General features: G+C 71.5%; 176 protein-coding genes, 4 tRNA genes, 1 pseudogene and 1 riboswitch. Of the genes and pseudogenes, 82 read left to right on the forward strand and 99 right to left on the reverse strand.

From position 1 onward, the window contains the following. Positions 1-70 precede the first annotated feature (70 nt). A pseudogene (locus tag AC3EN4_RS12275) lies at positions 71-892 on the forward strand (adenylosuccinate synthetase); the annotation flags it as partial. Between the two features lie 55 nt (positions 893-947). Then, positions 948-1,568 carry a DedA family protein gene (locus AC3EN4_RS12280; RefSeq protein WP_435206043.1) on the forward strand — a complete coding sequence of 207 codons (621 nt, stop codon included), beginning with the start codon at positions 948-950 and terminating at the stop codon, positions 1,566-1,568. Between the two features lie 3 nt (positions 1,569-1,571). Here the strand turns inward: AC3EN4_RS12280 and AC3EN4_RS12285 are convergent, their stop codons facing one another. Beyond that, on the reverse strand, positions 1,572-2,210 hold the full coding sequence (locus AC3EN4_RS12285; RefSeq protein WP_435206044.1) for a TetR/AcrR family transcriptional regulator: 639 nt from the start codon (positions 2,208-2,210) through the stop codon (positions 1,572-1,574). A gap of 68 nt (positions 2,211-2,278) precedes the next feature. Between AC3EN4_RS12285 and AC3EN4_RS12290 the strand changes: the two genes are divergently transcribed. The 3 genes from AC3EN4_RS12290 to AC3EN4_RS12300 all read left to right on the forward strand — a co-directional run bounded on the left by AC3EN4_RS12290 (position 2,279) and on the right by AC3EN4_RS12300 (position 5,735). Beyond that, positions 2,279-2,731, forward strand: coding sequence for an SCP2 sterol-binding domain-containing protein (locus tag AC3EN4_RS12290; protein ID WP_435206045.1), 453 nt, complete (start codon positions 2,279-2,281; stop codon positions 2,729-2,731). A gap of 1 nt (position 2,732) precedes the next feature. Further along, positions 2,733-3,947, forward strand: coding sequence for an acyl-CoA dehydrogenase family protein (locus AC3EN4_RS12295; RefSeq protein ID WP_435206046.1), 1,215 nt, complete (start codon positions 2,733-2,735; stop codon positions 3,945-3,947). 225 nt (positions 3,948-4,172) lie between these two features. Next, positions 4,173-5,735 (forward strand): AMP-binding protein, encoded by a 1,563-nt coding sequence (locus AC3EN4_RS12300; RefSeq protein ID WP_435206047.1) that lies wholly within the window; start codon positions 4,173-4,175, stop codon positions 5,733-5,735. 4 nt (positions 5,736-5,739) lie between these two features. On the opposite strand, the gene purD is transcribed toward AC3EN4_RS12300, so the two are convergent. The 3 genes from purD to AC3EN4_RS12315 all read right to left on the reverse strand — a co-directional run bounded on the left by purD (position 5,740) and on the right by AC3EN4_RS12315 (position 9,513). Next, positions 5,740-6,990: a phosphoribosylamine--glycine ligase gene (purD, locus tag AC3EN4_RS12305; RefSeq protein WP_435206048.1), complete on the reverse strand. Its 1,251-nt coding sequence runs from the start codon at positions 6,988-6,990 to the stop codon at positions 5,740-5,742. Between the two features lie 129 nt (positions 6,991-7,119). Continuing rightward, a complete protein-coding gene (locus tag AC3EN4_RS12310; protein WP_435206049.1) occupies positions 7,120-8,055 on the reverse strand; it encodes a type IV toxin-antitoxin system AbiEi family antitoxin in 936 nt (311 codons plus the stop codon). Between the two features lie 168 nt (positions 8,056-8,223). Further along, positions 8,224-9,513 (reverse strand): adenylosuccinate synthase, encoded by a 1,290-nt coding sequence (locus tag AC3EN4_RS12315; RefSeq protein ID WP_435206050.1) that lies wholly within the window; start codon positions 9,511-9,513, stop codon positions 8,224-8,226. Between the two features lie 124 nt (positions 9,514-9,637). Here AC3EN4_RS12315 and AC3EN4_RS12320 point away from each other — a divergent pair, with 124 nt between their 5' ends. Next, on the forward strand, positions 9,638-10,648 hold the full coding sequence (locus AC3EN4_RS12320) for a diacylglycerol kinase family protein (protein WP_435206051.1): 1,011 nt from the start codon (positions 9,638-9,640) through the stop codon (positions 10,646-10,648). A 71-nt stretch (positions 10,649-10,719) separates the two neighbouring features. Next, on the forward strand, positions 10,720-13,113 hold the full coding sequence (locus AC3EN4_RS12325; protein ID WP_435206052.1) for a MinD/ParA family ATP-binding protein: 2,394 nt from the start codon (positions 10,720-10,722) through the stop codon (positions 13,111-13,113). 45 nt (positions 13,114-13,158) lie between these two features. Here AC3EN4_RS12325 and AC3EN4_RS12330 read toward each other — a convergent pair whose 3' ends face one another. Continuing rightward, a complete protein-coding gene (locus tag AC3EN4_RS12330) occupies positions 13,159-13,587 on the reverse strand; it encodes a DUF3151 domain-containing protein (RefSeq protein ID WP_435206053.1) in 429 nt (142 codons plus the stop codon). Between the two features lie 248 nt (positions 13,588-13,835). Here AC3EN4_RS12330 and AC3EN4_RS12335 point away from each other — a divergent pair, with 248 nt between their 5' ends. Then, positions 13,836-15,029, forward strand: a complete 1,194-nt coding sequence (locus AC3EN4_RS12335) for an LOG family protein (RefSeq protein ID WP_435206054.1) — start codon at positions 13,836-13,838, stop codon at positions 15,027-15,029. A 51-nt stretch (positions 15,030-15,080) separates the two neighbouring features. Here AC3EN4_RS12335 and fbaA read toward each other — a convergent pair whose 3' ends face one another. Next, positions 15,081-16,106, reverse strand: a complete 1,026-nt coding sequence (fbaA, locus tag AC3EN4_RS12340) for a class II fructose-bisphosphate aldolase (RefSeq protein ID WP_422737676.1) — start codon at positions 16,104-16,106, stop codon at positions 15,081-15,083. A gap of 135 nt (positions 16,107-16,241) precedes the next feature. Beyond that, a complete protein-coding gene (locus AC3EN4_RS12345) occupies positions 16,242-16,625 on the reverse strand; it encodes a phage holin family protein (RefSeq protein ID WP_421473934.1) in 384 nt (127 codons plus the stop codon). 122 nt (positions 16,626-16,747) lie between these two features. Here AC3EN4_RS12345 and AC3EN4_RS12350 point away from each other — a divergent pair, with 122 nt between their 5' ends. After that, positions 16,748-16,960, forward strand: a complete 213-nt coding sequence (locus tag AC3EN4_RS12350) for a hypothetical protein (RefSeq protein ID WP_422737675.1) — start codon at positions 16,748-16,750, stop codon at positions 16,958-16,960. Positions 16,961-17,106: 146 nt separating this feature from the next. Next, entirely contained in the window at positions 17,107-18,657 is a 1,551-nt protein-coding gene (locus tag AC3EN4_RS12355; RefSeq protein WP_435206055.1) for an LPXTG cell wall anchor domain-containing protein, read from the forward strand. A 66-nt stretch (positions 18,658-18,723) separates the two neighbouring features. On the opposite strand, the gene AC3EN4_RS12360 is transcribed toward AC3EN4_RS12355, so the two are convergent. Together AC3EN4_RS12360 and AC3EN4_RS12365 are read right to left on the reverse strand one after the other, a co-directional pair. Next, the gene (locus AC3EN4_RS12360) at positions 18,724-19,788 is read right to left on the reverse strand and encodes an LCP family protein (protein WP_435206056.1); all 1,065 of its coding nucleotides are present in this window, start codon (positions 19,786-19,788) and stop codon (positions 18,724-18,726) included. After that, complete coding sequence (locus tag AC3EN4_RS12365; RefSeq protein WP_357129616.1) at positions 19,785-20,270, reverse strand: SigE family RNA polymerase sigma factor; 486 nt, start codon at positions 20,268-20,270, stop codon at positions 19,785-19,787. The genes AC3EN4_RS12360 and AC3EN4_RS12365 overlap by 4 nt, the downstream gene beginning before the upstream one ends. Before the next feature lie 181 nt (positions 20,271-20,451). On the opposite strand from AC3EN4_RS12365, the gene AC3EN4_RS12370 reads away from it, so the two are divergent. After that, entirely contained in the window at positions 20,452-22,005 is a 1,554-nt protein-coding gene (locus AC3EN4_RS12370) for an LPXTG cell wall anchor domain-containing protein (protein WP_435206057.1), read from the forward strand. A gap of 140 nt (positions 22,006-22,145) precedes the next feature. Further along, positions 22,146-22,973: a DedA family protein gene (locus AC3EN4_RS12375; protein ID WP_435206058.1), complete on the forward strand. Its 828-nt coding sequence runs from the start codon at positions 22,146-22,148 to the stop codon at positions 22,971-22,973. Positions 22,974-23,144: 171 nt separating this feature from the next. Here AC3EN4_RS12375 and AC3EN4_RS12380 read toward each other — a convergent pair whose 3' ends face one another. From AC3EN4_RS12380 to AC3EN4_RS12420, 9 genes are all read right to left on the reverse strand, one after another. Then, positions 23,145-23,522 carry an ArsR/SmtB family transcription factor gene (locus AC3EN4_RS12380; protein ID WP_007454255.1) on the reverse strand — a complete coding sequence of 126 codons (378 nt, stop codon included), beginning with the start codon at positions 23,520-23,522 and terminating at the stop codon, positions 23,145-23,147. Positions 23,523-23,579: 57 nt separating this feature from the next. Next, positions 23,580-24,119: an orotate phosphoribosyltransferase gene (gene pyrE, locus AC3EN4_RS12385; RefSeq protein WP_435206059.1), complete on the reverse strand. Its 540-nt coding sequence runs from the start codon at positions 24,117-24,119 to the stop codon at positions 23,580-23,582. 168 nt (positions 24,120-24,287) lie between these two features. Then, entirely contained in the window at positions 24,288-25,097 is an 810-nt protein-coding gene (locus tag AC3EN4_RS12390) for an SDR family NAD(P)-dependent oxidoreductase (protein WP_435206060.1), read from the reverse strand. A gap of 10 nt (positions 25,098-25,107) precedes the next feature. Next, complete coding sequence (locus AC3EN4_RS12395) at positions 25,108-25,764, reverse strand: hypothetical protein (RefSeq protein ID WP_435206061.1); 657 nt, start codon at positions 25,762-25,764, stop codon at positions 25,108-25,110. Between the two features lie 72 nt (positions 25,765-25,836). Then, positions 25,837-26,676 carry a hypothetical protein gene (locus AC3EN4_RS12400; RefSeq protein ID WP_435206062.1) on the reverse strand — a complete coding sequence of 280 codons (840 nt, stop codon included), beginning with the start codon at positions 26,674-26,676 and terminating at the stop codon, positions 25,837-25,839. A gap of 90 nt (positions 26,677-26,766) precedes the next feature. Then, on the reverse strand, positions 26,767-27,345 hold the full coding sequence (locus tag AC3EN4_RS12405; RefSeq protein WP_435206063.1) for a DUF4178 domain-containing protein: 579 nt from the start codon (positions 27,343-27,345) through the stop codon (positions 26,767-26,769). A gap of 145 nt (positions 27,346-27,490) precedes the next feature. Beyond that, positions 27,491-27,868 carry a hypothetical protein gene (locus AC3EN4_RS12410; RefSeq protein WP_422737665.1) on the reverse strand — a complete coding sequence of 126 codons (378 nt, stop codon included), beginning with the start codon at positions 27,866-27,868 and terminating at the stop codon, positions 27,491-27,493. Between the two features lie 101 nt (positions 27,869-27,969). Beyond that, positions 27,970-30,567, reverse strand: a complete 2,598-nt coding sequence (clpB, locus tag AC3EN4_RS12415; protein WP_435206064.1) for an ATP-dependent chaperone ClpB — start codon at positions 30,565-30,567, stop codon at positions 27,970-27,972. 85 nt (positions 30,568-30,652) lie between these two features. After that, entirely contained in the window at positions 30,653-31,288 is a 636-nt protein-coding gene (locus AC3EN4_RS12420; protein ID WP_435206065.1) for a TetR/AcrR family transcriptional regulator, read from the reverse strand. Between the two features lie 85 nt (positions 31,289-31,373). On the opposite strand from AC3EN4_RS12420, the gene AC3EN4_RS12425 reads away from it, so the two are divergent. After that, entirely contained in the window at positions 31,374-32,507 is a 1,134-nt protein-coding gene (locus AC3EN4_RS12425; RefSeq protein ID WP_435206066.1) for an epoxide hydrolase family protein, read from the forward strand. A gap of 71 nt (positions 32,508-32,578) precedes the next feature. Here AC3EN4_RS12425 and AC3EN4_RS12430 read toward each other — a convergent pair whose 3' ends face one another. Further along, positions 32,579-32,836, reverse strand: a complete 258-nt coding sequence (locus AC3EN4_RS12430) for a hypothetical protein (RefSeq protein ID WP_435206067.1) — start codon at positions 32,834-32,836, stop codon at positions 32,579-32,581. A 281-nt stretch (positions 32,837-33,117) separates the two neighbouring features. Between AC3EN4_RS12430 and AC3EN4_RS12435 the strand changes: the two genes are divergently transcribed. The 4 genes from AC3EN4_RS12435 to AC3EN4_RS12450 all read left to right on the forward strand — a co-directional run bounded on the left by AC3EN4_RS12435 (position 33,118) and on the right by AC3EN4_RS12450 (position 35,829). Next, a complete protein-coding gene (locus tag AC3EN4_RS12435) occupies positions 33,118-33,339 on the forward strand; it encodes a winged helix-turn-helix domain-containing protein (protein WP_435206069.1) in 222 nt (73 codons plus the stop codon). 137 nt (positions 33,340-33,476) lie between these two features. After that, entirely contained in the window at positions 33,477-33,977 is a 501-nt protein-coding gene (locus AC3EN4_RS12440; protein ID WP_355048462.1) for a cation:proton antiporter regulatory subunit, read from the forward strand. A gap of 5 nt (positions 33,978-33,982) precedes the next feature. Beyond that, on the forward strand, positions 33,983-35,188 hold the full coding sequence (locus AC3EN4_RS12445) for a cation:proton antiporter (protein WP_435206070.1): 1,206 nt from the start codon (positions 33,983-33,985) through the stop codon (positions 35,186-35,188). Between the two features lie 209 nt (positions 35,189-35,397). Next, positions 35,398-35,829 (forward strand): hypothetical protein, encoded by a 432-nt coding sequence (locus tag AC3EN4_RS12450; RefSeq protein WP_435206071.1) that lies wholly within the window; start codon positions 35,398-35,400, stop codon positions 35,827-35,829. 188 nt (positions 35,830-36,017) lie between these two features. On the opposite strand, the gene AC3EN4_RS12455 is transcribed toward AC3EN4_RS12450, so the two are convergent. The 5 genes from AC3EN4_RS12455 to dnaK form a co-directional block, all read right to left on the reverse strand. After that, positions 36,018-36,200, reverse strand: a complete 183-nt coding sequence (locus AC3EN4_RS12455) for a hypothetical protein (RefSeq protein ID WP_435206072.1) — start codon at positions 36,198-36,200, stop codon at positions 36,018-36,020. A gap of 144 nt (positions 36,201-36,344) precedes the next feature. Further along, entirely contained in the window at positions 36,345-36,785 is a 441-nt protein-coding gene (locus AC3EN4_RS12460) for a heat shock protein transcriptional repressor HspR (protein WP_355048782.1), read from the reverse strand. A gap of 30 nt (positions 36,786-36,815) precedes the next feature. Then, the gene (dnaJ, locus tag AC3EN4_RS12465) at positions 36,816-38,003 is read right to left on the reverse strand and encodes a molecular chaperone DnaJ (RefSeq protein ID WP_422737658.1); all 1,188 of its coding nucleotides are present in this window, start codon (positions 38,001-38,003) and stop codon (positions 36,816-36,818) included. Between the two features lie 85 nt (positions 38,004-38,088). After that, positions 38,089-38,847 (reverse strand): nucleotide exchange factor GrpE, encoded by a 759-nt coding sequence (gene grpE / locus AC3EN4_RS12470; RefSeq protein WP_435206073.1) that lies wholly within the window; start codon positions 38,845-38,847, stop codon positions 38,089-38,091. Between the two features lie 47 nt (positions 38,848-38,894). Next, positions 38,895-40,760, reverse strand: coding sequence for a molecular chaperone DnaK (gene dnaK / locus AC3EN4_RS12475; RefSeq protein WP_435206074.1), 1,866 nt, complete (start codon positions 40,758-40,760; stop codon positions 38,895-38,897). A 219-nt stretch (positions 40,761-40,979) separates the two neighbouring features. Between dnaK and AC3EN4_RS12480 the strand changes: the two genes are divergently transcribed. From AC3EN4_RS12480 to AC3EN4_RS12490, 3 genes are read left to right on the forward strand one after another with little or no spacing between them, the layout of a single operon-like run. Further along, positions 40,980-42,821 (forward strand): ABC transporter, encoded by a 1,842-nt coding sequence (locus AC3EN4_RS12480; RefSeq protein ID WP_435206075.1) that lies wholly within the window; start codon positions 40,980-40,982, stop codon positions 42,819-42,821. Continuing rightward, positions 42,818-44,503: a GTPase gene (locus AC3EN4_RS12485; protein WP_422737654.1), complete on the forward strand. Its 1,686-nt coding sequence runs from the start codon at positions 42,818-42,820 to the stop codon at positions 44,501-44,503. Before AC3EN4_RS12480 ends, AC3EN4_RS12485 begins: the two co-directional genes overlap by 4 nt. 38 nt (positions 44,504-44,541) lie before the next feature. Beyond that, on the forward strand, positions 44,542-45,765 hold the full coding sequence (locus AC3EN4_RS12490; protein ID WP_435206077.1) for a hypothetical protein: 1,224 nt from the start codon (positions 44,542-44,544) through the stop codon (positions 45,763-45,765). A 269-nt stretch (positions 45,766-46,034) separates the two neighbouring features. On the opposite strand, the gene AC3EN4_RS12495 is transcribed toward AC3EN4_RS12490, so the two are convergent. Continuing rightward, positions 46,035-46,658 (reverse strand): phosphatase PAP2 family protein, encoded by a 624-nt coding sequence (locus AC3EN4_RS12495; protein WP_435206078.1) that lies wholly within the window; start codon positions 46,656-46,658, stop codon positions 46,035-46,037. A 526-nt stretch (positions 46,659-47,184) separates the two neighbouring features. Between AC3EN4_RS12495 and AC3EN4_RS12500 the strand changes: the two genes are divergently transcribed. The 7 genes from AC3EN4_RS12500 to AC3EN4_RS12530 all read left to right on the forward strand — a co-directional run bounded on the left by AC3EN4_RS12500 (position 47,185) and on the right by AC3EN4_RS12530 (position 57,638). Then, positions 47,185-47,985 carry a hypothetical protein gene (locus AC3EN4_RS12500; RefSeq protein WP_435206079.1) on the forward strand — a complete coding sequence of 267 codons (801 nt, stop codon included), beginning with the start codon at positions 47,185-47,187 and terminating at the stop codon, positions 47,983-47,985. Between the two features lie 582 nt (positions 47,986-48,567). Next, on the forward strand, positions 48,568-49,743 hold the full coding sequence (gene pdhA / locus AC3EN4_RS12505) for a pyruvate dehydrogenase (acetyl-transferring) E1 component subunit alpha (protein ID WP_422737650.1): 1,176 nt from the start codon (positions 48,568-48,570) through the stop codon (positions 49,741-49,743). Then, positions 49,743-50,732, forward strand: a complete 990-nt coding sequence (locus tag AC3EN4_RS12510) for an alpha-ketoacid dehydrogenase subunit beta (RefSeq protein WP_435206080.1) — start codon at positions 49,743-49,745, stop codon at positions 50,730-50,732. Before pdhA ends, AC3EN4_RS12510 begins: the two co-directional genes overlap by 1 nt. Before the next feature lie 5 nt (positions 50,733-50,737). Next, entirely contained in the window at positions 50,738-52,246 is a 1,509-nt protein-coding gene (locus AC3EN4_RS12515) for a dihydrolipoamide acetyltransferase family protein (protein ID WP_435206183.1), read from the forward strand. A gap of 218 nt (positions 52,247-52,464) precedes the next feature. Next, the gene (locus tag AC3EN4_RS12520; protein WP_357129538.1) at positions 52,465-52,605 is read left to right on the forward strand and encodes a hypothetical protein; all 141 of its coding nucleotides are present in this window, start codon (positions 52,465-52,467) and stop codon (positions 52,603-52,605) included. A gap of 366 nt (positions 52,606-52,971) precedes the next feature. Then, the gene (locus AC3EN4_RS12525) at positions 52,972-55,608 is read left to right on the forward strand and encodes an LppU/SCO3897 family protein (protein ID WP_435206081.1); all 2,637 of its coding nucleotides are present in this window, start codon (positions 52,972-52,974) and stop codon (positions 55,606-55,608) included. A 191-nt stretch (positions 55,609-55,799) separates the two neighbouring features. Beyond that, positions 55,800-57,638, forward strand: a complete 1,839-nt coding sequence (locus AC3EN4_RS12530) for an NHL domain-containing thioredoxin family protein (RefSeq protein WP_435206082.1) — start codon at positions 55,800-55,802, stop codon at positions 57,636-57,638. A 63-nt stretch (positions 57,639-57,701) separates the two neighbouring features. Here AC3EN4_RS12530 and AC3EN4_RS12535 read toward each other — a convergent pair whose 3' ends face one another. Genes AC3EN4_RS12535 through AC3EN4_RS12545 form a run of 3 tightly spaced genes read right to left on the reverse strand, consistent with a single transcriptional unit; the run spans position 57,702 to position 60,029 of the window. Then, on the reverse strand, positions 57,702-58,451 hold the full coding sequence (locus tag AC3EN4_RS12535) for a LamB/YcsF family protein (protein WP_435206083.1): 750 nt from the start codon (positions 58,449-58,451) through the stop codon (positions 57,702-57,704). After that, complete coding sequence (locus AC3EN4_RS12540) at positions 58,435-59,397, reverse strand: 5-oxoprolinase subunit C family protein (protein WP_435206084.1); 963 nt, start codon at positions 59,395-59,397, stop codon at positions 58,435-58,437. Before AC3EN4_RS12540 ends, AC3EN4_RS12535 begins: the two co-directional genes overlap by 17 nt. Continuing rightward, on the reverse strand, positions 59,295-60,029 hold the full coding sequence (locus AC3EN4_RS12545; RefSeq protein WP_435206085.1) for a 5-oxoprolinase subunit B family protein: 735 nt from the start codon (positions 60,027-60,029) through the stop codon (positions 59,295-59,297). Before AC3EN4_RS12545 ends, AC3EN4_RS12540 begins: the two co-directional genes overlap by 103 nt. 172 nt (positions 60,030-60,201) lie before the next feature. Between AC3EN4_RS12545 and trhA the strand changes: the two genes are divergently transcribed. Continuing rightward, positions 60,202-60,879, forward strand: coding sequence for a PAQR family membrane homeostasis protein TrhA (gene trhA / locus AC3EN4_RS12550; RefSeq protein WP_435206086.1), 678 nt, complete (start codon positions 60,202-60,204; stop codon positions 60,877-60,879). Between the two features lie 67 nt (positions 60,880-60,946). Here the strand turns inward: trhA and AC3EN4_RS12555 are convergent, their stop codons facing one another. Beyond that, positions 60,947-61,234, reverse strand: coding sequence for a DUF6458 family protein (locus tag AC3EN4_RS12555; protein WP_435206087.1), 288 nt, complete (start codon positions 61,232-61,234; stop codon positions 60,947-60,949). A gap of 114 nt (positions 61,235-61,348) precedes the next feature. On the opposite strand from AC3EN4_RS12555, the gene AC3EN4_RS12560 reads away from it, so the two are divergent. After that, positions 61,349-61,888: a SixA phosphatase family protein gene (locus AC3EN4_RS12560; RefSeq protein WP_435206089.1), complete on the forward strand. Its 540-nt coding sequence runs from the start codon at positions 61,349-61,351 to the stop codon at positions 61,886-61,888. A 46-nt stretch (positions 61,889-61,934) separates the two neighbouring features. Here AC3EN4_RS12560 and AC3EN4_RS12565 read toward each other — a convergent pair whose 3' ends face one another. The 4 genes from AC3EN4_RS12565 to AC3EN4_RS12580 all read right to left on the reverse strand — a co-directional run bounded on the left by AC3EN4_RS12565 (position 61,935) and on the right by AC3EN4_RS12580 (position 66,281). Next, positions 61,935-62,204: a DUF6458 family protein gene (locus tag AC3EN4_RS12565; protein WP_007454197.1), complete on the reverse strand. Its 270-nt coding sequence runs from the start codon at positions 62,202-62,204 to the stop codon at positions 61,935-61,937. Positions 62,205-62,431: 227 nt separating this feature from the next. Further along, a complete protein-coding gene (locus AC3EN4_RS12570) occupies positions 62,432-64,288 on the reverse strand; it encodes an acyl-CoA dehydrogenase (protein ID WP_422740879.1) in 1,857 nt (618 codons plus the stop codon). Between the two features lie 128 nt (positions 64,289-64,416). Then, positions 64,417-65,544 (reverse strand): PP2C family protein-serine/threonine phosphatase, encoded by a 1,128-nt coding sequence (locus AC3EN4_RS12575; protein WP_435206090.1) that lies wholly within the window; start codon positions 65,542-65,544, stop codon positions 64,417-64,419. A 101-nt stretch (positions 65,545-65,645) separates the two neighbouring features. After that, the gene (locus tag AC3EN4_RS12580; protein ID WP_435206091.1) at positions 65,646-66,281 is read right to left on the reverse strand and encodes a septal ring lytic transglycosylase RlpA family protein; all 636 of its coding nucleotides are present in this window, start codon (positions 66,279-66,281) and stop codon (positions 65,646-65,648) included. A gap of 187 nt (positions 66,282-66,468) precedes the next feature. Here AC3EN4_RS12580 and AC3EN4_RS12585 point away from each other — a divergent pair, with 187 nt between their 5' ends. Genes AC3EN4_RS12585 through AC3EN4_RS12595 form a run of 3 tightly spaced genes read left to right on the forward strand, consistent with a single transcriptional unit; the run spans position 66,469 to position 68,592 of the window. After that, entirely contained in the window at positions 66,469-67,020 is a 552-nt protein-coding gene (locus tag AC3EN4_RS12585; protein ID WP_435206092.1) for a phosphoribosyltransferase family protein, read from the forward strand. A gap of 33 nt (positions 67,021-67,053) precedes the next feature. Beyond that, a complete protein-coding gene (locus AC3EN4_RS12590) occupies positions 67,054-68,103 on the forward strand; it encodes a questin oxidase family protein (RefSeq protein WP_435206093.1) in 1,050 nt (349 codons plus the stop codon). A gap of 57 nt (positions 68,104-68,160) precedes the next feature. Further along, on the forward strand, positions 68,161-68,592 hold the full coding sequence (locus AC3EN4_RS12595; protein WP_435206094.1) for an ASCH domain-containing protein: 432 nt from the start codon (positions 68,161-68,163) through the stop codon (positions 68,590-68,592). On the opposite strand, the gene AC3EN4_RS12600 is transcribed toward AC3EN4_RS12595, so the two are convergent. After that, entirely contained in the window at positions 68,589-69,470 is an 882-nt protein-coding gene (locus AC3EN4_RS12600; protein ID WP_435206095.1) for an LLM class flavin-dependent oxidoreductase, read from the reverse strand. The two genes, AC3EN4_RS12595 and AC3EN4_RS12600, sit on opposite strands and share 4 nt — an antisense overlap. Before the next feature lie 130 nt (positions 69,471-69,600). On the opposite strand from AC3EN4_RS12600, the gene AC3EN4_RS12605 reads away from it, so the two are divergent. The 3 genes from AC3EN4_RS12605 to AC3EN4_RS12615 all read left to right on the forward strand — a co-directional run bounded on the left by AC3EN4_RS12605 (position 69,601) and on the right by AC3EN4_RS12615 (position 72,724). Next, positions 69,601-70,305, forward strand: coding sequence for a dihydrofolate reductase family protein (locus tag AC3EN4_RS12605; protein ID WP_435206097.1), 705 nt, complete (start codon positions 69,601-69,603; stop codon positions 70,303-70,305). Positions 70,306-70,332: 27 nt separating this feature from the next. Continuing rightward, complete coding sequence (locus tag AC3EN4_RS12610) at positions 70,333-70,977, forward strand: dihydrofolate reductase family protein (protein ID WP_422737633.1); 645 nt, start codon at positions 70,333-70,335, stop codon at positions 70,975-70,977. Positions 70,978-71,095: 118 nt separating this feature from the next. Next, positions 71,096-72,724, forward strand: a complete 1,629-nt coding sequence (locus AC3EN4_RS12615) for a hypothetical protein (RefSeq protein WP_435206098.1) — start codon at positions 71,096-71,098, stop codon at positions 72,722-72,724. Between the two features lie 75 nt (positions 72,725-72,799). Here AC3EN4_RS12615 and AC3EN4_RS12620 read toward each other — a convergent pair whose 3' ends face one another. Next, positions 72,800-73,147 (reverse strand): hypothetical protein, encoded by a 348-nt coding sequence (locus tag AC3EN4_RS12620; protein ID WP_435206099.1) that lies wholly within the window; start codon positions 73,145-73,147, stop codon positions 72,800-72,802. 164 nt (positions 73,148-73,311) lie between these two features. Here AC3EN4_RS12620 and AC3EN4_RS12625 point away from each other — a divergent pair, with 164 nt between their 5' ends. The 4 genes from AC3EN4_RS12625 to AC3EN4_RS12640 all read left to right on the forward strand — a co-directional run bounded on the left by AC3EN4_RS12625 (position 73,312) and on the right by AC3EN4_RS12640 (position 79,051). Beyond that, positions 73,312-73,491, forward strand: coding sequence for a hypothetical protein (locus AC3EN4_RS12625; protein ID WP_435206100.1), 180 nt, complete (start codon positions 73,312-73,314; stop codon positions 73,489-73,491). A gap of 112 nt (positions 73,492-73,603) precedes the next feature. Further along, the gene (locus AC3EN4_RS12630; RefSeq protein WP_435206101.1) at positions 73,604-74,560 is read left to right on the forward strand and encodes a hypothetical protein; all 957 of its coding nucleotides are present in this window, start codon (positions 73,604-73,606) and stop codon (positions 74,558-74,560) included. 190 nt (positions 74,561-74,750) lie between these two features. Then, positions 74,751-75,077, forward strand: a complete 327-nt coding sequence (locus AC3EN4_RS12635) for a hypothetical protein (protein WP_435206102.1) — start codon at positions 74,751-74,753, stop codon at positions 75,075-75,077. After that, positions 75,074-79,051, forward strand: coding sequence for a tetratricopeptide repeat protein (locus AC3EN4_RS12640; RefSeq protein WP_435206104.1), 3,978 nt, complete (start codon positions 75,074-75,076; stop codon positions 79,049-79,051). The genes AC3EN4_RS12635 and AC3EN4_RS12640 overlap by 4 nt, the downstream gene beginning before the upstream one ends. Positions 79,052-79,458: 407 nt before the next feature. Here AC3EN4_RS12640 and AC3EN4_RS12645 read toward each other — a convergent pair. Further along, positions 79,459-79,532 (reverse strand) — tRNA-Gly (locus AC3EN4_RS12645). Positions 79,533-79,735: 203 nt separating this feature from the next. Here AC3EN4_RS12645 and AC3EN4_RS12650 point away from each other — a divergent pair. Continuing rightward, entirely contained in the window at positions 79,736-80,722 is a 987-nt protein-coding gene (locus tag AC3EN4_RS12650; RefSeq protein WP_435206105.1) for a zinc metalloprotease, read from the forward strand. Between the two features lie 75 nt (positions 80,723-80,797). Here the strand turns inward: AC3EN4_RS12650 and AC3EN4_RS12655 are convergent, their stop codons facing one another. Next, positions 80,798-81,346 carry a pyridoxamine 5'-phosphate oxidase family protein gene (locus tag AC3EN4_RS12655; RefSeq protein ID WP_435206106.1) on the reverse strand — a complete coding sequence of 183 codons (549 nt, stop codon included), beginning with the start codon at positions 81,344-81,346 and terminating at the stop codon, positions 80,798-80,800. Positions 81,347-81,423: 77 nt separating this feature from the next. On the opposite strand from AC3EN4_RS12655, the gene dcd reads away from it, so the two are divergent. Beyond that, a complete protein-coding gene (gene dcd / locus AC3EN4_RS12660; protein ID WP_266247661.1) occupies positions 81,424-82,002 on the forward strand; it encodes a dCTP deaminase in 579 nt (192 codons plus the stop codon). 59 nt (positions 82,003-82,061) lie between these two features. Here dcd and AC3EN4_RS12665 read toward each other — a convergent pair whose 3' ends face one another. Continuing rightward, on the reverse strand, positions 82,062-83,039 hold the full coding sequence (locus AC3EN4_RS12665) for a C40 family peptidase (RefSeq protein ID WP_435206107.1): 978 nt from the start codon (positions 83,037-83,039) through the stop codon (positions 82,062-82,064). Positions 83,040-83,114: 75 nt separating this feature from the next. Then, positions 83,115-83,250, reverse strand: a riboswitch (cyclic di-AMP (ydaO/yuaA leader). Between the two features lie 236 nt (positions 83,251-83,486). On the opposite strand from AC3EN4_RS12665, the gene AC3EN4_RS12670 reads away from it, so the two are divergent. Next, positions 83,487-85,442 carry an N-acetylmuramoyl-L-alanine amidase gene (locus AC3EN4_RS12670; RefSeq protein ID WP_435206108.1) on the forward strand — a complete coding sequence of 652 codons (1,956 nt, stop codon included), beginning with the start codon at positions 83,487-83,489 and terminating at the stop codon, positions 85,440-85,442. A 110-nt stretch (positions 85,443-85,552) separates the two neighbouring features. On the opposite strand, the gene AC3EN4_RS12675 is transcribed toward AC3EN4_RS12670, so the two are convergent. The 5 genes from AC3EN4_RS12675 to AC3EN4_RS12695 form a co-directional block, all read right to left on the reverse strand. Beyond that, positions 85,553-86,566 carry a C40 family peptidase gene (locus AC3EN4_RS12675; protein ID WP_435206109.1) on the reverse strand — a complete coding sequence of 338 codons (1,014 nt, stop codon included), beginning with the start codon at positions 86,564-86,566 and terminating at the stop codon, positions 85,553-85,555. 167 nt (positions 86,567-86,733) lie between these two features. Further along, a complete protein-coding gene (locus AC3EN4_RS12680) occupies positions 86,734-87,735 on the reverse strand; it encodes a hemolysin family protein (protein ID WP_435206110.1) in 1,002 nt (333 codons plus the stop codon). Next, positions 87,728-89,050, reverse strand: a complete 1,323-nt coding sequence (locus tag AC3EN4_RS12685) for a hemolysin family protein (RefSeq protein WP_435206111.1) — start codon at positions 89,048-89,050, stop codon at positions 87,728-87,730. The genes AC3EN4_RS12680 and AC3EN4_RS12685 overlap by 8 nt, the downstream gene beginning before the upstream one ends. Positions 89,051-89,156: 106 nt before the next feature. After that, positions 89,157-91,355 (reverse strand): (Fe-S)-binding protein, encoded by a 2,199-nt coding sequence (locus AC3EN4_RS12690; RefSeq protein WP_435206112.1) that lies wholly within the window; start codon positions 91,353-91,355, stop codon positions 89,157-89,159. A gap of 311 nt (positions 91,356-91,666) precedes the next feature. Further along, positions 91,667-91,930, reverse strand: coding sequence for a cell division protein CrgA (locus AC3EN4_RS12695; RefSeq protein WP_007454145.1), 264 nt, complete (start codon positions 91,928-91,930; stop codon positions 91,667-91,669). Between the two features lie 222 nt (positions 91,931-92,152). Between AC3EN4_RS12695 and AC3EN4_RS12700 the strand changes: the two genes are divergently transcribed. From AC3EN4_RS12700 to AC3EN4_RS12715, 4 genes are read left to right on the forward strand one after another with little or no spacing between them, the layout of a single operon-like run. Then, on the forward strand, positions 92,153-92,956 hold the full coding sequence (locus AC3EN4_RS12700; protein WP_435206113.1) for a DUF881 domain-containing protein: 804 nt from the start codon (positions 92,153-92,155) through the stop codon (positions 92,954-92,956). After that, complete coding sequence (locus AC3EN4_RS12705; RefSeq protein WP_435206114.1) at positions 92,953-94,665, forward strand: class E sortase; 1,713 nt, start codon at positions 92,953-92,955, stop codon at positions 94,663-94,665. Before AC3EN4_RS12700 ends, AC3EN4_RS12705 begins: the two co-directional genes overlap by 4 nt. Positions 94,666-94,669: 4 nt before the next feature. Then, positions 94,670-94,954 carry a hypothetical protein gene (locus tag AC3EN4_RS12710; protein WP_422737615.1) on the forward strand — a complete coding sequence of 95 codons (285 nt, stop codon included), beginning with the start codon at positions 94,670-94,672 and terminating at the stop codon, positions 94,952-94,954. Between the two features lie 2 nt (positions 94,955-94,956). Further along, positions 94,957-95,607, forward strand: coding sequence for an aminodeoxychorismate/anthranilate synthase component II (locus AC3EN4_RS12715; RefSeq protein WP_422737614.1), 651 nt, complete (start codon positions 94,957-94,959; stop codon positions 95,605-95,607). Positions 95,608-95,615: 8 nt separating this feature from the next. Here AC3EN4_RS12715 and AC3EN4_RS12720 read toward each other — a convergent pair whose 3' ends face one another. From AC3EN4_RS12720 to AC3EN4_RS12755, 8 genes are read right to left on the reverse strand one after another with little or no spacing between them, the layout of a single operon-like run. Beyond that, positions 95,616-96,305: a SanA/YdcF family protein gene (locus AC3EN4_RS12720; RefSeq protein ID WP_435206115.1), complete on the reverse strand. Its 690-nt coding sequence runs from the start codon at positions 96,303-96,305 to the stop codon at positions 95,616-95,618. Positions 96,306-96,319: 14 nt separating this feature from the next. Then, on the reverse strand, positions 96,320-98,140 hold the full coding sequence (gene pknB / locus AC3EN4_RS12725; protein ID WP_435206116.1) for a Stk1 family PASTA domain-containing Ser/Thr kinase: 1,821 nt from the start codon (positions 98,138-98,140) through the stop codon (positions 96,320-96,322). Further along, positions 98,137-99,543, reverse strand: coding sequence for a serine/threonine-protein kinase (locus AC3EN4_RS12730; protein WP_435206117.1), 1,407 nt, complete (start codon positions 99,541-99,543; stop codon positions 98,137-98,139). The genes pknB and AC3EN4_RS12730 overlap by 4 nt, the downstream gene beginning before the upstream one ends. A 1-nt stretch (position 99,544) precedes the next feature. Continuing rightward, on the reverse strand, positions 99,545-101,050 hold the full coding sequence (locus tag AC3EN4_RS12735) for a peptidoglycan D,D-transpeptidase FtsI family protein (RefSeq protein ID WP_435206118.1): 1,506 nt from the start codon (positions 101,048-101,050) through the stop codon (positions 99,545-99,547). Then, a complete protein-coding gene (locus tag AC3EN4_RS12740) occupies positions 101,047-102,537 on the reverse strand; it encodes an FtsW/RodA/SpoVE family cell cycle protein (RefSeq protein ID WP_435206119.1) in 1,491 nt (496 codons plus the stop codon). The genes AC3EN4_RS12735 and AC3EN4_RS12740 overlap by 4 nt, the downstream gene beginning before the upstream one ends. Positions 102,538-102,567: 30 nt before the next feature. Beyond that, entirely contained in the window at positions 102,568-104,022 is a 1,455-nt protein-coding gene (locus AC3EN4_RS12745) for a PP2C family protein-serine/threonine phosphatase (RefSeq protein ID WP_435206120.1), read from the reverse strand. Next, a complete protein-coding gene (locus tag AC3EN4_RS12750; RefSeq protein WP_422737607.1) occupies positions 104,019-104,507 on the reverse strand; it encodes an FHA domain-containing protein FhaB/FipA in 489 nt (162 codons plus the stop codon). Before AC3EN4_RS12750 ends, AC3EN4_RS12745 begins: the two co-directional genes overlap by 4 nt. Before the next feature lie 6 nt (positions 104,508-104,513). Continuing rightward, complete coding sequence (locus AC3EN4_RS12755) at positions 104,514-105,302, reverse strand: FHA domain-containing protein (RefSeq protein WP_007454122.1); 789 nt, start codon at positions 105,300-105,302, stop codon at positions 104,514-104,516. A gap of 207 nt (positions 105,303-105,509) precedes the next feature. Between AC3EN4_RS12755 and AC3EN4_RS12760 the strand changes: the two genes are divergently transcribed. From AC3EN4_RS12760 to AC3EN4_RS12770, 3 genes are all read left to right on the forward strand, one after another. Continuing rightward, positions 105,510-105,595, forward strand: a tRNA-Leu gene (locus AC3EN4_RS12760). A 65-nt stretch (positions 105,596-105,660) separates the two neighbouring features. Beyond that, a complete protein-coding gene (locus AC3EN4_RS12765; RefSeq protein WP_435206121.1) occupies positions 105,661-106,776 on the forward strand; it encodes an NAD-dependent epimerase/dehydratase family protein in 1,116 nt (371 codons plus the stop codon). Next, on the forward strand, positions 106,773-107,579 hold the full coding sequence (locus tag AC3EN4_RS12770) for a WecB/TagA/CpsF family glycosyltransferase (protein WP_422737605.1): 807 nt from the start codon (positions 106,773-106,775) through the stop codon (positions 107,577-107,579). The genes AC3EN4_RS12765 and AC3EN4_RS12770 overlap by 4 nt, the downstream gene beginning before the upstream one ends. 72 nt (positions 107,580-107,651) lie before the next feature. On the opposite strand, the gene AC3EN4_RS12775 is transcribed toward AC3EN4_RS12770, so the two are convergent. Further along, the gene (locus tag AC3EN4_RS12775; protein WP_435206122.1) at positions 107,652-109,220 is read right to left on the reverse strand and encodes a S8 family peptidase; all 1,569 of its coding nucleotides are present in this window, start codon (positions 109,218-109,220) and stop codon (positions 107,652-107,654) included. A gap of 214 nt (positions 109,221-109,434) precedes the next feature. Between AC3EN4_RS12775 and AC3EN4_RS12780 the strand changes: the two genes are divergently transcribed. Continuing rightward, the gene (locus AC3EN4_RS12780) at positions 109,435-110,034 is read left to right on the forward strand and encodes a hypothetical protein (protein ID WP_422737603.1); all 600 of its coding nucleotides are present in this window, start codon (positions 109,435-109,437) and stop codon (positions 110,032-110,034) included. Here AC3EN4_RS12780 and AC3EN4_RS12785 read toward each other — a convergent pair. From AC3EN4_RS12785 to AC3EN4_RS12795, 3 genes are all read right to left on the reverse strand, one after another. After that, entirely contained in the window at positions 110,002-110,403 is a 402-nt protein-coding gene (locus AC3EN4_RS12785; protein ID WP_435206123.1) for a hypothetical protein, read from the reverse strand. The two genes, AC3EN4_RS12780 and AC3EN4_RS12785, sit on opposite strands and share 33 nt — an antisense overlap. A gap of 196 nt (positions 110,404-110,599) precedes the next feature. Then, positions 110,600-110,821, reverse strand: a complete 222-nt coding sequence (locus AC3EN4_RS12790) for a DUF397 domain-containing protein (protein ID WP_355048523.1) — start codon at positions 110,819-110,821, stop codon at positions 110,600-110,602. Continuing rightward, positions 110,791-111,666 (reverse strand): helix-turn-helix domain-containing protein, encoded by an 876-nt coding sequence (locus tag AC3EN4_RS12795; RefSeq protein WP_234584497.1) that lies wholly within the window; start codon positions 111,664-111,666, stop codon positions 110,791-110,793. The genes AC3EN4_RS12790 and AC3EN4_RS12795 overlap by 31 nt, the downstream gene beginning before the upstream one ends. Positions 111,667-112,290: 624 nt before the next feature. Here AC3EN4_RS12795 and AC3EN4_RS12800 point away from each other — a divergent pair. Together AC3EN4_RS12800 and AC3EN4_RS12805 are read left to right on the forward strand one after the other, a co-directional pair. Further along, entirely contained in the window at positions 112,291-112,575 is a 285-nt protein-coding gene (locus tag AC3EN4_RS12800) for a hypothetical protein (RefSeq protein WP_355242798.1), read from the forward strand. Between the two features lie 98 nt (positions 112,576-112,673). Then, entirely contained in the window at positions 112,674-113,105 is a 432-nt protein-coding gene (locus AC3EN4_RS12805) for a hypothetical protein (RefSeq protein WP_435206124.1), read from the forward strand. Positions 113,106-113,111: 6 nt separating this feature from the next. Here the strand turns inward: AC3EN4_RS12805 and AC3EN4_RS12810 are convergent, their stop codons facing one another. Together AC3EN4_RS12810 and AC3EN4_RS12815 are read right to left on the reverse strand one after the other, a co-directional pair. Continuing rightward, a complete protein-coding gene (locus tag AC3EN4_RS12810; RefSeq protein WP_435206126.1) occupies positions 113,112-113,978 on the reverse strand; it encodes a PASTA domain-containing protein in 867 nt (288 codons plus the stop codon). Positions 113,979-114,145: 167 nt separating this feature from the next. Beyond that, complete coding sequence (locus AC3EN4_RS12815; protein WP_435206127.1) at positions 114,146-114,847, reverse strand: PASTA domain-containing protein; 702 nt, start codon at positions 114,845-114,847, stop codon at positions 114,146-114,148. Between the two features lie 122 nt (positions 114,848-114,969). Between AC3EN4_RS12815 and AC3EN4_RS12820 the strand changes: the two genes are divergently transcribed. Beyond that, positions 114,970-116,520: a hypothetical protein gene (locus tag AC3EN4_RS12820; protein ID WP_435206128.1), complete on the forward strand. Its 1,551-nt coding sequence runs from the start codon at positions 114,970-114,972 to the stop codon at positions 116,518-116,520. Positions 116,521-116,670: 150 nt separating this feature from the next. Here the strand turns inward: AC3EN4_RS12820 and AC3EN4_RS12825 are convergent, their stop codons facing one another. Together AC3EN4_RS12825 and AC3EN4_RS12830 are read right to left on the reverse strand one after the other, a co-directional pair. Beyond that, entirely contained in the window at positions 116,671-118,149 is a 1,479-nt protein-coding gene (locus tag AC3EN4_RS12825) for a glutamate-cysteine ligase family protein (RefSeq protein ID WP_435206129.1), read from the reverse strand. A gap of 304 nt (positions 118,150-118,453) precedes the next feature. Next, positions 118,454-119,035 (reverse strand): YceI family protein, encoded by a 582-nt coding sequence (locus tag AC3EN4_RS12830; protein WP_422737595.1) that lies wholly within the window; start codon positions 119,033-119,035, stop codon positions 118,454-118,456. 100 nt (positions 119,036-119,135) lie between these two features. Between AC3EN4_RS12830 and AC3EN4_RS12835 the strand changes: the two genes are divergently transcribed. Beyond that, a complete protein-coding gene (locus AC3EN4_RS12835; RefSeq protein WP_422737594.1) occupies positions 119,136-119,633 on the forward strand; it encodes a MarR family winged helix-turn-helix transcriptional regulator in 498 nt (165 codons plus the stop codon). A gap of 225 nt (positions 119,634-119,858) precedes the next feature. Here the strand turns inward: AC3EN4_RS12835 and AC3EN4_RS12840 are convergent, their stop codons facing one another. From AC3EN4_RS12840 to AC3EN4_RS12850, 3 genes are all read right to left on the reverse strand, one after another. Then, the gene (locus tag AC3EN4_RS12840) at positions 119,859-122,531 is read right to left on the reverse strand and encodes an ATP-binding protein (RefSeq protein ID WP_435206130.1); all 2,673 of its coding nucleotides are present in this window, start codon (positions 122,529-122,531) and stop codon (positions 119,859-119,861) included. A 129-nt stretch (positions 122,532-122,660) separates the two neighbouring features. Next, positions 122,661-123,809 (reverse strand): acyl-CoA dehydrogenase family protein, encoded by a 1,149-nt coding sequence (locus AC3EN4_RS12845; protein ID WP_435206131.1) that lies wholly within the window; start codon positions 123,807-123,809, stop codon positions 122,661-122,663. Positions 123,810-123,881: 72 nt separating this feature from the next. Continuing rightward, positions 123,882-125,414 (reverse strand): acyl-CoA carboxylase subunit beta, encoded by a 1,533-nt coding sequence (locus AC3EN4_RS12850; RefSeq protein ID WP_435206132.1) that lies wholly within the window; start codon positions 125,412-125,414, stop codon positions 123,882-123,884. A gap of 176 nt (positions 125,415-125,590) precedes the next feature. Here AC3EN4_RS12850 and AC3EN4_RS12855 point away from each other — a divergent pair, with 176 nt between their 5' ends. Beyond that, on the forward strand, positions 125,591-126,163 hold the full coding sequence (locus AC3EN4_RS12855) for a snapalysin family zinc-dependent metalloprotease (RefSeq protein ID WP_435206133.1): 573 nt from the start codon (positions 125,591-125,593) through the stop codon (positions 126,161-126,163). 56 nt (positions 126,164-126,219) lie between these two features. On the opposite strand, the gene AC3EN4_RS12860 is transcribed toward AC3EN4_RS12855, so the two are convergent. The 5 genes from AC3EN4_RS12860 to AC3EN4_RS12880 form a co-directional block, all read right to left on the reverse strand. Beyond that, positions 126,220-127,140, reverse strand: coding sequence for a hydroxymethylglutaryl-CoA lyase (locus AC3EN4_RS12860; protein ID WP_435206134.1), 921 nt, complete (start codon positions 127,138-127,140; stop codon positions 126,220-126,222). A 197-nt stretch (positions 127,141-127,337) separates the two neighbouring features. Next, entirely contained in the window at positions 127,338-128,675 is a 1,338-nt protein-coding gene (locus tag AC3EN4_RS12865) for an acetyl-CoA carboxylase biotin carboxylase subunit (protein WP_435206135.1), read from the reverse strand. Between the two features lie 71 nt (positions 128,676-128,746). Beyond that, positions 128,747-129,346 carry a TetR/AcrR family transcriptional regulator gene (locus AC3EN4_RS12870; protein ID WP_355048539.1) on the reverse strand — a complete coding sequence of 200 codons (600 nt, stop codon included), beginning with the start codon at positions 129,344-129,346 and terminating at the stop codon, positions 128,747-128,749. A 66-nt stretch (positions 129,347-129,412) separates the two neighbouring features. Next, positions 129,413-132,277: a hypothetical protein gene (locus tag AC3EN4_RS12875; RefSeq protein WP_435206136.1), complete on the reverse strand. Its 2,865-nt coding sequence runs from the start codon at positions 132,275-132,277 to the stop codon at positions 129,413-129,415. Further along, entirely contained in the window at positions 132,274-134,067 is a 1,794-nt protein-coding gene (locus tag AC3EN4_RS12880; protein WP_435206138.1) for an HSP90 family protein, read from the reverse strand. Before AC3EN4_RS12880 ends, AC3EN4_RS12875 begins: the two co-directional genes overlap by 4 nt. Positions 134,068-134,187: 120 nt before the next feature. On the opposite strand from AC3EN4_RS12880, the gene AC3EN4_RS12885 reads away from it, so the two are divergent. From AC3EN4_RS12885 to AC3EN4_RS12895, 3 genes are read left to right on the forward strand one after another with little or no spacing between them, the layout of a single operon-like run. Continuing rightward, entirely contained in the window at positions 134,188-135,429 is a 1,242-nt protein-coding gene (locus tag AC3EN4_RS12885; protein WP_435206139.1) for an MFS transporter, read from the forward strand. Positions 135,430-135,460: 31 nt separating this feature from the next. Beyond that, a complete protein-coding gene (locus AC3EN4_RS12890) occupies positions 135,461-135,997 on the forward strand; it encodes a SigE family RNA polymerase sigma factor (RefSeq protein WP_435206141.1) in 537 nt (178 codons plus the stop codon). Next, positions 135,994-137,172 (forward strand): TolB-like translocation protein, encoded by a 1,179-nt coding sequence (locus AC3EN4_RS12895; protein ID WP_435206142.1) that lies wholly within the window; start codon positions 135,994-135,996, stop codon positions 137,170-137,172. Before AC3EN4_RS12890 ends, AC3EN4_RS12895 begins: the two co-directional genes overlap by 4 nt. Before the next feature lie 91 nt (positions 137,173-137,263). On the opposite strand, the gene AC3EN4_RS12900 is transcribed toward AC3EN4_RS12895, so the two are convergent. The 4 genes from AC3EN4_RS12900 to AC3EN4_RS12915 all read right to left on the reverse strand — a co-directional run bounded on the left by AC3EN4_RS12900 (position 137,264) and on the right by AC3EN4_RS12915 (position 140,964). After that, on the reverse strand, positions 137,264-138,166 hold the full coding sequence (locus AC3EN4_RS12900; RefSeq protein ID WP_435206143.1) for a sulfurtransferase: 903 nt from the start codon (positions 138,164-138,166) through the stop codon (positions 137,264-137,266). Positions 138,167-138,294: 128 nt separating this feature from the next. After that, positions 138,295-139,569 carry a hypothetical protein gene (locus AC3EN4_RS12905; protein ID WP_435206144.1) on the reverse strand — a complete coding sequence of 425 codons (1,275 nt, stop codon included), beginning with the start codon at positions 139,567-139,569 and terminating at the stop codon, positions 138,295-138,297. A 181-nt stretch (positions 139,570-139,750) separates the two neighbouring features. Then, complete coding sequence (locus AC3EN4_RS12910; protein ID WP_435206145.1) at positions 139,751-140,194, reverse strand: imidazolonepropionase-like domain-containing protein; 444 nt, start codon at positions 140,192-140,194, stop codon at positions 139,751-139,753. A 2-nt stretch (positions 140,195-140,196) separates the two neighbouring features. Then, positions 140,197-140,964 (reverse strand): SGNH/GDSL hydrolase family protein, encoded by a 768-nt coding sequence (locus AC3EN4_RS12915; RefSeq protein ID WP_435206146.1) that lies wholly within the window; start codon positions 140,962-140,964, stop codon positions 140,197-140,199. 390 nt (positions 140,965-141,354) lie between these two features. On the opposite strand from AC3EN4_RS12915, the gene AC3EN4_RS12920 reads away from it, so the two are divergent. The 6 genes from AC3EN4_RS12920 to AC3EN4_RS12945 are packed head-to-tail and all read left to right on the forward strand — an operon-like array spanning position 141,355 to position 146,927. Continuing rightward, complete coding sequence (locus tag AC3EN4_RS12920) at positions 141,355-142,404, forward strand: transporter substrate-binding domain-containing protein (RefSeq protein ID WP_435206148.1); 1,050 nt, start codon at positions 141,355-141,357, stop codon at positions 142,402-142,404. Then, positions 142,290-143,504: a hypothetical protein gene (locus tag AC3EN4_RS12925; RefSeq protein WP_435206149.1), complete on the forward strand. Its 1,215-nt coding sequence runs from the start codon at positions 142,290-142,292 to the stop codon at positions 143,502-143,504. Before AC3EN4_RS12920 ends, AC3EN4_RS12925 begins: the two co-directional genes overlap by 115 nt. Before the next feature lie 51 nt (positions 143,505-143,555). After that, the gene (locus AC3EN4_RS12930) at positions 143,556-145,325 is read left to right on the forward strand and encodes a proline--tRNA ligase (protein ID WP_435206150.1); all 1,770 of its coding nucleotides are present in this window, start codon (positions 143,556-143,558) and stop codon (positions 145,323-145,325) included. Between the two features lie 56 nt (positions 145,326-145,381). After that, positions 145,382-145,807, forward strand: a complete 426-nt coding sequence (locus AC3EN4_RS12935) for a CBS domain-containing protein (protein ID WP_435206151.1) — start codon at positions 145,382-145,384, stop codon at positions 145,805-145,807. Between the two features lie 29 nt (positions 145,808-145,836). After that, positions 145,837-146,265 (forward strand): SufE family protein, encoded by a 429-nt coding sequence (locus tag AC3EN4_RS12940; RefSeq protein WP_422737574.1) that lies wholly within the window; start codon positions 145,837-145,839, stop codon positions 146,263-146,265. Between the two features lie 20 nt (positions 146,266-146,285). Next, entirely contained in the window at positions 146,286-146,927 is a 642-nt protein-coding gene (locus AC3EN4_RS12945; RefSeq protein WP_435206153.1) for a DsbA family oxidoreductase, read from the forward strand. Positions 146,928-146,963: 36 nt separating this feature from the next. Here AC3EN4_RS12945 and AC3EN4_RS12950 read toward each other — a convergent pair whose 3' ends face one another. The 5 genes from AC3EN4_RS12950 to AC3EN4_RS12970 all read right to left on the reverse strand — a co-directional run bounded on the left by AC3EN4_RS12950 (position 146,964) and on the right by AC3EN4_RS12970 (position 150,278). Next, positions 146,964-147,512 carry a YbaK/EbsC family protein gene (locus AC3EN4_RS12950; RefSeq protein WP_435206184.1) on the reverse strand — a complete coding sequence of 183 codons (549 nt, stop codon included), beginning with the start codon at positions 147,510-147,512 and terminating at the stop codon, positions 146,964-146,966. A gap of 83 nt (positions 147,513-147,595) precedes the next feature. Next, positions 147,596-147,790, reverse strand: coding sequence for a hypothetical protein (locus tag AC3EN4_RS12955; protein ID WP_422737572.1), 195 nt, complete (start codon positions 147,788-147,790; stop codon positions 147,596-147,598). 73 nt (positions 147,791-147,863) lie between these two features. Continuing rightward, positions 147,864-148,517 (reverse strand): GAP family protein, encoded by a 654-nt coding sequence (locus AC3EN4_RS12960; RefSeq protein WP_435206154.1) that lies wholly within the window; start codon positions 148,515-148,517, stop codon positions 147,864-147,866. Positions 148,518-148,569: 52 nt separating this feature from the next. Then, a complete protein-coding gene (locus tag AC3EN4_RS12965; RefSeq protein ID WP_435206156.1) occupies positions 148,570-149,958 on the reverse strand; it encodes an MFS transporter in 1,389 nt (462 codons plus the stop codon). Positions 149,959-150,017: 59 nt separating this feature from the next. Next, positions 150,018-150,278: a hypothetical protein gene (locus AC3EN4_RS12970; protein ID WP_422737569.1), complete on the reverse strand. Its 261-nt coding sequence runs from the start codon at positions 150,276-150,278 to the stop codon at positions 150,018-150,020. A gap of 219 nt (positions 150,279-150,497) precedes the next feature. On the opposite strand from AC3EN4_RS12970, the gene AC3EN4_RS12975 reads away from it, so the two are divergent. The 3 genes from AC3EN4_RS12975 to AC3EN4_RS12985 are packed head-to-tail and all read left to right on the forward strand — an operon-like array spanning position 150,498 to position 156,276. Further along, entirely contained in the window at positions 150,498-154,946 is a 4,449-nt protein-coding gene (locus tag AC3EN4_RS12975) for a cation-translocating P-type ATPase (protein ID WP_435206157.1), read from the forward strand. Between the two features lie 31 nt (positions 154,947-154,977). Continuing rightward, on the forward strand, positions 154,978-155,793 hold the full coding sequence (locus AC3EN4_RS12980) for an MBL fold metallo-hydrolase (protein WP_435206158.1): 816 nt from the start codon (positions 154,978-154,980) through the stop codon (positions 155,791-155,793). A 39-nt stretch (positions 155,794-155,832) separates the two neighbouring features. Next, the gene (locus AC3EN4_RS12985) at positions 155,833-156,276 is read left to right on the forward strand and encodes a hypothetical protein (RefSeq protein ID WP_435206159.1); all 444 of its coding nucleotides are present in this window, start codon (positions 155,833-155,835) and stop codon (positions 156,274-156,276) included. Positions 156,277-156,284: 8 nt separating this feature from the next. On the opposite strand, the gene AC3EN4_RS12990 is transcribed toward AC3EN4_RS12985, so the two are convergent. Both AC3EN4_RS12990 and AC3EN4_RS12995 read right to left on the reverse strand, forming a co-directional pair. Further along, entirely contained in the window at positions 156,285-156,593 is a 309-nt protein-coding gene (locus tag AC3EN4_RS12990; RefSeq protein WP_435206160.1) for a hypothetical protein, read from the reverse strand. Between the two features lie 41 nt (positions 156,594-156,634). Next, positions 156,635-156,961, reverse strand: a complete 327-nt coding sequence (locus AC3EN4_RS12995) for a zinc finger domain-containing protein (protein WP_435206161.1) — start codon at positions 156,959-156,961, stop codon at positions 156,635-156,637. Positions 156,962-157,066: 105 nt separating this feature from the next. Here AC3EN4_RS12995 and AC3EN4_RS13000 point away from each other — a divergent pair, with 105 nt between their 5' ends. Both AC3EN4_RS13000 and AC3EN4_RS13005 read left to right on the forward strand, forming a co-directional pair. After that, complete coding sequence (locus AC3EN4_RS13000) at positions 157,067-157,780, forward strand: LPXTG cell wall anchor domain-containing protein (protein ID WP_435206162.1); 714 nt, start codon at positions 157,067-157,069, stop codon at positions 157,778-157,780. A 158-nt stretch (positions 157,781-157,938) separates the two neighbouring features. Further along, positions 157,939-158,277, forward strand: a complete 339-nt coding sequence (locus tag AC3EN4_RS13005; protein WP_435206163.1) for a DUF7668 domain-containing protein — start codon at positions 157,939-157,941, stop codon at positions 158,275-158,277. A 55-nt stretch (positions 158,278-158,332) separates the two neighbouring features. Here AC3EN4_RS13005 and AC3EN4_RS13010 read toward each other — a convergent pair. From AC3EN4_RS13010 to gyrB, 6 genes are all read right to left on the reverse strand, one after another. Further along, a tRNA-Ala gene (locus AC3EN4_RS13010) sits at positions 158,333-158,408 on the reverse strand. A gap of 37 nt (positions 158,409-158,445) precedes the next feature. Beyond that, a complete protein-coding gene (locus tag AC3EN4_RS13015; RefSeq protein ID WP_007453934.1) occupies positions 158,446-158,574 on the reverse strand; it encodes a DLW-39 family protein in 129 nt (42 codons plus the stop codon). A gap of 42 nt (positions 158,575-158,616) precedes the next feature. Continuing rightward, positions 158,617-158,690, reverse strand: a tRNA-Ile gene (locus AC3EN4_RS13020). 151 nt (positions 158,691-158,841) lie between these two features. After that, positions 158,842-159,747 (reverse strand): DUF3566 domain-containing protein, encoded by a 906-nt coding sequence (locus AC3EN4_RS13025; protein WP_422737563.1) that lies wholly within the window; start codon positions 159,745-159,747, stop codon positions 158,842-158,844. A 4-nt stretch (positions 159,748-159,751) separates the two neighbouring features. Beyond that, the gene (gyrA, locus tag AC3EN4_RS13030) at positions 159,752-163,534 is read right to left on the reverse strand and encodes an intein-containing DNA gyrase subunit A (RefSeq protein ID WP_435206164.1); all 3,783 of its coding nucleotides are present in this window, start codon (positions 163,532-163,534) and stop codon (positions 159,752-159,754) included. A gap of 130 nt (positions 163,535-163,664) precedes the next feature. Continuing rightward, positions 163,665-165,611, reverse strand: coding sequence for a DNA topoisomerase (ATP-hydrolyzing) subunit B (gene gyrB / locus AC3EN4_RS13035; RefSeq protein ID WP_422737561.1), 1,947 nt, complete (start codon positions 165,609-165,611; stop codon positions 163,665-163,667). A 524-nt stretch (positions 165,612-166,135) separates the two neighbouring features. On the opposite strand from gyrB, the gene AC3EN4_RS13040 reads away from it, so the two are divergent. Further along, positions 166,136-166,690: a hypothetical protein gene (locus AC3EN4_RS13040; RefSeq protein ID WP_422737560.1), complete on the forward strand. Its 555-nt coding sequence runs from the start codon at positions 166,136-166,138 to the stop codon at positions 166,688-166,690. Here the strand turns inward: AC3EN4_RS13040 and AC3EN4_RS13045 are convergent. After that, complete coding sequence (locus AC3EN4_RS13045; protein ID WP_435206165.1) at positions 166,675-167,160, reverse strand: MarR family winged helix-turn-helix transcriptional regulator; 486 nt, start codon at positions 167,158-167,160, stop codon at positions 166,675-166,677. The two genes, AC3EN4_RS13040 and AC3EN4_RS13045, sit on opposite strands and share 16 nt — an antisense overlap. A gap of 79 nt (positions 167,161-167,239) precedes the next feature. Between AC3EN4_RS13045 and AC3EN4_RS13050 the strand changes: the two genes are divergently transcribed. Next, positions 167,240-167,467, forward strand: a complete 228-nt coding sequence (locus tag AC3EN4_RS13050) for a hypothetical protein (RefSeq protein ID WP_435206166.1) — start codon at positions 167,240-167,242, stop codon at positions 167,465-167,467. Between the two features lie 8 nt (positions 167,468-167,475). On the opposite strand, the gene AC3EN4_RS13055 is transcribed toward AC3EN4_RS13050, so the two are convergent. The 5 genes from AC3EN4_RS13055 to dnaA form a co-directional block, all read right to left on the reverse strand. Next, positions 167,476-168,108 carry a DciA family protein gene (locus tag AC3EN4_RS13055; RefSeq protein ID WP_435206167.1) on the reverse strand — a complete coding sequence of 211 codons (633 nt, stop codon included), beginning with the start codon at positions 168,106-168,108 and terminating at the stop codon, positions 167,476-167,478. Next, positions 168,098-169,231: a DNA replication/repair protein RecF gene (recF, locus tag AC3EN4_RS13060; protein ID WP_435206168.1), complete on the reverse strand. Its 1,134-nt coding sequence runs from the start codon at positions 169,229-169,231 to the stop codon at positions 168,098-168,100. Before recF ends, AC3EN4_RS13055 begins: the two co-directional genes overlap by 11 nt. A 16-nt stretch (positions 169,232-169,247) precedes the next feature. Next, a complete protein-coding gene (gene gnd, locus AC3EN4_RS13065; RefSeq protein WP_422737555.1) occupies positions 169,248-170,120 on the reverse strand; it encodes a phosphogluconate dehydrogenase (NAD(+)-dependent, decarboxylating) in 873 nt (290 codons plus the stop codon). 38 nt (positions 170,121-170,158) lie between these two features. Next, on the reverse strand, positions 170,159-171,292 hold the full coding sequence (gene dnaN, locus AC3EN4_RS13070; protein ID WP_435206169.1) for a DNA polymerase III subunit beta: 1,134 nt from the start codon (positions 171,290-171,292) through the stop codon (positions 170,159-170,161). An 818-nt stretch (positions 171,293-172,110) separates the two neighbouring features. Beyond that, positions 172,111-173,931 (reverse strand): chromosomal replication initiator protein DnaA, encoded by a 1,821-nt coding sequence (gene dnaA / locus AC3EN4_RS13075; RefSeq protein WP_435206170.1) that lies wholly within the window; start codon positions 173,929-173,931, stop codon positions 172,111-172,113. A gap of 622 nt (positions 173,932-174,553) precedes the next feature. Between dnaA and rpmH the strand changes: the two genes are divergently transcribed. The 9 genes from rpmH (at position 174,554) to AC3EN4_RS13120 (ending at position 182,563) form a co-directional block, all read left to right on the forward strand. After that, positions 174,554-174,691 (forward strand): 50S ribosomal protein L34, encoded by a 138-nt coding sequence (gene rpmH / locus AC3EN4_RS13080; protein WP_007453904.1) that lies wholly within the window; start codon positions 174,554-174,556, stop codon positions 174,689-174,691. A gap of 34 nt (positions 174,692-174,725) precedes the next feature. Further along, positions 174,726-175,142, forward strand: coding sequence for a ribonuclease P protein component (gene rnpA / locus AC3EN4_RS13085; protein ID WP_435206171.1), 417 nt, complete (start codon positions 174,726-174,728; stop codon positions 175,140-175,142). Between the two features lie 44 nt (positions 175,143-175,186). Beyond that, complete coding sequence (gene yidD, locus AC3EN4_RS13090; RefSeq protein WP_435206185.1) at positions 175,187-175,432, forward strand: membrane protein insertion efficiency factor YidD; 246 nt, start codon at positions 175,187-175,189, stop codon at positions 175,430-175,432. Next, positions 175,429-176,415, forward strand: coding sequence for a membrane protein insertase YidC (gene yidC / locus AC3EN4_RS13095; RefSeq protein ID WP_435206172.1), 987 nt, complete (start codon positions 175,429-175,431; stop codon positions 176,413-176,415). The genes yidD and yidC overlap by 4 nt, the downstream gene beginning before the upstream one ends. Before the next feature lie 217 nt (positions 176,416-176,632). Continuing rightward, positions 176,633-177,235, forward strand: coding sequence for a Jag family protein (locus tag AC3EN4_RS13100; protein WP_422737549.1), 603 nt, complete (start codon positions 176,633-176,635; stop codon positions 177,233-177,235). Positions 177,236-177,375: 140 nt separating this feature from the next. After that, entirely contained in the window at positions 177,376-178,074 is a 699-nt protein-coding gene (rsmG, locus tag AC3EN4_RS13105) for a 16S rRNA (guanine(527)-N(7))-methyltransferase RsmG (protein ID WP_435206186.1), read from the forward strand. 522 nt (positions 178,075-178,596) lie between these two features. Continuing rightward, positions 178,597-179,631, forward strand: a complete 1,035-nt coding sequence (locus tag AC3EN4_RS13110; protein ID WP_435206173.1) for a ParA family protein — start codon at positions 178,597-178,599, stop codon at positions 179,629-179,631. A 27-nt stretch (positions 179,632-179,658) separates the two neighbouring features. Continuing rightward, positions 179,659-180,681 (forward strand): ParB/RepB/Spo0J family partition protein, encoded by a 1,023-nt coding sequence (locus tag AC3EN4_RS13115; RefSeq protein WP_435206174.1) that lies wholly within the window; start codon positions 179,659-179,661, stop codon positions 180,679-180,681. A gap of 979 nt (positions 180,682-181,660) precedes the next feature. Further along, positions 181,661-182,563 carry a hypothetical protein gene (locus AC3EN4_RS13120; protein WP_435206187.1) on the forward strand — a complete coding sequence of 301 codons (903 nt, stop codon included), beginning with the start codon at positions 181,661-181,663 and terminating at the stop codon, positions 182,561-182,563. 116 nt (positions 182,564-182,679) lie between these two features. Here the strand turns inward: AC3EN4_RS13120 and AC3EN4_RS13125 are convergent, their stop codons facing one another. Continuing rightward, positions 182,680-183,684 (reverse strand): D-alanine--D-alanine ligase family protein, encoded by a 1,005-nt coding sequence (locus AC3EN4_RS13125; protein ID WP_435206175.1) that lies wholly within the window; start codon positions 183,682-183,684, stop codon positions 182,680-182,682. Positions 183,685-183,691: 7 nt separating this feature from the next. Beyond that, on the reverse strand, positions 183,692-185,005 hold the full coding sequence (locus tag AC3EN4_RS13130; protein ID WP_435206176.1) for an aminotransferase-like domain-containing protein: 1,314 nt from the start codon (positions 185,003-185,005) through the stop codon (positions 183,692-183,694). 286 nt (positions 185,006-185,291) lie between these two features. Here AC3EN4_RS13130 and AC3EN4_RS13135 point away from each other — a divergent pair, with 286 nt between their 5' ends. After that, entirely contained in the window at positions 185,292-185,957 is a 666-nt protein-coding gene (locus tag AC3EN4_RS13135) for a GNAT family N-acetyltransferase (protein WP_074315552.1), read from the forward strand. A 5-nt stretch (positions 185,958-185,962) separates the two neighbouring features. On the opposite strand, the gene AC3EN4_RS13140 is transcribed toward AC3EN4_RS13135, so the two are convergent. The 7 genes from AC3EN4_RS13140 to murJ all read right to left on the reverse strand — a co-directional run bounded on the left by AC3EN4_RS13140 (position 185,963) and on the right by murJ (position 194,263). Continuing rightward, positions 185,963-187,123: an N-acetylmuramoyl-L-alanine amidase gene (locus AC3EN4_RS13140; RefSeq protein WP_422737544.1), complete on the reverse strand. Its 1,161-nt coding sequence runs from the start codon at positions 187,121-187,123 to the stop codon at positions 185,963-185,965. 153 nt (positions 187,124-187,276) lie between these two features. Next, entirely contained in the window at positions 187,277-187,600 is a 324-nt protein-coding gene (gene trxA, locus AC3EN4_RS13145) for a thioredoxin (RefSeq protein WP_007453873.1), read from the reverse strand. Between the two features lie 31 nt (positions 187,601-187,631). After that, positions 187,632-188,582, reverse strand: a complete 951-nt coding sequence (trxB, locus tag AC3EN4_RS13150) for a thioredoxin-disulfide reductase (protein WP_435206177.1) — start codon at positions 188,580-188,582, stop codon at positions 187,632-187,634. 175 nt (positions 188,583-188,757) lie between these two features. Continuing rightward, complete coding sequence (locus AC3EN4_RS13155) at positions 188,758-189,720, reverse strand: hypothetical protein (RefSeq protein WP_435206178.1); 963 nt, start codon at positions 189,718-189,720, stop codon at positions 188,758-188,760. Further along, the gene (sigM, locus tag AC3EN4_RS13160) at positions 189,717-190,418 is read right to left on the reverse strand and encodes an RNA polymerase sigma factor SigM (RefSeq protein WP_435206179.1); all 702 of its coding nucleotides are present in this window, start codon (positions 190,416-190,418) and stop codon (positions 189,717-189,719) included. Before sigM ends, AC3EN4_RS13155 begins: the two co-directional genes overlap by 4 nt. A 43-nt stretch (positions 190,419-190,461) precedes the next feature. Further along, positions 190,462-192,069 (reverse strand): protein kinase family protein, encoded by a 1,608-nt coding sequence (locus AC3EN4_RS13165; protein WP_435206180.1) that lies wholly within the window; start codon positions 192,067-192,069, stop codon positions 190,462-190,464. Between the two features lie 436 nt (positions 192,070-192,505). Continuing rightward, complete coding sequence (murJ, locus tag AC3EN4_RS13170) at positions 192,506-194,263, reverse strand: murein biosynthesis integral membrane protein MurJ (protein WP_435206181.1); 1,758 nt, start codon at positions 194,261-194,263, stop codon at positions 192,506-192,508. Between the two features lie 126 nt (positions 194,264-194,389). Here murJ and AC3EN4_RS13175 point away from each other — a divergent pair, with 126 nt between their 5' ends. Then, positions 194,390-195,850 carry a CCA tRNA nucleotidyltransferase gene (locus AC3EN4_RS13175; RefSeq protein WP_435206182.1) on the forward strand — a complete coding sequence of 487 codons (1,461 nt, stop codon included), beginning with the start codon at positions 194,390-194,392 and terminating at the stop codon, positions 195,848-195,850. Positions 195,851-195,939: the final 89 nt, after the last annotated feature.

Below are 195,939 nucleotides of genomic sequence, written 5' to 3' on the forward strand. Positions count from 1 at the left end.
CCCCCCCCCCCCCTCCCCTCCCTCCTGTTCGCTGCCCCCCCCCCCCCCCCCCCCCCCCCCCCCCCCCCCCCCCGACGACGCGCCCCGGGTCGGCGACTGTCTGCGACCAGCGGTGCTGCGCCGCCGGTTGGCAGCGCTGCGGGACCGGCTGACCGCCGAACTCGGCCCGCTGGACGCGCCGCCGGTCGAAGACTGCCTGCCCGCGTTCACCGGGTTCGCCGGGCGGGTCGCGATCGTCGACCGGACCTGGCTCGCCGGCGCGCTGCGCTCGGGGACCTGCGTCTTCGAGGGCGCGCAGGGGGTGCTGCTCGACGAGTGGCACGGCTTCCACCCGTACACCACCTGGAGCACCACCACCTTCACCAACGCCGACCGCCTGCTCGCCGAGGCGGGGCAGGCCGGCGAGGTGACCCGGATCGGCGTGCTGCGGACCGTCACCACCCGGCACGGTCCCGGCCCGCTGGTGACCGAGGACCCGGCGCTGCCCTTCGCCGACCCGCACAACCCGACGAACCCGTGGCAGGGCCGGTTCCGGTTCGGCCATTTCGACGCCGTCGCCCACCGGTACGCCCTCGACGTGGCCGGCGGGGTCGACGGCCTGGCGCTGACCCACCTCGACCTCGCCGGCCCCGACCTGCGGATCTGCCGCCGTTACGACACGGGCGACCGGCTCACCCCGGGCCCGCCCGGCGACCTGGACCGGCAGGCCGCGCTCACCGACCGCCTGCTGCGCTCCCACCCGGTGTACGACGACCCGCCGGCCGACTGGGCCGAGGCGGTGGGCGCGGAGTTGGGCACGCCGGTGGTGCTGACCTCGCACGGGCCCACCGCCGACGACAAGAGCGCGCACGGGCCGCTGCTCAACGCCGGGGCGCTGATCGGCACACGCTGAGGCGTCTTCCGGCGACTCGGCCACCGGGCCGGTCGTCCCCGGCGAGCATGGGGGGATGGACGCCCTGCTCGACCTCCTGCGTGGGACGGTCACCTCGCCCTGGGTGTACCTGGTGATCCTCGGACTCACCGCGGTCGACGCGTTCTTTCCGGCGGTGCCCGGCGAGGCCGCCGTGATCACCGCCGGGGTGCTCTCCGCCAGCGGTGGCCACCCCAGCCTGACCCTGGTGATCGTCAGCGCCGGCGTGGGCGCGCTGGTCGGCGACCACATCTCGTACGCCATCGGGCGCGGCGGCGGCGCGAGCCGGCTGGCCCGGCTCCCCGACGGCAGCCGGCGGCGGGCCAGCTCCGAGTGGGCCCGGCGCGCGGTGGACCGCCGGGGCGGGATGATCCTGACCACCAGCCGGTACGTGCCGGGTGGCCGGACCGCCGTCACCCTCACCATGGGCGCGGTGGGCTATCCCCGCCGTGCGTTCCTGCTGTACGACAGCATCGGGGCGTTCACCTGGGCGGTGTACTGCGGGCTGCTCGGCTACTTCGGCGGCCTGGCCTTCGAACGGGACCCGGTGAAGGGCGTACTCGTCGGTGTGGGTGTCTCCCTGGTCATCACGTTCGGCCTGGAGGGGATCCGGTGGCTCCGCCGCCGCGCGCACCGCCGGGCCGCCTCCCGCCGATAGCCGTCAGTCGGCCGGCGGACGCCAGACGACGCCGTGCAGGAGCTGGGCCGCGCCGAGCCAGGCCACGTTCATCATCCGGGTGGCCGTCTTCTCCGGGTCGGCCTCGGGGCGGTCCGCGAGCCAGTCGGCCAGCGATTCGGTCGCGCCGACCAGCGCGTACGCGACGACCTCCAGGTCGGTGGGCGCGATCTCGCGGCCCTCCTCGCGTAGGGCGTGGTCGAGCATCCCGGCGACCACCTCGACCAGCCGGGCGCGCATGGTGGCCAACTCGCCGGCGAACGGTTGCTCGCCACGGGCCTGCCGGTAGAGCACCGCCCAGCCGTCGCGGTGCGCGCCCACGAAGCCGAAGAAGGCCTTCAGCCCTCGCCACAGCCGCTCGTCGGCCGGCAGGTCCGGGGCGGCGGCACCGGCGATGGCCTGCATCATCCGGGTTGCCTCCCGGTGCAGGCAGGCGACGAACAGCTCCTCCTTGGTGCCGAGATACGCGTACACCATGGGTTTGGAGATGCCGGCGTCCTCCGCGATCTCGTCCATGCTGGCGGCGTGGAAGCCGCGCCGGGAGAAGACCTTCACGGCCGCGTCGAGCATCTGCTGCTCGCGTACGGCGCGCGGCAGGCGCCGGAAGGCGGGGGCGGTGGACACCTTGCGAGCATACCTACTCGTGCGTAGGGTTACGCGCGAGTAGCCAAATCTTCCGGAAGGCGCGTCTCATGACTGACTTCGACCCGGCCAACTTCGCCAACGTCGGGCCCAAGGAGTTCGCCCAGCTGGTCAAGTCCACCCCGGACGACAAGATCGCCCAGGTGATGGCCGGCGACATGCGCGGCAAGATCCTCGGTGAGGTGTTCGGCCGGATGCCGTCGCTGTTCCGCGCGGACCGGGCCGGCTCGACCAACGCGGTCATCCACTGGATCATCACCGGTCGCCCGGACGGCGGCAGCGACACCTACGAGGTGGTCATCGCCGACGGCAAGTGCGAGGTGAACGAGGCCCCGCAGCACGACCCGAAGCTGAGCCTCACCATGGGCCCGGTGGAGTTCCTGAAGATCGTCTCGGGCGGCGCCAACCCGGTCATGATGTTCATGACCGGCAAGCTCAAGGCGAAGGGCGACCTGGGCCTCGCCGCCAACATCGCCAACCTGTTCGACATCCCCAAGGCCTGACATGGCCGAGTTCTCGCTCGACCTGAACGAGGAACAGCGGGATCTACGCGACTGGGTGCACGGCTTCGCCGCCGAGGTCGTGCGCCCGGCCGCCGCCGAGTGGGACGAACGCGAGGACACCCCGTGGCCGGTGATCCAGGAGGCCGCCAAGGTGGGCCTCTACGGCTTCGAGTTCCTCGCCACCTGCTGGGCCGACCCGACCGGGCTGTCCCTGCCCATCGCCAGCGAAGAACTCTTCTGGGGTGACGCCGGCATCGGCCTGAGCATCTTCGGCACCTCGCTCGCCGTCGCCGCCATCTACGGCGCCGGCACGCCGGACCAGATGGTCGAGTGGGTGCCGCAGTGCTTCGGCGACGTCGACTCGCCGGCCGTCGCCGCGTTCTGCACCAGCGAACCCGAGGCCGGCTCCGACGTCGGTGCGATGCGTACCCGGGCCGTCTACCACGAGGCCAACGACGAGTGGGTGCTCACCGGCCAGAAGGCGTACGCCACCAACGGCGGCATCGCCGGGGTGCACGTGGTCACCGCCTCGGTGGATCCCACGCTCGGCTCGCGCGGCCAGGCGGCGTTCGTCGTACCGCCGGGCACCCCCGGCCTCGCCGCGACCCGCAAGCTGCGCAAACTCGGCCTGCGCGCGTCGCACACCGCCGACGTCTTCCTCGACGAGGTACGCGTGCCCGGCCGCTGCCTGCTCGGCGGCAAGGACGCCCTGGACGAGCGGCTGGCCCGGGCCCGGTCCGGACAACGGGCCTCCGGCCAGGCGGCCATGCGGACCTTCGAACTGTCCCGACCCACCGTGGGCGCGCAGGCGCTCGGCGTGGCCCGGGCCGCCTACGAGTACGCCCTCGACTACGCCAAGGACCGGGTCCAGTTCGGACGGCCGATCATCGAGAACCAGGCGGTCGCGTTCACGCTGGCCGACATGCGGATGGAGATCGACGCGGCGCGACTGCTGGTCTGGCGGGCCTCCTGGATGGGCCGCAACAACCGCCCGTTCACCGCGGGCGAGGGCTCGATGTCCAAGCTCAAGGCCGGCGAGGTCGCGGTGTCCGTGACCGAGAAGGCGGTGCAACTGCTCGGTGGCGCCGGCTTCCTGCGCGACCACCCGGTCGAGCGCTGGTACCGCGACGCCAAGATTTACACCATTTTCGAGGGTACGTCCGAGATCCAGCGCTTGGTGATCTCCCGAGCGATCTCCGGTATGCAGATCCGCTGACCCTCGGCTCCGCACGCTCCGACCAGCGTCGGGTCGTCGGCCGCTCCGGTCGACGGCCCGACCGGTCGACGCGCGCCCAGGTCGGTGCCCCTGCCTTTCCGTGCCGACTACATCACCCCACGCCGACGTCGGCTGGGCCCGCCGTCGCACCGGGTGCATGATCAAGGAAGACGCCCCGACGAGATGGGGCTGTCCGCGTACCACCCCCCCAAGGAGGTCTGCGGCATGGACCTGCCGTTCGTCGTCACCACGCTGACCCGTCGCGGTCTGCTCACCCCGGGCCGCCCGATCCGAGTCGCCTCGCAGCTCAACGCGCTGCGTACCTGGGGATGGAGCCTCGCCGGCGAGCTACGCCAGGCCGCCGCCCGCGACCCCGGCCGCCCCGCGATCATCGACGAGGACGGCGTTGAGCTGACCTACCAGGCGCTTCTCGACCGGGCGGAACGGATGGCCCGGTCGATGCGGTCCGGGCTCGGCGTACAGCCCGGCGACCGGATCGGCGTGCTCTGCCGCAACCACCACGGACTGATCGAGACGATCGTCGCGGCGACCCTGCTCGGCGTGGACGCGGTCCTGGTCAACACGGGTCTCTCCGCCGCCCAACTGGCGACCGTCGCCGAGGAGCAGCGGCTGCGGCTGTTGGTGCACGACGACGAGTTCGCCGATCGGGTGCTCGGCCTCCCCGCCGAACTGCCCCGTCTCGACGAGCGCGCCCGCGAGGAGTTGGTGGCCGGAGCGCTGCCCGGCGAGCTGCACCCGCCGGAGCGCGACGGCCGGATAATCGTGCTGACCTCGGGCACCACCGGCGCCCCCAAGGGTGCCCGCCGCCCCACCCCCGGCGGCTTCGGGCCGCTCGTGTCCATCATCGACCGCATCCCCCTGCACGCGAAGAACCGGGTGCTGATCGCCGCCCCGATCTTCCACACCTGGGGATTCGCGGCGCTCCAGGTGTGCTTCGCGCTGCGGGCCACAATCGTGCTGCACCGCCGCTTCGACCCGGCCGCCACGCTCGCCGCCCTGGTCGCCCACCGCTGTGACGCCCTCTTCGCCGTACCCGTGATGCTCCAGCGGCTGCTGGAGGTGCCCCCGCCGGACCCGCGCCCGTCGCTCAAGGTCGTCGCGGTCAGCGGGTCGGCCCTGCCCGGCGGGCTCGCCCCGAAGTTCATGGACGTGTACGGGGACGTCCTCTACAACCTGTACGGCTCCACCGAGGTCTCCTGGGCGTCCATCGCCAACCCGGCGGACCTGCGCCAGGCACCCACCACCGCCGGCCGACCACCGCACGGCACCCGACTGGAACTGCTCGACAACGCCGGCCAGCCGGTGCCACAGGGGCAGGTCGGGCGGATCTTCGTCGGAAACGAGATGCTCTTCGAGGGTTACACCTCGGGTGCCAGCCGGGAGACCCGCGACGGGTTGCTCGACACCGGCGACCTCGGCCGGCTCAACGCCGACGGGCTGCTCTTCGTGGACGGCCGGGCCGACGACATGATCGTCTCCGGCGGCGAGAACGTGTTCCCGTCCGAGGTGGAGGACCTGCTCGCCCAGCTACCGCAGGTACGCGAGGCCGCCGTGATCGGCGTACCCGACCCCGAGTACGGCCAGCGACTCGCCGCGTTCCTCGCCCTGCACCCCGGCGAGACGCTCGACCCCGAGGCGGTCCGTGAGTACGTCCGGCACTACCTGGCCCGCTTTTCCGTACCCCGGGACGTGGTCTACGTGAAGTACCTGCCCCGCAACGCCACCGGCAAGGTGCTCGCCCGGGAACTGCGCCGCTACTACGGCTGAGAGATCAGCTCGGAATCGTGATCCGGCCGTCGATCGCGGCGGCGGCGATGTCGGTGCGGTGTTGCGAGCCGGCCAACTTCACCCCGTCCACCAGCGCGTACGCGGCGTCCCGCGCAGCCGCCAGGTCGGGGCCGGTGGCCGTACCGCAGAGGACCCGGCCGCCGGCGGACAGCAACGCGCCGTCGCCGGCCCGGCGGGCGGTGCCCGCGTGGATGATGCCCGGCCGGTCCGCACCGGTGATCACGTCGCCGGTACGCGGCGCGGCCGGATAGCCCGCGGAGGCGAGCACCACGGTGACGGCGGCGCCGTCGCGCCAGCACAGCGGCGGGTGCTCGGCCAGCGTGCCGGTGGCCGCCGCGTGCAGCAGCCCGCCCAGCGGAGTCTCCAGCAGCGCGAGCACCACCTGGGTCTCCGGATCACCGAAACGGGCGTTGAACTCGATCACCCGAGGGCCGGCGGCGGTCATCGCGAGACCGACGTAGAGCAGGCCCGCGAACGGCGTGCCCCGACGGCGCAGCTCGGCCAGCGTCGGGTGGACCACGTCCCGCAGCACGTCGTCGACCAGGCCGGTCGGAGCCCACGGCAGCGGCGCGTACGCGCCCATGCCACCGGTGTTCGGGCCTGCGTCACCGTCGCCGAGCCGCTTGAAGTCCTGTGCCGGCAGCAGCGGCAGGGCCGCCTCGCCGTCGGTCACCACGAACAGGCTGACCTCCGGGCCGGCGAGGAACTCCTCAACCACGACCCGGCCACACTCGGCGGCGTGCGCCAGCGCGGCGGACCGGTCGTCGGTCACCACCACACCCTTGCCGGCGGCGAGCCCGTCGTCCTTCACCACGTACGGAGCGCCGAACTCGTCGAGCGCCCGCGCGGTGCTCTCCTCGTCCGTGCAGACGTACGCCCGGGCGGTCGGCACACCGGCGGCGGTCATCACGTCCTTGGCGAACGCCTTGGAACCCTCCAACTGGGCGGCCGCGCCGGACGGGCCGAACACGGCGATGCCCTTGGCGCGTACGGCGTCGGCGACACCGGCGACCAGCGGCGCCTCCGGCCCGATCACCACCAGGTCGGCTGCGGTCTCCACCGCCAGCGCCGCGACGGCGGCCGGATCGGTCGCGGTGACGGCCCGCAACTCGGCTACCTCGGCGATCCCCGGATTACCAGGAGCGGCAATCAACGCGGAGACACCCGGATCACGCACCAACCCCAGGGCGAGCGCATGCTCGCGCCCCCCACCACCCACCAAGAGAACCCGCACAACGCGCCATCCTACTGCCCACCCCTCCCCACCCCACCCCCCGCGCCGCCCCCACCCGCCGCGCCGCCCGGCCCGGTGATCAAGAGGTTCGCGTCAAGAAGGGGCGCGGATTTGACGCGCAGCTCTTGATCACCGGTGTCGATCCTGCTTTCTCGTGATCGCCTGGCGGACGGTCCAGGGAATGTAGTCGGGGCGCAGGGTGTCCTGCCAGGTGAAACGGAGGATCGTCCAGCCGGCGTTGACCAGGCGATTCTGACGGCGGCGGTCAGCGAAGGCCGCTTCCGGGGTGTCATGGACGCTGCGACCATCGGCTTCCGCCAGCACCCTCCACACTCGCCATCCCAGGTCGCCGATGCCGAGCAGATAGCCGTCGTCGTCGCGTACCTCCAACTGCAAGGCGTCCGGCGGCACCCCACCGTCGACACATCGCAGCCGGGTACGCGTCTCCAGGGGTGACTGTGCGCGGCCGTCCGCCTCCGCCAGCCAGGGTCGTGCCGCGACCGCACCCCGTCGTCCCCGGATCAGACGAGGGACCACCGCGAGTTCGTCCGGCGTGACGAGGCCCTGGTACAGCGCCGAGTCGAGGACGGAGACCGCCGAATACCGATCAACACGCAGAATGACGTCCGCAATCGTGCGGAGCGGAGAGGTCGCGCGAACGCCTCCGACCGTCGCGATCTCGCCGGTACCGGTGGTCACCTGATGTACGGCCAGCCAGGGTGCCAGCGCACGCTGCGGGCGGGGACTGTCGACCGGCACCGATACGTGTACCTGTGCGGTCCGGCGCAGCCCGGCGATGCCGTGCAGTTCGAGCGCCGTGTCGAGGACCGCGAAGGCACCTGACCCGAGGCTCGCGAGCGCTGCTCGGATGCGCGCGCGCCGCAGCGTCGAATCGGATGACTCCGCCTCTGGTACGTAGCACCCGCGGAGAAGCCCCTGCCACCTGCCGGACCGACACAACTGTCGGACCTGGTCCTTCGTCAGTCCGGCGCGCAGGGCCTGGGCCAGGGTGACGATGCCGTCCTGCCTGGCCGCTACCTCACGAAGCACCTGGTGTGGTCCCACCCCCACACCCTGCCCACCGCCAACCCCGCGCCGAAGCCCCTGTGGATAACCCCAGACCTCCTGTGGATAACCACATGACCTATCTCCAGTTGATCAAGAGGTTCGCGTCAAATTCACGCCGGATCCTGACGCGAACCTCTTGATCACCGGGACTTATGGGGGCCGGGGTTAGGGGAGGAGGGGGTGTTGGAGGACGTTTTCGTCTCGGCCTGGGCCTACGCCGATGACGCTCACCCTCGTGTTGCAGAGTTCTTCGACCCGCGCGATGTAGCGGCGGGCGTTTTCCGGGAGGTCTTCCGGGGTCCGGGCCTTGGTGATGTCCTCCCACCACCCATCCAGCTCCTCGTACACCGGGGTGGCGTGGTGGAAGTCCGTCTGGGTCATCGGCATGTCGTCGACCCGCTTGCCGTTGATCTCGTAGCCGACGCAGATCGGCACCTTCGGCAGGCCGGTGAGCACGTCCAGCTTGGTGATGACCAGATCGGTGACGCCGTTCAGGCGGCAGGCGTACCGGGCCACCACCGCGTCGAACCAGCCGCACCGGCGCTCCCGGCCGGTGGTGGTGCCGTACTCCGCGCCGATCTTGCGCAGGTGCGCGCCGTTGGCGTCGAACAGTTCGGTCGGGAACGGCCCGGAGCCGACCCGGGTGGTGTACGCCTTGCTCACCGCGATCACCTGGTTGATCGCGGTGGGCGGGATGCCGGCACCCACGCAGGCGCCACCGGCGGTCGGGTTGGACGAGGTCACGAAGGGGTACGTGCCGTGGTCCATGTCGAGCATGGTGGCCTGGGCACCTTCCAACAGCACCGTCTCGCCCCGGTCCAGGGCGTCCCAGAGCATGGCCCGGGTCTCGGCGATGTACGGCTTGAGCCGCTCCGCGTACTCCAGGTACTCCTCGACCGTGGCGTCGACGTCGATCGCCTTGCGGTTGTAGACCTTGAACAGCATCTGGTTCTTCTCGCGCAGCGCGAGTTCCAGCTTCTTGCGCAGGATGCCCGGGTCGAGCAGGTCCTGCAGCCGGATGCCCATGCGGGCGACCTTGTCGCCGTACGCGGGGCCGATCCCCCGGCCGGTGGTGCCGATCCGGGACGAGCCGAGGTACCGCTCGACGACCCGGTCCAGGGCCCGGTGGTGCGGCATGATGAGGTGCGCGTCACCGGAGATCCGCAGCCGGGACACGTCCACGCCACGCTCGGCGAGACCGTCGATCTCGGCGAGAAGCACCTTCGGGTCGACGACCACGCCGTTGCCGATGACGATCATCGCGTTCGGCGAGAGCGCCCCGGAGGGCATCAGGTGGAGCGCGTACTTCTGGCCGTCCGGGGTGATCACCGTGTGCCCGGCGTTGTTGCCGCCGGAGTAGCGCACGACGTAGTCGACCCGCTCACCCAGCAGGTCGGTAACCTTGCCCTTGCCCTCGTCGCCCCACTGAGCGCCGATGAGCACGATCGCTGGCATCTCTTCCGCCTCCAGAAGGCTCGGGTGCCAGGTGGCGACCGGTTGGCGAGCCCGGGGTGTCAGGTTAACAAGTAGTGACGGCGCGACCGGCAGGGGTCGCGTCGAGAGGCAGGAGGCTCCTTCGGTGTACGACGTGGTGCTGCTCACCCTCGCGTCGGAGCGGGACGCTCCCGGCGGGTGCGGCAGCGGCGGAGCCTGCTGCGGCGGCGCGACCGAGAAGGACGGCAGCCCGACCACCACCGAGGGTGATCAGTGTGTCACCGACCAACCTCGGGTGCCCGTGCTGGCCTGCGCCGACGCGCTGACCGCCCGGGGGGCGCGGGTGCAGACGGTCACCGCCCGTTCGGACGCGGAGATCGACGCCGTACTCGCCCAACTCGACGGCCCGGCCCGTCCCGACGGCCTGGTCTGGCCGGACACGGACGGCAAGACCCGGCTGGTCGTCGCCACCGCCAGCGACGGTCAGTTGCGCGCCGTGCTGCGCCGGCTGGTCCGGCGGTACGCGCCGGCGCCGAGTCGCCGTCCGGCGGACCTGCCCGACAACCGGACCCTGCCCGACCTGCCGCCGGTGGCCGTACTCCCGCTCGACCCGGCGCGCGGCGGCACCCAGCGGGACCTGGCCGCGCAGCTCGGGTTGCCCCGCGACCCGGCGGCCGTGGCCGCCGCGGTGCTGGACGGCACGCCCCGCCGGCTGGACCTGCTGCGCAACGACGGCGGCTCGGTGACCCTGGACGGCGCTCTCCTCGGGGCCGCCGACGACGCGGGGCGCCCGCTGCACTGGCGGGCGCGGGTGGAGGTCGACGACACCGTCCTCACGAACGGCGACGAACCGTTGCTGGCCTGCGCGGTCGGCAACGCCGGCGGGTACGCGTCGCTCGACGACGTGACGTTGCTGGCCGCGCCGGACCCGGCGGACGGCCAGGTCGAGGTCGCGGTGGCCGTCCCGGTGGTCGTCCGGTCGGCGTTCGGTCGCAAGCGGGTACGCCTCGAAGTGCGGCGGGCTCGCGGACGGGCGGTGTCGGTGCTGCCCCGCGAGGGAAAGGTGCCCTACCTCGACGACGGCGTCGAGGGTGAGCTGACCCGCAAGCGCTCGTGGTGGGTCGAACCGGGTGCCTGGGCGGTCTGGGTGGTCTGACCCTGGTTGCGCCGACCGGCCCTGGTCGGCCGGTGGGCCTATCCTCGCAGGAGGACTGGGGAGGAACCGTAATGGACAAGAACGCCGACCGGGCTCAGGTGCCCGGCCAGCAGCCGGTGCCGGAGCGGGACATCGAACCACTGTGGCCGCCGGATCCGGCCGAGCAGGGCGCGGGGGAGGTGGTACCGCCGTGGGCGGCGGTCGCCGAGCGGCGGGTCACCCCGTCGCAGTCCGCGCCTCCGGCCGTGTCGCCGCCGGTCGCCGCACCGCCGATCAGCGCCCCGTCGGTCGGCCGCCCGCCGGTCCCCGGGCAGCCGGGCGCCGCGGCTCTGCCGCCGCCGTCTCCGTCGGACTATCCGTCGCTGACCGGGGCGGTGCCGCCGCCGACCGGCTGGGGTCCCAACGCCCCGGGCGGGCCGGGCTCGGGTTGGGCACCGGCACAGCCGAGCTGGCCACCGTCCGACCCGCCGGCCACGTCACCCGCGTCGACGGCTCCTCCCGCCCCGCCGGTACCGCCGACACCACCGCTGCCCCCGGCGGTGGGCGGACTCGTCGGGTCGGGCGCTGCGCCCACCGACGCCGCCACGCCGAACCCGCCAGCCACCGCCGCGTCGCCCGGCGGCGCGAACGGGGCAGCCGGCACCGGCTCGCCCGGGCCGGCCGGCACCGCACCGGGAGCGGCCGGCACCACCCCCGGCGCGGCCGCCACCCCGCCCGGAGCAGCTGGCACCCCGCCCGCAACGGCCGGCGCGCCCGCAACGGCCGGCGCGCCCGGAACAGCCGGCGCGCCCGGAACAGCCGGCGCGCCCGGAACAGCCGGCGCGCCCGGAACAGCCGGCGCGGCCGGAGCCACGCCCGGAGCGGGGTCGGCGCAGGGGCCTGGCGCGGGCCCGATCCCCGGCCCGTCGGGCGGCGTCGACCTGGACCTGCCGTTCTCCCTGGACCGCCCGCCGGTGGTAGCGGCCGAGGGAGCGGCCAGCGCAGGCCCCGGCACGGCCGGGCCAGCCGGAGCGGACGCGAGCACGGCGGGCCCGACCGCAGCAGACCCGGCCGCAGCAGGATCGGCGGCGGAACCGGAGTCGCCGGGTGGCGGGGAGACCGCGCCTGCCGTCGGGGCGGCTCGGCCGACTGCCGAGTCACCCTGGGCGTATCCGCCGCAGCGACCGGCCAACCCGGCCCCGTCGACCGAGCAGCAGGCGAGCATCCCGCCGCCACCGATTCCCGCCCCGCCCGTTCCGCCGACGCCCGCCGTCGACAACGGCGGTGCGGCGGGGCAGCCGTACGCCGGGCAGATCTACGGCGGTCAGCCGGCGATCCCTGGTCAGGCCGGTCCGGCACCGGTGGAGCAGCCGCAGGACGCCGTGCCGACCCCGCCGCCGGGGCCGTTCCCGCCGTCGCCCGGCTGGTACCCGCCGCCCTGGCAGCAGGGCTCGGCCGCGGTCCCACCGGCACCGCCGCAGCAGTACCAGGAGACCGATCCGGTGGCGCGGGTGCCCGCCACGGGTTACCCGGACGCCACGTGGACGCCGGAGACCACGGCCGCGCCGACGGCCGAGGACTTCGCCCGCCGCCGGCAGGTCCGGCCCGCCGAACCGGTGGCCACCATGGGCGTACGGGCGGTGGTCAACAAGATGGGCCTGCTCCGGCTCTCTCCGGGGCGACACGAGCAGGAGCTCAAGCGGGACATCGAGATGGTGCGCCGCAACTTCGGTGGGCTGCGGCAGGTGACCGTGGTCAACCCGAAGGGCGGCGCCGGTAAGACGGTGGCCATCCTGCTGCTCGCCATGACGTTCGGTCAGAAGCGCGGTGGCTACGTGCTGGCCTGGGACAACAACGAGACCCAGGGCACCCTCGGGATGCGCGCCCAGCAGGACTTCCACGCCCGCACGGTGCGCGACATGCTGCGTGACCTCGGGCAGTTCCAGGGGGCGCACGGGCGGGTCGGCGACCTGTCGCAGTACGTGCGTTCGCAGGGCGAGGGCATGTTCGACGTACTCGCCTCGGACGAGTCGGCCACCGGTGGCGAGATGCTGACCGCCGCCGCGTTCGCCGAAATCCGCGAGGTGGTCAGCCGGTTCTACAAGTTGATCTTCGTGGACACCGGCAACAACGTCCGGGCGCAGAACTGGCAGGCGTCGATGGACGCCACCGACCAGCTCGTGGTCACCATGTCCGCCCGGAACGACTCGGCGGAGACCGCCGCCCGGATGCTCGACCACCTGGAGCAGAGCGGCCGGCAGCGGCTGGTCCGGCAGGCGGTCACCGTGGTGTCGATGCCACCGTCCCGCAAGGAGATCGACCTGCCGGCGATCCAGGAGCACTTCGCGGCCCGGACCCGGGCGGTGCTGCTGGCACCGTACGAGCGGCTCATCGACAGCGGCGAGCCGATCCGGTACGGCGGTCTCTCCTCGGCCACCCGGGACGCCTGGCTGAAGATCGCCGCAGCGGTCGCCGAAGGGCTCTGAGCAACCGACGGCCGGCCCGGTGCCGGGCCGGCCGTCGGAGCGCGATCAGTTGCTGGCCAGCGCGTCCGCCGCTTCCGGGTCGCAGTCGCGCAGGAACTGGGCGCAGCGGGCCGCCTCGTCGGCCTCGCCGATCTCGTCGGCGGCCCGGGAGAGCACGTACAGGCAGCGCAGGAAGCCCTGGTTGGGCTCGTGCGACCACGGCACGGGCCCGTGGCCCTTCCAGCCGTTGCGGCGGAGCTGGTCCAGGCCACGGTGGTAGCCGGTGCGCGCGTACGCGTACCCCGTCACCACCTGACCGGCCGCGAACGCCCGGGCCGCGAGCGCGCCCCACGCCGCGCTGTAGGTCGGGAAGCGGGCCGCGACCTCGGTGTACGCCTCGTCGGTGCCGGCCTCCTGGGCGGCGGCCAGGGCGGCGTCGGCCTCGTCGTTCGCGGGCAGGAGGGTGGCCGGTGGCTCCGGCAAAAGGTTCTGCATCGCCCCATTCAACCCGCTGGACAGGGCGACATGCGAGCGGGTCGGCCGGCGCGTTCCGCTGAACGGCTGAGGAGTTCATCACGCCTGCGGCCTATGCCGCCGCCAGGTGTTTTCCATTACAACTAATGGTCCGGAGCCTCCCCAGGACCCGGTTACGCAGGAGCCCGGTGGCCACGACCACCGGGCTCCTGTCGCGTCCGGGACCGCCCGGGGTGTGGCCGGCACCGCCGAAGGGGCAATATGGCCCGGTGCCGACCCCACCACCCACCGACGTCATCGAACCGCACCTGCACGCCGACGAGATCCAGACCCGGGGCGAGTTCGACCGGCAACTGGTCACCGGCCGGCTGACCGGGCTGACCGTGCAGGGGCTCCGCCTCGACCTCGCCCCGGTGCCCGACCTGACCGACGTCGAGGTCACCGGCACCCTCTTCGTCGGCTGCCGGTTCGCCTCCCGGGAGGTCGGCGCCGACCTGGTCCGGCGGGGCGCGAACGTGGTGCCGCCGTTCTCCGGGCTGCCGTACCCGACCCAGCCGGCGCACCTCTACACCCCGGACGACCTCGCCGCCGGGTTCGCCGAGGGCGGGTTCGCCGGGATGTACGACACCCGGGTGTACGAGCACTACCGCGCGCACGGCGGCGCGCTGCCGGACGTGAAGGAGGCGCTCGGCCAGCGACTGCACGACCACGGCGTGGACAACGCGCTGGGCGACGCCACCCGGGCCTGGCTGGCCGCGCACGGGTCGCAGTCGGTGGTGGGCATCATGGGCGGGCACGCGGTGCGACGCGGCAGTCCCGCGTACCGGATGGCGGCCGTGCTGGGGTGGGAGCTGGCGCGGGCCGACCGGCTGGTGGTGACCGGCGGCGGTCCCGGGGTGATGGAGGCGGCGAACCTCGGCGCGTACCTGGCGGACCGGCCGGCGGCGGACCTGACCGCCGCGATCGACCTGCTGGCCACCGCGCCCGACTTCACCGACCACCACCGGTACACGGCGGTGGCGTTGACGGTCCGGCAGCGGTACGCGGTCGTGCCGCGCCAGCGCACCGGCGACACCGGGTGGGCGCGGGCCGGTGGTCTGGCCATCCCGACCTGGCTGTACGGGCACGAGCCGGCGAACCTGTTCGCGGGACGGATCGCGAAGTACTTCTCGAACGCGATCCGGGAGGACACCATCCTGCGCCTCGCCCGGGGTGGCATCGTGTTCGCGCCGGGACGGGCGGGCACGGTGCAGGAGGTGTTCCAGGCGGCCACCAAGACCTACTACGGCACCGACGGGGCCAGCGGCGCGTACGTCTTCCTGGACCGCTCCTACTGGACCCAGGAGCTGCCGGTGGAGGCGTTGCTGCGTCCGCTGCTGGCCGCCTCGCCGTTCGGTGACCTGTCGTCGACGATCCACCTCACCGACGACGTGCGCGAGGCCGTCCGCCTGCTGACGACGTGAACGGCGACGGCCGGCCCCCGCCTGGGGAGCCGGCCGTCGACGGACGTCGTGTTACTTGGTCATCGTGGTGCCGGTGGAGCGCAGGTGCTCGCACGCCTCGACCACCCGGGCGGCCAGGCCGGCCTCGGCGGCCTTGCCCCAGGTACGCGGGTCGTACTGCTTCTTGTTGCCGACCTCGCCGTCGATCTTCAGCACGCCGTCGTAGTTGCGCAGCATGTGGTCGGCGACGGGCCGGGTGAAGGCGTACTGGGTGTCGGTGTCGATGTTCATCTTCACCACGCCGTAGTCCAGCGCCTCGCGGATCTCGCTCAGCAGGGAGCCCGAGCCGCCGTGGAAGACCAGGCTCAGCGGCTTGTCCTTGCCGTACTTGGCGCCCACCGCCTCCTGGATCTGGTTCAGGATCTCGGGGCGGAGCTTGACGTTGCCCGGCTTGTAGACGCCGTGCACGTTGCCGAAGGTCAGCGCCGCCATGTAGCGGCCCTTCTCGCCCAGGCCCAGCGCCTCGACCATGGCCAGGCCGTCCTCGACCGTGGTGTAGAGCTTGTCGTTGATGGCGTTCTCGACGCCGTCCTCCTCGCCACCCACGACGCCGACCTCGATCTCCAGGACGATCTTGGCCTTGGCGGCCTCGTCGAGGAGCTGGGCGGCGATCTGCAGGTTCTCGGCGACCGGCACGGCCGAGCCGTCCCACATGTGCGACTGGTACAGCGGCTGCTCGCCGCGCTTGACCCGCTCCTGCGAGATGCCCATCAGCGGACGCACGAAGCCGTCCAGCTTGTCCTTCGGGCAGTGGTCGGTGTGCAGGGCGATGTTGACCGAGTACTTCTTGGCCACCTCGTGCGCGTACGCGGCGAACGCCACCGCGCCGGTGACCATGTCCTTAATCGAGGGACCGGACAGATACTCCGCGCCACCGGTGGAGACCTGGATGATGCCGTCGCTCTCCGCGTCGGCGAAGCCCTTGAGCGCCGCGTTCAGCGTCTGGGAGGAGGTCACGTTGATCGCGGGGTACGCGTACCGGCCAGCCTTGGCGCGGTCCAGCATCTCCGCGTAGGCCTCGGGGGAAGCGATGGGCATGTGATGCGCTCCTTACTTACCACTCTCGGCCGTGCTGGCCGCTGTTGTTCGTCTGTGCGCCGGACCGCGCTGTCCTCCGCCCGGCAGTATCCCGCAGGTGAGGTAGGCAGGACCAACCGAGGGGGTGCCAGGCGTTCACCGGGTGTCCAGACTGTCCGGCACGATGACGCTGATCAGCCAGGTGACCACGGTCATCACGATCGCTCCCCAGAACGCCGCCCAGAAGCCGTCCACCTGGAACGGCAGGTCGAGTCCGCGGGCGATCCGGTCGGTGAGCAGGAACAGCAGCGCGTTGACCACCAGGGCGAACAGGCCGAGGGTCAGCAGGTAGAACACACAACCGACCACCCTGATCACGGGCTTGAGCACCGCGTTGATCACACCGAAGATGAGCGCCACCACGATCAGCGTGAGCACGGTGTTGCCACCCGAGCGTCCGTGCACGTCAACGCCGGGCACGATCAGCGTGGTCACCCACAACGCGACCGCGGTGATCGCCAGTCGGATGAGGAAGCCCACGGGACCATCCTGGCACCGGGTCACACCGTCCCGGGGTGATTCGGCCGACTCGGCTTGCCGGCGCGGAGCGCACGCAGCCCGTACGGTGGTGGGAGCCGTGCCCCGAGACCCCGGGAGGGACAATGGGTCAGCCCGACGAGGACTTCACCCCCGGCGACCATCTCGCCGCCAACGAACGCGATCCGGAGGCGGAGCCGGCCGACGCGGTCGAGCAGGCCACCTCGGTCGACCCGACCGACGTCGACGTCGAGCCGCACCGCGGCATGGAGGTCGACGACTGGGACGCCATGGAGCAGGCCCGGGTGGTCACCGCGGACGAGGACGACTACCGCTGATCCCGCTGTGAGCGTCGGCCTGCCCGTTACGGCAGAGGTGCTCCGCCGTTCGGATAGTTGGACGCGCATCGATAGAACGGGACGTGCGCAGCGCGCCGGTTCTCCCTAGGTTGTACGAGCGTCGTCTACTCCCCGGGAGGACCCTCGTGCTCAAGCACTCGATCCGCTGGCTGGTCGGGCTGGGTGCCGTGAGCGCCCTGGTCGCCGCGTCCGCCACACCCGCCGTCGCCGCGGCCACGATCGAGCCGTACGTCCAGGACGCCACGCTGGCCGTCGGTTCGGCGAAGACCACCCGCCTGTTCCTGTACGCCGACGAGCCGACGACCCTCGAAGACGTCTCCGTACGGTACGACTATCGCTCTCTCGCCAACAAGATCAGCGTCACGCCCGCCGACCAGCAGGAGTGCACGACTCCGGAGCCGGGCGTTCTCGTCTGTCCGGAGCAGTTCGGTGTCGCCCTCAGCGAGCTACCGCCGCTCGGCAGCGGGATCTTTCGTGGCGTCACCAAGCGGGTGAGCATGACCGCCACGCAGGAGGCGCAGCCCGGCGACTCCGGCGACCTCGTGGTCAGCTATGAGGCGGCCGGCGGGCGGCGGGGCAGCTACACCTCGCGGGTCCGCGTCGGCGAGGGCGTGGACCTGGCCGGCGGGCCGTTCACCACCTTCACCTCGAAGCCGGGCGGAAAGGTACCGGTGCCGCTGGTCGTGTCCAACGTCGGAGCGAAGACCGTCACCGGCTTCGTCGCGGTCTTCGACCTCCCCTACTCGATGCGGACCAGGGAGCGTTTCAGCAACTGCCGCTACTCCGGCGACCACCTGGTGTCCTGCCAGTTCGACGAGGAGATTCCGGCGGGCGGGGCACTGTCCGCGACGCTGAACCTCGAACTCGGGAAGGACACGTACGCCCCGACCAACCAGTCCGGCTATGCCCAGTTCATGACCATTGCCGACTTCGAGGACCTGACCCGGGTACGGGAAGCCGTCGGCGCCCGAGCTGCCGTGCCGGGCACCGGCCCGAAGCTAACCCTGACCGACGCGCCCAACCGGGCGCGGCAGGCCGACCAGACCGATGTCGGCCCGGGCTACGACTACACCGGCTGGATCATCAAGGTCACCGGCAGGAACGGCACCGACCTGGCGGCGATCGGCGCCACCCTCAAGGGCGTGGTCGGCACGGTCGTGACGGCAACCGTCGGCTTTCGCAACAACGGCCCGGCGACGCTCGACAACGTGAGCGAGGAATGGGAGGCCGCCACCCACACGCTCGTCGAGCTGCCACCCGGCACCACGGCCGTTGAGGTTCCCCTCGGCTGTCAACTGCGACCGGGCACCCGGACGTACCAGTGCGCCTCGGAGATGCTGCTGGTGGCCGGCGAAACCTACACCGTGGACTTCCGGCTGCGCATCGACAGGGTCGTCCCCAACGCCAAGGGCACGGTGTGGGTCAACGCGCCGTGCGAGTGTCCCGCAGGTGGCGGCTTCACGGGCGACATCAAGCCGGCCAACGACCGGGCCACGATCCTGGTCAACCCGGGTCAGGGCGCTGGCGGCGGTGCGGGCGGCAGCGGCGACGGCGGCTCGCTGCCCATCACCGGCACCCCGACGGGTCTGCTCGCCGGCCTCGGTGGCCTGCTGGTCGCCGCCGGCCTCGGCGCTTACCTGCTGGCCCGACGTCGCAGCACCCACTTCGTCGGCTGACCTGCCCCACCTGGACGGCACCCCACCGTGGTTCGCTTCGGTGGGGTGCCGTCGCAGTTGACGGAGTCACCGGGCCCGGTCGACCAGCGTCGGGTGACGGGCGGCCCACTCCTCAAGGCGGTCCTCCCGCAGCGCCTTGAGGAGCTCCGGCACGAACTTCGGGTCGGCACGTTGGGAGGTGTCCCTCGCGGTCGGCGAGGCGACCGGCAGGCCCAGCCCGACCGGATCGACCGACCGCAGCGTGGGAGCGATCCGCAGCAGGTCCAGGACGGCCGCCCGGTCGGGTGACGCCACGAGGTCCGGGCCGACGGCGGCCAGCAGTTTGGCGAGGCGTACCGGATCGGTCAGTACGCCCTGGTCGACGACCTGGCGGACGAGACCGGCCGCGAAGAGCCGAGCGTTGTGGTCCCGGTCCTGGCTACCTTCGGGCAACCCGTAGCGCTGCCGGAGCAGGTCGACCGACGCGGCGCCGTCGAGACGTTGGCAGCCCGCCGGGAAGACCCGCCGGGTGTGCACGGACCGCACCTGGTCACTCAGGCAGACCGGCACACCGCCCACGGCGTCGGTCAGCGTCCGCACGGCGCGGTACGTGAGCACCAGGCCGGCGTCCATCCGGACTCCGGTCAACTCGACCACCGTGCGCCGGGTCAACTCGTACCCCTTGGTTATGTCCGGCCGGACCGACCCGACGCCGGCCGGGAACGCGGAGTTCAGTTTGTCGGTGCCGTGGCCCGGGATCGACACCGCCAGGCCGCGGGGCAGCGACACCAGGTAGGGACGACTGCGGTCGGCCGGGATGTGCACCAGCAGCACGGCGTCGGCCCGCGTCGCCGCCGGCCCTTCGCCGTCGAGGCCGAGCAGCAGGATGTTCAGTGGACCGGACGGCACCGGCCGGGCGGACTCGCCCAGCAGTTCGGTGGCCGGCGGCGAACCCCCGCGTTCCGGCGTCAGCAGCGGCACGCCGATCCCCAGCACACCGAGCAGGGCCAACGCCATGCCCCCGGCCTGCCAGCGGCGACGCCGACGGCGACGGCGGATGGTCAGCCGGTCGATCGCGGCGCGCAGCGGACCGGTCGGCGGGGTGAGCGGCTCGTGCCGGGCGAAGGCGGCACGCAGGTCATCCTCGATCATGAGGGAACCTCCACGTACTCGGCCCGGAGCGTGGCCAGGGCCCGGGAGATGGACGAACGGACGGTCCCGACGGCACAGCCGAGGATGTCGGCGATCTCGGCGTCGGGCAGATCCTCGTAGTAGCGCAGTACCAGGGTGGCGCGCTGCCGGCGCGGCAGCCGGGAGAGCCAGGTCCAGATCTGGTCCCGGTCCACGGCAGACTGGGCGTGGTCGGCGGATGCCGGCAGGGACTCGTCGGGTTCCCCGCGCAGCAGCACCCGCCGCATCCACGAGCCGCGCTTCCAGTCGACGTACTGGTTGGTGAGCATCCGGCGTACGTAACGCTCGGGCGAGTCCGCGCGGGCGACCCGCCGCCAGTTCAGTTGGACCCGGACCATCGTCTCCTGCACCAGATCCTGCGCCTGGTGCGGATCACCGGTGAGCATCACCGCGTACCGCAGCAGCGGGGCAAGCCGCGTGTCCGCGAACTCCTCGTACGTCACTGCACCTCCCGGGTTCCTGCCTCAGTTGACGGGAGCGGACGCGCTGAACGTTGCGGTGGCGGCGATCAACCTTTCGGCTCGTCCTGGTCACCAGGCGGTGATCAGGGACGACGCCGAACCTTAGCGGTTCCTTAAGATCCACGGGCTGCACCTGAATCCCCCTACTGGAGGAATCCCCCTCATGCTCACCCACTCCACCCGGCGTTGGCTCGCCGGACTGGGCGTCGCAGGCGCGTTCGTCGCCGCCTCCGCCAGCCCGGCCCTCGCCGACGAGGCCCGTTTCGATATCGCCACGCACGACGTGCTCGTCGCACCGGGTCATTCCACGTCCGGCTACCTCTACGCCCGGCCGACCGATGACGAGTCCGAGCTGAAGTTTGGGCAGACCTCGGTGGACGTCGACCTCTCCGCAGTCGCGGACTTCGCCATCGTGGAGCCGATGTGGGGCTGGACCTGCGACGTCTCGCCGACGAAGCTGCACTGCGAGAGCGAAACCGAGGACGGCCTGCCGCCATGGTTCGACTACATGGTCACGGCTAAGGAAGACGCGAAGCCGGGGCAGCAGGGCTCCCTGGCCGTCAGCATCACCTCCGGCGGCAAGACCGCCAAGGCGACGGCGGGCGTCACCATCGCCGAGGGCGTCGACCTGGCGGGCGATCTGACCGTCGAGGCCAGCGGCGCCCCGGGCACGACTGCGGAATTGCCGGGTGTCGTTCGTAACATCGGCGAGACCGCCATCGACGGTGCCGTTCTCGTGTTGCAGGCCCAGGCGCTCGCCGCCTACGGTGGCGACCACTCGAACTGCAGTTCGGACGAGTGGGGCATGGTCGCCTTCTGCACGTTCGACACGAAGATCGAGCCGGGCAAGTCTTACAAGCTCTCGAACGGCATGCCGATCAAGGTGAGCGCGAAGGCACGCACCCGTGCGATCTTCTCAGTGGCGCTGTCCTGGTGGACCACTGATGACTGGGACCTGGCGTCCAAGGACTCGCCGATGGAGGACTTCAAGCCCGGCAAGGGCGACAAGCTCCGCCTGGTCGAGCAGTCGATGCAGGCCGCACGGGTGCCGCAGACCGACGTCGACGTGTCGAACGACGTCACCATCGGGAGCGTTCGGGTAACCGGCAACACTTCGGCTGACCTCGCGGCCAAGGGCGCGACCGCGAGTGGCAAGAAGGGCGACGTGGTCACCGTCACGCCCAGCTTCACCAACCTGGGGCCGGCGGTGCTGGAGTACATCGGCCAGGGCACGCCGGACCTCGGGATGGAGGACCTGCCGGTTCGCGTGACCATCCCGGCCGGCACCACGGCGACCGAGGCACCCCTCGACTGCGTGCCGTTCAAGCCGGGCACCGCGTGGGACCCGTGGGACGCGGCCTGGGGTGAGCCGGGCGCGAAGGAGTACGCGTGCCTGAGCCTCGAGACCTGGCCGGACGACGTGACCACGTACGAGTTCCGACTTCGGATCGACAAGGTCACCGCGAACGCTTCGGGTGCCATCACCACCGTGCTCGCCGGTGACCCGAACAAGGGCAACAACACCGCGACGATCGTGATCAACCCAGCCTCGGCCGGCGGTGGCAACGCCGGCGGCCAGGGTGGCGGTGACGGTGGCACCCTGCCGATCACCGGTCAGTCGACCGGCCTGCTCGCCGGCCTCGGCGCGCTGCTGCTCGCCGCGGGCGTCGGCGGCTACCTGGTGGCGAAGCGCCGCCGGACCCGCTTCGTCGCCTGACCCGTTCCGCGCAACCTGATCCATCCCAGCAGTACCGGTGCCCCGTCGACCAGGCTGGTCGGCGGGGCACCGTCATATCCGGCCACCGGGTGGTGCGGGCTGGTCCGGCGCGGCCCGGACACCGGGCTTCGGTACCCTTTGTGGCCGTGGACACAGCTGAGAAGACCCGCGCTCTCACGGAGAGCGTCGCCCTGAACCCGCTCGATCCCAAGGAACTGTTGCAGACCTTCGGGCTGGTCGGCGTCTGGGTGATCCTGTTCGCCGAGACCGGCCTGCTGGTGGGCTTCTTCTTCCCCGGTGACTCGCTGCTGTTCCTCGCCGGCGTGGCCGCCTCGCCGGTGGCGGACGCCATCTTCGGCGACGGCACCCGGCTCTCGCTGGCTGGTCTGCTGATCGGGGGGCCGATCTGCGCGATCGTCGGCGCGCAGTTGGGGCACTGGCTCGGCGCGCGGTACGGCCGCCGGATGTTCGAGCGGCCCAACTCGCGGCTCTTCAAGAAGGAGTACGTGGAGAAGGCCGAGTACTACTTCCAGAAGTTCGGCCCGGCCAAGGCCGTGGTGCTGGCGCGGTTCATCCCGATCGTGCGGACGTTCCTGAACCCGGTCGCCGGGGCGCTGGGCATGCCGGCTCGGCAGTTCCTGCTGTGGAACATCGTCGGCGGGGTGCTCTGGGTGGACGGCATCCTGCTGATCGGCTACCTGCTGGCTGACCGGATCTACAAGGCGATCGGCGACAAGATCGACCACTACATCCTGCCGGTGGTCGCGCTGATCATCCTGATCTCGGTGCTGCCGATCTTCTTCGAGTTCCTTCGTGACCGGCGGGCGCGCAAGCGTGGCGAGGCGGTCGCGGTGGTCGCGGCGGCCAGCGCCGCGGGCGCGGTCGACGCGGTACGCGAGAAGTTCGACCACGAGGAGCACCCGCACGACCGTCCGGGGGACGGGCACGGGTACGGCCAGCAGCGCTGATCCCAGGTACGACGACGGCCGGCCCCCTGGTGCGGGGGTCGGCCGTCGGCATGTCGGACCCGGCCACCGGCGGTGCGGCCGGGGACGAGCAGGTGTCAGCTACCGGTGGCGCCACCCCTGGTTCGCCACCGGACACCGCCCCGGGTACGAGACGGTGCGCAGCGCCTTACGTCAGCGAGCCTTCTTGGTGGCCCGCTTACGCGGCGGGGTCAGCAGGTCGGCGATCGTCGCGATCGCGCTCGGGACCAGCCGGTAGTACGCCCATACACCGCGCTTCTCCCGCTCCAGCAAGCCGGCCTCGGTGAGGATACGCAGGTGGTGACTGACCGTCGGCTGGGAGAGGCCGAGCGGCGCGGTCAGGTCACAGACGCACGCCTCGCCCTCGGGGGCCGACTGGATCAGGCTGAGCAGCCGCAGCCGGGCGGGATCCGCAAGGGCCTTGAGGACCCCCGCGAGACGCTCGGCATCGGCACGTTCGATCGGCTCACCGGCAAGCGGCGAGATCTGAGGCATAGTCATTTCGGCCAACGCAGTTCCCACGTATTCCATCCTTCCACCAGCAGCATCGATCCGCCTGCATATCAGCAGATACGAATCGGCAGACTTTTACGCCACAAGGCCGAGGTCAGCCAACGTATAGGCCGCCCGGTACGGCAATCCGGCGGCTCGCACCGCGTCGCCGGCGCCTCGATCAACAATAACCGCCACGCCCACGACTTCGGCTCCGGCCTCGCGGAGAGCCTCGACGGCGGTCAACACACTTCCGCCCGTTGTGGACGTGTCCTCCACCGCCAACACGCGGCGGCCGGCCACCTCCGGTCCCTCGATCCGTCGCTGTAGACCGTGTGCCTTGCCCGCCTTGCGCACCACGAAGGCGTCCAAGGCGCGGCCGGTTCCAGCGGCGGCGTGCAGCATCGAGAGCGCGACAGGGTCCGCGCCCAGGGTGAGGCCACCGACCGCGTCGTACTCCCAATCGGCGGTGAGGTCGAGCAGCTCCCGACCGATCAACGGAGCGGCCTGGTGATGGAGCGTGACACGTCGCAGATCGACGTACCAGTCTGCCTCGCGCCCCGATGACAACGTGACCCGTCCGTGGACCACGGCCAGGTCGGTAATGAATTTGCGCAGGTCGTCGTGGTCCCCCATGGCGATAGAGGTTACTGCGCAACTCTGAACGCCGTGTGGACGGGCCGGCTGAATCGGAGCGGTGAGACACCGATGACTGGCTATGTTCGACTACGCTCTGCGACCGGCGTGATCGCGGTGCGCCAACGACCGTCGGCGGCGGTTCCGGCGCGACGACGCGCCGGTGGCTCAACGCTCGTCGCGACCGATCCGACCGCGGGTGTCGCGGGAGACCACTTCGAGCAGCCGGCGCGGCGCGTGTCGCAGACCGGCGACGGCCACCTTGTACTTCCACGCCGGGATGCTCACCAACTTGCCTTTACGCAGGTCACGCAGTGCCTCGTCGACGACGTCCTCGGCTCGCAGCCACATCCACTCCGGCGTCTTGGACATGTTGATGCCGGCCCGCTGGTGGAATTCGGTACGGGTGTAGCCGGGGCACAGAGCCATCACCCGGACCCCGAAAGGGCGTGCCGACTGGCCCACGGACTCGCTGAAATTGGTGACCCACGCCTTGCTGGCCGAGTAGGTCGATCCCGGCATCACCGCGCCAAAACCAGCAACCGAAGAGACATTTATCACTGCCCCGTCGCGCCGTTCGGTCATCGGGCGTAGCGCCGCCAGGGTCAATCGCATGACGGCGTGCACGTTGAGGCGGAGCAGCCGCGCCTCGTCCTCCGCTGTGGAGCGCAGGAACGGCTTGTTCAGGCTGATGCCGGCATTGTTGACCAGCAGATGAACGGGACTGTCGGACGTCAGCCGCTGTTCGACGGCGGCGCAGCCGTCATCGGTGGACAGGTCCGCCGGGAGCGTCTGGACGTCGTGACCGTGTCGGGCGCCCAACTCGGCGGCCATCGCGGCCAGTCGGTCCGCGTCCCGGGCGACCAGCACCAGGTGCCAGCCGTCGGCCGCCAGGCGACGGGCGAACGCCGCGCCGATGCCGGCGGTGGCACCGGTGATCAGGGCCCGTCGCTCGGCGGTCGGGGATTCGAGCGTCACGGGCGGTTCCTCACCTGGGCGGGTACGGGGGCGTGGCCGGCGCCTGCGGGGGCTGGTACGACGCGGGCGCAAACGCGGGCGGCGCGGTCGGTGCGGTCCGGCGGTACCGACCGAACCAGGCGTTCGCCGCCGGCAGGGCCAGCAGCGCGGCTACCACAAGGTAACCGAGGGCCTGCCCGACGGAAAGCCCGGCATTGAGCGGGATCCACCAGGACGGGTACGCGTCCGAGATGAGACCCAGCAGCTCGGCGGTGGTCCGCTCGTCCGCCCCCAGCCGCAGCGGTGCGGCGCGTTCACCGACGAGTACCGCCACGCTGCAACAGCCGGCGAGCAGTCCGAGCCCGCAGACCACCCAGGTGGCCACACGTACGCCGCGCCGGCCCGTCAACAGGCCGAGGGCCAGGCCGGCGAGCAGGAGTGCGGACAGCGCGGCCACCACAGCGGTCAGCGCCGCCGACGCGCGCAGCAGGGTCACCACGTCGTCGATCTGCTGTGGGCTGGCCGAGGTGTCCCGGGCATCGGCGCGGAACGCGTCCACCGTCCGGCCCAGCACCGCCAGGTCAACGACGGTGTACGCGAGCGCGCCGACCGCCATCAGCAGCAGCACGGCCGTGGCCAACGGGACCACGGCGGGCCGGCGGGGCGGTGCCGGTTCGGGGTACGACACGACGGATCCCTCCGGTAGGCGTCGGGTTGCAACCTACTCGGAGGGATCGTCGGCGTCGTGCTTATCCGTGGGTCAACTCGTCGACGGTCCGGTGGTGCCGGGGCGGTCCGTCGGCGGCGTGTCGTCCGGACGGTCCGGGCTGGACGGGTTCGCCGGCGGGGTGGTCGGCTGCTCCGGCTCGGACGCCGGGCCGGGAGTCGACGGGTAGGCCGGCTCTCCGCTCGACGGCTGACCGGGGGTCGACGGGTAACCGGGCTGGCCGGGAACCTGCGGGTACCCGGGCTGGCCGGACGCCTGCGGGTAGGCCGGGTAGCTGGCGCCCGGGGTCGGCGGCTCCCACCCGGCGGCCGGCTTGCGGAAGAACTCGTTGGACTTCGGCAGGGCCAGCAGGACCAGGGCCGCCAGCAGCGCGAGCAGGCTGATCACGCCGAGCAGGAGGCTGACCGGGGTGACCCAGCCAGGCAGCGCCTCGTCGAGGCGACGCCGGATCTCCTCGGCGCTCGGCATGCCGTCGCCGGTGTTCCCACCGGTGTTGAAGCCGCCGGCCGCACCGCTGAGCAGGCTGCCACCCGTGCAGCAGACCATGATGCCGCCGACGATCCAGGTGGTGATCCGGGCACCGTTCTTGCCCTGGTTGTTGAACATGGCCAGCACGCCCAGCACGACCGCCAGCAGGAGTACGAGGATGGCGCTGCCGAGGCCGAAGGCGTAGAAGAAGTTCGCCACCTGATCGGCACCGTCGGCGCTGCTGCCCGCGTACGCGTCGCGGAGCACGTCCCGGGTCTTGCCGATGGTGGAGAGGGTGATGATGAGACTGATCACCTGGCACGCCAGGAAGAGGTAGAGCAGATAGCTGGAAATCGTCACGGTGGAGGGCCGTTGACGGGCCGGCGTGCTCGGGGAGTCGACCACGGTTCTCCTTTCCTAGATCGGGCCCACACCGTATCGGCAACCGGCCACTCCGGCATGCCGTGACGAAAGCGGCACGCCCGGCGAGGTCGTTCAGCCCGCGTCGGCGGCGGGTCGGATCGCCAGGTCGGCCGGGTCGAGCAGGTCGCCGCGCGCGACCCGCCAGCCCTCTTCGCCGTACGCCTCGAAGGAGAGTCGGGCCCGCCCGCCCGACTCGTAGTCGTGGTACCGCATCGTCCCCGCCGCGGGCAGTCCGGTCTCTCCGGTGGCCGTGTAGCGCGCCTGCCCGGTCTCGGCCCAGGTGTACCGCTGCCCGCCGAGGTCGATCTCCGGGGCGCCGGGGGTGACGGTCGCGCCCGGCTCGGCGGTCCAGAGCACCAACTCCAGTTCGGGACCACCGTCACCTTCGACGGAGAGCCGGTGCGGCGTGCCGGAGGCGTCGTCGAGGAGGTGCTGCACCCAGGTCCAGCCCCCCTCGACCAGGCGGATGGTGCCGCTCACGACGTACTCCGTCTGGCGGATCCGCACGCGATCACCCGGCGCCAGGCGACGGGTCGGCGGGCGGACGGTGGCCCGGGCGGCGACCCGCCGCCGGGCGCGTGCGACGACCACGAGCACGACCGTCATGAGTACGACGACGGCCCCCACCAGGGACGCCAGCAACCCGTCCACCCGACCACCTCCCCAGGTACGTCGGCGCAGACGGTAACAACCTGGCGCACCGGAACGAGTCGCGTCGTGACCGAAAGCTCAGCTACCGACGGCGGACCGCCGGGGTGGCCGTCGATGGCGGCCACGGTGGAGTGGCGGGCGATCGTCAGGCCGCGGCGAGGCGCTGGGTGGCGTAGTCGCCGAGGGTGGAGCGGCCCATGACGCAGCCGACGAAGGTGGTGAACTCGGTGGAGTCGTCGCGCAGCGACGTCCAGGCCGTCTGGGCGGCCGCCGGGTCGAGTCGTTCCAGCAGCGTCGCCGCGTACGCCCGGCCGGCGGGCGAGCCCTCGGCCAGCAGCCGGTCGAGTTGGCGGCGTACCTCTTCGGGGTGCTTGTCGACCGCGGCCTCGACGCGGTGGTACGCCTCGGTCACCGGCAGCACCTCACCGGCGAACCCGACCCCGCCGAAGGCCAACGTGTCGGCGGTCATCAGCTCGTCCGTCGCGGCACGAAGCTCGCGTTCCCACCCACTCATCCCGAACATGCCCTCATCCTTTCCCCGCCGGCCCGCCGCTCACCCTGTTGATCAAGAGGTTTGCGTCATGGGAAGACGTCCCGATGACGCAAACCTCTTGATCGCGGGGCTCAGGCGGCGGTGACCGTCAGGGCGGTGGGGGTGGTGTCGGGGTTCAGGTCGACCTTGACGGTGTTGCCGTCCCGGATGGTGCCCGAGAGCAGAGCCTTGGCCAGCTGGTCGCCGATGGCGGTCTGGACCAGTCGGCGCAGCGGGCGGGCACCGTAGATCGGGTCGTAGCCGTGCTCGGCCAGCCACCCACGGGCGGCCTCGGTGATCTCCAGGCCGAGCCGGCGGTCCGCCAGACGGCGTCGCATCCGGTCGAGCTGGATGTCCACGATGGCGCGCAGATCGTCCCCGCGCAGCGCCGCGAACACCACGATGTCGTCGAGCCGGTTGAGGAACTCGGGCTTGAAGTGCGACCGGACGACGGCGAGGACGCCCTCGCGGCGCTGCTCCTCGGCGAGCGTCAGGTCACCGATCACCGACGACCCGAGGTTGGAGGTGAGGATCAGGATGGCGTTGCGGAAGTCCACCGTCCGGCCCTGGCCGTCGGTGAGCCGACCGTCGTCCAGCACCTGGAGCAGCACGTCGAAGACGTCCGGGTGCGCCTTCTCCACCTCGTCCAGCAGGATCACCGAGTACGGCCGGCGACGGACGGCCTCGGTGAGCTGGCCGCCCTCCTCGTAGCCGACGTAGCCGGGCGGGGCACCGACCAGGCGGGCGACGGAGTGCTTCTCGCCGTACTCGCTCATGTCGATGCGGACCATCGCCCGCTCGTCGTCGAAGAGGAACTCGGCGAGCGCCTTGGCCAGCTCGGTCTTACCCACACCGGTCGGGCCGAGGAAGAGGAAGCTGCCGGTCGGGCGGTCCGGGTCGGCGACACCCGCCCGGGCCCGCCGTACGGCGTCGGAGACCGCCCCGACGGCCTCGGTCTGGCCGACCACCCGGTCGCCGAGCGACTCCTCCATCCGCAGCAGCTTGGCCGTCTCGCCCTCGAGCAGCCGGCCCGCCGGGATGCCCGTCCAGGAGGCGACGACCGCGGCGATGTCGTCCGAGCCGACCTCCTCCTTGAGCATCGCGCCGTCTGCCTGGAGTCGGGCCAGCTCCTCCTCGGCCTGCGTCAGCTCGACCTTGAGCGCCGGGATTCGGCCGTACCGCAGCTCGGCGGCGCGTTCCAGCTCGCCGTCGCGCTCGGCCCGCTCGGCCTCGCCGCCGAGGCGCTCCAACTCCTCCTTGGCGGTGGAGAGCTTGGTGATGTGGCTCTTCTCGGTCTGCCAGCGCTCGGAGAGCACGGTGAGCTGCTCGCGCTTGTCGGCCAGCTCCTGGCGCAGCCGCTCCAACCGCTCGGCGGAGGCGGCGTCGGGCTCCTTGGCCAGCGCCATCTCCTCGATCTCCAACCGGCGCACGGCCCGCTCGATCTCGTCCACCTCGACCGGCCGGGAGTCGATCTCCATCCGGAGCCGGGATGCGGACTCGTCGACCAGGTCGATCGCCTTGTCCGGCAGGAACCGGTCGGTGATGTACCGGTCGGAGAGCGTGGCGGCGGCGACCAGCGCGGCGTCGGTGATCCGTACGCCGTGGTGCACCTCGTAGCGCTCCTTGAGCCCGCGCAGGATGCCGATCGTGTCCTCGATCGTCGGCTCGCCGACCAGCACCGGCTGGAAGCGGCGCTCCAACGCCGGGTCCTTCTCGATGTGCTCGCGGTACTCGTCAAGCGTGGTGGCACCCACCATCCGCAGCTCACCACGGGCCAGCATCGGCTTGAGCATGTTGCCGGCGTCCATCGAGCCCTCGCCCTTGCCCGCGCCGACGACGGTGTGCAGCTCGTCGAGGAAGGTGATGACCTGCCCGTTGGAGTTCTTGATCTCCTCCAGGACGGACTTCAGCCGCTCCTCGAACTGGCCCCGGTACTGGGCACCGGCGACCATCGCGCCGAGGTCCAGCGAGACCAGCTTCTTGTCGCGCAGCGACTCGGGCACGTCACCGGCCACGATCCGCTGGGCGAGCCCTTCGACGATGGCCGTCTTGCCGACGCCGGGCTCACCGATCAGCACGGGGTTGTTCTTCGTACGCCGGGAGAGCACCTGGATGACCCGGCGGATCTCCGAGTCCCGGCCGATGACCGGGTCGATCTTGCCGTCGCGGGCGCTCGCGGTGAGGTCGACGCCGTACTTGCTGAGCGCCTGGTAGGTCTGCTCCGGGTCGGCGGTGGTGACCCGCCGGTCTCCGCCCCGGACGGTCGGGAAGGCCGCGATCAGGGCCTCCTCGGTGGCGCCGGCCGACTTGAGGGCCGCCGACACCGCGCCGCCCACCCGCGCCAGGCCGGCGAGCAGGTGCTCGGTGGAGGTGTACTCGTCACCCAGCGGCCGGGCGATCTGCTCGGCGGCGCCAATGGCGTTGACGAACTCGCGGGCGAGCGTGGGCTCGGCGATGCTGGAGCCCCGCGCGGCCGGCAGGGCGTCGACCGCCCGCTCGGCGGCCCGGCGCAGCTCGGCGGGGTCGGCCCCGACGGCGCGCAGCAGACCGGCGGCGGTCGAGCCTTCGGTGTCGAGCAGGGACAGCAGCAGGTGCCAGGGCTCCACGGTCGCGTGGCCACGCTGGTTGGCCAGCGACACGGCACCGGTGATGGTCTCGCGGCTCTTGGTGGTGAGTTTCTCGGTGTTCATGGGCTCCCCCGGATCGGCGTTGTCCACTGTCTTGGACGCAACCAGAGTTGAGCGTATTCCACTCAACCTTACCGTGTGACGCCCGTCACTCCCGGCGTCGCCACCGCCAGTCGAACTCTCCGGCCGCCGGCGCCGGGCCGGGCAGCGCGCCGGGGTCCGGTGCCGTCGACAGGCCGCCCAGCAGCACCGCGAGCTGCCGGCGGCGCAGCTCACGGGTGCGCTCCGCGTCGGGTACGCGCACGGCCGCGCACGCCTCCAACACCAGCCCCAGGTCCTGCACGACCACGTCGGGCCGCAGCCGCCCACTGGCGTGCGCCCGCCCGACGAGGTCCGAGGCCAGTTCGCCGGCGCGTACCGCGTCCCGGCCCATCTCCTCGGTCGGGGTGAATGTGCCGGCCAGGTGGACGGTGAGCGAGTGCACGTCGGCGTCGACCACCCGGGCCAGGAACCCGGCGAAGGCGGCCCAGTCGTCCGGCTCGGCGAGCGCCTCCTCGGCAACGGCGATGTAGCGGCGCAGCCCGTCGTGGCAGAGCTGACGCAGCAGCGCCTCCTTGCCCGCGTACCGCCGGTAGAGCGCGCTGATCCCCACGCCGGCCCGGTCCGCGACGGCGGCGATCGGCGCCTTCGGGTCGTCCAGGAAGACGGCGCGGGCGGCTTCGAGGATCACCTCGTCGTTACGGGCGGCCTGGGCGCGGCGGCCGGCCAGAGGTCTCGTCGACATGACCTGAGCCTAGCACTGGAACGGATCGTTCCGGTCTGCTACCGTGGTTACAGAACGAAACATTCCGTTCCAAAGGAGTACCGAGATGACCGGCACCGCGATCCGTCCGTTCCGCGTCGAGATCCCGCAGACCGCCCTCGACGATCTGGCCGCCCGCCTGGGCCGCACGATCTGGCCCGCCGAGCTGCCCGGCGTCGGCGACACGTACGGGATGAGCGGCGACCGGGTCCGCGCGCTCGCCGACCGCTGGCGCGACGGGTTCGACTGGCGAGCCGTCGAGGCCCGGCTCAACGCCCACCCGCAGTTCGTCACCGAGATCGACGGCGAGCAGATCCACTTCCTGCACGTCAGGTCGTCCCGACCGGACGCCACCGCCCTGGTGCTCACCCACGGCTGGCCGGGCTCGGTGCTCGAATACCTGGACGTCATCGGCCCGCTCACCGAGCCGAACGACCCGGCCGCGCCGGCCTTCCACGTGGTCATCCCGTCGCTGCCGGGCTTCGGGTTCTCCGGCCCCACCCGCAGCGCCGGCTGGAACCGGCACCGCACGGCCCGCGCCTGGGCCGAGCTGATGAACCGCCTGGGGTACGACAGCTACGGCGCGGTCGGCAACGACGGCGGCTCGTTGATCTCGCCGGAGCTGGGCCGGATCGACCGCAAGCACGTGCTCGGCGTGCACGTCACCCAGATCTTCTCGTTCCCGTCCGGCGACCCGGCCGAGTTCGCCGACCTGTCCGAGGCGGACCAGGCGGCGCTGGCGCACCTCCAGTGGTTCTACGAGAACAAGTTCTCCTTCAACCAGGTGCACAGTCAGCAGCCGCAGACCCTCGCGTACGCGCTGGCCGACTCGCCCGTCGGGCTGCTCGCCTGGAACGCGCAACTCTTCGACGAGAGCCTGGACGCCGAGTTCATCCTGGCGAACGTGGCCCTCTACTGGTTCACCGGCACCGCCGCCTCGGCGATCCGCTTCTACTGGGAGGACGCGCACGCCGAGGAGCAGCCGGCCGAGCCGACCACGGCGCCCACCGCGGTGGCCATGTTCCCCGGCGACTTCCAGTCCATCCGCCGCTTCGCCGAGCGGGACCACGCGAACATCGTCCGCTGGACGGCGTACGGCACGGACGTCGAGGGGCGCGGCGACGTCGGCGGCCACTACGCCGCCCACCAGGCGACCGACGTCCTGGTCGACGACATCCGCGAATTCTTCGCGACTCTTTGATCGACTCGTGTTCCCGGAAGTCGGGGTGTCCTGGGCGTCCGGACACCCCGACTTCCGTGATGTCGAGTGGATCAGGTTCGGCGGGGCAGGCGGGCGGTGCAGGGCGTCTCGTGGTCGGCGCGGAGCACGCAGCGCCGGCCACCGTCCAACCGCCGGTCACAGAAGACCCAGTGCCGTACGCCCTGGTCGTCCTCCGTCGAGACGGTGATCCCGCCGAGGTCGATCCGGGCCAGGAACGCCAACGACCGACCGGCGGTCCGGCCCAGCATCTTGGCGCGAGCCAGATCGGGCGCCGAGACCGGCAGATGGATCACAAAGCGCCCGCTCATCGCCGCGGCAATCGGTAGGGCATGGCTGACGGTCCTCTCTCGCCGTGGATCGCTGGCACGGCCGTTCGCCCGAGGGGGAGCGCGCGACCGTGCCAGCAACAGCGCGGACGACCCGACCGAGGAGGCCGGTTGCCTACCAGGCTTTCCGCTCCGAGCTGCCCGCCCCGACAACTTACAATGCTAAGCATTGCAAGGCAATCACTACGCATGCTTAGCACGCGAAGTGTTGGCCCAGCAGCCGGCAGCATGGGAGGATCTTGGGGCCTACCAGGAGTTGCCCCATGCCCCGAGTTTCGGACCGCCAACGCATCGCGCAGGACATCCGCGACAAGATCGGCTCAGGTGAATACGCGCCCGGCGACAAGCTGCCGTCGTTGCGCGAGATGACCGCGCACTACGGCGTGTCCGCCGAGCCGGTCCGTTCGGCCCTGCTGATCTTGCAGGCTGAGGGCTTGATCGAGGGACACCAGGGCAAGGGCACCTACGTCACCGACCCGAAGTAGATCGACTCGAGATCACCGATGTCGGGGCATCCAGCGGCCGGGATACCCCCACATCGGCGATGTCGAGTCGATCAAGGCCGCGCTGCCGGTCAGCGTCCAAGATCTGCGTTTCGTTAACGTGGCGGTAGCCTTGGCGGGTGCGAGTACGTGTCGAGCAGACCGCCTTACCCGGGATCGGGGTACGCCACGATCTGGTGACGGAGTCCGGACGCCGCCTGGGCGTCGTCTCCCACCGCAACGGCCGCCGTGATCTTGTCCTCTACGACCCAGACGATCCCGACGCCTGCCAGGCGGACATCCCGCTGACGGACGACGAGGCGGAGGCGCTGGCCGACATCCTCGGCGCGTCGCTGATGCTCGGTCAGCTCTCCGGGCTGCGCGAGCAGGCCGCTGGGCTGCTCACCGAGCAGATCGCCATCCCGGCCGGGTCGCGGTACGTCAACCGTCCGCTCGCGGACACCAAGGCGCGTACCCGCACCAGCGCCTCCATCGTGGCGGTGCTGCGTGACGGCGAGGTCATCGTCTCGCCGCTCCCCTCGTTCCGCTTCGCCGCCGGTGACGTGGTGGTCGTCGTCGGGACCCGCAGAGGTCTCGACGGTGTGTCCGCCATCCTCGCCGACAGTGACCCGGACGGCTGAGGCGGATGCACGATTTCACCACGCTGCTCATCGAAGTCGGTGCGCTCCTGCTGCTGCTCGGCCTGCTGAGCCGGCTCAGTCGCCGCTTCGGCCTCTCGCCCATCCCCCTCTACCTGCTCGCCGGGCTCGCATTCGGGCACGGCGGGCTGTTGCCGCTGGACGCCAGCGAGGAGTTCTTCGCGGTCGGCGCCGAGATCGGCGTGATCCTCCTGCTGGTGATGCTCGGCCTGGAGTACTCGGCCAACGAGCTCGTCGGCAACCTGCGCTCGGCAGCGCCCGCCGGACTGATCGACGGGGTGCTCAACGCGTTGCCCGGCGCGGGGTTCGCCCTGCTGCTCGGCTGGGACTGGGTGGCCGCCCTCGTACTCGGCGGCATCACCTGGGTCTCCTCGTCCGGCGTGATCGCCAAGGTCCTCGCCGACCTGGGCCGGCTCGGTAACCGCGAGACGCCCGTGATCCTCTCGGTGCTCGTCATCGAGGACCTGGCGATGGCGCTCTACCTGCCGCTGGTCACCGCCGTACTGGCCGGCACGGGCCTGCTCGGCGGCGGCATCGCGCTCACCGTCGCGGTGGGCACGGTGCTGATCGTGCTGGTGGTCGCCATCCGGTACGGCCACCTGATCTCGTCCGCGCTCTCGGCGAAGGATCCGGAGGCGCTGCTGCTCGGCGTACTCGGTCTGACCCTGCTGGTCGCGGGCATCGCGGCGTCGCTCCAGGTGTCGGCGGCGGTCGGCGCGTTCCTGGTCGGCATCGCCCTCTCCGGCCCGGTGGCCCACCACGCCACCGAGCTGCTCTCGCCACTACGGGACCTGTTCGCGGCCGTGTTCTTCGTGTTCTTCGGCCTGACCACCAGCCCGCAGGACATCCCACCGGTGTTGCTGCCGGCGCTCGCGCTTGCCGTGGTCACCATGGGCACGAAGACGCTCACCGGCTACCTGGCGGCCCGCCGGGTCGGCATCGCCGAACCCGGTCGGTGGCGGGCCGGTCTGGCGCTCGTACCCCGAGGCGAGTTCTCCATCGTCATCGCCGGACTGGCGGTCGCGGCCGGCAGCGTCGAGCCACGGTTGGCCGCGCTCGCCGCGACGTACGTCCTCATCACCGTGGTGACCGGACCGATCCTGGCCCGGCTGCCCGACTCCCCGTGGTTCAAGCGGTGGTTGCGCAACCGCGCCCTGGCCCAGCGGCGCGAGCCGGTTCCCGTCCACGACTGATGTTCACCGCCGCTGTCCTGCCCGCTGGGGCGGGACAGCGGCGCTGGCCAGGGCAGCCGAACGGCCGTTCGGGCCGGGCCGGCCGACGGATGCCGAATTGCGCCTTGCGGGTACTACCGCAGTAACCGGCGGCGGGTTACCGTTTCGCCCCAGCAGCCAGCGTCCGCAGGCAGCGTTGCCACCCGCGGGCGAGAGCGGAAGGTTGGCCGGTGAGCGTGCAGGAGTCGACGTTCCACGGCTTCGCGAACCCCGTCGATCCGAGCCCGGCGGAGTTGCGAGCTTGGGCGTACCAGCCGGATTCAGTGCCGTTGTCATCCATGCCACCCGACTGGGACCTGCTGGTCTCCGGTGACCGGCTGGTGTTGACGCTCTTCGAGCTGGCCATGGACCCGACGTGCCCGGCCCGGCGCTTCGCGCTGCACTGCCTCTACATCTACGCCGCCGACGGCATCCGGACGAACTTCCGGGCCCACCCCAAGCGCCGCTTCCGCAAGCTCGTTGAGCAGGCCGAGCGCGACGGCGACGAGCTGATGAAGGTCTGGGCGCACAACGGCCGCGTACTGCTGGCCCGGCCGGATCTCTTCGTCTACCGGGACTGGTGCGAGGGCGGCCTGGTCCGCGAGAACCGCCGCCTCGGCTGAAAGCCCCGTCCCGGCCCGTTGCGCCGCCGATCTTGCACTTTCTGTGGTGACAAGAGGCGTGTATGGGGACATATCGTCAACCGAAAGTGCAAGATCGGCGCGGATATCGGCGCGTGGCGCGGGCCGCACAACACGGCGAACGGGCCGGGACCCCCCGTGGGTCCCGGCCCGCACGTCGGTCACCGGCTTCAGTTGCGCTTGCGGTCCGAGTCTGGTCGGGTTGGCTCGCCCTGCTCGGCGAAGCGGCCCTCCTTGATCCGGTCGCGGAACGTTCCCTCGGTGACCTTGTCGAACTTCTCGCGGACGGTGTCCGCCAAGCCTTCCAACCGCTCCTCCGTCTGCTGAGCGACCTTCTTCGCCGGCTCCGCCATCGCTCCCCCTCGCCATGCCGGGAGGCCCGAATTAAGCCGTTTGGACCCCGTATCGACAGGTTAACGGAAGCGGCCCGGTCCGCGCCGGAAAATCGGAGCGCGGGCCGGGCCGAGAAAGCGGTGGGTGGGTCAGCGGTAGGTGGGTCAGCGGTCGGTGTTGCGGCGCGGACGCCAGACCACCAACGCGGTGGACGTGCGGTTGGTCGGCACCAGATCACGACCCGGGAAACGGGCCAGCGACTCCAGCTCGGCCACCCGGCGGTACGCGGCGTCCAACTCCGCCTCCAACCGGGCGACCCGCTGCTGCGCCTGCTCCAGCAGCCGTTCCAACCCGATGATCCGCTTGACGCCGGCGAGGTTGATCCCGTCGTCCTGACTGAGCCGCTGCACCTCGCGCAGCAGCACCACGTCCCGGACGCTGTAGCGACGACCACCGCCGGCCGCCCGGCCGGGCTGCACCAGCCCCAGCCGGTCGTACTGGCGCAGGGTCTGCGGGTGCATCCCCGCCATCCGCGCCGCCACCGAGATCATGAGCACCTTGGCCTCGTAGGCAGGGTCACCCGAACCGAGGAACTCGCCCGACATCCCGCTCACCTCCGCGTCCATCCCACCGGACTATCCGACCCGACGCACGCGTGCGTCGAGATGTTCCCGCGCCGCCGGCGGACTCTGCTCGGCGAACGCCTCCAGCGCGGCCCGCGCCTCGTCCGTCAGCCGGGCGGGCACCACCACGTCCAGGGTGACCAGCAGATCGCCGGCCTGCCCGTCGCGGCGGACCACGCCCTTGCCCCGGGCCCGCAGCACCCGACCGCTGGGCGTGCCCGGCGGCACCCGCAATGTGACCGCGCCGTCGAGCGTGGGCACCCGCAGGTCCGTGCCGAGCACGGCCTCCGGGAAGGTCACCGGCACGGTCAACGTCAGGTCGTCTCCGGTACGCCCGAACAACTCGTCCGGTCGGACCTTGACGTGCACGAACAGGTCACCGGCCGGGCCGCCGCGCTCACCCGGCTCGCCGCGCCCGGCCAGCCGGATGCGCTGGCCGTCGGCCACCCCGGCCGGAAAGCGCACGTTCATCGTGCGGGTCTTGGTGACCCCGCCGCTGCCGTGGCACTCCGGGCACTTCTCCTCCACCACGGTCCCGACGCCCTGGCAGTTGCCGCACGGCTCGGAGAAGCTGAACGACCCCTGGTTGCGGGTCGTCACCCCGGCCCCGTGGCAGACCGGGCAGGTACGCGGCTGGGTGCCGGGCTTGGCGCCGTTGCCGTGACAGGTGTCGCAGACACCGGGGGCGCGCAACGTCAGCGGCAGGGTCACCCCGCGCACCGCGTCGCCGAAGTCGAGCGCCACCTCGGTCTCGACGTCCCGCCCCCGGGCCGGACCCCGCGCCGCGGCCTGCCCACCGGCCTGCCCGCCCGAGAAGATCGAGCTGAACAGGTCCTGGAAGCCGGCCCCACCGCCGAAGCGACGTTCGCCACCACCCGCGCCACCGCCGAACAGGTCGGAGACGTCGAAGGGCATCCCGCCCGGCTGGCCACCGGCCCGGGCGTTGCGCCGGAACGCGCCCGAGCCGAACAGCGAGCGCATCTCGTCGTACTCCCGGCGTCGGCCGGTGTCCGACAGCACGTTGTACGCCTCGGACACGGCCTTGAACCGCTCCTCGGCCTTCGGGTCGCCCGGATTGTGATCCGGGTGCGATTCCCGGGCCAACTTGCGGTACGCCTTCTTGATGTCATCGGCGGAGGCGGCCTTGTCCACGCCGAGCACGGCGTAGAAGTCCTTCTCGAGCCAGTCCTTCGAACTCACCGGTCCACCCCCTTCCGACCGTCGTGGCCCGGCCGTCCCGCCCACCGCCGTGCGGGGGACGGGACGGCCCGGTCACCGTCTCGCACTATTCCGGATCCGCGACCGCGACCAGCGCGGGGCGCAGCAGCCGCTCACCGAGCTGGTAGCCGCGCCGCATGACCTGCACGCAGGTCGGCTCGCTGACCTCGGCCGAGGTCTGGTGCGCGACGGCCTCGTGCCGGGTCGGGTCGAACGGGTCGCCCTGCTCGCCGAAGGCGGTCAGGCCGAACTTGCCCAGCGCGCCGGTGAGCTGGTCCGCCACCGTTCCGAACGGTCCGACCAGGTCGCCGTGTTCCCGTGCCCGGTCCAGGTCGTCGAGGATCGGCAGCAACGCGGCCAGCACCGAGCCGGTCGCCTGCTCCTGCACCAGGGCGCGGTCGCGGTCGACCCGCTTGCGGTAGTTGGCGTACTCCGCCGACACCCGCTGCAGATCCCTGGTCCGCTCGTCCAGCTCGGACCTCAGAGCCGTCAGCTCGGCGCCGAGCGAGGTGCCCGTGCCGCCGCCGTCCACCGGCTGCGCCGGGGCGTCCACCACCGGCGGACCGGAGGGTTCCGGCCCGTCGGTGGCGTTGACCTCGGCCTCGATCTCGTCGACCACGACCTCGGCGTCCTCGACCAGACCCTCGGCCGGTGCGCCGGTCTCCGCGTCGGCGGCGGTGCCTTCCGGCTCCGTCGCGTCACTGAGCTTGCGGTTGTTGCGGATGACGACCCGCTCCTCGGTGTCGCTGCTCGACTCCGTGGGCGCGGAGCCACCCGGCGTCGACCCGGTGTCGTCCGAGTCGGCGGCTCGTGGCTTCTGCGTCATGCGGCTACCTCATCCCTTCGCCGTGGATACGTGTCGGAGGTGGGCAATCACTTCTTGCCGTCCTCGTCCACGATCTCCGCGTCGACCACGTCGTCGGCCCCGCCGGTCTGGGCACCCGTGGCACCGGTCGCGCCGGTCGCACCCGGGCCGGCCTCGCCGCCGGGCTGACCCTGCTCGGCCTGCTGGGCGTAGAGCAGCGAACCAGCCTGCTGGGAGACCTGCGCCAGCTTCTCGTGCGCCGACTTGATCTTCTCGATGTCCTGGCCACCCAGGGCACCCCGCAGCTCGCCGAGCGCCTCGTTGAGCTGCTCGCGGTTCTCGCTGGGCAGCTTGTCGCCGCTCTCGGCGAGGAACTTCTCGGTCTGCCACTGCAGCGCCTCGGCCACGTTGCGGGTCTCGGCGTCGTCGCGGCGACGCTTGTCCTCCTCCGCGTGCTCCTCGGCGTCCCGGCGCATGCGCTCGATGTCGTCCTTCGGCAGCGAGGAGCCGCCGGTGATCGTCATCTTCTGTTCCTTGCCGGTGCCCAGGTCCTTGGCGTGCACGTTGACGATGCCGTTGGCGTCGATGTCGAAGGCGACCTCGATCTGCGGCACGCCACGCGGCGCCGGCGGGAGGCCGGTCAGCTCGAAGGTGCCGAGCTTCTTGTTGTAGGCCGCGATCTCCCGCTCGCCCTGGAACACCTGGATCAGCACCGACGGCTGGTTGTCGTCGGCGGTGGTGAACACCTCGGAGCGCTTGGTCGGAATGGTGGTGTTGCGCTCGATGAGCTTGGTGAAGATGCCGCCCTTGGTCTCGATGCCCAGGCTCAGCGGGGTCACGTCGAGCAGCAGGACGTCCTTGACCTCACCCTTGAGCACACCGGCCTGCAGGGCGGCGCCGACGGCGACGACCTCGTCCGGGTTGACGCCCTTGTTGGGGTCGCGACCGGTGAGCTGCTTGACCAGGTCGGTCACGGCCGGCATCCGGGTCGAACCACCGACCAGGATGACGTGCTCGACGTCGGAGATCTTGATCCCGGCGTCCTTCACGGCCTGCTCGAACGGGCCCTTGCAACGGTCCAGCAGGTCCTGCGTCATCCGCTGGAACTCGGCGCGGCTGAGCGTCACGTCGAGGTGCAGCGGGCCGGCGGAGCCGGCGGTGATGTACGGCAGGTTGATGTTGGTGGTGGTGGCGGCGGACAGCTCGATCTTGGCCTTCTCCGCGGCCTCACGGAGGCGCTGGAGGGCCATCTTGTCCTGGCCGAGGTCGATGCCGTGCTCACCGCGGAACGTCTTGACCAGGTGGTCGATGATGCGCTGGTCCCAGTCGTCGCCACCGAGGTGGTTGTCACCGCTTGTCGACTTGACCTCGATGACGCCCTCGGCCAGCTCCAGCAGCGACACGTCGAAGGTGCCGCCACCGAGGTCGAAGACCAGGACGGTCTGCTCCTTGGAGCCCTTGTCCAGCCCGTACGCCAGGGCGGCCGCGGTCGGCTCGTTGACGATCCGCAGCACGTTGAAGCCGGCGATCTCACCGGCCTCCTTGGTGGCCTGGCGCTGGCTGTCGTTGAAGTAGGCCGGGACGGTGATCACCGCGTCGGTGATCTGCTCACCCAGGTACGCCTCGGCGTCCCGCTTGAGCTTCATCAGGGTCCGGGCCGAGATCTCCTGCGGGGTGTACTTCTTGCCGTCGATGTCGACGGACCAGTTCGTGCCGACCTCACGCTTGACCGAACGGATCGTCCGGTCCGGGTTGGTCACCGCCTGGCGCTTCGCGACCTCACCGACGAGCACCTCGCCGTTGCGGGCGAACGCGACGATCGACGGGGTCGTCCGCGAGCCCTCAGCGTTGGCGATGACGGTGGGCTCACCGCCCTCGAGAACGCTGACGCAGGAGTTCGTCGTGCCGAGGTCGATACCGACCGCACGTGCCATCTTCGCTTCCTCGCTTCGTAAGGTTGTGCAGGTGACGGGCACCGCCCGCGACTGCTCGGCGGGCCCGCCCGCAGCGGTCCCCACCACAAGTTGAGTGAACTTGACTCAATAGTGCCACGCGTCGGCGAATCGTCAAGTCGAGTTGAGCCGACCCGACGCAACCCAGCCGTTATTACCGTCCGGTTGTCTTCCCTTGCATCGGTCGGGCACGCTTTAGCGGTGACGACGCACGGCGATTCCGCCACCCGTTCCGGCGCGCCCGCCGTCGCCGCCCGCACCGTCCCGCCGGACGCTGCCCAGGAGCCGTCCGTCACCACCGGGGACGACAGCCTCCCCGGCGCGCTGGCGGGCCTGAGGGCCGCGATCGGCGCGACCCGCTATCCGCTCGCGCTGCCCTCCGCCAACCCGGCCCGGCAGGCCGCCGGCGCCCTCACCGACCAGCTCGACGACTACCTGCTGCCCCGGCTGGCCCGGCTGGACGCCCCGCTGCTCGTGGTGGTCGGCGGTTCCACCGGCGCGGGCAAGTCGACCCTGGTCAACAGCCTGGTCAAGGCCCGGGTCAGCGCCGCCGGGGTGTTGCGGCCCACCACCCGCTCCCCGGTGCTGGTGTGCAATCCGGCCGACGCCACCTGGTTCCGGCAGGGCGACCTGCTGCCCGGGTTGACGCGTACCACCGAGCCGAGTGACGACCCACGCTCGCTGCACCTGGTGACCGCGCCGGCCCTCCCCCCGGGCCTCGCGTTCCTCGATGCTCCGGACATCGACTCGGTGGTCGACGCCAATCGCGCGCTCGCGAGCCAACTGCTCGCCGCCGCCGACCTCTGGCTCTTCGTCACCACCGCCGCCCGGTACGCCGACGCGGTGCCGTGGGAACTGCTGCGCAGCGCGCGGGGCCGGGGAGCCGTGATCGCCATGGTGCTCGACCGGGTGCCGGCCGAGGCCAGCGACGAGATCGCCGCGCACCTGACCGAGATGCTCGCCGCCCAGGACCTGGACCGGGCACCGCTGTTCGTCCTGCCGGAGACCTGGGTCGACGGTCAGGGGCTGCTGCCCGAGGGGGTCACCGCGCCGCTGGCCGAGTGGTTCGCCCGACTGGCCGCCGACGCCGACGCCCGCGCCGCGGTGGTCCGGCAGACGCTGGACGGCGCGCTGGCCGCCCTGCACCCCGCCGTCGAGGAGCTGGCCGACGCCGCCGACGAGCAGGTCACCGCCGCCGACGCGCTGGACGAGCGGGTACGGGCGGCGTACCGCGCGGCCGAGCGGACCGTCGAGCAGGGTCTGCGCGACGGTCGGCTGCTCCGCGGCGAGGTGCTGGCCCGCTGGCAGGAGTTCGTCGGCACCGGCGAGTTCTTCCGCACCCTGGAGGCCCGCATCGGGCGGCTCCGGGACCGGGTGGTGGCCGCCGTCACCGGCCGACCCGCGCCCGCCGCCGGACTGCGCGACGCGATCGAGTCGCAACTCGTCACCCTGCTGCGCGGGGTGGCGTCAGAGGCCGCCGAATCCGCGTACACCGGGTGGAAGGCGCACCCGGCCGGCGCGGAGCTGCTTGATCCGGGGCTCGCCCACCCGAGCGACGACCTGCCCGAACGCGCCGAACGGATGGTTCGGGACTGGCAACGCGGCGTGCTCGAGCTGGTCCGGGTCGAGGGCGGCGACAAGCGGTTCGTGGCCCGCACCGCCGCGTACGCGGTGAACGCCACCGGGCTGGCCGTGATGATCGCCGTGTTCGCCTCGACCGCGTTCATCCCCACCGGTCTGGAGGTCGCGACCGGGGCCGGCACGACGGTCGCCGCGCAAGCCGTACTCCAGGCGATCTTCGGCGACCAGGCGGTGCGTACCCTCGCCGCCAAGGCCCGGGTCGACCTCCTGGCGCGGGTACGAACGCTGCTGGACGCGGAGGCCGACCGCTTCCTGACCCGCACCGCCGACGCCCGGCCCGCCGAGGCGGCAGGCGCGGCGCTGCGCGAGGCGGCCGGGCGGGTCGAGCTGGCCCGGCACCGCAGCGGCCTGGCCACCGACGGCGGCACCCTGCCGGCCGGTGACGAGGAGGGTTCGCGATGAACAACATCGCCGGCCGGGTACGCGAGGCCTTCCGCGGCGACCAGCGGATCGACCCGGACGGGTTGATCGCCCGCCTGGACGCGGTACGCCGGCTGCTGACCGCCGTCGACGGCCTGCTGCCCGACGCCGAACTGGTGCCCGCGCACACCCTGGTCGAACGGGCCGGCACCCGGCTCGCGCTGTCCCGGGACCACACCGTCGTCGCCCTCGCCGGCGCGACCGGAAGCGGCAAGTCCAGCCTGTTCAACGCGCTGGCCCAGCTGGAACTCTCACCGGTCGGTGTCCGCCGACCCACCACCGGCGTGACGCACGCCTGCGTGTGGGGCCCGTTGGAGGACGCCAACCGGCTGCTCGACTGGATCGGAGTGCTGCCCCGGCACCGCTTCGTCCGGGAGAGCGCGCTCGACGGGGACGACGAGACCCCCCTGCACGGACTGATCCTGCTCGACCTGCCCGACTTCGACTCGGTACAGCGGTCCCACCGCCTCGAGGTGGACCGGCTGCTCGGCCTGGTCGACCAGGTGGTCTGGGTGGTCGACCCGCAGAAGTACGCCGACCGGGTCATCCACGACAGCTACCTGCGCGAGTTCCACCGGCACCGGGACGTCACCCTGGTCGTCCTCAACCAGGCCGACCGGCTGCCGGCCGCCGAGCTGCCCCGCGTCCTGGACGACCTGCGCCGACTGCTCGACTCCGACGGGCTGACCGGCGTGCCCCTGCTCGCCACCACCGCTATCGACCCGGCCGGGATGGTCGGGTTGCGCACCGCGCTGGAGCGTACCGTCGCCGAGCGGCAGGCCGCCCTGCGTCGACTGGCCGGCGACGTCGACACGGTGGTCGCCGGACTGGACGAAATGATCGGCTCGGCCCGACCGGTCGGCGGTCCGGACGACGCGACCGTCGCCGGGCTGAACCGGGCGCTGGCCGGCGCCGCCGGAGTGCCGGCGGTGAGCGAGGCGGTGGAGCGGGCGTACCGGCATCGGGCCGGCGCGGCCACCGGCTGGCCGGTGGTCCGGGGCTGGCGACGGTTGCGGCCCGATCCGCTACGCCGGTTGCACCTGCCCGGGCCGACCGGCGCCGACGCCGACCCGGCGGAGAGCCTGGTGGCGGCGACCTCGGTGCCCGATCCGACGGCGGCCCAGCGGTCGGCGCTCGGTCTGGCGATCCGGGCGGTGGCCGACCGCACCGGCGGCGACCTGCCCGCCGCCTGGCCGACGGCGGTGACCACCGCGGCCCGGTCCCGCCTCGACGACCTGCCGGACGCGCTGGACCGGGCGATCGCCGGCACGGACCTCGGCCTGGACCATCAGCCGGTGTGGTGGCGGGTCGTCGGTGGCGTGCAGTGGCTGGTCACCCTGGCCGCCGTGGTCGGTCTGGGCTGGCTGGCGCTCGGCTACGCGCTGCGGGCGCTGGGCCTGCCCGCGCTGGACAACCCCATGGTCGGGCAGGTACCGATGCCGACCGTGCTGCTGCTCGGCGGACTGCTGGCCGGGCTGCTGGTGGCGGCGCTGACCCGACCGGTCGTGCGCTGGGCCGCCCAACGGGCGCGGGCCCGCGCCCGGCAGCGGTTGACGGTCCGCGTCGCCGAGGTCGGCCAGGAGTACGTCCTCGCCCCGGTACGGACCGTCCTCACCTCGTACGCGCAGGCGCGCGACGCGCTCCGCGAGGCTGCCCGCCGCTGAAGCCTCTGGGTACGCCCGGAGCGGCGTAGGGTCGAAGCATGGCCACGCCTCAGACCCCCTACGACGCGGTGCTGCACGCCGCACGCGACGTGACCAAGCTGGAGTCCGCCCTCGACGCCGAGATGCTCGGCAGCGCGCTGCTGGGCAGTGTCTACGCCATCGCGGAGACCGACCGCGACACCGCCGTGCGGGAATTCGTCACCGGGTTCCTCGCCGCCACCGCCCGCCGCCGGATCGCGGCGGCCACCACCATCCGCCAGGTCTTCGCCGCGCTCGTACCGAGCGCCGAGGGCGTCGAGCGGGTACGCCCCGGCAGCCAGGCGCCCGCCTGGACCGGCCAGCTCGGCCGGGTGCACCTCACCGGCAGTTGGGCGTACGGCGACGTGTACGGCGACCAGACCTCCTACCTCGCCACCTTCGCGTACGACGACGAGGCCGGCGGCCCGGAGCACGCGCTGGTGGCCCTGGTCGACCACAACATCGGGATCGCCAAGGACATCTTCGTGGGCGGGCCCGCCGAGCGGATCCTGGACCAGGTCCGGCAGATGTGCGCGGACGACGAGCTGACCTGGTTCCGTACCGAGGACCCGGCCCGGCTGCGCGGCGAGGTGACCCGCCACCTCGCGGTCACCGACGACCTGAGCGAACTGCCCGGCGAGGGCTCGCTCGCCACCGACCGTGCGCTGGTCGGCGTCCGGCTCGCGATGCTGCCGGTGGCCGCCGCGCCGACCGGTCCGGCCGAGGTCGAGCCGTTGTCGGCCGCCGAACGCACCGACCTGGTGCGGCGGTTCCTGGCGTCGCCGGAGGCCGCCCGGTTCGAACTCGACACCGTCGACGGTCCCGGGCTGGCGTCACTGCACTTCTGCCTGAGCCTGCTACTGGACCACTCGGCGTCCTTCCCCGACGCCGACCCGATGCGGTGGAGCCCGGCGGTGTCCGGTCTTTTCCTGCTCGACTGGGTGCACCGCCGGGCCGTGCTGGACATGGACGACGCGGCGATGCTGCCCCGGGTGCTACGCGCCTGGGCCCGGTACGCGTCACAGCAGCGCGGGCTGCCCGAGGCCGCCGCCGAGCGGACCGACGAGGCGATCGAGGAGATGGTGCCGGAGTTCGCCCGGCTCTACTCGACCGGCGAGCGGCGTAGCCCGGCCACCGCAGCCGTCGCGCAGCTCATGGCCGACGGCGTGGACCCGGACGACCCGGCCGCGCTGGACGCCTGGATCGAGGCGAACCGGCACCGACTCGCCGACGACGGCGCCTGACGACCTCCGGGCGGGCGGCTCGGTGCCGCCCGCCCGATGGGTCCCGACCCGGCCCGGTCGGTTTCGCTCGGTCGGCGCGGCCTTGGTTGGTGTGCGGCCTTGGTTGGTGTGCGGCCTTGGTTGGTGTGCGGCCTTGGTTGGTGTGCGGCACGTCTGGTGGGGCCCCGGTCGGCGCGGCCCCGGTCGGTGGGCCCGGTCGGTGCGGCCCAGAGTCGGTGGGGCCCCGAGTCGGTGGGGCCCCGAGTCGGTGCGGCGCCTGGTGGGTGCGGTCAGCGCAGGGTGCCGAAGACGACCGCGGCGATCAGCGCGCCGAGCGCTGCGCCGGCGAGCACCTGCGCGACGGTGTGATCCCGCAGCCGTACCCGGGACCAGCCGACCACGCCCAGCAGGGGCACGGCGACCAGGAACCCGCGCCCGAAGGTCAGCGCCAGGATGACCAGGGTGCCGGCGGAGACCGCCGAGTGGATCGACATCTTCCACCAGTGGCTCACCGACACGGCGACCACCAGTCCGACCAGCCCCGCCGCCGCCAGCGCCAGCAGGGCACGCGGTGCGCCGAGGACGAGGAGCAGGGCGAGCCCGGCGGTGACCGAGCCGAGACCGACCAGCAGGGGCACCCGCCGCTGCTCCCGGCGGCCGATGTGGTGGTCGGTGAGCCGCCCCCGGCGGACGCCGCCGACGATGTAGGCGAAGGGAATGCCGGTGACGAAGACCGTCGCGAGCAGGCCCCACACCAAGCCCCGGACACTGCCCCGGCTGCTGTGCCAGCTCACCGTGACGATCAGCAGCGAGACCAGCACGGCTGGGGCGGTCAGCTCGGTGACGAGTCGGGCGACCCGCAGCCCCGGACCGGGTCGGACGGCGACCGGGCGGGGTTCCGCACCGCCGCCCACGCCACCCCCCCGCTGTGCGCTACCGCTGACCAGCGCCGTCTCGGCGACACCTGCCCGTCACCGTACCGCCGGGAAGGCCCTCGAATGCACGGGTCCAGCCGCCGACGACCTCCACCCCAACCGCCCCCACCCCCGCGGCCACTCCCGGTGATCAAGAAGTTTGCGTCACCGCGACCGCGATTCTTGACGCAAACCTCTTGATCACCGACTTCCCGTAGGCGACGGCCCGCCCGGGGTCGTCCCTGCCCAGGGGAAGCCCTTCACGTCGTCGTTCCGCGCGGGGGCCTCCACGATCGCGCCGATCTTGCGGTTTCTGTTGTCGTTGTGCGCGTATTACGCCTTATGCACCGACAGAAAGTGCAAGATCGCGGCGGTTCGGGGTGCGGCGGGGGTCCCGGGTGTCGCGGCGGTTCTTGACGCGGCGGCGGTCCCGAGTGCGACGGTTTTCGGCGCGGCGGCGGTCCCAGGTGCGGTGGCGGTCCCAGGTGCGGCGGCGGTCCCAGGTGCGGCGGCGATCCCAGGTGCGGTGGCGGTTCTTGGCGCGGCGGGACTGGGGGCGAGCGTGGGTGACGGCGCGGTGGTGGGCTCGGGTGCGGTGGCGGATGGGCGGGGGGTGGCGGACGGGCGGGGGGTGGGCGACGGTGGGGGTGTGCTGGCCGGGGCGGAGCGGGTGCTGGTGGGGGCGGCCGTTGCGGTGGGCGTGGCCGGGTCGGGCGTGGCGGGCGTGGCCGGGTCGGTTGCGGTGGGCGTGGCCGGGTTGGTGGCGGTGGGGGTTCCCGGGTCGGTGGCGGTGGGGGTCGTCGGGTCGGTCGGCGACGGGGTCGGGTCGGACGTCTCGGTCGGGTCCGGGTCGGGTGGCGCGGTCGGCGACGGCACCGGCGGCGAGCTGGGCGGTGGTCCGGCCGGCGGTGCGGTGCGGGTGGGTCGGGGCGCCGGTGGCGGCGCGGACACCACCCGGCGCGTGGGCAACCGGTCGTCGACGTTCGGGCCGTACCACGAGTCGTCCGGGACGCGCCGGGGCGCACCCGGCAGCCAGTCGGCGGTCGCGGTCGGGCCGGCGCTGGGCGGGTCGGGGAACGGAAGCGGGGGCGGCGGCGGCTGCGTGGTCACCGGCATCGGGATGACCACCGGCCCGACCGAAGGGGTCGGGATGAACGGGGTGCTCGAGTCGGGCAACGCGGAGGTGCCCGGGGTGGCCGAGCCCGCGCTGATCGCCGCGAGCACGGGCATCGACGCGGTGCCGGCCAACAGCGCGACGGTGAGCAGGTATCCCCGGGAGGGGCCACCCACACCGGGTGCCCGGTGCGCTCCGATCACCCGGCGGTAGCCGCCCGGCGAACGGTGGCGGCCCAGTGCGGGTGTGCCGGGCCCGTCGCCTGACTCGTCCACCACACACCCCTTGTCGTCGCCCCTGCGGTCAGCGCGGGGACCGCGCGGGGTGGAATCCGGCTAATCACCCGATCGGCGCGATCCTGCGGGAATCAGCCTCGCCCAGTTACGGTCCGTCAGCCAACACCCACCGCGTGTCGACACGCGGCACTGGCCGAACGGTGACGAATCAGCACCGGATCGCCCGGTGGACGCGCAGCGGCATGATGACGACAAAGAACGACAAACCATAGGCGGTCGGAATGCGGGCCGGGCGTACTGTGGGCACGCTCACCTGCTCTGCGAATATGGAGCACGACGGCAACGCAGCCGCGACCTCCGCGCACCCCCGCGGCAGACGCGGCCCGGCGCCGGCGCTCCCGATCCGGGTTCGGCCAGAACCCGGCTCACGCCGCGCGGCAACCCCCACCCGGGCTAGGCGCGGCCGCCAGGAACCGGTCCGGCAGCAGCCGGGCAGGCGCACGAGTTGCGTGGCCGGGTGACCCCCCGGTGCCGACGCAGACACGACAGGGAGAGACCGATGGCAAAGGGCGACCCCGGGGGCACCACCCGCAGCAGGCGGGCAGCTCCCCGCTCCAGAAAGGGCGCGGCCGGCAACCCCGAGCTGGTGCAGCTGCTCACCCCCGAAGGCGAGCGGATCGACAGCGCCACCGGACCGGACGGCACCGAGTACCGCGTCGACTTCTCCGACGAGGAGTACCGCGGGCTGTACCGCGACCTGGTGCTGGTACGCAAGCTCGACGCCGAGGCGACCGCGTTGCAGCGGCAGGGCGAGCTGGGCCTCTGGGCCAGCCTGCTCGGCCAGGAGGCCGCGCAGGTCGGCTCCGGGCGGGCGCTGCGTCCGCAGGACATGGCCTTCCCGACGTACCGGGAGCACGGCGTCCTCTACTGCCGGGGCATCGACCCGATCATGCCGCTCGGCCTGTTCCGCGGCGTCGACCAGGGCGGCTGGGACCCGAACGAGTTCAAGTTCAACATGTACACGATCGTCATCGGGGCGCAGACCCTGCACGCGACCGGATACGCCATGGGCATCACCATGGACGGCAAGGTCGGCACCGACGACGGCGAGGCCGCGATCGCCTACTTCGGCGACGGGGCCACCAGCCAGGGCGACGTCAACGAGGCATTCGTCTGGGCCAGCGTGTTCAACGCGCCGCTGGTCTTCTTCTGCCAGAACAACCAGTACGCGATCTCCGAGCCGCTGGAGCGGCAGACCCGCGTGCCGCTCTACCAGCGGGCCGCCGGCTTCGGCTTCCCCGGTGTACGGGTGGACGGCAACGACGTGCTGGCGTCGTACGCGGTCACCCGCACCGCGCTGGACAACGCCCGGCACGGGCAGGGGCCGAGCCTCATCGAGGCGTACACCTACCGGATGGGCGCGCACACCACCTCCGACGATCCGACCCGCTACCGGATCGCCAGCGAGGTGGAGTCGTGGCAGGCGAAGGACCCGATCCTGCGGGTCAAGACCTTCCTGGAGAAGCAGCAGATCGCCGACGCGGCCTTCTTCGCCGAGGTCGACGAGCAGGCCCGCCGCGAGGCGGTGCACCTGCGCGAGCGCGTACTCACCATGCCCAACCCCGAGCCGGTGACGATGTTCGACCACGTCTACCCCAACGGTTCCCCGCTGCTCGACGAGCAGCGTGCGCAGTTCAACCGCTACCTGGAGTCGTTCGAGGGGAGCGCCCACTGATGGCCACGGAGACGCTCACCCTCGGCAAGGCCCTCAACACCGGCCTGCGCCGCGCCCTGGAGAACGACCCCAAGGTCGTCATCATGGGCGAGGACGTCGGCAAGCTCGGCGGTGTCTTCCGGATCACCGACGGGCTGCAGAAGGACTTCGGTGACCAGCGGGTCATCGACACCCCGCTCGCCGAGTCCGGCATCATCGGCACCGCCGTCGGCCTGGCCATCCGGGGCTACCGGCCGGTCTGCGAGATCCAGTTCGACGGCTTCGTCTACCCCGCGTACGACCAGATCGTGTCGCAGGTCGCGAAGATGCACTACCGCTCGGGCGGCAAGCTCAGCATCCCGATGGTGATCCGGATTCCGTTCGGCGGCGGCATCGGCGCAGTCGAGCACCACTCCGAGTCGCCGGAGGCGTACTTCGCGCACACCGCCGGCCTGAAGGTGGTGACCTGTGCCAACCCGCAGGACGCGTACGTGATGATCCAGCAGGCCATCGCCTCGGACGACCCGATCGTCTTCCTGGAGCCCAAGCGGCGCTACTGGGAGAAGGGCCAGGTCGACCTGGACGCGCCGCTGTCCGACGCGTACCCCCTGCACTCGGCCCGCGTGGTGCGGCCCGGCACGGACGTGACCGTGCTGGCGTACGGCCCGATGGTGCGCACCTGCCTGGAGGCCGCGACGGCCGCCGCCGAGGACGGCCGGGAGCTGGAGGTCATCGACCTGCGCACCCTCTCCCCGCTGGACCTGGGCGCGGTCTACGAGTCGGTGAAGCGCACCGGTCGCGCCGTCGTGGTGCACGAGGCGCCGTCCAACATCGGCCTGGGCGCCGAGCTGGCCGCCCGGATCACCGAGGAGTGCTTCTACTCCCTGGAGTCGCCCGTGCTGCGGGTGACCGGCTTCGACACTCCCTACCCGGCGGCCCGGGTGGAGGAGGAGTACCTGCCCGACCTCGACCGGGTGCTCGACGCCGTCGACCGCACCTTCGGCTGGTGAGCGGGATGTCCCGGATCAAGGAGTTCAACCTGCCCGACCTGGGCGAGGGGCTGACCGAGGGCGAGATCCTGGCCTGGCTGGTCAAGGTGGGCGACACCATCGAGCTGAACCAGCCGATCGTCGAGGTCGAGACGGCCAAGGCGGCGGTGGAGATCCCGGCGAAGTGGGCCGGGCAGGTACGGGCGATCTTCCACCCGGAGGGCACCACGGTCGAGGTCGGTACGCCGATCATCGCGATCGACACCGACCCGGGCGCCGGTCCGCTGGACGGCCCGTCCACCACGGCGGCGCCCAGCGGTGACCTGCCCACCCCGTCGGCGGCGTCGCTGGCGGCGGTGGAGGTGGCCCCGGCCGAGGGCATGGTCGAGCCCGGCCTGATCGGCGGGCCCGCCCCGGGCGGCCGCACGGCGGTCCTGGTCGGCTACGGCCCCCGCACGACCACCGCAAAGCGCCGCCCCCGCAAGAACGCCGCCCCCGCCCCCGCGCCGGCCCCCGCGCCGGTCGATCATGGAGCTGTGGTGGGCGACAAAGCCACTGTTACCCCGACGATTCCGGCACCACAAGTCCATGATCGACGCGATGGGGCGAACGGTGGCGGGGCCGGCCCGGCGGTGGCGGGCGGGGTGGTTCTGGCGAAGCCGCCGGTTCGGAAGCTCGCCAAGGATCTTGGGGTTGACCTGCGGGCGCTTTCCGGGTCGGGGCCGCTGGGCTCGATCACCCGGGAGGACGTACAGCAGGCGGCTCGCGGGGCCGTGGCGGTGGCCGAGCCGGTCGCGGCGACCTCGACCGCGACGAGCGCCGCGAGCTTCGGCGCGGACCGTGAGCAGCGCATCCCGGTCAAGGGGGTCCGCAAGCTCACCGCCGAGAACATGTCCCGCTCGGCGTTCACCGCCCCGCACGTCACGGAGTTCCTGACCGTCGACGTGACCCGGGCGATGAAGGCGTTGGAGCGCCTGCGGAGCCGGCGGGAGTGGCGGGACGTACGGGTCTCGCCGTTGCTGCTGGTGGCGAAGGCCGTGCTGCTCGCCGTCAAGCGTCACCCCATGGTCAACTCGACCTGGGCGGGCGACGAGATCGTGGTCAAGGAGTACGTCAACCTCGGCATCGCGGCGGCGACCGAGCGCGGCCTGATCGTGCCGAACGTCAAGGACGCCGGCCTGCTCTCGCTGCGCGAGCTGGCGGACGCGCTGAACGACCTGGTGCAGACGGCGAAGTCGGGCCGTACCTCGCCCGCGGACATGTCCGGCGGGACCCTGACCATCACCAACGTCGGGGTGTTCGGGGTGGACACCGGGACGCCGATCCTGCCGCCGGGCGAGTCGGCGATCCTCGCCTTCGGCGCGGTGCGGGAGATGCCCTGGGTGCACAAGGGCAAGGTCAAGGCTCGCCAGGTGACCACCCTGGGGCTGAGCTTCGATCACCGGATCATCGACGGTGAGCTGGGCTCGAAGTTCCTGCGCGACATCGGCGACTTCCTCGCCGACCCCGAGGCGGCGCTGCTCGCCTGGACCTGACGGGTCGTAACGCCAGCCACGGCCGGTGTGCCACGGGTTAACGCCCGGCACACCGGCCGTGTCCGTTGGGCGACGGAACCGTCGGCGACAGGCCCTGTTGACCTTTGATTGTTAGGCGGGTGTCCCAGCTCACCTAATAATCGATGGAAGTTGGCCGCCTTCTGCGGTTGAATAGACACATCAGGGGCCGACAACCGAATAGCCAGGGGGACCCAGCAATGAGCAGCATGATCGAGCGAATCCGCAACCACCGCGACGCCAACCGCCGCGCCCGTGCCATCGAGCACGCGCTGCGCTCGGCGAACTCGCCGGCCGTTCGCGAGGAGCTTCTCGTCATCGCCCAGCGTCACATGAGCTGACGCTCCACGACATTTCTCACCTCCTCCAGATCGATGGCCCACCCGGCTCACCGGGTGGGCCATCGGCGTTCCGCCCGCCCGTCACACCGGGACGCCCGCACGTGACACCGGGATTCCGCCCTGCCGCAACGCCCGGTACGGTGGGCTTCGGTCGCCGCCCGCCGGCCCGGCCGACGCCGAGCCGATAGAAGCTGCTCGACACCACCCGGCGACGGGCAGTGACGACCGGTGCTCCTTTGGACGCCCCATGGGGCCACCGGATACGGTGCGTGGAGCCGGCACGGCGGTACGCCGGTGACGCCGGCAGCCATGCCGAGGAAGACCGATCGGCACCGGCGGCCGACATGTGATGGAGGAGGCGCACCCATGACGTCCGAGGGCCCGCACCGTCCCGGCCAGGAGCCGGACGAGGTGTCGCCGGGCGCCGGCGGACCGGCGCCGTACGGCGACCGCCCGGCGCAGCCGGACAACGGCAGCAACGCTTCCGGCCCCGACCTGGGCTGGGCACCACCCCCGCCGCCCGCCCGACCGAACCCGTCCTGGGCGACCCAGGTGGAGCCGCAGCCGAACCCCGCGTGGGGCGCTGCCGCCGCACCGCAGCCCGGCGACCCGGCACAGCCCGCCTGGGCCGCCGGTGGCCCTCCGGAGCCGACCCCCACCGCCCAGTGGACTCCTCCGCAGCAGGGCTGGACGCCGCCCGAGCAGCCGGCCCCCGCGTGGCCCGCCGCCCCGGCCGCCCCCGCCGAGCAGCAGCCCGACTGGGCGCAGGCCCAGCCGGCCGCGCGAGGTGCCGCCCAGGTGCCCCCGGCCACCGCCGCCTGGCCCGCCCAGGACGACCCGTCCCGCTCGGGCGGATGGGCAGGCGGGGTGGCCCCGGTCAGCCCGCCTGACGACCCGTCCCGCTCGGGCGGATGGGCAGGCGGGGCAGCCCCGGTCAGCCCGCCGGCCCCGGAGTGGCACGGCGAGCCGGCGCAGCCCGCCGGCCGCGCCGCCGTACCCGCCCCGCAGGACGACTCGTCGGGGTCCGGTGGCTGGCCCGTCGGAGCAGCCGCCGCACGCGAGGACCAGCCCGTGTGGACGCCGGCCGAACAGGCGCCCCAGACCTGGGGCCAGCCGACCGAGCAGGCGTCGCCCGGTTGGGCACCCGCCGAATCGGCCGGAGCGCGCGGTGCGGCCCAGGTGCCGGCCGGTACCTGGCCCGCACCGGACGACGCCCCGCAGCCCGCGGCCTGGGGTGGGGCAGAGGCCCGTCCGCAGCAGCCGGACTGGGTGCTTCCCGCCCAGGACCAGCCCGTCGAGCGTCCGGAACCGACCGCGTGGCCCCAGGCCGAGCAGGCCGGCCCCGCGTCCGCCCGGGCCAGCGTGAGCGTGCCGGGCAGCGACGCGACGCCCGGCTGGGCCGCCGCCGGCCCGGACAACCCGGCGCCGGCCGCTGCCGGGGCCGCCGAGGTCCAGCCGTGGGCAGCGGGCGAGGTGTGGGGCCGCGCCGAGGCGGAGGCATCCGCACAGGCTCGTGGCGGCTGGGACGCCGACCGGGGCGACGAGCAGCCGGTCTACCAGCCCGCGCCCGCACCCGGCATCTCACCCGCCAACGCCGTGCCGCTGCCCCCGCAGGAGCAGCGCGTACCGGGTGCCAGCCTCGCCGCCGCCCCGCCGGCCGACTACGTGCCCTCGACGCCGTTCACCCCGATCCCGGAGCAGCCGGCGTACCCCGAGCGGGACACCCCGGACGCCGCCGTGCAGCACGACGCCGAACCGGCCGGCTGGGCCCGGGGCGAGGAGGCGTCCGCGGGTGCCGCCGTGGTGCCCGCTCCGCGTACCTCGCCGGAGTCGGGGTCCGGCCGCGCGGTCGTACCGGCGGCGGACGCCGAAGCGGCCGCGGGCGGGGCCCGTGCCTCGGCGAGCGCCTCGGTGCCGCTGGCCAGCCGGGTGATGCCCCCGGCCGACCAGGCGATGCGGCCGGCCAGCACGGCCGCACCCCAACCACGGGTGTACGGCCGTCCGTCGCGGCCCGAGGAGGACGAGCCGGAGCAGGCGGGTCCGGAGGCGTTCCAGGCCAGCCCGAGCCCCGAGCACCCGGGCGCGCCGGACTGGCAGCAGGACGCCGGCCGGCCCAACGCGCCGGACTGGCAGCAGGAGGGTCGGCCCAGCGCGCCGGACTGGCAGCAGGACGCCGGGCGGTCCAACGCCCCGGACTGGCAGCAGGACGCCGGGCGTCCCGCTCTGCCCGACTGGCAGCAGGCACCCGAGCGCCCGAGCCCGCCGGACTGGCAGAACGGGCCGGAGCGGCAGGGCTTCCCCGGTTGGGGCGAGGAACCGCCGTCCGCGCCGAACGGTTTCGGCGAGCCGCCCGCAGCGGCCGCCGCCGCGCCGCCGGCGTTCCCGCCCGGTGTGCCGTCCTTCGTCGACGCGCCCGGCAACAACCGGCCGGTGAACGGAGTTCGGCCGCAGTCCGGCGGTGAGCGCCCGGACGACCGGTTCGGACCGGGTGCGCCGGCCGCCGGGAACGGCGTTCCGGGCTTCGGTGGGCCGGGCGTCGAGCAGACGCCGGGGGCGCAGTTCCCGGCCTTCCCGCCGCCGCAGCCCACGCCCTCCTGGGGTCAGGAGGCCGGCGAATCGGACCAGGGCCGGTTCGACGCGTTCAAGCCGGACGCGGACGAGCCCAAGGTGGAGCCGCCCACGCCGAAGGTGCGCAACGGTCGCGTCCTGGCCGCGGTGCTGATCGCCGCCGTGCTCATCCTCGCGGTGCCGCTCGGTCTGCTGATGCTGCTCGGCAAGTTCGGTGGCGGGGACGACGCACCGGCCTTCAACCCGGCGGTCGGCACCTGTGTCAAGCAGGTCGGCCAGGGTGCCTCGGCGGTGGACTGCACCGAGCCGGGGGCGTTCACGATCGTCTCCAAGGTGGACGCGAAGGACAAGTGCGCCGACCCGGCGCAGCCCCACGTCGTGCTGCCCGGCGAGGGCACCAACCGGGTGCTCTGCCTCAAGCCGGCCACCAAGTAGGACCGACGACGGCGGGGTCACGGGCGACCGTGACCCCGCCGCTTCGCATCCCGGCGCGTGATCCACCCCCACTTCAGCGACGTGGGGGCGTCCCGCAGCCGGGATACCGCCACATCGGCGATGTGGAGTGGATCAACCCTGTCGCCCGGGTCACGGCGGCCGGAGCTGCGTGACGTGGCAGGCTGGCAGGCATGGGAACGACAGCGCGCGTACGGGCACCTGAGCTTCGGGGCCGGCAGTGGCTCAACACCGGCGGCAAGGACCTGACCCTCCAGGATCTCCGTGGCAAGATCGTTCTTGCCGATTTTTGGACCTTCTGCTGCATCAACTGCCTCCACGTGCTCGACGAGCTGCGGCCGCTGGAGGAGAAGTACGGCGACGTGCTCGTCGTGATCGGCGTGCACTCGCCGAAGTTCGAGCACGAGAAGGACGCCGACGCGCTGGCCGCCGCCGTCGAGCGGTACGGGGTGCACCACCCCGTACTCGACGATCCCGAGCTGGACATGTGGCAGCAGTACGCGGCCCGCGCCTGGCCGACCCTGTCGGTGATCGACCCCGAGGGGTACGTGGTGGCCACCATGGCCGGCGAGGGGCACGCCGAAGGGCTGGCCCGGCTGATCGACGAGCTGATCGCCACCCACGAGGCGAAGGGCACCCTGCACCGGGGCGACGGACCGTACGTCCCGCCGCCGGCACCGGAGACGGCGCTGCGCTTCCCGGGCAAGGCGGTGCTGCTGCCGGACGGCAACCTGCTGGTCTCCGACTCGGCGCGGCACTCGCTGGTCGAGGTGGCCCCGGACGGCGAGACGGTGGTGCGGCGGATCGGCTCGGGCGAGCGTGGTCGGGCGGACGGGCCGGCCGGCTCGGCGACCTTCTCCGAGCCGCAGGGCCTGTGCCTGCTGCCCACGCACGTCGCCGAGGTGGCCGGTTACGACCTGGTGGTCGCCGACACGGTCAACCACCTCCTGCGTGGCGTACGGCTGGAATCCGGCGAGGTGGTCACCGTCGCCGGCAGCGGACGGCAGTGGCGTGCCGCGGTCGACGACCACGCGCACGACGCGCTCTCGGTGGACCTCTCCTCACCATGGGACCTGGCCTGGTACGACGACAAGCTGATCATCGCGATGGCGGGTATCCACCAGCTCTGGTGGTTCGACCCGATCAAGCGGACCGCCGGCATGTACGCGGGCACCACCGTCGAGGCGCTGCGGGACGGCCCGCTGCCCGAGGCGTGGATGGCGCAGCCGTCCGGGCTCTCCGTCTCCGCCGACGGCACCCGGCTCTGGGTGGCCGACAGCGAGACCAGCGCCATCCGGTACGTCGAGAACGGGGTGCTGGGCACCGCCGTCGGCCAGGGTCTGTTCGACTTCGGGCACGTGGACGGGCCGGCTGAGTCGGCGCTGCTGCAACACCCGCTGGGCGTGTGCGCGCTGCCGGACGGCTCGGTGCTGATCGCGGACACGTACAACGGCGCGGTGCGCCGCTTCGACCCCGACAGCAACCAGGTCTCCACCGTGGCGGACGGGCTGGCCGAGCCGAGTGACCTGGTACTCACCCCGGCCGGTGAGGTGCTGGTGGTGGAGTCCGCCGCGCACCGGCTGACCCGGCTCGCCCCGGGCGCCCTGTCGGCGGCGGGCGCGAGCACGGTGGACGGCCCTCGGCACCGCACCGAGCGCAAGCCGACCGACGTGGCGGCCGGCGAGGTCACCCTGGACATCGTCTTCACCCCGGCCCCGGGTCAGAAGCTGGACGAGACGTACGGGCCGTCCACCCGCCTGGTCGTCTCGGCGTCCCCGCCGGAGCTGCTGCTCGACGGCGGCGGCACGAGCACGGAGCTGTCCCGCCGACTGGTGCTCAACGGCGAGATCACCGCCGGGGTGCTCCAGGTGACCGCGCAGGCGGCGACCTGCGACGCGGACGTCGAGCACGCGGCCTGCCACCTGACCCGGCAGGACTGGGGGGTACCGGTTCGGGTGGTCGACGGCGCCGCGACCCGGCTCCCCCTGGTGCTGCGCGGGCTCGACGCGTAGCGCAGCGGGCTCGACGCCCTGCACGACGGCCCACACCGCCAGCGTGGCCCGCACGCCCGGCGCTCAGGCGAACGGGGCCACCGTGACGCCGGCGTCGATCAGGCTGGCCCGCACCAGCTCGGCGGCGGACACCGCGCCCGGGGTGTCGCCGTGGACGCAGATCGACTCGACCGGACAGGGGATCACGGTGCCGTCCACCGCCACGACGGTCCGTTCGGTGGCCATCCGTACCGCCCGGGTGGCCACCTCCTCCGGGTCGCTGATCAACGCGCCGGGCGTACCGCGCGGCACCAGCGACCCGTTGGGCAGGTAGCCGCGGTCGGCGAAGGCCTCGGCGACCACCGGGAGGCCCGCGCCGACGGCGAGCTGGGCGAGCGTGGAGCCGGGCAGGCAGAGCACCGGCAGGTCGGGGTTGTGGTCGCTGACGGCGGCGACCACGGCCGCCGCCTGGGACTCGTCGGTGGCGGCGGCGTGGTACAGCGCGCCGTGCGGCTTGAGGTAGCGCACCCGGGTACGGAAGATCCGGCAGAACGCGTCCAGGGCCCCCAACTGGTAGGTGATCTCGTCGCGCAGCTCGGCGAAGTCGTACGCGATCCGCCGCCTGCCGAAGCCGGCCAGGTCCCGATAGCCGACCTGCGCGCCCACCGCGACCCCGTGCCGTACCGCGCCCTCGCAGACCCGGCGCATCGTGGACGGGTCACCGCCGTGGAAGCCGCAGGCCACGTTGGCGCTGGTCACCAGGGCCAGCAGCGCGTCGTCGTCGCCGAGGCGCCAGATGCCGAATCCTTCGCCCAGATCAGCGTTGAGGTCCATGAAACCTGACGGTAGTACCTGGTCGGGCCTGCGCGAGCGGGGTCACGTCGGTGACCACCCCGATGACCGGGTAACCGCCGGTGGTCGGGTGGTCGGCGAGGAAGATCAGCGGTTGGCCGTCCGCCGGCACCTGCACCGCGCCGAGCACGATGCCCTCGCTGGGTAGTTCGCCGGCCACCGCGCGGGGCAGCGGCGCGCCGGCGAGCCGCGCGCCGACCCGGTTGCTGACCGGGCTCACGGTGTACGCGCTGCCGAACAGCAGGTCGAGCGCGGTCGGGGTGAACCAGTCGTCACGGGGGCCGAGGTGGACGCCCAGGCGCAGTTCCGGCGCGGGGGTCACTCCGACGGTCACGTCCACCGGTGCGGGTTCGCCGGTCGGTACGCCGAGCGGCAGCCGGTCACCGTCGCGCAGCGGGGCCGGGCCGAGTCCGGCGAGGGTGTCGGTGGCGCGGCTGCCCAGCACCGTCGGCACGTCGATGCCCCCAGCGACGGCCAGCCAACTCCGTACGCCCTGCCGGGCCGGACCGACGCGCAGCACCGTGCCGGCGGGCAGGCTGAGCGGACGTCCGGTGTCCCCCGCCCGGTCGCCGGCCCGCACGGTCACCGGGGCGCCGGTGATGGCCACGGTGGTGGCGCGGGTCAGCCGCAGCACGCAGCCGGTCAGGGTGATCTCCAGGCCGGCCGCCTGCTCGGGGTTGCCGACCAGCCGGTTGGCGAGCCGGAGGGCGGCCGGGTCGAGCGCGCCGGACCGGGGCACGCCGAGGTGCGCCCAGCCGGGCCGGCCGAGGTCCTGCACGGTGGTGAGCGCCCCGGCGCGCAGCACCTCGATCTCGGCGGAACCCGTCACGCCGCCACCATCCGCACGCGGGTGCCGGGGCTGAGCCGGGCGGGCGGGTCGCTGTCGACGTCGAAGAGGGGCAGCTCGGTCCGGCCGACCAGCAGCCATCCGCCGGGGGACGCGCTGGGATAGATCCCGGCGTACGGGCCGGCCAGGGCGACCGAGCCGGCCGGTACCCGGGGGCGGGGGGTGGGTAGCCGGGGCAGCGCCAGTTCGGCGGGGAGCCCGGTCAGGTAGGGAAACCCAGGCGCGAAGCCGCAGAACGCGACCCGAAACGGTGTGCCGGTCAGCCGACGCAAAACCCCCGCCACGTCCAAGCTCCACCGCTCAGCAACGACCAACAGATCCGGCCCGTCAAACACAACCTCCACAACAACCTCCGCGCCCACCCCACGCGCCGATCTTGCACTTTCTGTCGTCGATATGCCCCGATCGAGCCGTTCTGTCGGCGCAGAAAGTGCAAGATCGACGGGGTGGGAGGGGGAGGTGGGGGTGCGGGCGGCGTCGATGACCTTGGGGGTCCAGTGGGACAGCAGGGTGGCGGTTGCGGCGGGGTTCGGTAGGCCGTCGAGCAGGACGGTGCTGGCCGCTGGGACGATCTCCAGCGCGGTCAGGTCTCCGCGTTCGCGGCGCTCCCACAACTCGGCCCGCCATGCCTCCACCAGGTCGGACGCGGCCAGGCCGGCGGAGCCACCGCACTCGATCAGAAGGGCGTGCGCCCCGACGGGCCGAATCCGCATCGCCCCATCTTCACCGACGGACGCCCCCTCCATCCCTCGCGATCTTGCACTTTCTGTGGCGACAAATGGAGCCATCCACTCATCTCCACCACCGAAACTGCAAGATCGGCGCGTGCCACGCGTCACCGGCCGGACTACTTGAAAGTAACCTACGGTGCCGTAACCTGAGGACGTGACCACCTCCGCCCCGCTTCGCCTGAAGCCGGTCGACATCGGCAAGCCCCGGATGCGCGGCTGGCTGCACACGTATGCCTTCTTCGTCGCCCTGGTCGCGGGCATCGTGCTCTGCTCGATCGCCGCCTCCCGCCCGGGCTGGACGCCCCTGGTGAGCTGCGCCATCTACAGCCTGACGGTCTGCGGATTGTTCGGCACCAGCGCCCTCTATCACCGTCGGGTGTGGTCGGAGCGCGGCTACCAGGTGATGCGTCGGCTGGACCACTGCATGATCTTCGTGTTCATCGCCGGCACGTACACCCCGCTCTGCGCCATGCTGCTCTCGACCCGGCAGGCCACCATCATGCTGGCCCTGGTCTGGGGTGGGGCCCTGGGCGGCGTGGCGCTGAAGCTCGTCTGGCCGCACGCGCCGCGCTGGGTGTCCGCGCCGCTCTACCTGGCGCTCGGCTGGGTCGCGGTCGCCATGCTGCCGGACATCCTGCACGGCGGCGGCGTGACGGCGTTGGTGCTGCTGATCGTCGGCGGCGCGATCTACAGCGTCGGCGCGGTCTTCTACGCCCTGCGCCGGCCCAACCCGTGGCCGACGGTCTTCGGCCACCACGAGTTCTTCCACGCGTGCACGCTGGTGGCCGCGCTGTGCCACCACGTCGCGATCTACTTCGCACTGTTCGCCTGAGTCGTCATCCACAGCAGCGAGCCGGGACCCCGCCACGCTGCGGGACCCCGGCTCACAGGATTGCGGGTCAGACCGGGCGACCCGGCCGACGCACCTCGCGGTACTCCCGCATGACCTGGTCGTCCTGGACCGGCACCACCCGGTCGACCACCACCGGTTCCTCGCGGACCGGGGCGGCGACCACGGTACGACGGCGGCTGTTCCAGAAGTAGAGGGTGACCAGCAGGCCGGCGACGCCGGCGAGCATCAGCACCCAGCCGACCACGGCGAGGTTCAGCCACCCCAGGTCGGCCTCCACGGCGAATGCGAAGATCGCGCCCAGCGCGATCAGGAAGATGCTGCCACCAATGCCCATGTCTCGCTCCTCGGCTCTAACCTGGCGTACGACCCGCCGCGGGCCGTTGGTAGGGGGTGCGGCATCCCTGGACTTACCCCGGCAGGGAGATCGCCAATCGGGCAAGCTGAGGGCATGACGGACACCCCCTCCGAGGTACGGACACTGGTGTTGCTGCGGCACGCGAAGGCCGAGCCGGGCAGCGAGGGTACGGACGACGCGCAGCGTCCGTTGAGCGCCCGTGGGGAGGCCGACGCGGCGGCGGCCGGCGCCTGGTTGGCGCACCACCGACTGCTGCCCGACGTGGTGCTCTGCTCGACCGCGCGGCGGACCCGGCAGACCTGGCACGGCGTGGCGATGGGGATGGCGGGCACGCCGCCGGAGGGCGGGCCGACCGGTCCCCGCCCCAGCGTGCGGTACGAGCCCGGCGCGTACGACGCCCTCCCCGAGGAGCTGTTGGCGCTGGTCCGGACGGCCGATCCGGCGGCTCGGGTGGTGCTGTTGATCGCCCACAATCCGGGCGTATCGCTGCTGTCCGCGCTTCTCGACCCGGAGACGGCGGACGAGGAGGGGCTGCGGACCGCCGAGTTGGCGGTGCACACCAGCGCGGCCACCTGGACGGAATGGGGCCGGGGCGGCGCGCCGGTCGCCCGGCGGCACACGGCACGCGGCTGAGCCACCCGCCGGACGGTGGGTGGCTCAGGCGTACGCGCTCAGGAGGTCAGGACGGTGGCGCGGTCGGCGGCGGAGGGTCCGGCGGCGGGGGCATCATCGCGGTGGGATGGGACAGCCGGTTCTCCTCCACGATGAGGGTCCGGGCCCGCTTGCGCCGGTCCTGCCAGAACCAGAGGGTGGTCAGCAGCACGGCCAGCCCGGCCAGGATGAACACCCAGCCGACCGCGCGCAGGTCGATCCACCAGACGTTGGCCCGGATCGCGAAGGTCATGATCGCGCCGAGCGCGATGAGAAAGATGCCGCTTCCTACACCCATGTGCGCTGCACTCCCCCGTGCGGTGGCTCTGGGCGTTCCCGTGGTCGAGGCGGGTTACCCGCCACGGCAGCGGCATACCCGACCGCGCCCGGCCAACACGCGCGCAGGTCGCGCCGCTCGGGTGGTGCCCCGGAGACGGCGACGGCCGGCGGGACGTCAGCCCCGCCGGCCGTCGAGAGGGTGCCGGGTGGTGCGACCCGAAACCGCTCAAGCGTGCCGTGGCACGGTCAGAAGGCCTCCTCCGGGAGGTCCATGATGTCGAGGTCGGTGCCCTCGATGATCCGCCGGTCGGCACCGATACGCGGCAACACCTCACGGGCGAAGAACCGGGCGGCGGCCACCTTGCCGGTGTAGAACGCCTTGTCGGTGGCGGAGACCTCGCCGGCGAGGGCCTTGAGCGCCACGTCGGCCTGCTTCTGCAGCAGCCAGCCGACGACCAGGTCACCGATCGCCAGCAGGAACCGCCGGCTGCTCAGGCCCACCTTGTAGAGCGCGCGGGGGTCGCCGGCCTGCGCCTCGCCCAGCCAGCCGGTCAGCACACCGAGGATGTTCTGGATCTCGGCCAGCGCCTTGCCGAGCGCCTGCCGCTCCTCCTTGAGCTGGCCGTTGCCCGCCTCGGTGGAGATGAACTCCTGGATCTCGCCGGACACCGCCAGCAGCGCCTTGCCGTTGTCCCGGACGATCTTGCGGAAGATCAGGTCCAGGCTCTGGATGGCGGTGGTGCCCTCGTACAGGGTGTCGATCTTGGCGTCCCGGACGTACTGCTCCAGCGGGTAGTCCTGGAGGAAGCCGGAGCCACCGAAGGTCTGCAGGGCCTCGTGCCCGAGCAGCTCGTACGCCCGCTCCGAACCGACGCCCTTGACCAGCGGCAGCAGCAGGTCGTTGACGCGCTTGGCCAGCTTGGTGGCCTTCTCGTCGCCGGCCGCCTCGGCGATGGCGACCTTGTCCTGCCAGCTCGCGGTGTAGCAGACGAGCGCCCGCAGGCCCTCGGCGTACGACTTCTGCAGCAGCAGCGAGCGCCGCACGTCCGGGTGGTGGGTGATGGTGACCCGCGGGGCCGTCTTGTCGGCCTGCTGGACCAGGTCGGCGCCCTGCACCCGGTTCTTCGCGTACTCGAGGGCGTTCAGGTAGCCGGTGGAGAGCGTGGCGATCGCCTTGGTGCCGACCATCATCCGGGCGTACTCGATGATCATGAACATCTGCCGGATGCCGTCGTGCTTGTCACCCAGCAGCCAGCCCTTGGCCGGCACGCCGTGCTCGCCGAAGGTCACCTCGCAGGTGTTGGAGACCTTCAGGCCCATCTTGTGCTCGACGTTCGTGGCGTAGACGCCGTTGCGCTCGCCCAGCTCGCCGGTGGTCTCGTCGAAGTGGAACTTCGGCACCACGAAGAGGGACAGGCCCTTGGTGCCGGGGCCGCCGACGCCCTCCACGCCGACCGGGCGGGCCAGCACGTAGTGCACGATGTTGTCGCTCAGGTCGTGCTCGCCCGAGGTGATGAAGCGCTTCACGCCCTCGATGTGCCAGCTGCCGTCGGGCTGCGGGACGGCCCGGGTACGGCCGGCGCCCACGTCCGAGCCGGCGTCCGGCTCGGTGAGCACCATCGTGGAGCCCCACTGCTTGTCGATGAAGAGCTTGGCCCACCCCTGCTGCCGCTCGGTGCCCTCGACGTGCAGGACGTGCGCGAAGGAGGGGCCGGAGGCGTACATCCAGACCGGCGCGTTCGCGCCGAGCACCAGCTCGGCGAGGGACCACCAGAGGGCGCGCGGGGCGTTGGTGCCGCCGAGGGCCGGCGGCAGGTCCAGCCGCCAGAACTCCGAGTCCATGAACGCCTGGTACGACTTCTTGAACGACTCCGGCAGCGGCGCGGTGTGCGTGGCCGGGTCGAAGACCGGTGGGTTGCGGTCGCTGTCCGTGTAGCTGGCGGCCAGGTCCTCGCGGGCGAGGCGGTCCACCTCGGCGAGGAAGCTCCGGGCCGTGTCGATGTCGAGATCCGAGTACGGCTCCTGGCCGAACGCCCGGTCCGCCCCGAAGACCTCGAACAGGTTGAACTCGAGGTCCCGAAGGTTGCTCTTGTAGTGGGTCATGCTCACTGGTCCCGCTTCCGGACAGGTGTTACCGATCAGTAACCACGACTGTATTACTCACGGGTAGGCAGCGACAACCCGATCACATAAGTGACGGCGATTACACAGTTTCCGTCCGGTGGGCCCGCTCAGCTCTCGGCGGCGCCGACTTCCCAGCTCGGCACGGCCGACGTCACCCCGGTACGGGAACCGACGTACTCCATCAGGACCAGGGCGATGTCGTCGTCCAGGTGGCCGTGCACCCACTCGACGAGGGCGGTTTCGAGCGAGGCGAGCCCGTCGGCGACCGTGCCGTGTCCGAGCAGCCGCCACGCCCGGTCGGCGGTCGGGAAGAACTCGCCGTCCCGACGGGCCTCACCGAGGCCGTCGGTGAACAGCAGCAGCCGGTCGCCCGGTTCCAGGCGTTCCACCCGGGGCCGGACCGCCGGCATGAAACCGAGCGGCGGCGCCGGCGCCGGCGGCTCCAACGGGATCACCGCGCCCCGGCGCAGCAGCAGCGGCGACGGGTGGCCGCAGTTGACGATCGTGAGGGTGCCGCCCCGCTCCTCGACCAGCGCGGCGGTCACGAAGTCCTCGTCGCCGACGTTGCGGGCCACCGCGCGGTCCAGGTCGGCGACGACGGCACGCAGGTCGGCCCGCTCGTAGGCGACGTGCCGGTACGAGCCCAGGACGATGCTGGCCAGGCGAACCGCGTCCAGCCCCTTGCCGCGTACGTCACCAATGATCATGCGGACGCCGTACGGGGTGTCGATCGCCTCGTACAGGTCACCGCCGATCTCGGCCGTGGCGGTGGAGGAGATGTAGCGACCGGCCACCGAGAGCATGCCGATCTGCGGTCCGAGCGGACGCAGCACCGCTTGCTGGGCCACCGACGCGAGCTTGGTCAGCTCGGCGATCTGCTCCGCCTGCCGCTGTCGTACCCAGGCCACCGCCACGGCCAGCCCGCTCGCGAGCCCGACGGCGACCATGTTGACCGAGTTCACCAACATCATCTTCGGATCGGTCACCGCGAAGGCGATCCCGATCACGGTCGCCACGGCGCCCACGCCCAGCACCACCCGCCAGGCCGCCAGCGCGGCGGCCAGGATCGGGGCGGCGGCCAGGAGCGCGACGTAGTGGGCCCGACGGCCGTCGGCAAGCTCCAGCATCGAGACGATCGCGAGCAGGACGACGGCCGCGCCGAGGCCGGCGCGGGATCCGGGGCTCAGCGGGCTACGGCCCGACTGGAGGAGTCGCGTGGGTACGAGGGACAGCATGCCTGATCGACGTGAACCGGTGAATGAACCTGGCCCGTCGTCCGAGGATGTTCTGTCCGGCCGGCCCACACCTGCCACCGTATCGGCGTTCTCAAATACGCTCAGCCGAGTACCTCGTAGCGAACGGTGAGCGCGCCGACGTCGACCGAGGCGATGGTGGCGAAGGCGGCCCGGGACAGATCGAGGCAACGGCCGTCGATGAACGGGCCCCGGTCGTTGATCCGCACGACGACCGACTTGCCGTTGCTCGGGTTGGTCACCCGGACCTTGGTGTTGAACGGCAGGGTCTTGTGCGCGGCGGTGAGCTCGTTCGGGTTGAACGACTCGCCGTTGGCCGTGAGCTGCCCGTCGGAGTAGAAGGAGGCGCCACACGAGCCGCTGTCGAGGACCTTCGCCGCCGCCGTGGTCTTCTTGACCTTGGGGCTCGGCTTCGGCGACGCGGTGCGTGCCTTACCCCGGGAGGCGGCCTGCGGGGACCGGCTGGCGGACGGGCTGGCCGTCACACTCGGCGTCGCGGTGGCACTGGCGCTCGCGGAGGGGGTCGGGGAGCCGGGGGTGAGGCTGCCGGCGCTGGTGGGGGTGAATTCCAGCGCCGCCTGCCCCGACTGGCCGGAATCGGACGCGAGTTGGACGGCACCGACCGTGCCACCGACGGCCAGGGCGACGCCGACCGCCGCGGTGGCCGCGATGCCCGCCGGAGAGGAGAAGATGCGGCTACGGGAGTGCCTACCTGCCACCGGCCCGGTCCTTTCGTCGATTGAACAAACCGGGTCGGACCGTAACGAGAGAAGCACTTCCGAAGTCAACGTGATCATGGTGGTATGCCAGGATTTGCCCCGTAGCTATAGCCGATCATCCGAGGCGCGGATGGGTCGAGCGGCCCAGGTGCGGACGCACCGAGCACCCGTGCCGCACGATGGACCGATGCCCACCGAGCTGACCGGACGCCTGGCCGCCCTGTTCCGCTGGATCGACCCGGGCCCGGGCGCCACCCACCTGGTCAGCGACATCTCCGGCTGGTGGCGCGACTCGACGGTGCTGGCCGAGCTGGGTCCGGCCCTGGTGGCCCCGTACCGGACGGCCCGGCCGACCGTGGTGCTCGCCCCCGCGGTCACCGGCCTGCTGCTCGGACCGCTGGCCGCGACCGCCCTCGGCGTCGGCTTCGTGGCCGCGCACAAGCCCGGCGACGGCAGGCTGCCGGCCGGCCCGCTCACCTGGGCACAGAGCCCGCCGGACTACCGGGGCCGGCAGGTCGACCTGGCCGTACGGGACCGGCACCTCGGCCCCGACGACCGGGTGCTCGTGGTGGACGACTGGGTACGCACCGGCGCCCAGATCCGCGCCCTCTACGACATCTGCGCCGCGCGCGGCGCGCAGGTGCTCGGCGCGGCCGTGGTGACCGTCGACTGCCCACCGGAGACCGCCGCCGCGCTGCGGATCACCGGTCTGATCACGGGCGCGGAACTGCCGGGTTGACTTGAAGCGCGCTTCACCTTCGACGATCGACGCATGAGCGACGGGATTCTCGACGAGGCGTACGAACGGCTGCACCGCACCGGCCCCGAATACGCGGGGTGGCTCTCCAACCACGGCCCGATGGCCGTCGAGGCGCTGGCCCGGCACGGACACGAGCGACAGGTGCACCGCTGGCTGGACGACTACCTCACCCGGCTGGACGAGCTACCCCGCGGGCTGCACCCGATCGACGACTGGCGGGCGGCGCTGGGTGACGCGAAGCGGGCCGGCGACTGGCTGGCCCACTTCGACCGGCAGCTGCGCGAACAGCCGTGGCGGGACGTGCTCGGCACCTGGTGGCCCCGACTGCTGCCCGGCATCGCGGCGGGCGCCACCCACGGGGTGATCCGGGTCGGACACGCGGTACGCGCCCTGCACCTGCACGGGGCGAACCCGCCCCGGCTCACCGAACTGGGCCAGGCCCTCGGCTACTGGGCGGCCCGTTGGCAGCCGGTGCCCGGCGCCGACCGGCTGCTCGCACCGGCCTCGTCGGGCCACCCCGGCACCGTCGGGCCGGACGTGGTCGCCGCGCTGGCCGGGGTGCCCCGGATCGACGACCAGAGCGGTGGCATCCGGGAGCGGCTGGGCCGGCTTGTGGGCGTACCCCGATGGGAACCGGCGCTCGCGGCGCTGCGCCCCGCGCGGACGCCGGGTGAGGCGGAACGCGGGCTCGGTACGCTCGTGCACCGCGCCGGCCTCGACTACCTGCGCTTCGGGCACGCCGAGCCGGTCATGCTGGTGCACGCGGTGACGGCGCCGACCGCCGTGCTGCGTACCCTGCCGGCACTGGACCGGGCGCTCTGGGCACCGAGCCTCGCCGCGGCCTGGGCCGCGACGGCGGCCGTGACCTCGGTGTACGCCCCGAGCGACGCGGTCGCGCCGCCGTCGGTGGCCACCGCGACCCCGGCGGAGGTGTTCGCCCGGGCGGCCCGGCACGGCGACGCGCACGTGGTCAAGTTGGCCGACGCGGTCCTCGACGCCCACGCGACCACCGGCGACCAGCGGTTGCTCGACGCCGCCGGCTACGCCGTGCAGTTGATCTGAGCCGCGCCGGACGAATTACGGCGGCGGGTACGGCCACGCTGGCCTAGCCTCGGCAGGATGTGGCCTCGGATCGGTGACCTGCGCACGCTCGCCCTCGGCACGCCGGGTGAGCTGCGGACGACCCTGAACACGCTGGTGCTGGCCGGGGTGAAGACGGCGACCGCCGGCCGGCTGGCCGAGTACGCCGAAGAGAACGAGGAACTGGAGCAGGTCGGCGAACGGCTGGCGCTCGTCGACGACGACGACGCGTTGGCCGGCATCGTCGAGATCACCGGCGTCGAGGTGGTCCGCTTAGGCGACGTGCCCTGGGATTTCGCCCGGGCCGAGGGTGAGGGTGACCGCTCGATCGAGGAGTGGCGGGCGGGGCACGCCGCCTACTGGGCGCGGCTCGGCACACCCGTCGACGAGGACACCCCGATCGTCTGCCTACGCCTGCGACTGGTCTCCGGCGGCGAGGGCGGCGTCGCCACCGGGGACCTGGGCACCTAGCCGCGCAGCGCCGGCAGGAGTCGGGTCGCCACGTCGACCAGCACGGCCTCGTCGCCGGCGTACCAACTGCTCGCACGCGGCCAGTGCGTCACCACGTCGGTGAAGCCCAGCTCCGTGGCCCGACCGACCTGGTCGGCGAAGAACTGCGCGCTGCTCAGCGAGAACACCGGCGCGGAATCCAGCAGGAGGTAACGGTCCAGGGTCGCCGGGTCGCGGCCGGCCTCGGCCAGCGTCCGGTCCATCCGCACGGACAGCGTCGACACGCTGTCCCACCAGCTCGCCAGGTCGTTGTCGTCGCCGGTGCCGGTGGTCACCCAGCCCTGCCCGAAGCGGGCCACCAGCCGCATCGAGCGCGGCCCGTTGGCGGCCACCACGAACGGCACCCGGGGCTGCTGGACACAGCCGGGGTTGTTGCGGGCATCCACCGTGGCGAACCAGTCACCCCGCCAGGTGGTGCCGTCCTGGCGAAGGATCAGGTCCAGCAGTTCGGTGAACTCGGCGAACCGGTCGACCCGCTGGCGCGGCGGCAGCGTCTCGCCACCCAGCACCGCCGAGTCGAAGCCGATCCCGCCCGCACCGAGACCGAGCAGCAGTCGACCGTCCGACACGTCGTCCACCGTGGTGATCTGGCGGACGAACGCGGCGGGGTGGCGGAAGTTCGGCGACGCCACGAGCGTGCCCAGCCGAATCCGGGACGTCACGGTGGCGGCGGCGGTCAGGGTGCTCATGGAGTCGAACCACGGGCCGTCGACCAGGTCCCGCCAGCCCAGGTGGTCGTATGTCCACGCGTGATCGAAGCCCCACTCGTCGGCCTGCCGCCAGCGGTGCTGCGACTCCGACCAGCGCTGGTCCGGCAGGATCACGATGCCAATCCGCATGATCGCCAGCCTACCGGGAGCGTGGAGTGACTCAGGTCACAAAGGGCCGCGGTAGGGGCGTCCCGATCGGCTCCGACCTCCTTGCGAGCAGGCACCCGCGGGGCGCCGCCCGAGGAGAGGAAGTAGCGGGATGACGAAGGTGACCGCGCAACTGTCGGTGTCCCTGGACGGGTTCTACGCCGGCCCACAGTTCGACGGCGACGGCGACTGGATCGACTCGGCCGAGGCCGCCGGCTTCTTCCGGGTCACCCGCTGGGCCACCGAGGCGGCAGCCTGGCGCGAGCGGCAGGGCTTCGCCGGCGGCGAGCGCGATGCCAACTCCGACGTGATGGCCGAGACGTTCGAGGCGGCCGGCGCGTACGTCATGGGCCGGCGGATGGCCGACGGCGGCGAGGTGCCGTGGGGCGACGAGCCGCCGTTCCGCGCACCGGTCTTCGTCGTCACGCACCGGCCCCGCGAGACCCTGCGGCGCGGTGGTGGCACCAGCTTCACCTACGTCACCGACGGCGTGGCCAGCGCGGTCGAACAGGCGCGCGCCGTGGCCGGCGGCAAGAACGTGGCCGTGGCCGGCGGCGGCAGCCTCGTGCGACAGGTACTCAAGGCCGGTCTGCTCGACGAGTTGGAGCTGCACGTCGTACCGGTCGTGCTCGGCACCGGCCTGCGGCTCCTCGACGCCGACCTCGACCTCGACGACAAGGAGGCGATCGAGCTGACGCCCACCCGGGTCATCCACACGCCGCAGGTCACCCACATCCGGTACGTGGTGGACGGTCGCGCCGCGCTCGTACTCGACGACCGGGGTCGGGGCGGCGGCCCGACGGCGACCATCAACTGACGTCCGCCGATCTCAAGAGGAGTTTTCATGCCACAGCTACTGCGGGTGCAGTGCTTCAACGTCTCGCGCGACGGGTTCGGGACCGGGGAGGGACAGAGCCTGGAGCGGCCCTTCGGCCACGCCGACCCCACCCCGCTGTTCTCCTGGCGGGCCGCCACCGCCAGCTTCGTCTACCGCACCGAGCCCGGCGGCAGCCGGGGCCTGGACGACTACCTGACCCGCGACGCCGAACACAACATCGGCGCGGAGATCATGGGGCGCAACAAGTTCGGCCCCCAGCGTGGGCCCTGGGAGAACCACGAGTGGCAGGGGTGGTGGGGTGACAACCCACCGTTCCACACGCCGGTCTTCGTGCTCACCCACCACGTACGGCCGTCCTTCACCCTGGCCGACACCACGTTCCACTTCCTCGACGCCACCCCCGCCGAGGCGCTGGCCCGGGCGAAGGAGGCGGCCGACGGACGGGACGTACGCCTCGGCGGCGGGGTGGCGACCATCCGCGCGTTCCTCGACGCCGACCTGGTCGACACGATGCACATCGCCGTCGCCCCCGTCGACCTGCACCGGGGCGAGCGGCTGTGGGACAGCCACACCGACCTGCTCGACCGCTTCCACCTGGATGAGGTGCCCAGTTCCAGCGGAGTCACCCACCTGCTGTTCTGGAGGCGGTGACGGTGGTCGGCTACGATCTGCGCTTCATTCGGTGAAACGGGCCTTTGCAGGGCTGATTGACCGGTCAGCAGTCGGTTATGGGGCAGCCTGAACGGTGGCTCACTGATAAAAACTCCTCATGTCTGTCACCTTCGCGCGCCGATTGGTCCACGGCGCGCTGACGTTTGCCGTCGCGGTTTCCGCGACCGTGCTCGGTGGCACCGCTGCCCACGCCGCGGCACCACGACTGGCACTGACCGCCCTCGCCTTCGAGCAGTCCGTTGTCGACGTGACGGAGCAGTACGCCTCCAACAAGCTCACCTGGACCGTGACCAACACGGACCCGGACGCGACCTACATCCACGGCACCGTGACGATGCGCATGCGCAGCTCGGTGACCGGCGCACTGGTCGGCCACGAGTGGACCGCGGGTTACGGGTTCGAGGAGACCTGTTGCACCGACGCCACCTACGAGTCCGGCACCCCGCAGGAGTCCACCTACTCGTACCACCTGCCGGTGCGCAGGTACTCCGATGCGACCACCGCAACCTGGGAGGTCATCAAGGTCACCATCAGTGCTGGTGACCGCACCACGAACATCTCCGCCGCTGCGTTGCAGTCGTTCGGCTACCGGTTCACCGCGCGAACGCTCATCGACACGTCCGGCCCCTCGGTCGAGTCGATCGGCCTGGGCGGGCAGTTGCGTAAGCCCTACTTCTACGTCGGGAACGGCCCGGCCACCGTCACGTACGACTTCATGGTGCAGGACAACGAGTCCGGTTTCTGGAAGGGCACCATCCGGCTGGCCGGGCCTGGCGGAGCGGGAGTCACCATGCCGTTCACCTGGGAACGCGACCCGTACGGCAGCGGTGTCCGGTGCGGCAGGGTCTACGGCGGCGATCGGGACGGCACCTACATGTCGTGTTCGATCGAGGTCACCCTGCCGGCGAGCGCGGATGCCGGCAACTGGCGGGTAGCCGCGCTGGTTCTGCACAACAACGCGGGCGGCACCACCACCTACAAGAATCCGGCTGCGCCGTCGATCACCACGACGTTCAACTCGACGGTCCAGGCGAGTGGTTTCGCGATCAGCCCGAACCCGGTCAACAACTGGCGCAGTGAGGTGATGGCGGAACTCACCATGTCGGTCACCGGTGCGACCAAGGGCATTTCCGCGGTCAACGTCGATCTCGGTTTCGGTGGCTGCACCCAGTGGGGTGCCCCGACCGTCAAGTCGGACGGTCGGATCGCCGTTCCGGTGATGGTCTACCGGCAGACCGAAAAATGCGATGTCCAGGGTATTTCGGTCGTCGACGGCGCCGGCAAGGTCGCGCTGTACGGCACGGCGTTCGGAGCACCCGACCCGGGGCTCAAGATCACGCGGGTTCCGAGCCCCAACCCGCCGGTGGTCCTGGGCGCCACCCTGGATCCGTCGTCGCTGCCCGCGAGTGAGGTGGGCCAGGGCTCCCCGAAGCTGACCATCACGACCCAGGTGCAGGTAGCACCCATCGACGGGCTGGACGTATACCTGTACGACACCGACGGCAACGTGCTGTCGAGTTCAGGAGGCGGCGCGAGCCAGGCCGAAGACGGCACCGTGACGAGCTGGCTGTACCTGCCCTGGCAGGGCCTGGCACCGGGTGAGTACACGGTGGGCTTCAGGGTGAGCGATGCCGCCCAGAAGAGCAGCGCATGGAACATGCCGGACCGCTCGGACAGCCAAACCCTGCCGGGTGGCCCGGTGGTTCTCACCATCACTGAGGGCTGAGCACGAACGAGGCCCCAGCCAGGGAACATCCCTTGGCTGGGGCCTTCGTCCGGGTCGACGACCCGGACGGACCGCTCACGAACCGAACCGGTCCAGAAACACGAACGTCGCCACGACCCCGGCGACCGCGATCAGGAGAACGAACAGGGCCGCTGCCGGCGAGTTGCGCCGGCGCAGCTCCCACGCCGCGATCAACTGCAACAGCAGTGCGAGCATCTCGAACCCGACGAGCCAGAGGAAGGCGATGAGGGTCACCGTCCCCTCGGGCAGGTCGCGGGCGTCAACCATCATTGCAGCGCCCAGTGCGGCGGCCGCCCAACAGAGCGCGGCCAGGCCAGCGAGTACGTACACCGTCCGGTAGGAACCGGGGGCGGAACGGTTGGGCAGGACGGCGGGCTGGTGGGGTTGCTGCGGCGGGGGCATGCTCGGACGCTAATCACGTGCCTCGGTGCGGGGAATCGGCCGACAGGGCCGGGGCACCCGTCGATGCGTCCGACTCCGGATCGACATGGAATTCTGGTAGGCGAGGCCGAATACTGCCGCCCGCCCAGCCCGCACAGCCAGCGGCAAGTGACCAAGGGGTAGCCATGCGCCGCGGATGGGCCGCGCTTCCTGGGGCAGTCGTGACGGAGATTGCCGAGCGTGTCGGCGGAATCATCGACGTACGTCCGGCTGCGACCGGCAACCACGCGGAGATCGCGTCCGGCGTCGTCGGCGTGTCCGAAACGGTCTTCGTCAAGGCCGCCTCGACCGAGCTGAACGTCTGAACGCTGCGCTACGAGCGGACAGCAACCAGGGCTGTCGACTGGCTCCCAGCAAGCGTCCTTTGGTCCGCTGATCCTCGCAAATCCGATTGCCAGGTGATCGATGATGGCCGTGATGACGACGAGACGAGGCGAACGGGATCAGGCCAGCCTTCAACGGCGGCTGGAGGTATTGCAGTTGCCGGTTGTGCCACTGGAACGCCACGGATTTCTGACGCCCGCAGACCGCGCGGACATGGAACGTGAGCCCGAGGCCGTCGGTGTCGGGCCCGACGGCACGGCGTTCGCCGTCTGGTCACACCGGACCGCCTCTCGGCGCAAGCAGGTGACCGCGCATCTCGGTGGCAACGGAGTCCGGATTGTCAGCGCCATCGATGTGGATACAGACCTCCGGGTGTCGTTCGTGCAACCGCTGCCGGCGGGGCGGGTCCTGCTGGCGGCAGGTCGCACCGAGGGTGGCGCGATCAACGGTGAGGTATGGACGCGCGACGGCGATCTGGAGCACCGAGGCCACCTCGGTGATGCCATCGAGGAACTTCAGACAACGCCGTCCGGCATGGTATGGGCCGGATATTTCGATGAGGGAGCGTTGGGCGGAAGCGGGCCGGAGGGACACGGCCTTGCCAGGTTCAACCAAGACCTGACGGTCGACTGGCTCTACCCGCACGACGCGGGGCTTCCGTACATTTCTGACTGCTACACACTCAACCTGCAGGGCGAAACTGCCCACTTCTGCCCTTACACGGACTTCCATATCCAGTCGGTGTCGGGTGACAGGGTTATGGATTGGGGGGCGTCCCCCTATCAGTCCGCGCACAGCATGCTGGTCAACGGCGCGGACCGAGCTTTTCTAGGGGGCTGGGGCCCCGAGTACGACATGGTGACACTGCTGCGCACTGGCCGAGACGGCGTGCGCCGCATCGGCGGGCAGTGCCGCCTCGTGCTCCCCGACGGCGTCGAAGCACAGTCTCTCCGCTACACCTGCCGGGGCGGCGATCTGCACGCCTTCATCCGAGGCACTTGGTACCGCACTTGCGTTGACCAGCTACAGGCTGTTGCGCTGAGCTCATAGCGGAAGTGACCCTGAATGGCTGGAGTGCGGGACCTACTGCCGCAACGGCATGGTGGGGCACTCGGTTGGCCGCCTTCTGAGTATCTCCGATCCCCTTCGTCTAAGGGCTTCGTGTGGAACTGTCGTCGACTTGATCGCTATGTCATCGTGGTGACACGTAGCGTGGACCTCGATGGGGGAGGGTTTTGTGATGGTGCGACTGGTGGTGGCGGTAGATCCAGCGGTGGGTGTGGAGCCGGCGACGTTGGCGAAGGCGTGGGACTCCGATGAGGAATCCGCCGCCCTGGGAGCGGCGTCGGTACAGCGGACGGCTCCGGAAACATTCTTGCCAGGATTGGCGGAGTTAGTGTTAGTGCCGTTGACGGTCAATCTGGCCAGCAGCCTGCTGTATGACCTGGTCCGGCGGCTTGTGGTTCAGCAGCGGCCGGCTGTGGACGTGACGGAGTTGGAGCTGACCGAGACCCGTTCGGGTGATGATCGTGTGGTGGTGGTCCGGGTTCGCCGGAGCACTTCGTGAGCGTCAGCGACGAACCCCGGCCGGTACTGGTGATCAAAATTTCCGAGCGGTCACGTGGCGCTGACGGTTCGTTCATCGCGCGGGTGTCCTTTGCCGACGGCGCGGAATACGAGGTCACGATCACCGACCCGGCTGGCGATGGTGACGAGAGCCGGCTGGCGTGGTACTTCGAGGAGCACCTGAGATTTCCGTTCCTGGATAAGGATCTGGCGCAGGAGGCTGTGGAGCAGCTGCGCGCCTATGGTGAGCGGTTGTTCCGGCAGGTGTTCACCGGGGATGCATTGGTGGATTACCGGGTGGTGGCACGGCGCGGATTCGACGGCTACCGGGTGCAGGTGCGGGGTTCGGCTGCATTCCACCGCCTGCATTGGGAAGCTGCGTACGACCCGGGGCTGCCGGTGCCGCTCGCGATTCGGTTGCCGATCGTCCGCTGCGTGTATATGACCCCGTCGGGGTTCGACCTGCCGCCGCAGCGGCCGACGTTGAACATTCTTGTGGTGACGGCCCGCCCCGGCGGCCGTGCCGATGTCGGATACCGCACGATTTCCCGGCCGTTGTTGAAAGGGTTGCGTCGGGCGGACCGGCCGGTGGTGGTGGACCTAGTGCGCCCGGGGACGTGGCAGGCACTGGAGCAGCATCTGCGCGCGGCGACGACGCTTCACGGCAGCGGCTACTACCAGGTGATTCATTTCGATGTGCATGGTGCGGTGGCCGGGTTCGACGAGCTGGAGCTGGGTCGGGCCGCCGACCGGTATCTGTTCGGGCAGCGGCGGCCGACGCTCTTTGCGGGTGAGCGGGCGTTCCTGTTCCTCGAGACCGCGGTCGAGGGTAAGGCCGAACCGGTGGCTGCTGAGGACATCGCGAATCTGTTGGCGGAGCATCGGGTTCCGGTGGCCGTTCTCAACGCGTGTCAGTCGGCGAAGGAACCGACCAGCGAGGCCAGCCTTGCCCAACGCCTGGTGGAGGCCGGTGTTCCGGTGACGGTGGGCATGGCGTACTCGGTGACGGTGTCAGCCGCCAAGCAAGCGATGCCACTGGTGTACTCGGGCCTGGCCGCAGGCGACGACCCGGTCGCGGCGATGCAGACTGCGCGACGGTCGCTGTTCGACGACAAGACCCGGCAGGCGTATTTCGATCAGGACCTGGAATTGGAGGACTGGGTCCTGCCGGTGGTATTCAGCCAGCAGGACGTGCGGCTGTCGTTGTCGGAGATGTCGGCGGAGCAGCAGGCCCGGTTTCTGCAACGTGAGGCGCTGGTCGGCGACGAACCGGACACGGAGTACGGGTTCGTCGGCCGGGACTTGGACATCCACGCAATCGAGCGGCGGCTGCTGATCCGAGACGAACGAAACATGCTGCTGGTCAAAGGCATGGCTGGCGCCGGGAAGTCGACACTGCTGGAGCATCTGGGTTGGTGGTGGCAACGCACCGGCCTTGTGGAGATGGTGTTCCGGTTCAGCTACGAACACCGAGCCTGGACCCTCAACCAGATCATCCGCGAGATCGCCGCCACTCTGCTGGACCCGGTAGAGCAGGCGAAGCTAGAACTGCTGCCCGAGAAGGCACAGGCCGAGCACATTGCCCGGTTGCTGCGGTCACGCAGGTACCTGCTGGTCTTGGACAACACCGAGTCAATCACCGCCACCCCGGCGGCAATCCCCCACGCTCTCAACGACACAGAGCGTGAACGACTCGGCGGGTTTCTGGCCCGCCTGCGCGCCGGAAAAACCCTTGTGCTGTTCGGGTCACGCGAACACGAGCAATGGATCGGACCACGTACTTTCGCCGACAACACCTACTCCCTGGGTGGCCTGGATGACCAGGCAGCATCGGTGCTCATCGACGCGATCCTCACTCGTCACGGCGGAACCCATCACCTGCACGACAAGCAGCAGCGCGATGCACTGGATCGGCTGACGACCCTGCTCGGGGGGTATCCGTTGCCGCTGACGGTGGTCCTGCCTACCCTCGCCACCCAAACCCCGGCGCAGGTCCTCGCCGACCTACAAGAGGGCAACAGCGCCACGGATCTCGAGCGCATCAACCAGGTCATCGAGTACAGCCACGGCAAACTCAACCCCACCATCCAACATTCCCTGCTGCTGCTGGCACCATTCACCGCCAGCATCCCCACGCCGTTCCTCGACGCCTATCAGCAGTTGCTTGCCGACTACGAGGCGGTCGAAGCCCTCGGCCCGATCGACCTCACCGCAGCGGTCGCTGAAACCGTCCGGGTCGGACTAGCCACATCCCACCCCCACCTGACCAACTGGGTGCAGATCCTGCCGGTGCTGCCCTACTTCCTACGTACCCGCATTAACGACCACCCCGAACTGCACAAAGCCGCCCAGGATGCGCATTACCGGCTCCAGACCGGCATCGGGAATCTGATTTACCGGATGCTCACCTCACAGGAGCCGCGACAGCGCGAGACCGGACACGCGACAGCGCGCACCGAGTACGCCAATCTCATCGTCGCCCTCAATCACGGGCTTCACACCGACCAAGCCGTCCTTCCCATCGTTCAGGCGGTAGAGGAGTACCTCGACCAGACCAAACAACAGGACACCCGCCGGCACGTGCTCAACAGCGCGATCGCCGCTCCCCGCGACCCCGACCGCGAGGACCTACGCCGCGAATCCGCGGCCCTGCATCACTTGGCTGGCATCGTCGCGCAGGATCAGCGGCGCTTCGACGAAGCTGCAGCCCACTACAACCAGGCCCTGACCATCTTCCTGGAATTCGCTGATAGGTCCAGCGCTGCCCTCACCTACGGCCAGCTCGGCAGGGTCGCGCAGGATCGGCGGCGCTTCGACGAAGCCGTAACCCACTACAACCAGGCCCTGACCATCTTCCTGGAGTTCAACGACCGGCACCACACCGCCGGCACCTACCACAACCTGGGCAGGGTCGCCCAAGATCGGCGGCGCTTCGACGAAGCAGAAGCTCGCTACAAGCAGGCCCTGACGATCAAGCTGGCGTCCGGTGATCGGCCCAGCGCTGCCCTCACCTACCACCAGCTCGGCGTTGTCGCGCAGAATCAGCGGCGCTTCGCGGAAGCCGAAGCCCACTACAACCAGGCGCTGACCATCAAGCTGGAGTTCAACGACCGGCACAGCGCAGCCAGCACCTACCACCAGCTTGGCGTTGTCGCGCAAGATCAGCGCCGCTTCGACAAAGCCGAAGCCCACTACAAGCAGGCCCTGACCATCTACCTGGAATTCAACGACCGGCACAGCACCGCCGGCATTTACCACAATCTCGGCGTCATCGCGCGGGATCAGCGGCGCTTCGACGAAGCCGAAGCCCACTACAACCAGGCCCTGACCAGCTACCTGGAATTCAACGACCGGCACAACGCGGCTGGCGTCTACCACAATCTCGGCGTGGTCGCGCAAGACCAGCGGCGCTTCGACGAAGCCGAAGCCCACTACAAGCAGGCCCTGACCAGCTACCTGGAATTCAACGACCAGCACAGTGCGGCCAGCACCTACCACCAGCTTGGCGTGGTAGCGCAAGGTCAGCGGCGCTTCGACGAAGCCGAAGTCCACTACAAGCAGGCCCTGACCATCTACCTGGAGCTCGACGACCGGCACAACACTGCCAGCACCTATCACCGGCTCGGCCTGGTCGCGCAAGACCAGCGGCGCTTCGACGAAGCCGAAGCCCACTACAAGCAGGCCCTGACCATCTACCTAGGGCTCAACGACCGGCACAACACTGCCAGCACCTATCACCGGCTCGGCCTGGTCGCTCAGGATCAGCGGCGCTTCGACAATGCAGCCCGCGCGTTGTTCAGAGCGGCTGCCAACTGGCGATCGCTGTACGGCCAGTGGCCCAGAGAGACGGTGACCGAGCTGAAGCAGCTGCGGCAACAGATGAGTTCAACCGACTTCCATCGGATCCTGCAAGACAACCTGGGTACCGACCTCGTCGATGCGCTTAACGCGGCTGTCGACGATGCCACCGAATGAGACCGCCGCTGCCATCCTCCCCCACGCCGCGATCCGCCCCCTGTGGGAGCGGGCCGCCTTCCGGGCCGCCACCTCAAGCGGACCTTCACGGCCCCACGGGCGCTGCCGGGTCGGGCGGTGGTCTGCTTGGCGTGCGGTCGATAGCAGGCGGGAGACACACCGGGAACCCTTGCGTCACGGACCGGCGCGAACTCGCCGACCTCATGGCCCGGACGGGGCACGCCTCCACTCGGGCCGCCGATCTATCGGCACACGGCCCAGGAACGTGACCAGCACATTGCTGACGGCCTCAGTGAGCAGATCAAAAAGGGCCGCGATCGGGCACGCAACGGGCACGCCAAGCCTAAGAGGTGACCGAAACGAATGAGGCCCAGGTCGGGAGCATGTCCCGACCTGGGCCTTGATCGTGGAGCGGGTGACGGGAATCGAACCCGCACTGTCAGCTTGGGAAGCTGATGTTCTGCCATTGAACTACACCCGCGGGCGGCACCACTGTACCCGAGTCGTCGCGGCCGTGCACCCAGCCACCCCCGCGCGCCGGCCGGCCACGTCCAGAGCCGAAGAAGTTTCCAGACGGCAACATATGGCCGTTCTCAAATGCGTCGATGGGTTGTAACGTCTGCCACACGTTCTCAGCCACGGCGTGACACACCCCCTGTCGCGCCGCCAGAAAGAGGTGGGCCCATGGGACTCCGTCCCAACCTGCTGACCCGGCGTGTCGCCGGTGTCGCGTCGACGACCCTCGCGCTGCTGCTCAGCACCGCCGCGGTGGGTGTCGTCCCGGCCGCTTCGGCCTTCTCCGCGGCGCCCGGCGGCACCTGCGCGGAGCCGGCCGACAGCCACGCCAACGCCCGGGCGAAGCCCGGCGCGGGGGCCAAGCACGAGCCGAACGAACTGACCGCCAAGCAGGTCCGCGAGCGGGACGCCGACCTCGCGGCGGCGTTGCGCGAGCGGGCCAACTACCGGGCCGGCGCCGGTGCCACGACGCTGGCAGCCACCGTCACCATCCCGGTGGTGGTGCACGTGATCCAGGAGAACAGCACCCGAGCCGGCGGCAACATCCCCGACTCGATGATCACCTCGCAGATCAGCGTGCTGAACCAGTCCTACGCCGGGTCGACCGGCGGCGCGGCCACCGCGTTCGCCTTCCGGCTCGACAAGATCAACCGGGTGACGAACCCCTCCTGGTACCCGATCGTCGAGGGCTCGTCCGCCGAGCGGTCGATGAAGTCGTCGCTGCGGGTGGGCGGCAAGAACACGCTCAACATCTACCTCGGCGAGTTGAGTGACGACCTGCTGGGCTGGGCGACCTTCCCGCAGCGAAACCTGAGCAGCATGGACGGCGTGGTCGTGCTGAGCGAGTCGCTGCCGGGTGGCACGGCCACCAACTACAACCAGGGCGACACCGGCACCCACGAGGTGGGCCACTGGCTGAACCTGTACCACACCTTCCAGGGCGGTTGCGGCGGCTCCGGCGACCAGGTAAGCGACACCCCGGCCGAGGCGTCCCCGGCGTACCAGTGCCCGACCGGGCGGAACACCTGCTCGGCGACCGGCCTGGACCCGATCACCAACTTCATGGACTACACCTACGACTCGTGCATGTACCAGTTCACCGCAGGTCAGGCGAGCCGCATGCTGACCGCGTGGAACGCGTACCGCGCGGCGTAGCTCTCCTCGCGTACACCAGGTGCCGGCTCTGTCACGACGGAGCCGGCACCGGCGTTTTTCTCCCCAGGGCCGTGGTCAGGCGGCCGTGCACTGGACGTCGCGGCTGCGACGGGTCGGGCGAGTCTGCGGTACGGCCGGAGGCGCGGTCGCCGCGGGTGGGGTGTGCGGATCGAGCCAGACCTGGACGGCCGGTCGCCCGACCGCGATGCCCAAGCCGTGCTGGTCGCGGCGGGTCAGCATCGCCACGTCGACGGTGAACTCGAACAACCGCCAGTCGACCCGCGGCTCCGCCCGGGCGCTCTGCGCCAGCCGGGCCACCCGGACCGGATCGGTGACCGGCCAGGCGTGGCCCGCCACGTACGCCTCGTCGTCGCTCTCCTCCGGGGGGAACGAGTGCAGCGCGTAACGGCCGTCGCGTTCGAGGTCGCGGCGCTTCGGCGAGTCGATGATGAAGCAGAACAGACCCTCGTCGGTGATGACCGGGGAGACCGGATGGACCCGGGGCCCACCGTCGGCACGGACCGTGGCCAGGTAGCCGAAGCCCGGCCCGTACTGCTGCAGGAGAACGCGGATGCCGTCGGCGAGGCGGGGCTCGTCGGCGGCGAAATCGGACCAGGAAGCCATGCGGGCATTCTATCGAACAAATGTACGAGGAGCGACCTCGACACGCTGGTCACCGCCCACCTCGCTATGGTGGTCCGATGCTGCTCTCCGACCGTGACCTGGTCTCCGAGATCAAGGCCGGCACGCTGGGCCTGGAGCCGTTCGAGCCCACCCTGGTCCAACCCTCCAGCATCGACGTACGACTCGACCGGCTGTTCCGGGTCTTCAACAACCACCTCTACACCCACATCGACCCGGCCATGCAGCAGGACGATCTGACCTCGGTGGTCGAGGTGCCCGACGGTGAGCCGTTCGTGCTGCACCCGGGGGAGTTCGTGCTCGCCTCGACGCTGGAGGTGATCTCGCTCGGCGACCAGCTCGCCGGCCGGCTGGAGGGCAAGAGCTCGCTGGGCCGCCTCGGCCTGCTCACCCACTCCACCGCCGGGTTCATCGACCCGGGCTTCTCCGGGCACGTCACGCTGGAACTGTCCAACGTGGCGAACCTGCCGATCACCCTCTGGCCGGGCATGAAGATCGGCCAGCTCTGCATCTTCCGGCTCTCGTCGCCGGCCGAGCACCCGTACGGCTCGGTGGTCTACGGGTCGCGTTACCAGGGTCAGCGGGGGCCGACGCCGAGTCGCTCCTGGCAGAACTGGCGCGCCTGGCCGACGCGCTAGGGACGACGAGGGCCCGCCGCGAGCGGATCGCGACGGGCCCTGACCGTGTCCCGCGTCGGTCAGCCGGGACGGCCGTAGCTGTGAATGGGCCCGTCGTCGACCTTCTTCATCTTGACGGGCACCCCGGCCTGGGAGGCGTGCACCACCCAGCCGTTGCCGACGTACATCCCGACGTGGTGGATGTCGCTGTAGTAGAAGACCAGGTCACCGGGGCGCAGGTCGCTCTTGCTGACGTTCTTGGTGACCCGGCTCTGGGCGGCGGCGTTGTGCGGCAGCGACACACCGGCCTTCGCCCACGCGGCCAGCATCAGCCCGGAGCAGTCGTACGAGTTCGGTCCCTCGGCGCCCCACACGTACGGCTTGCCGATCTGGGCGCAGGCGAACTTGACCGCGATACCGGCACCGCCACCCGGGTAGCTGGCCGGGCAGGGCGCCGGACGCAGCGGACCGCCGCCGCCGTTGCCGTACACCTTGAGGCGCAGCTTCTGCAGCCGGTCGATCTCCTCGTTGATCTGCTTCTTCTTCGCCGCCAACTGGGCCTCGGTGCGGGTCAGCTGGGCCACCATCTCGTCCAGCGGCGCCTTCTGCCGGGCCAGCTCATTGCGCAGGTCGGCGACCTGACGGACGTCCTCCTGCTGGTTGTGGGCGAACCGGTCGAGCATCTCGAGCTGACCGACGACCTCGCTGGGCGACCGGCTGCCGAGCATCGTGTTCACGGTCGACAGGTTCTCGCCCATGTAGGCGCGCACGGCCAGCGCGCTGACCTTGTCCATGGCGGCGTCGACCTGGCGCTCCAGCGGCGCGATACGGGCGGCGAGGGCGTCGGCCTGCTTGCGCTTGAGGGCCAGGTCGGTACGGGTGGCGTTGTGCCGCTCGATGATCGGTTCGAGCTTGTTCCAGTCGTCGTCGATCTGCTTTTCGATCTCGGCGACGGACGGGTCGGCGTGGGCCGCCGTGGCGCTGCCGGTCAGGACGACGGCGACGCCGACCAGGGCGGCGAGGGCGGTGGTGAAGCGGGACCAGCGTGGACGCGGCACGGTCGACGTCGGTTCGGCCGGAGCCGACCGTCCGGACGACGGCCGCGGGGCATGGGAGGCCACCGGGTTCCGTACTCCTTCTTCCTGACCGCCTACCGGGTTAGCTGACGGGTTCGGGCGGGAAGTGGGCGCCCTACCGCAGGAACTGCGGATTCACCCCGGGGAACGTGGGTCCCCGGCTCGCTCGCGAGCGACTCGGCGGTGTCGGTCCGTTACCGCCCGGGGTGGGCAGACCTGCTACCGGGCCGACGAATGACCAGAGTAGAGACGGCCGTTACCGATCCGCAACCCGTGCGGCCGTGACACTCCGTACCGAATCGCGCGTTCCATCGCGGTGATGTGAAGGTTTCTTTCCGCTGATTTTGATACATGGAAAGGTATTGACGCGGACTCCCCCGCAGCGCGAAGGTGACCGCAACCGACACCAGTTCATATGTAGGGGGTTCGATGAAACGTCCGACCCTGCTCGCCGTCGCGCTGCTCACCGCCACAGCGACCGTACCGCTACCCGCCGGACCGGCCGCCGCGGCACCCGCCGCCGACCGCCAGCAGCAGTACGCCGCCGCCGCGACCGAGTACGGCGTGCCGCTCGACGTGCTGCTCGGCGTCTCCTACCTGGAATCCCGGTGGGACAGCAACGCCGGCACCCCGAGCACCAGCGGCGGCTACGGCCCGATGCACCTGACCGACGCCCGTCACGTGGCCGCCCTACCCCGGCGCGGCCACCACGACGCTCCGGGAGAGGACCCGCGCGGCGACGACTCCCGTCGCGCTCTGACGCCCGCGCCCGCCACCGACGACGCGCCGCCCACCGCCGCGCTACAGACGCTGGACGCCGCCGCCGCGTTGACCGGCGCCACCGTCGAGGCGCTGCGCACCGACCCGACGACGAACATCCGGGGTGGGGCGGCGCTGCTGTCCGCGTACCAACGGGAGGTCGGCGCCCCGGTCGGCGTCGGCACCGACCCGGCCACCTGGTACGGCGCGGTGGCCCGCTACGCCGGCGCGGACAGCGCCGATGCCGCGGCGGCCTTCGCCGACGAGGTCTTCACCACGATCGGCGCCGGCGAGACGCGGGTTACCGACGACGGCCAGCGGGTCACGCTGCCGGCCCGGACGGTCCGCCCCGAACGGTCCTGGCTGGACCGGCTCGGGCTGCGGCGACTCGCCCGTCCGGACGGGCTGGAATGCCCCCGCACGGTGTCCTGTGAGTGGATCCCCGCCCCCTACGCGGCGTTCGGCGACGGCGACTACGGCAACCACGACCTCTCCGACCGACCCGGCCGGCAGAAGATCGAGTACATCGTCATCCACGACACCGAGGCGAGTTGGGCGACCACCCTGCAACTCGTTCAGGATCCGACCTACGTGAGTTGGCACTACTCGCTGCGGTCGGTGGACGGACAGATCGCCCAGCACGTCAGGACCAAGGACGTCGCCTGGCACGCCGGCAACTGGTACGTCAACGCCAAGTCGATCGGGCTGGAACACGAGGGCTTCGCCGCGCAGGGCACCTGGTACACGGAGGCGATGTACCGGACCTCGGCGAAGCTCGTCCGGCATCTCGCCCTGCGGCTGGGCATCCCACTGGACCGCCAGCACATCATCGGCCACGACAACGTGCCCGGCACCACGGCGGCGACGGTGCGCGGGATGCACTGGGACCCGGGGCCCTACTGGGACTGGACGCACTACTTCGACCTGCTGCACGCGCCCCGACTCGACACCGGCACCCCGGCCACCGGGCTGGTCCGGATCGACCCCGACTACGCGACCAACCGGCCGGCGTTCACCGGGTGCGTCACCCCGGGAACACCGTGCGCGCCCCGCGGCTCGTCGGCGGTGGTGTTGCGTACCGCGCCGTCGGCGGACGCGCCGCTGGTCAACGACATCGCGCTGCGCCCCGACGGCACCCCGAACACGATGGACGTGTCGGACCACGGCGCCCGCGCCTCCGCCGGCCAGACGTACGCGCTGGCCGGTCGGCAGGGTGACTGGACGGCCATCTGGTACCTCGGGCAGCGGGCCTGGTTCCACAACCCGGCGTCCGCCCCGACCGCGACCTGGACCGTCGGGATGGTGGTCACCCCGAAGCCCGGCCGGACCACGATCCCGGTGTACGGGCGGGCGTACCCGGAGCAGGCCGCCTACCCGGCCGGCGTGCCCTACCAGGCGATCTCACCGTTGCAGTACACCCTCGCCGCCGGTCAGCGGTACGCGGTCGGCGCGGTGCTGCCCGGCGAGTACTACCGGGCCAGCACCTTCGACGGCTCCTCGCCCGGCGACTGGACGGTGATCCGGGGCCAGAACCGGTACGCGCAGATCCAGTTCGGCCACCGCGTCATGTACGTCGACCTCGCCGACGTACAGCTCCTGCCGTCCCCGGTGGGCGCACCGCGCTGAGGGAACCGGTCGGCGCACCGCGCTGAGGGAACCGGTCGGCGCACCACGCTGAGGACACACGACGGCCCCCGGTCGAGGTGACCGGGGGCCGTCGTCGTGCCTGGTGGAGGTCAGCCGGGTCGGCGGAACCCGGCGACCGGCATGGTGTTGATGCTGGACACCTGCACCGGTTTGCCGGCGCGTGGCGCGTGCACCATCTGGTTGTTGCCCAGATACAGCCCGACGTGACTCAGGCCGGAGTAGAAGAAGACCAGGTCACCGGCGCGGGCGTCGGCGCGCGAGACCGCCTTGCCCTCGTTCCACTGGTCACCCGTGTGGTGGGTGAGGTAGATCCCGGCCGACTTGTAGGCGTACTGGGTCAGACCCGAGCAGTCGAACGAGTTCGGGCCGGTGGCACCCCAGACGTACGGGTCGCCGACCTGCTGGCAGGCGGTCTTGATCGCCTTCTGCGCCGCCACGGAGACCACACCGTTGATGGTCGGGCAACCGGCGGTCTTGACCGTCGTCTTCGGCATCGACGCCTCGAGCTTCTTGATCTCGGCGTCGATCTGCTTCTTCTTGGCCGCCAGATCGCTCTGCTGCTTGGTCTGGGTGGCGATCAGCGCGTCCAGCTTCTGCTTCTCGCCGTCGTACTTCGCCCGGACGGCGAGTACGCCCTCGACCTGCTTGCGCTCCTGGGCGGCGAGCCGGTCGAGGAGGGTGAGCTGCTCGGTGAGGGTGTCCGGCTTGGCGCTGACCAGCAGCGCGCCGATCTCCTGCGAGGGGCCCGACATGTAGTAGCGGGAAGCGAGGTCACCGACCCGGTTGAGCGCCAACTCGCTCTGCAGGGCCAGCGGCTCGATCTTCTTCTGCAGCGCGGCGGACTTGCTCTTGTTGACCTTCAGCTGCGCCCGCACCTTGTTGTACTGCTCGATCGTGGGCTCCAACTCCTCCCACTTCTTGTCGATCTGCGCCTCGATCTCGTCCACCGTCGGCTCGGCGTGCGCCGGCACGGCGATCATCCCGGCACCGACCGCGGCGGCGGCGACCAGCACGAGCAGGCGACGGGCGACCCTGCGCAGACCGCGCGGTCGAACGGGCGACCCTGGTGCGTGACGATGAGGGGGCATGGTTGCCACCGGCACCGACTCCTTTGCAACCGACCGCCGGGCGCCTCGCGTGAGGGAAGGGCCGAGGCAGACGACCCACAGCGGTCGGTGCACCACATTAGGGAAGCGTCGGACCGGAATCAAGGCGAGCCGAGTCATCGTCACTGTCGCGCAACCGCCCGCACACCAAGGGTGTTGGTCAATTAACCAACGATTGCGGTCAATACGTCATCGAGTGTGACCACACCGAGAGGTCGGCGACCGTCACTGACCAGCACCATGTGCCGCCGTTCCCGCCGCATGGCCAGCAGCAGATCGGCCAGCGTACGGTCCGGCGGCACCACCGCCAACGGCCGGTACACCGCCGCCGGCACCGGCGCGCGACGACCCCGCCCGGCGTACCCGAGGACGTCCTTGACGTGGACGAAGCCGAGCACCCGTCGGGTGGACCGCTGCACCACCGGGAACCGGGACCGGCCGGTACGCGTAGCCAGCACCTCCAGCGAGGCCGGTGAGACGTCCTCGGCCACCGTCGTCACCGTCGACCACGGTTGCAGGGCGTCCGCCGCGGTCCGGGAGTGCAGGGCCAGCGCGGCGGTGATGCGGGCGTGCTCCTCGGCGTCGAGCAGCCCCTCCGTCCGCGCCTGCGACACCAGCCCCGCCAACTCCTCGGCGGTGAACACCGTCTTCACGGCCTCGGTCGCCTCGATCCGCCAGAGAGCCAGCACCCGGCGGGCGGCCCACTTCATCGCCAGCAGCAGCGGCTTGGTGGCCACGCAGAACGCCAGCATGGCCGGCCCCAGCCAGAGCGCGGAGACCTCCGGACCGGCCAGCGTGATGTTCTTGGGCACCATCTCGCCGACCACCGTGTGCAGGAAGACGACGACGCCGAGCGCGAGCACGAACGCCACCGGGTGCACCGCCCGCTCGGGCAGGCCGACGGCGTGGAACGGCGATTCGAGCAGATGGGCCAACGCCGGCTCGGCGATCGCGCCGAGGCCCAGCGAACACACCGTGATGCCGAGCTGCGCACCGGCGATCATCAGCGGGATCTGGTTCATCGCCGACAACGCCCAGCGGGCCCGCTTCGAACCGGCCGCCAACGGCTCGATCACCGTACGACGGGACGCGATCAACGCGAACTCACTGCCCACGAAGAAGCCGTTGCCGAGCAGCAGCAGTACGGCCACCAACAGCTCAGTCATCGGCGTCCGGATCCGCGGGGCGCAGCACCCGGACCTGCTCGATCCGGTGCCGCTCGACCTCCACCACGGTGAACTCCCAGCCGCCGGCGTCGACCGTCTCGCCGGGCAGCGGGATGTGTCCGAGCCGGGCCAGCAGAAACCCGGCCAACGTCTCGTACGGCCCCTCGGGCAGCCGGAAGCCCGTCTGCTCGACCAACTCGTCGGAGCGCAGCACCCCGTCGACAAGCACCGTGCGCTCCCCGCCCGGGACGGTCAACTCGAAGGGCTCGGCGTCGTCCACGCTGGCCGGGTCGAACTCGTCGGCGATCTCGCCCACCAACTCCTCGACCAGGTCCTCGATCGTGACCACACCGTCGGTGCCGCCGTACTCGTCGACGACGATGGCCAGGTCCGCGCCGGCCGCCTTCAACGCGGCCAGCACGCCGTCCAGGTCCAGACTCTCCGGCACGTACACCGGCTCGCGGGCCACCGCGCCGACCACTGTCGACGCCCGCGCGGCCAGCGGCACGCCCAGCGCGTCCGGCACTCCCGCCACTCCGGTGACGAGGTCGAGCGTCTCCTCGTACACCGGGAAACGGGTCCGTCCCGTCCGCCGGGACTCCTCGAGCAACTCGGCCACGGTGGCGGTGGCCCGCAGCGCGACCACGTCGACCCGCGGGGTCATCGCCTCGGCCGCCCGCTTGTCACCGAACCGGATGGTGCGCCGCAGCAGCATCGCCGTGTCCGGCGGCAGCGCGCCCGCGCGCGCCGAGATGGCGGCCAGCAGGCCCAACTCCTCCGGCGACCGGGCGCTGGCCAACTCCTCCTGCGGCTCCACGCCGAGCGCCCGGACCAACCGGTTCGCCGAGCCGTTCAGGCCCCGGATCAGCCAGCCGAACGCCCGGGAGAAGGCGTGCATCGGCCCGGCGGTGGCCAGTGCGGCGGGCATCGGCCGGGCCAGCGCCGCGTTCTTGGGCACCAGCTCGCCGAAGAGCATGGAGATGAGCGTCGCCAGGGCCAACGCCAGGAACGGGGTGAACCGCTCGGTGCTCTCCCCGGCCACCGGACGCAGCAGCGGGGTGAACACCCGGGCCAGCGCCGGTTCGGCCAGGTAGCCGGTAAGCAGCGCGGTGATGGTGATCCCGAGCTGTGCCCCGGAGAGCTGGAAGGACAGTTCGCGCAGCGCGGCGCGTACCGTGCGGGCGGCGTCGTCACCGGCGGCGGCCCGCCGGTCGATCTCCGCGCGGTCGACCGTGACCAGGGCGAACTCGGCCGCGACGAAGAACGCGTTGCCGGCGGTCAGCGCAACGAAACCGACCAGCGGCAGCACCGTCATCAAGAGCAGGCCGTCGATGTCTCCTCACCTCGGCGAGATTCTTGCACGACGGCGGCGACCCCTGAGGGCCGCCGCCGCCGATGAGCAAGAACTCCAGGTGTACGCGTCAGCCCGCGACCGGGGTGGACTCCTTGTCGCCCCGCGGCTGCTCGGGCTTCACCGAGCGCAGCAGGACGCTCGCCACGTCGACGACCTCGACCTGCTCGCCGGCACCCTTGCCGTTGACGCCGTCGTTGAGCATCGTCGAGCAGAACGGGCAACCGACGGCCACCGTCTTCGCCCCGGTGGCCATGGCCTCCTCGACCCGGTCCACGTTGATCCGCTTGCCGATCTTCTCCTCCATCCACATCCGGGCGCCGCCGGCACCGCAGCAGAAGGAGCGCTCACTGTTGCGCGGCATCTCGGTGATCTCACCCTGGATGGCGTCGCCGAGGACCTCGCGGGGAGCGGCGAAGACGCGGTTGTGCCGGCCCAGGTAGCAGGGGTCGTGGTAGGTCACGCCGCCGTCGACGGGCTGGACCGGGGTGAGCTTGCCGGTGGAGACCAGGTGGGCCAGGAGTTGGGTGTGGTGGACCACCTCGAACTCGCCGCCGAGCTGGCCGTACTCGTTGCCCAGGGTGTTGAAGCAGTGCGGGCAGGTGGCGACGATCTTGCGCTTGGCCTTCTCCCGACCCTCGAACGCCTCGTTCAACGTCTCGACGTTCTGCTGGGCGAGCATCTGGAAGACGAACTCGTTGCCGATCCGGCGGGCCGGGTCGCCGGAGCAGGTCTCGCCCTCGCCGAGGATGGCGAAACTGACGCCGGCCTCGTTGAGCAGGGTGGCGACCGCGCGGGTGGTCTTCTTGGCCCGGTCCTCGAACGCGCCGGCGCAGCCGACCCAGAAGAGGTACTCGAAGTCGTCCACCTCGCCGACCCGCGGCACCTCGAAGTCCAGGCCCTTGGTCCAGTCCTCGCGGGTGTTCTGCGGCGCGCCCCACGGGTTGCCCTTGTTCTCCAGGTTGCGCAGCATCACGCCGGCCTCGGAGGGGAAGCTCGACTCGATCAGCACCTGGTAGCGGCGCATGTCGACGATGTGGTCCACGTGCTCGATGTCCACCGGGCACTGCTCGACGCAGGCGCCGCAGGTGGTGCACGACCAGAGCACGTCCGGGTCGATGACCCCGCCCTCCTCGGCCGTGCCGATCAGCGGCTTGTCACCCTCGGCGAGCGACAGCACGTCCAGGTGCGCGAGCTGCGCCTGGGTGGCCTTCTCCTCGCCGGTGAGGTCCTTGCCGCCGCCGGCCAGCAGGTAGGGGGCCTTCGCGTACGCGTGGTCGCGCAGGCTGAGCACGAGCAGCTTCGGCGACAGCGGCTTGCCGGTGTTCCAGGCGGGGCACTGCGACTGGCAGCGGCCGCACTCGGTGCAGGTGCTGAAGTCCAGCAGGCCCTTCCAGGTGAACTGCTCGACCTGGGCAACGCCGAACTGGTCCTTCTCCGGGTCGGCCTCCTCGAAGTCGAGTGGCTTGCCCTCGCTGGTCATCGGGCGCAGCGGGCCCAGGCCGGAGCCGGCCGGCTTCTCCGGGTCGCGCTTGAAGAAGATGTTGGGAAAGGCCAGGAACCGGTGCCAGGCGACGCCCATGGTGACGTTCAGCGAGATGACGATCAGCCAGGTCATCGAAATGACGATCTTGATGAGCGCGGCGACGCTCGCCCCGTCCGACCAGTCCGGGAGGATCGCGCCGACCGCGTGGCTGACCGGGGTCGCCCAGACCGGGTACTCGAAATGGTCGGTCGCGACCTTGAAGCCCCGGATCACCAGGCCGAAGATCAGGACCAGCAGCACGATCCACTCGACGAAGTAGCCCTGCCACATGGTGGAGCCGGTGAAGCGGGAGCGACCGCCGGGTCGGTTCGGCCGATTTTGCAGCCGGATCGCCATCAACACCAGGATGCCGACCAGGCCCAGCACGGTGATGATCTCGGTGGCCAGCCCGAAGACGGTCCAGTGCCCGATGATCGGCAGGCCGCCGGTCGGCGTGACCACCTCGAAGTACGCCTCGAGCACCAGCAGCGACAGCACGATGAAGCCGACCATCACGAACCAGTGGGCGGCGCCCACCACACCCCACTTGAGCATCCGGGTGTGGCCGGCGGTCTCCACCAGCATCTTCCTGGTGCGGGCGCCCTTGTCGGCGAACCGCTCCGGAGCGGGTTGCCCCAGCCGGATCACGGCCGTCATCTTCATGACCGCGCGCACCGCCAGCCACACCGCCACGGCGGTGATGCCAGCCGCGAGGATCGTGGTGACGATCTGGACGCTGCCCATCGAGTTGGCCTCCCCGGTCTGCTGCTCGTCGAGCGGTTCAGCAACCGGGGCCGGGGCAGGAGCACGGCAACGTCGCGCCGCTGCCGCACCTGCGACCGGACCGGTCGATGACCTCGCTCCGCTCGGTCATGCAGTGCAGCCTACGCGCAAGGTTACCCAGCAGTAACGTGAGTCATCTCGCATTAGGCCACGCCGCCTGCGGACACCATAGGGTGCCCGGCCCGGTCCTGCCGGGCAGGGGGACGGCGGGTGACCGAGATCCTGCGGTGTCCGGTGGTCGCTCCTGCGGTGCGGCAGCGGCCCGAGCGGGCTCAGCGCCAGCGGGAGAGCAGCACCAGCGACGCGACCATCGCGCCGAAGCCGACCGCCAGGTTCCAGTACTGCCACGAGGCGACCGGGTACTCCTGCTCGGAGAGGTAGTAGACGACGAGCCAGCCGATGCCCGCGACGATCAGCGCGACCGCGGTGATCGGCAGCCACACCGGGCTAGGCTTGCGCGACGCCGCCGTCGTCGTCGGACGCACGTCCGTCGGCGGGGTGTACACCTTCTTCTTGCGGACCTGAGACTTGGGCACGGCGCTCTCCAGAGGGGGTGACAACCTCGTCCGGCCTGACAACCGGACGCGGAGGCGACGGTTCATGGCCAATAATGTTCGACAGCTAGCGTAGTCCCGAACGGCCGCCTGGACCACGAATGGGGTCAGGCAGGTACATGGAGTGACCGAAAAGGGCGGGACTGTTCGCATCGCGGCCCAGTCGTCGCGAACCGATCCCCCGACACTCGGAAGGAACGCTCGGTGGAGTACACATCCGGCGCCGCCTCCTGGCAGAAGGTCCTCCGACGGGCCGTCGCCGGACTGCTGCCCCGGCGGCCACGCCAACGGCGGCCGGGCTGGTCGATCGGGGTCCCCCTGATCGCCGCCGCGGCGGGACTGCTCTTCACCACCACCGCGACCACAGCCGGCGGCACCGCCCTGCGCGAGGACCGGCGGCCCCAGCTCAACCAGCTCATCGAAGAACGGCAGCAGCAGGTCACGGCGAGCGAGCGCCGCGCCGCCACCCTGCGCAACGAGGTCGAGCAACGCACCGACACGCTGGCCGACTCGGACGCCCCGATCAAGGCCCAGCAGACCCGCGCCCAGCGCAGCCTCGCGGCGGCCGGGTTCACCCCCGTCACGGGCACGGCCGTGACGGTCGAGCTGAACGACGCGCCCCAGCACAACGACGAGGCCCACTCCGACGCCACCAACGACGACCTGGTCGTACACCAGGGCGACGTGCAGGCGGTGGTCAACGCGCTCTGGGCGGGTGGAGCGGAGGCCATGTCAATCATGAACGTCCGCGTGCTCGCAACCAGCGCGGTACGCTGCGTCGGTAACACCCTGCTGCTCCACGGCCGGGTGTACTCCCCACCGTTCAAGATCGTAGCGATCGGCGATCCCGCTGCCCTCCAGCAGGCCCTCGCCAGCTCTGAGGGAGTCCGGTTGTTCAAGGACGCAGTCGACGACTACCAACTCGGCTACAAGGAGTCCGTCTCCACGGTGACCGTGCCGGCCTTCGAGGATTCGACCGCCCTGCGCTCGGCGACGGTGCCCAGGTGAGCGGCCCCGACGAGCGCCGCGACGGCCGGCACCGGGACCAGGCCGACGAGCCGACGGCCTTCCTGCCCAAGGTCAGCCGACCCGAGCCGGGCCGCGCAGAGCCTCCTGCGGCCCGGGTGGAGTCGTCCCCGGGCAAGGCCGAGCCCACCGGCGACCGGCCCGAGTCGTCGCCGGCCCGACCCGAGCCGACGCCGGGCCGGCCACCGACCGGTAATTGGCCCGAGCCGGTGCTGCCCGGTCGCACACGGCCGACGAGCCCACCCGCCGCCTTCGCGGCGCAGGGCGGCGGATGGTCGGACCCGCAGGGCACCTCCGGCCCGACCGCGCCACCGCGCTGGCCGGGTAGCGCGGCACCGCCCGCCGAACCCGGTCCTCCGTCCGCCGCTCCGAGCCGGCCCACCGCACCTTCCACACCGCTGCCGGTCCGGCAACCCACCCCGAGCATCGATCCCACCCGCTCCTCGGCCGGTGGCGGCGCCGCGAGCCGTCCGCCGGCCGTCGGTCCGGTCGGGGTACCGACCACGCCCGGCAACGCTCCGGGTACCCCGGCCGCCGCCGGCGACTCCGGCCGCTCGACGCCCGGCGTGGCCGCGACGCCGACCTGGGCCTCGGCATCCCCCGGTGGCTCGACGCCGCCGAGCGCCGCCACACCGCCGAGCACGCCGACGCCGCCGAGCGCCGACCCGAACGCCACCGCGGTCATCCCGAAGGTCGCCCCCGGGTCCACGCGTCCCACCAGCGCCTCGGGCACCCCCGTCTCCCCGGCCGGGTCCGGCCGGGGGGACGATCCGAACGCCACCGCGGTCATCCCCACCGTGACCAGCAGGCCGACGCCCCGACCCCCGTCCATCGACACGACGGCGCTGATGGGCGCGGTTCCCCGTACGCCTGCCCCGGAGGGGACGACCGACGAGGGCGACGGCGTCGCCGAGCCGCCCCGACCGCGTCGGGGGGAGCGGGTCGTCCAACTCCGGCCGCACCAGACCGGCGAGGGCTACAAGAGCGTCTACTCGGAGCTGACCCGCCCGTCCCTGGGCTCCCGGATCCGGACCGGCATCCGGGCCACCGGCGAGGTCCTGATCACCTTCGGCCTGGTGGTGCTCCTCTTCGCCGGGTACGAGGTGTGGGGCAAGTCCGCCGTGGTGGACGCCCACCAGAACGACCTCAGCAGCCAACTCGCCCAGGAGTGGGGCCCGACCGACGACCCGACGGTCGTCCCGTCGAAGGCTCCGAGCGCCAAGCCGTCCCCGCCTGTGCGCGGCAAGCCGATCGCCGGCCTCTACATCCCCAAGCTCGACAAGAACTGGGTGGTGGTCGAGGGCGTGACCCAGGACGACATCCGGTACGCGCCGGGCCACTACCCGACCAGCGCGCTGCCCGGCCAGGTCGGCAACTTCTCGGTCGCCGGCCACCGGAACCGGGCCACCTTCTGGCGGCTGGACGAGCTGCACGACGGCGACGCGATCGTGGTCGAGAGCAAGACCGACTGGTACGTCTACCGGGTGGCGCAGACCCGCATCGTCAAGCCGACGCAGGTCGAGGTGGTGGCACCCGTGCCCGGCGAGCCGAACAAGAAGCCGACCAAGCGGATGCTCACCCTGACCACCTGCAACCCCAAGTGGGACAACTACCAGCGCCTGATCATCCACGCCGAGCTGGACCGAACCCAACCCAAGTCGGCGGGCCGCCCCACCGAGTTGGGAGGCTGACGAGATGTACGCGTTCATCTGGCGCAAGCTCCCGTTCGGCCTCGCCGGCAAGCTCGTCGGTTCGGTGCTGCTCGCGGCCGCCACGGTGGCCCTGCTCTGGTACGTGGCCTTCCCGTGGGCCGAGCCCCTGCTGCCCTTCGACGACGTCCAGGTTACCCAGGACAACGGCGTTCCGGGCGAGCCGAGCGGCGGCGACGCGGTGACCGACGACGCTCCGGCCGGCGACGAGCACGACCTGCCGTACGACACGGAACGGAACAATCCCGAACCGTCCTCCACGAGCAGGTGACCATGCGCGTCCTGGTGATCGACAACTACGACTCGTTCGTCTTCAACCTGGTGCAGTACCTCGGCCAGCTCGGCGTGGACTGCGACGTACGCCGCAACGACGAGATCGACGTCGCCGAGGTCGGCCGGTCGGGCGCGTCCGGCGTCCTGCTCTCACCCGGCCCGGGCAGCCCGGACCGCGCGGGCATCTGCCTGGACGTCATCCGCCAGTACGCGGGCGAGCTGCCGATCTTCGGCGTCTGCCTCGGCCACCAGGCGATCGGGGAGGCCTTCGGGGCGACCGTCACCCGGGCCGCCGAGCTGCTGCACGGCAAGACCTCCGAGGTACGGCACCACTCCGTCGGCGTGCTCGCCGGCCTGCCCGACCCGTTCACCGCCACCCGCTACCACTCGCTGGCCGTCCTCCCGGAGACGCTGCCGGACGAGCTGGAGGTCACCGGCTGGACCGGCTCCGGAGTGGTGATGGCGATGCGGCACCGCACGCTGCCCATCGAGGGCGTGCAGTTCCACCCGGAGTCGGTGCTCACCGAGGGCGGCCACCTGATGCTCGCCAACTGGCTGGCGAGCTGCGGCCACACCGAGGCGCTGGAGCGTGCCCCGGCGCTGGCCGCCGAGGTGGACGCCCGGCGGCTCGCCGCCTTCGCCACCTCCTGAAGGCACGGTCAGCTCGTGAGCGCGTCCCGCACGGCCGAATTCGCGGGTGACCGGACCGCGGGTGGCCGGTCCCGGACCGCGTCCCAGGCGGCCTTGCCGCTGGCCAGGTAGTCCCGGACCGCCTTCCCGGCGAGCATGACGGAACCGCATCCGTCGCAGCGGGCGGCGACCCCGTCGACGTCCAGGCCGAGGTGCCGGCAGAGCGTCACCGCCCGGGACAGGTGGTAGGACTGCGTGACGATCAGCGCGCGCTCGACGCCGTACACGTCCCGGGCGCGGACGCAACTGTCGTACGTGTCCAGGCCGTACGGGTCCGCCACCACCCGTCGCGGGTCGACACCGAGCCGCTCGGTCAGATACCCGGTCATCACCGTCGGCTCGTCGCCGGACGCGCCACCCCCGTCGCCGGACACCAACACCGCCCGCGCCCGTCCGGTACGCACCAGCTCGGCAGCGGTCTCCAAGCGGCCGGCGAGCCGCTCGCTCGGTTGCTCTCCGTCAGCCGCGACGGCGGTGCCCAGGACGATCACGACATCGGCGGTGGGTGCCTCGGCCGCGTCGTGGGTGTGCCCGCGCGCACCGATGGTCGTCCACAGCCACGGGACGCTGCTCAGCGCCACCACGACCACGCCCAGGACCGCCCCGCGTCGCAGCCACCGTCGCCAGCCGCGAGCCGAAGGGCGGTCCTCGACGGGCACCGGGATGCGGACGGCTACTCCCCGTCCACCCGGAACGGCGGGATGATCGGCTGACCGGTGCCACCACCGTTGCCGGGCGTGGTCGATCCGCTCGGCGTCGGCGTCGGTGTTGCAGGCGAGCTGGGCGTCTCCACGACCTCCTCCGGCTGGCTCACCTTGATGGTCACCCTGGTGCCGCTCGGCTTCTTCTCCCTGCCGTTGGGGCTCTGGTCGGTGACCTTGCCGGCCTGGTCCGCCGGCACCTCTGGGCCATTCTGGACGTTCACCACAAAGCCGGCGTTGCGCAGGGTGCGGGTGGCCTCGTCCTCGCTCAGCCCGACGACGTCCGGCACCTCGCGGACGTTGCCCTTCGACACCTCGAGGATCACCTTGGTGCCCTCGGGCACCTTCTGACCCTCCGGCGGGCTGACCTTGACGACGATGCCCTCGCTCTCCGGGCTGTCCACCGGCTTGACCGTGGCGCCTAGCTTGACCTCCTTGAGGCGAGCGACGGCGCTCTCCTCCTTGCTGCCCTCCAGCCCGGTCGGGACTGCCACGTCGGGCTTACCGCCGCAGAGCTGGATGGTGACGGTGCTGGCCTGCTTCAGGCGAGTGTTCGGCTGCGGGTTCTGGCCAACCACCGTGCCCTCGGCGCAGGTGCTGTTCAGGACCGGATCGCCGACAACCGGATTGAGGCCGGCCTTGTTGATCTCGGCGAACGCGGCGTCCCGTGTCTTCCCGGCGAGCGTCGGCACGGACTTCAGGTCCTTGTCCTGCTGCTGATTCCACAGCAGCGCGGCGACCAGGGCGATCACCGCCAGCACACCGACCGCGCTGAACAGGGCGATCAGCCAGGAGGACGCCTTGCGCTGGCGCGGGTCGCCGACCCGCGCCGGGATCTGCCGGGTCTGCGGTCCGGTGGCGGCCGGCGGGTAGCCGGCAGCGCCGCCACCGGCCGGGGCCATCGCCACCGTCTCCGCCTCGCGCAGCACCGGAGTGGCCAGCACCGGCCGGCCGGCGGCGGCGCGCAGCAGGTCGGCGCGCATCTCGCCGGCACTCTGGTAGCGGTTCAGCGGGTTCTTCGACAGCGCCTTGAGCACGATCGCGTCGACCGCCGGATTGACGTCCGGGTTGATGTCGCTCGGAGTCGGCGGAGTCTCCCGGACGTGCTGGTACGCGACGCTGACCGGGCTGTCGCCGACGAACGGCGGGTGCCCGCAGACCAGTTCGAACAGGACACAGCCGGCCGCGTACACGTCGGAGCGGGCGTCCACGGCCTCACCGCGCGCCTGCTCCGGAGAAAGGTACTGAGCGGTGCCGATGACCGCGCTGGTCTGCGTCATGGTGGTCGCGCCGCTGGCCAGCGCCCGGGCGATACCGAAGTCCATCACCTTGACCTGACCGGTCTGGGTGAGCATGACGTTGCCCGGCTTGATGTCCCGGTGGATGATCCCGTGCCGGTGGCTGAACTCCAACGCCGCGCACATGTCGGCGCAGATCTCCAACGCACGGCGGGGCTGCAACCGGCCCTCGACACCGAGGACCTCCTTCAGCGTCCGCCCGTTGACGAACTCCATGACGATGAAGGGCAGCGTCTCGCCGGTCGGGGCGGTCTCCTCGCCGGTGTCGTAGACCGCGACGATGGCCGGGTGGTTGAGCGACGCGGCGTTCTGCGCCTCCCGGCGGAAGCGCATCTGGAACGTCGCGTCCCGGGCCAGGTCGGTGCGGAGCATCTTGATCGCGACGTCCCGACCGAGCCGGAGGTCGCGACCGCGGTGCACCTCGGCCATGCCGCCGTAGCCGAGCAGCTCGCCGACCTGGTACCTGCCACCGAGCAGGCGGGCCTGCGCTGTCATCGCGTCTGTCGTCCTTCGCTCGTCGTCGTCCCGCCGTCACCCGGCCGGTGTCGTACCTCACGACGGTACGACGTCCGGGTCGCATCGTCGCGTCCGTCGAGCCGCAGCGCGCCGGACGCCACGGTCTGTGAAGTCGTCGCACCGGACGCACCGGTCTGCGACGCCTTCCGCAGCTTGTAGGAAATCACGCCGGAGCAGAGCAGGACCAGTAAGGCCAGCAGGATGGCGACGAGCACCATCCCGGGCCGGGACCGGCTGGGCTCGGCTGCCGGACCGGGCTGCCGGACGTACGCCGGTGGGTGTTCCTGCCGGGTCTGTGCCGGCGGCACCGCTGCGGCGCCGCGCGGGTAACCGGCCTGGGCGACCGGCGGCCGAGCGTGCGGTACGGCCGGTGCGACCGCGGTGGGGCGAGGTGGTGAGGCCGGCGCGATCGTGGTCGGTCGCTGCCCGACGGGCGGCTGCCGGTGTGGCGCGTTCGGCGGGCGGAACTGCTGTCCCTGCGGCACCTGCGCCCGGCCGGGTGCCGCGGGCGAGGACGGCGCCCCGGAGATCGGCGCGGAGTGCCCGCCGGCCCGGGCCTGCTGGGACAGCGCGGCCTTGAGCTGCCGGGCGACCGAGGCGAGGGCGGCGGCGCTCGGCCAGCGGGCGGCCGGGTCCTTGGCCAGCGCCCGCTCGACGACCGCCCGGACCTGCGGCGGGATGTCGTTGGGCAGCGGGCGGGGCGTCTCCCGGACGTGTCGCATGGCGATGTCGAGCGGGTTGTCCCCCTCGAACGGTCGCCGGCCGGCGAGGCACTGGTAGGCGACCACGCCGAGCGCGTACACATCGGACGCCGGGGTGGCCACCTGACCGGTGGCCTGCTCCGGCGAGATGTACGAGGCGGTACCGAGCACCGAGCCGGCGGCGGTGAGCTGGCCGACGATGTCGGAGCGGGCGATACCGAAGTCGGTCAGCACGAGCGTGCCGTTCGGCCGGACGAGCAGGTTGCCCGGCTTCACGTCGCGGTGCACGATGCCCTTCTCGTGCGCGGCGTGCAGGGCGTCCGCGGCCTGCGCGACGAGCGCCATCGTCCGGGCCGGAGTGAGGCGGCCGACCCGGCTCAGCGTCGACGACAGTGCGTCGCCCTCGACGTACTCCATGACCAGGAAGGCGATCTGCTGGTCGTTGCCGAAGTCGTAGACGTCGACGACGCCGGGGTGGTTGATGGTGGCCATCGTCCGGGCCTCGCCGCGGAACCGCTCGGCGAAGTCCGGGTCGTCGAGCAGCGCGGGGAGCAGGCTCTTCACCGCGACCGTCCGGCCGAGCACCTGGTCGGTGCCGCGCCAGACGTCACCCATGCCACCGCTGGCGATCCGCTCGTCGAGACGGTAGCGGTTGCCGAGCTGAACGCCGGGGCTGAGCATGTCAGCGGCCCCCGGGGTCGGCGATGGCGGCCCGCATGATCTGGCCACCGATCCGGGCCGCCTCGGAGCTGCCGCCGGGGCCGGCCTGTTCCAGGACGACACACACGGCCGAGACCGGGTTGCCGTTCTTGTCCAGCGCGAAGCCGATGAACCAGCCGTGGTCGGGGCGGTCCGGCGCGGACTGTGCGGTACCCGTCTTGCCGCCGACCGTGTAGCCGCTGATCGCCGCCTTCTGGCCGGTGCCCTTCTGGACCACGCTGACCATCATGTCGCGCAGGTCGGAGGCGACCTGCGGTTGGACGGGCTGGCGCAGCTCCCGCGCCTTCGCCGTGTAGTAGCTGGTGGTCCGGTCCGGGGCGAGGAGCTGCCGGACCAGGTACGGCCGCATCTGGCTGCCGTTGTTGGCGACCGCTCCGGCGATCATCGCGCCCTGCAACGGGGTCATCCGGACGTTGTTCTGGCCGATCGAGGACTGGGCCAGCGCGGCCGGGTCGGTGCTGCCGTCCGGGTTCTGCATGTCGCCGGTGCGGCTGGCCGCCGTCCGCAGGCCGCCCTCGCCGAGCTGACCGACGGTGAGGTCCTCCTGCTCGAAGCCGAACTGGCGGGCCTTCTCCTTGATCTTGTCGGCGCCGAGGCGTACGCCGAGCTGCGCGAAGCCGGTGTTGCAGGACTCGGTGACCGCCTCCTGCAGGGTGACCTGCGCCTCGGGGCAGATCGACGGTGCGGCGTTGCGGATCGGGCTGCCCGAGGTGGGCGGGGTGTAGCTGGAACCGGCCGGGATCGGGGTCGACTTGGTGACGCCGTTCTCCAAGCCGGCCGCGGCTACCACGATCTTGAAGGTGGAGCCCGGGGGCAGCGTCTCGGAGAGGGCGCGGTTCTTCAACGGGCCGTCCGGATCCTGCTCCAGCTTGTTGATCTCCGCCGCCGCCGCAGCCGTGTCGTGGCTGGCGAGCGGATTCGGATCGAAGCTGGGCATCGACACCAGGGCCTGCACCGCGCCGGTACGCGGGTCGATGGCGATCGCCGCGCCCCTCTTCGCATCCACCTGGTTGTTGCGCATCTGGTCGTACGCCACGTCCTGCGCCCGCTTCGAGAGCGTGAGCAGCACGTTGCCGCCGGCCGTCTCGTCACCGGTGAACAGGTCCTTGAACCGGTCGCCGATCAACTGGTCGCTCGTGCCGGCAAGGAAGTCGTTCTCCACCTGCTCGATGCCGGTGTCGGCCAGGTTGACCGGCTTGTAGCCGAGCACGTGGGCGTACTTGGCACCGCCCGGGTAGGTGCGCTGGAACTTCAGCTTGCCGGTGGTCTCCTTGCTGGTGGCCAACGCGGTGCCACCAGCCTCGATGTTGCCGCGCTTGCGCTTGTAGTCGGCGACCTGGACCCGGCCGTTGTAGTCACTGGTGCGGTATTCATCTGCCTTGTACGCCTGGATCCAGTTCAGATTCGCGAAGAGCAGACCGAACAGGACCATGACGACGACACCGACACGACGCAGGGGTGCGTTCACGGCTTGATCACCTCCGTGGGAGCACCGTGCAACTGCTCGGGCGGACCGCCCGACGGCCGGGCCGCCTTGGCGGCGCCACCGGTCACCGGTCGACGGGCCCCGTCGGAGACCCGCAGCAGGACCGCGATGAGCAGCCAGTTCGCCATCAGCGACGAGCCACCGGCGGACAGGAACGGCGTGGTCTGGCCGGTCAGCGGGATCAGCTTGCTGATGCCGCCGACGATCACGAAGACCTGGAGGCCCAGGGTGAAGGCGAGACCGCCGGCGAGCAGTTTGCCGAACGAGTCACGGACCGCGAGCGCGGCGCGCAGGCCCCGCTCCACGATCAGCAGGTAGACCACCAGCAGCGCGGAGAGGCCGAACAGGCCGATCTCCTCACCGATGCCGGCGAAGATGAAGTCGTTCTGCACCTCGGGCAGGATGTCCGGCTGACCGCCGCCCGGTCCCGCGCCGAAGAGCCCGCCCGTGCCGAGGGCGAGTAGGCCCTGGACGAGTTGGTAGCCCTTGTCGGTCGGGTCGGCGAACGGGTCCAGCCAGATCTCGGCCCGCAGGTAGAAGTTGGCGAACGGCCCGCCAACGGTCGACCCGAGCACGTACGCGAGGTAGGCGCCGCCGAAGAAGAGGAGCAGACCGATCAGCAGCCAACTGACCCGTTCGGTGGCGATGTAGAGCGTCACCACGAACATGCCGAAGTACAGCAGCGAGGTGCCGAGGTCCTTCTCGAAGACCAGCACCAGGAGGCTGATCAACCAGACCACGACCACCGGGCCGAGATCCCGGCCGCGCGGGAAGTCGATACCGAGGAACCGCCGGCTGGCCAGCGAGAGCACCTCACGCTTGCGCACCAGGTAATACGCGAAGAAGACCAGCAGCGCCAGCTTGGCGAACTCACCCGGCTGGATCGAGAACGTGCCCAGCCGGATCCACAGCTTGGCGCCGTTGATCTCGGACATGCTGCGCGGCAGCACCGCCGGGAGCATCACCAGCACGATGCCGGCCAGCCCCAGGGTGTACGCGTACCGGGAGACCGAACGGTGGTCGCGCATGATCGCGAGCAGGCCCGCGGCGAGGATCACCGAGGCGAGCGTCCACGCGAGCTGCCGGCCACCGATGCCGGCGAAGGTAGCCAGGTCCTCCCGGTCCACCGGGGCGGCCTCGCCCAGGTCGATCCGGCGCAGGAAGCCCACCCCGAGGCCGTTGAGCAGGGCCACCGCCGGGAGCAGAGCCGGATCGGCGAACGGGGCGAGAAACCGGATGACCAGGTGCAGGCCGAGGAAGACGGCGCCGAGCGCGGCGGCCGGCACCCAGAAGTCCGGGGTGACCGTGTCCAGGAGGTTCGCCTCGACGGTCGCCATGTACGCGGCCACCAGCACCATGGCCAGCAGCAGCAGGGACAGCTCGGCGTTGCGCCGGGACCGGGCCAGGCGTACGCCGGAGTCCCCGCCCGTGGTGGCGGGCGAGGATGCCGGTGTGGCCGCTACGGTCACGGGTGGAGTCCTTGGGATCTCAGTCGACGCTCACTCGGGAGACCGGCAGCCGGCCGGGTCGAGCGCCGGCGGTGCCGAGTCGGAGGGCGTGGCGTCGGGTGCGGTGGTCGGATCGGTCCCGCCCGTGGTGGCCGCCGTGGTCGGGCTCGCGCTGACGACCCCGTTCACCGACGCGCTCGGGCTGGTGGCCGGCGTCGGAGTGGTCGCGGGCGGGCTCGCGGGTGGAGTCGGCGTGCCCGTCAGCGTCGCCGTGTCGGGCGGGCAGAGCGGCTTCAGGTTGGGGTTGGTCGGGGTGTCGCTGGTCAGCTCCGCGAGCTGCCGCTCGGCGTCCGGCTCGCTCTTGGCCCGGATACCCACCTTGACCGTGTCCTGGGCGGCGACGGTGAGGTCGTCCAACCGGGTGCCGCTGGTGCGGTGCACGGTGGACAGGTCCATCCCGGCGATCTGCCCCTGGATGCCGCGGAAGACGGCGACCTGACCCTCCTCGGTGGCACCCACGTAGTACTGGCGCTGGGTGTACGTCCAGCCGGCGAAGAGTCCACCGCCGAGGATCACCAGCAGGGCCACGGCCATGGCGGTGGCGCGTACCGGCCGGTGCTTGCGCTGCTCCGGCTCGTCGTCGGCGGCGGCGGGCTCCTCCGGCGCGGCGGGGCGCGGCGCGGAGAGCGCCGAGGCCCGGGCGGCCGGGGTCGAGTCGTCGGCGGAGGTCGCCATGCCCCGGTCCCGGGCGGCGGCGCCACCGACGATCGGGGTCGCCTCGACGATGTCGTGGTCGGTCGCATCGGCGATGATCACCGTGATGTTGTCCGGACCGCCGCCGCGCAGCGCGAGTTGCACCAGCCGCTCGACGCACTGCTGCGGGTCGGTGTACTCGCGCAGCGTCTCGCCGATGGTTTCGGCGCTCACCACACCCGAGAGGCCGTCGCTACAGATCAGGTAGCGGTCACCGGGCAGCACCTGGCGCACCGAGTACTCCGGGTCGATGTCCCGGCCGTCGAGGGCGCGGGTCAGCAGCGACCGCTGCGGGTGGCTGCTGGCCTCCTCGGCACTGATCCGGCCCTCGTCGACGAGCATCTGGACGTAGGTGTCGTCCTTGGTGATCTGCGCGAACTCGCCGTTGCGCAGCAGATAGGCCCGCGAGTCACCGATGTGGACCATCCCCAGCTTGCTGCCGGAGAAGAGGGTCGCCGTCAGTGTGGTGCCCATCCCCTCCAACTGCGGGTTGGCGTCCACCGTGTCGCGGAGCTGTTGGTTGGCGGTGCCCACGGCCGAACGCAACGCGTCGACGAGGGCGTCCCCGGGGACGTCCTCGTCGAGCGGCGCCATGGCACCGATGACGATGTTGCTGGCGACGTCACCGGCGGCCATACCGCCCATGCCGTCGGCAACGGCGAGTAGCCGCGGCCCGGCGTAGACGGAGTCTTGATTGCCGTCACGGATCAGACCGCGGTCGCTGTGGGCCGCATAGCGCAGGGTCAGAGTCATGGCCGTAATTCGAGGGAAGTGCGGCCGATCCGGATCGGCACGCCGAGGGGTACGGGGGTTGGTCCGGTGACCTTAGCGCGATCCAGGTACGTGCCGTTAGTCGAGCCGAGATCCTCGACGAACCACTGACCCTCGCGCGGTACGAGTCTCGCGTGCCGCGCGGAGGCGTAGTCGTCGGTGATGACCAGGGTGGAGTCCTCGGCCCGACCGATGGTGATCTGCGCTTCGCCGAGGGTGATCCGGGTGCCGGCCAGTTGACCGGCGGTGACCACCAGCTGGTGGGCCGCCCTGCCCCGCTTCACCTTCGCCGGTTTGGCCGTCGCCTGCCCCGTCGAGGCACCGACCGCGCGTGGTGCCGCCACCAGGCGACCGGACCGGGCTCCCGCGAAGAGATCTCGGCGGATCACGCCGACCACGGTGAACACGAAGATCCACAGCAGGATCAGGAACCCGAACCGGGCAACGGTGATGACCAGTGCCGGCAAGGCGGCTCAGCCGTCCACGCGGAAGGTCAGCGTCGTGGTGCCGAGCTGGACCATGTCACCGGGGTTCAGCGCGACGGCGGAGACCCGCTGCCCGTTGACCATGGTGCCGTTGGTGGAACCCAGATCGGTCAGCACAACCTGGCCGCCGTCGAAATCCAGTCGGGCGTGTCGCCGGGAGATGCCGACGTCGGGCAGGCGCAGGTTCGCCTGGTCGCCGCGACCGATCACCGTCGACCCCATCTGGAGCGGGTAGGTGCGTCCGTCGCCGGACACCAGCCGCACGTTGCGACCGCCACCGTGCCCGGGCGGCGGGCCGTAGCCGCCACCCTGGTCGTACGCGGGGTAGGCGGGCGGACCGGCGTCGTAGCCGGGCGCCGACACCGGGGCGACCTCGCCACCGGTGTAGACCTCGGCCGTGACGCGGAACATCCCCGTGTCCAGGCCCTCGCCCCGCTCGATCTCCACGATCACATCGCCGTAGACCGTCCAGGCCTGCTCGCCGATGAACTCCGCCTGCGACTGGGCCAGCTCCTGGGCCAGCGCGGCGGCGTACGGCGCCAGACGACTGTGGTCGAACGGCGAGAGATCGATCACGTAGCGGTTGGGCACCAACGTGCGCCCACCGGCCAGGATCGCCTTGTGCGCCTCGGCCTCCCGCTGCATGGCGTTGAGGATCTCCACGGGGTGGACCACCCCTTTGAAGACCTTGGCGAAGGCCCCTTCGACCAGGCCTTCCAGACGCTTCTCGAAGCGTTGCAGCACGCTCACCGGCTCCTCCTCGGGTCCCGAGGACATGATGGTATCCGGCCGGCGCGCGCGCAGCTCACACGCCGCTCGGCCGCCTGCTCCCGGCCCGTTCGGAAGGACCGGGACCGCCGTGCTAATCTTTCGTCCGCCACGAACGGTAACCGCTCGTGGCGAGCGTCTGGGACAGCGTAGTATTCCCGGGGCCTGTTGGAGACAGCGGGTTCGGGGCGGCTACAGTGTCCCGGGTCGTGCCACGGGGATGTGGCGGAATGGCAGACGCGCACGGTTCAGGTCCGTGTGCCCGAAAGGGCGTGGGGGTTCAACTCCCCCCATCCCCACCAAAAGACGAGGGCTCCGCTTGATGCGGGGCCCTTCCGTCATATCGGGGCGTGCCGGGCGTCACGCTATGCTCCGATGGTTTCTGCCTCCGATGGACCAGGAGTGGCGTGTGAGTGTCGCGTTGGTGACCGGGTCGGGCGGTCTGATCGGCTCCGAGGCGGTCCGGCACTTCGCCGGCCTCGGTCTGGACGTCGTCGGCATCGACAACGACATGCGCCGGTACTTCTTCGGCGAGGACGGCTCCACCTCGTGGAGCCAGGAACGACTCGCCCGTGACCTCGGTAACTCCTACACCCACCACTCGGTGGACATCCGGGACCGGGACGGCCTGGAGCAGGTGTTCAAGAAGTACGGCTCGGACATCGCCGTGGTGATCCACAGCGCCGCGCAGCCCAGCCACGACTGGGCGGCCAAGGAGCCGTACACGGACTTCGACGTGAACGCCGGCGGCACGCTCAACATGCTGGAGAACACCCGCCAGCACGCGATTGACGCGGCGTTCATCCACTGCTCGACCAACAAGGTCTACGGCGACCGGCCCAACAGCCTGCCGCTGATCGAGCTGGAGACCCGGTACGAGCTGCCCGAGGACCACCGCTGGTACGAGGGCATCACCGAGGAGATGTCGATCGACCACTCGCTGCACTCGGTCTTCGGCGCCTCCAAGGTGGCCGCGGACGTGATGGTGCAGGAGTACGGCCGCTACTTCGACATGAAGACCGCGTGCTTCCGGGGCGGCACGCTGACCGGCCCGGCCCACTCGGCCGCCGAGCTGCACGGGTTCCTGGCGTACCTGATGCGCTGCGTCATGGAGGGCCGGACGTACAACCTGTTCGGCTACAAGGGCAAGATGGTCCGCGACGCGATCCACTCGCACGACGTGCTGACCGCGTTCGAGGCGTTCTTCCGGGCGCCCCGCTCGGCCGAGGTCTACAACCTCGGCGGCGGCCGGCACTCCAACACCTCCCACATCGAGGCGTTCGCGATCGCCCAGGAGATCACCGGCCGCGAGGCGCAGATCAACTACGTCGAGCAGGCCCGTACCGGCGACCACCAGTGGTACGTGAGCAGCATGGCCCGGTTCGAGGCGCAGTACCCGGACTGGAAGATCACATACGACGTGCCGATGATCCTGCGGGAGATCTACGAGGCGAACGTGGACAAGTGGGTGCCGCAGCCATGACCCCGCAGACCAAGCGCAACGTGCTCGGCGTCCTCGTCGACGCCACCGACTACGCCTCGGCGACCGACGCGGTGGTGACCGCGGCGCACGAGCGACGGCCGCTCGCGCTCACCGCGCTGGCCGTGCACGGCGTGATGACCGGGGTGCTCGATCCGGCGCACAACGCCCGGCTGAACTCCTTCGACGTGGTCACCCCGGACGGGCAGCCGGTGCGCTGGGCGCTCAACCTGCTGCACCACGCCGGGCTCACCGACCGGGTCTACGGGCCGACGCTGACCCTGCACGTGCTCTCCCGCTTCGCCGACGAGGGGTTGCCCGTCTACCTGTACGGCTCGACCGAGGAGACCCTCGCCAAGCTGATCCCGGCGTTGGAGCGGATGTTCCCGGCCCTGAAGATCGCCGGGGTGGAGCCGTCGAAGTTCCGCGCGGTCCAGCCGGGCGAGGACGCCGAGATCGCCGACCGGATCCGGTCCAGCGGCGCCCGGCTCGTCCTGGTCGGGCTCGGCTGCCCGCGCCAGGAGGTCTTCACGTACGCCATGCGCCCGCTGCTGGACATGCCGATGATGGCGGTCGGCGCCGCGTTCGACTACCACGCCGGGCTGCTGCGCCAGCCGCCGCCGTGGATGCAGCGCGCCGGCCTGGAGTGGTTCTGGCGGCTCGGGCTGGAGCCGAAGCGGCTGTGGCGTCGGTACGTGATCCTCAACCCGGCGTACCTGGCCCGGCTCGCCGGCCAGAAGACCGGCCTGTGGAAGGCCCGCCCGCCGGCCCCGGCCACCGAGCGGCCCGCCACCTTCGCGGTCTGACCACCAACGATCAGGTACGACACGAGGCCCCACCGGGATCGTCCGGATGGGGCCTCGTCCCTGGGGAACAGGTCAGACGGTCAGGGTCCAACTGCTGATGTAGCCGGTGTCCGCCGAGTAGACGTCGCGCACCTGGAGCCGCCAGGTGCCGTCCGCCGCCTCGCCGGACAGGTTCACCGAGTACGTGGTGTTCACGTTGTCGGCGCTGTCCGAGCTGCTGCTGTTCTTCAGCCGGTACGAGCTGCCGTCCGGGGCGAGCAGGTCGATCACCAGGTCACCGCGGTAGGTGTGCACGATGTTCACCGCGACGGTGGAGGCCGACGAGGCGTTGCGGCCACAGCCGGAGATGCTGATCGAACTGGTCACCGCCGCGCCGGCGTCCGGGATCGTCAGGGCGGCGCCGTTGGTGCCGGTGCAGCCGGTGGGCGGCGGGGTGGTGCCGCCGCTGCCCACGTAGAGCAACTGGTTCGGGGTGCCGGTGCCGACGTTTGTCACCACGTTCGGCGTGGAGTTGCTGACCAGGTTGTCCCGCACCTGCTGGGGGGTCCAGGACGGGTTCGTTGACAGCGCCAGCGCCGCCGCGCCGGCGACGTGCGGCGAGGCCATCGAGGTGCCGCTGATCGTGTTGGTCGCGGTGTTGCTGTTGTACCAGGCCGAGGTGATGTTGACGCCCGGTGCCAGGATGTCGACGCAGGTGCCGAAGTTGGAGAAGCTCGCGGCCGCGTCGTTGTTCTGCGTCGCACCCACGGTGATCGCGGAGGCCACCCGCGCCGGGGAATAGTTGCAGGCGTTCTGCCGGACGCCGAGGGTGTTGCCGTTGCCGGCCGCGACCGCGTACGTGACGCCGGAGTTGATCGAGTTGCTGATGGCCGTGTCGAGGGAGCTGTTGGCGCTACCCCCGAGGCTCATGTTCGCCACCGCCGGCTTGATCGCGTTCTGGGTGACCCAGTCGACACCGGCGATCACACCGGCGTTGGTGCCGCTGCCGGAGCAGTTCAGCACCCGTACGCCGACGAGCTGGACGCCCTTCGCAACCCCGTACGACGACCCGCCGACGGTGCCGGCGACGTGGCTGCCGTGCCCGTTGCAGTCGTCGGCCGAGCCGCCGTCCACGGCGTCGTAGCCGGAGGTGGCCCGGCCGCCGAAGTCGTTGTGGGAGAAGCGGATGCCGGTGTCGATGATGTAGGCGTGCACGTTGCTCGCCGTGTTCGGGTACGTGTAGGAGTTGTCCAGCGGCAGGTTTCGCTGGTCGATGCGGTCGAGGCCCCAGGACGGCGGGTTGGCCTGCGTTCCGGAGATGGACACGGTGTGGTTCTGCTCGACGTACGCGACGGCCGGGTCGGCGGCGATCCGTGCCGCCGCTGCCGCGCTGACGGTGACCTCGAAGCCGCGCAGCGCCGTGCCGTAGGTGCGGGCGACTTTTCCGCCGTGTCGGCCGGTCAGCCTCTGGGCGGTGTCACCGACCCGGTTGGGCGCCACGGTGCTGTCCTTGAGGACGACGATGTAGCTGTCCGGCACGGCGGTTGCTCCGCCAGCCTCCCGTACGACGCCCACGGGCTCGGCGGCCAGAGCCGGGGCACCGACGGCCAGCACGGTCGCGGTGGCCACCCCGACCAGTGCGGACCTGCGTGGAAGACCCATTACCTACCTCCCTCCGACCGGCGGCGAAGCGCGACCACCGGTACGACTGATCGACGCTTGCCGATTTAGGTGAGAGTAGGTCGGCGGGTTCGACAGATAAACATGTCGAAACGTCCATCACCCGGATGGGATGCCCCCTACGGGCCGGGCTTCCGGGGCCGACGGGGGTCCGACCCGGATTCGCCGGATCGAAGAACGGGAAAGACTCTCCGACATGGAGAGTCAGCTCACCATCCTGTTGCCGGTCGCCGCCGTCTGGCTGGCCGCCGGGGTCCTGGCCGACCGACTGCCCCGGCTGCGCGAGGCGCGTGCGCTTCGTCGGCGTACCGGATGGTTGCTGGCGCTCTCGCTGGCCGGCGTCGCGCTGATCGCGGCGGTGTCCATCGGCGGCCTGACGAGCGCCGGCACCGCGCCGATCGACCGTGCGGCCGCCGGACTCACCCTCGCCACCGGCCCGGCGCTCGTGGTGGCCGTCTGCTCGATACGCCGGATCCGCCGGCTGCGGGCCGGGGCCGGGGCGTTCGACACCGCACCCGGCACACCCGCACCGCACGGCCTGCGGGCCGCTGCGGCACACCCGCTCGTGGGTGTGCCGTTGCAGGTCACCGGCCTGGCGACACTGCCGGCGCTGATCGCGGCGGCCGGTACGGACCTCGGTGCCGAGCCCGGGGTCACCGGCCCGGCGATCACCGTCGGCGCACTCGCGGTGGCGGTCATCGGCGTCCGGCACGCGCTGCGGCACAGCCGGCTCGTCGAGCGGACGCAGCCCGTCAGCGCGCGGTCAGCGCGAGCGGCCGGCCCCCTGCACGTATAGGAGTTCCAGGATCGCCCGGGTCGCCTCGAACCAGCGGTCCAGCCAGCCGGGCGGCGGCACGCTGCCCTTCGGCGGCAACTCCATCAGCAGGCCACGCAGCAGTGGGTGATCGGCCAACGAACCGGCGGGCTCCATCGGCCAGCCGTCCGGCGGGAACGACGGCTCGACCAGCGGGTTGGGGTCCAGTGACGGCAGCGAGAGCGGCGGATCCATCGGCTCCGGGTCCGACACCTCCCGCCCGTCCAACTTCTGGTCGGTCGAGACCACCTCGGTCAGTACGGTGTCCCGACGCGCCCCGCGGTACTTGCCACCGAAGCGCTCCGGCTTGGCCGGACCGTTGGTGAGGTTCTCTGAACCGATCGTCGTCATCCGTCTCGCCTGCCTCGCTCGGTTGCGGATCGGTGCGGCGGGTCGTCGACCAGTCCGTACCGACGGGTTCAACGAGGCGGGCCCGCTGTGGCGACGGGAATCCCGGCGGAACCTCGCGGCGCCGGTCGCCGGAGCACGCACACGGAACGTCCCCGCCCAGTCGAGGACCGGACGGGGACGTTCGTCGACCACTCGGTCAGGCCGAGCCCAACACACCACCCCTGGCTCCGGCAACGAAGGCACGCCAGTCGCCGGGCGCGAAGACCAGGGCCGGACCGGCCTTGTCCTTCGAATCCCGGACGCCGACCGCGCCGGTCACGTACGCCACCTCCACGCAGTTGTCACAGTTCGGCCCGCTCTTCGAGCTCTTGAACCACGTCGCCTGCGTCAGGTCCACGGGGAACCTCTTGGTCGCCATTTCGGCTCCTCTGCCAGTTTTGCGATGTGTGCGACGGACTCCTCCGGACGAATGGCCGCAGCGCGGATGTGATCGAAGATGAAGCTGTACTTCTGCAGTTCGTCGCTCTTCTCGAGGAAAAGCCCACCCGTGGCGTTCTCCGCGTACACAACATCCGGATCACCGGGCTCAGGGAAGCTGAGGATCGTGAAGGTGCCGTCCATGCCGGCGTGCGCACCCACCTCGAACGGGAGGATTTGGAGCGTCACGTTCGGCAACTCGGCCACCTCGACCAACCGCCTGAGTTGGCCGCGCATCACCTCGTCCCCGCCCACCGGCCGACTTACCACCGCCTCATCGAGCACCACCCACAGATCGACCGGATCGTCCTGGGTCAACAACGACTGACGGCCCAGACGGACACGCACCCTTTGATGTACCTGATCGGCGGTGAAGTCCGGACGGGCGGCGCGGATCATCGCCCCGGCGTACTCCTCGGTCTCCAACAGTCCGGGGACGACCTGCTGTTCGTACGCCCGGATGGAGCTGGCTGCCGCCTCCAGGCCGACGTACGCCCCGACCAGCACCGTGCTGTACGGGTGCCACCAGCCCTTCTGCCGCGCCTCCCGGGCGATCTGCACGAGTTCGTCGCTCTCGGCGCCCACGACGCCGTAGATCCGCAGCATGTCCCGCACGTCGCGCGGGGTGGCCGTGGTGTGCCCCGTCTCGATCCGGGAGACCTTGGACGCCGAGCACTCCAACTGCTCGGCCACCACCTCGATGGTGATCCCCGCCGACTCCCGCTGCCGGCGCAGCTCGGCGCCGAGTCGTCGCCGTCGGATTGTCGGGCTGCGCCGTTCACTCATCGCGCGGCCTCGGCACTTCTGGCCCTTGCCGCTGGTTGCTCGACCCCACTCTCGGGCTACCTCCGGTCGCCGCGCCACTGGTTGTCGCTTGCCGGGGGCGCGACCGTCGGCCGGCGAGCGTTCGCGACGAGGGGTGGTGCCGGTCATCGGCCGGCCGCGACGGGCGAAACCGGCCCTCAGTGTGCCGTCCGTACGCGGATGGCTTCAAGCGCCGCTTTGCGTGGCGAACTCACGTATCGGCAAAAGTCGACGTGCAACTTGCATGAAGCACGTCGCTGATGCACTCTGTCCGTATGGCACGGATCACTCAGCGTTCCGGTCCGCTCTCCGGGAGTGGTGAACCCACCGACCCCGGGCCGCCGGACGGGACGCGGGCCCGGCCGGCGACACCCGGACCTGCGCCGGGGTAATGACCTCACCGCTGCAAGCCAGCTGACTGCGGCGGTGGGCGCGGTTCCCGGCAGCAGTCAGGTGATGGTCGGGTGGCGGCACGCCACCAGCGGGTACGGCCCGACCACCACCAGCACCAGACGGTCCACGAGGCGCGATCCCGCAACCGGGCCGAGACATCCCAGACCAGTCACCCGCCGGCACGTCGCCGGCTTACCCTCCCCAGGAGCCCATGTGCTTCCCCGCTCCGGTGACGTTCTGCACGTGACTCGCGCGGCGAGTGTCCAGTTCCTCAGGCCGATCATGTTCCGGGTGATCCGGGTGCTCGACTGGCCGACCTACGACGGTTGGCTCTGGCTCGACGGCTACGAGCTCAACGCCGCCGGCGACGCCGTCAACCGCCGGTCGATCTTCGTACAGCGGGAAGGGCTGCAACAGGTGCAGGCCGCGCCCGTGCCCCGCCCGCACACTGTACGGACCCGGCGACCGGTTGCCCGTACGCCGGTCAGAGTCGGCTGACCAGCGCGATCCGCCGCGGGTAGGCGTGCCGTCGCCATAGAATCGGTACGCCCACCCCGGCATCGTTCCACCCGCACGTCCAGGACCCTGAGCCTGGGATGGTCATGGTCAATCAGCCCGCCGTGCGGCGGCACCACCGCTGGAGTATCACCTACGCTCTCGGACTGCTCGCCCTTCTCGGGGCCCTGACCACCGTCGTGGTCCTGGTCCGCGATCCGGCGTCGTCGTCCACCCGGCTGGCCGTTCCGGTACCGGCGCCGGAGATCACCGTCGCCGGTACCGACCCACCCGTGGACGAGTACGGCTGGATCGGCGCCGACGCCCCCGACGGGTACGCCGACACGACCGGCCCGGCCACCGGTTCCGGTGCGGGCGGTCAGGCCGACGGCCGCCAGGAACTCGCCGGGACGACGTCGACCGGGCACGACGCGATCGACGTGCGCCGGTCGCTCTTCTGGTCCGGCATCTTCGGCCTCACCATCTCGCTCGCCGGCCTCGGCCTCGTCGGCACCCGCCGCCGGATGTGGTGAGACCGGTCACGGTGTGGCCGTCGCCGTCGGGCTCAGGCCGGCCGAACTGCCGCCCGGCGACGGCCGGGCCTGGGAGATCACCACCAGCACCTCCTGGTCGGTCGGCACCAGAGTCCCGGCCTCCGGATCGGTCCGCACGACCGTGCCCGGTGGCAGCTCCGACGGCCGGTAGACCACCCGGTAGCTCAGGCCCAGCCGGTCCAGCAGCCCTTCGGCGGTCGACTGGGAGAGACCGGTCAGCGGCGGCACCGGTATCTGCGCCCCCTCGGTGGTGGCCGCCGGGCTGCTCGGCGTCGCGCTGGTGGGCGCCGCCGACGTGGGGGCGCTGCTGCTCGGCGCCGCGGTGACGCTGGTCGGCGGGACGGACGGCGTGACCGGGTTGTCGGGGTCGTCATCCCGGGCGCTCAGCACCACCCACAGGGCCGCGCCGAGCAGGGCCGCGAACACCAACGCGAGTACGCCCCAGAGGATCGGCAGCCACCACCGTCGGCCGCCCTGCTCCTCCATGTACCAGTCCGCTGACGGTTCGGCCGGTCGAGGTGCCCGTACCTCGGCCCGCCCCGACCACGACGGTGGCGTCGCCCGCGCCGCCGGCATCGGGGCCGTCCGGTCGGCCGGAGACGCGGACGCGGCCCGGTCGATCGGCATCGTCTCGTCCGACGCCGCACCACCACCCGCCGCGGCCCGGTCCATCGGCATCGTCTCGTCCGACGCCGCACCACCACCCGCCGCGGCCCGGTCCATCGGCATGGTCTCGTCCGACGCGGCGGTGGGGTGCGCGGGCTGTGGGCGGTCGCCGCCGGCCGGTGGCAGGGGGCGCGTCCGGTCGTCGTCGGGTGTTCCGGCGGGCGGCTCCTGGCGGTCGTCGCTCATCGCACGTCCTTTCCCGAACCGGGCGGGCGCCCTGGCCCTCGACGTCAACCTAACCGCCCAGGTCGACATCGGCCGGTATCGGTGGCACGCGCCGCGCGCCGCCGGCGGGTCGAGGGCGGCACGGCAGCGCCGCCCACCGCGCGTCACCCGTGGTCAGGCAGGCCGGGTCAGGTGGTGGGCTTGGTGGTCGGCTGGCTGGGTGGGGCCGCCGCTCCGCACCAGATGCTGACCTCGTCGTTCCAGCGGGCCGGGCCGTCCTCGGTCGGGTTCTGCTGAGTGACCTTTCCGCTGCGCCCGCTCTGGTACCGCGGGTAGAGCCCCTCCTCCACCAGCTCGTCCGCCGCCTTGGCGCAGTCGTCGCCGATCACGTCCGGCACCTCGGCGGCCGGCGGCGGCCCGGCGATCTGGAGCTGAACCGTGGTGCCCCGGGTCACCGGCGCGCCCACGGGCGGGGACGAGCTCTCCACCGTGCGTCCGATGCCGGTGCCGAAGACCAGACGCCAACCCAGCCGCTGTTTGCGCAGCATCTCGCGCGCCTGCTCGAAGTCGGTGCCGACCACCGGGGGGACGGTCAGCCCGGTCCCCTTCGTCGCGGAGGCGCTCGTCCGGGGAGCGGACGGGGTGGTCCGGCCGGTGCTCGGCCGAGCGGAGGTGGCCTCCCCGGTCGGTGTACCCGCCGTGGTGGCGACCGCCTGCGGGGTCGCCGGAGAATCGTCGTCGTCGCCGGCCAGCAGCCAACCGCCGGTCGCGCCGACCACGGCGAGGAGCACCGCGACCAGTCCACCACCGAGCAGCACACCGGCCCGGCTCCCACCGCCGCCGTCCCGGCCGTCGGAGGAATCCTGCCGACCCGTGTTCGCGTCCGTCATACCGTCCACCGCCTCATCACCGGCGACCGTACCGTTCGCCGCCCATCACGTTGTGCCGACGGTCCGTACCGGCGGGTCACTGCGACTCGCAGCACCGACGACGGGACGTTACGCTGCCCGGCATGGCCAGACGGGGCTGGGGAGTATCGATCGCGACGGCGGTCGGGGTCGCTGCCGGCGCGGGCGCCGCGCAACTGGGCTTCGGCTACGGGCTCGGCGTCATCACCTGGACGCCCACCGAGGCCGGTGCCAACGGCACGGCCTGGGCCGACGGGCTCGCGTGGGCCACCTGGCTGGCCGCCAGCTCCACTGTGCTGGGTGCGGTCTGCGCGCAGCGACTGCACCAGCGGGGCGTACCCGCGTCGACGACCGGGGACCCGACGGCCGCCGTCGTGGCGGACGAGGCTGACCTGCCGCAGTCGTCGGCGCTCACGCCCGGCCAACCGGGCGGCACCGAGGCGACGCCGGACCTCCCGGCAGTTGATCGGGCGGAACCGGAGCCGATCGAGCGCCCCGGTCTGCTCCGCCGGCTGTCCCTGGCGCTCGCTGCCGGGCTCGGTGGACTGGTCACCGTACTGCTGGTCGCCGTACCGGCCCGGGTCGCCGCCGGCGCCGACACCGGCGCGCCGCAGCGCGTCGCGGCCCTGCACGCGGCGCTCGGCATCCTGATCGGCGTCGTCGTCGCGCTCTGGGCGCTGCGCTCCCGCCCGGTCGCGGTGAACATCACCGCGACGGCCGCCTGGCTGTGGCTGCTCGCGGTGGTCTCGGTCGTCGACGGGGTACGCGTCGGGCGCGGGCTGACCGGCGCCCAACTCGGGACCTGGCAGCTCGACCCGGACCACGCGCGGTACTGGATCGGCGGCCAGATCTACTGGCCCGGCGCGCTGCTGGCGCTCGTACCCGCGCTTCTGATCGGCGCCCTCGCCGCCCGCGGCGCGGTACGTCCGGGCGGACACCGGGTGGGCGCGGCGGCCTCCGGCGCGGCCGGCCCGTTGCTCGTCGCGCTCGCCTACCTGACCACCGTGCCCCGGTGGGCGGCACCCGGCCCGGCACAGTTCTCGACCCAGCTCATCGCCCCGTACGCGGTGATCGCCGGTGTCGGCGGCTCGATACTCGTCGCGCGACTCGCCGAGCGGGCCGGCCGCCGACGTGCCGCCGACCGACGACCGACCGCCCCGGCCACCGGTCCGGAACCGCCCTCGGCTGACCCGGACGCGGCGTCGGGGGATGCGGCCTCGGCGGGTGCGGCGGCCCGGCGTCGGCTGACCTCGACCGATCAGGCCGACCGATCCGACGCGGCGTCGCGCGACCCGTCCGGAAACGGCGGATCGGCGTCGACACCGGGGGACGGCTCACCCGACCCGGGGTCGACCGCTCCGGCCGATTCGACCCGACCCGACGGGCCCGACCCGACGTCGGGCGCGACCCGCACGCAGACAGGCGCGGCGGACGGTACCCGACCCGGACGTCGCGCCCGCGCGGTGACCGACACCGGCACGGCAACCCGGCGAGGCAGGACCACCGCGGCTCCGACGCCCCCGGAGACCCGCCCGGCCGACGCGCAGACGGCCCCACCCCGCGTCCCGACCCAACGCCCCGACCCGGATGCCGAGTCGCCAACCGAGGCTCCAACCTCCCACCGAGCCCGCCCACCCCGCCGCCCCACCACCTGACCAACCCCACCCCACCCACCGCCGCGCCCACCCCACCACCGCTGCGTCGATCATGAAGTTATTGCCGCAACACGCCGAGGCGGCTGGCGATAACTTCATGATCGACAGGGTGCGGGGACCGGCGGGCGGGGTCCGGGAGGGGGGTGGGGGTTAGTTGAGGGGCCAGGTGTGGACTGGTTCGTTGGTGCGTTGGAGTTCCGCGTAGCGCTTGACCATGTGGTGCAGGGCTGCCGGGCGGTCCATCCCGTGGTGGCGCTCCGCCGCCCAGACCGCCTCGGTCTGCCAGACGGAGCCGTTGCGGCCGGTACGGCAGCGCTGCTCGATGATGCCGAGCAGCCGGTCCCGCTGCGCCGCCGCGACGCCGAAGCCGTCCAGCCCGGTCGCGGCGACGGGCAGCAGGTGGTCCAGGACGAGCTTGGTGACCGGCACGTCACCGGCCCGGGGCCAGTGCAGTACGGCGTCCAGGCCACGGCGGGCCGCCGCGTGGAAGTTCTCCTCGGCCGAGGAGAAGGTGAGCTGACTCCAGATCGGTCGGTCGGCCTCGGCCAGGCCACGGACCAGCCCGAAGTAGAAGGCCGCGTTGGCCAGCATGTCCACCACGGTGGGGCCGGCGGGCAGCACCCGGTTCTCCACCCGTAGGTGCGGACGGCCGTTCATGATGTCGTAGACCGGGCGGTTCCAGCGGTAGACCGTGCCGTTGTGCAGCCGCAGTTCGCTCAGTTGCGGCACTCCACCGGCGTGCAGCACCTCCACCGGGTCCTCGTCCTCGCAGATCGGCAGCAACGGCGGGAAGTACCGGACGTTCTCCTCGAACAGGTCGAAGATCGAGGTGATCCACCGCTCGCCGAACCAGACCCGGGGGCGTACGCCCTGTGCCTTGAGTTCTTCCGGACGGGTGTCGGTGGCCTGCTTGAACAGCGCGATCCGCGTCTCCGCCCAGAGTTGACGGCCGTAGAGGAAGGGCGAGTTCGCCCCGACCGCCACCTGGACTCCGGCGATGGCCTGGGACGCGTTCCAGTAGTCGGCGAAGCTGTCCGGCGCGACCTGGAGGTGGAACTGGAGGCTCGTGCAGGCCGCCTCGGGGGCGATCGAGTCGGTGTGCGTCCGCAACTGCTCGACGCCACGGATGTCGAGCTCGATGGCCTCACCCCGGGCGCCGACGATCTGGTCGTTGAGGACCCGGTAGCGCTCGTTGGTGGAGAGGTTGTCCTCGACCAGGTGCCCCTCGGTGAGCGTGGGCAGGATGCCGACCAGGACGATCTTCGCGTCGGACCTGGCGGCGCGCTCGTCGGCCCGGGAGAGGCTGCTACGCAGGTCGTTTTCGTAGTCGGCGAAACCGGCGCCCTCGATCAGCCGGGGCTCGGCGTTCAACTCCAGGTTGAACTGCCCCAGCTCGGTCTGGAACAGCGGATCGGCGATCTCGGCGAGAATCTCCTCGTTGCGCATCGCCGGCTCGGCCGACGAGTCGACCAGGTTCAACTCGATCTCGAGGCCGGTCATCGGCCGGTCGGCGTCGAACCCGAAGTCGTCGAGCATCAGGGCGAAGACGTCGAGGCAACGCCGGACCTTCTGCCGGTAGCGGACGCGGTCCTCCCGGGTGAAGGCGCCCTGCGAGACGTCCCTGCCCATGTGTCCTCCCGACAACCGGCGCGGTCGGGATTCTGCCGTCCCGGAAGCGCATTGTGAACCATCAACGGTAAGAGCGCTCGCCTGGCCGGGGCCAGAGGCCGACGACGGTGTTCCGACGCCGGCCGGAGCGGATTCGCTCGTGGCGCCATCTCTACCCCGTCACCGTCGCGCCGGATCACGCCGGGGTGAGAACAAGTCGTGACAATTCACACGCACTCGGCACCGACGACGTCGGGCCCGCGCCGACGACGCCGGGCCCGCGCCGACGTGCGGCGCGGGCCCGGCGTACGGGTGATCCGGGGGATCAGGCCTGGCGGATGGCCTCGCCCTCGATCTCGATCTTGATCTTCTTGCCGACCAGCACGCCGCCGGTCTCCAGGGCGACGTTCCAGGTCAGGCCGAACTCCTCGCGGTCGATCTCGGTGCTCGCGGAGAAGCCGAAGATGTCCTGGCCGAACGGGCTGCGACCGACGCCCTCGAACTCGACCTCCAGCTCGACCGGGCGGGTGACGCCCTTGACGGTCAGCTCACCGTCGAGCACGAACTCGTTGCCGCTGCGGGACTTCACGCCGGTGCTGCGGAACTCCAGGGTCGGGAACTTCTCCGCGTCGAGGAACTCGGGGCTGCGCAGGTGCGCGTCGCGGTCGCCCTGGGTGGTGTCGATGCTGGCGGCCTGGATGGTCGCGACGACCGACGACTGCAGCGGGTCCTCGGCGACGGTGATGGTGGCGGTCGCCTCGTTGAACTCACCACGGACCTTGCTGACCATCATGTGCCGGGCGACGAAGCCGACCCGCTTGTGCGCCGTGTCCAGCACGTAGGTGCCGGCCGCCGGGATGGTGAGACCGTCCCAGTCGCGGGTAACCGCATCGATGCTGCTGGTCATGGCTGGTGTCCTCCAGAGGATTGTTTAGTAATCCAACGACTGCTTGAGCAAATATAACCTCAACAACATTCCCCGTGTCAAGTACTGATAGGATGACCGAGTGACCAACGTGTTCGACGACCCCCGGATCACCGCGGTTGGCCTCCTGTACGAGGCCCACGCCGGGCTATCGGCCCGGTTCGCCGCCCAACTCGAGGAGCACGGCCTCTCCCAGGTCGAGTTCGAGGTGATCACCCGACTGGCCCGCTCGCCGGGCAACCAACTACGGATGACCGACCTCGCCGCGCAGACTTCACTCTCCACGAGCGGGGTGACCCGCGTCGTGGACCGGATGGAGCGCGACGGACTGCTCACCCGTCGAGCATGCCCGAACGACCGCCGCAGCTCGTACGCGGTGGTGACCGCGTCCGGGATGCAGCGGCTCGACGAGACGCTGCCCGGGCACCTGCGGATCATCGAGCAGTGGTTCACCGGCCAACTCGAACCCGAGGCCCTGGCGGCACTGCTCGACGGCCTGCGACGGGTGCGGGACGCGGTCCATCCCGGCGCGACCGCCGGCAGTACCGAGGAGATGGCCGACGACTGCGACCCGACCTGACCGTCGTGCGGGGCGTCCGGGCGGTACCGGCAGAAAGACCGGCAGAACTGTCCCTACAGATCGGACAAACCTCTTGAAAACCCTCTTCTTCCCGGGCAACGGTGGCAGGCTTTCGCCCACCGGGGAATCACCGGGGGGTGACGGCGCGGGCGAACAGCGAGGGGTAGCACCAAGGGGGCTCTTCGCCCGCGCCACTCTCCATCCGGCGGTCCGCCGGGCCCCCGCTCACCGTTCGGTGGCTCCGCCCCGCGCGGCGATCAACGCGTAGAGCAGCCCGGACTCCTGCGGCAGCAGTCGGATCCCGGTCTGGGCACAGACCTGGTCGAGACGGTCGAGGACCGCCGGGTCCGCAGTGCTCGCGGCGAGGCCCACCAGCGCCTCCACGACGTCCCGGCGATCGTGGCCGGCCTCGACGGCGGCCGTGAACCACTCGGCCGCCAACTCCCGATCACCCCGGTGCAGCGCCAGGTTGCCCTCGATCAGCGCGCAGATGCCCGCCTCCGGTCCGCGCCACGACAACACCGTGTCGTCCGAGCGCGGTCGCGGCAGTCCCACCCGCTCCATCCACTGCCGTCCCGGCACGGCGACGGTGGTCTCGGCACCGCCCGCGCGCAGTTCGGCGAGCACCTCGGTCGCCTCCGTGGCCCGACCGTCCTGAGCGAACGCCAGACCGACCGTGCCGAGCACCCGACGGCGATGCCCCGGGTCGCCCAGTTCGAGCAGCGCCGCCACCGCCCGCCGCCCCTGGTCGACGGCGTCCGCGTATCGGCCTTCGAGGCGGGACACCTCGGCCCGGTTGGCCCAGGCCAGCACGCGCAACCGCTGCTCGCCACCCTCGGCCGCGAGCCGGTCCACGGCGGCCAGACGCCGGCGGGCCGCCGCCAGGTCGCCGACGCGGATCTCGTGCCAGGCGAGGCTGTTCTGCGCCACCGCCAGATCACGGGTACGGCCGTTGCGGGCCGCGAGCCGGAGCATCACCTCGGCCTGCTCGCGTGCCTCGTCGTGGTTGCCGACGGTGGTCAGCAGCGCGCCGAGCACGCCGCGCGCCTCCAACTCGCCGGTCACGTCGCCGGACCGTCGGAAGATCTCCAATGCGGCCCGCGCCGTGGGTAACTCCTCGGCCGCCGCGCCGTGTTCGGCGGCGAGCCGGGCCACCCCGAGGCTTGCCCAACCGCGCAGGATCGGGTCCGCGTCGGCGGTTCGCGGGTCGGCCAGCAGACGCCGCAGCCACTGCCGCCCGGCGACGTCCCGGCCCCGGAATCGCCACCAGCGGGGGAGACAGGCGGCGAGCCGGAGCGCGGTCAGCGGGTCGTCGGTGGCCGCGTGGGCGAGCGCGGAGCTGATGTCGCTGCTCACCTCGTCGAGCCGTTGCACGGCCTCGATCATGCGGGGACCGGCCAGCTCGGTTGCGGTCCGCGCCACGAGTCGGGCGGTCACCTCCGCGTGCCGACGTCGTACGCAGGTCAGCTCACCGCCGCCGACCGCCTGCTCCACGGCGAAGTCCCGGACCGCGTCGAGCAGGCGGAACCGGAACGGCCCGGTGCCGCGAACGCTCAGCAGGCCCAACTCGACCAGGCGGTCCAGCAGCGGGACCGGATCGATGGCGACGGTGCCGTCCCGGTCGGCCTCGTCGGCGAGCATCTCCTCGGCCATCTCCACCGACCACCGGTTGCCGAACATGGCGAGCCGTCGCAACGCGTCGCGCTCGTCCGGCGCGAGCAGGCGGTAGCTGGTCGCCACCGCGTCCCGCAGGGTCACCGCCACCGCCGCCCGGGTGGTGTCGGTGGCGTACGGGCGGCGGGCGGCGGTCTCCGGCCCGTCCCACCGGGCACGGGCCGGGTCGGCCGAGGTGGTCAGGTCGAGCACGCGGTCGCCGTACCGGTCAAGCAGTTCGGTGAGGTCGAGCAGCCGCCCCCGGGCGGCCATCAGCTCGATGGCCAGCGGCAGCCCGCCCAGCCGGCGGACCAGAGCGGCCAGTGCCGGTAGCTCCTCCGGGCTGGGCGGTTCCCGACGGACCTGGGCGAGCCGTGCGGTGAACAGCGCGACCGCGGGCCACGAGACGAGGGTGGCCGGGCCGGCGTGTTCGCCGTCCGGCGGCGGAACCTCGAGCGGGGCGACCGGCCAGACCCGTTCGCCGGGCAGCCCGACCGGGTGCCGCCCGGTGACCAGCACCCGCAGCGACGGCAGTACGGTGCCCAACCGGTGCAGCGTCTCGGCCACCGGGCCGGGAGCCCGCTCGACGGCGTCCATCACCAGCAGCGCCCGCCGGCCGGCGAGGCGGGCGACGAGTTCCGGTAACCGGGCGGCGCCGAGGACGGTCATCGAGGCGGCGAGTACGTCCGGCCCGTCGGAGCCCTCGCCGACCAGCACGCCGGCCACACCGCCCGGATGCGCGCGTGCCGCCGCGTGGGCCACCGCGAGCGCGAGCGCGGTCTTGCCGACCCCGGCCAGGCCGACGAGGCTGACCAGCCGGGGTCCGTGCTCCGCGGTCAGCATCGCGGCCAGCTCGGTGACGTCCCGGTCGCGTCCGATCAGGGCGACCGGGGGCGGGAGGGCGACCGGGACGTCGGCCCGGGTCACCTGCGTCGAGCCGACGCCGACCGTGCCCGACCCGACCTCCGACGGTGACTCCCCGCCGACGGTGCCGCGGGCCGTGGCCAGGAACGCCGCCCGGACGGCACCGGTCAACCCCAACGCCGTGGCGAGCAGATCGACGGTGGTGCGCTGCGGCCGGACCGACCGGCCCCGCTCCAGGTCCCGCACCGTCCGCACGCCGACCCGGGCACGGGAGGCCAGCTCCGCCTGGGTCAGACCGGCGGCACGGCGGTGCGCACGGAGCAGCTCCGGCAGCCCGGTACGACCGGCCGGGCTCCGCGACCGTCCATGATCCGGAGTCATGGGCACGAAGAGTACGGTTCGCCTCCGACCATCGGCAGTCGAACGTCGTCCTGCCGACGTCCGCTCGCCGATAATCCGACAGCGGCCGGTTGATCGACGAGGCTCGGTCGCCGGTGCCCTCCGGTGGGGTCAGAGACCCAGATCGCGGGCGATGATCATGCGTTGCACCTCACTGGTGCCCTCGCCGATCTCCAGGATCTTGGAGTCCCGCCAGAACCGGGCGACCGGGTACTCGTTCATGAATCCGTAGCCGCCGTGGATCTGGGTGGCCTCCCGGGCGTTGTCCACCGCGATCGTGCTCGCGTGCAGCTTCGCGATGGCGGCCTGCCGCTTGAACGGCTCGCCGGCGAGCATCCGGGCGGCGGCGTCGTAGTAGGCCAGCCGGGCGGTGTGCGCCTTCAGCTCCATGTCGGCGATCTTGAACTGGATGGCCTGGTTGTCACCGATCGGCCGGCCGAAGGCGTACCGCTCCTTCGCGTACCTGATGGACTCGTCGACGCAGCCCTGGGCGAGGCCGACGGCGAGCGCGGCGATGGCGATCCGGCCCTCGTCGAGGATCCGCAGGAACTGTGCGAAACCCCGGCCCCGCTCGCCGAGCAGGTTGGCCGCCGGCACCCGGCAGTCGTCGAAGGTCAACTCATGGGTGTCCGAGGCGGTCCACCCGACCTTGGAGTACCCGGGCGCCACCGTGAATCCGGGGGTGCCGGTGGGCACGATGATCGTCGACAGCTCCTTGGAGCCGTCCGGGTTGGTGCCGGTCACCGCCGTGACGGTCACCATGGCGGTGATGTCGGTGCCCGAGTTGGTGATGAACGCCTTCGCGCCGTTGATCACCCACTCGTCGCCGTCCAGCACGGCCCGCGTCTGGGTGCCGCCGGCGTCGGAACCGGTACCCGGTTCGGTCAGCCCGAAGCCGGCCAGGGCCTCCCCGCTGAGCAGCCGGGGCAGCCAGGTGGCCTTCTGCTCATCGGTGCCGAACCGGTAGATCGGCATCGCGCCGAGTGAGACGGCCGCCTCCAACGTGATCGCCACGCTGGAGTCGACCCGGGCCAGCTCCTCCAGGGCCAGGCAGAGCGCGAAGTAGTCGCCGCCCATCCCGCCGTGCTCCTCGGCGAAGGGCAGGCCGAACAGGCCCATCTTGCCCATCTGCCGAATCACCTCGTACGGGAAGGTGTGCCGCTCGTAGTGCTCGGCGATGACCGGGGCGACCACCTCGCGGGCGAAGTCCCGCACGCTCTCCCGCAGCGCCGCTTGTTCGTCGGTGAGCCGGAAGTCCATCTCATCCTCCTGGTGGGGACGGGTGCCCTCGACGCTCGTGACGCCGAGACGGGTGGCGGGTGGCGGTGCGGGTCAGACCGGGGTGACGCCGTGCCGACGCCGGGAGAAGGTGCGGTCCTTGGTGCGTGCCGCCGCGAACCGGCGGACCAACTCGTCGCGCAGGTCGTGCGGCTCGACGATGGCGTCCACCACCAGCTCGCTGGCGAGCCGGACGACGTCGATGTCCTGCTCGTACTCGGCCCGCTTGGCGGCCACGAAGGCGGCCCGCTCGGCCTCGTCCTCGATGGCCGCGATCTTGTTGGCGTAGACGGCGTTCACGGCGGCCTCGGCACCCATGACCGCGATCTTGGCGGTGGGCAGCGCGATCGTCGCGTCCGGCTCGAAACCGGGGCCGGCCATCGCGTACAGGCCCGCGCCGTACGCCTTGCGAACGACCACGCAGATCTTCGGCACCGTCGCCTCGGAGATCGCGGTGATCATCTTCGCGCCGTGCCGGATGATGCCCTGCTTCTCCACCGCGCTGCCGACCATGAAACCGGGCACGTCGCTGAGGAAGAGCAGCGGCACGTTGAACGCGTCGCAGAGCTGCACGAACCGGGTCGCCTTGTCGGCCGAGTCGACGAAGAGCACACCGCCCTTGAACAACGAGTTGTTGCCGACCACGCCGACGACCTGGCCGTCGAGGCGGCCGAAGCCGATGGTCAGCTCCTTGGCCCACAGTGCCTGGATCTCGAAGAAGGAACCCTCGTCGAGCAGGCCCTTGACGTACCGTCGCATGTCGAACGCCTGCCGCTCGCTGGCCGGCACCAGCGCGGCCAGGTCGGCCTTCGCGGGCGCGGCGACCGCCGGCGCGGCCGGCGGCGGCTGGGTCCAGTTCGCCGGCAGGTACGACAGGTAGGTCTTCACCACGTCGAGCGCGTCGGCCTCAGTCTTGCAGAGGAAGTGCCCGACGCCGGACTCGGCGGTGTGCACCTTGGCCCCGCCCATCGCCTCCAGGGTGGTCTTCTCCCCGGTGACCATCTCGACCATCCGGTCGGAGCCGAGATACATGCTGGCGTTGCCGTCGACCATCGCCACCACGTCGCAGAACGCGGGGATGTACGCCCCACCGGCGGCACTCGGGCCGAAGAGCGCGCAGACCTGCGGGATCGAGCCGGAGGCGCGGACCTGGTTCCAGAAGATCTTGCCGGCCCCCCGGCGGCCGGGGAAGAGGTCGACCTGGTCGGTGATCCGGGCGCCGGCCGAGTCGACCAGGTAGACCATCGGCACGCTGGTGGCGTACGCGCGCTCGATGATCCGGATGATCTTCTCGACGGTACGGGCGCCCCAACTGCCGGCCTTCACGGTGGAGTCGTTGGCCATCAGGCAGACCTGCCGGCCGTCGATGGTGGCGGTGCCGGTGACCACGCCGTCGGCCGGCAGTCCGTCGGCGAGCGCGTTGGCGTAGAGGCCGTCCTCGACGAAGGAACCCTCGTCGACCAGGAGCGCGACACGTTCGCGGGCGAAGAGCTTGCCCTTGGCCTCATTGGCGGCGTGGTACTTGTCCGCGCCGCCGGACCGGGCCCGCTTGCGCAGTTGTTCCAGCGCCTCACCGTCGAGCGTCACGCCGACTCCCTCGCCCGTGCTGACCTGAACGATCGTTAGGCTATCGCATCCGGACACCCTCCGGCGAGCCGACGCCTCCCAGACGTGACACCCGAGATCCCCAAACAGTCAAGCATTGAAATGTATTGATGGCTGTGGATAGGCTCCTGGCACCCCCTCCCGGATAGGAGTCAGCGATGACCTCACGACTCAGTCGGCTCGCTGTCGCGTTGGTCGCGACGGCAGGTGCCACGCTCGGCGTCACGGTCGCCAACCCCGCGCCCGCGTCCGCCGCGATGACCATCTGCTACAACACCAGCCAGGCAGGCGCCTACGCCGGCACCGCCAACCAGGCCGCCTCGATCTGGAACAACGCCACCGTCAACCTGACGCTCTCCGCGAACTGCGGCTCGAACCTGCGGATCTACCAGATCACCGGCGGCGGCTCGTACGCCGTGCGGACCAGTCTCGGCAACGGCCGGGTCTACATCGACACCCAGCAGGCGGCCCAGTACAGCCCGCTGCGGATCATGACCCACGAGATCGGGCACATCCTCGGCCTGCCGGACAACTACAACGGCAACTGCGCGATCCTGATGTCCGGCGGTAGCGCCGGCACCAGCTGCACCAACCCGTACCCGAGCACCACCGAGGCGAACCGGGTGAGCAGCCTCTTCGCCGGCACGTTCAGCGCCACCGAGCGCAGCACCGACCGCAGCGCGGACATCTTCCGCGACAGCTGGCCGGCGGCGCTCACCACGGTGGGCTGACCGAACCCCGCACGACACGGAGGGGCCGGCGAACCGCCGGCCCCTCCCGCGTGTCCTCAGCTCGGCATCGGCGTCAGCCGGGTACGCGGGCCCGCCCGCAGCACGCCCGACGGCAGTTTCTTGCCGAGCAACCCCTCGGCCAGTTCGGCCGCCTCGATCAGGGCCTCCAGGTCGATGCCGGTGTCGATGCCCATGTCGTGCAGCATGTGCACCGCCTCCTCGGTGGCCAGGTTGCCACTCGCCCCCGGCGCGTACGGGCAGCCGCCCAGACCGCCCACGCTCGCGTCGAACTCGGTCACCCCCAGCTCCAGCGCGGTCAGCAGGTTGGCCAACGCCGTACCCCGGGTGTTGTGGAAGTGCAGCAGCACCGGCACGTGCGCGTTGCGGTCGCGTACCGCGGTCACCAGCTCCCGGACCCGGCGCGGCGTGCCCATGCCGGTCGTGTCCCCGAAGGCGACCCGGTCCGCGCCGTCGCGGACCACCCGGTCGACGATGCCGGCGACCCGACGTGGGTCGACGTCCCCCTCGTACGGGCAGCCGAAACTGGTCGCCACGATCACCTCGACCCGCGCGGACGCGCCGTGCAGCAGGTCGATCAGCTCGGCGATGTCGTCGAGCGACTCGTCGGTCGAGCGGTTGACGTTGCGGCGGTTGTGCGTGTCGCTCGCCGACACCACCACCTCGATCTCGGTGAAGCCGGCGGCCAGGGCCCGCTGCGCGCCCCGGGTGTTCGGCACCAGCGCCGAGTACCGCACCCCGTCGGCCTTCGCGGCCCGCCGCCACACCTCGTCGGCGTCGGCCATCTGCGGAATCGCCTTCGGATGTACGAAGGACACCGCCTCGATCCGGCGGACGCCGGTGGCGGAGAGCGCGTCGAGCAGCCGCACCTTGGCGTCGGTCGGGATCGGGTCCTCGTTCTGCAAACCGTCCCGCGGCCCGACCTCGCGGATCGAGACGGAGTCTGGCAGTTGGCTCATCGGTCACCTCGCTGTGACGTCGGATCGGTACGGAGGATCGGGGTGCCACGCGCGCCCTTTGCACTGCTTCAACTGACGCAACACCGATCGTCCGGTATCCGGACATCCGCTGTTGCGTCCAGGTAAGCAGAGCAAAGGGCGCGGATGCCAGTGCCACCGCGCCGCCGGAGGACGACAGCGCGACGGCCGGCGAGGGCTCAGCGCATCCGGGAGACGATGCCGGTGTCGTACGCGCCGGAGCGGAACTCCTCGTTGCCCAGCAATTCGGCGAAGAAGGGAACGTTGTTCTTCGGGCCCTCGATCTGGAAGGCGGCCACCGCCTCCTGCGCGCGTTCGAGCACCTCGTCCCGGGTGTCACCGGTGACGATCAGCTTGGCCAGCAGGCTGTCGTAGAACGGGGTGACCGTGTTGCCCCCGGTGTAGCCGGAGTCCACCCGGACCCCCTCGCCGGTCGGCTCCACCCACGTCCTGATCACGCCGGGGCCGGGCAGGAACCGCTTCGGGTCCTCCGCGTTGATCCGCATCTCGATGGCGTGCCCGCTCGGCGTGAGCGCGTCCGGGTCGAACGTCGGCGCCAGCCCGGACGCCACCCGCAACTGCTCCTCGACCAGGTCGATCCCGTAGACGTACTCGGTCACCGGGTGCTCCACCTGAAGGCGGGTGTTCATCTCCAGGAAGAAGAAGTCACCGGAAGTGGGGTCGAGCAGGCACTCCACGGTCCCCGCGTTGCGGTAGTCGACCGCCTCGCCGGCGCGTACCGCCGCCGCCAGGAGGCGCGCCCGCAGCTCCGGCGAGACCGCCGGCGACGGGGACTCCTCGACCAGCTTCTGGTTGCGTCGCTGCACCGAGCACTCCCGCTCGCCCAGCGCCACCACGCGACCGTCGGCCAGGCCGAGGATCTGCACCTCGACGTGCCGTACCCGGGGGAAGTACCGCTCGATCAGCACCGAGCCGTCACCGAACATCCGCTCGGCGAAGGCGCGCACCTTGTCGTACTCGGTGCGCAGCGCGGCCTCGTCGACGGCCACGCCCATGCCCATGCCGCCGCCACCGGCGGCGGCCTTGACCATCACCGGGTAGCCGATCTCGGCTGCGGCCGCCACGGCCGCGGCCAGGTCGGCGGCCGGGTCGGTGGTGCCGGGCGCGACCGGCACGCCGGCCGCCGCCATCAGGTTCCGGGCATTGATCTTGTCGCCCATCGCGCTGATCGCGTCCGCGCCCGGTCCGACCCAGATCAGCCCGCTGGCCTCGACGGTACGGGCGAACTCCGCGTTCTCCGACAGGAAGCCGTAGCCGGGGTGGATCGCCTGCGCGCCGGTCGACTTCGCGGCGGCGAGGATCGCCTCGACGTTGCGGTAGCTCTGCGCCGGGTTCGGCGGGCCGATCAGCACCGCCTCGTCCGCCTCGGTGACGAACGGCAGGTCGGCGTCCGCCTCGGAGTACACCGCGATCGCGCGAATCCCGAGCCGCTTGGCGGTCCGGATGACCCGGCGGGCGATCTCGCCCCGATTGGCGACCAAAAGTGACTCGATCATGTTTCCTCCCGGCGTCCGGATGTTGGGACGATCTCAGGGAATCATGACCGGCGCACTTCTGACGAGTCGGCTCAGGCGAGCAGTGCGGCCAGGGTCGCTCCGCGCAGCAGCTCGGCACGACGTCGCCGGTCCACCTCACCACCGAGGAACGGGGTCGAGTTCATCAGGCCGAACGCGGCGTGCGCGAGCACCCGCGCCTCGCCGTCCGGCATGCCCGGGTGCAGCGCCGTGAGCACCGTCACCCACTCCTCGACGTACATCCGTTGCAGCCGGCGGATCCGTCGCCGCGGCTCCTCCGGCAGGCGGTCCAACTCGTGCAGGTGCAGCGCGATCACCGCCGGATTGGCCAGCGCGAACTCGACGTGGAAGTCGATCAGGGACTCCAGCACACCGCGCGGGTCGTCCGGGTGCCCGGCGGCGCGTTCCCGCCCGCCGGCCAGCAGCCCCTCGCTGACCGGGATCAGCGCGGCGGCCAGCATCGCCTCCTTGCCGGCGAAGTGGTGATAGAGCGCCGGACCGGTCACCCCGGCTGCCGCGCCGATGTCGTCCATCGACACACCGTGGTAGCCACGGGCGGCGAACAGACCGACCGCGATCTCCAGGATCTCGTCCTTGCGGGACCGACGCCGGCCCGTACCCGCCGCCCCCCGTGCCTGCTGTTCCACCGTCACCGGGCAAGCGTAGACCGCGCGCTGAACCCGGTGGGGCGACGGTTACCGGTCGGTCGGTCGCGGCGGTCAGTCGTCCGGGTCGAGGTCGTGCTTCTGCCGCAGGGCGGCCGCCTCGTCGGACCGGTCGAGCAGGTCCAGCGCACGGGCCAGCAACCACGCCGTCTGGCGGACCGGCCGTGAGCCGGCCGGCAGGCCACCGAGTACGCGACGCAGCAGCGGCTCGGCCTCGGACGGCCGGTCCAGTCGGAGCAGCAGCTCACCGACGAGGACCTCCACCTGGGCCGCCTCACCGAACGCCTCGATCGACCGCAGCCGGTCGGGCACCCCGGCGAGCCGTTCCAGCGCCTCGTCCGCCCGGCCCTCCCCGGTCAGCACCCGCGCGCCGGTCTCGGCCGTCATCGCCAGCTCGTACGTCACCGGTGGCGTCGGCTCCGCCTGCCCGGCCAACGCTGACGCCAGCCCGTCCGCCAGTTCGACGACGCGTACCGCCTCCGGCAGGTTGTCCGACCAGAACCACGCGTACGCCTCCCGGCGACGGGCACGCAGCTCATCCAGGGGCAGTTCGGCGAGCCGGTACGCCGAGGCGGCGGCGGCGAACCGTTCGGCGGCCACGGCGTCCCGGTCGGCGTCGTACAGGATCCCGCCGGCCTCCTCCAGCACCTGCGCCCGGTTGGGCAGGTTGTCCGGGCCGTCCAGGTTGACCGCCAACTGCTCCAGCAGGGCCAGCGCTGGGTCGATCTCGCCGAGCCCGCTGTAGACGCCGGCCAGCAGATGCCGGCAGCGGTCGGCCTCCGCCTGCGCGCCCAGGCGGTCCAGGCCGAGCACGGCTTCCTCGGCGACCTCGGCCGCCTCGGCGAGCCGGCCCACCACCCGGTACGCGTTCGCCAGCTCCCAGCGCAGGAACGCGTCCCCCTCGGCGCCACGTTCCACGCATAGCGTCACCGCCTCGACGAAGTCGTCCACCGCGTCGGCGGCCCGGCCGGCGGAGAGCAGTGCCCGCGCGCGGGCCACCCGTACGGGCAGCTCCGCGTCCGCCGACGCCACCCGCAGCGCCTCGTCGCAGGCGACCACCGCCTCGGCCGGATCGTCGACCGTCCGGGCGCAGGTCAGGCAGGCAGCCACGACCAGCTCGTCGATGCCCAGCTCACGGGCGATCCGGCGGGCGTTCTCGGCGGCGGCGCGGGCCTCGTCGACACGGTCGGACTGCTCCAGCAGATGGGCCCGGTGCAGCGCTACCCGGGCCGCCAGGTGCGTGTCGCCGCCCGCGTCGGCGGGCACCCGGTCCAGAGCCGACAGGGCGTCCGCCCAGCGTTGCCGGTGCAGCAGCGCCAACGCCAGCCGGTCGTACCCGGCGGCGCGTTGCCGGGCGTCGCCGAGCCGATCCAGCGTCTCGGCCGCCTCCCGGACCAGCGTCAGCCCTTCCTCGGCGTGCTCGTCGGCGCGGGTCAGCAGCACCCCGAGCCGCCCCGCGACGACCTGGGCGGGCAGCTCCTCGCCGGCCGAGCGGTACAGCTCCAGTGCCGCCCGGTTCAGCTCGACCGCGCCCTCGACGTCGTCCTCGTCGCCCCGCTCGGCGGCCCGCATCGCCAGCCGGTGCGCGACCGTCCGCGCCGGTAGGGCGGCGGCGTCGAACCGGTCGTCGTACGCGGCCAGCGCCGCCCGGAAGGTGGCCCGGTCGTGTCGGCCCCAGCTCTCCTCGGCGAGGGTCAACAGGTCGTCGGCGTCGGTGGGCAGAGCCACGGTGGACACCTCGACGGGTGCCCGGCCGGGGCGTTCGGACGACGCCGCCGCACCGGCCGGCGCGTCCCCGCCGGGGCGGGACGGCCGACGCCGGACGCTCGCGGAGAGCGGCAGGTGCTCGCCGTCGGGCCGGACGGCGAGCCGCCGCTCGATCCACTGCGACTGGTGGCTGGTCCCGTTGCGGGCGTCGAAGCGGGCGGCCAGCTCGGTCGCCGTTCGGGCCAACTCGTCGGCCAGCGCCGACGCCGGCACCTCGGCCGCCGGCCGACCCTCGGCGGCACGGCGGTACACGGTCGCCCCGCCGGCCTGCCGCAGCGCGGCGGCGGCGGTGGCCGCGAAGTGCATGGCGGCGGCCGGCGACGGCGGCCGGTCCAGCCAGTCCAGGTGCCGCTCGACCAGCTCGACCGCCCGCGCCTCGTTGCCGGTCAGGGTGCAGAACTCCACGTGGTCGCCGATGTCCCACAGGTCGGCGAGGCTGCCGCGCAGCTTGCGGTACGCCTCCCGGTGCGCGTCGCGCGCCGACTCGCCCCGACCGGTCCGCAGGTACGGCAGCAGGAGCGCGGTGAGGATCGACTGCGGCTGCTCGGTGCAGGTGAGCCGGCCGGCGAGCACCGGCTCGGCGAGGGCGACCGCCTCGGCGTCCCGACCGGTGTCGGCGAGGTAACCCACCTGACTGGTCGGATCACAACCCGCGCAGTCGGACAGGTCGTCGCGGGGCGTCGTCTGCCACAGCCGGTACCAGTGCGCGGCGGCCTCCGCGTCGCCCACGTGGTCGGCGACCCGGAACCGGTGCTTGTGGACGGTCTGCAGGCTGTGCCCGCCGGCCCGGTAGCGCCGCTCCATGTCGTCGAGCACGGCGTACGTGCGGTCCAGGGGCACCTCGGGGAACTTCAGCAGTCCCGAGACCATGTACTTGAAGTGCCACAGCAACTGGTGCAGGTGACGCTGGTGGTAGGGCTGCGGGTCCCGGTCGAACTCGGACAGGCACCAGGAGAACGTCACGAACGACTTCGCCGGCTCGCCACCGTAGACGTACCCGGTCGTCGCCTGCATGCGGGTGACGAAGGCGAGGTGCCGGTCGTCGGCGGCGTCCACCCGGCGCAGCAACTGCTCCAGCGCGGCGATCTGGCCTGCCCCGTACGGCATGTCGGCGATGCCGCGCAGCACCCGCCACAGGTCCTCGTCGCTCATTCCTGCTCCCGTCCCGGCACGGCCCGGCCGAGCAGGCCGAGGAAGGAATCGTTCAACAGCGCGGCGTCGGCCGCGCGGATCGGATGGTGCCCGAGCAGCAGCGCCTGCCCGTACAGCGCCTCGACGGCGAGTCCGACCAGCTCCGGGTCGCCCAGCATGGTGACCCGCCGCACCAGCGGGTTGCGGTGGTTGAGCACCAGTTGCGGGCGGTCCGGCGGCGCGGTGGCGGCGAGCGCGTCGAGCACCCCGCCCCACAGCTCGTCGGCCCGGTCACGGCTGGCGGCGAGCTGGTCGTTGAACGCCGCCGACCGGCTGACCAGGTAGAGCGCGGGAAGCGAGACCGGGTCGTACGCCCGGATGACCACCTCGCAGCCGGACCGCTCGACGGCCCGCTGCGCGGCGGTGAGGAACGGCCGCAGCGCCAGTTCCACGGACGGGTCGAGGGCGTCGAACCGGGTGGTGAGGTCGCTCGGCTCGAGCCGTTCGATCAACACCGAGCGGTCCACCGCCGGCAGCCGCTCGATCAGCTCGCTGTCGTACGTGTAGCCGGCGTTGATGACCGCCAGGTCCTGTGCGGCGGCCACCGCGGCGAGCTGGCGGAACTCGTCGAGGCTGGCCGCGTAGCGGACCACCCCGTAGCGTTCCCGGAACTCGGCCAGGGTGAGCGTGCCGACGTTGGTGTCCATCGGCCACCACCTGTCGACCAGCCGGAGCATGTCGTCGTCGTGCAGCGCCAGCGCCTTCACGCCGAGGTGGTGCACCTGGAGGAACTCGGCCAGCCGGTGCGGGTCGTGCCGCGCCAGCCGGACCAGCCAGCCGCGTACCTGGTCGCCGAGCGCCTCCCGGGTCGCGGTCAGCAGGGTGTCCTCGTACAGGGCCTCCCGGCTGGCCGTCGGACGCAACTCGGTCGCGTCGACGACGCAGTGCGCGAAGAACGCCCAGTCCGGCAGCAGCCCGTCGGCGTTCTCGGTGAGCAGCATCCGCTTGAGGTAGACGCGGTGCCCGGCGCGGGCCGCCGGATTCACCGGGGTGGGCAGGATGACGGCGACACCGGTCAGCCCGGCCTCGGGAACGCTGAGCGGCAGCACGTCGAACGGGTCCACGCCGAGCGTCTCGCGGGCGTACGCGATCAGGGCCGCCCGGTCGACCGGCGCTCCCGGCGTCGTCGGCCAGGGCGGTTCACCGACGGTGGTGACCACGTCGCCGACCCGGACGGTGACCGGCAGCAGCGCGCCGAAGAGCCGCGCCAGGTCGACGACGGTCGGGGTGCCGAACCACTGATCGGCGTCCCGGCGGGGCACCAGCGTCACGGTGGTGCCCACTTCCGCGCGGGCCTCCTCCGGCGGCGCCACGGTCACCGCGTACCGGCCGTCGGCGTACCCGGTCCACCGGACGGTGGGGTCGTCGCCGTGCCGGGTGAGCACCTGGATCTCGTCGGCCACCAGGAAGCAGGAGAGCAGGCCGATGCCGAACTGGCCGAGGAACTCGTGCCGGGAGAAGCCCAGCTCGTCCCGCTTGGAACTGCGGCCGATCGTCGCCAGCAGCTCGTGTACCTGCGCCTCGGTCAGGCCGACGCCGGTGTCGTGCACGCGCAGGGTGCCGTCCCCGGTCAGCTCCGGAGGCTCGATCCGGACCAGCGCTGGCGCGTCCGGCTCGGTCGTCCGCCGGGCGGTGATCGCGTCCACGGCGTTCTGGAGCAGCTCCCGGACGTAGACCCGAGGGCTCCCGTAGAGGTGGTGGCTGAGCAGGTCGACCACGCCACGCAGGTCGACCTGGAAGGTGTGGTCCACGCTGTGCTCTCCCCGGTCCCGATGCCGGCGCTCACCGTACCCAAGATCACCGACTGCCCGCGTCCCCCTTTCGCCCGGCGGCTTGACCCTCGACCCGGTCGAACCGGCACGGTCGGCGGCATGACCTCCTCCGCTCTGGGCCGGGACTTCCGGCTGCTCTGGTCCGCCGCCGTGGCGTCCCGCTTCGGAGACGCGCTGCGAACGCCGGCGCTGGCGCTGCTGGCGGCCACGCTGACCCGCGACCCCCGGGTCATCGCCGCGGTCACCGTGGCCGCGCAGCTGCCACCGCTGCTCTTCGGCCTGCTCGGCGGGGTGTACGCGGACCGCTGGGACCGTCGCCGGACGATGGCCGGCATCGACGGGGTACGCGCCGCGGTGGTGGCGGCGCTGGCCGTGGCGGTGGCCGCGGACCGGGCCGGCATCGGTCTGCTGCTGGTGGCCGCGTTCCTGCTCGCCGCGCTGGGAACGCTCTTCGACTCCGCCTCGTTCGCGCTGCTCCCGGCCCTGGTGCCGCCGGCCGCGTTGCCCCGGGCGAACGGCCGCCTCCAGGCGGGTGCGGCGGTGGCGGGCGGTTTCCTCGGCGCTCCCGCCGCCGGTGTCCTGTTCGCCGCCGCTCCGGCCCTGCCGTTCGCTCTCGACGCCGTCACCTTCGCGGCGGCCGCGCTGCTCGTGCTGGCCCTCGCCCCGCCCGCCGCGGTACCCGTCCGGCCGGCCACCGGGCACGGGTCGGTGTGGGGCGACATCGTCGAGGGGGTGCGGTGGCTGCGCGGGCACCGGACCATGTGGCGGGTCACCCTGCTCGCGGCGGCGAGCAACCTGGCGATCTCCGGCATCATGGCGGTGCTGGTGCTCTACGCGCTGGACGTACTGCGGGTGCCGCCGGCCGGGTACGGGCTGTTCGCCGCGGTGGCGATCCTCGGCGGGGTGGCCGGGGCACTGGGGTCGGACCGGCTCGCCGCCCGGCTCGGCACGGTGCCCGCGCTGGGCGCGGTTCTCGCCGCCGAGACCCTGGCGCTGACCGGGTTCGCGCTGGCTCGGCATCCGGTGCCGGGCGGATTCGCGCTGGCCGCCTTCGCCGCTGGGACGGTGGTGTGGAACAGCCTGTGGGCGTCGTACGGTCAGCGGCAGGTGCCATCGAGGCTGCTCGGTCGGGTCGGTGCGGCCCAGCGGATGATCGGTCTGCTCACCGCCCCGGTCGGCGCGGGGCTCGCCGGGCTGGTCGCCGCCGCGTACGGGACTCCTCCGGTGGTGGGCGCGGCGGCGGGTGTCTTCGCGCTGGTGACGGTGGTGGCGTGGCGGATACTGCGACCGGCCGGAAAATCGGTCCAACCTTTTCCGCCCTCCCGTGCGTCTGTCGGTTGACGCGCACCACGGGCGGCCGGAAGGGGTGCGGATGGGATCGACGGCGGACGACGGCCGCGACGGCTACCTCGCCTTCGTGGAGAGCAACCAGCACCGGCTCCTGCGCGCGGCCTTCCTGATCTGTGGCAACCGGCACCAGGCCGAGGACCTTCTCCAGGACGCCCTGCTGAAACTGGCATTGCGCTGGACCTCGGTCCGTGACGGGGACCCCGCCGCGTACGTGCGGGCCATCCTCTACCGCGACGCGGTGTCCTGGTGGCGTCGTCGCCGCCGGGAGTGGCTCAGCGCCGCGCCGCCGGAGCGGGCCGCACCGGACCGGGACGGCGCGCTGCGGCTGACCCTGCACGACGCCCTGGGCACGCTGCCGCCGCGCCAACGGGCCGTGCTGGTGCTGCGGTACTACGAGGACCTGACCGAGGTCGCCACGGCCGAGGCGCTCGGGGTGACCGTCGGCACCGTGAAGAGCCAGTGCCACCTGGCGCTGCGGCGTCTCCGGGAGGTGGCGCCCAACCTCACCGGCGACGACCGACCGGGCCGGGGCGCCAACGGTGTGGAGGTGAACCAGTGAACGAGCAGGACCTGCGCGACCTGTTCACCGTCAGCGTGCAGGACGTGCTGCCCACCGCACCGGCGACGGCCGGCTGGGACCGGGCGCGGCGGACCCGGCGGACCCGACGGGCCCTCGGCGCGGTCGTCGTGGCCGTGGCGTTGGCCGGCGGTGCGGCCGTCGCCCTGCGACCGTCGCCTGATCCACGCCCGGCCCATCCGGTGGCACCGACCGTCGAGCCCACCCACGCCGGTCCCGTGCAGCACCCGCCCGCCAAGCTGACGTTCCGGTCTGATCCGCTGAGCCGGATCAGCGGCCCGCCGACCGTGACGCTGTCCGCGCGACCGGTCCAGCGGGCGCTGGCGCTGTTCCAGCCGCTGAACGAGGAGGGCCAACCGGACGGCCCGATCCGCATTCTCGGCGACGACGGCGTGGTCCGCAGTCTCGACGTGGTGACGCCGGCACCCACCTGGGACGAGAGCGGCAACGAGGCGACGGCGGTCAAGCCGGGAGTCCTGTCGCCGGACGGCCGGTGGGTGGCGTTCGCGCAGACCAACGAGCTGATCATGGTCGACCTCACCACGGCGGGCGTACGACGCATCCCCCTCGACGGCTATCTGGAGTTGGTGGTGTGGGCGCACGATCGGGTGCTGGTCGGCGGCGACAACCGGACCTACGTGGTGGAGCGGGACACCGAGGCGGCCAGCACCACCGACGTGTCGGCCTGGAACGTGGTCACACCCGATCCGGAGGCCGGTCGAGGGGCGGCCCTGCTCGAGATGGTCGGCGAGCGCGGTGACCTGAAGCTGCGGAGCCGGATCTCCTTCGACAGACCGGTCCGCTCCGAATCGCGGATCACCGTGGACGCGCTGCCGTCGCCCTACCAGGTGAACGAGTTCTACGGCCGGGGTTGGCTGCACGGGGGCCGGCTGGCCAGCGCCGCCTGGATCGTCAACAGCCAGATCAACGGCGCGGAGGGGGTGGCCGTGCTGGACTCCCGCACCGGCTCGGTGACCCATCTGCTCGACCTCGGGCGGGACCGCGCCAAGGGCTGCTGCCCGGTGTTGGGCTGGGACAACAAGGGTGCGGTGCTGCTCCGCCTGGAACCGGCCGCCCTGGCCCGCTGGGACCCGGAGACCGGCGAGATCACCGGGATCATCCCCGACCTGCGCGGCGTGCTGGCGCTGGCCGGCTGAGGCGCGGCGCTCGCGCGGTGGCCGGCTGAGGCGCGATGTGCCGGTGCCGGCCGGCTGGGCCTCGTCTGGCCCAGCCGGCCGAGCCCGCGTCTCAGGCGGCGATGCCGCCGGGCTGGTCGCCCTTCACCACGGGCGCCCGGACCAGGTTGCCCCACTCCGTCCACGAGCCGTCGTAGTTGCGCACCTGCGGGTAGCCCAGCAGGTGCCGCAGCACGAACCAGGTGTGGCTGGACCGCTCGCCGATCCGGCAGTACGCGATCACGTCGTCGTCCGGGCTGAGGCCGAGCTGGTCGGCGTAGATCGCCTTCAGCTCGTCGGCGGACTTGAACGTGCCGTCCTCGTTCGCGGCGGACTTCCACGGCTTGTTGACCGCGCCCGGGATGTGCCCGCCCCGCAGCGCGCCCTCCTGCGGGTAGTCCGGCATGTGCAGCATCTCGCCGGTGTACTCACCCGGGGACCGCACGTCGACAAGCGGCCGGCCCACCGCGATGTGGGCCATCACCTGCTCGCGGAACGCGCGCAGCGGCGCGTCGTCGCGCAGCGGCACCGGGTAGTCGGCACGCGGCCGGGACGGCTTGTCGCGGATCAGCTCGCGCCCCTCGGCGACCCACTTCTGCCGGCCGCCGTCGAGCAGCCGCACGTCCGCGTGGCCGAAGAGCGAGAAGACCCAGAGGGCGTACGCGGCCCACCAGTTGAAGTTGTCGCCGTAGAAGACGACGGTGTCGCCCCGGCCGATGCCCTTCGCGGCGCACATCTCGGCGAAGCTCGTCGCGTCGAGGTAGTCCCGGGTGACCTGGTCGTTCAGGTCGAGGTGCCAGTCGACCTTGACGGCGCCGGGGATATGACCGGATTCATAGAGCAGCACGTCCTCGTCGGACTCGACCACGACGAGGCCCTCGTCGCCCAGGTGCTCGGCCAACCATTCGGTGGTGACCAGCCGCTGCGGGTCGGCGTACGACTGGAGGCGGGGATCAGGATCGTTCGGCACAGACATGATCCCCAAGGTACGCCGGATCGCCGTCCGCAACCGCCGTAACGTGACCGGCCCATCACCCGTCCAGGGTTACCGAACGCCCGCCTGGCCCGAGCCACCCGTCGGTAGCTCGGGCCAGGCGGATGCCCTCAGCTGCTCGGCGGCAGGGTGCCGACGAAGAAGCTGAAGTACGCCGCGTCCGACAGGGCGCCGTCCCCGTCGATGCTCCAGACGGTGAGCGAGGTCAGGCCTGCCTTCGTGGGCGTCCAGGTCACCGAGGCGGTGCCGTCGGCCTCGGCGGCCACGGTGCTGGTGACCGCTCCGAAGCGGTAGCGGTAGCTGACGACCTCCGCCTGGCGCGGGGTGAAGGTGAAGACTCCCGGCACGCCCGGCCCTCCACTGGTGGCGCCCTGCCGGTAGACCGTCGCGGAGATCCTCGGCGCCGTGGTCAGCTGGAAGGTCTGTACGGCGGTCGCGGTCACGTCAGCCTCGGTGATGCTGGTCACGGAGAGCGTCCGGCTACCCGCCCGGTTCGCGGTGACGGTCAGCGTGGCGGTGCCGTCGGCCGCCGCCTCGACCGTCTGCTCGGGGTCACCGTCCAGCCCGAACCGGTAGCGGACCACCCCGGCCATCTGCGGCTGCACGGTGAACTGGGTCGGCACCCCGACCTCGGTGAGTCTGCCGGTGATGATCGGCGAGACGTCGCTGGCCCGGAACTCGTACCGCGTCTCGGGTGAGCGGTTTCCGGCCGCATCGAGGCTCCATACCGAGAGGCTGCGTGGGCCGGCCTTCGGGCTGAGCGTGATCGTGGCCGAGCCACCGGGCTGGTCCGCCGACACCGTCTGCGCGAGGGCGCCATCGAGCTGATAGCGGAAGCCGACGACGTCCGGCGTCTCCGCGGCGTCGAAGGTGAACTGGCCGGGCAGCGCCGGATACCAGCCCTCGGCGGGGAAGTCGGTGGAGGTGACGGTCGGTGCGACCGCCGGACCCTGGAAATCGGTCCGGAAGTAGCAGAGGCCGCTCCACTCGCCGGCGGCCTCGCTGTCCGCGGCCCGCACCTGCCAGGCGTACACGCGGTCGTGGCTCAGGGTTTCGCGTTCGAAGACGACGCTCTCCCGGTCGCCGTCCCGGCCGTACGCCCCGAACCGCTCGGTGCGGGCCGCCGGCTCGTCAACCGGCCAGAGTGCGAAGGTCGTGGTCAACGGATTGGTGCCGCCGGTCCCGTTGATATCCCCGTCGTGCAGGACTGCGGAGAGCACCAGATCGTTCTGCTGCCACCACTGGTACGGCTCGGCCGCCGTGCAGGGCTCACCGGATGTCTGCAGCTCGGTCGGCACACCCGGCGGTTGGTTGTCGCCGCTCGCCTCGGCCGGTGCGGCGGCGAGGGTCAGCGTTCCGGTGGCGGCCGCCACCGAGAGTCCCATGGCCAGCAGGGTCCGGGCAGGTCTCGTGGATGTCGTGGTGTCAGGTTTGGGAGTCATCTGCCAGCCTTCCCCGATGGTCCCGCCCCTGGCGATCGGGGCGGCAGCGGATGCTATCGAGGAGATCGGACATCGGGCGACCCCGATTCACGCAGCCGACTCCACAATGGATGGCTTGCCCGGCTCAGGCGCGGCGGTGGGCGATCCGACCGGCGACCACGGTCAGCAGACAGGCCTCGGCGGCGTACACCGTGAGGTCGGCTCGACCGCCCGGGTGCAGCGTCGGCGGTCTGGCCGTGGCGAGCACCAGCAGGTCACTCCGGTCGACGGTTGCCCGTAGCGTCGGGTCGGCCAGATGTTCGGCGAGCACCGCCGTGACACCGCGTCGCAGCAGCGCGTGCACCCGCTCACGCGGGGTGGGCGCTGCCGGCAGGGGACCGTCGTGCAGCAGGCCCGGCCCCAGCGTCCCGGGCCAGCGACGGACCCGCACCTCCGGGTGCGCCTCGGCCAGGTCGACGAGCGGGCCGACCGCCTCAACGCGGTCACCGCTAACCAGCACGGCCTGCCCCGGCACCGGCTCGCCGTCCCGCTCACGGCGCAGCAGCGGCGCGGCGTGCAACGTGCGCACGGTCAGTCGACGATCGGCCCGAGCAGCGGACGCTTCGCGGTCACCGTGTCGCCGGAGGACCGGCCGGTGAGGCGACGCTTGATCCACGGGGCCAGGTACTGCCCGGCCCAGCGCAGGTCGGCCGCGCGGGCGGCGAGCCACGGCGACGGCGCCGGGTGCGGCGGGACCAGCAGCCACTCCTCGTCGCATCCCACGCCGAGCGCGTTCAGCACCTGCCCGGCGACCCGTCGATGCCCGGCCGGGGAGAGGTGCAGCCGGTCGGTGCTCCAGAGCATCGGGTTGAGGAACGTGTCGTCGGCGTACAGGTCGACCAGGATCGCGCCGTGCCGCTCGGCGGTCTCGCCCACCGCCTGGTTGAGCAGTTGCACCCGGGGCGCGACGAGACGCTGGCCGGGCAGTCGTGCCATCACGTCCGCGAATCGGAAGAGCAGCACGTCCGCGCCACCCGAGCGGAGTTGCCGGACGACATCGTCGAAGCGGGAGACCAGCGTCTGCGGGTCGAAGGTACGACGCAGGACGTCGTTGCCGCCGGCCGCGAAGCTGATCAGGTCGGGCTTCATCGCCACCGCGGAGGGCACCTGCTCGGCGACCACGCTGGGGAAGAGCCGGCCCCGGATGGCCAGGTTCGCGTACCGGAAATCGGGGCCCGCCTCGGCGGCGAGTCGGGTCGCTACCAGGTCCGCCCACCCCCGGTAGGTGCCGTCCGGGTACGCGTCGTCCATACCTTCGGTGAAGCTGTCCCCGACCGCGACAAAACTGCGCCAGCGCACCCCGCGCCTCCTCACGCCACCCGTTGCCTGCGGCGACCAGTCTGTCACCGGACCCGCGTCGGCCGGTGCCCCGATCGGCCGACGTGGCGGAGGTCATGCGCGCACCTTGATCGACACCAGTTCACCGATATCGCGGTGTCGGAGTCGGGTTGACACCGCAACTTCGGCGAACTCGTGTCGATCATCCGTGCCGCGCCCGGGACGGTGTCGCCAATCCGCCGGATGTCGGGGTGCCCCCGCTCGCCACCAGGGCCCACAATGGAGGGCCGGTCACCGAGCCGGGTAGCGGGGAGGGCCTAGTTGAGTCAGGCAAGCGAGCCGAGCCCCGCTGGGCCGGCACCGGCGACGCCCACACCGTCGCGTACCGCACGGACCCGTCAGATCCGACTTGTGGGGCTCGTCGTCGCGCTGGCCGTGCTGGCCGCCGCCCTGGTCCCGATCGTCCTCGCCATGGGCCCGCCGACTCGGGACGAGTTGCTGGAGGACGCCGGGCTCAAGGGCAAGCAGCAGCTCGTGATCGGGGTGAAGGACGACCAGCCGGGCATCTCGCAGCGCCTGCCGAACAACGTCTGGAAGGGCTTCGACGTCGACATCGCGTACATGATCGCGAGCTACCTCGGGTTCGACCACTCCCAGGTGCGATTCGTGCCGATCGAGAGTGAGGACCGGGCCCGTCGACAGGCCCAGGACGGCGAGGGGTTCGTCATCGTCGACCTGGTCATCGCCTCGTACAGCATCAACGACAAGCGCCGGGAGGAGGGCGCGGTCTTCTCGGCCGCGTACCTGCACACCGAGCAGTCGGTGGTGACGTTGAAGGACTTCAAGGGTCCGGTGAGCAGCCTGGAGGACCTGCGCGGGCTGACGGTCTGCTCGCTGACCACCTCGACGTCCATCCAGCGTCTCGGCGAGGCCGGCGCCACCCCGGTGGGCCGGAACCGGATCAGCGAGTGCATCCAGGAGTTGTACGACGGCAAGGTACAGGCCGTCACCACCGACGCGGCGATCCTCGCCGGCTTCGTCACCGGCGACCAGCCGGGCGACGACGGCCAGCGATTCCCGCAGACCCTCAAGAACGTCAAACCGCTGCGGCACTGGGACATCGGCTCGTCACCCCAGGAGCGGTGGGGCGTCAACACCGGACCCAACAAGGCCCTGCTCGACCTGGTCGACCTCGCTCTCTACGAGTCGGCCAAGGACGAGAAGAACTCGGCCTGGGAGAACGCGTTCAACGCCAACCTCCGATGGCAGCAGGGGTACAACCTCCCGCAGCCGGTCGCGGAACAGCAGCAACCCGATCCGAGGAAGGTGGAGGTGCGACAGTGGCCGTGGGAGAGGATCGCACTGCCGCCCCCGGCGTACCCCGGATCGTCACCGGTTCGTACGGGACCGGCCGCCCGCGCCGGATGGCGGGGGCGCGGCAGGCGCAACAGTGGCTGCTGACCCTCCTCCCCGCCTTCCCCGTCCTCCTGCTGGTGCTGCGGCTCTGGCAGCTCAGCCAGCAGGACATGTCCACGATGCTGCTGCTGGTCCAGTACGTCAGCCCGCTCGGCCTGCTCAGCGCCCTGCTGATCGCCCTGGTGTGGGCGTTCCCCGTCGTCGTGCTCACCTTCGGCGTCCTCGGTCGACTGCTCCGGCTCAGCGCTCCTGACCGGTTCGACCCGGAACGTTCACTGCTGGCCTCCGGTACGGCGCGTACCCCGGGATGGGTGATCAGCGCGGCGGTCGCGCTGGGGGCGCTCACCTGGCAGCTCCGCTTCCTGCCGTCGCTGCTGATGCTCGGCCTCTGGCTGCTGGCACTGCGTACCCGCTACCTGCACCCGGACCAGCCGACCCGCATCCTGATCGTCAGCGTGGCCCTGCCGCTGGCGGCGGCGGTCCTGTCGTACAGCGTGCTCGGCCCGGCGATCTGGACGGCGTGTCGGCAGGGCGAGCTGGCCACCGCCGCCCTGCTGGCGGTGCCTCCCGTCGCCACCCTGCTGCTCACCGGCCCGATTCCCGGCTGGATCGCCCCGACGCTGACCCACGGCCTGGCGTTCACGGTCGCCGCCGTGCTGCCCGTGGTGATGGGCGCGGTGTTCCTCCGGGTTCCACTGCTGCCCACCGCCGCGATCGAGGTGCTGCCGAAGGAATCGGCCGCGACGTCCCCGGAAGTCCCGGCGTCGACAGCCCCGGGCGGCCCGGCCTCGCGGCCGTTGGACAGCGCGACCTCCGCGGCCCCGGGTGCCCCCGGAAACGGCGGCACGGCCACCCCGGACGGCCCCCCGTCCGCCGCCGGCGGCCGGCAGGTGGTGCTCGGTGCGCTCATCACGGTCACCGACACGTCGACGATCGTGCTGGACCGGACCGCCACCGTGCGGTTCCTGCCCAACGGCTGGGTCGAGTCGCAGGTCCTCTGCCCGCAGGCGGCGGCGGTGCCGTACAGCCTGGTGTCGGTGGGCGGTTGGCCGGTCGAGGAGACCGCGCTGGACTGGATGATGCCGCGGCGGCCGGTGGCCGATCCGGACGTCCGCTGCGAGGGCCGGCTCCCCGGCACCTCCTGACCCGGCCCGAATTGGCTCGCCGCGCCCGGATCGCGGTCTTAGGCTGCGCGAATGCTGCTACGCATGTCGACCCTGTTGCTGCGGACCCTGCGCGAGGACCCGGCCGACGCGGAGGTGCCGAGCCACCGGCTGCTGCTGCGCGCCGGTTACATCCGTCGCGCCGCGCCGGGCGGCTACACGTGGCTGCCGCTGGGCAAGCTGGTGCTGGACCGGATCACCGAGGTGGTACGCGCCGAACTGAACGCGATCGGCGACCAGGAGGTGCACTTCCCGGCGCTGCTGCCCGCCGAGCCGTACCGCACCAGCGGGCGATGGACGGAGTACGGCGACGACATCTTCACCCTCGCCGACCGGCGCGGCGCCGAGCACCTGTTGGCGCCCACCCACGAGGAGATGGCGGCGCTGCTGGTCAAGGACCTGTTCACGTCGTACCGGGATTTCCCGGTGACGCTCTACCAGGTGCAGACCAAGTTCCGCGACGAGGCACGACCCCGGGCGGGTCTGCTGCGCGGTCGGGAGTTCCTGATGAAGGACGCGTACTCCTTCGACCTGGACGAGGCGGGCCTGCGGGACGCGTACGCCCGGCACCGGGCGGCGTACCAGCGGATCTTCGAGCGGCTGGGCCTGGACCACACGGTGGTGCACGCCATGTCCGGCGCGATGGGCGGGTCGGCGTCCGAGGAGTTCCTGGCCGCGACGCCGGTCGGCGAGGACACCTTCGTCGGTTGCACGGCCTGCGACTACGCGGCCAACACCGAGGCCGTCGTCACTCGGGCGCCCGCCGCCGGCGGCCCCGCCACCCGGCCCGCGGCGCAGGTGCACGACACCCCGGAGACCGCGACCATCGCCAGCCTCGTCGAGCTGGCGAACAACCGGCGGCTCGGTGACCGCGACGACTGGACCGCCGCCGACACCCTGAAGAACGTCGTCCTGACGGTCCGCCAGCCCGGCGCCGACCGCGCCGAACCTCTGGTGGTCGGGTTGCCCGGTGACCGGGAGGTCGATCTGAAGCGGCTCGCCGCCGCGCTGGAGCCGGCGCAGGTGGCGGTCTTCGACGAGTGGGCCGAGCATCCCGAGCTGGTACGCGGCTACATCGGCCCGCAGGTGCTCGCCAAGCTGGGCATCCGCTACCTGGTCGATCCCCGGGTGGTGACCGGCTCGGCTTGGCTGACCGGGGCGAACGAGCCGGGTCGGCACGCCACCGATGTGGTCTGCGGGCGGGACTTCATCCCCGACGGCACGATCGAGGCGGCCGAGGTGCGCGCCGGAGACCCCTGCCCCGACTGCGCCGACGGTGAGCTGACCATCCGGCGCGGGATCGAGATCGGGCACATCTTCCAGCTCGGTCGCCGGTACACCGACGCGTTCGCCGTCGACGTGCTCGGGGCGACCGGCAAGCCGGTCCGGCCCACCATGGGCTGCTACGGCATCGGGATCTCCCGGGCGGTCGCGGCCGTCGCCGAACAGCACCACGACGAGCGGGGACTCCGCTGGCCGGCGGCGGTCGCACCCTGTGACGTACACCTGGTGGTGGCGGGCAAGGGCCCGCAGCTCGACGCGGCGCTCGACCTCGGCGGACGGTTGGCCGCCGCCGGCCTGCGCGTGCTGGTCGACGACCGGACCCATGTCTCGGCCGGGGTGAAGTTCACCGACGCCGAGCTGATCGGCATCCCACGCGCCGTCGTGGTCGGCCGCCGCCTGGCCGACGGGTACGTCGAGCTGCGCGAGCGGGCCGGTGACCGGCGGGTGGAACTGCCGGTGGACGCCGTGCTGGCACAGATCGTCGACGAGGTGAGCCGGGAGCGTGCGAACCTGGTGTAGCCGCCGCGTCACGGGGTAGTGCAGTCGGATCGGGTGATACGTCTTCGGAGGGACTCATGACCGGTTACCGGGTCAGCGACGTGATGACCAAGCAGGTCGTGTACCTGTCGGCGGAGACCACCCTGGACGAGGCGGCCAGGGTGATGAAGGAGGCGGACATCGGCGACGTGGTCGTCACCGACGGCGCCACCCTCGCCGGCATGCTCACCGACCGGGACATCGTGGTCCGGGCGGTCGCCGAGAACGTGTCGCCGGCGTCCACCACCATCGGCTCGATCGTCACCCGCGAGGTGGTCATGATCGAGCAGCACTGCTCGGCGGGTGAGGCCGCGGCGCTCATGCGGGACCGGGGCATCCGGCGGGTGCTGGTCTGCGACAGCGACCGCAAGCTGGTGGGCATCGTCTCCCTGGGTGACCTGGCCATGCAGCTCGACCCGACCAGCGCGTTGAGTGAGATCAGCGAACAGTCGCCGACCACGTGAGCCGTCGGCGCCGGCGGTAGCCTCGACTCATGGCTGACATGCCGGCCCGACTGGCCGAGATCGTCGACGAGTTCGCCGCCGCGCCGCGCGACCTGGTGCTGGAGATGCTGTTGGAGTACGCCGACGTCATTCCCGTACTGGCGGACGACGACACCGCGCGCGAGGGCATGGAGCAGGTGCCCGAGTGCCAGACCGCGTTCTTCCTGCGCGCCACCGTGACGCCGGACGGGGTGGTCGAGACGCTGTTCGACTGCCCACCGGAGGCGCCCACCACCCGGGCGTTCGCCGGGATCCTCGCCGAAGGGCTGGCCGGCGCGAGCGCCGAGGAGGTGCTGGCGGTTCCGGACGATCTCTACCAGCGGATGGGGCTGGCCCAGGCGATCAGCCCACTGCGGGTACGCGGAGGCACCGCCATCCTGGGCCGACTCAAGCGGCAGGTCCGGGAACAACTCGACTGACCGGGCAGTTGCCACCGATCATGGAGATCGAGATCTACGCGGACGTCGTCTGCCCGTGGTGCTACCTGGGCAAGCGTCGCCTGGACGAGGCAATCGCCCGCTACGACGGCGAGGTGACCGTCCGCTACCGGCCGTTCCAGCTCGACCCGTCCCCGGTGCCCGAGCCGGTCCCGGTGGTCGACGCGCTGGCCGACAAGTTCGGCGGCCCCGAACGGGCGCGGCAGATGGTCGCGCGGGTGGTCCAGATCGCGGCGGGCGACGGACTCCGACTGGACTACGACCACGCGGTGGCCGCGAACACCTTCGACGCGCACCGGCTGGTCGGCTACGCCGCCGACCGCGACCGGGCGGCCGAACTGGTGGAAGCCCTGTACCAGGCGCATTTCACGCAGGGTCTCGACGTCGGCTCCCGGGACGTGCTGGCGACTATCGCCGGCTCGGTCGGCCTGGACGCCGCCGACGCCCGCCGCTTCCTCGACTCCGACGAGCGGACCGCCGAACTCGCCGCCGACCTGGCTGCCGCCCATGACCTGGGCATCACCAGCGTGCCGATGTTCGTGCTGGCCGGGAAGTACGCGGTCAGCGGCGCGCAGGAGACGGACACGCTGCTCGCCGCGCTGGCCGAGGTCGAGCAGCGGGAGTCCGCCGCCCGTCAGGCGTGATGTTTCACGTGCAACGGTATCGACGGAGATAACTGGTCAGGCTGGCCTGGCCAGGCCCTCCACCACCTGCGCGCCGGGGAGCGCGCCCAGCGCCGGCCCGGGCAGTGCGATCTTGCTGTGCCGTACGCCGGAACCGATGATCACATGTGGGGTGGCGATCACCCGTGCGTCCACCAGGATCGGCCACTGCGCCGGCAGTCCGATCGGGGTGATCCCGCCGTACTCCATGCCGGTCAACTCGACCGCGTCGGCCATCGGGGCGAAGCTCGCCTTGCGGACGTCCAGCGCCCGGCGGGCCACCCCGTTCACGTCCGCGCGGGTGGTCGCCAGCACGATGCAGGCCGCGTAGCGGACCACACCCTCGCGCTTGCCGGCAACCACGACACAGTTCGCCGACACGTCCAGCCCCACCTCGTACACGGCGCAGAACTCCGCCGTGTCGGCGAGGTCGGCGTCGATCGGCGCGACCAGCACGTCGTCGACGTCCACCGGCGCCTCGGCGGGCCACTGGGCGATGGCCTCCGCGACCGGTGGGGCCAGCAGGTCGAGGCGGGCACGGGCCGGTTCGGTCTTCAGCGTTCCCATCACGGGTGCGATCCTCGCACCCGTGCCGCCGGATCGCCCGCCGACTCCTGCGGCGTCCCGTGACACCACGTCCACGTCCCGGCTCAACTGCCCGCGAGGAACGCGTTGTCGCGCATGAACGAGCGGTCGCGGGCGGCCGCCAGTTCCTCTTCGCGGCGGGCCCGGGCCCGCTGGAGCTCCAGGTCCTCCAGCGCGTGCCGGACGCCCAACCGGATCACGCCGTAGAGGAACACGAAACCGAAGACGTAGAGGATCACCGTGGTGACGACAACGAACATGGCGTCACCGTAAGACGAACGTGAACCGGCACTTCTCTCATCTCCACCCGGTTCCCCCGTACGTGTCCGGCACTCACCTCGACCGGAGCAGGTCCAACACGGTGAGCAGCGCGAAGAACGCGATCACGATCTCGTTGACGATCCAGGCGTGCCCCTCGGCCCACCTCCGCATCCGGGCGAGCACCCGCGCGGCCTTCGACCCGAGCAGCACCAGCGCCAGCAGCGGCACGGCGAGCAGCAGCACGGTGAGCAGCACGAACGGCACGAGGTGCCACCACGGCAGGTCGTGCCGGGCCACGGTCGCGCCCACCGTCGCCATGGTGATGTCGTCGGTGGGCGTCGCCACGAAGAGCAGCGCGCCGGTACGCGCCGCCCAGCGCGGATCGGCGTGACCGACGCTGCCCAGCCAGCGGGGTGGCCCGGAGCGGTCGCGGCGCACCCAGATCACCACGGCCAGGATCACCAGCAGCGCGAGCACCACCAGGTCGATGGCCGGACCGCTGTCGACCTTGCGGGCGGCCGTACTGGCGTCGGTCGCCAGGCCGCCCAGCACCCGGGTCAGCAACCAGCTCAGCGTCGTTCCGGCGACCACCACCAGTCCGGCGCCGGCGAGGAAGCCGGACGACGCGGCCCGGGGCCGGTCGGACGAGGCGAGGAAGATCGCCACGACCAGTTGGGTCCCGGCGACCATCACCACGGCCAGCGGCAGGACGGTCAGGAAGCTCATCGCTCGCCAGCCTGACGGCCGAACGGCAGTGACGCGCCGGATCGTCGACGGATCACCCGCCCGGCCGGGTGCTCCCCGGCACCACCACCCGGCCGGCCAGCAACGCGCCGAACAGCGCCAGACCGGCCGCCACCACAAGCGTCACCAGGTAGCTCGACGGGCCGGGCGCGCTGCCCGCCGCCAGCACCGCACCGGTGAGCGCCAGCACGGTCGCCGCGAAGAGGGAGTCGCCCAGTTGCAGCGACGAACTGTTGCGGCCCTGCTCACCGGGGGCAGACAGCTCCAACGTGAGCACCGACAACGACGGGTAGAGCAGCCCCATGCCGAGCCCGGCGACCGCCCAGCCGAACACGGCGACGGTCACCGGCACCTCGGGTCGGACGGCCAACGCCACCGTCGCCGTACCGGCGGTGATCGCGCACAGGCCGACGCGCGGCAGGGTGGCCCGGGAGGCCGGTACCGGAATCCGGCCCTGGATTGCGGAGCCCACCGACCAGGCCAACGCACCCACGGTGAGGACCAGCCCGGCGGCGGTCGGCGACAGTCCCCGCTCCCGGGAGAGCATCAGCGGGATGACCACCTCGGCGCCGACGAACGCCGCCGACGCCAGACCCCGCAGTCCGACGACGGTGGGCAGTCCCCGGCCCGCCCGCAGGAACCCGGGTGGCAGCAGGCGCGGCGCGCAGACCACCAGACCGGCCAGGGCGAGCGCGATCACCGTCACGGCGGCCACGCCACGCTGCTGCCCCCCGACGTGCAACAGTGCGGCGCTCGCGCCCGCCCCACAGGCCCAACCGATGCGGGCGACCGCGCCGTTCGGCGGCCGGCTCGGCACGGTCGCGTCGAGCGACCGCAGGCCCGGCTGGATCAGCAACACCGCCGGGACGGCCACCGCCGGCACCAGGAGAAAGACCCACCGCCAGCCCAGGTGCTCGACGATCAGCCCGGCCAGCGCCGGTCCGACCAGCGAGGGTACGACCCAGGCCGCCGCGAACGCGGCGAAGATCCGTCGGTGCAACTCCTCTGGGTACGCCTGCCCGACGATGACGTAGAGCGCCACCGAGAGCAGCCCGGAGCCGAAGCCCTGCACCACCCGGCCGACCACCAGCGCCGTCATCGCCTGCGCCGTGCCGGCGACCAGCAGCCCCACCACGAACCAGGCGACGCCGTGCCACATCGGCCCGCTCGGCCCCCGCGCGTCGCACCAGATCCCGGAGACGACCATGGCCAGCACACCGGCGGCGAACGGGCCACCGAACGCGATCCCGTACAACGCCAGACCGTCCAGACTGCGTGCGACGGTCGGCATGGCCGTACCCACCGCCAACGCCTCGAAGGCGAGCAGCGACACCAGCGCCACGCTGCCCACCGTCATCGCCCGCAGCCGGGACGCGAACAGCCCTGCGGGCGTCGGGGCGAGGGTGGCGGTTCGGCTCGACATGCACCGAGCCTGCGACCTCAACCTGGATTCAGGTCAACCGGGAGGTGACCCGGCTCTCGTCAGGCGTCCTGGAGCGCCTCCCCGACGCCGCGCACCAGTCCCGAGAAGTGCTGGTCCGCCAGGAGATGCCCGGCGGTGATCACCAGGGCGAGCGGCCACTCGATCACCTGCAACGCGGCCAGGACCCCGAGCCCGGCGTAGTAGGCGACCTTGTCCGGCGGCGGTACGGCCACCTCACCCAGCATGGGCAGCTCGACCCGCCGGCTGTACATCTGGACGTTCTCGCGTGAACCGTTGAGGTGTCGCGTCAGCGTGCTCATTCCGGCCTCCCCGTGTCCGGTGCTGGTCGTCGGATTCCACCCCCCACCCCGTCCATGCGCCTCCGGCCGCCCAAAGTTCCGGTGCTCCAAGGGGCATAACGGACGTCAGGTCGGGAAGCCAGGCCGCCGGACACCAGGGCGGCGGGAGGACGAGATGACCGACGGCACGAGAAGCGGCAACGGGGAGTCGGGTCGGCGTCCGTCCGGCCGTACGCCTCGATGACGGCGGCGGGTCGCGCCGCCGGCCGCCTCCTGCCGTCCATCGGCGTACCGCACCTGGTCGGTGAGGCGTTCCGGACCGTCGGGTCGGCCGCGACCCGGTTGGCCCGGACGGCGGGCCTGAGCCGACGCCGGGTCTGGTCACGCCCCGGCCGCCACCACATCGAGGTACACGGCGTCTGCCAGGACGGTGGCGACCGGCTGGCCCGGCAGGTCGAGGCGGCGTTGGAACGACTGCCCGGAGTCGCCTGGGCCCGGGTGAACGCGCCGTCGGGTCGGGTCGTGGTGGCCGTGCAGGCCCCCGAGCCGAGGCTGCGCGACCTCATCGCCGCGATCGGACGGGTCGAGCGGACCTGTGACCACGAACCGGACCCGGAGATCCCACCCCCGCACCCGCCCGAGGAGGGACCGCGTACGCCCCGCACCCTCGGCGCGCTCGCCTCGGACGCGCTGGGCCTGACCATCTCGGCGGCCACCCGCATCCTGCCGTTCACGCCGTTGCCGGGCGAGGTCGCCGGCCTGCTGGCCGCCGCGGACCTGCAACCGAAGCTGCACGCCTTCGTCGGCAGACGGCTGCGCTCCGACCCCCGCGCCGACGTCATCTTCCCGCTGGCTGAGGCGGTCGTGCAGGGTCTGACCGGTAGGTGGACCGGGATAGTCCTCGACGGCGCCCAACGGATGGTGCAGTGGGGCGAGGCGCGAGCCCAGCTCACCGCCTGGGAGAAGGCCGAGCCGCGGCTGACCGGTGACCCGGAACGCGCCACCGCCCGCTGGCCGGCGGTCGAACGCCCCTGCCCGAAGCCCGACGGCCCGGTCGAGCGCTACATCAACCGGGCGTTGGCCGCGGGCGCGGCGGCGGCAGCGGCGGCGACGCCGTTCGCCGGACCCAAGCGGGCCGCCGCGCTGGGGCTGTCCGCGCTGCCCAAGGCCCCGGGCAGCGGCCGGGAGGGGTACGCGGCGCAGCTCGGCCGGGTCCTCGCCCGGCGCGGGGTGATCGCCATGGACCGCAGTGTGCTGCGCGAGCTGGACCGGATCGACACGCTGGTGCTGGACGCGGAAGTGCTCGGCTCGGAGCGGGGCGTACTCGCCGATCTGGCCCCGGCGGCCGACACCGACGTCGACGAGGTGGCGGAGCGGGCGTTCGAGCTGTTCGACCCCGCCGACCCGACCGCCGCACGGGAGTCCGACGGTTGGCGACTCGCACCCCTCGACCAGTTGCCCGACGGCGCCTCGCCCGGCGACGTACCCGACGGCGAACGGCTGCGTACGGCGGGCGGGCAGCTGCTCGGGCTGACCAACGGGGGACGGCTGGCGGCGCTGCTGCGGGTCGAACCGGAGCCCGCACCCGGAGTCGACGGTCTACCCGCCGCCGCGCGGCACGCCGGACTGAGGCTGGTCGTGGCCGGAGGCGACGAGCACCGGTACGACTTCGCCGACGCGCTGCTGCCCGGCGGGAACCAGCTGGCCGACTCGGTACGCACGCTCCAGCGCGAGGGCGCGGTGGTGATGCTGGTCTCCGGCGACCGGGCAGCGCTCGGCGCGTCCGACTGCGGCCTGGGGATGTCGGCTCCCGAGGAGCTGCCGCCGTGGGGTGCGCACCTGCTGGTCGGCACCGACCTGCGGGTGGTGGCCCTGATGATCGAGGCGACCGGTGCGGCCCGGCGGATGACCCAGCAGAACATTCGGCTCGCCATGGCGGGCAGCGGGCTCGGTGCGCTGGGCGCGTTCACCGCGCCGCCGACCCAGCTCCCACACCGGGCGCTCGTGGCGGTCAACGGCGCGGCCGGACTGGCGTTCGCGAACGGGGTCTGGCGGGCCCACCGGCTACCCGACCGGTCGGACACGCCGGCACCGGTGGCGACGGCCTGGCACCTGATGCCGGTACGGACCGTGCTGGACCGCCTGAACACCACACCGGACGGGTTGACCAGCGCGGAGGCGGAACGCCGGCACGACGGCCACGGAACGGGCGGCGGCACGCCGACCGGTGGCGGACTGCTGCGGGCGTTCCTGGACGAGCTGTCCAACCCGCTCACCCCCGTACTGGCGGCCGGGGCGGTGTTGTCCGCGTCGTTCGGTTCGCTCGTCGACGCCGCGCTGGTCGGCAGCGTCGTCGGCGGGTCGGCACTGGTCGGGGCGGTACACGAACGCAACACCGAACGTTCGCTGGCGGAGCTGCTGTCGCGTTCGGCGGTGACCGCCCGGGTCCGCCGGGACGGCACGGAGCAGGTCGTCGCCGCCGAGGACCTGGTGCTCGGCGACGTCATCGCTCTCGAACCGGGCGACGCTGTGCCGGCCGACTGCCGGGTGCTCGAATCGGTGGGCTTGGAGGCGGACGAGTCGTCGCTGACCGGCGAGTCGCTGCCGGTCGCCAAGAGCAACCGGGCGGTGGTCGCCGCGGCCATCGCCGACCGGCACTCGATGCTGTACGAGGGCACCACCGTCGCCGCCGGCCACGGCACCGCCGTCGTGGTGGCGACCGGTGCCGACACCGAGTCCGGCCGCAGTCTGGCGCTGGTCCGTCAGGCGCCCCCGACCAGCGGGGTGGAGGTGCGACTCGGTTCGTTGACCAGCGCTGCCATCCCGTTGGCCGCCGGCTCGGCGATCGCGGTGGCCGGGGCGGGGCTGCTCCGGGGCGTACCCCTGGCGCAAACGGCCGCGACCGCCGCGAACCTGGCCGTCGCGTCGGTGCCGGAAGGGCTGCCGTTCCTGGTCAGCGCCGCGCAACTGGCGGCGGCCCGGCGCCTGGCCGAGCACGGCGCGTTGGTCCGCAACCCGCGCACCATCGAGGCGCTGGGTCGGGTGGACGTGCTCTGCTTCGACAAGACCGGCACCCTCACCGAGGGCAAGTTGCTGCTCGCGGGGGTCGGCGATGGTGTCGGTGACCGGTACGCGTCGGTGGACCGGCTCGACGACCGTCTGCGGTCGACCCTCGCCACCGCGCTGCGGGCCACCCCGGCGGCGGCCGATCCGGAGGAGTTGGCGTTGCAGACCGACCGGGCGGTCCGGCGGGGCGCCGCCACGGCCCAGGTGGTGGAGCAGACCGGCGCGCCCGGCTGGCGGGCGGTCGGTGGGCTGCCGTTCGAGCCGTCCCGGGGCTACCACGCCAGCGTCGGCGAGACCGAGAATCGCCTGTTGTTGAGCGTCAAGGGCGCCCCCGAGACGGTGTTGCCGCGCTGCGCGAACCGGCGTACCGACGGTCGACGGGAGCCGTTGGACGATGCCGGTCGGGCGGAACTCCAACGCGTGCTGGCGGACCGGGCGGGAGCGGGGCACCGGATCCTCGCCGTCGCCGAGTGCCAGGTGGACGCCGCGCAGATCACCGACGCCGACGTCCGGGGGCTGACCTTCGTGGGGTTCCTGGCACTCGCCGACGGGGTGCGGGAGAGCGCCGCCCCGGCGGTACGCCGCATCCGGCAGGCGGGCGTGCACACCATCATGATCACGGGTGACCACCCGGCCACCGCCGAGGCGATCGCGGCCACCATCAGCGAGCACGACGAGCAGCGGGTGGTCACCGCCACCGAACTCGACCAACTTGACGACGAGGCCCTCGCCGAACGACTCGCCAGCACCGACGTGGTGGCCCGCTGCACTCCGACGCACAAGGTACGGATCATCCAGGCGTTGCAGAAGTGCGGGCGGACCGTGGCGATGACCGGCGACGGCGCCAACGACGCCCCGGCGATCCGACTCGCCGACGTCGGCATCGCCCTCGGCCAACGCGGCACGCCGGCGGCCCGGGCGGCCGCCGACCTGGTGGTCACCGACGACCGGTTGGAGACCATCATCGCCACCCTGGTCGAGGGTCGCGCCATGTGGTCGTCGGTCCGGCACGCGCTGAGCATCCTCGTCGGCGGCAACCTCGGCGAGATCGCGTTCAGCGTGCTCAGCGCCGCGGCGACCGGTCGTTCCGCCCTCACCGGCCGGCAACTGCTGCTGGTCAACCTGCTCACCGACCTGGCGCCGGCGCTGGCCATCGCGGTCCGCCCGCCCGCCTCGGACCGCACCGACGGGCTGCTCCGCGAGGGCCCGGACGCGTCGCTCGGGGAGACCCTGAGCAGGGAGATCGGCCTGCGCGCGGCGTCCACCACGCTGGGCGCGACGGTCGGCTGGACGTTGGCCCGGTACACCGGCAGCCAGCGCCGGGCCGGCACGGTGGCCCTCGTCTCGCTCGTCGGCACCCAACTCGGCCAGACGATCCTGGCCGGAGGCACCAGCCCGGCCGTGCTGGCGTCCACGGCCGCGTCGCTGGGGGCGTTGGCCGTCGTGGTCCAGACGCCGGGGGTCAGTCAATTCTTCGGTTGCACGCCGCTCGGCCCGGTGGGCTGGACCATCAGCGCCGGATCGGCGCTCGGCGCCACCGTCGCCAACGGCGCGCTCACCCGACTGGTGGCGCGTCTCCCGGCGGCCCGACCCGACCTCGCCCAGCCCACCGACGACGACTGACCGCTTGGACGCCACCGTCGGGGGTACGGGAATGTCCGAGGAGGTGGGCATGATGGTCGACGATCCGCGGGTGACGTTCATCGGCACCGCGACGACGGTGTTACGGATCGGCGGGTTCACCCTGCTGACCGACCCGAACTTCCTGCACCGGGGTCAACGGGCGTACCTCGGCAAGGGCTTGTGGTCCCGCCGCCGTACGGACCCGGCGCTGCGGATCGCCCAGCTTCCCCACCTGGACGCCGTGGTCCTGTCCCACCTGCACGGCGACCACTTCGACCGGGTGGCCCGCCGGGAACTCGACCGCGAGCTGCCGATCGTCACCACGCCCGCCGCCGAACGCAAGCTGCGACGCTGGGGGTTCCGGGCCGCCGACGGCCTGCCGACCTGGTCGTCCCGGGAGCTGCACCGCGACGGTACGACGGTGCGCCTGACCTCGATGCCCGGCAAGCACGGCCCGGGCGTCCTGGACCGGCTGCTGCCCGACGTGATGGGCACAATGATCGACGTGGAACGCGCCGGGCGGCGCGAGTTCCGGCTGTACGTCACCGGCGACACGCTCAACCGGCCGCTGCTCGCCCCGATCGCGGAACGCTACCCGGACATCGACGCCATGCTGATCCATCTCGGTGGCACGAAGGTCGCCGGAATCCTGCTCACCATGGACGCCCGGCAGGGTGCCGACCTGGTGGAGACGGTCTGTCCGAAGCTGACCGTGCCGATCCACTACGACGACTACCCGGTCTTCCGCTCACCACTGGCGCACTTCGTCGACGAGGCTCGCCGTCGGGGCTGGGTCAGGCAGGTACGCACCGTCGCGCGGGGCGAGACGGCGACGCTCGTTCCGTGACCTCCGTCGTCATTGATCCCGCTGACTAACCTCAGCGCCATGCCGTCGTTCCTGGCCAACGGGACCCGTCCGAAGGTCTGGCCATCCCTTCCGCTGGCGCTGCTGCTCCCCTGCGGCCTGCTGATACTGCTGGGTGTCACCGACGACCGCGAGCCACCCCCGCCCTTCGGCGTCCTGACGCCGGCGACGGTGGTCGCGGTGGAACCGGCCCGGACCTCCGACGGCCCCTACGTGCTGTTACGTGTCGACGCGGTCGACGGGCCCACCACCTGCGGCATCTACGAACGGTCGTTCCCGGACCGGCGGCTACCGCCCCTGCACCAGCAGCTCACCATCGACTACAGCCCGGACCGCTGCCTGCCGGAGCCGGTCAACACCGAACTGCCCCGGTGGGTCATCGTCGCCATGGGGGCCGTCGGACTGACGGTGTCACTGCTGTGGCTCTGGGCCGGCCCGCGCCTGCAACGATTGAACCGTCGGTGACGCTTCCGTCAGTGTCGGTCGGGGCGGAACGGGTCCCGGGCCGGACCCTGCTCGGCCCAGCACAGACCACCCCGGAACTCCACCCCCGGTACGCCGTCGCCGAGCCGACCGATGTCCACCACGGCCGCCAACGAGGTGACGAGGTCCGACCGTAGGTCCTCGACGGCCGTCTCGAGATCGTCGTCCTCTGCGGACCAGTCGATGTCGGCCGCCCGCAGGTCGGCGATCGCGCGACCGGTGACCGCCGCGGGGTCGGTGACGACCACCTCGACCCGACAGTAGAGCTGCACGGTCACCGGGGCCGACAGTTCGTCCATGCACGCATCATGACAAGGGCGACCCACGATCCGACACGTCATTACCGGAGCGGCCCGGGGATCGGCACCTCACCCCGGATCGCCCTGCCGGCCAACTCGACGCGCTCCGGGTGCAGCCTGTCGTCACCAAGTGGATGACCAGGCGAATTGATGCAGCGTTGCCCCGACGCGGCGCTGCACACCGGGCAGGAGAGGAAGAACCCGCAGGATGACACGAGTTCCACGCCCTGGGCCAGCGCGGATCTGCCGATCTTGATAAGTGCCTTGAACAGGTCGTCATCCTGGTGCCGCGTGGCGGCAGCGGCCACCTCCCGCATCCCCTCCCAGAACTTCTCCGCCGAATCTGGTTCGTTCACGTCGATGCGCACGAGCGTGGATCCCCGCGTCCCGTGCCGGTAAACGCGGGCTCATGCGGTACGCCCGTCGGCGGTAGGATCCCCAGGCTTTGATCTACAACGGGGAGGACTATCCACATGCGATGGAAGATTCCGGCCGGAGTCGCGATAGCGCTGGCCTTCATGGTTCCGGCGGCGCCGGCAATGGCACAGAGCGCGTCGCCCGGGCTCGACCAGAACTGCCAGACAGTCGAGCGCAAGTCGTTCAAGGACATCCGCGAGCTGTTCACCATCGACCTGGACACCGCCACCACCACGCAGCTCCGGGTGCTGACGGCCCAGATCCTGCACTACGCGAACACCGAGGGCCTGCCGACCCTGCCCGACGTCATCCAGGAGCGGCTAAACGGCACCTCGGATGACCTGCGCGCCTGGCTCAAGACCGACGCCCAGAAGGTCTGGGCTGTTGACCTGCGAATCTCGGTGGTCCGGACGCTGACCGCCGCTGGCCCCAAGGTGAAGGAGGCCACGCAGAAGACGCTCGACGAGGCATCCGTCGACGGCTACCTGGCCTACCTGAACGAGGGCCTGTACGCGGCGCGCGCACTCGACTGCGCGTCGCAGCCCACCCCGACGCCGACGGCGTCGCCGACGACGCAGCCCACCCCCAGCGCCTCGTCGACCGTCGCGCCGACCGCGGCCACCTCCACCAGCCCGGTCGCCGGCGGCGGCGGACTCCCCGTCACCGGCGCCGACACCGCGACCGTGGCCGGAATCGGCGGTGCGCTTCTCCTCGTCGGCGGCGCGAACTTCGTCATCGCACGCCGACGCCGCGCCCGCTTCGTGGCGTAGCTGCTTTCCTGACGCGCCCGGTCCGACACCCGTCGGGCCGGGCGCGTCGCGTTGAACGGCGTGACCAGCGCTGATGCCTGATCTGAAGCCGTCAGCATCGCGCGCCGGGCGTGTCCGGGGCCCTGTACAACCGGCACCCCGCTTGTCATGATCCACCGGTGACTGCTGCGGATCTTCCTGCCCAGTTCAGACCGATCATCGAGCAGGTGGTCGACCGGATCGCCGCCGGCGACTTCGACGGTCTGGCCCGCGACCACGCGCAACCGGACAGCGACGTGGGCCTCTGGGCGCGTGAATACCCCGCGACGTTCATTCCGCTACCGCCCGAGGCATGGCGGCACGTCCACACGTTCTTCCTCGCTGACCATGACGCCTGGAAGGTCGACGTCGCCCTCTGGTCCCTGGAGGAGGGACGAAGCGACATGACCCTGCAGGTGACGGTCTGGGAAGAGGCCGGCGCAATCAAGCTGACCATCGATGACCTGCACGTTCTCTGAGCGGGAACGGCGTGATCGCTTGGCTCTGCTCGGAACCGAGGCCAACCGGGAAAAGTGGTGGAGCCCAGGGGACTCGAACCCCTAACCCCTGCCTTGCAAAGGCAGTGCTCTGCCAGTTGAGCTAGGGCCCCGTGAATGACGGCGACCGGATCGCCGCCAGCGGTGACGTCAGCGCAGGTCGGGCGCGGTGGTCGCCTCGTGCCAGAGGGCACGCTCGTCGTTGGCGGCCTTGACCTTGTTGAAGACGACGGCAGCCACACCGACGACGCCGGCCAGGATCAGCAGCTTCTTGAACATGGTGCAACCCCTCGTGCTCGACGACCGTCGGACGATGTGCGGTGGGGCTAGCTGGAATCGAACCAGCGACCTCAGAGTTATCAGCTCTGCGCTCTAACCGACTGAGCTATAGCCCCGCGTTGCGACGAGCAAGATTAACCCATCCGCTACGCCGGCCCCAAATCGGGGTCCGACCGGCGGGCCGGGCCGTCGACGCCCGCAAAATCTACCCGAGTACGAGACGTCGGGGCGACCGCATTCCGCAGTGCCCCGACGCCCCGTGCACACTCAGTCCCGCTCGGCGAGCGTCAGCTCGATCCCGCCGACCAGGTCGGCGCAGACGTTGTAGACGAACGCCCCCAGCGTGGCCAGCGCGGTGAACAGCACCACGTTGACCAGGCCGATCAGTGCCGAGCTGAGGATCACGCCCTTGGCGGTGATCTGGAACCCGCTGGTGCTCTGCCCACCGCCGGCGTTCACCAGGTCGCTGAGGCTGTCGTTCACGCTCTGGAACACGCCCATCGCGTCCAACGCCAGGTACAGCACCGACGTGGCGACCACCACGACGATGAACAGCACCACCGACACCGCGAACGCGAACTTCATCACGGACCAGGGGTCGATCCGCTTGAGGTTCAGCCTGGCCCGGCGTGGCCCGCGGGACGCCGCCGAGCTGACCGACGTACGCGCGGCACGGACCGCCTCACCGACGCGGGCAGCCCCGACGGCGGACGGGTTGCCGATCCCCGGCGGCAGACCGCCACCGCTCGCGGGGCGACCACCGGGGGTCGTACGCCCCGAATCCGGCGGGGTCATGCCCGGTGTGATCCGGGGCTGTGTGCCGGTGGCACCGGTCGATGTCGCCTGACCGGGCCGGGTGCTGATCGGCTGCGTGGTGGTCGGACGCGCCGGGTTCGGGGCGGCCGCGGTGGGGGCCGCCGCAGTGGAGGTCGACGTCTCGCCGGCCGACTTCTCGGCCTTGGCGTCACCCGATCCCGCGTCCTCGCCGGGCTGCTCCGGCGGGGGTGTCATGCCGGGAGCCCGGGTGAATTTCGGGGCAGGCGCGTCGGCGGGAACCGTGGCCCGGCCCACGGCCGCGCGGCCGGTCGCTGGTGTGCCGCCCTTGGCGGCCTCCTCGTCGACCGGGTTGGCCGAGGTCCCCGTGTTCCCCGACTTCGCCTGTGTCTCCGTCATTCAACTAGTCCTGTTCGTCAGGCTCGTCGGCATTGCGAGCAATCGCCACGATAGTCACGCCGTCCGGGAGGTCCATCAGCTTGACCCCCATTGTGTTCCGGTCACGCGTACGGCGTACAGGCTTCACCGGAGTCCGGATGACACCACCGTTGCTGGTGATCGCGAACAACTCGTCGTCCGGGTCGATCACCACCGCACCGACCAGACCACCGCGCCGCTCGGTGATCTTCGCAGTCAGCACGCCCTTACCTCCCCGGCCCTGCACCGGGTATTCCTCGATCGGGGTACGTTTCGCGTATCCCCCGTTCGTGGCCACCAGGACGTCCAGACCCTCCCGAACGACCTCCATGGCGAGCAGGACGTCGTCGTCCGTGAAGCGCATGCCGATCACGCCCGAGGTGGCCCGACCCATCGGCCGCAGCGCCTCGTCCGAGGCGTTGAACCGGATCGCCTGCGCCTTCTTCGAGACCAGCAGCAGGTCGTTCTCCGGTGCCACCAGAGCAGCACCGACCAGCTCGTCCTCATCGCGCAGGTTGATCGCGATGATGCCGCCGGAACGGTTGGAGTCGAACTCCTCGAGCCGCGTCTTCTTCACCAGGCCGTTCTTCGTGGCCAGTACCAGATAGGGCGCTACCTGGTAGTCCGGGATTTCGATGATCTGCGCGATCTGCTCATCCGGTTGGAAGGCGAGCAGATTGGCCACGTGTTGGCCCTTGGCTACCCTACTGGCTTCCGGCAACTCGTACGCCTTGGCCCGGTACACCCGGCCCTTGTTCGTGAAGAACAGGATCCAGTCGTGGGTCGAGCACACGAAGAAGTGGCTGACGATGTCGTCCTGCCGCAGCGTGGCGCCACTGACGCCCTTACCGCCGCGCCGCTGCGAGCGGTACAGGTCGACCTTGGTCCGCTTGGCGTACCCGGTCCGGGTGATCGTGACGACCACGTCCTCCCGGGCGATGAGGTCCTCCATCGAGACCTCGCCGTCGAACGGGACGATCTGCGTACGCCGATCGTCGCCCCACTTCGCGATGATCTCGCCAAGCTCCTCCGAGACGATCCTCCGCTGCCGCTCCGGCTTCGCGAGGATGTCCTTCAGGTCGGCGATCTCGATCTCGAGCTTGGCCAGGTCGTCGAGGATCCGCTGCCGCTCAAGGGCGGCGAGGCGACGCAACTGCATGTCCAGGATCGCGGTCGCCTGGATCTCGTCGATCTCCAGCAGCCGGATCAGGCCCTGCCGGGCGTCGTCCACCGTCGGCGACCGCCGGATCAGCGCGATCACCTCGTCCAGCGCGTCCAGCGCCTTGGACAGACCGCGCAGGATGTGCGCCCGCTCCTCGGCCTTGCGCAGCCGGAACGCCGTCCGCCGGCGGATCACGTCGATCTGGTGCTCGACGTAGTACCGGATGAACTGCGCCAGGTTGAGCGTGCGCGGCACCCCGTCCACGAGCGCCAGCATGTTGGCGCCGAACGTCTCCTGAAGCTGCGTGTGCTTGTAGAGGTTGTTCAACACCACCTTGGCGACCGCGTCGCGCTTGAGCACAAGCACGAGCCGCATACCGGTACGACCGGAGGACTCGTCGCGGATGTCGGCGATCCCGGCGAGCTTGCCCTCCTTGATCAGCTCGGCGATCCGCTCGGCGAGATTGTCCGGGTTCACCTGGTAGGGCAGCTCGCTGACGACCAGGCAGGGCCGACCCCGCTTGTCCTCCTCGACCTCCACCACGGCCCGCATCCGGATGGAACCGCGACCCGTGCGGTAGGCGTCCTGGATCGCGCTCGTGCCGACGATCAAGCCGTACGTCGGGAAGTCCGGACCCTTGACGATGCCGAGCAGGGCTTCGAGGGTCGTCGCCTCGTCCTCCTCCGGGTGCTCCAGGCACCACTGCACGGCCGCGCCGATCTCCCGCAGGTTGTGCGGCGGGATCTTGGTGGCCATGCCGACCGCGATGCCCTCGGAGCCGTTGACCAGCAGGTTCGGGATCCGCGACGGCAGGATCGTGGGCTCCTTGGCCCGGCCGTCGTAGTTGTCCTGCATATCGACGGTGTCCTCGTCGATATCCCGCATCATCTCCATGGCCAGCGGGTCGAGCTTGCACTCGGTGTTGTGGCTGACGAACCCGTCCGAGACGAACGAGTGGTCGTCGGTGTCCACCCGGACGCTGTAGACCGGCTGCACGCCGGCGTCCGTGATCTGCGCCACCTCGGCGTAGTAGAAACGCCCGTCGACCAACGGCTCGACCACGTCGAGCACCTCGGAGTTGGTGATCCGGGCCGCGATCTCGGCCCGGTCCCGCTCCCACCGCTCGATGCGGTCCACGTTGTGCCGGCGCAGCCAGTCCCGCTCGGTCCAACGCGTCGCGCCGTGCTCGCGGATGAAGTCGCCGACCAGCGGCACATGGTCGCTGGAGAGCGCGGTGCTGCTCGCCGGCACCTGGGCCAGCTCGGCCTCCAGCTTGGCCTGCTTACGGCCGAGGAAACCGACGTGCGCGGCGAAGATCCGGGCGTCCCGGCGGTTGGTCACCACGACCTTGATCTCGCCGTCGTCGTACCGGGTCTGCCGGCTGACCACACCGAACTCCAGCAGCAACTGCTGGACCTCGGTCGCCAGCCGCTCGCTGCGCGTCGAGTACGAGATCTGGATGGTGTTGCGCGGCAGCAGCGACGACGAGCCGTCGCCCTCGAACAGCGCCTGAAGGAACGCCCGCTTGACCGCGGCCGGCCCCTGCCAGACGAACTCGGGAACGAACTTCGCGGCGCTGCGCGCGCCCACCAGCTCGCCGAGGAAGCTCGCACGCAGCGCGGTGAGATCCTGCACGTCGAGTTCGTGCAGGGTGCTGCCCGAAGCGATGGCCCGCTCGCTGACGTAGCGGGGTCCGCCGACGGCGAGGTCGTAGGCCGCGAGGACGCGGATGAAGAACTCCCGGTCGACGTTGTTGAACCCGGCCCGGTTCGGAGAGACCCAGCCCTCGCTGACGAAGGCGCCGGCGAGGACTGCAGCCTCGACATGCTCCAGCATCGGGTAGCCGATCTCGTCCGGCACGCTGCGCTGGAGAACGACCCGGTCACCGGGGGCGATCTCGGCGAGCAGCTTCCACAGCAGGGTCGGCACGCCGGCCAGGTCCACCAGGCACAGCACCGGGTGGTTGTGGGTGCCGGTCAGCTCGTACCCCTCGCGGGTGCGCAGCCGCAGCGTCGGGTGCTCGCCGGAGTGGAAGAACTTGCTGGCGCGGACCAGGTCGCCGTTGCGGTCGCGGACCTTGAGGTCGATGTCGGTCTCGCTGGACGGCGCGGCGTCCGCCACCACGTCCGCGATCCGCACGCTGCCCTCGGCGGTGCGAATCCGGACATTTCCGATCAGACAATATCTCATGGCGGCGGCCGGATCGTTACCGGGCGAGCCGAAGTTGCCGTTGCCGTCGACCAGTGGGTAGCGCAGCGACCAGGGCTGCGCCATCCGGACCAGCGCGTCGTAGATCGGCGAGTCGCCATGCGGGTGGAACTGGCCCATCACGTCGCCGACGACGCGGGAGCACTTCACGTAGCCGCGGTCCGGGCGGTAGCCGGAGTCGAACATGGCGTAGAGGATCTTGCGGTGGACCGGCTTGAGCCCGTCCCGGACGTCCGGCAGCGCGCGCCCGACGATGACGCTCATCGCGTAGTCGAGGTAGGAGCGCTGCATCTCCACCTCGAGCCCGACCGGTTCGATCCGGTCGTGCGCGACCACCGCGGCGATGGCCTCGGCAGGTACCTCAGGCTCGTTCGGTGTGGACTCGGGAGAATCGGTCACTGTATACCCTTATCAGACTCAGAGTCGTTTTCGTGCTGTGGATAACGGCTGTGGATAGCCGCCAAGCTGTGGATAACTCTGTGGACCGGCGGGCCGGCCGGGTTCTGCCCGGCCGGCCCGCCGACGTCCGTCAGATGTCCAGGAACCGCACGTCCTTGGCGTTGCGCTGGATGAACGACCGGCGGGCTTCGACGTCCTCACCCATCAGGACGCTGAACAACTCGTCTGCGGTTGCAGCGTCGTCGAGCGTGACCTGACGCAAAGTGCGGGTCGCCGGGTTCATCGTGGTCTCCCACAGCTCGGGATAGTTCATCTCGCCGAGGCCCTTGAACCGCTGGATGTCGTCCGGCTTGGCGTTCGGCTTCTTCTGCTGGCGCAGCGCCACCAGCCCGTCGCGTTCCCGGTCCGAGTACGCGTACTGGGCGTCGTCGCCCTTCTTGTTCCACTTGATTTTGTAGAGCGGCGGGGCCGCCAGGTAGACGTGCCCCAACTCGACCAGCGGACGCATGAAGCGGAACAGCAGGGTGAGCAGCAGCGTCTGGATGTGCTGGCCGTCGACGTCGGCGTCGGCCATCAACACGATCTTGTGGTAGCGCAGCTTCTCGATGTCGAAGTCGTCGTGGATGCCGGTGCCGAGCGCGGTGATCAGCGCCTGCACCTCGTTGTTCTTGAGCACCCGGTCGATCCGGGCCTTCTCCACGTTGAGGATCTTGCCGCGGATGGGCAGGATCGCCTGGACGCGCGGGTCACGACCCTGCTTGGCCGAGCCGCCCGCCGAGTCACCCTCGACGATGAAGACCTCGGACTCGCGCGGGTCGGTCGACTGGCAGTCGGCGAGCTTGCCGGGCATCGAGCCGGACTCCAGCAGCGACTTGCGCCGGGCCAGCTTGCGGGCCTGCTGCGCGGCGATGCGGGCGCGGGCGGCCTGGGACGCCTTCTGGATGATCATCTTGGCCTCGGCCGGGTTGCGGTCGAACCAGTCGACCAGCCGGTCGTTGCAGACCCGCTGCACGAAGCTCTTCACCGGGGTGTTGCCGAGCTTGGTCTTGGTCTGGCCCTCGAACTGCGGGTTGGTGAGCTTGACCGAGATGATCGCCGCGAGCCCTTCGCGGATGTCCTCACCGGAGAGCTTCTCGTCGCTCTTGAGCAGCTTCTTGTCGGCGCCGTAACGGTTGACGACGCTGGTCAACGCGGAGCGGAAGCCCTCCTCGTGGGTGCCGCCCTCGTGGGTGTTGATGTTGTTGGCGAAGGTGTAGACCGACTCGCCGTACGACTCGTTCCACTGCATGGCGATCTCGAGGGACATGCCCTCCTCCTCGGCGCCGAACTCCACCACGGTCTTGTGGATGGGGTTCTTCGAGGCGTTGAGGTGCCGGACGAAGTCGGCGATACCGCCGTCGTACCGGAAGGTGACCTCGCGCGGCTTGCCGTCCTCGCCCTCGGCGACCCGCTCGTCGAGCAGGTGGATGGTGAGGCCGCGGGTGAGGAAGGCCATCTCCTGGAGGCGCCGGTAGATGGTCTGGAAGTCGAAGTCGACGGTCTCGAAGACGTCCGCGTCCGGCCAGAAGGAGACCGCCGAGCCGGTGCGGTCGGTGCTCTCGCCCTTCTCCAGCGGAGTGGGCTTGGAGTTGTGGTACTGCTGCCGCCACACGAAACCGGACTTGTGGATCTCCACGGCCATCTTGGTGGAGAGCGCGTTCACCACGGAGACACCGACGCCGTGCAGACCACCGGAGACGGCGTACGCCTTGCCGTCGAACTTGCCGCCCGCGTGCAGCACGGTCAGCGCGACCTCGACACCCGGCTTCTTGAGCTTGGGGTGCAGGTCGACGGGGAAACCCCGGCCGTTGTCGGTGACCCGGACGCCGCCGTCGGCGAGCAGCACCACGTCGATGGTGTCGCAGTACCCGGCCAGCGCCTCGTCGACCGCGTTGTCCACGACCTCCCAGACGAGGTGGTGCAGACCGCGTTCGCCGGTGGACCCGATGTACATACCGGGCCGCTTGCGGACCGCCTCCAGACCTTCGAGAACGGTGATCGACTCTGCGCCGTACTCCTGCTTGTCCTGCGCTGCCACCCTCGGCCACTTTCTCGCGTCGTCGGCGCCGGTGGGGCGCGTCGGGCGCGGGTTCGGCGGGACAGGACGCGACGTCGGCGCGCGGACCGGTGCCGGAGACCTCCGGACAACGGGTCGAACGCGCCGGTCGCCGCGGTCGCCCGCGGATCGCGATCGGCTCGACCCGGAGTGGAGAATGACCTGGGGCCACCGGCCCCGTTCCCGCGCTCCGCACCGGGTCTTCGTCTCGCTGTCAATCCTACTGTGCGTGGGGGACAGAACCACCACTCGGCACCCTCAACGAGGCGGCTGAGATGTCCGTAGCCGGCAGAACCCCGTTACCCTCGACTCCCCCCACACGCCAGGCTCTGTTCGGACGCGCCGCACCCGAACGGGTTGACCCGCGCTCGGGCGGGTCGGGGGTCGCGGCCGGATCGTCCGTGCCGTACGTTTGCGGCGCCCCGGGTAGCGGCCTTGATCTTTACCGGCCGGAACCGGGACGATCGACCCGATCGACCCGACACGTGCTCTTTAAGAGGTGACAGATGGGGCTGGACAACGTCGCGGTGCACTGGCCGCGGACCGGCCGCTTCTACGATCCGGTGGCGCCGGCCGAGTTCGTCGACTTCGGCGAGATCGTCGACATCCCACGGATCTCCGCGCCGACGGCGGCGCTGGCCGAGCTGATCGCGAAGACCGGCACCGTCCGGGCGACCGCGTACACCGAGCTGGTGGATCTTCTGCTCGGCCTCGAAGGTGTGTTGTACGCCACAGACGCCGCCGCCGAGGACGAGGACCCGGTGATCGACCCGGACGGCTGTGCCTGGATCGCCGGCGGCATCGAACGGTTCGTGGCCGGCCACCGGGAGTACGGCGAGACGGTCACCTTCGACTCGGTGAGCACCGTGCTGCGGGCGCTGCTCGGCGACGGCCGACTGGCGGAACAGCAGTTGCGCTGGCTGGACACCCGGCTCGACGCGTTGCGCGACGAGAGCGGTGATCCGCCGCAGTGGAACTTCACCTGTGCGGAGTTGGGCGTGCTGGCGGCGTTCTACCGGCGCTGCGCCGAGCGCGGCTTCGCCGTCTACGCCGACGCCTGAGCCGCCGGCCCGGCGGGCCGGTTGGCGGCGGCGATCACCTGGGTGAGCGCCGCGTGCAGGTGTTGCAGGTCCTCGACGGGCAGTCCGAGACGCTGCACGATGGCGGCCGGGATCCGCTCGGCCTGGGCGCGCAGGGCCACCCCGCTGGCGGTGAGCGTGACGGCGAGGCTGCGCTCGTCGGCGGCGTCCCGTTCCCGGCGCAGGTAGCCGGCCGCTTCGAGCCGCTTGAGCAGGGGTGACAGGGTGCCCGGGTCGAGCTGCAACAGGCGGCTGAGGTCGCGGCCGGACAGCGGCGCGTGTTGCCAGAGCGCCAACATCACCAGGTACTGCGGATGGGTCAGCCCCATCGGCTCCAACAGCGGTCGGTAGACGGCCACCACGCTGCGCGCCGCGACCGACAGGGCGAAGCAGACCTGTTGCTCCAGCGCCAGCGGGTCGAGGCCCGGCGGCTGGTTGCTCTCCTCATCCACGGCAACTACCCTACCGATCATTGGTACACCAACTGTTGGTGTGGCAACCCTAGGGTTCTGGCACGCGGAGGGACGGCGGATGAGCGAGCACGGCGCGACCAGCAGGGCACCGGGCGAGGGCGGTCGTCTCCTGAGCTGGGCCTTCCGGCACTTCGCCGGGCCGGCCGACGGCGTGCAGGGCGCGGTGCAGGGCGGTTCGACCGCCGCCCGCGAGGCGTGGAAACGTGACCTGGCCGAGCGCAAGCGCTTCACTCGGGAACAGCGCGAGCGCAAGCGGGCGGCCCGGGAGGCCGGCCGGCAGCGCTGAGTGCCGGCTCAGCCGTAGGTGTCGCGGGGCCCCCGACCACGTACCCGGCGCGGGCCCTTCTGCCAGGACGGCGCGGCCGGACCGTGGATGTGCAGCTTGCGCACCACGTTGTGACCGACCTCCTGGGCGATCTGCTTGAGCAACGAGCCGGCCAGCAGCCGGAGCTGGGTGGCCCAGGCCGTCGAGCGGGCCTCCACGGTCAACTCGCCGTCCTCCAGCTTGACCGGCCGGCTGTGCTGGGCGACCTCCGCGCCGACCACCCGCTCCCAGGCCCCGAACACGGTGGCCTCGGCCGCGGGCTGCTGCCAGCCGCGCGCCTTCACCAACCGGTTCAGCACCGCGCCCAGGGGCTGCGGGTCACGCGGGTCGGGCCCGGGGCCCGAGTAGCCACGCAGCCGCCGTCCCGAGCCGCCGGCGCCGTCGGTACCACCGCCGGTGGTCCGCCGGGTGCGCGCCGCCGCCTGCCGGCGGGACAGCGCGGCGTCCAGCACCGCCCGCGCCAGCTCCGGGCCGCTGGGCCCGTCCGGCTGCCCGTCGGTCGCCCCGGCCTCAGGGGTACGCCCGCCCGGAGCGTTCCCGGCCTGCCGGCCGCTGCCGGTGGAGGTAACGCGCGACGACCGGTTCTCCGGCTCATCCGACACGGCTTACCGTCCCCTCGCCGACCTGATAGCGGGTGCCCCGCAACGCGGCCGGAACGTCGTCGTCCACCGCACAGGTGACCAGCAGTTGGCTCGCTCCGCCGACCAGTTCCGCCAGCCGTTCCCGGCGCCCGGCGTCCAACTCCGCGAAGACGTCGTCGAGCACCAGGACCGGTTCGATGCCGTCGGCGCGCAGCAGGTCGTACCCGGCGAGCCGCAGCGCGAGCGCGAACGACCAGGATTCGCCGTGGCTCGCGTACCCCTTGGCGGGCAGCGGGCCGAGCGACAGGGCCAACTCGTCGCGGTGCGGCCCGACGAGCGTGGTGCCCCGTTCGATCTCGGCGGACCGGGAGGCGGCGAGCGCGGTGGTCAGCGCCTCGGCCAGGGTGGCCCGGTCGGTGGTCGGTTCGGCCAGTTCGACCGAGGGCCGGTAGGCGATACCGGCCGCGCCCCGGCCGGCGGCCACCGCGTCGTACGCCTTCGCGACGTGCGGAGTGAGCGCGGCGACCAGCTCCAGTCGGCCGGCGAGCAGTTCCGCGCCGTGCTGGGCCAGGTGGGTGTCCCACACGGCGAGGGTGCCGAGGTCACCGCCCCGGGTGCCGCCGGTCTTGCGGGCGAGGTACGCGGTACGCAGCAGGGCGTTGCGCTGCTTGACCACGCGTTCGTAGTCGGCGCGTACGCCCGCGTAGCGCGGTTGCCGGTTGACGAGGAGGTCGTCGAGGTAGCGGCGACGCTCGGACGGGTCGCCGCGGACCAGCTCCAGGTCCTCCGGCGCGAACAGCACCAGCCGCAGCGCGCCGAGCACGTCGCGGGCCCGGCGGGCGGGGGACCGGCCCAGCCGGGCGCGGTTGGCCCGACCCGGCACGATCTCCAGCTCGACCAGGAGTTCCCGCCCGTCGTGGACGACCGCGCAGCGGATCACCGCGGCGGAGGCGCCCATCCGGACCAGCGGCGCGTCCGTGGCGACCCGGTGCGAGTCCAGGGTCGCCACGTAACCGAGCGCCTCGACGAGGTTGGTCTTGCCGACGCCGTTGGCGCCGATCAGGACGTTCGCCCCCGGCTGGAGGTCGACGGCGACGCGCTCGTACGAGCGGAAGTCGACAAGTTCCAGCCGGCGGACGTACACAGGTTGTGGATACCGCTCAGCGCTTGTGGACGGCGTGACCGCCGAACTGCTGGCGCAGCGCGGCGACGGCCTTCATGGCGGGCGAGTCGTCCTGGCGCGACTGGAAGCGGGCGAACAGGGAGGCGGTGATGACGTTCAGCGGTACGGCGAGCCGGACCGCCTCGTCGACCGTCCAGCGCCCCTCACCGGTGTCCTCGGTGTAGCCGCTCAGGTCGGCCAGCTCCGGGTCCTCGTCCAGCGCCCGGTCCAGCAGGTCGAGCAGCCAGGAGCGGACGACGGTGCCCTCGCGCCAGGACTTGAACACACCGGGGACGTTGGTCACCAGCTCGGAGGCGGTCAGCAGCTCGTAGCCCTCGGCGTAGGCGTGCATGAGGCCGTACTCGATGCCGTTGTGCACCATCTTCGAGTAGTGCCCGGCGCCCACCGGGCCGGCGTGCACGAAGCCGAACTCGCCCTCCGGCTTGAGCGCCTCGAAGATCGGCATGAGCCGGTCGACGTGCTCCTGGGCGCCGCCGACCATCAGCCCGTAGCCGTTCTGCCGGCCCCAGACACCCCCGGAGACGCCGACGTCGACGTAGCCGATGCCGCGCTCGTTCAGCCGCTCGGCGCGGGGCGCGTCGTCGCTGAAGCGGGAGTTCCCGCCGTCGATGATGATGTCGCCGTCCCCGAGCACCTCGGCGAGCTCGTCGATCGTGGCGTCGGTGACGCCGGCCGGCACCATGACCCACACCGCGCGCGGTGCTTCGAGCTTCTGCGCCAGCTCGGCGAGGTCAGCCGCGTCGCTCAGCTGCGGGTTGTGATCGAATCCGACCACTTCGTGGCCGGCAGCCCGCAACCGCTCGCGCATGTTGCCGCCCATCCGGCCGAGTCCTACCAGGCCGAGCTGCATGTGTTCCTACCTCCGTGGATCTGGTGTTGCTGGGCCGATCAGCGAGAGACGCGGATCGGCATGATGAGGTACCGATACCCCGGAATTACCTCACCATCCTCGCCGGCGGGTGAGATCACCGCCGGCTTGAAAGCGTCGACGAACGAGAGCACGGCGGTCTGCGCGCCGAGGTTTGCCAGGCCGTCGATGAGGTACTGAGGGTTGAAGCCGATGGTGAGCGGGTCACCGGTGAAGGTGGCCTCCATCGCCTCGCTCGCCCGCGCCTCCTCGGAGCCGCCCGCCTCGACCACCAAACCGTCGGCGCTGAAGCTGAGCAGCACCGGGGTGGTGCGCTCGGCCACCAGGGCGACCCGCTTGACCACCTCGATCAGCGTGCTCACCGGCACCCGCGCCTCGGCGTTGTGGGTGGCCGGGAAGAGCGAGCGCACCGGCGGGTAGTTGGCGCCGTCGAGCAACCGGCTCGTGGTGCGACGGGTGCCACCGGCGAGGCCGACCATGCCCTCGCCCGCCGCGCCCTGGGCGAGGGCGAGGGTGACCTCGCCGCCCAGCGGGCCGAGCGCCTTGGCGGTGTCGTTCAGGGTGCGGGCCGGGACCAGGGCGTTGATGCTGACCTCGGGGTCGTCCGGTCGCCACTGGATCTCGCGCAGCGCCAGCCGGTACCGGTCGGTGGCGAGCATCGACAGCGTGCTGCCGGAGAGCTCGACGCGGACCCCGGTCATCATCGGCAGCGTCTCGTCACGACCGGCGGCGATGGCCACCTGGGCGACCGCCGTGGCGAAGGCCGCGGCGTCGACGGTGCCGGCGCTCTGCGGCATCTCGGGCAGCGCCGGGTAGTCCTCCACCGGCATGGTGGGCAGGGTGAACCGCGCGCTGCCGCAGACCAACTCGAGGTGGGCGCCGACCGCGGCGATGTCGACCGGCTTGGCCGGCAGCGCCTTGGTGATCTCGGCGAGCAGGCGGCCGGAGACCAGCGCGGCGCCGTCGGCGTCACCCTGTACCTCGACGGTCACCTGACTGGAGACCTCGTAGTCGAACCCGGAGACCCGCAGGTTGCCGTCGGTGACGCGGAGCATCACCCCGGCGAGCACCGGTACGGACGGCCGGTTGGGCAGGCTCTTCGCGGTCCACGCCACGGCCTCGGCGAGCGCGTCGCGCTCCACTCGGAACTTCATCAATGCCTCCGCGTCGACGTCAGCGACAACTCTCTCATGCCGACCGCTGCCTACCGTCCCGCCCGACCGTGCGGGTACCCATCGCACCTTAGGGCGCGGGGACATCGGCTGTGCGCCCGACCCCATGGATCGTGTCGATGCTGACCGGCCTGTCTGGCAGCGTTCAGCACGATCCACAGAAAGCCCAACGGTGATGATTGGTTTTTGTTCTCTTAGAAGAGATAACCCATCGTCTTCATCGCACCTGTGCAAACTGTGGAGAACTCGGGTCTGCGCAGCTCAGGCAGGTTATCCCCCGGTGAGTTGGCTGTGGAGAACCGGGTGTGAAACCGCGTCGGTTGTCCACACCCCGGCGACGAGGGCCGGTTGTCCACCGTTGTCCACCGGTTGTCCACCGGTAATCCACCGACTTTCTCCCCAGGGTTGTGGACGGTCGAGAAGATCACCATTGCCGTTGTCCCCAGAACCTTCAACAGGCCGTACACAGCTCGACGATCGTCGGTGGATAACTTCGTCGTCGTCCCCAGGCGTCCACAGCGTCGTACACAGGGTTTCTCCACAGCCTGTGGGTAACCGAGGCGAGACCGACCGTAGTTATCCACCGACGGTGGATAACAAGGTGTGGACAACGAGTGAGCTTCGGGGTGGACACGGCACCGATGCTGTGGCCTACACCATGTCGAGGGTCAAGCGGAAAGCTCGTCGGACGGCGCGACGAGCGCCGTCGGAGGCGATCGAGGCACCGCCGCGCCCCATGGAAAGAACGCCCGGCCGGGTCTCCGGCCGGGCGTGTCCCGGGGCGTGTGGTGGCGTACCCCTCAGGTGTTCTGCTTGATCCGGTTGGTCAGCTCGGCGATCTGGTTGTAGAGCGAGCGCCGCTCGGCCATCTGCTGGCGGATCTTGCGGTCCGCGTGCATGACGGTGGTGTGGTCCCGCCCGCCGAACGCCTGCCCGATCCGGGGCAACGACAACTCGGTCAGCTCCCGGCACAGGTACATGGCCACCTGGCGGGCGTTGACGAGCACCCGGGAGCGGGACTGGCCGCGCAGATCCTCCAGGCTCACCCCGAAGTAGTCGGCCGTGGAGACCATGATCTGGTCCGCCGTGATCTCCGGGCCGGCACCGTCCGGGATGAAGTCCCGCAGCACCTCCTCGGCCAGCGACAGCTCCACCGTCGAGCGGGTCAGGCTGGCGAACGCGGTCACCCGGATCAGCGCGCCCTCCAGCTCCCGGATCGAGTTCGACACCCGGGAGGCGATGAACTCGAGCACGTCCGGCGGGGCGTAGAGCCGCTCCTGCGCCGCCTTCTTCTGCAGGATCGCGATCCGCGTCTCCAGGTCCGGCGGCTGGATGTCGGCGAGCAGACCCCACTCGAAGCGGGTCCGCAGCCGGTCCTCAAGCGTCGCCAACTGCTTCGGCGACCGATCCGAGGTGATCACGATCTGCTTGTTGGCGTTGTGCAGGGTGTTGAAGGTGTGGAAGAACTCCTCCTGCGTGCGCTCGCGGTTCTCCAGGAACTGGATGTCGTCGATCAGCAGGATGTCGACGTCGCGGTAGCGCCGCTGGAACGCACTGGTCTTGTCGTCCCGGAGCGAGTTGATGAAGTCGTTGGTGAACTCCTCGGTCGAGACGTACCGCACCGACCGGGCGTTGCCGAGCGTCGTGGCGTAATGCCCGATGGCGTGCAGCAGGTGCGTCTTGCCCAACCCGGAGCTGCCGTAGATGAACAGCGGGTTGTACGCCTTCGCCGGCGACTCGGCCACCGCCACGCTCGCCGCGTGGGCGAACCGGTTGGACGAGCCGATGACGAACGTCTCGAACATGTACTTCGGGTTCAGCCGGTTGCCGCCGGTGTCGGCGCCGGGCAGCCGGCGCTCGTCCCGCCCGCCGGGGCGGTGCTCCATGCCGCTGCGACCCGGGCCGCTGTCCGTCGCGCCCTCCCGGGGCAGCGGACGGATCACATGCTGGTCCCGGGGCGAGGTGGCGTCCTCGCGGTAGCGGGGCTCGAAAGGCCGGGTGTCGGGGCCGGGCGGGTCGAGGCGGGCCGCCTGCTCGTCGTACCCGCGCCGCTCGGTCGACGGTCGAGGCGACCGCATCGGCTCGACGAAGGCCGCGCTGAACAGTGCCTCCTGCCCGTCCCGGCTGGCCGGGATCAGCCCCGGCCGGTGTCCGTCCACGGTCGTCGCGGGGGGTGGGCCCGCCGGCGCCGGCGGTACCGCGTTCTCGGGCGGCCGCGGCTGCTCACCGAGGGCGTCGTCGGCCATGGCTCGTCCGGCGTACTCGTCCGCACGCGGACCCGCGGGCGGCTCGTCGACGTCGAGTGGCCCGGGCTCCGGGGTGCTGCGGTAGACGGTGCCGGCCGGGCGGCCGGTGGCGTCCTCGGCCACCCGCACGGTCACGGCGACCTGGATCGGCCGGCCGAGCCGGCGGGTCAGCGCCTCGGTGATCGCCGGGCGGAGCCGCGACTCGATCACGTCCCGGGTGAAAGCGTCCGGCACCGAGAGCAGCGCGGTGTCCTCGACGATCGCCCGCAGCCGGGTCAACCGGAGGTAGGCGCGCTGCTGGGCAGAGATGATCTCGTCGGCGAGCTCGTCGGTCGCCGCCAACCACACCGCGGCAAGGTCGGTCGTACCGGCCACCGTCGTGCCACCCCCTCGCCTCTGCTCCCGGCCGCCGCTGTCTGCCAGCCGCCCGTCCCGGGCCCGCCGCGTGCACGGGTGGAACATCACCCACCCGGACAACTGACCAGCGCTCGTCCACAGGTTATCCACAGCCTGTGCACCGACCGATTATGGCCGCCCGCCGGGCGCGGGACCTGCCCCTGCCTGGACGGCCGCTGAAGCGGGTTCACCGTGCCGAACGATTCACCAGCGTGTCCGGTCTTGCCTGCGCGCGACGACCGGAGCATCCGACGCTCACCGCAATCGGGCACGGTAACAGCGTTGTCCCTGCGCCATCAACCGGCGACGCCTGAGCGACCTTGTCGGCATCAGCGAAAACCGCCCCTTCGGTCCCGGGCGCGTCCCGACCCCCCTCCTGCGGGTGTTTGACGGTCATTGCACCCCTGCGTAGGCTGGAGCGGCTGCTCTCTCGCCCTCTGCTAGGGTGATGGATGCTTGCTGTCCGCGGTCGCTTCCCCGCATCGCCGGTCCCGCTCCGCAGGGCAGCACCGAACGGTGGCCATCGTCGAGGTGGCCTGGACCACCCCACGACCCCGGCGATCCCGTCGCGCGGGGCGCGTACGAAAACGGAGAGCCTGACGTGAGCAAGCGCACCTACCAGCCGAACAACCGCCGGCGCGCGAAGACCCACGGCTTCCGGCTGCGCATGCGCACCCGTGCCGGCCGTGCCATCCTCTCGAGCCGCCGCGCCAAGGGTCGTACCACCCTGTCGGCCTGAGCCGATCGGGCCGGTCCGGGGGACGTGGGCAGTCGTGCTGGCCGCCGCACAGCGACTGCGGCGCAGCACTGACTTCGCCGCAGCGGTTCGTGGTGGCCGTCGCGTCGGCCGAGGCGCCCTCGTGGTCCACCTGACCATGCCGTCGGCCACCGACCCCAGCGCAACGACCTCGCCGAAGCCGGCGCGGGCGTCTGGCGCGGAGCAACCCTCCGCACCGGCCCGCGCCGGTTTCGTCGTATCCAAGGCGGTCGGCAACGCGGTGGTCCGTAACAAGGTGCGGCGCCGCCTCCGGGCGCTGGCCCGGGAACGGCTGGGCGCGCTGCCCGACGGCAGCACCCTGGTCGTCCGGGCACTGCCCGCCGCGGCCGAGGCGTCGTACGCCCGGCTCACCACCGACCTGGACGCCGCCATCGCGGTTGCCCGGTCACCTCGGGAGAGGCGGCCCCGGTGAGCGCCGACCCGACCTCCACCCGCCAGACGTCAACCGGTGCCAAGGTGCTGATCGCGCCCATCATCGCGTACCGTCGGTGGATAAGTCCGGCACTGCCGGCACGCTGCCGGTTCTACCCGTCGTGCAGTGCGTACGCCCAGGAGGCGCTCGTGCGGCACGGCGCGCTCCGGGGAGCCGTGCTGGCGGTCCGGCGGTTGCTGCGCTGCCACCCCTTTCACCCTGGTGGACATGACCCGGTTCCGGAGCCGGGCGGTCGCCGCCGTGTCGATGTGACTGGAGCCCCGAATTGAGTCTCGACTGGATCTACTTCGCGATTTCGTGGATCCTGCTGACCTGGCACTCTGCCTGGGACGCCATCGGGGTGCCCGTCGACGCGGTGATCGGCACCAACTTCGCCTGGATCCTGGCCATCGTCTTCCTGGTGGTCACCGTCCGGGTCATCCTGTTCCCGGTCTTCGTCAAGCAGATCAAGTCCCAGCGGGCGATGCAGGCGTTGCAGCCCAAGGTCAAGGAGCTGCAGGAGAAGCACAAGGGTGACCGGGAGACGCTCCAGAAGGAGATGATGGAGCTCTACCGGAAGGAAAAGGCCAACCCCCTGATGGGCTGCCTTCCGATGTTCCTCCAGATTCCGGTCTTCCTGGGCCTCTTCCACGTGCTGCGTCGCCTCGACCCGGCCAAGCAGAGCAAGACGCTCTACGGCTGGACGGTCGAGCAGTTCGACAGCGCGTCGAACGCGAAGCTCTTCACCGCCCCGATCGCCGGCAAGTTCGGCTCGACCGCCGACGAACTGGCCCGTCTCGGCGCGAACGGCACCACCGTCAAGATCATTGCTGGTGTCCTGGTGCTGGTCATGATCGCGACCACCTACCTGACCAGCCGGCAGATGATCCTCAAGACCGGCTGGGCCGAGGACCCGCAGCAGCGGATGATCCAGCGCCTGATGCTCTACGGCATCCCGGCCTCGCTGCTGATCTCCGGCGCGATCTTCCCCATCGGTGTGATCATCTACTGGGTCACGAACAACCTCTTCACCCTCGGCCAGCAGCAGTGGGTGCTGCGGAAGTTCCCGCCGCCGGTGACCGCGAAGAAGGCCACCGCCCCCGCGGCCAGCCGCAACCCGGTGCAGCCCGCCAAGTCGGGTGGGCTCTTCGGGCGGGGCAAGGCCGCCCCGGCCGCGCCCGTCAAGGCCGCCCCGCCGAAGGTGGCCGGCCCGAAGCCGGGCGCCAAGCCCGCCAACCCGAAGAAGAGCCGCCCCGCCAAGCGGCAGGGCTGACGAACGCCGTGCGCCGTCGCCGGGCAACCGGCGACGGCCCGGGCCCCGCACCGCGCAGCCGCCGTACGGCCGGCGCCGGGCGGAACCGGCCGCGCGCGGCGCGGTCACGGGCGACACTGCCCGTACAGACGTGCCCGTGGGCACCGGCGACCTCCCGCCGGCCCCGGGAAACCAGCGGACCCCGACGGTCCGGCCGAGCGAGTACGGAGATGACACCGTGACCGAGACCAGCATCCCCCGCGCCGAGCAGTCCCTGGACGAGGAGGAGACCGCGACGCTCGAGGTGGACGGCGACGACACCGAGGCCGACGACGACACCGAAACCCCCGCCGGTGGTCGTGAGAAGAAGAGCACGGGCGAGAGCGACCTGTTCCGGCAGAGCGAGATCGCGGCCGACTACGTCGAGGGACTGCTCGACATCCTCGACTACGACGGCGACATCGACGAGCTGGTGGCCGGTGGCCGTCCCGTCGTCGAGGTGGTCGGCTCCCGACTGCAGAACCTGGTCGGCCAGCGCGGCGCGACCCTGGAGGCGCTCCAGGAGCTGACCCGGCTCGCCGTCTTCCGGCAGACCGGCTCGCCGAGCCGCCTGCTGCTCGACGTCGGTGGCTACCGGGCGAACCGCCGCAAGGAACTCGCCGCCGTCGCCAAGAACGCTGTCGAGAAGGTGAAGGAGTACGGCGAGCCCGTGCGCCTGGAGGCGATGAACGCGTTCGAGCGCAAGTGTGTCCACGACGTGGTCAACGCCATGGCCGGTGTGGCGAGCGAGTCGGAGGGCGTCGAGCCGAACCGTCGCATCGTCGTACGGCCGGCGGACTGACTCCGTTGACCCACGACGACACCACGGCTGATGTCGTGACCGGCCCGGGCGGTACGCCGTCCGGGCCGTCCCCTGTCCGGCGTGACGACAGGGCCGGCGACGAAAGTCCGTCGCCGGCCGACGTCGCTCTCCCGCCCGAACTGGCCCCGGCCGCGCTGACCCTCTTCGGTGATCGGCTCGACCTGGCCGCCGCGTACGCCGAACTGCTCGCCACCGACGGCGTGGTCCGCGGTCTGATCGGCCCCCGCGAGGCGCCCCGGATCTGGGACCGGCACCTGCTCAACTGCGCCGCCGTGGTCGAGCGCATTCCGAGCGACGCGAACGTGCTCGACGTGGGCTCCGGCGCCGGTCTGCCCGGTCTGGTGCTGGCCATCGCCCGGCCCGACCTGACGGTCACGCTGATCGAGCCGCTCGCCCGGCGGACGTCGTTCCTCATCGAGGCCGTGGAACGGCTCGGCCTGACCCGATCGGTGCGGGTGTTCCGTGGCCGAGCCGACGAGGCCGCCAGCGGATCGAGCGGCCGGGACCCGATCAGCGGTGACGTGGTGACCGCCCGCGCGGTTGCGCCACTGGACCGGTTGGCTACCTGGTGTCTGCCGCTCGCCGTACGCGGTGGCCGACTGCTGGCTCTCAAGGGGTCGTCCGCCGCTGCCGAGATCGAGGAGCACGCCGACGTCGTGGAGCGGCTCGGCGGCGGTGCGGCGGCCGTGCACCTCTGCGGTGTCGGCGTGATCGACCCGCCCACCACCGTGGTGGAGATCGTCCGGGAGCGGATGGTCGGCCCGGCCCGACCGGCGGCGAGCAAGCGCTCCCGTGGCGGGCGGGCCCGCCGCCGCTGACCAGCGCGCCATCGGGCGTCCGGTCGACGGGTTGGCTCGTTGTACCGGTACGGATGGACGAGGGAATGAGAACCCGACGTGGACTGGCCACGCCCGTCCGCCGTAGGCTGGCCGCGCGTCGATAATGTGGAGCGGCCGACGGACGTCGCGGACTCCGACCGCTCCCGAGGGGCCGTACGCTCCGGGGTGCGAGCGCGGGTGTGGCCAAGTTGACCGGGGCGCGGACCGACCATCCGAAGCGGGCAGGGATGACAGGTGCATGACGACGGCAGGTACGACGATCCACGCGTGACCGGGTCAACCAGCGACCCTGTTTCACGTGAAACCGACTACCCCAGATGGTCCCCGGCCGGAGCGTCCATTCCGGCGGACGACGATCCGTTCACCTCGCGGGACGAGGCGGCTGTTCCGAGCGTCGGGCCCGACCCGACGACCGGTCGACGGGCGGCCGACGGGCCGAGTCGACCCGCCAACGCGGCCGACGTACGGCAGACGCCCGGTCGGCGGAACCGGACCGCCGCGGTGCGCTTCGACGCCGCAGTGCCCCACCAGCCGACCGCCGCAGCGGCGCGCGACGCCGCGCCGGTGGTTCCCGACGTACCGGTCGCGTCGGCCGAGTCGTTGGCGGCGGTCGCGGCCGACCCCACCTACGTTTCACGTGAAACCCCGACGCGCGAAGAGGATGACCCACCGTTGGCTATGGAGGCGATGCGCGCCGTGCAGATCCTGAATCCCAGTGGCGAGGTGACCATGCCTCGACCCGACCGGACCCGGGTCATGTGCGTCGCCAACCAGAAGGGCGGCGTGGGTAAGACCACGACCACGGTCAACCTCGCGGTGGCCCTCGCCCTGCACGGCAACCGGGTGCTCGTGGTCGATCTGGACCCGCAGGGCAACGCGTCGACCGGGTTGAACGTGCCCCACCACACCGGCATCCCCGACGTCTACGACTGCCTGATCAACAGCGTCCCGCTGGCGGAGGTGGCGCAGGCGGTCGAGGGCATCCCCAACCTGTGGTGCGTACCGGCCACGATCGACCTCGCCGGTGCGGAGATCGAGCTGGTGTCGGTGGTGGCCCGCGAATCGCGCCTCGACCGCGCGATCGCCGCCTACCCGGGCCAGTTCGACTACGTCTTCATCGACTGCCCGCCCTCGCTCGGCCTGCTCACGGTCAACGCCCTGGTCGCCGCGCAGGAGGTGCTGATCCCGATCCAGTGCGAGTACTACGCGCTGGAGGGTCTTAACCAGCTGATCAACAACATCAACCTGGTGCGGCAACACCTCAACCCGAAGCTCGACGTCTCCACCATCCTGCTCACCATGTACGACCGCCGTACCCGCCTCGCGGACGCGGTCGAGCAGGACGTCCGGAACCACTTCGGCGACAAGGTTCTCCAGGCCGTCATCCCCCGCAACGTGCGGGTGTCCGAGGCACCCAGCTACGGCCAGTCGGTGATGACCTACGATCCCGGTTCGCGGGGCGCCACGAGCTACTTCGAGGCCGCCCAGGAGATCGCCGAGCGCGGCGTCAAGGAGCCGGTGGGCCGGAATGCGTAGTGCGGACAAGTCGCTGGGAGGCGTGGCATGAAGAACCGTCCTCGGGGCGGTCTGGGGCGGGGCCTGGGGGCCCTCATCCCGACCGGGCCCGTGCCGGGTGCCGCCGGCACCGTGACGGCCGAGCCGGAGAACGGGAGCGTCGACGCTGACGAGGGCGCGCCCTCCGCCGCCGTCCGTACGGCCCCGGTGAGCGTCGCCGCCCACCAGCCGGAGCCCGTGCTCAGCCCCGTGCCGGGTGCTCGGTTCGCGGAGATCCCGGTCGACGCGATCGTGCCCAACCCGAAGCAGCCCCGCCAGGTCTTCGACGAGGAGGCGTTGGAGGAGCTGAAGACCTCCATCCGCGAGGTCGGGTTCCTCCAGCCGATCGTCGTACGCCAGCTCGACGACGAGAAGTACGAACTGGTGATGGGCGAGCGCCGTTGGCGGGCCGCCCAGGCGGTGGGGCGGGACAACATCCCGGCCATCGTCCGGGACACCCGCGACGACGCCATGCTCCGCGACGCGCTGCTGGAGAACATCCACCGGGCCAATCTGAACCCGCTGGAAGAGGCCGCCGCGTACCAGCAGTTGCTGGAGGAGTTCGGCGCCACCCACGAGGAGCTGGCCCGCCGGATCGGCCGCAGTCGACCGCAGATCTCCAACACCATTCGACTCCTCAACCTGCCGGCTCAGGTGCAGCGCCGGGTCGCCGCCGGGATCCTCTCCGCGGGCCACGCCCGCGCGTTGCTCAGCCTCGACGACTCGGAGGCCCAGGAGCAGCTGGCGTTGCGGATCGTCGCCGAAGGGCTGTCGGTGCGCGCGACCGAGGAGATCGTGGCCCTGACGCTGAACGACGGCCCGGCGAAGGGCCAGGCCGCCAAGCGGCGACCGAAGCCGCACGCGCCGGCCCTGTCGGATCTCGCCGACCGCCTGTCGGACCGCTTCGACACCCGGGTGAAGGTCGACATCGGCCGAAGCAAGGGCAAGATCACCATCGAGTTCGCCACCGTGGACGATCTGGAGCGGATCGTCGGCATCATCGGCGTGCAGGAGGAGGGTGCGCAGGACTGACGTCCGCCACCTCCGTCCGAGGGCCGCGTCTCCCCAGGGAGGCGCGGCCCTCGCGCGCACGCCCCCGTTTCACGTGAAACGGCCGCGTAAAGCCGTACGCTTCCGCTGCCGACGGCACACCGTCCGAGCGATGGCGGACCCGGTCGCCCGCCACGGCCCGCCCGCCACGGCTGGTCCGCCACGGCTCGTCCGCCACGGCTCGTCCGCCACGGCTGGTCCGCCACGGCTCGTCCGCCACGGCTCGTCCGCCACGGCCCGCGAGAGCGCCTGAGGGCGTCGGCCCGTCCGTGGCTGCCCCTCTGTGCCGCGCGGGCGGCAGCGGCCCGCTCAGGCCACGCACGGGGCTACTGCTCGGCGAGCTTGAGCAAATTCGGCCGGCCGGTCATTCGGTCGGCGCGTTTCACGTGAAACACGCTCCCCGGCCCGACGGACGGACCGCCGAGGAGTGCGCCCGCCGTCCCCGAAACGCCGGCCGAACCTCGCTCGGCACGACCCGGGCGCAACGATCGAGGGGGCGAAAAGTTATCCACACTGGTTTTCCACAGGCACCCCTCGTTTCACGTGAAACGCCGCGTGAGAGCGGGTGTCAGCCTGTGGATGACTGCGGGTATCAGCGTCCTCGGCAGCCTGTGGATATCGCTTCGGCCAATCGCGGTGACGGGCCACAGCGATCGACAGCGAACGCTGATCGGGGCGGTCGGAACCGGTCGAACAGGTAGGGACAGCGGTGCCAGACTCGGTTAGGGTCAGCGTCGTGCACGACACCCCTCCCTCAGTCCCGGACTTCACCCAGTGGCCCTCGTTTCCCTTCGAGGGCGACCTGCGGGTGAAGCAGCTCGACGACCCGGTCCCGGTCGAACCGCCTCGCAAGGGCGAGGGCCTCCGGGAATGCACCGCCTGCAACGCACCCGACGACGCCTACATCTGGGTGGGAGAGCGGTGGCGGGTCCGTGCCATGGACCGGCCGACCGGCCTGCCGATGGTGCTCATCCTCGAATCTCGAAGCCACCTCGACCTGGGTGACCTGCCGAACCTGCTCGCCGCCGAGCTGGGGGTGATGACGGTACGTCTCGAACGGGCCATCCGGTCGCTGGACGGCGTGGCGCGGGTGCATGTGAACCGGTGGGGCGACGGCTCCGCCCACCTGCACATGTGGTTCCTCGCCCGGCCGTACGGGCGGCTCCAACTGCGGGGAACCTTCCTGTCCCTGTGGGACTCCATCCTGCCGCCGATCTCCGAGGAGCAGTGGCGGGAAAATCTGGCGCTCGTCGCCGCCTGGCTCGCCGAGTTCGGCGGTCGACCGTTGGCCGAGCCGCCCCGCATCCAGTGGCAGGCCCCGTCGAGCCTGCTCGCACAGTCGGCTGCGGCAGACGCCGCCGCAGCCGCGCAGGAAGACCCGGTCTCGGTCATCGAAGCGGCGGAGGAGATCCCGGAGCCGGGCGTCGAGACCGGGTACGACAACGTGCCGAGCGACGCCGCCAGCCAGGCTGACGCCGCCAGCGCGGCGAGTGGCGCCGACGACCGGGCGGACGTCGACGACGTGCCGAGCGACACCGACAACCGGGCGGACGTCGACGGCGCGACGAGCGACGCCCGCAACCCCGCGAGCGCCGACAACCCCGCGAGCGCCGACGACAGCCGGGCGGACGCCGCCGACGTGCCGAGCGGCGCCGACGACCGGGCGGACGTCGACGACGCGCCGAGCGACGCCGGCAACCGGGGGGACGCCGCCGAGGTGCCGAGCGACGCCGGCAACCGGGGGAACGCCGCCGACGTGCCGAGCGACACCGATGACCGCGCCCTGCGGGGTCCGGTCATCCCGACGCCGCGGAGCAGCCCCACGGACACCGTCGAGGGGCAGGGGGCAGACCGCCCGGCCTAGGCGCTACGAGCTGATCGTCGCGCCACGCGGTTGGCGGGCGAGCGATCGACTCGGGTTCGGCGAACTCGGGGTGTCCGAGGGCATCTGACACCCCGGAATCAAGGAACCCGAGTCGATCAAGCCGAGATGCCCCGGGCGGCGGCCCGGGTGACCAGCGAGCCGATCAGGCGGCCGAAGTCCAGGCCGGCCGCCTGGACGGCCAGCGGCAGCAGTGACGTCTCTGTCATGCCGGGTGAGACGTTGACCTCCAGCACGTGCGGACGACCCTCGGCGTCCACGATCACGTCGACCCGGGACAGGTCCCGCAGACCGAGCGCGGTGTGCGCGGCGAGCGCCACGTCGGCCACCGAGGCGGCCACCTCCGGCTCCAGCCGAGCGGGCGCGTGCCACGTGGTGCGGCCGGCGGTGTAGCGGGCGGCGTAGTCGTACACGCCGTTGCGCGGCACGATCTCCACGGGCGGCAGCGCCTGCGGACCGTCCCCCAGGTCGATCACGGAGACCGCCACGTCGATCCCGGGCACGTACCGCTCGACGAGAGCCGTTGAGTCGTACGCGAAGCAACCGACCATCGCGGCCGGGAGGGACGCGGCGTCCCGGACCACGGCGGCGCCCAGACCGGAGCCGCCCTGCGCCGGCTTGACCATCAGCGGCAGGCCCAGCCGGTCGGCGATGCGGTCCAGCACGGCGACCGCGCCGAGCTCGGAGAAGCGGTCGTGCGGCAGGGCCACCCAGTCGGGGGTGGGGATGCCGGCCTCCCGCAGCACCGCCTTGGCGGAGGGCTTGTCCCAGGCGAGCCGGGAGGACCGGGCGTCACAGCCGACGTACGGGATGCCGCACAGGTCCAGCACGCCGCGCAGTGAGCCGTCCTCGCCGGTCGCGCCGTGCAGGGCGATCACGACGGCGTCCGGTGGGTCGGCCGCCAGGGACGGCAGGAGGGCCACGTCGGCGTCCCGCAGTTCGGCGTCGACGCCGACGGCACGCAGGGCGTCGAGCACGCGCCGACCGGAGCGCAGCGACACGTCCCGTTCGTAGGAGAGCCCGCCGGCGAGGACCAGCACTCGCAGGTCGGCCGCGACGGCGGAATCGGTCACGGAGAAGCGCTCGGCAGCGGTCGTACCCATGCCGGCATCATGCCAAGTCGGGACCTGGCACGTCGGAGCCGGGCCGGCCACGGCGGCCGGCGGCACCGCCCACGGCGCCGAAGACGCGGCGGGTGGCCATCTCCTGCTCCATGACGCCCGCGAGCCGCCGGACGCCCTCACGGATCCGCTCGGGGGGCGGGAAGCTGAAGTTCAGCCGCATCGCGCCGGTGCCGGTGCCGTCGGCGTAGAAGCCGGTGCCGGGCACGTACGCGACCCGGGCGGCGATGGCACGCGGCACCATCGCCTTGGCGTCCAGCCCTTCCGGCAGGGTGGCCCAGACGAAGAGCCCGCCGGCCGGGGTGGTCCAGCTGGTGCCCTCGGGCATCAGATCGGCCATCGCGTCGAGCAGGGCGTCGCGGCGCTCCCGGTAGACCTCGCGGTAGACCTTGAGCTGCTGCCGCCACGGCATGGTGCCCAGGTAGGTGGAGACGGCGGACTGGGCGTAGACGCTGGGGCAGAGGATCTGCGCCTCGCTGGCGATGACCAACTTGTCGCGGACCGCGTGCGGCGCCAGGATCCAGCCCACCCGCAGGCCGGGGGCGAACGTCTTGGAGAAGGTGCTCAGGTAGAAGACGCCGTCGCGGCGCCGGGCCCGCAGCGGCGCCGGGGCCTCACCCTCGAAACCCAGTTGGCCGTACGGGTCGTCCTCGACCACGAGCAGGCCGGCGCGCTCGCAGATGTCGAGGACGCGCTCGCGGCGCTCCTCGCTGAGCGTCACGCCGGCCGGGTTCTGGTAGGTCGGGATGGTGTAGAGGAATTTGACGCGTCGGCCGGCCCGGGCGAGGTCGGCGATGGCCGTCTCCAACGCCTCGGGGATCAGCCCGTCGGCGTCCATCGGGACGTGCGTCACCTGCGCCTGGGCGGCCTGGAAAACCCCCAGCGCGCCCACGTACGTCGGGCCCTCGGCGAGCACCACGTCACCGGGATCGAGGAAGAGCCGGGCCACCAGGTCGAGCGCCTGCTGCCCGCCCACCGTGACCACCACGTCCTCGGGCGACGCGCCGCACGAGGCGTCGATGCCGGAGAGCGCCATCACCTCGCAGATGCGCTCGCGCAGTTCGAGGGTGCCCTGGCCGATGCCGTACTGCAGGGTGGTGCTGCCGTGCTCGGAGCCGAGCCGACCCAGCATCTCGCCGACCGCGTCGAGCGGCAGCGCGGCGATGTACGGGGCGCCACCGGCGAGCGAGACGACCTCCGGTCGACTGGCCACCGCGAAGAGTGCTCGGATCTCGGAGGCGGTCATCCCGCGCACGCGCCGGGCGTACCGGTCGGTGTAGTCGTCGAGTGTCGTGCCGGTCATGACCTCACCTCGATCGCTGCTCGGGTGGCTCCCGCCCCGGGTACCCCGCCCGCTCGTGACCATGGCGACGGGACACCGATTGTCGATCCTAGTCGGCCCTGGCCTGGTTGCCGCCCTGGCGGAACGGATCGACCACATGGCGGACCCTGCCCGGCACGGGCGGGGATCTGCGCGTCCCCTCCCGTACGGTCGATCGGCGGCGTACGATCGCTCGTCGGGGGCAGGAAGGCGGCGCTGTCGTTCCGTGCCGGTCTCACCACCGAGCCTAACTGTGGGGATGCGCCATATGTCGCGACGTCTGGTCAGCCTGACCCTCGACACGCTGGAGGATCTTCCGCGCCCCTGCCGTCAGTGCGTCTACTGGGAGCTGGATCCGGTCTCCGCCGATCGGGCGTGCGCCGCCGGTGACCCGGGCCTGGAGAAGGAGGCATGGGTCTCCCAGACCCTGCTCGAGTGGGGCTCCTGCGGCAAGCTCGCGTACGTCGACGGCATGCCGGCGGGCTTCGTGATGTACGCGCCACCCGCCTACGTCCCCCGCTCGATGGCGTTCCCGACGTCGCCCGTCTCGGCCGACGCCGCGCTGTTGATGACCGCCAACGTGGTCGCCGCGTTCGCCGGGGGCGGGCTGGGCCGGATGTTGGTGCAGGGCGTCGCCCGGGACCTCACCAAGCGGGGGATCAAGGCGATCGAGGCGTTCGGCGACGCCAAGTTCGGTGACGCGGACGATCCGGCCGGCGGGTGCGTGGCACCGGCCGACTTCTTCCTCTCCGTCGGCTTCAAGACGGTACGTCCGCATCCCCGCTTTCCCCGACTGCGCCTCGAACTGCGGACCGCGCTGAGCTGGAAGTCCGACGTCGAGTACGCGCTGGAGAAGCTGCTCGGCTCGATGAGCCCGGAGACGCTGCTGCGACCGGTACGACCCGCCCCGGCCACCCGCTCGACGGGCGGCTGAGCGGGTCAGTCGACCACCGTGCCGGCGGCCACGACGGCACGCAGTTCACTGACGTCGAGCGAGCCGGTCGGCACGTCCCGCTCGATCGGGTAGTACATCCGCTGGACGGCGGCCACGATCGCCTCCACCACACGGTCGCGGAAGCGGGGATCGACGAGCCGAGCGCGATCCACGGGCGAGGTCAGGTAGCCGACCTCGACCCGTACCGCCGGCATCCTGGTCAGCCGCAGCAGGTCCCACGCCTTGGCGTGGGTACGGCAGTCCCGCAGCCCGGTCCGCGCCACGATCTCCCTCTGCACCAGCCCCGCCAGCCGTTCACCGGTCGCCGAGGTCACCCCGTTGTCGGTGCCGTAGTGGTAGGTCGCCACCCCCTCGGCGTCCGGGTTGGCGTGCCCGTCGAGGTGCAGCGAGATGAACACGTCCGCGCCGAGCGAGTTCGCCAGCAGCGCCCGATCGGTATCCGGCAGGCACGCGTCGGGCGCGGGACCCCGGGTGAGCTGGACCCGGACGCCGGACGCGGCGAGCCGTCCCTCCAGCCGGCTCGCCAGGTCGTGCACGAGGTCGGCCTCCGTCCAGCGCAGCGGACCGTCCGGTACCACCATGCCGGGATCGGTGCCACCGTGCCCGGGGTCGATCACCACCGTCTTGCCGACCAGCGCCGGTCCCGACTGGCGGATCGCGTCGGACTCACGCAGCCACTGCGGGCGACCGCCGACGACCTTGCGACCGATCCGGCGCAGCGCGTCCATGGTGTGCGGGCCGCAGGAGCCGTCGGGCGTGAGCCCCACCTCGCGCTGGAACTGGGCAACCGCCCGGGACGTCCGGATGCCGTAGATGGCGTCGGCGCGGCCCACGTCGTACCCCATCTCCAGCAGTCGTTCCTGCAGCGACCGGACATCCTCGCCGGTGAGCGGCTCGGGGACCGCGTGGTAGAGGGTGCGGGCGCCGAGCCGCCAGCGTGCGGCCTCCAGCGCGCCCCACGTCTCCGAGCCGACCCGGCCGTCCACGCTCAGCCCGCGGGACTGCTGGAACGCGCGCACCGCGCGTTCGGTGTCCCGGTCGAACTCGTCACTGTGCGGGCCGGCGGCGAGCAGGTCGAGGCCGGTGAGGATGGTACGGATCTCCGTGACCGCGGGTCCCCGGTCTCCGGGTCGGATCGGACGCACGCACGACCCCCTCTGCACGAGTCTGGCTGGTGGGCGGCGGCGGCCCTGGCTTGAGGCTATGCGTTCCGGACCGGTGACGGGCTCGGGCCGGGAAAAACACCGAACCCCGGAGCCGACGAGCGGATCCGGGGTTCGGTGGTGTGTCTGCGCAGATCAGAGGGCCGACTCGATGAGCCGGACCAGCTCGCCCTTCGGCTTGGCGCCGGCGATCGACTGCACGGGCTGGCCGTTCTTGAAGACCGTGAGGGTCGGCACCGACATGACCCGGTAGGCCCGGGCGGTCTCCGGGTTCTCGTCGATGTTGAGCTTCACGATGGTGACCTGGTCGCCCATCTCGCCCGCGATCTCCTCGAGCAGCGGCGACACCTTGCGGCACGGCCCGCACCACTCGGCCCAGAAGTCCACCAGCACCGGCTTGTCGGCCTGCAGCACGTCAGCGACGAAGCTCGCGTCCGTGACCGCCTTCGTATTTCCCACTATTGCCCTCCTCCGGGATGTGTTTCCTGTTTCAGCTGAGCGTCGCGATGAACCGCTCGGCGTCGAGCGCGGCGGCACAACCGGTGCCGGCCGCGGTGATCGCCTGGCGGTAGGTGTGGTCGACCACGTCGCCGGCGGCGAAGACGCCGGGCACGCTCGTCCGGGTGCTGGGGGCCTGAACCTTCACGTAGCCCTCGTCGTCCAGCTCGACCTGGCCCTGGAAGAGCTCGCTGCGGGGGTCGTGGCCGATGGCCACGAACACGCCGGTCACGTCCAGCACCTTGGTCTCGCCGGTGTGCACGTTGCGGACCCGTACCCCGGTGACCTTGCCGTCAGCGCCCAGGACCTCTTCGACGGTGCTGTTCCACTCGACCTTGATCTTCTCGTTGCTCAGCGCCCGGTCGGCCATGATCTTGCTGGCCCGGAACGAGTCGCGCCGGTGGATGATGGTCACCGAGTCGGCGAAGCGGGTGAGGAAGCTGGCCTCCTCCATCGCCGAGTCGCCACCGCCAACGACGACGATGTGCTGGTTACGGAAGAAGAAGCCGTCACAGGTGGCGCAGGAGGAGACACCGTGGCCCAGGTATTCCTGCTCGCCGGGGACGCCCAGCGGACGCCAGGCCGAACCGGTGGAGAGGATGACGGCGCGGGCCCGGTAGGCGGTCTCGCCGACCCACACGGTGCTCGTCGCGCCCGACCCGGCGTCGCCGGTGTCGATCAGCTCGACCCGCGTCACGTCGTCGGTCAGGAACTCGGCGCCGAACCGCTCGGCCTGCTTGCGCATGTTGTCCATCAGCTCGGGGCCGAGGATCCCGTCGGCGAAGCCGGGGAAGTTCTCCACCTCGGTGGTGGTCATCAGCGCGCCGCCGGACTGGACACCCTCGATGATCAGCGGCTTCAGGTTGGCGCGCGCCGCGTAGACCGCCGCCGTGTAACCGGCCGGGCCGGAGCCGATGATGATCAGGTTGCGGACCTCGTCCACTGCCGTCTCCCGAGTTGTGTGTGTTCGGCGTCGGCGCGCGCACCGATGCCGATCCGAGTGCCGACGCCTGGAGGGTGCCGGCAGCTGACTTCCAGAACGTCATCGTACGAAGCGGGGATTCCCGAACCGGGCAACCGGTGGGTCAGGTCACGTGGACGCTCATCGTGCTGCGGATTCACCCTACCCGCGCCGAATAGCGGCTGTCCGAGCCGGACCCGGGTACGCCGCACTCGGCCCCGCTCACCCACGTCCAGCGCGCCCCGGTCGCGTCGGTGAACCGGATGACCAGCGCCTGCTCGCCCTGGAACCGCGCGTAGTCGACCAGGTCGACGACCAGCGGACCCGAACCGTGTTCCGCCGCCACGGACGCCAGACAGATGTTCAACGCGGTCTCATCGGCGAGCCGGGCGAGCTGGTTCGACCCGTTGTGTGCGGGCCGACGGTCGCCTTCGGCGTCCACCCCGGGCTGGTGACCCGGGCCGCCGCTGCTCGCCCCCAGCATCGGCGACACTGGGCTCGGCGTGCCGCCGAGGCTCTGCGGGGTGTAGTCGACACCGCTGTGCAGGGTCGGACCGGACGTGCGGACCGTGCCGCCGGCATCGGCGACGGGCGCGTTGGCCGGACGTTCCGCGGCACCGGTGTCCGCGGTGTTGGTCGACAGCTGGTTGAGCCCCAGGCCGACGGCGACGACGGCAGCCGCCGCGATGGCCACCGGGGCGGTGGCACGGACCCAGCGACGCTGTCGGCGGCCGGGGCCGGTCGGGCCGCGCCCCGACTCGGCGGGCGACGAGCTGGTTGGCCGACGTCCACCCTGCGCCGGCACGGTCACCGGCGTGGCCGGGGCCGGCGTCTCGGGTGCCACGCCGGCGTCGGCCGGCGGGCTGTCCGCTGCCGCCAGCGCGGCGGCGATTCGTTCGGCGACGGCGGACGGCAGCTCCGGGGCGGGCTCGGCCCACCGGGCCAGATCCGCACTGACCTGCGTCACCGCGGGCGCCAACAGCGCGTACGCCTCCGCCCAGGCCGGGTCGGCGGCCACCAGTCGGGCGACCCGGGCCTGCTGCGGGGTGCCCTCCAACGCGCCGCCGAGGTAGTCAGCGAGCAGGTCGGCGTCGACCTCCCTGAACTCCTCGGTCGTCACGTGTCCTCCTGATTGGCGTCCTGCCGGATGCGAGCCGACCCCGATCCGACGCCCTCGGCCGGGCGTGGGTTCCCCGTCGTGACGCCGGGCACGTCCGGGTCGGGGTCGAGCCGTCCGGGGTGCGCCGACGCGGTCGGGCGGAGATGCCCGAGCAGCACCGCCAACCGGGCCCGGCCCCGGGCACACCGGCTCTTCACCGTCCCCTCGGCGACGCCGAGGATGCGGGCCACCTCGGCCACCGGGTAGCCCTGCACATCCACCAGCACGAGGGCGGCCCGCTGCTCGGCCGGGAGCGCGGCGAGCGCCGCGCGGACGACGAGCGCAGTGTCGTGGTCCTGCGCGGGTGCGGCCGGCTCGACACCGCCGGTGCCCGACCCGTCGGCCCGGTTGCCGTCCGGCAGCGGCACGGTGGGGTGCGCCTGTCGGCGTCGGATGCGGTCCAGGCAGGCGTTCACCACGATCCGGTGCAGCCAGGTGGTGACGGCGGAGTCACCACGAAAGCGGGCCGCCGCGCGGTGTGCCGACAACAGGGCGTCCTGGAGTGCGTCGGCGGCCTCCTCGCGGTCGCCGAGCGTCCGCAGGGCCACCGCCCAGAGCCGGTCGCGGTGTCGGTGGAACAGGGCCGCGAAGGCGTCCCGGTCGCCGGCGACGTGGGCGCGCAGCAGCTCCAGGTCCGTTGCCGCGTCGCGCCCGTCCATCACCACGTCCGGTGGCTGCGATGCCCGGGTCGTGCCGCGCGGTTCACGAACCCTGGACCGTGATCTCCTGCACGCCGAGCTTGAAGCCGCCGTCGTCGCCGTTGGGCGGCAACTCGGTGAACCAGAGCAGCAGGTAGCGGTACTTCTCGTCGGCGTTGAACCCGTTGAAGGTCATCGTGGTGCCGTCGTGCTCCTTCAAGACACCGATCTCGGTCTTGTAGTTCGCCACCATCGACTTGTCGCCGTTCGAGGTCGACGGGTAGGTGGTCGTGCCGGCGAGCAGCTTCGCGGTGGCGCCTCGGCCGGAGAGCACCGCCTGCACCGACTTCACCGTGTGGGGGGAGCCCAGGTCGAACCAGACACCCATCCCGGACTTGAGATTTCCGTACGTGGCGTTCGGGTAGCGGTCGGTCTCCCAGCCCTTGTCGTTGTCACCGTCGATCATCTTCTTGGCGCCGTCGAGCTCGTCCCGCGGGACGCTGTCCGGGTCGATGACCTTGATGTCCTGCACCTTGAGGTTGCGAACCGTGGCCGCGGCCGGGGTGGCCTCACCGGCTGGAGCGCTGGCGCTCGGCGTCGCCCCGGCGTTGTTCTGCGGCTTTTCGTCGTCGCCGCCGAGCGCGCTGATGCCGATGAGCAGACCGACCAGGGCAACCGCCAGCAGACCGGCGATGCCGATGGCGACCTTGCGGCCACCGGCGGCGGCCAGCGGGGACGGCTCTTCCCCGGTCTCGGCGGTGAACCGCAGCGGCCCACCGTTGTCGAGGTAGTGCTCCTCCTCGGCCGGCACGTCCAGCCGCGCCAGCTCGGCCGCCAGCACGTCCGAGGACGGCGGCGCGATGTCGGCGTCGAGCAGGTCCATGGTCAGGTCGTCCAGGTAGGCGGGCACACCGGCCCGGACCTGGCGGGGCGCCGCGAGGGCACCCGAGGCGTCCCGGACCGCGTCCGCGATGGCGGCCCGCCCGTGACCGGCAGTGGCTCCGCGCAGCGGCGCCTCGGTGTGCGGCCAGTGACCGGTCAGCGCGAAGTAGAGGACGCCGCCGACCGCCCGAATGTCGCTCTCCTGGCTGTCGTCGCCGTCGGTGCGGGCGTCGGCCAGGACCACGCGGCCATCGTCGCTGATCATCACGGTGCCGGGATGCACGTTGCCGTGCACCATGCCGGTGGCGTGCACCGCGGCCAGCGCACTGGCGACGGCGTTGCCGATCGCGGTGGCGCGCGCCGGGTCCAGCGGGCCCTCTGCGGCCAGGTCACGCAGCGACTGCCCGTCGACCCACTCGCGGACCACGTACGCCCGCTCGGCCTCGTCGATGGCGTCGTACACGCCGACCAGGTTGGGGTGGATGACCCGGCTGGCCGCGACGGCCGCTTGAAGCATCTCGGTGGCGGAGTCGCCACCCGGATAGCGCAGCACCACCGCGACCGGGCGGCGCAGGATGACGTCGACCCCGCGCCAGACCAGCCGACCCGCGCTGTCGTTGTTGATGTGCTCGACCAGCTCGTAACGCTCGGCGAGGATCTCACCGGCCGTGGGAGCACCGAAGGTCATGACCGGAGGAGCGCTCTCGTCCGCCTCCTGACCCTCGCCGACCTGGGTCACCCGTCCTCCCTCGGTGATCGTGTCGATCGATGGACCCGTACTGCTGGGCATGTGGCTTCCCGCTCTGCCGTTGAAGGAACCGGCCAACCGGTGTCGACGCGCAGCGTCGGCGCCTGCCGTACCCGTCGAGAGCGACCTTACCCGGGTTGCCCGTCTCCCCGACATGTCATCTTCTTGCCGTACCCGGCGGGGTGCCGGGGATCGGGGAACTCGTCCGGTTACGACCGTTGTCAGCCACGTTGCTGGCACATGTACTAGCCAATCTACGGCTTCACCGCAAGTGACCGACGTCGGGGCCGGGCCCGGCGCACTGCCGTCGTCCACCAGCGAGTTCCCCGCCGATCGGACGCCCACGCTCAGCCGTACGGTTGGTTATCCACAGGCCGATCCGGTGGCTGACCGGTGAATCGCGGAGTTATCCACAGGTGCATCCCCAGGCTGGTGATCCATGGTCACGTTCCGTGTGGGCCCCGACTGTGGGTGCGGCTCAGCGGCCGAGCCGGCGACGGACCATCCCGATCACCTCGGTGATTTCCCCGATCCGCAGCACCGTCGCCAGCCCGAGGTACGTCCCACCGATCACCGCGCCGCCGATCACGAGCTGCAGGACGGCCTGCATCCAGCTCGGCGTGTCGCCGCCGGGCAACAGGCTCACCACGAGCAGGCCGACCAGGGCGGCGCCCAACGCGGCCACCAAGACCCGGCCGAGGGTACGCAGGATGGCGCCCATCCCGATCCGGCCGACCCGGGGCCGCAGCAGCCACGCGGAGGCGAACGCCGCCGCCAGGTAGGACACCGCGTTGCCGATCATCATCCCGGCGGCCGCGAAGTGCGCGGCGAAGGCGACGTAGAGCACCACCTGCACGCCGATCCGCAGCGCCACCACCGGGATGTTGATCAACGCCGGGGTGCGGGTGTCCGGCAGGGCGTAGAAGGCGAAGGTGAAGAGCTGGCTGATCGCGAATGGCACCAGCGCGAGGGCCGCGAGCAACAGCACCAGCGAGGTGTCGGCGGCGTTCTCGTCGGTGAACGCGCCGTACCGGAACAGCGTCACGGCCAGCGGGGTGGCCAGCACCGCGTAGCAGACCGCGATCGGGGCGAGCACCGCCGAGACCGTGCGGGTGCCGCGGGACAGGTCGGCGGCGACGTCGGCGTACCGGCCGTCGGCGGCCGCCGCGCTCATCCGGGGCATCAGCGCCGTGATGATCGAGACGGCGATGATGCCGTGCGCCATCATCAGCAGCAGGAACACGTTGTTGTAGATCAGCGGACCGGCGGCGTTCTCCTTGCCCGCCCTGTTCAACAGGTTGAACAGCACGATCAGGCCGACCTGGCTCACCGCCACGTAGCAGAACATCCAGCCGCCCAGGCGGCCCAACTCGCGCAGCCCGAGGGTGCGGAAGTCGAACCGGAACCGCCAGCGGAAGCCGACCTTGCGCAGCGCCGGCAGCAACCCGGCGGCCTGGATGGCGACACCGAGCAGGGTGCCGCCGCCGATCAGCAGGATGCGCCCGGTGGTCATCTCGTCGGGCTTGACGATCTCCGCACCGAAGATCGCGATGTAGAGCCCCGCCGTACCGATCACCACGATGTTGTTCAGGATCGGCGCCCACATCGGTGCAGCGAAGTGCCCCCGAGTGTTGAGCACCGCGCTGATCAGCGCGCTGAGACCGGTGAAGAAGATCATCGGCAGCATCAGGTACGACAGTGCCGTGACCAGATCCCGGAAGTCCGCCCCGGTCTTCTTGCTCGCGTAGAGCGACGTCAGCACGGAGGCGAAGGCCACCGCCACCAGCGCCGCCGCAGCCAGCGCCAGCACCGCGAGGGTCAGCAACCGCTGGGCGTACGCCTGACCGCCGTCACTGTCGACCTTGCGGCGACGGACCAGCACCGGGATCAGGACGCTGGTGAGGATCCCGCCGAGCAGGAACTCGTACACCATTCCGGGCAGGATCTGCGCGGTCGTGTACGCGTCACCGACCAGCGCGCCACCGAGCGCGGCGGTCAGTGCGAGCGTGCGCAGGAAGCCCGTACCCCGGCTGACCAGGCTGCCGATCGCCATCACCGCGCTGTTGGTCGCCGCGCTCGCCTCGCCCACCTGTTCCTGCGGCGGGGCGGTCGACTCCATGGCCGGCTGGTTCAGCGGCTCGGCGGAGATGAAGGTGGCACCGTCGGAGGGGCGGATGTTGGCTCCCGCACCGCCGTCCCGCGCGGCGTTCGCGCTGCGGTAGAGCCCGCCGCTCATCTCCAGCCTCCCAGGGGTACGTCGAGCCGGGCACCGACCCGCACGTCACAGACCTTAGTCAACCCGTACCCGTTACCCGCGCCCGGCGGACGCGATGCCGGTCGGGACCGATAGGCTGGCGATCCCATGTCCGAAGCCTCCGCACCCCACGCCGCCGACCGCCGCGACCTCACCGCCGCGCAGCGCAACGCCGTCGCCGAACTGCTCCGGGTCTCCCCGGTCGCCGACGAGCTGGGCCGCCGTTTCGTCCGTGCCGGTCACGAGCTGCACCTGGTGGGTGGTTCGGTACGCGACGCGCTGCTCGGCCGACTCGGCGACGACCTCGACTTCTGCACCGACGCCCACCCCGACGAGACGGTGCGGATCATCAAGGGCTGGGCCGAGTCGATCTGGGAGACCGGCCGTGAGTTCGGCACCATCGGCGCCCAGCGCGACGGCCTCCGGCTGGAGATCACCACCTTCCGCGCCGAGTCGTACGACCAGGTCAGCCGCAACCCGGTGGTGGTGTACGGCACCAGCCTCGACGAGGACCTGAAGCGGCGCGACTTCACCATCAACGCGATGGCGGTCAGCCTGCCGGACCATCGCTTCACCGATCCGCACGGCGGGCTGGACGACCTCGCGGCCAAGGTCATCCGTACGCCCAGCACCCCCCGGGAGTCGTTCGGCGACGACCCGCTGCGCATGCTGCGGGCCGCCCGGTTCGCCGCCCAGCTGCGCTTCGCCGTTCACCCGGACGTGCACGTCGCGATGGCCGGGATGGCCGCCGACCTGGACCGGATCACCGCCGAGCGGATCCGTGACGAGTTCACCAAGCTGCTCTGCGGCGCCGACCCGATCACCGGGCTGCGGTTGCTGGTCGACACCGGCCTGGCCGAGCGGTTCCTGCCGGAACTGACCGGGCTGAAGTTGGAGATCGATGAGCACGCCCAGCACAAGGACGTCTACGAGCACACGCTGACGGTGGTCGAGAACGCGGTCTCCTACGAGGAGGAGGGCTGCGACTTCGTCCTGCGGATGGCCGCCCTGATGCACGACGTGGGCAAGCCGGCGACGAAGGCCGTCGGGTCCGACGGCCGGGTCAGCTTCCACCACCACGAGGTGGTCGGCGCGCGGCTGACCAAGGCCCGGATGAAGGCGATGCGGTACCCGAAGGAGATCACCGCGAAGGTGACCGCGCTGGTCGCGCTGCACCTGCGCTTCTACGGGTACGGCCGGGGCGAGTGGACCGATTCGGCGGTGCGCCGCTACGTCGCCGACGCCGGTGACCTGCTGCCCCGGCTGCACAAGCTGACCCGTTCCGACTGCACGACCCGCAACCGTCGTAAGGCCGCCCAGCTCGCCGCCGACTACGACGCACTGGAGGAGCGGATCGCCCGGATCGCCGCCGAGGAGGATCTGGCCCGGGTCCGCCCCGACCTGGACGGCAACGCGATCATGGAGTTGCTCGGCGTACCCCCGGGGCCGATCGTCGGGCGGGCCTGGAAGCACCTCAAGGAACAGCGCCTGGAGCACGGCCCCCTGGACCGCGACGCCGCCGAGGCGGAGCTGCTGCGCTGGGCCCGCGCCGAAGGCCTGATCCCCTAACCCGCCCCGCCCCCGCGGCCCAACCCCGCGCCCCGAACCCCGCGCTCCGCGCCCCGAACCCCGCGCTCCGCGCCCCGAACCCCGCGCTC

The sequence above is a fragment of the Micromonospora sp. bgisy143 genome (assembly GCF_057708145.1).

Bases quoted from the DNA above. Each gene is read 5' to 3' on its own strand.
- AC3EN4_RS12280 (WP_435206043.1), top strand. From the start codon at position 948: ATGGACGCCCTGCTCGACCTCCTGCGTGGGACGGTCACCTCGCCCTGG.
- AC3EN4_RS12290 (WP_435206045.1), top strand. From the start codon at position 2,279: ATGACTGACTTCGACCCGGCCAACTTCGCCAACGTCGGGCCCAAGGAG.
- AC3EN4_RS12295 (WP_435206046.1), top strand. From the start codon at position 2,733: ATGGCCGAGTTCTCGCTCGACCTGAACGAGGAACAGCGGGATCTACGC.
- AC3EN4_RS12300 (WP_435206047.1), top strand. From the start codon at position 4,173: ATGGACCTGCCGTTCGTCGTCACCACGCTGACCCGTCGCGGTCTGCTC.
- AC3EN4_RS12315 (WP_435206050.1), bottom strand. From the start codon at position 9,513: ATGCCAGCGATCGTGCTCATCGGCGCTCAGTGGGGCGACGAGGGCAAG.
- AC3EN4_RS12325 (WP_435206052.1), top strand. From the start codon at position 10,720: ATGGACAAGAACGCCGACCGGGCTCAGGTGCCCGGCCAGCAGCCGGTG.
- AC3EN4_RS12330 (WP_435206053.1), bottom strand. From the start codon at position 13,587: ATGCAGAACCTTTTGCCGGAGCCACCGGCCACCCTCCTGCCCGCGAAC.
- fbaA (WP_422737676.1), bottom strand. From the start codon at position 16,106: ATGCCCATCGCTTCCCCCGAGGCCTACGCGGAGATGCTGGACCGCGCC.
- AC3EN4_RS12350 (WP_422737675.1), top strand. From the start codon at position 16,748: ATGGGTCAGCCCGACGAGGACTTCACCCCCGGCGACCATCTCGCCGCC.
- AC3EN4_RS12360 (WP_435206056.1), bottom strand. From the start codon at position 19,788: ATGATCGAGGATGACCTGCGTGCCGCCTTCGCCCGGCACGAGCCGCTC.
- AC3EN4_RS12370 (WP_435206057.1), top strand. From the start codon at position 20,452: ATGCTCACCCACTCCACCCGGCGTTGGCTCGCCGGACTGGGCGTCGCA.
- AC3EN4_RS12380 (WP_007454255.1), bottom strand. From the start codon at position 23,522: ATGGAATACGTGGGAACTGCGTTGGCCGAAATGACTATGCCTCAGATC.
- pyrE (WP_435206059.1), bottom strand. From the start codon at position 24,119: ATGGGGGACCACGACGACCTGCGCAAATTCATTACCGACCTGGCCGTG.
- AC3EN4_RS12410 (WP_422737665.1), bottom strand. From the start codon at position 27,868: ATGTTCGGGATGAGTGGGTGGGAACGCGAGCTTCGTGCCGCGACGGAC.
- clpB (WP_435206064.1), bottom strand. From the start codon at position 30,567: ATGAACACCGAGAAACTCACCACCAAGAGCCGCGAGACCATCACCGGT.
- AC3EN4_RS12420 (WP_435206065.1), bottom strand. From the start codon at position 31,288: ATGTCGACGAGACCTCTGGCCGGCCGCCGCGCCCAGGCCGCCCGTAAC.
- AC3EN4_RS12425 (WP_435206066.1), top strand. From the start codon at position 31,374: ATGACCGGCACCGCGATCCGTCCGTTCCGCGTCGAGATCCCGCAGACC.
- AC3EN4_RS12430 (WP_435206067.1), bottom strand. From the start codon at position 32,836: ATGAGCGGGCGCTTTGTGATCCATCTGCCGGTCTCGGCGCCCGATCTG.
- AC3EN4_RS12435 (WP_435206069.1), top strand. From the start codon at position 33,118: ATGCCCCGAGTTTCGGACCGCCAACGCATCGCGCAGGACATCCGCGAC.
- AC3EN4_RS12445 (WP_435206070.1), top strand. From the start codon at position 33,983: ATGCACGATTTCACCACGCTGCTCATCGAAGTCGGTGCGCTCCTGCTG.
- AC3EN4_RS12455 (WP_435206072.1), bottom strand. From the start codon at position 36,200: ATGGCGGAGCCGGCGAAGAAGGTCGCTCAGCAGACGGAGGAGCGGTTG.
- AC3EN4_RS12460 (WP_355048782.1), bottom strand. From the start codon at position 36,785: ATGTCGGGCGAGTTCCTCGGTTCGGGTGACCCTGCCTACGAGGCCAAG.
- grpE (WP_435206073.1), bottom strand. From the start codon at position 38,847: ATGACGCAGAAGCCACGAGCCGCCGACTCGGACGACACCGGGTCGACG.
- dnaK (WP_435206074.1), bottom strand. From the start codon at position 40,760: ATGGCACGTGCGGTCGGTATCGACCTCGGCACGACGAACTCCTGCGTC.
- AC3EN4_RS12485 (WP_422737654.1), top strand. From the start codon at position 42,818: ATGAACAACATCGCCGGCCGGGTACGCGAGGCCTTCCGCGGCGACCAG.
- AC3EN4_RS12490 (WP_435206077.1), top strand. From the start codon at position 44,542: ATGGCCACGCCTCAGACCCCCTACGACGCGGTGCTGCACGCCGCACGC.
- pdhA (WP_422737650.1), top strand. From the start codon at position 48,568: ATGGCAAAGGGCGACCCCGGGGGCACCACCCGCAGCAGGCGGGCAGCT.
- AC3EN4_RS12510 (WP_435206080.1), top strand. From the start codon at position 49,743: ATGGCCACGGAGACGCTCACCCTCGGCAAGGCCCTCAACACCGGCCTG.
- AC3EN4_RS12515 (WP_435206183.1), top strand. From the start codon at position 50,738: ATGTCCCGGATCAAGGAGTTCAACCTGCCCGACCTGGGCGAGGGGCTG.
- AC3EN4_RS12520 (WP_357129538.1), top strand. From the start codon at position 52,465: ATGAGCAGCATGATCGAGCGAATCCGCAACCACCGCGACGCCAACCGC.
- AC3EN4_RS12525 (WP_435206081.1), top strand. From the start codon at position 52,972: ATGACGTCCGAGGGCCCGCACCGTCCCGGCCAGGAGCCGGACGAGGTG.
- AC3EN4_RS12530 (WP_435206082.1), top strand. From the start codon at position 55,800: ATGGGAACGACAGCGCGCGTACGGGCACCTGAGCTTCGGGGCCGGCAG.
- AC3EN4_RS12535 (WP_435206083.1), bottom strand. From the start codon at position 58,451: ATGGACCTCAACGCTGATCTGGGCGAAGGATTCGGCATCTGGCGCCTC.
- AC3EN4_RS12540 (WP_435206084.1), bottom strand. From the start codon at position 59,397: ATGGCTGCTGGTCGGCCGGACCGAGCTGCCCCTCTTCGACGTCGACAG.
- AC3EN4_RS12545 (WP_435206085.1), bottom strand. From the start codon at position 60,029: ATGCGGATTCGGCCCGTCGGGGCGCACGCCCTTCTGATCGAGTGCGGT.
- AC3EN4_RS12555 (WP_435206087.1), bottom strand. From the start codon at position 61,234: ATGGGCATTGGTGGCAGCATCTTCCTGATCGCGCTGGGCGCGATCTTC.
- AC3EN4_RS12560 (WP_435206089.1), top strand. From the start codon at position 61,349: ATGACGGACACCCCCTCCGAGGTACGGACACTGGTGTTGCTGCGGCAC.
- AC3EN4_RS12565 (WP_007454197.1), bottom strand. From the start codon at position 62,204: ATGGGTGTAGGAAGCGGCATCTTTCTCATCGCGCTCGGCGCGATCATG.
- AC3EN4_RS12570 (WP_422740879.1), bottom strand. From the start codon at position 64,288: ATGACCCACTACAAGAGCAACCTTCGGGACCTCGAGTTCAACCTGTTC.
- AC3EN4_RS12575 (WP_435206090.1), bottom strand. From the start codon at position 65,544: ATGCTGTCCCTCGTACCCACGCGACTCCTCCAGTCGGGCCGTAGCCCG.
- AC3EN4_RS12585 (WP_435206092.1), top strand. From the start codon at position 66,469: ATGCCCACCGAGCTGACCGGACGCCTGGCCGCCCTGTTCCGCTGGATC.
- AC3EN4_RS12590 (WP_435206093.1), top strand. From the start codon at position 67,054: ATGAGCGACGGGATTCTCGACGAGGCGTACGAACGGCTGCACCGCACC.
- AC3EN4_RS12595 (WP_435206094.1), top strand. From the start codon at position 68,161: ATGTGGCCTCGGATCGGTGACCTGCGCACGCTCGCCCTCGGCACGCCG.
- AC3EN4_RS12600 (WP_435206095.1), bottom strand. From the start codon at position 69,470: ATGCGGATTGGCATCGTGATCCTGCCGGACCAGCGCTGGTCGGAGTCG.
- AC3EN4_RS12605 (WP_435206097.1), top strand. From the start codon at position 69,601: ATGACGAAGGTGACCGCGCAACTGTCGGTGTCCCTGGACGGGTTCTAC.
- AC3EN4_RS12610 (WP_422737633.1), top strand. From the start codon at position 70,333: ATGCCACAGCTACTGCGGGTGCAGTGCTTCAACGTCTCGCGCGACGGG.
- AC3EN4_RS12615 (WP_435206098.1), top strand. From the start codon at position 71,096: ATGTCTGTCACCTTCGCGCGCCGATTGGTCCACGGCGCGCTGACGTTT.
- AC3EN4_RS12620 (WP_435206099.1), bottom strand. From the start codon at position 73,147: ATGCCCCCGCCGCAGCAACCCCACCAGCCCGCCGTCCTGCCCAACCGT.
- AC3EN4_RS12625 (WP_435206100.1), top strand. From the start codon at position 73,312: ATGCGCCGCGGATGGGCCGCGCTTCCTGGGGCAGTCGTGACGGAGATT.
- AC3EN4_RS12630 (WP_435206101.1), top strand. From the start codon at position 73,604: ATGACGACGAGACGAGGCGAACGGGATCAGGCCAGCCTTCAACGGCGG.
- AC3EN4_RS12635 (WP_435206102.1), top strand. From the start codon at position 74,751: ATGGTGCGACTGGTGGTGGCGGTAGATCCAGCGGTGGGTGTGGAGCCG.
- AC3EN4_RS12650 (WP_435206105.1), top strand. From the start codon at position 79,736: ATGGGACTCCGTCCCAACCTGCTGACCCGGCGTGTCGCCGGTGTCGCG.
- AC3EN4_RS12655 (WP_435206106.1), bottom strand. From the start codon at position 81,346: ATGGCTTCCTGGTCCGATTTCGCCGCCGACGAGCCCCGCCTCGCCGAC.
- dcd (WP_266247661.1), top strand. From the start codon at position 81,424: ATGCTGCTCTCCGACCGTGACCTGGTCTCCGAGATCAAGGCCGGCACG.
- AC3EN4_RS12670 (WP_435206108.1), top strand. From the start codon at position 83,487: ATGAAACGTCCGACCCTGCTCGCCGTCGCGCTGCTCACCGCCACAGCG.
- AC3EN4_RS12680 (WP_435206110.1), bottom strand. From the start codon at position 87,735: ATGACTGAGCTGTTGGTGGCCGTACTGCTGCTGCTCGGCAACGGCTTC.
- AC3EN4_RS12685 (WP_435206111.1), bottom strand. From the start codon at position 89,050: ATGACGGTGCTGCCGCTGGTCGGTTTCGTTGCGCTGACCGCCGGCAAC.
- AC3EN4_RS12690 (WP_435206112.1), bottom strand. From the start codon at position 91,355: ATGGGCAGCGTCCAGATCGTCACCACGATCCTCGCGGCTGGCATCACC.
- AC3EN4_RS12710 (WP_422737615.1), top strand. From the start codon at position 94,670: ATGTACGCGTTCATCTGGCGCAAGCTCCCGTTCGGCCTCGCCGGCAAG.
- AC3EN4_RS12715 (WP_422737614.1), top strand. From the start codon at position 94,957: ATGCGCGTCCTGGTGATCGACAACTACGACTCGTTCGTCTTCAACCTG.
- pknB (WP_435206116.1), bottom strand. From the start codon at position 98,140: ATGACAGCGCAGGCCCGCCTGCTCGGTGGCAGGTACCAGGTCGGCGAG.
- AC3EN4_RS12730 (WP_435206117.1), bottom strand. From the start codon at position 99,543: ATGCTCAGCCCCGGCGTTCAGCTCGGCAACCGCTACCGTCTCGACGAG.
- AC3EN4_RS12745 (WP_435206120.1), bottom strand. From the start codon at position 104,022: ATGACTCTGACCCTGCGCTATGCGGCCCACAGCGACCGCGGTCTGATC.
- AC3EN4_RS12755 (WP_007454122.1), bottom strand. From the start codon at position 105,302: ATGTCCTCGGGACCCGAGGAGGAGCCGGTGAGCGTGCTGCAACGCTTC.
- AC3EN4_RS12765 (WP_435206121.1), top strand. From the start codon at position 105,661: ATGCTCCGATGGTTTCTGCCTCCGATGGACCAGGAGTGGCGTGTGAGT.
- AC3EN4_RS12770 (WP_422737605.1), top strand. From the start codon at position 106,773: ATGACCCCGCAGACCAAGCGCAACGTGCTCGGCGTCCTCGTCGACGCC.
- AC3EN4_RS12775 (WP_435206122.1), bottom strand. From the start codon at position 109,220: ATGGGTCTTCCACGCAGGTCCGCACTGGTCGGGGTGGCCACCGCGACC.
- AC3EN4_RS12780 (WP_422737603.1), top strand. From the start codon at position 109,435: ATGGAGAGTCAGCTCACCATCCTGTTGCCGGTCGCCGCCGTCTGGCTG.
- AC3EN4_RS12785 (WP_435206123.1), bottom strand. From the start codon at position 110,403: ATGACGACGATCGGTTCAGAGAACCTCACCAACGGTCCGGCCAAGCCG.
- AC3EN4_RS12790 (WP_355048523.1), bottom strand. From the start codon at position 110,821: ATGGCGACCAAGAGGTTCCCCGTGGACCTGACGCAGGCGACGTGGTTC.
- AC3EN4_RS12795 (WP_234584497.1), bottom strand. From the start codon at position 111,666: ATGAGTGAACGGCGCAGCCCGACAATCCGACGGCGACGACTCGGCGCC.
- AC3EN4_RS12805 (WP_435206124.1), top strand. From the start codon at position 112,674: ATGGTCATGGTCAATCAGCCCGCCGTGCGGCGGCACCACCGCTGGAGT.
- AC3EN4_RS12810 (WP_435206126.1), bottom strand. From the start codon at position 113,978: ATGAGCGACGACCGCCAGGAGCCGCCCGCCGGAACACCCGACGACGAC.
- AC3EN4_RS12815 (WP_435206127.1), bottom strand. From the start codon at position 114,847: ATGACGGACGCGAACACGGGTCGGCAGGATTCCTCCGACGGCCGGGAC.
- AC3EN4_RS12820 (WP_435206128.1), top strand. From the start codon at position 114,970: ATGGCCAGACGGGGCTGGGGAGTATCGATCGCGACGGCGGTCGGGGTC.
- AC3EN4_RS12825 (WP_435206129.1), bottom strand. From the start codon at position 118,149: ATGGGCAGGGACGTCTCGCAGGGCGCCTTCACCCGGGAGGACCGCGTC.
- AC3EN4_RS12830 (WP_422737595.1), bottom strand. From the start codon at position 119,035: ATGACCAGCAGCATCGATGCGGTTACCCGCGACTGGGACGGTCTCACC.
- AC3EN4_RS12840 (WP_435206130.1), bottom strand. From the start codon at position 122,531: ATGACTCCGGATCATGGACGGTCGCGGAGCCCGGCCGGTCGTACCGGG.
- AC3EN4_RS12845 (WP_435206131.1), bottom strand. From the start codon at position 123,809: ATGGACTTCCGGCTCACCGACGAACAAGCGGCGCTGCGGGAGAGCGTG.
- AC3EN4_RS12855 (WP_435206133.1), top strand. From the start codon at position 125,591: ATGACCTCACGACTCAGTCGGCTCGCTGTCGCGTTGGTCGCGACGGCA.
- AC3EN4_RS12860 (WP_435206134.1), bottom strand. From the start codon at position 127,140: ATGAGCCAACTGCCAGACTCCGTCTCGATCCGCGAGGTCGGGCCGCGG.
- AC3EN4_RS12865 (WP_435206135.1), bottom strand. From the start codon at position 128,675: ATGATCGAGTCACTTTTGGTCGCCAATCGGGGCGAGATCGCCCGCCGG.
- AC3EN4_RS12875 (WP_435206136.1), bottom strand. From the start codon at position 132,277: ATGAGCGACGAGGACCTGTGGCGGGTGCTGCGCGGCATCGCCGACATG.
- AC3EN4_RS12885 (WP_435206139.1), top strand. From the start codon at position 134,188: ATGACCTCCTCCGCTCTGGGCCGGGACTTCCGGCTGCTCTGGTCCGCC.
- AC3EN4_RS12890 (WP_435206141.1), top strand. From the start codon at position 135,461: ATGGGATCGACGGCGGACGACGGCCGCGACGGCTACCTCGCCTTCGTG.
- AC3EN4_RS12900 (WP_435206143.1), bottom strand. From the start codon at position 138,166: ATGTCTGTGCCGAACGATCCTGATCCCCGCCTCCAGTCGTACGCCGAC.
- AC3EN4_RS12905 (WP_435206144.1), bottom strand. From the start codon at position 139,569: ATGGGACTCTCGGTGGCGGCCGCCACCGGAACGCTGACCCTCGCCGCC.
- AC3EN4_RS12930 (WP_435206150.1), top strand. From the start codon at position 143,556: ATGCTGCTACGCATGTCGACCCTGTTGCTGCGGACCCTGCGCGAGGAC.
- AC3EN4_RS12935 (WP_435206151.1), top strand. From the start codon at position 145,382: ATGACCGGTTACCGGGTCAGCGACGTGATGACCAAGCAGGTCGTGTAC.
- AC3EN4_RS12940 (WP_422737574.1), top strand. From the start codon at position 145,837: ATGGCTGACATGCCGGCCCGACTGGCCGAGATCGTCGACGAGTTCGCC.
- AC3EN4_RS12945 (WP_435206153.1), top strand. From the start codon at position 146,286: ATGGAGATCGAGATCTACGCGGACGTCGTCTGCCCGTGGTGCTACCTG.
- AC3EN4_RS12950 (WP_435206184.1), bottom strand. From the start codon at position 147,512: ATGGGAACGCTGAAGACCGAACCGGCCCGTGCCCGCCTCGACCTGCTG.
- AC3EN4_RS12955 (WP_422737572.1), bottom strand. From the start codon at position 147,790: ATGTTCGTTGTCGTCACCACGGTGATCCTCTACGTCTTCGGTTTCGTG.
- AC3EN4_RS12960 (WP_435206154.1), bottom strand. From the start codon at position 148,517: ATGAGCTTCCTGACCGTCCTGCCGCTGGCCGTGGTGATGGTCGCCGGG.
- AC3EN4_RS12965 (WP_435206156.1), bottom strand. From the start codon at position 149,958: ATGTCGAGCCGAACCGCCACCCTCGCCCCGACGCCCGCAGGGCTGTTC.
- AC3EN4_RS12970 (WP_422737569.1), bottom strand. From the start codon at position 150,278: ATGAGCACGCTGACGCGACACCTCAACGGTTCACGCGAGAACGTCCAG.
- AC3EN4_RS12975 (WP_435206157.1), top strand. From the start codon at position 150,498: ATGACGGCGGCGGGTCGCGCCGCCGGCCGCCTCCTGCCGTCCATCGGC.
- AC3EN4_RS12980 (WP_435206158.1), top strand. From the start codon at position 154,978: ATGTCCGAGGAGGTGGGCATGATGGTCGACGATCCGCGGGTGACGTTC.
- AC3EN4_RS12985 (WP_435206159.1), top strand. From the start codon at position 155,833: ATGCCGTCGTTCCTGGCCAACGGGACCCGTCCGAAGGTCTGGCCATCC.
- AC3EN4_RS12990 (WP_435206160.1), bottom strand. From the start codon at position 156,593: ATGGACGAACTGTCGGCCCCGGTGACCGTGCAGCTCTACTGTCGGGTC.
- AC3EN4_RS13000 (WP_435206162.1), top strand. From the start codon at position 157,067: ATGCGATGGAAGATTCCGGCCGGAGTCGCGATAGCGCTGGCCTTCATG.
- AC3EN4_RS13015 (WP_007453934.1), bottom strand. From the start codon at position 158,574: ATGTTCAAGAAGCTGCTGATCCTGGCCGGCGTCGTCGGTGTGGCTGCC.
- AC3EN4_RS13025 (WP_422737563.1), bottom strand. From the start codon at position 159,747: ATGACGGAGACACAGGCGAAGTCGGGGAACACGGGGACCTCGGCCAAC.
- AC3EN4_RS13040 (WP_422737560.1), top strand. From the start codon at position 166,136: ATGGGGCTGGACAACGTCGCGGTGCACTGGCCGCGGACCGGCCGCTTC.
- AC3EN4_RS13050 (WP_435206166.1), top strand. From the start codon at position 167,240: ATGAGCGAGCACGGCGCGACCAGCAGGGCACCGGGCGAGGGCGGTCGT.
- gnd (WP_422737555.1), bottom strand. From the start codon at position 170,120: ATGCAGCTCGGCCTGGTAGGACTCGGCCGGATGGGCGGCAACATGCGC.
- dnaN (WP_435206169.1), bottom strand. From the start codon at position 171,292: ATGAAGTTCCGAGTGGAGCGCGACGCGCTCGCCGAGGCCGTGGCGTGG.
- AC3EN4_RS13115 (WP_435206174.1), top strand. From the start codon at position 179,659: ATGAAGAACCGTCCTCGGGGCGGTCTGGGGCGGGGCCTGGGGGCCCTC.
- AC3EN4_RS13120 (WP_435206187.1), top strand. From the start codon at position 181,661: ATGGTGCTCATCCTCGAATCTCGAAGCCACCTCGACCTGGGTGACCTG.
- AC3EN4_RS13125 (WP_435206175.1), bottom strand. From the start codon at position 183,684: ATGGGTACGACCGCTGCCGAGCGCTTCTCCGTGACCGATTCCGCCGTC.
- AC3EN4_RS13130 (WP_435206176.1), bottom strand. From the start codon at position 185,005: ATGACCGGCACGACACTCGACGACTACACCGACCGGTACGCCCGGCGC.
- AC3EN4_RS13135 (WP_074315552.1), top strand. From the start codon at position 185,292: ATGTCGCGACGTCTGGTCAGCCTGACCCTCGACACGCTGGAGGATCTT.
- sigM (WP_435206179.1), bottom strand. From the start codon at position 190,418: ATGGACGGGCGCGACGCGGCAACGGACCTGGAGCTGCTGCGCGCCCAC.
- AC3EN4_RS13165 (WP_435206180.1), bottom strand. From the start codon at position 192,069: ATGCCCAGCAGTACGGGTCCATCGATCGACACGATCACCGAGGGAGGA.
- murJ (WP_435206181.1), bottom strand. From the start codon at position 194,263: ATGAGCGGCGGGCTCTACCGCAGCGCGAACGCCGCGCGGGACGGCGGT.
- AC3EN4_RS13175 (WP_435206182.1), top strand. From the start codon at position 194,390: ATGTCCGAAGCCTCCGCACCCCACGCCGCCGACCGCCGCGACCTCACC.